Annotated in this window: 139 protein-coding genes, 2 tRNA genes and 3 pseudogenes; 66 read left to right on the top strand and 78 right to left on the bottom strand. The window is 71.1% G+C overall.

Going from position 1 to position 173,873, the window contains the following annotated elements:
* A partial coding sequence (locus tag ABEB00_RS13250; RefSeq protein WP_345619655.1) for an SAM-dependent methyltransferase occupies positions 1–1,026 on the top strand: 1,026 nt, incomplete at its 5' end.
* Between the two features lie 111 nt (positions 1,027–1,137).
* Here ABEB00_RS13250 and ABEB00_RS13245 read toward each other — a convergent pair.
* Positions 1,138–2,289 carry an NADH-quinone oxidoreductase subunit D gene (locus ABEB00_RS13245; protein ID WP_345619654.1) on the bottom strand — a complete coding sequence of 384 codons (1,152 nt, stop codon included), beginning with the start codon at positions 2,287–2,289 and terminating at the stop codon, positions 1,138–1,140.
* 31 nt (positions 2,290–2,320) lie between these two features.
* Between ABEB00_RS13245 and ABEB00_RS13240 the strand changes: the two genes are divergently transcribed.
* Both ABEB00_RS13240 and ABEB00_RS13235 read left to right on the top strand, forming a co-directional pair.
* A complete protein-coding gene (locus ABEB00_RS13240) occupies positions 2,321–2,827 on the top strand; it encodes a PH domain-containing protein (protein ID WP_345619653.1) in 507 nt (168 codons plus the stop codon).
* A 2-nt stretch (positions 2,828–2,829) separates the two neighbouring features.
* Positions 2,830–4,176 carry a PH domain-containing protein gene (locus ABEB00_RS13235; RefSeq protein ID WP_345619685.1) on the top strand — a complete coding sequence of 449 codons (1,347 nt, stop codon included), beginning with the start codon at positions 2,830–2,832 and terminating at the stop codon, positions 4,174–4,176.
* A 15-nt stretch (positions 4,177–4,191) separates the two neighbouring features.
* Here the strand turns inward: ABEB00_RS13235 and ABEB00_RS13230 are convergent, their stop codons facing one another.
* Entirely contained in the window at positions 4,192–5,718 is a 1,527-nt protein-coding gene (locus ABEB00_RS13230; RefSeq protein WP_345619651.1) for a hypothetical protein, read from the bottom strand.
* 653 nt (positions 5,719–6,371) lie between these two features.
* On the opposite strand from ABEB00_RS13230, the gene folP reads away from it, so the two are divergent.
* The 5 genes from folP (at position 6,372) to ABEB00_RS13205 (ending at position 9,523) form a co-directional block, all read left to right on the top strand.
* Positions 6,372–7,277: a dihydropteroate synthase gene (folP, locus tag ABEB00_RS13225; RefSeq protein WP_345619650.1), complete on the top strand. Its 906-nt coding sequence runs from the start codon at positions 6,372–6,374 to the stop codon at positions 7,275–7,277.
* Positions 7,274–7,777, top strand: coding sequence for a nuclear transport factor 2 family protein (locus tag ABEB00_RS13220; protein WP_345619649.1), 504 nt, complete (start codon positions 7,274–7,276; stop codon positions 7,775–7,777). Before folP ends, ABEB00_RS13220 begins: the two co-directional genes overlap by 4 nt.
* A 236-nt stretch (positions 7,778–8,013) precedes the next feature.
* Positions 8,014–8,373, top strand: a complete 360-nt coding sequence (folB, locus tag ABEB00_RS13215; RefSeq protein ID WP_345619648.1) for a dihydroneopterin aldolase — start codon at positions 8,014–8,016, stop codon at positions 8,371–8,373.
* A complete protein-coding gene (gene folK, locus ABEB00_RS13210) occupies positions 8,370–8,981 on the top strand; it encodes a 2-amino-4-hydroxy-6-hydroxymethyldihydropteridine diphosphokinase (protein WP_345619647.1) in 612 nt (203 codons plus the stop codon). The genes folB and folK overlap by 4 nt, the downstream gene beginning before the upstream one ends.
* A gap of 56 nt (positions 8,982–9,037) precedes the next feature.
* On the top strand, positions 9,038–9,523 hold the full coding sequence (locus ABEB00_RS13205; RefSeq protein WP_345619646.1) for a DUF3180 domain-containing protein: 486 nt from the start codon (positions 9,038–9,040) through the stop codon (positions 9,521–9,523).
* 49 nt (positions 9,524–9,572) lie between these two features.
* On the opposite strand, the gene folE is transcribed toward ABEB00_RS13205, so the two are convergent.
* The 6 genes from folE to dacB all read right to left on the bottom strand — a co-directional run bounded on the left by folE (position 9,573) and on the right by dacB (position 17,246).
* Positions 9,573–10,178: a GTP cyclohydrolase I FolE gene (gene folE, locus ABEB00_RS13200; protein WP_345619645.1), complete on the bottom strand. Its 606-nt coding sequence runs from the start codon at positions 10,176–10,178 to the stop codon at positions 9,573–9,575.
* Positions 10,179–10,298: 120 nt separating this feature from the next.
* Positions 10,299–12,338, bottom strand: a complete 2,040-nt coding sequence (gene ftsH, locus ABEB00_RS13195; protein ID WP_345619643.1) for an ATP-dependent zinc metalloprotease FtsH — start codon at positions 12,336–12,338, stop codon at positions 10,299–10,301.
* Between the two features lie 185 nt (positions 12,339–12,523).
* Entirely contained in the window at positions 12,524–13,084 is a 561-nt protein-coding gene (hpt, locus tag ABEB00_RS13190; protein ID WP_345619641.1) for a hypoxanthine phosphoribosyltransferase, read from the bottom strand.
* Positions 13,085–13,161: 77 nt separating this feature from the next.
* Positions 13,162–14,271 (bottom strand): tRNA lysidine(34) synthetase TilS, encoded by a 1,110-nt coding sequence (gene tilS, locus ABEB00_RS13185; protein WP_345619639.1) that lies wholly within the window; start codon positions 14,269–14,271, stop codon positions 13,162–13,164.
* Positions 14,272–14,466: 195 nt separating this feature from the next.
* Positions 14,467–15,597, bottom strand: a complete 1,131-nt coding sequence (locus tag ABEB00_RS13180; RefSeq protein ID WP_345619638.1) for a zinc-dependent metalloprotease — start codon at positions 15,595–15,597, stop codon at positions 14,467–14,469.
* A 65-nt stretch (positions 15,598–15,662) separates the two neighbouring features.
* A complete protein-coding gene (dacB, locus tag ABEB00_RS13175) occupies positions 15,663–17,246 on the bottom strand; it encodes a D-alanyl-D-alanine carboxypeptidase/D-alanyl-D-alanine endopeptidase (RefSeq protein WP_345619637.1) in 1,584 nt (527 codons plus the stop codon).
* Positions 17,247–17,325: 79 nt separating this feature from the next.
* Here dacB and ABEB00_RS13170 point away from each other — a divergent pair, with 79 nt between their 5' ends.
* Both ABEB00_RS13170 and ABEB00_RS13165 read left to right on the top strand, forming a co-directional pair.
* Positions 17,326–17,817, top strand: coding sequence for an inorganic diphosphatase (locus ABEB00_RS13170; RefSeq protein WP_345619684.1), 492 nt, complete (start codon positions 17,326–17,328; stop codon positions 17,815–17,817).
* Positions 17,818–17,923: 106 nt separating this feature from the next.
* A complete protein-coding gene (locus ABEB00_RS13165) occupies positions 17,924–19,633 on the top strand; it encodes a threonine/serine exporter family protein (protein ID WP_345619636.1) in 1,710 nt (569 codons plus the stop codon).
* Positions 19,634–19,642: 9 nt separating this feature from the next.
* On the opposite strand, the gene ABEB00_RS13160 is transcribed toward ABEB00_RS13165, so the two are convergent.
* On the bottom strand, positions 19,643–20,764 hold the full coding sequence (locus tag ABEB00_RS13160; RefSeq protein WP_345619635.1) for a DedA family protein: 1,122 nt from the start codon (positions 20,762–20,764) through the stop codon (positions 19,643–19,645).
* A 197-nt stretch (positions 20,765–20,961) separates the two neighbouring features.
* Between ABEB00_RS13160 and gad the strand changes: the two genes are divergently transcribed.
* Positions 20,962–22,386 (top strand): glutamate decarboxylase, encoded by a 1,425-nt coding sequence (gene gad / locus ABEB00_RS13155; protein ID WP_345619634.1) that lies wholly within the window; start codon positions 20,962–20,964, stop codon positions 22,384–22,386.
* A gap of 28 nt (positions 22,387–22,414) precedes the next feature.
* Here the strand turns inward: gad and ABEB00_RS13150 are convergent, their stop codons facing one another.
* The 6 genes from ABEB00_RS13150 to ABEB00_RS13125 form a co-directional block, all read right to left on the bottom strand.
* Positions 22,415–23,143 (bottom strand): ABC transporter permease, encoded by a 729-nt coding sequence (locus ABEB00_RS13150; protein ID WP_425586480.1) that lies wholly within the window; start codon positions 23,141–23,143, stop codon positions 22,415–22,417.
* Positions 23,144–23,172: 29 nt separating this feature from the next.
* A complete protein-coding gene (locus ABEB00_RS13145) occupies positions 23,173–24,246 on the bottom strand; it encodes an ATP-binding cassette domain-containing protein (RefSeq protein WP_345619632.1) in 1,074 nt (357 codons plus the stop codon).
* 96 nt (positions 24,247–24,342) lie between these two features.
* Positions 24,343–24,984, bottom strand: coding sequence for a PadR family transcriptional regulator (locus ABEB00_RS13140; RefSeq protein ID WP_345619631.1), 642 nt, complete (start codon positions 24,982–24,984; stop codon positions 24,343–24,345).
* A 31-nt stretch (positions 24,985–25,015) separates the two neighbouring features.
* Complete coding sequence (locus tag ABEB00_RS13135; RefSeq protein ID WP_345619629.1) at positions 25,016–25,564, bottom strand: DinB family protein; 549 nt, start codon at positions 25,562–25,564, stop codon at positions 25,016–25,018.
* Positions 25,565–25,773: 209 nt separating this feature from the next.
* Positions 25,774–27,234, bottom strand: coding sequence for an aldehyde dehydrogenase family protein (locus tag ABEB00_RS13130; protein ID WP_345619627.1), 1,461 nt, complete (start codon positions 27,232–27,234; stop codon positions 25,774–25,776).
* An 89-nt stretch (positions 27,235–27,323) separates the two neighbouring features.
* Positions 27,324–28,148, bottom strand: a complete 825-nt coding sequence (locus ABEB00_RS13125) for a helix-turn-helix domain-containing protein (RefSeq protein WP_345619683.1) — start codon at positions 28,146–28,148, stop codon at positions 27,324–27,326.
* 408 nt (positions 28,149–28,556) lie between these two features.
* On the opposite strand from ABEB00_RS13125, the gene ABEB00_RS13120 reads away from it, so the two are divergent.
* Complete coding sequence (locus ABEB00_RS13120) at positions 28,557–29,039, top strand: ATP-binding protein (RefSeq protein WP_345619625.1); 483 nt, start codon at positions 28,557–28,559, stop codon at positions 29,037–29,039.
* 177 nt (positions 29,040–29,216) lie between these two features.
* On the opposite strand, the gene ABEB00_RS13115 is transcribed toward ABEB00_RS13120, so the two are convergent.
* Entirely contained in the window at positions 29,217–29,540 is a 324-nt protein-coding gene (locus tag ABEB00_RS13115) for a DUF397 domain-containing protein (RefSeq protein WP_425586478.1), read from the bottom strand.
* A 459-nt stretch (positions 29,541–29,999) separates the two neighbouring features.
* Between ABEB00_RS13115 and ABEB00_RS13110 the strand changes: the two genes are divergently transcribed.
* The 3 genes from ABEB00_RS13110 to ABEB00_RS13100 all read left to right on the top strand — a co-directional run bounded on the left by ABEB00_RS13110 (position 30,000) and on the right by ABEB00_RS13100 (position 31,719).
* Complete coding sequence (locus ABEB00_RS13110) at positions 30,000–30,746, top strand: hypothetical protein (RefSeq protein ID WP_425586477.1); 747 nt, start codon at positions 30,000–30,002, stop codon at positions 30,744–30,746.
* A 40-nt stretch (positions 30,747–30,786) separates the two neighbouring features.
* Positions 30,787–31,332 carry a DUF4232 domain-containing protein gene (locus ABEB00_RS13105; RefSeq protein ID WP_345619624.1) on the top strand — a complete coding sequence of 182 codons (546 nt, stop codon included), beginning with the start codon at positions 30,787–30,789 and terminating at the stop codon, positions 31,330–31,332.
* Between the two features lie 183 nt (positions 31,333–31,515).
* Positions 31,516–31,719, top strand: a complete 204-nt coding sequence (locus ABEB00_RS13100; protein WP_345619622.1) for an aldo-keto reductase family protein — start codon at positions 31,516–31,518, stop codon at positions 31,717–31,719.
* 245 nt (positions 31,720–31,964) lie between these two features.
* Here ABEB00_RS13100 and ABEB00_RS13095 read toward each other — a convergent pair whose 3' ends face one another.
* Positions 31,965–33,137, bottom strand: coding sequence for a DUF2786 domain-containing protein (locus ABEB00_RS13095; RefSeq protein WP_345619621.1), 1,173 nt, complete (start codon positions 33,135–33,137; stop codon positions 31,965–31,967).
* Positions 33,138–33,272: 135 nt separating this feature from the next.
* Here ABEB00_RS13095 and ABEB00_RS13090 point away from each other — a divergent pair, with 135 nt between their 5' ends.
* Entirely contained in the window at positions 33,273–34,118 is an 846-nt protein-coding gene (locus ABEB00_RS13090) for a Clp protease N-terminal domain-containing protein (protein ID WP_345619619.1), read from the top strand.
* A gap of 67 nt (positions 34,119–34,185) precedes the next feature.
* Positions 34,186–35,883, top strand: a complete 1,698-nt coding sequence (locus tag ABEB00_RS13085; protein ID WP_345619618.1) for a bifunctional 3'-5' exonuclease/DNA polymerase — start codon at positions 34,186–34,188, stop codon at positions 35,881–35,883.
* Positions 35,884–36,277: 394 nt separating this feature from the next.
* On the opposite strand, the gene ABEB00_RS13080 is transcribed toward ABEB00_RS13085, so the two are convergent.
* A complete protein-coding gene (locus ABEB00_RS13080; protein WP_143052011.1) occupies positions 36,278–37,264 on the bottom strand; it encodes a TIGR02391 family protein in 987 nt (328 codons plus the stop codon).
* A gap of 319 nt (positions 37,265–37,583) precedes the next feature.
* Between ABEB00_RS13080 and ABEB00_RS13075 the strand changes: the two genes are divergently transcribed.
* Complete coding sequence (locus ABEB00_RS13075; protein ID WP_093708170.1) at positions 37,584–37,814, top strand: hypothetical protein; 231 nt, start codon at positions 37,584–37,586, stop codon at positions 37,812–37,814.
* 31 nt (positions 37,815–37,845) lie between these two features.
* On the opposite strand, the gene ABEB00_RS13070 is transcribed toward ABEB00_RS13075, so the two are convergent.
* On the bottom strand, positions 37,846–38,268 hold the full coding sequence (locus tag ABEB00_RS13070; protein WP_345619617.1) for an HNH endonuclease: 423 nt from the start codon (positions 38,266–38,268) through the stop codon (positions 37,846–37,848).
* A gap of 1,028 nt (positions 38,269–39,296) precedes the next feature.
* Between ABEB00_RS13070 and ABEB00_RS13065 the strand changes: the two genes are divergently transcribed.
* From ABEB00_RS13065 to ABEB00_RS13035, 7 genes are all read left to right on the top strand, one after another.
* A complete protein-coding gene (locus tag ABEB00_RS13065) occupies positions 39,297–42,749 on the top strand; it encodes a helicase-related protein (RefSeq protein ID WP_345619616.1) in 3,453 nt (1,150 codons plus the stop codon).
* On the top strand, positions 42,749–44,647 hold the full coding sequence (locus ABEB00_RS13060) for a hypothetical protein (protein WP_345619615.1): 1,899 nt from the start codon (positions 42,749–42,751) through the stop codon (positions 44,645–44,647). Before ABEB00_RS13065 ends, ABEB00_RS13060 begins: the two co-directional genes overlap by 1 nt.
* 106 nt (positions 44,648–44,753) lie before the next feature.
* Positions 44,754–46,298 (top strand): hypothetical protein, encoded by a 1,545-nt coding sequence (locus ABEB00_RS13055; RefSeq protein ID WP_345619614.1) that lies wholly within the window; start codon positions 44,754–44,756, stop codon positions 46,296–46,298.
* A gap of 299 nt (positions 46,299–46,597) precedes the next feature.
* Positions 46,598–48,073 carry an ATP-binding protein gene (locus tag ABEB00_RS13050; RefSeq protein WP_345619613.1) on the top strand — a complete coding sequence of 492 codons (1,476 nt, stop codon included), beginning with the start codon at positions 46,598–46,600 and terminating at the stop codon, positions 48,071–48,073.
* Positions 48,074–48,136: 63 nt separating this feature from the next.
* Positions 48,137–50,914: a Z1 domain-containing protein gene (locus ABEB00_RS13045; RefSeq protein ID WP_345619612.1), complete on the top strand. Its 2,778-nt coding sequence runs from the start codon at positions 48,137–48,139 to the stop codon at positions 50,912–50,914.
* Entirely contained in the window at positions 50,911–51,921 is a 1,011-nt protein-coding gene (locus tag ABEB00_RS13040) for a PD-(D/E)XK motif protein (protein WP_345619611.1), read from the top strand. The genes ABEB00_RS13045 and ABEB00_RS13040 overlap by 4 nt, the downstream gene beginning before the upstream one ends.
* On the top strand, positions 51,914–53,923 hold the full coding sequence (locus tag ABEB00_RS13035) for an AIPR family protein (protein WP_345619609.1): 2,010 nt from the start codon (positions 51,914–51,916) through the stop codon (positions 53,921–53,923). The genes ABEB00_RS13040 and ABEB00_RS13035 overlap by 8 nt, the downstream gene beginning before the upstream one ends.
* Positions 53,924–53,986: 63 nt before the next feature.
* On the opposite strand, the gene ABEB00_RS13030 is transcribed toward ABEB00_RS13035, so the two are convergent.
* The gene (locus tag ABEB00_RS13030; RefSeq protein ID WP_345619608.1) at positions 53,987–54,175 is read right to left on the bottom strand and encodes a hypothetical protein; all 189 of its coding nucleotides are present in this window, start codon (positions 54,173–54,175) and stop codon (positions 53,987–53,989) included.
* A gap of 54 nt (positions 54,176–54,229) precedes the next feature.
* Here ABEB00_RS13030 and ABEB00_RS13025 point away from each other — a divergent pair.
* A pseudogene (locus ABEB00_RS13025) lies at positions 54,230–54,601 on the top strand (very short patch repair endonuclease); the annotation flags it as partial.
* Between the two features lie 94 nt (positions 54,602–54,695).
* Here the strand turns inward: ABEB00_RS13025 and ABEB00_RS13020 are convergent.
* The 3 genes from ABEB00_RS13020 to ABEB00_RS13010 all read right to left on the bottom strand — a co-directional run bounded on the left by ABEB00_RS13020 (position 54,696) and on the right by ABEB00_RS13010 (position 59,784).
* The gene (locus tag ABEB00_RS13020) at positions 54,696–56,681 is read right to left on the bottom strand and encodes a DNA cytosine methyltransferase (protein ID WP_345619607.1); all 1,986 of its coding nucleotides are present in this window, start codon (positions 56,679–56,681) and stop codon (positions 54,696–54,698) included.
* Between the two features lie 510 nt (positions 56,682–57,191).
* Positions 57,192–58,364 (bottom strand): serine hydrolase domain-containing protein, encoded by a 1,173-nt coding sequence (locus ABEB00_RS13015; protein WP_345619606.1) that lies wholly within the window; start codon positions 58,362–58,364, stop codon positions 57,192–57,194.
* Positions 58,365–58,440: 76 nt separating this feature from the next.
* Positions 58,441–59,784, bottom strand: coding sequence for an NsdA family TPR-like regulatory protein (locus ABEB00_RS13010; RefSeq protein WP_345619604.1), 1,344 nt, complete (start codon positions 59,782–59,784; stop codon positions 58,441–58,443).
* A gap of 215 nt (positions 59,785–59,999) precedes the next feature.
* Between ABEB00_RS13010 and ABEB00_RS13005 the strand changes: the two genes are divergently transcribed.
* From ABEB00_RS13005 to ABEB00_RS12985, 5 genes are all read left to right on the top strand, one after another.
* Positions 60,000–60,527, top strand: a complete 528-nt coding sequence (locus tag ABEB00_RS13005; RefSeq protein WP_345619603.1) for an ATP-binding protein — start codon at positions 60,000–60,002, stop codon at positions 60,525–60,527.
* Positions 60,528–60,703: 176 nt separating this feature from the next.
* Positions 60,704–60,868 carry a hypothetical protein gene (locus ABEB00_RS13000; protein ID WP_345619602.1) on the top strand — a complete coding sequence of 55 codons (165 nt, stop codon included), beginning with the start codon at positions 60,704–60,706 and terminating at the stop codon, positions 60,866–60,868.
* 93 nt (positions 60,869–60,961) lie between these two features.
* A complete protein-coding gene (locus ABEB00_RS12995; RefSeq protein WP_177153847.1) occupies positions 60,962–61,132 on the top strand; it encodes a hypothetical protein in 171 nt (56 codons plus the stop codon).
* Positions 61,133–61,228: 96 nt separating this feature from the next.
* Positions 61,229–62,440, top strand: a complete 1,212-nt coding sequence (locus tag ABEB00_RS12990) for a JmjC domain-containing protein (protein ID WP_345619601.1) — start codon at positions 61,229–61,231, stop codon at positions 62,438–62,440.
* Entirely contained in the window at positions 62,374–63,231 is an 858-nt protein-coding gene (locus ABEB00_RS12985) for an aldo/keto reductase (protein WP_345619600.1), read from the top strand. Before ABEB00_RS12990 ends, ABEB00_RS12985 begins: the two co-directional genes overlap by 67 nt.
* Here ABEB00_RS12985 and ABEB00_RS12980 read toward each other — a convergent pair.
* The 7 genes from ABEB00_RS12980 to ABEB00_RS12950 form a co-directional block, all read right to left on the bottom strand.
* A complete protein-coding gene (locus ABEB00_RS12980) occupies positions 63,219–64,079 on the bottom strand; it encodes a hypothetical protein (RefSeq protein ID WP_345619599.1) in 861 nt (286 codons plus the stop codon). The genes ABEB00_RS12985 and ABEB00_RS12980 overlap by 13 nt on opposite strands.
* 67 nt (positions 64,080–64,146) lie before the next feature.
* A complete protein-coding gene (locus ABEB00_RS12975; protein ID WP_345619597.1) occupies positions 64,147–64,584 on the bottom strand; it encodes a hypothetical protein in 438 nt (145 codons plus the stop codon).
* Between the two features lie 74 nt (positions 64,585–64,658).
* A complete protein-coding gene (locus ABEB00_RS12970; RefSeq protein WP_345619595.1) occupies positions 64,659–66,395 on the bottom strand; it encodes a relaxase/mobilization nuclease domain-containing protein in 1,737 nt (578 codons plus the stop codon).
* Positions 66,392–66,958, bottom strand: coding sequence for a MobC family plasmid mobilization relaxosome protein (locus tag ABEB00_RS12965; RefSeq protein ID WP_093708151.1), 567 nt, complete (start codon positions 66,956–66,958; stop codon positions 66,392–66,394). Before ABEB00_RS12965 ends, ABEB00_RS12970 begins: the two co-directional genes overlap by 4 nt.
* Before the next feature lie 345 nt (positions 66,959–67,303).
* Positions 67,304–68,137: a DUF2637 domain-containing protein gene (locus ABEB00_RS12960; protein WP_345619680.1), complete on the bottom strand. Its 834-nt coding sequence runs from the start codon at positions 68,135–68,137 to the stop codon at positions 67,304–67,306.
* Positions 68,138–68,575: 438 nt separating this feature from the next.
* Entirely contained in the window at positions 68,576–69,886 is a 1,311-nt protein-coding gene (locus ABEB00_RS12955) for a DUF3631 domain-containing protein (protein ID WP_345619593.1), read from the bottom strand.
* A gap of 232 nt (positions 69,887–70,118) precedes the next feature.
* Positions 70,119–70,364: a hypothetical protein gene (locus tag ABEB00_RS12950; RefSeq protein WP_371128078.1), complete on the bottom strand. Its 246-nt coding sequence runs from the start codon at positions 70,362–70,364 to the stop codon at positions 70,119–70,121.
* Between the two features lie 79 nt (positions 70,365–70,443).
* Between ABEB00_RS12950 and ABEB00_RS12945 the strand changes: the two genes are divergently transcribed.
* A complete protein-coding gene (locus tag ABEB00_RS12945; RefSeq protein WP_345619591.1) occupies positions 70,444–71,145 on the top strand; it encodes a helix-turn-helix domain-containing protein in 702 nt (233 codons plus the stop codon).
* Positions 71,142–72,755: a tyrosine-type recombinase/integrase gene (locus ABEB00_RS12940; RefSeq protein WP_345619590.1), complete on the top strand. Its 1,614-nt coding sequence runs from the start codon at positions 71,142–71,144 to the stop codon at positions 72,753–72,755. Before ABEB00_RS12945 ends, ABEB00_RS12940 begins: the two co-directional genes overlap by 4 nt.
* Positions 72,756–72,882: 127 nt before the next feature.
* Here the strand turns inward: ABEB00_RS12940 and ABEB00_RS12935 are convergent.
* The 11 genes from ABEB00_RS12935 to bldG form a co-directional block, all read right to left on the bottom strand.
* Positions 72,883–72,956 (bottom strand) — tRNA-Thr (locus tag ABEB00_RS12935).
* A 115-nt stretch (positions 72,957–73,071) separates the two neighbouring features.
* Positions 73,072–74,646 carry an alpha/beta hydrolase gene (locus ABEB00_RS12930; RefSeq protein WP_345619589.1) on the bottom strand — a complete coding sequence of 525 codons (1,575 nt, stop codon included), beginning with the start codon at positions 74,644–74,646 and terminating at the stop codon, positions 73,072–73,074.
* Between the two features lie 225 nt (positions 74,647–74,871).
* Positions 74,872–76,077, bottom strand: coding sequence for a DNA polymerase III subunit delta' (locus tag ABEB00_RS12925; protein WP_345619588.1), 1,206 nt, complete (start codon positions 76,075–76,077; stop codon positions 74,872–74,874).
* A 176-nt stretch (positions 76,078–76,253) separates the two neighbouring features.
* On the bottom strand, positions 76,254–79,559 hold the full coding sequence (gene tmk / locus ABEB00_RS12920) for a dTMP kinase (RefSeq protein WP_345619587.1): 3,306 nt from the start codon (positions 79,557–79,559) through the stop codon (positions 76,254–76,256).
* A 159-nt stretch (positions 79,560–79,718) separates the two neighbouring features.
* Complete coding sequence (gene topA / locus ABEB00_RS12915; RefSeq protein WP_345619586.1) at positions 79,719–82,547, bottom strand: type I DNA topoisomerase; 2,829 nt, start codon at positions 82,545–82,547, stop codon at positions 79,719–79,721.
* A gap of 270 nt (positions 82,548–82,817) precedes the next feature.
* A complete protein-coding gene (locus ABEB00_RS12910) occupies positions 82,818–83,015 on the bottom strand; it encodes a hypothetical protein (protein WP_345619585.1) in 198 nt (65 codons plus the stop codon).
* Positions 83,016–83,154: 139 nt separating this feature from the next.
* Positions 83,155–84,672: a DUF7059 domain-containing protein gene (locus ABEB00_RS12905; protein WP_345619584.1), complete on the bottom strand. Its 1,518-nt coding sequence runs from the start codon at positions 84,670–84,672 to the stop codon at positions 83,155–83,157.
* A 46-nt stretch (positions 84,673–84,718) separates the two neighbouring features.
* Positions 84,719–85,309 carry a small secreted protein gene (locus ABEB00_RS12900; RefSeq protein WP_345619583.1) on the bottom strand — a complete coding sequence of 197 codons (591 nt, stop codon included), beginning with the start codon at positions 85,307–85,309 and terminating at the stop codon, positions 84,719–84,721.
* A gap of 219 nt (positions 85,310–85,528) precedes the next feature.
* Positions 85,529–87,949 carry a sodium-translocating pyrophosphatase gene (locus tag ABEB00_RS12895; protein ID WP_345619582.1) on the bottom strand — a complete coding sequence of 807 codons (2,421 nt, stop codon included), beginning with the start codon at positions 87,947–87,949 and terminating at the stop codon, positions 85,529–85,531.
* A 423-nt stretch (positions 87,950–88,372) separates the two neighbouring features.
* On the bottom strand, positions 88,373–88,801 hold the full coding sequence (locus ABEB00_RS12890; RefSeq protein WP_345619580.1) for an ATP-binding protein: 429 nt from the start codon (positions 88,799–88,801) through the stop codon (positions 88,373–88,375).
* A gap of 76 nt (positions 88,802–88,877) precedes the next feature.
* Positions 88,878–89,219, bottom strand: coding sequence for an anti-sigma factor antagonist BldG (gene bldG / locus ABEB00_RS12885; RefSeq protein ID WP_003975386.1), 342 nt, complete (start codon positions 89,217–89,219; stop codon positions 88,878–88,880).
* Positions 89,220–89,302: 83 nt separating this feature from the next.
* On the opposite strand from bldG, the gene ABEB00_RS12880 reads away from it, so the two are divergent.
* Positions 89,303–91,861 (top strand): DEAD/DEAH box helicase, encoded by a 2,559-nt coding sequence (locus tag ABEB00_RS12880; protein ID WP_345619578.1) that lies wholly within the window; start codon positions 89,303–89,305, stop codon positions 91,859–91,861.
* A 43-nt stretch (positions 91,862–91,904) separates the two neighbouring features.
* Here the strand turns inward: ABEB00_RS12880 and ABEB00_RS12875 are convergent.
* From ABEB00_RS12875 to ssd, 7 genes and pseudogenes are all read right to left on the bottom strand, one after another.
* Positions 91,905–92,330, bottom strand: a pseudogene (locus ABEB00_RS12875) (Rv3654c family TadE-like protein); the annotation flags it as partial.
* Entirely contained in the window at positions 92,327–92,707 is a 381-nt protein-coding gene (locus ABEB00_RS12870) for a TadE family type IV pilus minor pilin (protein ID WP_345619577.1), read from the bottom strand. The gene ABEB00_RS12870 and the pseudogene ABEB00_RS12875, both read right to left, overlap by 4 nt.
* Positions 92,694–92,921: a DUF4244 domain-containing protein gene (locus ABEB00_RS12865; RefSeq protein WP_345619576.1), complete on the bottom strand. Its 228-nt coding sequence runs from the start codon at positions 92,919–92,921 to the stop codon at positions 92,694–92,696. The genes ABEB00_RS12870 and ABEB00_RS12865 overlap by 14 nt, the downstream gene beginning before the upstream one ends.
* Before the next feature lie 146 nt (positions 92,922–93,067).
* Positions 93,068–93,856, bottom strand: a complete 789-nt coding sequence (locus ABEB00_RS12860) for a type II secretion system F family protein (protein ID WP_345619575.1) — start codon at positions 93,854–93,856, stop codon at positions 93,068–93,070.
* Between the two features lie 28 nt (positions 93,857–93,884).
* On the bottom strand, positions 93,885–94,889 hold the full coding sequence (locus tag ABEB00_RS12855; protein ID WP_425586475.1) for a type II secretion system F family protein: 1,005 nt from the start codon (positions 94,887–94,889) through the stop codon (positions 93,885–93,887).
* Entirely contained in the window at positions 94,873–96,180 is a 1,308-nt protein-coding gene (locus tag ABEB00_RS12850) for a TadA family conjugal transfer-associated ATPase (protein WP_345619573.1), read from the bottom strand. Before ABEB00_RS12850 ends, ABEB00_RS12855 begins: the two co-directional genes overlap by 17 nt.
* 125 nt (positions 96,181–96,305) lie before the next feature.
* Positions 96,306–97,406 carry a septum site-determining protein Ssd gene (gene ssd, locus ABEB00_RS12845; RefSeq protein WP_345619572.1) on the bottom strand — a complete coding sequence of 367 codons (1,101 nt, stop codon included), beginning with the start codon at positions 97,404–97,406 and terminating at the stop codon, positions 96,306–96,308.
* A 580-nt stretch (positions 97,407–97,986) separates the two neighbouring features.
* Here ssd and ABEB00_RS12840 point away from each other — a divergent pair.
* A complete protein-coding gene (locus ABEB00_RS12840) occupies positions 97,987–98,820 on the top strand; it encodes an HAD family hydrolase (RefSeq protein WP_345619571.1) in 834 nt (277 codons plus the stop codon).
* Positions 98,821–99,326: 506 nt separating this feature from the next.
* Here ABEB00_RS12840 and ABEB00_RS12835 read toward each other — a convergent pair.
* The gene (locus ABEB00_RS12835; protein WP_345619570.1) at positions 99,327–100,142 is read right to left on the bottom strand and encodes a Fic family protein; all 816 of its coding nucleotides are present in this window, start codon (positions 100,140–100,142) and stop codon (positions 99,327–99,329) included.
* A 101-nt stretch (positions 100,143–100,243) separates the two neighbouring features.
* On the opposite strand from ABEB00_RS12835, the gene ABEB00_RS12830 reads away from it, so the two are divergent.
* Positions 100,244–101,230: an ATP-binding protein gene (locus ABEB00_RS12830; RefSeq protein ID WP_345619569.1), complete on the top strand. Its 987-nt coding sequence runs from the start codon at positions 100,244–100,246 to the stop codon at positions 101,228–101,230.
* Between the two features lie 51 nt (positions 101,231–101,281).
* Here ABEB00_RS12830 and ABEB00_RS12825 read toward each other — a convergent pair whose 3' ends face one another.
* Complete coding sequence (locus tag ABEB00_RS12825) at positions 101,282–102,550, bottom strand: polysaccharide deacetylase family protein (RefSeq protein WP_345619568.1); 1,269 nt, start codon at positions 102,548–102,550, stop codon at positions 101,282–101,284.
* Positions 102,551–102,897: 347 nt separating this feature from the next.
* Between ABEB00_RS12825 and ABEB00_RS12820 the strand changes: the two genes are divergently transcribed.
* The 6 genes from ABEB00_RS12820 (at position 102,898) to ABEB00_RS12795 (ending at position 111,105) form a co-directional block, all read left to right on the top strand.
* Complete coding sequence (locus ABEB00_RS12820) at positions 102,898–105,234, top strand: bifunctional SulP family inorganic anion transporter/carbonic anhydrase (protein WP_345619567.1); 2,337 nt, start codon at positions 102,898–102,900, stop codon at positions 105,232–105,234.
* 382 nt (positions 105,235–105,616) lie between these two features.
* Positions 105,617–107,572, top strand: a complete 1,956-nt coding sequence (gene acs / locus ABEB00_RS12815; protein ID WP_345619566.1) for an acetate--CoA ligase — start codon at positions 105,617–105,619, stop codon at positions 107,570–107,572.
* A gap of 275 nt (positions 107,573–107,847) precedes the next feature.
* A complete protein-coding gene (gene nhaA / locus ABEB00_RS12810) occupies positions 107,848–109,281 on the top strand; it encodes a Na+/H+ antiporter NhaA (RefSeq protein ID WP_345619564.1) in 1,434 nt (477 codons plus the stop codon).
* A 75-nt stretch (positions 109,282–109,356) separates the two neighbouring features.
* The gene (locus tag ABEB00_RS12805; protein ID WP_345619563.1) at positions 109,357–109,845 is read left to right on the top strand and encodes a phage holin family protein; all 489 of its coding nucleotides are present in this window, start codon (positions 109,357–109,359) and stop codon (positions 109,843–109,845) included.
* The gene (locus tag ABEB00_RS12800) at positions 109,842–110,792 is read left to right on the top strand and encodes an alpha/beta fold hydrolase (RefSeq protein WP_345619561.1); all 951 of its coding nucleotides are present in this window, start codon (positions 109,842–109,844) and stop codon (positions 110,790–110,792) included. The genes ABEB00_RS12805 and ABEB00_RS12800 overlap by 4 nt, the downstream gene beginning before the upstream one ends.
* A 127-nt stretch (positions 110,793–110,919) precedes the next feature.
* Positions 110,920–111,105 carry a hypothetical protein gene (locus ABEB00_RS12795; RefSeq protein WP_345619559.1) on the top strand — a complete coding sequence of 62 codons (186 nt, stop codon included), beginning with the start codon at positions 110,920–110,922 and terminating at the stop codon, positions 111,103–111,105.
* Between the two features lie 57 nt (positions 111,106–111,162).
* Here ABEB00_RS12795 and ABEB00_RS12790 read toward each other — a convergent pair whose 3' ends face one another.
* The 3 genes from ABEB00_RS12790 to nth all read right to left on the bottom strand — a co-directional run bounded on the left by ABEB00_RS12790 (position 111,163) and on the right by nth (position 114,151).
* Complete coding sequence (locus ABEB00_RS12790) at positions 111,163–112,362, bottom strand: MarP family serine protease (RefSeq protein ID WP_345619557.1); 1,200 nt, start codon at positions 112,360–112,362, stop codon at positions 111,163–111,165.
* A 93-nt stretch (positions 112,363–112,455) separates the two neighbouring features.
* Positions 112,456–113,145, bottom strand: a complete 690-nt coding sequence (locus ABEB00_RS12785; RefSeq protein ID WP_345619555.1) for an NUDIX hydrolase — start codon at positions 113,143–113,145, stop codon at positions 112,456–112,458.
* A 52-nt stretch (positions 113,146–113,197) separates the two neighbouring features.
* On the bottom strand, positions 113,198–114,151 hold the full coding sequence (nth, locus tag ABEB00_RS12780; RefSeq protein WP_345619553.1) for an endonuclease III: 954 nt from the start codon (positions 114,149–114,151) through the stop codon (positions 113,198–113,200).
* A 253-nt stretch (positions 114,152–114,404) separates the two neighbouring features.
* On the opposite strand from nth, the gene ABEB00_RS12775 reads away from it, so the two are divergent.
* Positions 114,405–115,079, top strand: coding sequence for a Crp/Fnr family transcriptional regulator (locus ABEB00_RS12775; RefSeq protein ID WP_345619552.1), 675 nt, complete (start codon positions 114,405–114,407; stop codon positions 115,077–115,079).
* 164 nt (positions 115,080–115,243) lie between these two features.
* Here ABEB00_RS12775 and ABEB00_RS12770 read toward each other — a convergent pair whose 3' ends face one another.
* The 5 genes from ABEB00_RS12770 to sp36 all read right to left on the bottom strand — a co-directional run bounded on the left by ABEB00_RS12770 (position 115,244) and on the right by sp36 (position 119,016).
* Complete coding sequence (locus ABEB00_RS12770) at positions 115,244–116,083, bottom strand: MBL fold metallo-hydrolase (RefSeq protein WP_345619550.1); 840 nt, start codon at positions 116,081–116,083, stop codon at positions 115,244–115,246.
* Positions 116,080–116,967 (bottom strand): NUDIX hydrolase, encoded by an 888-nt coding sequence (locus tag ABEB00_RS12765; protein WP_345619548.1) that lies wholly within the window; start codon positions 116,965–116,967, stop codon positions 116,080–116,082. The genes ABEB00_RS12770 and ABEB00_RS12765 overlap by 4 nt, the downstream gene beginning before the upstream one ends.
* 66 nt (positions 116,968–117,033) lie before the next feature.
* Complete coding sequence (locus ABEB00_RS12760) at positions 117,034–118,026, bottom strand: alpha/beta fold hydrolase (protein ID WP_345619546.1); 993 nt, start codon at positions 118,024–118,026, stop codon at positions 117,034–117,036.
* Between the two features lie 367 nt (positions 118,027–118,393).
* Entirely contained in the window at positions 118,394–118,861 is a 468-nt protein-coding gene (locus ABEB00_RS12755; protein WP_345619544.1) for a RidA family protein, read from the bottom strand.
* Positions 118,858–119,016 carry a Sp36 family protein gene (gene sp36, locus ABEB00_RS12750; RefSeq protein WP_345619542.1) on the bottom strand — a complete coding sequence of 53 codons (159 nt, stop codon included), beginning with the start codon at positions 119,014–119,016 and terminating at the stop codon, positions 118,858–118,860. The genes ABEB00_RS12755 and sp36 overlap by 4 nt, the downstream gene beginning before the upstream one ends.
* A gap of 72 nt (positions 119,017–119,088) precedes the next feature.
* Between sp36 and bagA the strand changes: the two genes are divergently transcribed.
* Together bagA and bagB are read left to right on the top strand one after the other, a co-directional pair.
* Positions 119,089–120,066, top strand: a complete 978-nt coding sequence (gene bagA, locus ABEB00_RS12745; protein ID WP_345619540.1) for an ATPase BagA — start codon at positions 119,089–119,091, stop codon at positions 120,064–120,066.
* Positions 120,063–121,580, top strand: a complete 1,518-nt coding sequence (gene bagB / locus ABEB00_RS12740) for an ATPase BagB (RefSeq protein ID WP_345619539.1) — start codon at positions 120,063–120,065, stop codon at positions 121,578–121,580. The genes bagA and bagB overlap by 4 nt, the downstream gene beginning before the upstream one ends.
* Positions 121,581–121,686: 106 nt before the next feature.
* Here the strand turns inward: bagB and wblA are convergent, their stop codons facing one another.
* On the bottom strand, positions 121,687–122,025 hold the full coding sequence (gene wblA, locus ABEB00_RS12735) for a transcriptional regulator WblA (RefSeq protein WP_345619538.1): 339 nt from the start codon (positions 122,023–122,025) through the stop codon (positions 121,687–121,689).
* A gap of 514 nt (positions 122,026–122,539) precedes the next feature.
* Here wblA and ABEB00_RS12730 point away from each other — a divergent pair.
* The gene (locus tag ABEB00_RS12730; protein ID WP_345619536.1) at positions 122,540–124,852 is read left to right on the top strand and encodes a transglycosylase domain-containing protein; all 2,313 of its coding nucleotides are present in this window, start codon (positions 122,540–122,542) and stop codon (positions 124,850–124,852) included.
* Between the two features lie 190 nt (positions 124,853–125,042).
* Here ABEB00_RS12730 and ABEB00_RS12725 read toward each other — a convergent pair whose 3' ends face one another.
* Complete coding sequence (locus ABEB00_RS12725) at positions 125,043–125,507, bottom strand: GatB/YqeY domain-containing protein (protein ID WP_345619535.1); 465 nt, start codon at positions 125,505–125,507, stop codon at positions 125,043–125,045.
* 143 nt (positions 125,508–125,650) lie between these two features.
* Between ABEB00_RS12725 and ABEB00_RS12720 the strand changes: the two genes are divergently transcribed.
* The 3 genes from ABEB00_RS12720 to ABEB00_RS12710 all read left to right on the top strand — a co-directional run bounded on the left by ABEB00_RS12720 (position 125,651) and on the right by ABEB00_RS12710 (position 127,693).
* Positions 125,651–126,577, top strand: a complete 927-nt coding sequence (locus ABEB00_RS12720; protein ID WP_345619534.1) for a metallophosphoesterase — start codon at positions 125,651–125,653, stop codon at positions 126,575–126,577.
* A 229-nt stretch (positions 126,578–126,806) separates the two neighbouring features.
* Entirely contained in the window at positions 126,807–127,553 is a 747-nt protein-coding gene (locus tag ABEB00_RS12715) for a Pr6Pr family membrane protein (protein WP_345619533.1), read from the top strand.
* A 66-nt stretch (positions 127,554–127,619) separates the two neighbouring features.
* Positions 127,620–127,693, top strand: a tRNA-Pro gene (locus tag ABEB00_RS12710).
* A gap of 77 nt (positions 127,694–127,770) precedes the next feature.
* Here the strand turns inward: ABEB00_RS12710 and ABEB00_RS36210 are convergent.
* The 3 genes and pseudogenes from ABEB00_RS36210 to ABEB00_RS12700 all read right to left on the bottom strand — a co-directional run.
* Positions 127,771–128,277: pseudogene (locus ABEB00_RS36210) on the bottom strand (site-specific integrase); the annotation flags it as partial.
* 36 nt (positions 128,278–128,313) lie between these two features.
* Positions 128,314–128,910, bottom strand: a complete 597-nt coding sequence (locus ABEB00_RS12705) for a hypothetical protein (protein ID WP_345619532.1) — start codon at positions 128,908–128,910, stop codon at positions 128,314–128,316.
* Positions 128,911–128,984: 74 nt separating this feature from the next.
* A complete protein-coding gene (locus ABEB00_RS12700; protein WP_345619531.1) occupies positions 128,985–130,208 on the bottom strand; it encodes an AAA family ATPase in 1,224 nt (407 codons plus the stop codon).
* Positions 130,209–131,243: 1,035 nt separating this feature from the next.
* On the opposite strand from ABEB00_RS12700, the gene ABEB00_RS12695 reads away from it, so the two are divergent.
* Positions 131,244–132,179 (top strand): HNH endonuclease, encoded by a 936-nt coding sequence (locus ABEB00_RS12695; RefSeq protein WP_345619529.1) that lies wholly within the window; start codon positions 131,244–131,246, stop codon positions 132,177–132,179.
* On the opposite strand, the gene ABEB00_RS12690 is transcribed toward ABEB00_RS12695, so the two are convergent.
* Positions 132,149–132,607: an ATP-binding protein gene (locus tag ABEB00_RS12690; RefSeq protein ID WP_345619527.1), complete on the bottom strand. Its 459-nt coding sequence runs from the start codon at positions 132,605–132,607 to the stop codon at positions 132,149–132,151. The genes ABEB00_RS12695 and ABEB00_RS12690 overlap by 31 nt on opposite strands.
* A 228-nt stretch (positions 132,608–132,835) precedes the next feature.
* Here ABEB00_RS12690 and ABEB00_RS12685 point away from each other — a divergent pair, with 228 nt between their 5' ends.
* From ABEB00_RS12685 to ABEB00_RS12655, 7 genes are all read left to right on the top strand, one after another.
* Positions 132,836–133,750 carry a helix-turn-helix domain-containing protein gene (locus ABEB00_RS12685; RefSeq protein ID WP_345619678.1) on the top strand — a complete coding sequence of 305 codons (915 nt, stop codon included), beginning with the start codon at positions 132,836–132,838 and terminating at the stop codon, positions 133,748–133,750.
* Positions 133,707–133,832, top strand: a complete 126-nt coding sequence (locus ABEB00_RS12680) for a DUF397 domain-containing protein (protein ID WP_345619526.1) — start codon at positions 133,707–133,709, stop codon at positions 133,830–133,832. The genes ABEB00_RS12685 and ABEB00_RS12680 overlap by 44 nt, the downstream gene beginning before the upstream one ends.
* A gap of 331 nt (positions 133,833–134,163) precedes the next feature.
* Positions 134,164–135,132, top strand: a complete 969-nt coding sequence (locus tag ABEB00_RS12675; RefSeq protein ID WP_345619524.1) for a hypothetical protein — start codon at positions 134,164–134,166, stop codon at positions 135,130–135,132.
* Positions 135,133–135,281: 149 nt separating this feature from the next.
* Complete coding sequence (locus ABEB00_RS12670; protein ID WP_345619523.1) at positions 135,282–136,943, top strand: TIGR02677 family protein; 1,662 nt, start codon at positions 135,282–135,284, stop codon at positions 136,941–136,943.
* Between the two features lie 40 nt (positions 136,944–136,983).
* Positions 136,984–138,321, top strand: coding sequence for a TIGR02678 family protein (locus ABEB00_RS12665; protein ID WP_345619522.1), 1,338 nt, complete (start codon positions 136,984–136,986; stop codon positions 138,319–138,321).
* Positions 138,318–142,592: a TIGR02680 family protein gene (locus ABEB00_RS12660; protein WP_345619521.1), complete on the top strand. Its 4,275-nt coding sequence runs from the start codon at positions 138,318–138,320 to the stop codon at positions 142,590–142,592. The genes ABEB00_RS12665 and ABEB00_RS12660 overlap by 4 nt, the downstream gene beginning before the upstream one ends.
* Positions 142,589–143,896: a TIGR02679 family protein gene (locus tag ABEB00_RS12655; RefSeq protein ID WP_345619520.1), complete on the top strand. Its 1,308-nt coding sequence runs from the start codon at positions 142,589–142,591 to the stop codon at positions 143,894–143,896. Before ABEB00_RS12660 ends, ABEB00_RS12655 begins: the two co-directional genes overlap by 4 nt.
* Positions 143,897–143,944: 48 nt before the next feature.
* Here the strand turns inward: ABEB00_RS12655 and ABEB00_RS12650 are convergent, their stop codons facing one another.
* Positions 143,945–145,081, bottom strand: a complete 1,137-nt coding sequence (locus ABEB00_RS12650) for a hypothetical protein (protein ID WP_345619519.1) — start codon at positions 145,079–145,081, stop codon at positions 143,945–143,947.
* A 187-nt stretch (positions 145,082–145,268) separates the two neighbouring features.
* Complete coding sequence (locus ABEB00_RS12645) at positions 145,269–145,640, bottom strand: STAS domain-containing protein (protein ID WP_345619518.1); 372 nt, start codon at positions 145,638–145,640, stop codon at positions 145,269–145,271.
* A gap of 309 nt (positions 145,641–145,949) precedes the next feature.
* Between ABEB00_RS12645 and ABEB00_RS12640 the strand changes: the two genes are divergently transcribed.
* The 3 genes from ABEB00_RS12640 (at position 145,950) to ABEB00_RS12630 (ending at position 149,661) form a co-directional block, all read left to right on the top strand.
* Positions 145,950–146,573: a chemotaxis protein CheB gene (locus tag ABEB00_RS12640; protein WP_345619517.1), complete on the top strand. Its 624-nt coding sequence runs from the start codon at positions 145,950–145,952 to the stop codon at positions 146,571–146,573.
* Between the two features lie 169 nt (positions 146,574–146,742).
* Complete coding sequence (locus ABEB00_RS12635; protein WP_345619516.1) at positions 146,743–147,543, top strand: ANTAR domain-containing protein; 801 nt, start codon at positions 146,743–146,745, stop codon at positions 147,541–147,543.
* A gap of 147 nt (positions 147,544–147,690) precedes the next feature.
* The gene (locus ABEB00_RS12630; RefSeq protein ID WP_345619677.1) at positions 147,691–149,661 is read left to right on the top strand and encodes an NAD-binding protein; all 1,971 of its coding nucleotides are present in this window, start codon (positions 147,691–147,693) and stop codon (positions 149,659–149,661) included.
* Positions 149,662–149,823: 162 nt separating this feature from the next.
* Here ABEB00_RS12630 and ABEB00_RS12625 read toward each other — a convergent pair whose 3' ends face one another.
* Positions 149,824–151,707 carry a S9 family peptidase gene (locus ABEB00_RS12625; protein ID WP_345619515.1) on the bottom strand — a complete coding sequence of 628 codons (1,884 nt, stop codon included), beginning with the start codon at positions 151,705–151,707 and terminating at the stop codon, positions 149,824–149,826.
* A 125-nt stretch (positions 151,708–151,832) separates the two neighbouring features.
* On the opposite strand from ABEB00_RS12625, the gene ABEB00_RS12620 reads away from it, so the two are divergent.
* Positions 151,833–152,729, top strand: a complete 897-nt coding sequence (locus ABEB00_RS12620) for an SURF1 family protein (protein ID WP_345619514.1) — start codon at positions 151,833–151,835, stop codon at positions 152,727–152,729.
* Between the two features lie 49 nt (positions 152,730–152,778).
* On the opposite strand, the gene ABEB00_RS12615 is transcribed toward ABEB00_RS12620, so the two are convergent.
* From ABEB00_RS12615 to ABEB00_RS12595, 5 genes are all read right to left on the bottom strand, one after another.
* The gene (locus tag ABEB00_RS12615; protein ID WP_345619512.1) at positions 152,779–153,834 is read right to left on the bottom strand and encodes a hypothetical protein; all 1,056 of its coding nucleotides are present in this window, start codon (positions 153,832–153,834) and stop codon (positions 152,779–152,781) included.
* 206 nt (positions 153,835–154,040) lie between these two features.
* Positions 154,041–154,613, bottom strand: a complete 573-nt coding sequence (locus ABEB00_RS12610; RefSeq protein WP_345619676.1) for a SigE family RNA polymerase sigma factor — start codon at positions 154,611–154,613, stop codon at positions 154,041–154,043.
* 444 nt (positions 154,614–155,057) lie between these two features.
* The gene (locus tag ABEB00_RS12605; RefSeq protein ID WP_345619511.1) at positions 155,058–156,125 is read right to left on the bottom strand and encodes an aspartate-semialdehyde dehydrogenase; all 1,068 of its coding nucleotides are present in this window, start codon (positions 156,123–156,125) and stop codon (positions 155,058–155,060) included.
* The gene (locus tag ABEB00_RS12600; RefSeq protein WP_345619510.1) at positions 156,125–157,402 is read right to left on the bottom strand and encodes an aspartate kinase; all 1,278 of its coding nucleotides are present in this window, start codon (positions 157,400–157,402) and stop codon (positions 156,125–156,127) included. Before ABEB00_RS12600 ends, ABEB00_RS12605 begins: the two co-directional genes overlap by 1 nt.
* Before the next feature lie 214 nt (positions 157,403–157,616).
* Entirely contained in the window at positions 157,617–157,787 is a 171-nt protein-coding gene (locus ABEB00_RS12595) for a hypothetical protein (protein WP_345619508.1), read from the bottom strand.
* Positions 157,788–157,975: 188 nt separating this feature from the next.
* Here ABEB00_RS12595 and ABEB00_RS12590 point away from each other — a divergent pair, with 188 nt between their 5' ends.
* Complete coding sequence (locus tag ABEB00_RS12590) at positions 157,976–162,589, top strand: wHTH domain-containing protein (RefSeq protein WP_345619506.1); 4,614 nt, start codon at positions 157,976–157,978, stop codon at positions 162,587–162,589.
* Here the strand turns inward: ABEB00_RS12590 and ABEB00_RS12585 are convergent.
* From ABEB00_RS12585 to ABEB00_RS12575, 3 genes are all read right to left on the bottom strand, one after another.
* A complete protein-coding gene (locus tag ABEB00_RS12585; protein WP_345619504.1) occupies positions 162,582–163,241 on the bottom strand; it encodes a DUF5063 domain-containing protein in 660 nt (219 codons plus the stop codon). The genes ABEB00_RS12590 and ABEB00_RS12585 overlap by 8 nt on opposite strands.
* On the bottom strand, positions 163,234–163,833 hold the full coding sequence (gene recR, locus ABEB00_RS12580) for a recombination mediator RecR (protein WP_345619503.1): 600 nt from the start codon (positions 163,831–163,833) through the stop codon (positions 163,234–163,236). Before recR ends, ABEB00_RS12585 begins: the two co-directional genes overlap by 8 nt.
* A gap of 72 nt (positions 163,834–163,905) precedes the next feature.
* A complete protein-coding gene (locus tag ABEB00_RS12575; RefSeq protein WP_345619502.1) occupies positions 163,906–164,253 on the bottom strand; it encodes a YbaB/EbfC family nucleoid-associated protein in 348 nt (115 codons plus the stop codon).
* Between the two features lie 307 nt (positions 164,254–164,560).
* On the opposite strand from ABEB00_RS12575, the gene ABEB00_RS12570 reads away from it, so the two are divergent.
* The gene (locus ABEB00_RS12570) at positions 164,561–165,337 is read left to right on the top strand and encodes an SLATT domain-containing protein (RefSeq protein WP_345619501.1); all 777 of its coding nucleotides are present in this window, start codon (positions 164,561–164,563) and stop codon (positions 165,335–165,337) included.
* 33 nt (positions 165,338–165,370) lie between these two features.
* Here the strand turns inward: ABEB00_RS12570 and ABEB00_RS12565 are convergent, their stop codons facing one another.
* Positions 165,371–166,918, bottom strand: coding sequence for a substrate-binding domain-containing protein (locus ABEB00_RS12565; RefSeq protein ID WP_345619499.1), 1,548 nt, complete (start codon positions 166,916–166,918; stop codon positions 165,371–165,373).
* Positions 166,919–167,079: 161 nt separating this feature from the next.
* A complete protein-coding gene (locus ABEB00_RS12560) occupies positions 167,080–168,885 on the bottom strand; it encodes a serine/threonine-protein kinase (protein ID WP_345619498.1) in 1,806 nt (601 codons plus the stop codon).
* A gap of 214 nt (positions 168,886–169,099) precedes the next feature.
* On the opposite strand from ABEB00_RS12560, the gene ABEB00_RS12555 reads away from it, so the two are divergent.
* The 3 genes from ABEB00_RS12555 to ABEB00_RS12545 all read left to right on the top strand — a co-directional run bounded on the left by ABEB00_RS12555 (position 169,100) and on the right by ABEB00_RS12545 (position 172,300).
* Positions 169,100–170,527, top strand: a complete 1,428-nt coding sequence (locus ABEB00_RS12555; RefSeq protein WP_345619497.1) for an aspartate aminotransferase family protein — start codon at positions 169,100–169,102, stop codon at positions 170,525–170,527.
* A 219-nt stretch (positions 170,528–170,746) separates the two neighbouring features.
* Positions 170,747–171,448 (top strand): GntR family transcriptional regulator, encoded by a 702-nt coding sequence (locus ABEB00_RS12550; protein WP_345619496.1) that lies wholly within the window; start codon positions 170,747–170,749, stop codon positions 171,446–171,448.
* A 201-nt stretch (positions 171,449–171,649) separates the two neighbouring features.
* A complete protein-coding gene (locus tag ABEB00_RS12545; RefSeq protein WP_345619495.1) occupies positions 171,650–172,300 on the top strand; it encodes a hypothetical protein in 651 nt (216 codons plus the stop codon).
* A 146-nt stretch (positions 172,301–172,446) separates the two neighbouring features.
* On the opposite strand, the gene ABEB00_RS12540 is transcribed toward ABEB00_RS12545, so the two are convergent.
* Positions 172,447–173,730: an adenylosuccinate synthase gene (locus ABEB00_RS12540; protein WP_345619494.1), complete on the bottom strand. Its 1,284-nt coding sequence runs from the start codon at positions 173,728–173,730 to the stop codon at positions 172,447–172,449.
* Between the last annotated feature and the right edge of the window lie 143 nt (positions 173,731–173,873).

Below are 173,873 nucleotides of genomic sequence, written 5' to 3'. Positions count from 1 at the left end.
GGCCGGGGCTGGCGCGCGGCGGCCGAGGCGGCGCTGTACGGGCCGGACGGCTTCTACCGCGGCCCCCGAGGCCCGGCCGCGCACTTCCGTACGTCCGTGCACGCCTCGCCGCTGTTCGCCGCCGCCGTGGCCCGGCTGCTGTGCCGGGTCGACGAGGCGCTGGGCCGGCCGGCGGCGCTGGACTTCGTGGACATGGCCGCCGGGCGGGGCGAACTGGCCGCGGGCGTCCTCGCCGCACTCCCCGCCGACGTGGCCGCACGCACCCGCGTGTGTGCCGTCGAGATCACCGGCCGCCCCGGGCACCTCGACCCCCGGGTCGCGTGGGCGGCCGAGCCGCCGCGCGGGATCACGGGGCTGCTCTTCGCCAACGAGTGGCTGGACAACGTGCCGCTGGAGATCGCGGAGGTGGACGCGGCGGGCGTACCCCGCCGGGTACTGGTCCGCGACGACGGCACCGAACGGCTCGGCGACCCGGTGGCCGGCCCCGAGGCGCGGTGGCTGTCCCGCTGGTGGCCCCTGCCGGCCGGAGCCGGGGCCGGCGAGGGGCTGCGGGCCGAGGTCGGGATCACCCGGGACGCCGCCTGGGCGGCCGCCGCGGCGACGGTGGAGCGGGGACTCGCCGTGGCCGTCGACTACGCGCACACGCGTGACGCGCGGCCGCCCTTCGGCACCCTGACCGGCTTCCGGGCGGGCCGGGAGACCGCGCCCGTGCCCGACGGGACCCGCGACCTCACCGCGCACGTGGCCCTGGACGCGTGCGCGGCGGCGTGCGCGCTCCCCGGGGAGCGCCTGCTCCCGCAGCGCGACGCCCTGCGCGCTCTGGGGATCTCCGGCGCACGCCCCCCGCTCGCGCTGGCCGCCAGTGACCCCGCCGCGTACGTACGGGCCCTCGCGGGCGCCGGCGAGGCCGCCGAACTGACCGCGCCGGGCGGCCTGGGCGACTTCGTCTGGCTGCTCCAGCCGGTACGACTGCCGCCGGGCGCCCTGGAGGCGGCGGACGGCGGCCTCCTGACACCGACAGCCTGACCCTGACCCCCGGCCCCAGCCCCGGTGACGCCCCCGGCACCGGCACCGGCACCGGCCTCGTAAAAAGCCTCGACCGGACGACCCGTCCACCGGGGGCCGGGGGACCAGGGGCTACTTGTCGATGTCCCCGACCACGAAGAACATCGAACCCAGGATCGCCACCATGTCCGCGACCAGCGTCCCGGGCAGCAGCTCGGTCAGCGCCTGGATGTTGTTGTACGAGGCCGAGCGCAGCTTCAGCCGGTACGGGGTCTTCTCCCCCTTGCTGACCAGGTAGTAGCCGTTGATGCCGAGCGGGTTCTCGGTCCACGCGTAGGTGTGGCCCTCGGGCGCCTTCAGGACCTTCGGGAGCCGCTGGTTGATCGGGCCGGGCGGCAGTTCGGCGACCCGGTCCAGGCAGGCGTCGGCGAGGTCGAGCGCGTTGTACGTCTGCTCCAGCAGGCACTCGAAGCGGGCGAGGCAGTCACCCTCGCTCCGGGAGACGACCTTCAGGACGTCCTGGAGTTCGCCGTACGCCAGATAGGGCTCGTCGCGCCGCAGGTCGAAGTCGACGCCGGAGGCCCGCGCGATCGGCCCGCTCACCCCGTACGCGTGCACGGCCTCGGGGCTGAGCGCGCCCACCCCGCGCGTGCGCCCCCGGAAGATCTCGTTGCCGAGCACGAGGTCGTCGAAGACGTCCATGCGGGAGCGCACCGCCGAGACGGCCGCACGCGCGCGCGTGGTCCACCCGGCCGGCAGGTCCTCCTTGAGGCCGCCGACGCGGTTGAACATGTAGTGCATGCGCCCGCCGGAGACCTCCTCCATCACGGTCTGCAGCACCTCGCGCTCCCGGAACGCGTAGAAGACCGGGGTGATGCCGCCCAGCTCCAGCGGGTACGAACCGAGGAACATCAGATGGTTGAGCACCCGGTTCAGCTCCGCGAGCAGCGTCCGGGTCCACACCGCGCGGGCGGGCACCTCCATGCCGAGCATCCGCTCCACGGCGAGGACCACGCCCAGCTCGTTGGAGAACGCCGACAGCCAGTCGTGGCGGTTGGCGAGCACGATGATCTGCCGGTAGTCGCGCGCCTCGAAGAGCTTCTCCGCGCCGCGGTGCATGTACCCGATCACAGGTTCCGCGCGGGTGATGCGCTCACCGTCCAGGAGGAGCTTGAGCCTGAGCACGCCGTGCGTGGACGGGTGCTGCGGCCCGATGTTCAGCACCATGTCGGTGCTCTCCGCCGCGCCGCCGATGCCGACCATGGTCTCCGTCGTGGGCGTCATGGACCCAGTCTCCCCTACGTACGCTGAACCCATGGAAACGGGGAGCCCGGACGACACGGGGACCGCGGTGGAGCACGCACCGGTGTGGACGGGGCTGCCGCCGGGACTGCTGCGCCTGAGACGGCTGCTGCTGGTGGTGTGGCTGGGGCTGCTGGTCCTGGCCACCGGAGTACTGCTCGGTCTCTTCGCCGGACCGGCCTGGGCGGTGTTCGCCCTGCTGCCGCTGGCCCTGCTGGTGTGGGGCTGGGTGATGCTGGAGCGCAACTGGCGCTCCTGGCGGTACGCCGAGCGCGCCGACGACCTGCTGATCAGCCGGGGCGTGCTGTGGCGGGAGGAGACCGTCGTGCCGTACGGCCGGATGCAGCTCGTCGAGGTGACCTCCGGGCCGGTCGAACGGCACTTCGGGCTGGCCAGCGTGCAACTGCACACGGCCGCCGCCGCGACCGACGCCACCATCCCCGGCCTCGTCCCGGCCGAGGCCGAACGCCTGCGCGACCGGCTCACCGAGCTGGGCGAGGCCAGGTCGGCGGGGCTGTGACCGTGACCGACGCCGAGGACGGCGCGCCCGTCGCCGAGGCCGGCCCGCCTCCCGTGACCGAGCGGCGGCTGCACCCCATAACGCCCCTGCGGCGGGCCTGGGCGCCGATCGCCGTGCTGGCCGGCTGGGCCGTGCACGACCCCGACCAGGCACAGCGCCAGCTCAGCCGGCTGACCACGACCACCCTGCTGATCGGGCTCGCCGTACTCATCCCGGCCGCCGCCCTGTACGGCTTTCTGACCTGGTGGTACACCCACTACGCGGTGACCGACACGGAGTTGCGGATCCGCACCGGCCTGTTCTTCCGGCGCACCGCTCACATCCGCCTCGAACGTCTCCAGGCCGTCGACGTCACCCAGCCGCTGCTCGCCCGGGTGGCCGGCGTCGCCAAGCTCAGGCTGGACGTCATAGGCGCCGAGAAGAAGGACGAGCTGGCCTTCCTGGGCGCCGGCGAGGCGGGGGCGCTGCGCGCCGAGCTGCTCGCGCGTGCGGCCGGTTTCGCCCCCGAGGACGCGGCCGGGATCGGTGAGGCGCCCGCGCGGCAGTTGCTGCGTGTGCCGCCCGGGGTCATCGCCGTCTCGCTGCTGCTGACCGGCGCGACCTGGGCCACGCTGGCCGCCGCCGTCGTCGTACCGACGCTGCTGTGGCTGGCCACCCACAGCCTGTGGACCGTGCTGGCGACGGCGGTGCCGCTGCTGGGCGCGGCGGGCGCGAGCAGCGTGGGGCGGTTCGTCGGCGAGTACGACTGGACGCTGGCCGAGTCGCCGGACGGGCTCCGCATCGACCACGGGCTGCTGGACCGTACGCACGAGACGGTGCCGCCGGGGCGGGTGCAGACCGTGCGGATCGTCCAGCCGCCGCTGTGGCGGCGGCGGAACTGGGTGCGGGTGGAGATCGACGTCGCCGGGTCCTCGAACTCCCTGCTGCTGCCCGTCGCCCCGCGCGAGATCGCCGAGTCCGTCGTCGCCCGCGTGCTGCCCGGCGTGACCGTACCGCCGCCGTCGGCGTTCACCCGCCCGCCGCACCGCTCCTGGCGGTGCGTGCCGCTGTGGTGGCGCGGTTACGGGCTCGCCGTCACGGACGCGGTGTTCGTGGCCCGGCAGGGGCTGCTGCGGCGGAGCCTGGCCCTGGTGCCGCACGCCAAGGTGCAGAGCGTGCGGCTGACGCAGGGGCCGTGGCAGCGCGCCGCGCGGGTCGCGGACGTACGGGTGGACACGGGGGCCGGCAAGACGGTGACGGCCCGGCTGCGCGACGCCGGAGAGGCGGCGGAGCTGCTGCGCGCCCAGGCGGAACGGTCCCGCACCGGGCGGCGCGACGCGCGACCGGACCGGTGGATGGCGCGGGGGTGACGGGGCGGCAGCCGGTCAGGACACCGCGCTGCGCAGTCCCTCCACGTCGATCTGCTCGGTCTCGTCGTGTGCCGTCAGGTCGATGACCTGGCCGACGCCGCGGGACTCCGCGCCGGCCGGCTTGAACCCGGCCTCGGCCTCGGCCTTGTGCAGGGCCAGCGCCTCCTGGCCCACCACGTCGGCGAGGTCCTCGTTCTGGACGGCCGCCAGGGTCTCCGAGCCCTCTTCGGCCGGACCGGAGGGGTCCGGCGTCTTGTTGCCGAAGAAGTCGAAGCCGCCCCCGCCCGCCGGACGCCGCGCGGGAGCGGCGGCCGGGGCGACCGCCACCGCGGTCGGCACGGTGAAGTGCCCGGAAGCCCGGTGGGTGGGCTGGGCCGGCGGGCCGGACCGGTCCGGCAGGGGCCGATCGGGCTGGTCGGGCTGATCGGGCTGATCGGGCCGACCCGGCTGATCGGAAGCGGACTCCGCGCGCTGGTGGCCGTCCGCGGCCTCGGGGCGTACCCGGCCCTCGTCCTGCGGGGCGGGATCGGCCGCCGCGTCGGCCTCCCGCCCACCACCGCCACCGTCGTCGTCACCGCCGTCGTCGTCGGTCTCGGCGGCGCCATCGGTGTCGGTGTCGGCGACGCCATCGATGTCCGTGTCCGTGTCGGTACCGGTGTCCGTGTCGTGCGCCGCGTGGGGGCCGGGGCCGGCGTCGGCTTCGTGGTCTGCCCGGGTGCCGCCGCCCTCGCCCTCCGCGTGGACTTCGGCCTCGTCGGCCCCCTCGGCCTCCTCGGTGTCCTCTGGGACCCCGCGGTCCTCGGCGGCCTCGGCGGGCTCGGCGGCCTCGGCGTTCCGGCCGTCGCGCTCGGACGCGTCCGCTCCGGTGGCGTCGGCCTTCTCCAGCCGCTCCGCCGCTGAGCCGGCCCGCAGGAACAGCCGCGAGCCCTTCGGGGAGAAGACCGAGGGGGCCTGCGCCCGCTCCGCGTCGCCGTCCGGGGTGGGGCCGCCGTTCTCGTCGGCCTCCGGGTCCGCCGTCACGTCGGGCTCGACGGGCCCCGCCTGGGCCGGCACCGCGCGGGCGGCGGGCAGTGCCGGGGCGGGGGCCACCGCCTCCAGTTCGAGCCGCCTACGGCCCTCCAGGGCGCTGGCGCGCTCGGTCTCCGCCGTGGCGTACCGGCGCAGGAGCGAGGCGTGCTCGTTGCGCAGCCCCGCCAGCTCCGCGCGCTTGGCGCGCAGCCGCTGCTCCAGCTTGCCGCGCAGCTCGCGCGACTCCTCCAGGTCCGACTCCAGCTCGGCGACACGTTCCTCGAAACGCCACTCGTCGCTCGCCCGCGCGCGCGTGAGGTCGGCGACGCGCCTGCCCGCCTGGGCGTCCCAGTGCCGCATGACGACGGCACCGGCGATCGCGGTCGCCGCCGCGGCGGCGGCCAGCGCACGGAGCACCGTCGTCTCGCTGAACACCCAGGGGCCGAGGGCGCAGACGACCGAGACGCCTGCGATCGCCGACGGGGGAAGCAGCCTGTGCAGAGGCGGGGAATGACGGTGACGTCCACGTGGCATGGCCAGAAACTTACCGCGCGTAGGCGAATCTTGGCGCCCCCACCCCACAAAAACACGGCAGTCTCAGAAGTGTTCACGAAGCATCAGGAAACAAAGTGTCATTCAGTCAAGATCATTTTTGTCGGCCGGGCCGCGCCCGGTGATCCGCCAAAGGGTCGGGTAAATCCCCGGCGGCCGGGCTCACAACGCGCTGAGCAGCGCTTTCGCGGACACCGGCGGGCGTTGCGCGGGGCCGTACGGCAATCCTCCCGGGAGGTTCCGCGAGCGACGATCTCCGAAGTCCCGTATAGGCGTCGCGTTTCGGGCCGCCGCCCGGGGCCGGCCCGATAGCCCGCTTACCGGCGCGCGCGGAGTTCTCGGATGCCGGCGCCGGAAACGGCCGGTCCGCACGGTGAACCTCCGTCTCCCTCTCACCGTCCCGGGGGCTGTCCGCCCGGGACTGCGCGTCGCGCGGCAGACGGGCATTTGCCAGTCGAACGGTTCCCCGGGCGAGGCACGTACCCGCTCCCGCGCCACTCCCGCGCCCCGGCGCCACGGGCTGCTCCGAGACCGGACGCCGTGGACGCCGTGGACACCCCTGGACGCCGTGGAACGAAGGGCCGGCCCCGGGACCGCCCAGGTAGGCGTGCCCGCCCTGGGCCTACGCTGAACACATGAGCAAGCAGACCGGCCGCCGCCACGTGGCGGGACTGACCGCATGGGACCGCTGCGCGGTCATGGGGGTCGTCAACGTGACCCCCGACTCCTTCTCCGACGGCGGCCGCTGGTTCGACACGACGGCCGCCATCAAACACGGCCTCGACCTGGTCGCCGAGGGCGCGGACCTCATCGACGTGGGCGGCGAGTCCACCCGTCCCGGTGCCAGCCGGGTCGACGAGGACGAGGAGCTGCGGCGGGTCGTGCCGGTCGTGCGCGGCCTGGCCTCCGAGGGCGTCACCCTCTCCGTCGACACCATGCGCGCCCGCGTCGCCGAGCAGTCCCTCGCCGCCGGCGCCGCCCTGGTCAACGACGTCAGCGGCGGCCTCGCCGACGACCGGATGATCCCGGTCGTCGCGGAGCGCGGCGCCCCCTTCGTCGTCATGCACTGGCGCGGCTATCTGGAGGGCGGCAACGTCCGGGGCACCTACCGGGACGTCGTCACGGAGGTCGTCGACGAACTGCGCGCCCGCGTGGAGGCCCTCCTGGAGGGCGGCATCGCTCCCGACCGGATCGTCGTCGACCCCGGTCTCGGCTTCTCCAAGGACGCCGGGCACGACCTGGAGCTGCTGGCCCGCCTCGACCGGCTGCGATCCTTGGGCCACCCGCTTCTGGTCGCCGCCTCCCGCAAACGTTTCCTCGGCCGGGTCCTCGCCGGACCCGGGGGCGCCCCGCCGCCCGCGCGGGAACGCGACGCCGCCACCGCCGCCGTCTCCGCGCTCGCGGCGCACGCCGGCGCCTGGGCGGTGCGGGTGCACGAGGTGCGCGCGACGGCGGACGCCGTACGCGTGGCGCGCGCCATCGAGGGCGCGGGCGCGCCCGCCCCGGGCACGACGGTCACGGGCCCGGACGGAGCCCGGTGAGCGCCCCGCACACGGATGTCGAGAAGGTGGAGGCGGCCAACACCTCCTTCTACGCGGCCCTGGAACAGGGCGACTTCGAACTGCTGAGCGCGCTCTGGCTCAGCCCGTCCGACGTGGACGTCGACGAGACGTACCACGACCCGGCCGACGCCGGCGTGATCTCCTGCGTGCACCCCGGCTGGCCGGTGCTGAGCGGACGCGGCGAGGTCCTGCGGTCCTACGCCCTGATCATGGCGAACACCGACTACATCCAGTTCTTCCTCACCGACACGCACGTCTCCGTCACCGGCGACACCGCCCTGGTGACCTGCACGGAGAACATTCTCAGCGGTGGTCCCGCGCCCGCGGAGGGCGACGAACTGGGACCGCTGCTGGGACAGCTCGTCGTCGCCACCAACGTGTTCCGGCGCACGGCCGCCGGCTGGAAGCTCTGGTCGCACCACGCCTCGCCGGTCCTGGCCGGGAGCGAGGAGGAGGACGACGAGGAGTCACCCGCCTGATCCGTACCGACCAAGAAGTGGTTGGAATCACCGACCGGTGGGTATGGGCGGCTACCAGCCCGTGAGCAGCGGGGTCCGCCAGGGGGGACGCACCGCGCGCCCCCTCGGCTCCCGGCCTCTCCCGCGCCCCCGCGGCCCGGGACCGTCAGTGCTCGCGGGTAGATTCGACTCCGGCCGGTGCGCCGACCGCACCCGGCACGGACCGGCCCTGACCGACAACTGCAGGAGTGATTCGCGTGGATCGTGTCGCGCTGCGCGGCCTCAAGGCCCGCGGGCACCACGGGGTGTTCCCCAGGGAGCGCGAGGAGGGCCAGACCTTCCTCGTGGATCTCGTCCTCGGACTGGACACCCGGCCGGCCGCGGCCGACGACGACCTGGCGAAGACCGTGCACTACGGCATCGTCGCCGAGGAGGTCGTGGCCGTCGTGGCGGGCGAGCCCGTCAACCTCGTCGAGACGCTCGCCGAGCGCATCGCCCAGGTCTGCCTGAAGCACGAGGCGGTCGAGGAGGTCGAGGTCCGCGTCCACAAGCCGGACGCCCCGATCACCGTCCCCTTCGACGACGTGACCGTCACCATCACCCGGAGCCGTGTATGAGCGCCCCGTACCTCAAGGGTCCCACCGACCCGACCGTCCAGCCGGTTCCGGCCTCGGTCGTCGACAAGGTCGACGCCGCCGACACCACGCTGTCCAACCCGAAGCGCGCCGTGCTCTCCCTCGGAGCCAACCTCGGCAACCGGCTGGAGACCCTCCAGGGCGCCATCGACGCGCTGGAGGACACCCCCGGTGTCCGCGTCAAGGGAGTCTCCCCGGTCTACGAGACCGAGCCCTGGGGTGTCGATCCGGGCACCCAGCCCTCGTACCTCAACGCCGTCGTGGTCCTGAAGACCACGCTCCCCCCGTCCTCCCTGCTGGAGCGGGCGCACGCCGTCGAAGAGGCGTTCCACCGCGTCCGGGAGGAGCGCTGGGGCCCACGCACCCTCGACGTCGACATCGTGGCGTACGCGGACGTCGTCTCCGACGACCCGCACCTCACCCTCCCCCACCCCCGTGCCCACGAGCGGGCCTTCGTCCTCGCGCCCTGGCACGACCTGGACCCCGACGCCCGGCTCGCCGGCCGCGGCCCGGTCGCCGATCTGCTGGGCGCCGTGCCCCGCGAGGGCGTCGCCCCCCGCGCCGATCTGGAACTCCGGCTGCCCGAGTAGTCGTTAAGGTCACAGGACGGCGGACGGGGACTCCTGCCGGGAACCGAAGGGACACCGTGAAAGAGCTGCGTATCAGGGTGCTGGCCGGCGTCTTCGTCGTGGCCGGGATCCTGGCCTGGGCGGGCGCCCGCCTGTGGAACTCGGTCGGGACGCTGCCGAGCGTGCCGCTGGCCGCCCCGGTCGTCCTGGCTCTGATCGCCGCGGTCCTGCTGGCCACGGCGCTCTCCCTGCGCGCCCGGCTGCGGGCCCAGCGCGACCGCGTCCCCGACGCCAAGGGCGTCGACCCCATGATGGCGGCCCGAGCGGTCGTCTTCGGCCAGGCCAGCGCCCTGGTCGCCGCCCTCGCCGCCGGGATGTACGGCGGCACCGGGGTCTTCCTGCTGGGCTCCCTCGACATCCCCGCCCGCCGCGACCAGGCGATCTACGCCGGTTTCTCGGTCGTGGCGGGAATCGCGGTCATAGCCGCCGCCCTCTTCCTGGAGCGGGTCTGCCGCCTGCCGGAGGACGAGGACGACAACCCGCAGGCCGCTCCGGCAGCCTGAGGGGCGACCCGGCGACCCGGCGATCCGGCGGCCCGAGGACCGGTCCGCGTCAGCGCGCCATGATGAGGCTCATCGCCTCGGCGCGGGTCGCGGCGTCCCGAAGCTGCCCGCGCACCGCCGACGTGAGCGTCTTCGCGCCGGGCTTGCGGATACCGCGCATCGACATGCACATGTGCTCGCACTCCACGACGACGATCACGCCCCGCGGCTCCAGGATCTCCATCAGGGAGTCCGCTATCTGGGTGGTGAGCCGTTCCTGCACCTGGGGGCGTCGGGCGTAGACGTCGACGAGGCGGGCCAGCTTGGAGAGACCGGTGATCTTGCCGGTGGTGGCCGGGATGTAACCGACGTGAGCGACGCCCCGGAAGGGCACCAGGTGGTGCTCACAGGTCGAGTACACCTCGATGTCCTTCACGAGCACCATCTCGTCGTGCCCGAGGTCGAACGTCGTCGTCAGCACGTCCTCCGGCCGCTGCCACAGCCCGGCGAAGATCTCCCGGTAGGCCCGCGCCACCCGCGCCGGCGTCTCCCGCAGACCCTCCCGGTCGGGGTCCTCGCCGACCGCGATCAGCAGTTCGCGTACGGCGCTCTCGGCGCGCTTCTCGTCGAACTCGCCGATGGCGCCCTCGCCGTCCAGCGTCACGGGGTCGGTCATGTGGTGCCTCGTTCCTGTCACGGTCCTGCCTCAAGGCATACGGATATGCCGCGCCCCCCAGGCTAGAACCTGGGGGGCGCGGCATACATTCCGGGCCCGGTGGGGCCGTCCGGCGAGCGGTCAGCTCTCCGGGCGGTCCTCCGGGGCCCGTTCCGGAGCCGGGGCGGGCTCCGCCGTGGTGCTCTTGGCGGTGGTGATCGCCGCCGTGGCGCCGTTCGCGCCGTTCGTCAGTGCCAGCTCCTTGGGGGAGAGCACCGGCGGCCGGGTGGACGGCGTACGACGCGACGAACCGGTCCAGGCGGGCCGGGCCGGGCGCTTGACGATCTGGGCGAAGACCTCGGCGATCTCCTCCTTGCCCAGCGTCTCCTTCTCCAGGAGGGCCAGGACCAGGTTGTCGAGGACGTCGCGGTTCTCGACCAGGATCTCCCACGCCTCGTTGTGCGCGGTCTCGATGAGCTTCTTGACCTCTTCGTCGACGAGCGCCGCGACCTCTTCCGAGTAGTCGCGCTGATGAGACATCTCACGCCCGAGGAACGGCTCGGTGTTGTCGCCACCGAACTTGATCGCGCCGAGGCGCTCGGTCATGCCGTACTGGGTGACCATCGCCCGAGCCAGGCCGGTGGCCTTCTCGATGTCGTTGGCGGCGCCCGTGGTCGGGTCGTGGAAGACCAGTTCCTCGGCCGCCCGGCCGCCCAGCATGTAGGCGAGCTGGTCGAGCATCTCGTTGCGCGTGGTCGAGTACTTGTCCTCGTCCGGGAGCACCATCGTGTACCCCAGGGCGCGGCCCCGGGAGAGGATGGTGATCTTGTGGACGGGGTCGGAGTTCGGTGAGGCCGCCGCGACCAGGGCGTGTCCGCCCTCGTGGTACGCGGTGATCTTCTTCTCCTTGTCCGACATGATCCGGGTCCGCTTCTGCGGTCCGGCCACGACGCGGTCGATCGCCTCGTCCAGCATGTGGTTGTCGATCAGCTTCAGGTCACTGCGGGCCGTCAGCAGCGCGGCCTCGTTCAGCACGTTGGCCAGATCGGCACCGGTCATGCCGGGGGTGCGGCGGGCGACGGCCGAGAGGTCGACGTCCGGCGCGACCGGCTTGCCCTTCTGGTGGACCTTGAGGATCTCCAGACGGCCCTGCATGTCCGGACGGTCGACGGCGATCTGCCGGTCGAAACGGCCGGGACGCAGCAGCGCCGGGTCGAGGATGTCGGGCCGGTTCGTCGCGGCGATGAGGATCACGCCGCCCTTGACGTCGAAGCCGTCCATCTCGACGAGGAGCTGGTTCAGGGTCTGCTCGCGCTCGTCGTGACCGCCGCCGAGGCCGGCGCCGCGATGGCGGCCGACCGCGTCGATCTCGTCGACGAAGACGATCGCCGGGGCGTTCGCCTTGGCCTGCTCGAACAGGTCACGCACACGGGAGGCACCGACGCCGACGAACATCTCGACGAAGTCGGAACCGGAGATCGAGTAGAAGGGGACGCCGGCCTCGCCCGCGACGGCTCGCGCCAGCAGGGTCTTGCCGGTGCCGGGGGGCCCGTAGAGCAGGACGCCCTTGGGGATCTTGGCGCCGACGGCCTGGAACTTGGCCGGCTCCTGGAGGAACTCCTTGATCTCGTGGAGTTCCTCGACGGCCTCGTCCGAACCGGCGACGTCGGAGAAGGTCGTCTTCGGGGTGTCCTTGGTGATGAGCTTGGCCTTGGACTTGCCGAAGTTCATGACCCGGGAGCCGCCGCCCTGCATCTGGTTCATCAGGAACAGGAAGATGACCACGATGAGGACGAAGGGAAGCAGGGTGATCAGCAGCCCGACGAACGGATTCTGCTTGGACGGCGAGACGGTGTAGCCGTCCGGGATCTGCTTGTCCTGGTACTTGTTCTGCAGCGTGTTGGCGATGTCCACGCCCTGATCGCCGATGTAGCTCGCCTGGATCTTCGAGCTGCCCTCGACCTTTACGCCATCCTTGAGCTGGACCTTCACGGTCTGCTCGTCACCGGTGGTGACCTTGGCCGACTCGACCCGGTTCTGGTTGATCGCCTGGACGACCTGGCCTGTGTCCACCGTCTTGTAGCCGCCGGACGAGCCGACGACCTGCATCAACACGACCACGGCAAGGACGGCCAGCACGATCCACATGACCGGCCCACGGAAGTATCGCTTCACGTCCATCCACACGGAGCGGTGCCGCCCCGTCCCTCCTGCCATAGTGAGTTTGATAAGACAGTTCTTCTGACCGTACCCCAGCTTCCTCGGCCGTAGCCGCAGGGGAAGTCTGGCAGCACCGTCTGCATGCTCCAACGGCGCGAGGGCCGCCGGGGTTCCCGGCCGGCCCGCGGGGCCGCCGGGGAACCGCGTCAGCCGCCGTAGACGTGGGGCGCGAGCGTCCCGACGAACGGCAGGTTGCGGTACTTCTCGGCGTAGTCCAGGCCGTAGCCGACGACGAACTCGTTCGGGATGTCGAAGCCGACCCATTCCACGTCGATGGCGACCTTGGCGGCGTCGGGCTTGCGCAGCAGCGTGCACACCTTGAGGGAGGCGGGCTCGCGCGAGCCGAGGTTGGACAGCAGCCAGGACAGGGTCAGCCCGGAGTCGATGATGTCCTCGACGATCAGGACGTGCCGGCCCTTGATGTCGGTGTCCAGGTCCTTGAGGATCCGGACGACACCGGAGGACTGGGTGCCCGCGCCGTACGAGGACACGGCCATCCAGTCCATGGTGACCGGGGTGGACAGCGCCCGCGCGAGGTCGGCCATGACCATCACCGCGCCCTTGAGGACACCGACGATGAGCAGGTCCTTGCCCGCGTACTCCGCGTCGATCTTCGCGGCCACCTCGGCCAGTTTGGCGTCGATCTCTTCCTTCGTGATGAGTACCCGCTGAAGGTCGGCACCCATGTCGTTCGCGTCCACCCGCATCACTTTCGGTCGTCCCGCACTTACGGCCTCCGGCTGCCCGGACCGGCCGCCGGAGGGTCCCTCCGGGCGGTCGGACTTCAGCCCTGCCGAATCACCAGTCTGCCACCCTGCCGCTGGGCGACGACCTTGCCGGGCAGGTTGATGGCTCCCTGGCCGCGCCAGCCGGTGATCAGCCGGTCGACTTCCTCGATGTGGCGGGCGAACAGGGAACCGGCCGGAGCGCCGGCCTGGATGGCGGCGCGGCGCAGGATCCGGCGGCGGACGGCGGACGGCAGGGCGTAGAGCTTGCCGCACTCCAGCTTGCCCGAGGCGTCGCGGACGCCCGCCTCGGCCCGGCGGGCCCAGTCGTCGAGGGCGTCCGCGTCGTCGCGGGAGAGCTGGGCCGTCCGGGCGAGTGCCTCCACGACGCCCTTGCCGAGCGCCTTCTCCAGGGCGGGCAGGCCCTCGTGGCGCAGCCGGGAGCGGGTGTAGGCCGGGTCGGTGTTGTGGGGGTCGTCCCAGACCGGCAGGGACTGGACCATGCAGGCCCGGCGGGCGGTCTGGCGGTCGATCCGGAGGAAGGGGCGCCGGTAACGGCCGTCGGCCCCCGAGACCGCGGCCATGCCCGACAGGGAGCGGATGCCGGAGCCGCGGGCCAGGCCCAGCAGGACCGTCTCGGCCTGGTCGTCGCGGGTGTGGCCGAGCAGGACGGCGGCGGCGCCATGGCGTTCGGCGGCGTCGTCCAGGGCGGCGTAGCGGGCGTCCCGGGCGGCGGCCTCGGGTCCGCCGTCGCGGCCGACGGTGACGGCGGTGGCCTCCACCGGGTCGAGGCCGAGCGCGCGCAGGCGCAGGACGACCTCCTCGGCGCGCAGGTCGGAACCGGGCTGGAGGCCGTGGTCGACGGTGACGCCGCCGGCCCGGACGCCCAGCCGGGGGGCTTCGAAGGCGAGGGCGGAGGCGAGCGCCATGGAGTCCGCGCCGCCGGAGCACGCCACCAGGACGAGCGGGGCCGGCGGCCGCTCGTGCAGGGCGGGGGGCGAGGCGGCGCGGGGGCCCGCGTGCGCGGGCTCGCGGGCGACGCCGGCGGTGGCAGCGGTGCCCGGGGGCTCGCTGTGCCGGCCGGGCTCGCGGTGGTGGTCGGTGAGGATGTCGTGGAGGACGCGGCGGACCGCCAGGCGTATCGCCGCGACCGCAGGATGGGGACCCATGTCCGGTGCCCTTCATGAAGTTTTCGAGGGATGCCCTCGCGTCGGTCACGCAGAGTGTGTAGATGGTGACAGAAACGGGGCGTTCCCCGAGCATCGCACGCCTGCCGGAGGCCCACGGTCCCTCGGACGGGTGATTGAAGGGGCGTCAACCTGTCGTCGGCCGGATCGTTTCCACGCCCCCCGCACTCCTCTTCACTACTCGGACTTGCGGTGCACCCGCGCGATCCAGTCCGCCGGTTTGGCGATCTCCGCCTTGGTGGGGAGGGTGTTGGGCGAGGTCCACACGCGGTTGAAACCGTCCATGCCGGCCTCCTCGACGACGGCCCGCACGAAGCGCTCGCCGTCCCGGTACTGGCGCAGCTTGGCGTCCAGGCCGAGCAGCTTGCGCAGGGCGAGGTCGAGCCGGGAGGCGCCCTTGGCGCGGCGCTGCTGGAACTTCTCGCGGATCTCCCCGACGCTCGGCACCACGGCGGGGCCGACCCCGTCCATCACGAAGTCGGCGTGCCCCTCCAGCAGGGACATCACCGCGGTGAGGCGGCCGAGGATCTCCCGCTGGGCCGGCGTCTGGACCAGTTCGACCAGCGACCGGCCGCCGTCGTCCTCCTCGCCCTCGGGACGGCCTCCGGCGAGTGTCTGGGCCGCCTCGCGAACGCGTTCGAGCACGGTCATGGGATCGACGTCGGTCTCGCTCAGGAACGACTGGATCTCGCCCTGGAGGTGGTCGCGCAGCCAGGGCACGGCCGTGAACTGGGTGCGGTGGGTCTCCTCGTGCAGGCAGACCCAGAGCCGGAAGTCGTGCGGGTCGACGTCGAGTTCGCGCTCGACGTGGACGATGTTCGGGGCGACCAGGAGCAGCCGGCCGCCGCCGCCCGTACCGGCGGGCAGTTCGCGGGTGGCGGGGGCGAAGGTCTCGTACTGGCCGAGGACGCGGGAGGACAGGAAGGAGAGCAGCATGCCCAGTTCGACGCCGGTGACCTTGCCGCCGACGGCGTTGAAGACCGCGCCGCCGGGGCTGGCGCCGCGGCGCTCCTGCATCTTCTCCAGCAGCGGCTTGAGCAGTTCCCGGAAGCCGGCGACGTTGGCCCGGGCCCAGCCCGGGCGGTCGACGACGAGGACGGGGGTGTCGTCCGCCCCCTCGGAGGCCATCCGGGTGAAGCCCCGGACGTGCTCCTCGGACTCCTTGGCGTGCCGGCGCAGTTCCGCGACGATGGCGCGGGCCTCGTCCCGGCTCACCTCCGGGCCCGGCCTCACCAGGCGGGTCGCGGTCGCCACCGCGAGGTTCCAGTCGACCATCCCGGAAGATGCGGCACCACCGATGCTCGTCATGCGTCAACCGTACGTGAGGCCCGCCGCCGGGGGCAGGCCGTGGCGGCGGCGGAAGGGCGGCCGGGCTACCGGCAGCCGCACTCCGCGAGACTGGTCGCCATCCGGTCCAGGGCGCTCTGGGCGGCGGCGGGGTCGGTGGTCCCGTCGGCCAGGAAGGCGAAGGCCAGGGCCCGGCCGTCCCGGGTGACGACGGTGCCTGCCAGGGTGTTGACGCCGGTCAGGGTGCCCGTCTTGGCGCGTACGAGGCCGGCGGCGCCGTCGGTGTAGCGGCCGCTGAGGGTGCCGGTGAAGCCGGCCACGGGCAGTCCGGTCAGGGCGGCGCGCAGCTCCGGGCGGTCCGGGTCGGCGGCGGCCGTGAGCAGGTCGGTGAGGAGGTCGGCGGTGAGGCGGTCGGCGCGGTCCAGGCCGCTGCCGTCGTGGATGTCGGCGCCCCGCACGCTCACGCCGAGCTGTTTCAGCCGGGCGGTGACGGCGGCGGAGGCGCCGCGGAAGTCGGCCTTCTTCCCGCTCGCCGCGGCGGTGTGCCGGGCGAGGGCCTCGGCGAGGTCGTTGTCGCTGTGGGTCAGCATCCGTTCGACCAGGCTCGACAGCGGCGGCGAGGAGACGGTGGCGAGGGTGTCGGCGCGGTTGGTCGCCTTGGAGGGGCCGGGCGGCGTGGCCTTGACGCCGTGCTCGCCCAGCAGGTCGGCGAAGGTGCGGGCGGCGTCGGCCGCGGGGTCGGCCGCACGCGCGGCGGGGCCGCTGGTGGAGCCGTCCGTGCGGGCCTCGTCGGCCATCAGGGCGGTGACGGTGGCGAGGTTGTCGTTGACGCCGATCGGGTGGCGCCCGGAGCCGGCGTAGAGCGTGGTGTCGTACGAGAGCGTCACCTTGCGCACGGCGCGCTTCCTCAGGGCCTTCGCGCTGTTCGCGGCGAGGGTGCGCAGGCTGGCGAGTCCCCCGGCGTCCGCACGCGCGGTGAGCGTCGGGTCGCCGCCGCCGACCAGGACGAGTTCGCCGGTGTCGGCCTCGAAGGCGGCCCGCGTGGTGAGGCGGTGGTCGGGGCCGAGCGCGGTGAGGGCGGCGGCCGCGGTGGCGATCTTGGTGGTGGAGGCGGGGACGAGGGAGGTGCCGACGCCGGTGCCGTAGAGGCGTCCGCCGGTGGTGAGGTCGACGACCGAGGCCCCGTGCCGGGCGCCGAGCGCGGGGTCCGTCAGCAGGGGGCTCAGCACCTCGTCGAGGGCCTTGCCGCGCGGGGCGGCGGCCGCGGCGCCGGACGTGGCGCCGAGCCCGGCCAGCACGGTGCCGGCGCTGGGCGCGGGCCGGGGCGGACCGGCGGCGCCGGTCCCGCGGCCGTGATCTGCGCCACCCGTGTGGTTCCGGGCGACTGCCCGGACCCGCTCGGCCGTACGCTGACCCGTGGAGTCCCAGGGTCCGGCGGCGGTCACCACACCGACGGCGAGTGCCAGCCCGACGGTCGCGGCGCCCGCCGTGTACTGCCAGGTGTTCGGCCTGGTGATCCGGGTGAGCCGCGGTGCCGTGGCCCGTGCGTACCGTGCCAGCCGCGGTCCGGCGGTGCGTGCGGCGCGCGCGAGACGCGGCGTCACGGCGCCCGCGGCCCGCGCGAGACGCGCTCGCGCGGTTCGCCACGGTCTCGGCTCCACCACGACCACCAGCCCCTTTCGCGATCACCCACCTGCGTGAGGGACACTTAACCACCAGAACTATGTGCTGATCATGGAGGAGCGTCCGGTGGAGTTCGACGTCACGATCGAGATCCCGAAGGGTTCGCGGAACAAGTACGAGGTGGACCACGAGACCGGTCGTATCCGCCTGGACCGCCGCCTTTTCACCTCGACCGCCTACCCGACCGACTACGGCTTCGTCGAGAACACCCTCGGCGAGGACGGTGACCCGCTGGACGCGCTGGTCATCCTGGACGAGCCGACGTTCCCGGGCTGCCTGATCCGCTGCCGCGCGATCGGCATGTTCCGCATGACCGACGAGGCCGGCGGCGACGACAAGCTGCTGTGCGTGCCGTCGACCGACCCGCGGGTGGAGCACCTGCGCGACATCCACCACGTCTCCGAGTTCGACCGCCTGGAGATCCAGCACTTCTTCGAGGTCTACAAGGACCTGGAGCCCGGCAAGTCGGTCGAGGGCGCCAACTGGGTGGGCCGGGTGGACGCCGAGGCGGAGATCGAGCGCTCGTACAAGCGCGCCGAGGAGCACGGCGGCCACTGAGTTCGCTGGGGTGGACGGGTCGTACGCATGCGCGTGCGGCCCGTCCGTGTTTGGGTGCGCATACTGAGGGCTACCGGAGGTTGTGGTTGTAGGGAGCTTTGTGCAAGTGACGGACGCGAACGGCCGGGGGCCACAGTCGGACGAGGCCAGGAGTGCCTTCCGGCAGACCACCGTGACAGCGCCGCCGGGTGAGGGCGAGTCGTCGACGACATCCGAGTTCGCCCTGCCCCAGGGGCTGTCCGTCCCCCGTACCGAGAGCGAGTCCGAGACGACCTCGGAGTTCGCCCTGCCGGACGGGCTGGACGTGCCGCAGGTGCCGGTCGCGGAGCCCGAGAAGTCGGCGTTCAGCACCCCGCGCGGGTACAGCGCGCCGCACGCGCTGTCCGCGTTCACCCCGCCGGCCGGTGTACCGGCGGTGAACCTGACGAAGGACCTGCCCTGGCAGGACCGGATGCGCACGATGCTGCGGATGCCGGTGGCGGAGCGGCCCGCGCCCGAGACGGCGCAGCGGCACGACGACGACACCGGTCCGGCCGTCCCGCGGGTGCTCGACCTGACGCTGCGTATCGGCGAGCTGCTGCTGGCCGGCGGGGAGGGCGCCGAGGACGTGGAGGCCGCGATGTTCGCGGTGTGCCGCTCCTACGGCCTGGACCGCTGCGAACCGAACGTCACCTTCACGCTGCTGTCCATCTCGCACCAGCCGTCCCTGGTGGAGGACCCGGTGACGGCCTCGCGGACGGTGCGCCGCCGGGGCACCGACTACACGCGGCTCGCGGCCGTCTTCCAGTTGGTGGACGACCTCAGCGACCCGGACGCGCACCTCTCCCTGGAGGAGGCGTACCGGCGGCTGGCGGAGATGCGCCGCAACCGCCACCCGTACCCGACCTGGGTGCTGACCTCGGCCAGCGGCCTGCTGGCGGGCGCGGCCTCCCTGCTGGTCGGCGGTGATCTGATCGTCTTCGTCGCGGCGATGCTGGGCGCGATGCTCGGCGACCGGCTGGCCTGGCTGTGCGCCGGGCGCGGGCTGCCGGAGTTCTACCAGTTCGCGGTGGCCGCGATGCCGCCGGCCGCGATCGGTATCGCGCTGACGCTGAGCAGCGTCGAGGTGAAGGCGTCCGCGGTCATCACCGGTGGCCTGTTCGCCCTGCTGCCGGGGCGGGCGCTGGTCGCGGGCGTGCAGGACGGCCTGACCGGCTTCTACATCACGGCGGCCGCGCGGCTGCTGGAGGTCATGTACTTCTTCGTCAGCATCGTCGCCGGGGTGCTGGTGGTGCTGTACTTCGGCGTGCAGCTCGGCGCCGAGCTGAACCCGGACGCGGCGCTGGGCACCGGCGACCAGCCGGTCGTGCAGATCATCGCCTCGATGCTGCTGTCGCTGGCCTTCGCCATCCTGCTCCAGCAGGAACGTTCCACCGTGCTGGCGGTGACCCTGAACGGCGGCGTGGCCTGGTGCGTGTACGGGGCGATGCACTCCGCGGGCGGCATCTCGCCGGTGGCGTCCACGGCCGTCGCGGCGGGGCTGGTGGGGCTGTTCGGGCAGTTGATGTCCCGGTACCGGTTCGCCTCCGCGCTGCCCTACACGACGGCGGCGATCGGCCCGCTGCTGCCGGGTTCGGCGACCTACTTCGGGCTGCTGGCGATCGCGCAGAGCGAGGTCGACAGCGGACTGGTGTCGCTGTCGAAGGCCGTGGCGCTCGCCATGGCCATCGCCATCGGGGTGAACCTCGGGTCGGAGATCTCGCGGCTGTTCCTGAAGGTGCCGGGGGCCGCGAGCGCGGCGGGACGCCGGGCGGCGAAGCGGACCCGAGGTTTCTAGCGGCCGCGCTCAGTGACCCCGGTGGTACGGGTTGTCGGCGTGCTGGTCTCCGTACGACTGCTGCTGCGGGTCCTGCGGGTACCCCTGCTGGTCGTAACCGCCCTGGTGGGGATACTGCTGGGGGGACTGCTGCGAGGAGTGCTGCGGGTACTGCCGGGCGTACGGCTGCCGGGGGTCGCCGTACGCCTGGTCCCCCTGGTTCCGGTCGCCGTGGCCGTGCCCGCCGTAGCCCTGGCCACCGTGGCCGTGCCCGCCGTGGCCCTGGCCGCCGTAGCCCTGATCACGGTAGCCCTGATCGCCGTAGCCCTGGTCGCGGTAGCCCTGGTCGCGGTACGGCTGCTGCTGCGGCTGGTCGGTCGGGTCTATCCGGCGGAGCTGGGTCGTGGCGTCGTCCATGACGGGCCGGTACGCCTGCTGCGGGTTCTGCTGCTGGTTCTGGTACTGCTGCGGGTGCTGGTACTGCTGCGGGTGCTGGGCCTCGGGGCCGTCGGCGTCACGCGGCGGGTTCTTCTTGTTCTTCGAGCGGGCGCGCAGGAACTCGATGGCGATCGGGACGACGGAGATGAGGACGATCAGGATCAGCATCGCCTCGATGTTGTCCTTCACGAAGCCGATGCCGCCCAGCCAGGAGCCCAGCAGGGTCACGCCCGCGCCCCACAGGACGCCGCCGATCACGTTGAAGGTCAGGAACGAGCGGTACTTCATGCCGCTGACGCCCGCGATGATCGGCGTGAAGGTGCGCACGATGGGCACGAAGCGGGCCAGGACCAGGGACTTCGGGCCGTACTTCTCGAAGAACTCGTGCGCCTTGACGACGTTCTCCTGCTTGAACAGGCGCGAGTCCGGGCGCCGGAACAGGGACGGGCCGACCTTCTTGCCGAACATGTAACCGGCCTGGTCGCCCAGGATCGCGGCGGCGCAGATCAGCGCGACCGCCCCCCACAGGGGGAAGTCGAGCTGGCCGGAGGTGATGAGCAGACCCGCCGTGAACAGCAGCGAGTCGCCCGGCAGGAAGAACCCGATGAGCAGGCCCGACTCGGCGAAGACGATGAGGAGCAGGCCCCAGAGGCCGAACGAGTCGAGGAGATAGTTCGGATCCAGCCAGCTCGGGCCGAGGGCAAGCGTCGTCACGGTTCCGGGCTCCTGAGGGTGGATGGGTACGGCGAGGGGGTGTGGCCGGACAAAGCTATCAACGCCTTGTGCCCGCCCCAGGTTCCACCGGTGCGGCCAGGATGAACTGTGCCCTCCCTCGGACCGGGCTGTGAACCGCGGTCCGCGCGGTGCGGGCCCGGATGCGGTCCCCCCGGCCCGGACCTACCGTCGGTCCCATGCCACTGCACCAGGGGCCCCGCCCGTCCCACGACGACGACCGTGACCGGCGCCGGCTCGCCGTGAACCCGTTCCACGGGGCCGCGAACCCGCTGGGCGGCATGACCGAGGCCCCGCCCGCCCACCGGCTGTCCGACTCCCCGCTGCCACCGGAGACGGCGTACCGGCTGGTCCACGACGAGCTGATGCTGGACGGCAACGCCCGGCTGAACCTGGCCACCTTCGTCACCACCTGGATGGAGCCGCAGGCCGGGGTGCTGATGGGCGAGTGCCGGGACAAGAACATGATCGACAAGGACGAGTACCCGCGCACCGCCGAGCTGGAGCGGCGCTGCGTGGCGATGCTCGCCGACCTGTGGCACGCGCCCGACCCGGGAGCGGCCGTGGGCTGTTCGACGACCGGGTCGAGCGAGGCGTGCATGCTGGCCGGGATGGCGCTGAAGCGGCGCTGGGCGCGGCGGAACGCCGACCGGTATCCGGGGTCGGCCCGGCCCAATCTCGTCATGGGCGTCAACGTGCAGGTCTGCTGGGAGAAGTTCTGCGACTTCTGGGAGGTGGAGGCCCGGCAGGTGCCCATGGAGGGCGACCGCTTCCACCTCGACCCGCAGGCCGCCGCCGCGCTGTGCGACGAGAACACCATCGGGGTCGTCGCGATCCTCGGCTCCACCTTCGACGGCTCCTACGAGCCGGTCGCCGACCTGTGCGCGGCCCTGGACGCCCTCCGGGAGCGCACGGGCCTCGATGTGCCGGTGCACGTGGACGGGGCGTCGGGCGCGATGGTGGCGCCCTTCCTCGACGAGGAACTGGTGTGGGACTTCCGGCTGCCGCGGGTGGCCTCGATCAACACCTCGGGGCACAAGTACGGGCTGGTCTACCCGGGCGTCGGCTGGGCGCTGTGGCGGGACGCGGACGCGCTCCCCGAGGAGCTGGTCTTCCGCGTCAACTACCTGGGCGGCGACATGCCGACCTTCGCGCTGAACTTCTCCCGGCCGGGCGCCCAGGTGGTGGCGCAGTACTACACGTTCCTGCGGCTCGGGCGGGACGGCTTCCGGGCGGTGCAGCAGGCGTCGCGGGACGTGGCGCAGGGGATCGCCGAGCGGATCGCGGCGCTGGGCGACTTCCGGCTGCTCACGCGCGGCGACCAGTTGCCGGTGTTCGCGTTCACCACCGCCGACGAGGTCCGCGCGTACGACGTGTTCGACGTCTCCCGGCGGCTGCGGGAGGGCGGCTGGCTGGTGCCCGCCTACACCTTCCCGCCGCACCGGGAGGACCTGTCGGTGCTACGCGTGGTGTGCCGCAACGGCTTCTCCGCCGAGCTGGCCGAGCTGTTCGTGGAGGACCTGGAGCGGCTGCTGCCCGACCTGCGCCGGCAGCCGCGCCCACTGACCCGGGACAAGGGCGCGGCGACCGGCTTCCACCATTAGGGTCTGCCGGACAGACCTGGGGCTCGCTTCAGCGGTTGAGTCGGGTGAACCTCCGTACCGCCAGGGGGAAGAAGACCGCGAGCAGGGCGAGCGGCCAGAGCACGGCCGTCCAGAGGTGGCCGGGTTCGCCGCCGGGGCCGCCGAACAGGTCGCGTACGGCCGTGGCGGTCTGGGACATGGGGTTCCACTCGACCGGCGGGCCCAGCCAGCCGGGCATGGTCGCGGGGTCGGCGAAGGCGTTGGACAGGAAGCCGACCGGCCAGACCAGGATCTGCACGGCCGCGACCATCTCGGGTTTCCCGGCGACCAGGGCGAGGTGGATGCCGATCCAGAGCATCGCGAACCGGAGGAGCAGCAGAAGTCCGAGCGCGCCGAGGAAGGCGCCGGGGCCGCAGTCGGGCCGCCAGCCGAGTGCGTACCCGACGGCGATCAGCAGGGCGAGGCCGAGCGCCGACTGGAGCATGTCGGCGGCCGACCGGCCCACCAGTACGGCGCCGTCCGCCATGGGCATCGCCCGGAAGCGGTCGACGACGCCCTTGTCGAGGTCCTCGGTGACGGCGATCATCGTGCCCTCCAGGCCGAAGGCCATGGTGAGCGCGAGCATGCCGGGGACGAGGTAGTCGACGTAGTCGCCGGAGACCCCCCGGCCGCCGCCGACCAGGTAGCCGAACATCAGCAGCAGCATGACGGGGAAGACCATGCCGACCACGACCCGCACGGGCTGCCTCGCCCACCGGTCCAGCTCACGTCGGGTCATGGTCCAGGAGTCACTCAGGGCGTGGGCGGTCACGTGGCCTCCTCGGCCCGGCCGGGCTCGGCGCGGGCGGACGGGGTGCGGTCGGTCTCGGCGCGGGCGGGCTGCGTGCGGTCGGTCTCGGCGCGGGCGGGCTGCGTGCAATCGGTCTCGGCGCGGGCGGTCAGGTGCAGGAAGACCTCGTCCAGCGTCGGGCGCCGCAGCGCGACGTCCTCGGCCTCGACACCGGCTTCCTCCAGCGCCCGTACGACGGTGGCGAGGGCCGCCATCCGGTCGGTGACCGGCGCGCTGAGCAGCCGGCGGTCGGGGTCGGTGCGGACGCCGGTGAGCGGGAGCAGGGCGGCGACCGCGGCGAGCTGCGCCGCGTCGCGCAGGACGATGTCTATACGGTCGCCGCCGGTCGCCGCCTTCAGCTCGTCGGCGGTGCCCTCGGCGACGATCCGGCCCGCGTCGACGACCGAGATCCGGTCGGCGAGCTGGTCGGCCTCTTCCAGGTACTGGGTGGTCAGCAGGACCGTCGTCCCGCCGCCGACCAGCGAGCGGACCGCCGACCAGACCTCGCCTCGGCCCCGGGGGTCGAGGCCGGTGGTGGGTTCGTCCAGGAACAGCACCTCCGGTTCGGTGATCAGGGACGCGGCCAGGTCCAGCCGGCGCCGCATGCCGCCGCTGTAGGCGCTGACCGGTTTGCGGCCGGTGCCGGCCAAGTCGAAGCGTTCCAGGAGCGCGCCGGCCCGCACGCGGGCGCCCTTGGCACCGAGATGGTGGAGGCGGCCGAACATCTCCAGGTTCTGCCGGCCGCCCAACTGCTCGTCCAAAGCCGCGTGCTGGCCGAGCAGGCCGATCCGCAGCCGGACGGCGTACGCCTCGGCGACGACGTCGTGCCCCGCCACCTCGATCCGGCCCGCGTCGGGCCGCAGCAGCGTCGACAGGATGCGGACCAGCGTCGTCTTGCCCGCTCCGTTGGGGCCGAGCATCCCGTGCACGGTGCCCCTCGTGATCGTCAGATCCAGCCCGTCCAGCGCCTGTTTCCCCTGGCCGGCGCCTCTCCTCCGCTTCCCGCCGTAGCGCTTGTACGCCCCTTCGACGGTGATCGCCGTATCGGCCACCCGAGTCCCCCTTCGGTCACTTCGGTCACACCGGCTCTAGTCAAAGTTGACTAGATGGCCAAAGGTAACGCGGGCCGAGCCATTGGTCAAACTTGATTAGTGGTGGTCCTGCGGGTGCCGTTCCCCCGTGGCGTACGGGTTCTCCTCGCCCTCGCCGAGGACGCCGACGAACGGCTCGCCCTCGCCGGCGAAGGTGTACGCCCCGCCGCGGATGCGGTCGATCAGGCCGCGGGTCCAGTCGGCGCCGTTGTCGGCGGTGTGCACCCAGAGGTTCATGATCTCGCCGATGTGTCCGAGCTGCCCCGGGCCCTCCTCCGGCGTGTAGTACTCGGTGACGGATGTGCGCCACGCCTCGATCGCCCGGACCCGCTCCGCCAGCAGCGCGAGCACCTCCTCGCGGCCCAGGTCGACCATCAGGCCGAGCCCGGCGGAGAGCACGTCCGGCTTCTGGTCGTAGGCGGTGAGGGAGGCCCGTAGCAGGGAGAGGAACTCCTCCGTGCCCTTGTCGGTGACCTCGTACTCGGTGCGCGGCGGACCGCCCGCGGTGGACGGGGCCGTCTCGTGCTCGTGCAGCAGTCCCTGCTTCGCCATCTGCTTCAGGGCGTGGTAGATCGAGCCCGGCTTGGCGTGGGACCACTCGTGCGCGCCCCAGTACTCCAGGTCGTTGCGGACCTGGTAACCGTGGGCCCGCCCGTGCTGGCGCACCGCGCCCAGCACGAGGAGACGGATCACTGACATGGGACCAGGTTAGGGCCTGCCCGCCGGGTGCTCAGGCGGGGCCGTCCCGCTCCGCCCTGGCCACCAGGTCCCAGGCCGAGGCGCCGTCCAGCGACTCGCGGATGACGTCCGCGTGACCCGCGTGCCGGGCCGTCTCGCGGATCAGGTGCAGACACAGCCAGCGCATCGAGACCCGCTGCCCCGGCGGGAACCACGGTGCCTCGGGCAGCGGAAAGGTGTCGTCGAGGCTCGGCACCTTCCGGACGAACGCCTCCGTCTCGGCGGCGGCCCGTTCCCAGGACGCGAGCTGCGAGTCGACCGTCTCGTCGGCGGCCAGGGCGAAGCCCTCGTGCCGGTTCGCCGCGTCCCGCCGAACGGGCGGCTCCTCGCCCTTGGCGCGGGCGATCCAGCTCTGCTCGACCTCGGTGACGTGCTTGAGCAGCCCGGCCAGGGAGAGTTCGCTGGCGCTGGGCCGCGAGGACGCCTGCGCGTCGGTGAGGCCGAGCACCGAGCGGCGGATGCCGCCGCGCTGCTCGGCCAGGAAGGAGAGGAGCGCCCCGCGCTCGTCGCCGTGCGCCTCGGGGGATACGTGAGTGACCATGACCGCCGCCTTTCACCGGGCGGGCCCCGCGAGGGCACCCGCTCCGCCTGACCTGACAGCGGCAAAGCTACGGGCCGTCGAGGACAGCGACTGTCCTCGACGGCCCGTGCGAGGTCTGGAGAATCGGAGCAGGGGACGCGCAGAAAGGAACGTCCAGAAGGAGACGCCCAGAAGGGAGCGCCCAGAAGGGGACGCTCAGAAGGGGACGCTCAGAAGGGGAACCTGCTGCGCCCGTGCTGCACGGAGATCCACTTCTGGGTGGTGAAGGCGTCCAGCATCGACTCGCCGTTCAGCCGCCCGAGGCCGGAGTGCTTCTCGCCGCCGAAGGGGACGATCGGCTCGTCGTGCACGGTGCCGTCGTTCACGTGGAACATGCCGGTGTCGATCCGCCTGGCGAACGCCACCCCCCGCTCGACGTCGGCCGTGTGGACGGCACCGCTCAGCCCGTACGGGGTGTCGTTGACCAGGCGGACCGCCTCCTCCTCGCCGTCGAACGGGACGAGGAAGGCGACCGGGCCGAAGACCTCCTGGTGCAGCAGGGGCGAGCCGGCGGGCAGGTCGGTGAGGACGGTCGGCTCGACCAGGTTGTCGGTGCGCGCACCCCGCACGAGCGCGGTGGCGCCCTCGGCGAGGGCCTGGTCCACGACGGCCGCGAGGGCGTCCGCCTGCTGGGAGTTGATCACCGGGCCGATCACCGTCTCCGGCTCACGCGGGTCACCCGCCTTGAGGGTCCTGACCTTGGCGACGAACTTCTCGGTGAACTCGTCGGCGACCGCACGGTCGACCAGGACACGGTTGGCGGCCATGCAGACCTGGCCCTGGTGGACGTACCGGCTGAAGACGGCCGCGTCGACGGCGTAGTCGAGGTCGGCGTCGTCCAGGACCACCAGGGCGCTGTTGCCGCCCAGTTCGAGGACCGCGCGCTTGAAGAGGCCCGCGCAGACCGTGGCGACGTGCCGGCCGACCTTGTCGGAGCCGGTGAAGGAGATGACCTTCGGGATCGGGTGCTCCAGGAAGGCGTCACCGATCTCGGCGATGTCGGTGACCACGACGTTGAGCAGACCGCCCGGCAGACCGGCGTCCTCAAGGATCTTCGCGACCAGGGTGCCGCCGACGATCGGGGTGTTCTGGTGCGGCTTGAGGACGACGCCGTTGCCCAGGGCGAGCGCGGGGGCGACCGACTTCAGGGAGAGCAGGAAGGGGAAGTTGAACGGGCTGATGACGCCCACGACCCCGACCGGCGCGCGGTAGACGCGGTTCTCCTTGCCGTCGACCGGGGAGGGCAGGATCCGCCCCTCGGGACGCAGCGCCAGGTGGACCGCCTCGCGCAGGAACTCCTTGGCGAGGTGCAGCTCGAAGGCGGCCTTGGTGCGGGTGCCGCCCAGCTCGGCGATGATCGCGTCGGTGATCTCCGCCTCGCGCTCCTCCACCAGCCGCAGCGCCTTCTCGAGGACCGCGCGGCGGGCGTAGGGGTTGGTCTTCGCCCACTCCTTCTGCGCCCGCTCGGCCGCACGGTAGGCGGCGTCCACCTCGTCCACCGTGGCTATCGTGATCGACGCGAGCTTCTCGTCGTCGTAGGGGTTGAAGTCGATGATGTCCCAGGAGCCGGTACCGGCACGCCACTCACCGTCGATGTACTGCCTTGCCAGGTCGGTGAAGTACGACGACATGTGATCCTCAATCCCTCGCTGCCCTGGGCAGCGGAAGCCGGCAACCGGTTCACCTTCACGGTCTGATCACAAGTCATCGTACTGAGGTTTCAGGTGAGTTGGAGGAGTCCTCGCAGAAGATCCCGGCTGCCGTCCGGGTCCGGACTGTCCTGCTGCAGCTCCTTGAGCGCCCGCTCGTACTGGGCGACGTCCTCGCTCTTGTCCAGATACAGCGCGCTGGTGAGCTGCTCCAGGTAGACGACGTCCGAGAGGTCGGACTCGGGGAAGCTGAGGATCGTGAAGGCGCCGGACTCCCCGGAGTGCCCGCCGAAGCCGAACGGCATCACCTGGAGCCGGATGTGCGGGCGCTCGGACATCTCGATCAGGTGCAGGAGCTGCCCGCGCATCACCTCGCGGTCGCCGTAGGGCCGGCGCAGCGCCGCCTCGTCCAGGACGATGTGGAACTCGGGGGCGTTCTCCGCCACGAGGTACTTCTGCCGCTCCAGGCGCAGCGCCACCCGGCGCTCGACGTCCGCCTCGCCCGCGCCCTGCATGCCGCGCCGCACCACCGCCCGCGCGTAGTCCGGCGTCTGCAGCAGCCCGTGCACGAACTGCACCTCGTAGACCCGGATCAGGGAGGCCGCGCCCTCCAGGCCCACGTAGGTGGGGAACCAGCTCGGCAGCACGTCGGAGTAACTGTGCCACCAGCCCGCGACGTTGGCCTCCTTGGCCAGCGACAGCAGGGAGGTGCGCTCCTTCTCGTCGGTGATGCCGTACAGCGTCAGCAGATCCTCGACGTCCCGGGTCTTGAAGCTCACCCGGCCAAGTTCCATCCGGCTGATTTTCGACTCCGAGGCGCGGATCGAGTAACCCGCCGCCTCACGCGTGATGCCTCGCGCCTCACGCAGTCGCCTGAGTTGTGACCCGAGCAGCATGCGCCGCACCACCGATCCGGGCTCTCCCGCGCTCACGTTCGCCAGCCTCCCCAACGTCTTCAAGCCCCGAAGTCTGCCACTAAAACACTCCGAGCAGTACTCGTCCGGTTACAGAGACGGAAGCGAGAAGGTGACAAGCGGGCAGCGAGGGGGCAACGAGAAGGCTGCACGCGAAGAAAACGCACAGGAAGCGGCAGAGCGGGACCAAGAAGACGGTCGGGAGAGGAGGGGAAGATGGCGGAAAATTTGGCCAACAAGCGGTACGGGCAGGTCTATTTCGGTCACGTGCACGTGCATCTGCCCTTGCATCTGCCGTAAGCATCCGAAACCATGGTCCCGCACCGCCGCGCCGCCTCGCTACGACCGCGAATTCCGGGAGTGCCTCGCATGGGGACGAATGGATCGACCATGCTCGAGCCGTTACGGCAGGGCCTTCCTCCGCTCGACCCGACAGCCGTCTCCAGCGCCGCCTCCTGCGCCCTTCCGCCCCGGCTGGAAGCGGTGCGCGAGGCACGGCGGTTCACCCGCACCACGCTCGACGGCTGGCACCTGGGCGATCGCTTCGACGACGTGTGCCTGGTGGTCTCCGAACTCGTCACCAACGCCCTGCGGCACGCGCTGCCGTCCGGTGCGCCCTGTCCGGCGGACCAGAACGGGCCGGTGCGGCTGCACCTGATGCGCTGGACCGAGCGGCTGGTGTGCGCGGTGCGCGACCCCAGTCTCGACAGCCCGGTGACCCGCGAGGCGAACGACTTCTCCGCCGAGTCCGGCCGCGGGCTGTTCCTGGTCGAGTCCCTCAGCGACGGCTGGGGCTGGTACCCGCTGGCCGGGACGCTCGACGGCAAGGTCGTCTGGGCCCTGTTCCGACTGTCGCACCCGCCCACCGGCTGACCTTCCCCGACGCACGTCCGCGCCGCGCTTCTACGCGCGTCGCGGCGTGCGACGGTTCAGGGGTGGCCGAGGCGAGGTAAGGACGTGCGTCAGGTGCGGATGTGGCCGGGCACAGATGGGCGGGGCACGGACGGGCGGGGCACTGACGGGCCGGGCGCGGACGGGCGGGGCACCGGGTCAGCCCGCCACCAGGTGGTCGAACTCGCCGTCCTTCACGCCGAGCAGCATCGCCTCGATCTCGGCGCGGGTGTAGACGAGCGCGGGACCCTCGGGGAACCGGGAGTTGCGCATGGCGACGTCACCACCGGGCAGCAGGGCGAACTCCACGCAGGACCCCTGCGAGTTGCTGTGCCGGCTCTTCTGCCAGGCCACGCCCCGCAGCTCGGTGGCGGCGATGCCGTTGTGCACGCCGGACACGCCGGGCACACCAGGCCCACCGGACGCGCCGGGCGCGCCGGGCGCGCCGTCAACGTGGTACGCGTCGTACACGTCGTGGTCCACAGGTCGCTCCCCGGTCTGCACTGGCTGACGTGGCCATTGATGCAATGGTCAACTGAAGCGGATCATAACTCCGTTCACATGCAGATGCATAAGCAAATGCACGTGCACGGGCGGTGGTGCCGCGGTTACAGATGCCGGATGTCCGCGAGGTGCCTTGTCTTCTTGGACGCCCTCACGAGGTGAGCCGTTCCCGCGTCTGCCCCGGCAACAGTTGATCATGCAGTATCCAGGCCAGGCCCCGGGGCGACGGCTCCGGCTTCCGGAAGGTGCCGAAGACGCCGGACCTCCGCCGGACCTACGCCGGACCTACGCCGGGCATCTGCCGGGCATCTGCCCGGGATGGTCAATTACTCCTGGTAACTTGCGGCTGTCATGGGTCCGTTCGGCCGTCCGCTGTTGTCAGGGCCGACAGGCCGACAGGCAGACCCTGGAAACTTCCGGTGACAGGGGTGGGTGACTGTGGAAGGTAAAGCGAGCACGGAGGCCGAGCGCGGCGGCGACAGGCTTCGGGGCGGCAGAGTTCGGGACCGCAGGCTTCGGGGCCGCCGTGCCGGCGCGGTCGCGGCCGGGCTGGCGGCCGCGCTGGTGCTCACGCTCACCGCGTGCGGCGGCGACGACTCGGACACCGGCGAGGACACGCCCTCGGGCACCCCGGACGGGTCCGCGAGCGCGCCGGCCGGCACGGGCACGGCGCGTGCGGGCGGCACGGTGAGCCCCGGCACAGGGAGCGCGCAGACCGGGGACGCGGGGACCGGGACCCGTACGGGGGACGACGCAGGTTCCGATGCCGATGCCGACGCCGACGCAGGCAACCGCGACGACACCGGCACCAGTGACGGTGACGGTGACGGCACCGGTGATGGAGGCGACGGCTCGCCGAGCACCCCCGCCGACGCCCTGGAGGGCAGTTGGCTGGCGACCACCGACGGCAAGGCGGTCGCTCTCGTGGTCACCGGAAAGCAGGCCGGGCTCTTCGCCGTGGGCGGAACCGTGTGCAGCGGCACCGCCGGCGACCAGGCCGGCGCCCTGACGATCCGGCTCAAGTGCACCGGAGGCGACGACGACCGGGCGACCGGGCGCGTCGAGTCGGTCGGCGGTTCGACGCTGAAGGTGGACTGGGAGGGCGGCGTGGGCGTGGAGACGTACACGAAGGCCGAGGGCGCCCGGCTGCCGAGCGGCCTGCCGACGGCCGACCTGGGAAGCTGAACCCGTACTCCGTCCCGTCTGCCGCAAGAGGAACCCATCCATGCGCTCCACCCGGCCGATCGCCCTCGCCGCCTGCGTCGCCGCGACGCTCCTGCTGACCTCCTGCGCCGGCGGGGACGGTGACGACGACAACACCGCCACCGGTACCGACGACGGCGCGACCACCACCGCCGCCTGCAAGGTCGACGAGGTGGGCGTGGACGTCGCGGCGAGCCCCGCGCCGGCCGCCGGCGACACGGGCACCGTCACCGTGAGCCTGACCGGCCAGGGCGCCGAGTGCGTCCTCGAAGGCTTTCCCCAGGTCACCCTCACCGCGGCCGGCACCGCCGAGGAACTGAGCCCGGACGAGGGCGCCTCGGAGCAGCGGCTGACCCTGGCCGAGGGCACCACCGCGGCCTTCACCGTCACCTACGTTCGCGGCGAGGACGGCGGCGACGGGGGCCTCGCCGTACAGAAGGCGAGGTTCGCGCTGCCCGGCGCCGACACCACGCGGGACGTCGACTGGTCGTACGGGGCGGTCGCGGCGAAGGCGGACGGGAGCGGGCCGGACGCCACGGTGAGCGCGTTCCAGCAGGCGGGCGACTGAGATCCGGCCCGGCGCGCGCGGTCCCGGCCGGCGCTCACGCGTGGGGCGGTCCCGGTTCGCCCGCGCGCAGTCCGGCCTGGAAACGGGAGCCGGCGTCCAGTTCCGCCACCAGTTCGGCCACGCGCCGCCGTACGGGCCGACGAACTGGTCCGCACCGCGCCGGCCCCCTACCGCGACGGCCTCGTGATCGCGACGACGGTCGGCCCGCTCCCCGGCCCGGACGGCATGCCGAGCGCTCAGGCGACCGCCGGTGAGCTGCGCGCACTGGTCGAGGCGGATCTGCGCGCCCTCGGCCTCGACCGGCTCGACCTGGTCCGTCCGCGGGTGGGCGGGACGACCGGGCCGGGCGGCGAGTCGATCGCCGAACGCCTCGCGGCCCTCGCATAGCCGCGGACGAGCCCGGGCACCGGTTCGCTCGACCACCTGGAGGAGAACATGGCCGCGGCGGACCTGCGCCTCGGGCCGGAGGACCTGGCCGAGCTACGAGGCCCCTCGGGCCCCGCAGGCCCCACCTCCCGATCCTCCGCGCCGAAAAGCCGACCCGGAGACCCGGAGACCCGGAGACCCGGAGACCCGGCGACGCGGCGACCCGGAGACCCGGCGACGTGGCGACCCGGAGACCCGGGCGGAACTCAGGGCAGTGGCCGACGCGAGCCGACCCGGGCCCGGTCGGCCGCGCGAGTGCCCTCCGTCCAGCCGGCCTCGTCGGAGACGCCCCGCAGCCGGGTCGTGGTGGTCGCCGGGAACATCCGCTCCAGGTGGTCGGTGACCGCGACCTCCCGCGTGGCGAGCACCGGCAGCAGATCCTCGGTCACGGGGGCCTCGGCGGCGGCGCGCAGCCGGCTGCCGACGCGGTGCGCGTAGGCGGCGAGGAACGACTGCCGGAACACCTTCGTCCGCTTCCGGCCGCCGGCTCGCTGGGCGGCCTCCGCCTTCGTCATCGCGGATTCGGCCTGCACGAGCAGCGACGTGTGCATCAGCTCGACCGCCGTCAGGTCCGCCTCGAAACCGACCACGGTGGAGAAACCGAACGGCTCGTTCCACACCGCCCGGCAGTGGTTGGCGCCGGCCACCGCGTCCAGCAGTACCGCCTTGGCCTGCTCGTACGGCGGCTCCACGCCGATCCGGCAGGCCCCCGGGGCGTCGGGCGCGGGCGCGCGGGCCGCGAGCAGCGCCTCGTCTACGCTGTGCCGGGCCATCAGCTCCTGCGCCTTGGCACTCAGCGCCTCCGCCTCCTCCGGATAGCCGGTCGCCTCCGCCTTGGCGAGCAGCGCGCGGATCTTCGCGAGCGCACGCGACTCGGCCCGCTGCTCCCGACCCGCCCCACCGGATCCACCGGATCCACCGGATCCACCGGATCCGCCGGACCCACCCCATCCGCCGGGTTCGTCCAGCGGTTCGAGCGTGGGCAGCCGCAGCAGCAGGCGGTACAGCTCCAGTACGACGGTGGCGTGCGTGAACCGGTCGGCGCGCGGGGCCCGGCCCGGCGCCTCGGCGGACAGGTCGTCGAGTTGTGCGCGCCAGCGCGGCCCGCGCGGCCGGTCGCCCCCGGCCTGCGCCCGGATCAGGTCCCCGGCCAGCCGCAGGTGTACGTCGTCCAGGTCCCGCCGCACCAGTCGTACGACGTCGGCGGGCTGCCAGTTGCGGCGCCAGGCGGTGGCCACGAACTCCTCACCCCGCCGCTGGAGTTCGGCGTCGGCGCCGGGGTCGGCCGCGAGCAGGGAGGCCGCGGTGTCGAGACCGGCGTCGGTGGTGTCGTACAGGGCCGTCCGGAAGGCGCGGTCGACGGTGCTGGGCGTACTCACCCGGCGATAGTGCCATGGACCGCCGCCCCGCCCGCCGCCCCGCCCGCCACCCCGCCTCACTGCGCGGCCTGACAGTCCCGCCCCGACTGTCAACCAAAGGTTGACGCCCCCGTGGACGCAACCTACGGTTGACACATGACGACGAATCCGAGCATCACGTCATCCGTACGCCTCGACGACCTGATCGCGGCGATCAAGAAGGTGCACGCCTCGCCGCTGGAACAGCTCCAGGACGCGGTGCTCGCCGGCGAGCACCTCGGTGAGGTCGCCGACCACCTCATCGGCCACTTCGTGGACCAGGCCCGGCGCTCGGGCGCGTCCTGGACGGACATCGGCCGGAGGATGGGCGTCACCCGGCAGGCGGCGCAGAAGCGCTTCGTGCCGAAGGAGTCCACCGACCTCGACGCGAGCGAGGGCTTCAGCCGCTACACGCTCCGCGCCCGCAACGCCGTGATGGCCGCGCACCACGAGGCCAAGAACGCGGGTAACGCCGAGGGCGTGCCCGCACACCTGGTCCTCGGCCTGCTCGCCGAACCCGACGGTCTCGCCGTGAAGGCGATCACCGCGCAGGGCGTGGCCCCCGACGCGGTCCGCGAGGCGGCCCTGGCAGCGCTGCCCCCGGCCGCCGCCGAGGTCCCGGAACTGGTGCCGTACGGCCCCGCGGCGAAGAAGGCCCTGGAACTCACCTTCCGCGAGGCCCTCCGCCTCGGCCACAACTACATCGGCACCGAGCACCTCCTGCTCGCCCTCCTGGAACACGAGAACGGCGAGGGCGTGCTCCACGGCCTCGGCCTCGACAAGGAGCGGACCGAGCAGTACGTCACCGAGGTGCTGTCCCAGTTCCTCAAGACACCCGTGAAGAGCGAGGCGCCCGGGTCCCCCACCGAGACCGGCCAAACCGGGGAGCCAGGCGAAACCAGGAAGCCCGGCGAGCCCGGCGAGCCCGGCGAGCCCGGCGAGCCCGGCGAGCCCGGCGAATAGCCCCTCCCCTTTTCTCCCCCTCCCGTCCCGAGAAGCCGATGTCAGACCCCCCTGCGAGACTCGTGGCATGGCCGACCGGTGGGTGCTCGCCCTGGCCGAGGATGGTGGCGCGGACGTCGCCCCGCTCGGCCCCGACGGGCTGCCCGCCGCCCCCGTGCGGCGGGAACCGGACCCCGCGCGGGCCGTCCGCGACCGGCCCGGGGTGACGCGATGGGTGTGGCGCTCCACCGCCGAGGTCTACCCGCACCTGCTCGCCGCGGGGGTACGGGTGGAGCGCTGCTACGACATCGAGGACGCCGAGTCCCTGCTCCTCGGCCACGAGGGCCGGTCCGGCGAACCGCACGCGGCCGCCGCCGCCCTGGCCAGACTGCGCGGCGGCCCGGTTCCGTCCGACCCGCCCCAGCGCGCCGCCGAGCCGGGCGCGCAGTCCCCGCTCTTCGAACCGAGGGGCACCCACCTCCCCCTCACCGACCTGGTCGCCGTCTACGCCGAGCAGCAGCGGCGGCACGATCTGTCCGCCCACCCCGACCGGATGCGGCTGCTGACGGCGGCCGAGTCGGCGGGGATGCTGGTGGCCGCCGAGATGAACCGCGCCGGACTGCCGTGGCGGGCGGACGTGCACCGGGAGGTCCTGCACGACCTGCTCGGCGAGCGGTACCCGGGCGGCGGCGAACCGCGCCGCCTGGCCGAACTGGCGGACGAGGTGTCCGCCGCCTTCGGCCGCCGGGTCCGGCCCGACCTGCCGGCGGACGTGATCAAGGCGTTCGCGCAGGCCGGGATCAGGCTCCGCTCCACCCGCCGCTGGGCGATCGAATCCATCGACCACCCCGCCGTGAAGCCGCTCCTCGCATACAAGAAGCTGTACCGCGTCTGGGTCGCCCACGGCTGGTCGTGGCTGCAGACCTGGGTCCGGGAAGGCCGCTTCCGCCCCGAGTTCGTCGCCGGCGGCACGGTCACCGGACGCTGGGTGACCAACGGCGGGGGCGCGCTGCAGATACCCAAGGTGATCCGGCGGGCCGTCGTCGCCGACCCCGGCTGGCGGCTGGTGGTCGCCGACGCCGACCAGATGGAACCGCGCGTACTGGCGGCGATCTCCCGCGACCCCGGGCTGATGGAGGTGGCCGGCCGGGAGAGCGACCTCTACCAGGCGGTGTCCGAGCGCGCCTTCTCCGGCGACCGCGCCCAGGCCAAGCTCGCCGTACTCGGCGCGGTCTACGGCCAGACCGCCGGCGACGGCCTGAAGAACCTCGCCGCCCTCAGACGCCGCTTCCCGCGCGCGGTGGCCTACGTCGACGACGCCGCCCGCGCGGGCGAGGAGGGCCGTCTCGTCCGCACCTGGCTGGGCCGCACCTGCCCACCGGCGGCCGGGCCGGACGACGACCCCACCGGAGAGGCCGGCCTCCCCCAGGACGAGGCGCCGGACACCGCCGGCCTCGCGGAGTGGGTGCCCGGGTCCGGGTACGCCTCGACGGACGCCCGCGCCCGAGGCCGCTTCGCCCGCAACTTCGTGGTGCAGGGCAGCGCCGCCGACTGGGCCCTGCTGATGCTGGCCGCACTGCGGCAGACCTGCGCGGGCCTCGCCGCCGAACTGGTCTTCTTCCAGCACGACGAGGTGATCGTGCACTGCCCGCAGGAGGAGGCCGACACGATCGTCACGGCAATACGCGAGGCGGCAACCCTGGCAGGCCGCCTGACCTTCGGCGAAACACCGGTCCGCTTCCCGTTCACGACCGCGGTGGTGGAGTGCTACGCGGACGCCAAGTGAGACCGCACCACGCCGCCGACCGGACCGCGCCCCTGCCGACACAGCAGCACAAAAGCAAAAGCCCCAGGTCACGGCGAGTGAGTCCGGAGGCTTCCACAGAGCCGCCTTCGGGATTCGAACCCGAGACCTACGCATTACGAGGGCCTGCAAGATCATCTCAGCCCATGCCGGACGATGTCGCCGAATCTCATTTCGCCAGGTCAGAGAGCCACAGCCCCCGCTCCACATGCCACCAAATCCATCCTGTGCCGCCCGGTCCGCTCACGCAGCGCTCACGCAGCGCTGGTCCGTTACGTGCCCCTTGGTTCCCAGGTAGCCGATGTCTCCATCAATGACGCAGCTGACCGCTTCGGCGGAATGCAGATGTGGGAGCGGAGTGCCAGACCTGAGCGTCTTACTGCTGGTCTCCCTCGCCGCCAAACTGCTGGATGTCGCTCAGCAGGTGGAGGGCATGTGCAGTCAAGGAGAGGGCGTGAGGCCGTGTCAGGGAGATCTTGCGGTGGGCGTGCGGGTTGCGAACGAACTTGAAGAACGTCCGCAGCCGGAGTCGGTAGATCTTCAGCATCGTGTTGTAGACGAAGACTTCGTCATGCAGGTGGTCGATGAACTCCCCAACGAGCCTCTGACCGTACCCATCATCGTTGCCCACCACGTCTCGCAACGCCGACTCAACCGCGATCCCGACTTCGCGGACCGCATGGTCATAGAGCTCGTTGTCCAAGAGCTTGCGCAGGTCTGGCAGAAACTCGGGAAGCTCGACCTGCTCCGAGAGCTGCTGGGTGACGACTTCCCAACCCGAGGCGGTGATCGTCAGAGGAGACTCGTTGCCGTCTTCCTCGAAGGCGGGGTACGTGTAGGGATCGCCATCCCAGAAATCTTCTTCTACCGGTAGCTCGGGCAGGCTTGGAAGCGAGATCTCCCGACTATTGCCTTGATCGTCCTTGGTGAAATACCTGACTCCCCGCTTCCATCCCATCTCGATGCGCCGGCGGAGCTCCCACTCGCGATGACTGATCGGGGTAACGCCGCTGATGAGGCCCTCCTTCCGCAGGCGAAGCAGGTCTTCATGCCAGATCGCCACCTGGAACGCATCCCGCGACCACGGATCCCGGGGAGGGTGCGGCTTCTTCGAGTCATAGTTGTACGCGTTGAACAGGACACAGCGATCAATGTCATCCATGGGCTCGAAACGGGTGCCCTCCGGGAACTGCGCCAAGTCGAACAGACCGTGCACCCCACCCGGCGAGCATGGGTAAGCGGGCCAGTCCGCATGAATCGCCAGGACGAAACCACCACGACCATCGCCGTAGCCCCACCCAAACCAACCAGGGTGGTCAGAGAGGTCGCGGGACTTCTCAGCGTCCGATCCGCCTTCGCTCATGAGACGAGCATCTCATCAGCCGCGGACCCGATCGCAGCAGAATTTCGAGTCAGGACCGGCCTCTTGTTCCCTTGCCTGCTTCGACGTGCCCGTACAGCTGGCGCCACTGGTGGCCGCCGAGTAGATCACGGCGGACCGCGACCCAGCACCCCTTCAGTTCACTGAGATGGCCGCCGAGAACGGGCGAGGGCGGACGGGTGCGGACGGCGAATAGCGCGGCCAAGCCGACGATGCCCATCTCGCACCTGCAGCAGCCCCCTCGTCATCAACGGTGTGCGGCGAGTCAGCCAGTGCCACCACATCACCAAGTGAGCCGCACGTGCCCCCCGAGACCTCGCCCCAGGACCCCGTCCAGGAAGCGAAGCACCGCCGCGCTGGCATCATCGCCTTCGCCATTGGCGCCGCCGCCTCGCTCGCGTTCTTCGCCTTCTTCCCCGGCCTCCCCCACGTCATCGACTGGGGTGCCATCCTCGTCTCCCTCGTCGTCGGCGCCCTCACCCGCTGGGCCTGGCTGGCCCGGACCCGAAGGAAGCACGCCAGCGCGGAGTAGATCGTCGCGGCCCCTCCCACCACCGACGCTGTCACGCGCGCGGGCGCTTACCGAGCCAATGCGCATCAAGCCAGACCCGATGTTCAGGTCGCAGCTGCACCGCCACAGGTTGGCCGTGCAGCTGCGCGTAACACGGATAGCCGTGAAGGCTCGGGATCACGTCGAGGGTTCCGGAGGCCACGTCCACCGCGATATGGCCGAGGTCAAAGAGCCTGTGGATGTCACGGCGCAGGAGCAGCCCGCCATACTCGTGGTGCTCGCCACTCTCGGCATAGCTGTAGAGGTGAGCCGCTTCCAGGGCGTCCGCCGGCGTGGGGCCCGTGAAGGCGCACACTTCGCCCTGCTCGCGCAACAGACGTGCGCGGAAAGCCTCTTGCCCGACGCGCGTTCGCACGAGCGATTCCTTGTGGCCTCCTGCTATGGCCAGACGAGCGGCTGCGGCAATGTCCTTCACGGTGCTGGCCTGACCGCTGGCGTCGAGAAGTGCCTGCCGTAGCCGCTCCCATCGCGCAGGGCGCATACTCAACTGCGACTTCGGAGATTCGCAGAGGGCCCGCAGCTCGGAGCCCGAGACCAACCACGCCCGTTCATCCATCTCTTGCCGTGCGAAGACCGGTAGGTAGTCACCGACCTGGTATTCTGACGTGGGGCGGCAAAGAGGTGTCCGCACTTGCCGCAGCGGTAGGCTGGCTTCTCTCGGTGACGCCGTTTGATGTCAGCCTTGCCACACCGAGGACAGGAGTACAGCACCTTCTCGGCCGAAGCGGTGTTGATCGCCTCTATCACCGAAACGCCGACGAGCTCCTTCCTGTCCCAAAGAGCTATGACGTCCCCCACCGCCACACGAGCATGGTTCTGAACGGTGCTGTCCCAGCTGTAGTGCAGAGACGCACTGTCGTCATAACCGTCGTTTCCGGCATGCTCCCGGTTGGCACCCAGCGCCAGCATCAACCACGCAGCGGCCACGTTCTTGGTGGTGAAGTTGGCTCGCACATCGACTAGTTCGTAGTCGCGACTGGCGCCTATATCGGCCTCCGGAATCATGCGCCAATCATGCCTGAGGGACCAGCGGCGTACAGCCCGGGCGTCTTCGCAGCAGGTCCCGCTGGATGTCGTCGCCCGACCTCGCTTCTCCGTTCGGCAAAGCCGCGGTGGTGAACATCAGATCAAGGCACCGACGGACTCGATCCGGACAGATTCGATCAACTATACGTAACCGCTTGCGACTTCGACGAGATACGTTCGATGCTGCTGGGGCTCGAAGCAGCAGAAGATGTCCGGCTTTGGCGTCGTGCCTTGGCGGCTTCTGACTCGCGAGCCTGGAGACCCCGTGGACATCCATGTCACGCGGGCCAGTTCGGCATGTCTGCCTCAACTGGCACGCTCTTCTGAGCCACCTCGGCTCTCACCCCTTCCCTCATGTGCGGGGGCACGCCCCCTTCCAGCCCCGGCGGAGCTCGCCGAATCCGACGGGGAGGCGGCGTGACCAACTCGTTCGAGCCAAGCGTTGCCCAGCAGACTGCTCTCGTGGACCACCTGGTCAACGCGGTGGTCAGCGATGCGACCGGCGAGGCCCAGGGGGACGTCTGCCTGGGCGAGCCTCCAAGTGCTCGGTACTTCATGGAAAGCCTCGGCCCACACACCATCGAACCTGGCGGAGCTGCCCCGCGGTACGGCCGCACGACACCGGACAGTCTCGGGTTCGAGTTCGAGGCCAGCAATGCCAGCTCCATCAGCGTCAAGGCGCGGGCATCGTTCTACTACGCGGCACTTCCGACCCGATCGCAGCAGCTGGAGTGGGCTGGTGAGCGCGAAGAGCCGTACAGACTGGCCCCTCTGTTCAAGCGACTGACTGTGACCGTCGGTCCCGTGGACGTCGTGCTGGGACAAGAGGCCGGCCTGCGTCAGACCTTGGAAGCTGAGTTCCAGCGCGCCTTCCAGGACGCCGTGAGAGTGGCACTCCAAGACCCTCGGATCGACCGTCGTGTCGGGAACGACCGCCGAGAGCGGCTCGTTCCTCCTGCCGCGATGGCGGACGACCGGACCTTCGAACAGTGGCTCGCCCGGGAGGTGGGCGGGGACCCCGTAGTGCCATCCCCCGCCGCGCACGTCGTCATCACGTCGAGGCTGGTCGCGTCCGGGCGGCTCCGCGTGACCGTCACTCTGCAGAACCTCGCCACCGACCCCGTCGTGACCGTCCAGGGACGGGGCAGCAACGCCGGCCGTACCCGTCGCGACGAGGCGAGGGACAACGCCCTGTTCCGCGCAGAGCTGGAGATCCAGGGTGACCATCTCCTGCCCATCGTGATGGACCTCGGTGCCGACGCCTACCGCTACTCCGGGGAGCTCGGGGCGTACGCGAACAACTGCGGTGTCGAGCCCCGGTGGCACGAAGGCAGGCTCGTGGCCGTACGCAGCGTGCCCGTCCCTCAGCACGACACCCATCGGGCCGTGGCCAGAACCGATGAGCGCTGGAGTTACGCGACGCTTTCGACCGACCCTCTTCCCGTTCTCGACGAGCTCGCTGACGAGATGGAGGCGTACCTGGGGGCTCCTGTGTGGAGCACCGAGGATCTCCAGGACAGGCCCGAGCTGGCCCAGCGTAAAGAGGCAGACCGAAGGGCCGCGGCCTTGGAGGTCGCCCGCTTCCGTGACGGTGTCGCTTGGCTTCGGAGAGACAGGCGTCTCCTGACAGCGTTCCAGCTGGCCAACGAGTCCATGGTGGAGCTCAACAAGCGGCGGAAGCGCCCCAGCCGGGGGTGGCGGCTCTTCCAGCTGGTCGCCATCGTCAGTCAGCTCAGTTCCCTGGCCTGGCGCGAGCATCCCGAGGACCTCTTCGCATCTGGCCTCTGGGGCGACGAACACAACGTGGATCCGACCGAGGCAGCGACCGTCGTCTGGTACCCCACCGGCGGCGGCAAGACCGAGGCGTATCTCGGCTTGGTGCTGGTGTGCATGTTCTACGACCGTGCGCGGGGAAAGGCGCTCGGTGTCTCGGCATGGTGCCGGTTCCCTCTGCGACTGCTGACCTTGCAGCAGACACAGCGCCAGCTCGATGTGATCGCCGCCGCCGAGACGGTCCGTGGCAAAAACGCCGGCCTGCTCAGGGAGGTTGGTGGCGATCCCGGCTGGCCCTTCTTCATCGGCTTCTACGCCGGTGGTGGTAACACCCCCAACTCGCTGATCACGGACCGCATGATCGACCGCCTTCGCTCAAGCGAGGAGGAACGGCATGCGTACCGCCTTGTCCATGACTGCCCTTACTGCGGTGAACGGTCAGTCCGCATCCCGGCGCCCGACCCACAGCGACTCAGGCTCCAGCACGTCTGCGGCAGCGAGGCGTGCGGGAAGGTTCTGCCGATCCTCGTCGTCGACACCGAGATCTACCGGTACCTACCGACCGTCGTGGTCGGGACCCTGGACAAGCTCGCCAACGTAGGGTTGTCGGACAAGTTCGGCGCCCTCCTCGGCGACGTGGACTGCTGGTGCCCTCCTCACGGCTTCGGTCGGGGCGGTAAGTGCCACGAACGGCATGCGCCGGGTCATCCGAAGACCCCGCTCCAGCCCCTGGGCGAGCCTCTTTACGACCCCTCCCCGTCACTGGAGATCATCGACGAGCTTCACATGGTCAACGAAGAGCTCGGAGCTTTTTCCGGCCACTACGAGGGCCTGCTGGCCGAGGTGCAGCGCACTCTGTCGTCCCGACAGCGTGCCGACGGTCGAGGTGTCCGGATGAAGGTGGTCGCCACCACCGCCACCATCCGGGGCGAGGACCGCCAGAGTGAGCACCTCTTCGGTCTCAGGTCAGTGGTGGTGCCACTGCCGGGGCCCAACCTCGACGAGAGCTTCTACTGGCGCCTCGACCGGAGTCTCCCGCTCCGTCGCTTCGTCGGAGTCATGCCGACACGCGGCACGGCAGAGATGACGCTGGTCAGGATCCTGACGTCCGCCCACCGGGCACTGTGGAAACTCGACCGGCGAGAGGGTCTGCCCCCCGCCCTCGAGAGTTGGCCGGAGGATGAGCTCCGCGCAGTCGTCGACCTTTACCGGACGAGCCTCACGTACGCCACCACTCTGGTCGACTTCGGCCGTATCCGTCGCTCGCTGGATACCCAGGTCAACGAGGCCCTGCGCAGGGAGGGCTTTCCGGATCTCAGGGTGGCCGAACTCAAGGGCGAGACGCGCCTGGACCAGGTACGCGGCGTCCTCGACGACCTGGGAAGCACCAACGGCAACACGGGCATGGTCGTCGCCACCAGCATGGTCAGCCACGGAGTCGACGTGGACCGGTTGAACCTGATGCTGTTCAACGGCATGCCCCGCTCCATGGCGGAGTACATCCAGGCGTCGTCGAGGGTGGGCCGCGCCTACCACGGCCTCGTCTTCATGCTCTTCAACCCCGTGAGGGAGAGAGACCGGTCGCACTACCGCTATCACGGCAAGTTCCACGAGTACCTCGACCGTATGGTCGAGCCGGTGGCCATCAACCGCTGGAGCAGGTTCGCGGTTCGCAAGACCCTGCCGGGGATACTGATGGGGCAACTTCTCCAGATCGCGAACCGTGACTGGTGGCGGGCGGGTAACGCCCCTGGCCACCTGCACGACCTCTCGAAGATGCAGGCCGCCCTCCGTACCCCCTCGAGCGGGGGCCTGGAAGGGGTCCAGCTCACCGAGCTGCTGGAGGTGCTGCACTCCGTCTTCCAGTCGGACCGCCCGGAGGGGCAGGAACTCCGCACTGACCTCGAGGACATGGTGGAGCACGCCCTGGCGAGCCTCCGCTCCGCCGGCGCCTCCGCTGGCCTCACCGGCGGAAACAACCGGGGATACCGCGCGACTGGCGACTACCTGGGCCTCGAGTACCGGCCCATGACGAGCCTCCGCGACGTCTCCGAGGGAATCCCGTTCCACGTCGTATCCGACAGCAGGAGGTCGTGATGGCGTTCAACCCCAGGAACGACGACATGGCTCGGGACAGGGGCCAGGTTCTCTACCGATACCGCCCCGGCCAGACCTTCGACCACCGCGGCGGCTACACGGCCCAGGTGGTCCAGTTCGGGCGTGACGAGGAGTTTGACGGTCCCTCGCTCGACCGCGAGCACCTGGTACAGGAGGCGATGCGGTTCGTGCGCAGGTGGCGAGCCGCCGGGCGTGCGCTCTCCGCTGGAGCTGACCGGGCGCCGGAGTTCCCCGGGGACGAGGACCGGCTTGCCGATCGCCACTACGAAGTCGTGGTCCCGGGTAAGGTCTTCTGCCGCATCTGGCCTCGGGTGGTGCGCTGCTCGAGCGGCGGGTGCGGGCATGTCTGGACGGCCAGTGACCCACGGCCCGGAACGGACGACTGGCCACCGGCCTGCCCGACCTGTGGCAACACAGTCGGGAATCGACAGCTTCAGTTCGTCTTCGCGCACAAGTGTGGCGAGATGTCGCCCATGTACCCGCCAAGCAAGTGCCCCAGGGGACACACCCGGTTCAGGTTGGACGACCGCGCGAGTCGATTCCGTGACTTCCGGTGGGAGTGCATGACCTGCGGCTTTCCACTGTCCGTGCAGTGGAGTTGCAGCAACTCCTCGTGCAGCTACCCGGACAAGTTCATGCACCCCCTGCTCCACACCGCGGGCACGGCGCATGTCGGGCAGGGGTTGACGCTCGTGAACGTGACCACGGCAGAAGAGGCCACTCGGCAGAGCAACCCCCTGTACACGGCTGCCGTGCTCGGCTGGTGGCTCGGTGAGATCACCGAGGACGAGTTCCGGCGGCTCACGGACGGGCACACGGTGGACGTCCCCGACGAGGTCGTCGAGAGCATCCGTGCGATGGAGGAGGCCGGCCTGAACGATCAGGCGCGCGCACTCCGGGCACGCTTCATGCCGGTCGAGGTGGACCACCTGCGGGACAGCGTGAGCAAAGCCCTCGGGCTGGACACCGAGAGCGACGACGCCCGCGGGCTTGCGGCCGAACTGCACACCTATCGTCGGGTCCTGAACCTGGAGCGCCTTGGCATCCCCCGCCTGCAGCGGGAAGCCCGCAACCCCGAGCGCCGCGCCCTGTACGAGCGATACCCCGGTGTACTGAGGGCTGCCGGACTCGGTCAGGAGACATGCCTGATCAGTGATCTCCCGATCACCTACCTCGCGATCGGATACAGCCGGACGGGGTTCAGCCCCGAGGAGGCCGACCTGGTGCCCTATCGGGGACGTGCCGCACGAGGCGCACCCGAGAAGACCCTCCTCTACGCCCACCCCACAGAAGCGGAGGCTCTCCTGTTCCCCGTGGACCGGGAGCGGGTGAGCAGGTGGCTGGTCCGCAACGAGCTCGTGAGCCGCAGCACGCTGGACGACTCAGGGGGCGTCACGAAGTGGTTGGTGCACCAGCTGGGTCCCAGTGATGGTCAGGCCCTCTCTCACGAGACCCGGCCGGAGCCCGGGCACCCTGATCTCCCTGTTCACGAGCTGTTCGGCCTGCTTCACTCCCTGTCCCACCAGCTACTCCGGGCTCTGGCGGTCGACAGCGGCTACAGCGAGACGAGCCTGTCCGAGTACCTCTTCCCGTACGACCTGGCATTCGCCATCTACCCCAACGGTGGGAGCGACTTCAGCCTCGGTGCCATGCGGACGGTACTCGAACAGAATCTGGACGCGGTCGTCAGCCGTGCAGTCGACAACGACGCGTGTCTGTACGACCCGAACTGCATGATCACCAACGAGGGCGCGGATCACGGCTGCCTCCAACTCCCCGAGACCGCCTGCCAGTCCTGGAACCGGAACCTCTCCCGTTGGCATCTGTTCGGATCTCCCGACGGTTCCAGGGTCGGATACTGGGATCCGACCCTGTGAATCACCGGTGGTGGGGGGCGGGAACTGAACCAGAACCCTCCCTCACCACTTTCCGAACGTGCGTGAATTCCAACCGACCGTCGGTCATGGATGATTCGGAGTCTCCGTGAAGCCCGAGCTGGATCTCTTGGACGTCGTCTCCGACGCGCGTGCCCGTGTAGGTGCGCACCCGGCTTGGCAGTCCGGGCCGGAAAGGATCTACGACCTGCTCCGCACGGCGACCAAGTTGCGAGCCATGGAGATCGCCTCAGGAGTCGAGTCCGATCTTCCATGGGAAAGCGTTCTCGCCCAACTCGTCGCATGGCACCACGACTTCCCGCTCGGCACGGGTCCATGCTCTGAGTCCGCTGCTGGCGAGATCACGGCGCTGGCTGCCGCAGCCCAGCACTGGGACCGCTTGGAGACCGGTGTCCGAACTGGCGCCTACCAGGTCCGCCTGACTGGAGGGGGCTTCCGTGTGCGTCACAGCTGGAACCCCGCCGTCGAGGTCGCCGACGCGTTCCTCGAAGCAGCCTCGGTTCCGACGCAGTTGCCGAAACTGTCCGAGACGGAACGCCGGTGGATCTCCACGAGGAGCGCCGGCTCTCGGAAGGGGCCACCAGGGGACGTGTTGGAGGCTGCGGTCAACCGCGCCACCGTGACCATCGAGGCTTACCGGAAGGCGGTGCCCGAGGGCCAAATTCCCGACACCTTCCCCCTCGGCGAGGGGATGACCGTCGGAGACATGACCCGCGTCTTGGCGGTGATCATGGGGATCGCCTCGCTGTGCGAGGAGACAGCGCACCGGCTCTCAAGACTGGAGTCGACGCTCGCTCACATGCCGATTCCACGGCTGATGGCCGTCCTCGCGGACCTGTGCCCAACCGTGTCCGAGGCTCATCAGGCCCTGGCAGTGGAGAGGCTCACCTACCGCTCCGGACGTTCGTGCAGGACATCCCCTCTCGTGCCGTACGGTGGCGCCGTGATCATCTGCCCGCCCCTGATCACTCCCCGGGCCGTGGACCCGATCATGCTTCGTTCCGCTGCCAACGACTCCCGGGGGTTCGGCAGTATCGGACGTGAACTAGGTAACCGTGCAACCGCATGGACCGAATGGCTACGCACGACCCCAGGTGCTCTCGTCGCCGAGCAAGTGCCCGTGACGAGAGCCGACGGCCGATCTGCTGGCGACCTGGACGTGGTAGCCGTGGACCCGGCCGGGCGTGTGGGCCAGTGCTTCGAGATCAAGTGGCCGATCGAGGCGCTGTCACTACCCGAGTCGATGAAGGTGGAGAACTGGGCCACCTCCGCCGCTCGCCAGTTGGACCGGCTGAGAGAAGAACTCCGCGCGGGAACGGCGACGGCCCTGCTGCCGAGCGGCTGGCCACCTTTCGAGTCGATCGACTGGATCTGGTGCGTCGGCACTCCACAGCAGCTCTGCCTGCGTCCGCTCCCAGCGCAGGCCATGCATGTCACGTCCCTTCGCTACGTACAGGCGCTGGGAACGCCACCCGACCTGGCGACCTTGTCAGACGCGCTTGTGAGGCCCGACCTACCGACCGAGGGGGTACATTTCAGGGTCGCCAAGAGATCCTTCCCCGTGGGAAGTCGTCAGGTCCATTCCGATACGCTGGGGCTGGTCCCTGGCCATTGGCGCCCCCGATTCCTGTGAAGGTCGACGAGATGGACGGCCTGTTCGACGGGGTCACTGCGTGAGCAGGCCCGAAACCGTTGCCGGGACGGACAGGAAGTCTCGGCCCCATCCCATCTCGCGAAACCACGGGTCGGGCAAACTCCGGCCGGCATGCGGTGCTGCTCCCGTAGCATCGATTGGTGGTGGGGTGTGTCGCCCTGAGCGAACGAACGCAGTGGTCCCTCTTGGTCGGGGGTCGCATCCGTCCGGTTTCACCGAGTCTCCGGGACGGTCACCCTCCGGAGAGCAACGTCACGGGGAAGCAGAGCCGGGCACATATGAAGTACGACATCGCCGCACCCGAGCCAGCGGGCATGGTGGCCTCGCTCAGCTCCCTCGGGTACTCACTCCCCGCGGCCGTCGCGGACTTGGTGGACAACAGCATCTCCGTCGAGGCGAAGAACATCGACGTGGAGTTCACCTGGGCGGGAGCCGACTCGTGGATCGCCGTCGTCGACGACGGCTGGGGCATGACCCCCGAGGAGCTCATCACGGCCATGACCGTGGCTGCCCGCGGGCCCGCGACCGCACGCACATCCAGCGACCTGGGACGTTTCGGGGTCGGCCTCAAGTCGGCCTCGTTCTCCCAGGCCAGGCAGCTGACCGTGACCACGGCCCAGGATGGGGAATGGCACACTCGCACATGGGACCTCGATGTAGTCGAGGAATCCGGCCAGTGGCGCCTTCTTCACGGGGCCGACGACGACACCACGGCCGTGCTCGACAGGCTTCGAAGCTCGTCCGACCACGGCACCGTCGTGCTGTGGCGGCGACTCAACGGATACCGCACCGACAGCGTCAGCACGGATGACGAGCGCACTCAGAAGCAGTTCTACGCCGAGGCGACGCGCACGGAGTCGCATCTCGGTATGGTCTTCGCCCGCTTCCTCACCGGGGCCCGCCGTCGGAAACTGCAGGTTCGCGGCACCCTCGTGGAGCCCTGGGACCCGTTCATGAGCAGTCACCCCTCGGTGCAGCGTCTGCCGGAGGAGGAACTCCCCCTGAACGGCAGCCTCGTGAGGGTCGAGGCTTTCGTCCTGCCCAGCGCACAGAGGCTCACACCGGAGGAGCACGACCGGGCTGCCGGCCCCGGAGGCTGGCTCGACCAGCAGGGGTTCTACGTCTACCGCAGGAACCGGCTGATCCTCGCGGGAGACTGGCTGGGACAACGGGGCATGCGCAGGGAGGAGAAGTACAACCTGGCGCGCATAGCCGTCGACATCCCCGCCGAAACGGACGCAGAGTGGGGCGTGGACGTGAGGAAGTCGAGCGTCGTCCCGCCTGTCGGCCTCAGGCCACACCTCGACCGCATCGCACGCAAGGCGCGGTCCACAGCCGCCGACTCCCTGAGACACCGTGGCCGGGTGGCCGCACGGACGCACGGTGACCCCCTGTCGTACGCGTGGCTCGTGCGTCGCCCCGACGACAGGGTCGTCTGCAAGATCAACCGCAGCCATCCGCTGGTGGAGGCGGCCCTGCGCCCCGGAGGTGCCAGCGCCGCGGACGTGCGTGCCCTGATCCGGCTCCTGGAGGAGACGATCCCGGTCGCGGCCCTCCGAGTGATGCACGAGGCGGACAGCAGCGACGACCCCGAGCCTTTCGGCGGTCCCGGTGTCGCCGACGCCGAGGCGATCGAGGTTGCACAGCGCATCTACGAGTCACTGGTCCGCGGCGGGCGTTCGCCGGCCGCCGCGAGGGAGAGGCTCCGAACGATGTCGCCCTTCGACCTGCTCCAGGGTTTCTGGAGCAGGTGACCAGACTGTCAGGGGTCGCCCTTACTCTCCGTACGTACCGTCCGTGTCCTGCTGGAGGTCCCCGTGAGTGACGTGTCCGACGACTCGATGGCCAAGGCCAAGCGCCTAGTCCTCGGCTTCCTGCCACAGGACCGGCAGCCGGGGGCGGAGGAGGTACAGAACGCGGTCAATGCCATCTTCGGCCTGCTGGCCGCGCAGGGGGAGGAGGTCGACCGGGAGCTGCTGGTCAAGGAGATCCGGACCCTGGTCGCAGTCTTCCAGGAGCGTTCCCTCGCCCTCACGGACGCCAAGGGGCACGAGCCGTGGCTGCCCGAGGCGAAGATCGACCGAGACTGGGACTTCTGGGAGCGGTACCGCAGGTACCTTGAGGACGTAGTGAGTCTCCCGCCCTGGGTGGTGCGTCGCCTGGACCAGACCTCGGACGACGTGCTGAGCCAGCTGGAGGACCCACGACGTCCCGGTCCGTGGCGGCGGCGGGGGCTCGTGATCGGGCAGGTGCAGTCCGGCAAGACCGGCCAGTACATCGGTCTCGCCGCGAAGGCCGTGGACGCCGGATATCGCTTCGTCGTGGTTCTCGCGGGCATCCACAACGACCTCCGTAGCCAGACCCAGCTCCGGATCGACGAGGGCCTCCTGGGTTTTGACACCCAGCACCAGAGCCGCTCGGACCAGGACGGCCGGTCCCGTGCGATGGGTGTGGGCAAGATGCCGTCGCTGGTCAAGGAGTTCAAGATCGCGTCGCCGACCAACAGTGGCGAGAAGGGCGACTTCGGGCTTGCCACTGCCAAGGCGATCAACTTCCCCCTGGGCAGTTTCCCCGTCGTCCTGGTGGTCAAGAAGCACTACAAGATCCTTGAGTACGTCCGCAAGTGGGTGCTGGACGTCCACGGGACCGAGGACGAGAACGGCGAGAAGACCGTCAAGGACCTTCCGCTGTTCGTCATCGACGACGAGGCCGACAACGCCTCCATCAACACGGTGCGAGATCCCGACGCGGATCCGACCAAGACGAACGCGGAAATCCGCAAGCTCATGAGGAGCTTCGACAAGTCCGCCTACGTCGGTTACACGGCGACCCCCTTCGCCAACATCTACATCGACCCGGATGCGGAGCACTCCGAGGCGGGAGAGGACCTCTTTCCTGCCAGCTTCATCCGCAGTCTTCCCTCGCCGACCAACTACCTCGGTCCCGAGAGGGTCTTCGGGCTGCAGGTGGACGACGAGGACGAGGCCGACGTGGAGCCTCTCCCCCTCGTCCGGCACGTGAACGACGCGGACGCCTGGCTGCCAGCCAAGCACAAGGCCGGTGATGGTCCGGGGGAGACCCTCCCGGGGTCCTTGCGCGAGGCGATCCTCTCGTTTGTGCTCTCCTGCGCCGCCCGGCGGGCCCGAGGCCAGACGAAGGTGCACAACTCCATGCTGGTGCACGTCACCCGCTTCACCTCGGTACAGACCCGAGTCCGAGACCAGGTCGACGACCACCTTCGACTCCTCGTGGACATGATCCGGGACCGGTACGGGAAGGCTCCCGAGCTGCGCGCCGAGCTCCGAGCCCTCTGGGAAAGGGACTTCAAACCCACCACCGACTGCTTCCCCGCGGACCAGGCCGAGCGTGTCACCTGGGAGCAGGTCTCCGAACAACTTCTGCCTGCCCTCCGGAAGATCCAGGTCAAGACCGTCAACGGAGCTTCAAAGGATGCCCTCGACTACTACGAGAACCGGAGGAACGGGCTCTCCGTGATTGCCGTCGGAGGGCAGAAGCTCTCCCGTGGTCTCACGCTCGAGGGGCTGACCGTCAGCTACTACCTGCGGACCTCGAAGACATACGACACACTGCTGCAGATGGGCCGGTGGTTCGGCTACCGTCCCCGTCACGAGGACCTGTGCCGCCTGTACACCACCCCCGCGCTCGAGGACGCCTACGTGGAGGTCACCTCCGCAACGGACGAGCTGCGCAGGGAGGTCGAGGAGATGGCCACCCGTGGCCTCACCCCGACGGAGTTCGGCCTGAAGGTCCGCTCCTCCTCCCTGGGGCTCACCGTGACCGCACCGAACAAGATGCGTCAGGGTACGAAGATCATGCTCAGCTACTCCGGTGAGGGACCGGAGACCGTGATCTTCAAACTCGCCGACAGGGCCGTCGACCACAACTTCGGGGCGCTGGAAGCCCTCGTCCGTCGCTTGGACGCGAGTGGTGACGCCGAGCAGCCCTCCACGAACGGCAACGTCAAGTGGGACGGTGTGCCAGCCGACGTCGTTGCCGAGTTCCTGACCTCGTACGAGGCCGACCGTATGGCGCAGCGCGTGCGTCCCCGGCTCATCGCCAAGTACATCGAGCAGTGCACGAAGGTCGGCGAGCTCGACAACTGGACCGTGGTCCTGGTCGGCAGCACGAAGTCGAAGGAGCCGAAGGATGTTGCGGGCCACACCGTCGGCCTCGTTACACGCAGGGCCCTCAACCCTGAGGGTTTCCGGGCCGAGGGCAGGTACACGATCCGCCGCGTGCTCAGCCCGCCGGACGAGCTGATCGGCCTCGACGACGGTCAGAAGGAGGCAGCGGAGAAGGCTGCGGGGATCACGGCGAACGAGCAGGAGAAGAAGTCGAAGTCGAAGACCCCGGCCGGCCCGTACATCCGCCGGCAGCGCCGCACCGACCAGGGCCTGCTGCTGATCTACCCCATCGCGGTCCCGGACGCCGACAGCGCGGGCACGAAAGCGCCGCTCGTCGGTTTCCAACTGAGCTTCCCGCACTCCGAGTACCAGTCCAAGACCGAGTACGTCGCCAACTCGGTCTGGTTCCAGGAGGACGTCTACACCCTCGCAGAGGAGGACGACGAGTGAACGTCACCGAAGACGACTGGCAGACGCTGGAGAGCCCGCAAGGCACTCCGGGGCGGTCCAGCATCAGTCTGTACACGGACTCACCCCTCGACATCCACCTTGCTGTCTCCCACCCTGGCCGTCAGCGCATGCTGGTCCTGCGCACGGACGCCCGCTCGGCCGACCCGATCGTGCGGTCGGTCAGCCGCCTGCCCAAGGCCGCCGGGATCGAGATGAACCTGAGCGCGGTGTCGCGGGTCGAGTACGAACTCCAGCTGGTCCTGACCGCCAACGATCTCAACGAGGTGTTCAACCCGCTCGTCGCCGACGTCGCCGACGTCGCAAGGGACGCCCCCGATGCCACCGGCGCCCTCTCCGCCGCGGTGCAGCGGTTCGGCAGGTGGCTGGAGCTCCTGAGCGCCGTGGGCAGGGACGGGCTGACCGTCGAGGCGCGTCGGGGGCTCTACGGGGAGCTGCTGGTGCTGGGGGACGTGCTGCTCACCCAGCTGTCCCCGGCCGAGGCCGTAGCAGCATGGACCGGCCCCACGGGGACGAACCAGGACTTCGAGATGCCCGACGTGGCCGTGGAGACGAAGGCAAGCACCGCCAAGCGCCCTCGGAGCATCCGGATCGCCAGCGAGCGTCAGCTTGACGGGACGGGCACGGCAGCGCTCCTGCTCGGTCTCGTCCAGCTCGACGAGCGTCGGGGAGGAACGGGGGAGAGCCTGAACAGACGCGTGGACCTCATACGCAGGCAGATCACCGACCCCGCCGCCCGGACCCGCTTCGACGGCCTGCTCATCCAGGCCGGGTACCTGCCCATGCAGCGGGATCTGTACGACGAGCCCCGCTACACGCTTCGTGACCTGAGGTTCTGGCATGTGCGGGACGACTTCCCGAGGCTGGTCGAGTCCGACCTCCCTGAGGGGGTCGGCGACTGCTCCTACCGCTTGGACGTGTCGGCACTGGCCGCCTACAGGGCAGGGGCCGACGAGGTGAAGGAACTGATCGGGGGATCGGATGGCTGAGCTCGATCTCGCGGAGTTCTCCAGGAGCCTGCTGGCCGACGTCCAGGCGACGGCCGACGCCGAGGCCGCAACCACTCCCGAGACGTTCACCCGGCGTGTCTTCGAGGACTTGGAGGAGGCCGGCGTCGTTTCCAACGCCTTCACCGCCTACCACAAGGCACACGGCCTCCTCGTGCACGGTTATGGCATCGGGGAGTCTGGTGAGTGCCTGGACCTGTTCGTGACGGACTTCCACCTCGCTCCCTTGGACACCAGGCTCACCAAGGGACCGGTCGAGACGTACTTCAGGCGTCTTCTGACGTTTGCCGTGCGGTGCCGGGACGGGCTCCAGAAGGACTTCGAGCCGTTCTCCGACGTGTACGACATGTGCTCGGCCGTCGCCAAGGCACTCACCGAGGTCCAGCGGGTCAGGCTCTTCCTGCTGAGCAACAGGGTGGCCACCCACACCGAGGCCCCCGCCACGGAACTCGACGGCCTGCCGGTGACCCACGAGGTGTGGGACCTGGCACGGCTGCACCGTCACGCGACGTCGGGAGCCCTCAGCGAGCCGATCGTGGTGCCGTTCTACCCACCGCTTCCTTGCGTGGCGGCTCCCAGCTCCGAGGAGGGCCACTCGGTGGTCCTGGCAGTCGTTCCCGGGCAGATGCTCGCCGAGCTGTACGCGGAGTACGACACACGCCTCCTGGAGCTGAACGTCCGTTCCTTCCTCCAGACCCGGGGCGCGGTCAACAAGGGCATCAGAGAGACCTTGCTCCACGCGCCGGGCCGGTTCCTCGCCTACAACAACGGGATCACGGCGACCGCGTCGCAGGTCGACCTCGTGCGGGGGCCGGATGGCATACCCACCCACATCTCCGGGGCGCACGGCCTCCAGATCGTGAACGGGGGACAGACCACCGCCTCGCTCCACCATGCCCTCACGCGGGACAAGGCCGACCTGTCCGAGGTACGGGTTCAGATGAAGCTGACCGAGGTCGCCCCGGACCGACTCGCGGAGATCGTGCCGAAGATCTCGGAGTACTCCAACACCCAGAACCGGGTGACCCAGGTCGACTTCAGCTCGAACCACGAATACCACGTGGAGATGCAACGGATCACCCGTTCCCTGTGGGCGCCCGCCACCGACGGCAGTGGTCAGGAGACCCACTGGTTCTACGAGAGGGCCCGTGGCCAGTACACGGATGCCCTGGCGAAGGCCCGGACCCCCGCTCGGCAGAAGCAGTTCAAGAGGCTCAATCCCTCGAAGCAGAAGTTCACGAAGGCAGATCTGGCCAAGTACGTCCACTCGTGGCACCGACTGCCGCACATGGTCAGCCGGGGTGCCCAGAAGAACTTCGTGGAGTTCATGCTGCATGTCGACGAGGCTCCGCCGCGTGTGGACCTCCGGTACAGCCAGCGGGTGATCGCTATGGCTGTCCTTTTCAAGGCCGTGGACCGCATCGCCGCGATCCACGGTGCCGGCAGCCACAAGAGCATGATCACCACATACACCGTGGCCCGGCTGTCCCTGGCGACCGACCGTCGGATCGACCTCGACCAGATCTGGCGGGAGCAGGCCCTCTCGCCGGTCCTGACGGCCGCGGTCCACGACCTCTGCCCCAGGGTCATGAGGGCAGTGACCACGCCGCTGGCGGGGAACCACGTCGGTGAGTGGGCCAAGAAGGTCGCCTGCTGGGACGCCGTGTCGCAGGTGCCCTGGACCGTCCCTCCCGCACTCTCGCACGAGCTGCGTGACAAGCCGCTGGACGAGGACGCTCTCGCGGGCGGCACCGGCGACGAGACGGGTGCGAGCGACGAGGCCGCGCTGGTTCCTGCCGACGAGTGGTACGCGATCGAGGACTGGGCCAAGGAGACTAGGGTCCTCGAACCGTGGCAGCGGCAGCTGGCTCACTTCGTGGGCAAACGCCTCGAGCTCGGCGAGGACGTTCCCGAGGCACAGGCCGTTCAGGCGCTACACACGCGCAAGGAGGCCCTGGGGCTGGGGTTCACCCCAGCTCTGTAGGAAGGGGAGGGAACACCCGCGACGAGGCTCATGCGCCGGTCGCGGGTCCACCGCAGCAGAGGGTCAGGGATGCCCCTTCTCGATCAGGTCCTTGATCGAGTCCTCCGCTCGCCTCAGCACGATGCGGCCGTCACCGTTACTGAAGGCGACGAGCTCGGCGCCCGGTGGGATGCCGGCCTCCGCCAGCAACCCGAGCGGCAACTCGACACGGCCGTGGTCGTCGACGCTGATTTCGACTGGTTCCCGCAGCATGGGCAAAGTGTGGCACCCTCCGAAGCGGGGCCTGTCGACGGGCTTACAAAGGTAATGATCATGGACGTGGGCGGCGGGGCGGGACGGCGGTGGGTCTCCACCGCCGCGAGCGAGCACCTACACGGGCGCCGGGCGCGGAACACAAGGCCGGAGATCCTTCTGCGGAAGGCCGTCCACCGGACGGGCCTCAGGTTCCGTCTCCAGCAACGGGTGGCCCCCAGGTGCACGGCCGACTTCGTGCTGCCCCGCCACCACGTCGCCGTGTTCGTCGACGGCTGCTTCTGGCACGACTGCCCGGAGCACGGTCCCAAGGGGTTCCGCGGCCCGAACGCCTCTCTTTGGCGGGACAAGATCAACGCCAACAAGGACCGGGACCGGCGGAACACGGAGCAGGCCACGGCCGTCGGCTGGACCGTGGTCAGGGTCTGGGAGTGCGAGATCCGTCGGGACGCGGAGGCCGCTGCGAGACGGGTGGCGGAGGCCACCGGCAGGGGCACAGTAGCTCCGCGTCAGACCTCGACTACTTCTGTGAGGCGGCCAGCGTCAGAAGGTCGTCCGGACGGGCCTTCCGGTCGGGGCAGTACGCGAGGAACGGGCAGTCGGAGCAGACGGGCCCGTCCTCCCGGCACAGATCGGAACCGATGAGCCGGATCGCCCCCATCCGCAGTGGGGCGTCCTTACCCGCGCCCACGAGCTTCACCAGGTTGACGCGTCCCTCGCTGAGCCGGTTCGGATGGTTCGTGTCGAGGCCGTTCATCCTGGCCGCAACCCGCAGTGTCCCCTGCCCGACGAGCATGAGGTCCTCACCGATCAGCAGAAGGTAGAGGGCCTTCTCGCCTGGCTTCATGCCCAGCTTCCCTGGGATGTCGAGCCGCTTTTCCCAGCGCCAGGCATAGGGCTTGTCCACGAGTGGGGCCAGACGGTCGAGGCGGGACCGCGCCGGTGCCGTGGGTGCCATCTCCAGCAGCCTGTCGAGCAGCTTCGCGGTCAGCCTCTTCGCCCGCCGGACGATGCCCATCAGTTCGGCCATCTCGGCTGGTCTGATCTTCGCCCCGGACAGTATGGCGACCACCGCGGCATGGAGCGAGACCTGCTCCACGTCTGGTTCGTCGGGGAGCTGATACCAGTCGGCGCCGTCCCGGCGCTGCTTCGCCCACTCCGTGAGCGCGCTCCGGACCTCACGCCAGTGGGGCTGAAGGCCCTCCCGATCGCCGGAAGCGTCGTCGGCCGGCTTGAGAGCCTCGGCGGCCGCCTCGCCCAACAAGGGGGGGACGGCGTTGCCGATCTGCCGGAACGCATCGCTGCGAGTGCCTGAGAACCGGAACCTGTCAGGGAACGTCTGGACGCGTGCTGCCTCACGCACGGTGAGCGTGCGCAGCTGCTCCGGGTGGATGTACCAGTAGCCGTCCTTGGCGATGTGAGCGGTGATCGTGCGGCTCAGCTGCTGCCAGTCCAGCTTCTTGTACTTGTCCGTGTACTTGTCGGTGGCGTAGCGCTGATACGTCTTCTCTTCATCGGTCTTCAGCAGCTCGCCCAGGTCCGAGTATTTGGTCCTGGATCCCATGAGCTCGAAGATCCGGTGGTCGTCCTTCCGGACCCTGCGGGTCATGTGGTCCCACACACGCCCCCGGGGAGCGCCCGCGCGCATCATCTCCGCGAACGGCGACAGGTTGCGCGGCTTGCGATAGGACATCTCCCGCTCGCCGACCCGCGCGGTGGGCACGACCTCCAGTTCGGGAAGATCACCGATGGCGTCATGCAGGGTGGTGGGCTGGACGTCGGGGTCCCGCCAGTTGAACTCGGCCACGTCCCTCCGGGCCAGAAGGATCAGTCGCTTCCGGTGCTGCGGAACGCCGTAGTTCCACGCGTCGACGAGGCGTACCTGCGTCGCGTACCCGAGCTCCTCCAGCTTCTCCTCGATCGTCCGGATCACGAAAAAGTCGTCGTGCAGGCCCATGTCGGGCACGTTCTCCATGAGGACCACTCGGGGCCGGACCCGCGTGACGATGTCCAGGTAGGCGCTCCAGAGCTCCTTCCGCCGGTCCTCCGGATCACGCCCGTGGTTCTTGACCAGGTCGCGGATCTTGTTGCGCCCGGCCCGACTGAAGGGCTGGCACGGAGGGCCACCGGCAACGAGGTCGATGTTCGCCGAAGCGAGGATCTCCACGAGCCGGTCGCGCTCGGCGGGGTCACCGAGATCCATGTGCAGACTGAGACCCGGGAAGTTCGCCCGGTGCGTCTCCAGCGCACGCTCGTCAAAGTCCACCGCTGCCGCAGTGGTCCAGCCCGCCCGCTCCACTCCGGCGCTGAGCCCCCCGGCACCGGAGAAGAGATCGACGGCGAGCCGCTTGCCCTTGCCGAAGCCTTCCAGCCACTCCTGGAACGTCTCTGGGGTGCAGCTGTCGGGGTGTGGGGCCAGCTTGAGGTAGTCACTGCGTTCAAGAGGTACGCCGTAGCCGCTCCCCTTCACAGCACAACCCTCCATACGCACGACATGAACGAGCACCAGGAGATCACAGACCTACTGGTGGAAGCAAGGATTCTGGCACTCCGGGCACCGGGATCAGCGGAGGTGCCGAGAGCTCCCCAGCTCGACTTTCGCACCCCCGCGACCTGCGGGCTCGAACCGGTGTTCCACGTGTTGAGATGATCGATCATAGTCGAGCCCAGCGTCTGATTCAGCGCAGTTGGCGGGAGTGATTGGTCACTCGTCCGACTAACGAAGCCAGGACACAGAAGGCACGTTCGAGTTACCGCGGGATCGCCAAACACTAGCGCCCAACAGGCTCCTTCAGCCACATGAGTCACGCGTGAACCAGCTGTCAAAATCTAGCCAGTTCACCATGAACCGGTGGCATGGCGGCCCTGGCAGCGCGACAAGCGGGGGCGCGGGTGGACTTCGAGAACGCCAGGTCTTGTCACGAAATTCAGTCGCTCATCGGTTCACGCCACCGAATTGAGCGACCGACGCCAACGAGGTCAGTGGCTACCCCTCGCCGACATAGCTGGGCTCTCATCACCCCAATGTCCTGATTACTGCGTCGATCAGAGCTCCGGCACGCAGGTCATCGCGCCCACTGACGATGTGGTTCATCACGTAGCCGAAGGCAATTCCGTGATCTGGGTCAGCGAAGGCCAAGGAGCCTCCCCGGCCGTTGTGACCGAAGGCGCTTGGCCCACTCATGGGGTTGTCCTGGGTAGGCAGCTGGTACCCAGAGGCGAACCGGCTCGGCGCCACCAGCACTTGGTCCATCCCGGCCGCCTGCTCCTTGGCCGCCGCCGCGACGGTCTCCGGGCTGAGCAGGCGCACGCCGTCCACCTCGCCGATCAACGCCGCGTACATCCGAGCCAGGGCGCGCGCCGTACCAATGCCATTCGAGGCCGGCAGTTCCGCGGCCTGCACCTCGGGTGAGTCGAAGTCGATCGCGGCCGGGTCCGTGACCGCGTACGCCCTGTTGCTGAAGGAATTCGGGTCGCGCCAGGCAGCCACCTGCTCGCGTAGTTCTTCGGGGACCGAGTCAGCGGGCAAGGTGGTGAGGTCGACGTTCGGCTTTCTGTACGCCATGCGGCTCACGCGGTGGCGTTCGTTCGCCGGCAGGCCGATGAAGAAGTCCAGGCCGAGGGGAGCCGCGATCTCGTCGGCGAAGAAGCGGCCGGGAGTGCGGCCGGACACGCGGCGGATCACCTCGCCGACCAGCCAGCCCCAGGTTCGGCCGTGGTAGCCGTGCGCGGTGCCAGGGGTCCACACGGGGCGCTGCGTGGCCAGTGCGGCCGTCATCGGGTGCCAGGACAGCGCCTCGGCCAGTGGGACCGGGCGGTCCAACGTGACGAGGCCGGCCTGGTGGGACAGCAGCCAGCGCACCGGGATGTCTGCCTTGCCGTTCGCGGCGAACTCCGGCCAGTACTCGGCCACCGGCGCGTCCAGGTCCAGGAGGCCGCGCTGGGCCAGCATGTGCGCGGCGGTCGCGGTCGCCCCCTTGGTGGCCGAGTAGACGAGCTGGAGGGTTTCCCGCTCCCACGGGCGACCGGTGTCTCGGTCGGCGATACCGCCCCATAGGTCCACCACCGGTCGGCCGTCCTGGTACACGCAGACCGCCGCGCCAAAGTCTCCGTGCTGGGAGAAGTTTTCCGCGAACGCCTCGCGTACGGGCTCGAACCCGGCCGCGACGTCACCGCCGATCGTCGTCATGCCGCCCATCGTGGCACTCCACTCGCCCGTTTCCCGAAGCCGGGTTGCCTCCTGCGCCCGAGCGCGGGCATCCAGTTCAAGACGCGACGGGCAGGGCCTGGAGGCGGTCGCGGAACTCGCGGACTGCTGGGACGGCCTTGTGCGGTTCGAGTTGCTCGGCGAACTCCTTCAGGCGATCCAGTGCCCGTACGGAGCTGACCTTGTCTTCGAGGAGCGAGGCTCCGTAGTTCGCGGCGTCGAGGGCCCCGTCCAGGTCGTGGCCGACCAGTCGGGCTTCGGCGAGGCGGCTGGACCGGACGGCCCTGTCCCGGGGTGTCGCTTTGTGAACGGAGATCTCCAACAGGCTTGTTGCCTCCTCCACTTGGCCTGCACGGAGCAGCACTTTGCCCTCGGTGGACTTGAGTTGGGCCTCGCCGAACCAGTCGAGCCAGTCGGGATCTTCGCCCTCCGTGTGTCGGTCCCAGTAGGAGACGGCGCGATTCAGTGCCGTGCCGGCGCGCTGGTGGTCGCCGTCGCGGGAGAGCGCTTCGGCCTTGTGCAGGTGGAGGAAGGACTGGGTGTAGGGCGACAGGGTGCGAGGGGCGTTGTCGATGGCGGTGGAGATGAGGTCGACACGTTCAGCGGTCCGGCCGGCTTCGGAAACGTGGACGCCCATCTCCGCTAGGACGAAGGCGCCGAAGGCGTCGTCGCCGGCGGTGCGGGCGCTGCGCAAGGCGCCTACGTAGTACTGCTGTCCCGCGGACCGGAGCCCGGCGTCGTAGGCCATCCAGCCGGTCAGATGCGACACCTGTGCCGCCAGCCCGTAGAGGCGAAGGCAGATCTCGTCCGTGTACCGGCCCGCGCTCAGGAGGCCGGTGATCAGGGCGAAGTCACCGCGTGACTGTTCCAGGAGACGGGCACCGCCGAGCTGGTCGTCGAGCGTGCGGAGGGTGGTGATGCGCTGCTCGATCGTCGAGACCATCGTGTCGGTGACGCGATCGCCGTTGAGCGCCGAGGCGAAGGCGGACGGCGCCTCGGCCCAGCTCGCCGCCAGCCCTGTGAGGGCGGCACCGGTGATGGTGAGGAACCCCCGGCGGTCCAGGCGGCCACTACCCACCAGGTCGTCGAGCGCTTCGACGGTGCCGGCCTCGTTCCATGGAGCGGTGAGCCCGGTCACCTCCCATACGGGCAGCCAGCGCGGCCACTGCTCGGCCTGTAGCTGCTCGCTCGGGACCCGCAGCAGGTCTGCGAGGACGCGCTGCGCGTCTGCGTCGGGCTCTTGGCCCTGCTCCCATTTCCATACGGTGGTGCGGTTGGTCGCGAGCGGGATTCCGAGCGACTTTCCGTGGGCTTGCATGAGGCGGGCGAACTCCGCCTTGCCCCAGCCGCGGGACTGGCGGACGAAGGTCAGCGGGTGGACGGCTAACGGCTCACCGGGCACGTCATCACTCCCGTTCATCGCTCGCGGCGTTGCTCCGAGGCTACTGGTCCTGTACGCGCAGGGAAGGGCGTCCCCAAGAGGAACCCCCTGGAAACGTTCCGGGCTTGCAGGTCAGGACGTTGACTTGGTGTCAGCCGTCGGGGGCAGTGCGCAAGGCGCCGCTGCTCGGGCGGTTTCCCAGATCGGCGGCTCCATGTCTGCGCCCCCTATCGGGCATGGAGCCGCTCTCCAGTCCTTCGGAGGCGTTCACCATGCCCACCCTCGTCACTCGATTCGTTCTCTCGGGTATCAAGGAGGAGGTCTCTCCTGCCCGGCGCATGGTCGTGGACAAGGTTCGGGCGTGGGGCGTCCGCCTGGATGGCGAGACGACGGACGCGATCCGCCTTGTGGTCTCCGAGCTGGTCACCAACGCCGTGCTCCATGGGGTGGGCCCCGTCACCGTGGAGTTGTGCCATCAGCCGGGCAGCCTGGTCATCGGCGTGTTCGACAGCAGCGAGGCGATGCCGGATGTCGATCATCCGGCCTTGGGTGCTGAAGGCGGGCGCGGACTGGGGTTGGTCGGCTTCTTAGCGGTCCGCTCAGGGTGGGAGCCCGTAGAGCACGGCAAGCGAGTCTGGGCGGAGGTGGCTCTCCCCAAGGCAGCTCCTGCCGTCCGCGCCGCTGTTCTGCGCCGGTTCTTCCTGGCCAGGCCGGGGCCTCGTGCCCGATCCGGGTCCGAGGCGCCCAGCTCGGCGACGGCCTGATGGGCCGCCACGCGGGAGGGCGGGTTCGTCTGCCGGATTCCGGTGTGGTGTTCAGGCCGACTCGTAGAGACATCGACCCTTCCACGGGTGAGCCCACAGCTCATGCGCTCTGGGACCGCCACGCATGGGAGCCGAGCGGCCGGTGCTGGCTCTGGTGCGGGCAGCTGGACGTCGAGGTGACGTGGCTCGGGCCCATGTGCTCCAGCGGCATGCACGCGGACCTCTACTCCTGCCGGGCGTGCCTGTACGAGCTGGACCAGCGGGTCCTGGAGTCCAACATCCGCCGCGACATAGCCGCTCTGCCCGTCATGCCCTCCATGCCCGGTCCCCCACGGCGCTGAGGGCGTGGCGTGACCGAACCATCGAAACCTCCGCGATCACAGACTTCCCGCCGGAACCCCGGCCGGGAGAACCCGAAAAGGAAGGAGCACGAGGTGGTACAGAGCACGACAACAACTCCGCCGGCCCCGAGTGGCCTCCTGGTGGCGGTGGAGGAACTGACCGCCGTCCATGACCGGTACGACAGCCTCCGGTCCGACAACCAGGGCAACTCCGGCGACGCGCCCTGGCCGGGCGGGGACGGCAACCTGACCGACATCGAGTAGCGCCAGCGCGGCGGGGGCCGACCCGGTCCGCTGTGTCGGCCCCCGCCGCGTACGCGTCGTCGCATGACTGAAGCCGTACTACTCAAGGAGGCTGTGATGGAACACCAGTTGGTCGGCGCCATCGAGCGCGCACTGGGTTGGACCGGGGTGGAGGAGCTGGGCAAGGGCTTCGCTCGCGGCAACCTGGGCGATCCCGCGCTCGTCTCCCGCATCCTGACCCCGAACCGCCTGCTCGACATCGTGATGCGCCGGAGCCTGAACCGTCCGCAGTTCCGGTGCTTCCAGCAGGGCGAGGAAGTCCACCCGGCGATCTACTACACCGACAGCGTCAGCCCGCGGGGACAGAGCATCCCCATGGTCAATATGCGCAGTCTCGGCCGGCTGCTCGACGAGGGCGCGACGCTCATCCTCGACCAGCTCAACACCTTCGACCCGACGATGGAGGTCGCCTGTCGCGCACTCCAGTGGTGGTCGCACGAGCGGGTTCAGGTCAACGCGTACCTGACCACGAACGACGCCTCGGGCTTCCCGCTGCACTGGGACGACCACGACGTGGTGATCGTCCAGCTCGCCGGCGAGAAGGAGTGGGAAGTGCGCGGCACCTCCCGAACGGCACCCATGTACCGGGATGCCGACCCCAACACCACCCCGACCGACGAGATCGTCTGGTCCGGCGTGATGAGGACCGGCGACGTCATGCACATCCCCCGCGGCCACTGGCACCAGGCGACCCGGACGGGCAGCGGCTCGGGCAAGAGCCTCCACGTCACGTTCGGCATCACCAAGCGCACCGGCGCGAGCTGGCTGGCGTGGCTGGCCGACTGGTGCCGCGAGGAGGAGATCTTCCGCCACGACCTGGATCGCCACGGCATTGACCGCCCGGGCGGAACCCGTGGCGAGGCCCTGGCCGAAGCCGCCACCCGCCTGATCGGCGACCGCTCTCCGGCCGACTTCCTGGCGGCATACGAGCAGGCGGCGGCGCTGCCGCGGCACGTGCCGTTCCTCGACATCCTGGGCTCGCTCGACGCCGTGGTGTGCACCACGCACTTTCCGCCCCGGCTCCAGGAGAACGGCGAGACGGTCGACATCGTGGCCTCGGGTAAGAAGCTCACCCTCGCGGCCAAGGCCGTTCCGGCGCTGCGTCTGCTGCTGAGCGGCCGTCCCGTCCCCCTGGAACGGGCGGCGGCGCTCGTCGGAACCGAAGTGGTGGAGGTGGCCGAGATCTTGGTGAAGGAGGAGATGTGCGCGACTCTGACCCCCGAGTTGTCCTCGGGCTACACAGGTCTCGTCACGAACGCCGTCTTCTGACCGGGGCGTTGGACCTCGGCGTCACCGCGATCGACACCAGCGCCAACTACCTCGGCTTCCGCTCCCACGAGGTCCTGGCACGCACCGCCGGTGATCTGCTGCCGAAGCTCACGCTCTCCACGAAGGTGGGCTACTTTCCAGGCGCCGGCGGGGTCGAGCACTCGCTTGACCCCGTACGGCTGCACGCCGCCGTGGAACACGCGGTACGGGATCTCGGGAGGGAACCGGACCTGGTGTTCCTGCACAATCCCGAGCACTCCCTGCCTGCGGAGAGCACGCGATCACGGGATCGTCTGACCCAGGCGTGCGCAGCCCTCTGCCGTGCTGCGGGAAGGGGACTGTGCAGGGCCTGGGGCATCGCGACCTGGGACCCAACGTCACTGCCACCCTTGGTCGAGCCGACCACGCCGAAGCCTTCCGTACTCATGGTCCGCACCGGCCTGCTGGTCGGCTCCAGGACGCTGGATGCCACCGACGCCTTGACGACGGCCTGGGGCCTGGATCGGGCATCGGTGCGGGGAATGAGCCCCTTCGGCGGCAGCGTCAGGGCCCCGGTCTGGAGCCGGATCGACCCTCGGGTCTTCCTCCGGAACGGCGTCGGGCTCTCCCGCACACAGGCCGCATTCCGTGTCGCCTACCAGCTGCCCCACGTAAGCAGCATGGCCGTCGGTACGGACGAACCCGCACACCTGGGAGAGCTGCTGGGCTCACTGGCCGCGGAGCCCGACGAACGGGTGATCGCTGAATACCGGCGCCTTCTCCGCGACCGCACCACCACTCAGCCAGCCTGAAGAAGCTCCTGAACGATCTCCTCGGCCATCCGGCGGGCTGGCTCCCGTCGCGGATCCTGTGGGTGCGCATCCGGTCCGAGGATCTTCGAACACGCGAACAGCGTCATCAGCTTGCCGTCCCGGCTCGCGAAGTCCGCGCGCCGCTCCCGCCGCACGCGATCGGCCAGGGCCGGGACGACGAGCGAACTCGCCCACAGCGACGCGGAGTCCAGCCCTCGCGGCGCCATTCCCCAGTCCTCCCAGTCGAAGAGGCAGAACACGGGCCCGGTCATGTTGGCCCAGTTCAGGTCCGCGTGTGCCGGCGCCCACTGCGCGATGGTGGTGTCAAAGTCTCCGGGCACGGCGCTGCGAATGGACTCGGTCACGAGGTCTTGGGTGATCGTGTCGGTGTCCGGAGTGGCGACGCGGTTCGTCGTCTGTGCCGCGAGCGAGTCCAGTGATGTGTTGAACGCCTTCCACCAGTCGTCGGGCAGCTCGGGGTCCTCCCCCAGTACGGCAGTCCCGATCGGCCTTCCAGGCAGCAGGCTCGTCTCGTCGGCCCGCCACATCACGGATTCGTCGGGGCCCCGCCAGACCAGGCACCCTCGCCATTCAGGCTGAGCGATTCCCTGCAATCGGGCGGCGCACTCGGTGCCGTTCCATCCCTGAGTGCCGATCTTGTCGAGCCGTCGTCGCTCGATCCGGACCCAGGTGTCGCGGGCTGTCCGAGCCCCCACGGATCGGCGCTTACGCACCACGGTGTTCGGGTCGATGCGTGTCTGCAGCGATCGCTCAACACGCGCGAGCGCTCCGTCGACCGACTCGACTCGTAGATCGACAGCACGCCCAGCGGGGACCGAGAGAGGCATGCGAGCGACCGTAGCAGCGAGTCGCCCGGCACACCGGCGTCCTGAGCGGGCCGCGCTGCCCCCGTTGTCAGCCGCCGACGACAACCTGGAGGTGCTGCTTGAGCTCGTCCGCGACCCGCTCGTGGTCTCCGCCGGCCGGGATGCGCCAGTCGGTGTCGATGTCCCCCTCATAGGCGAGCTCGGAGGTGAAGCGGATGAGGTCGGGGGCCGGGAGGTACGCGTCGCGAAGCCACAGGGAAAATTGGGCAGCTTCGTCGACCGTGGTCGAGCTCAGGGCGATCGTGTCGCGAGACTCGTTGTCGGCGAATCCGTCGAACTCCTCTCCCTCTGCCGTCATCACCCAGAAGGACAGGCGAGCCGAGTGCCCGTCCTCCTGCCGGTAGCGGACCTCGGGGAAAGCGTCGTCGAGCGCCTGACCGAAGGCGGCCAGATCCAGATTCCACCCTTGCGGGTTCTTCGCCGGCGCGTAGAGCAGGTACGCGGTGCTGTACTCGTCGAAATCCACGGGGTCCTCTCCCTCTCGGCTACTTGACGCACTTCGATACTCAATGACAGGCAGCCTGTATCCCCGCCACCCCGCTACCGATGAGGGGACTTGCCTCGGTCCGGAGCCACAGCACGGGTGCTCGGCTGTATCGGCGGCTGTGTCGCCCCCGCCCGGCTCCAGGCCACGGTGGTGCGTCGGCGGGCGGCTTCGGCGACACGGTTCGGGGCAGCGTTTCGGCCCGTGTGCTGGATACGGGCGATGAGAACCCGCGCCGGCTGGCGTGCCGTGTCCAGTTCTCGCTGTGCGGCAGCTTCCTTGATGAGTTGGTGGGGCTTGTGGCCGAGGGCTTCGGCATCGGCAAGGAGAGTGGCGAGGGCAGGCCAGGCGTCGTCGGCGAGGATTCGATCGGCATGTCCCGGGACCGCGGCTCGAACGTCGTGGGCAAGGACCCGACGCCTCTCCTCTCGTGGGCTACGAGCTTTGAGGTCGGCGAGCACCGGAGTGGCGGCCTTATCCGCAGCGGCTTGGAGGTGTCGCTGCGCCTGGGCGGCAGCCTCCGTCTGCTGGGCGTGTCCCATGGCCTCGTGCCAGCGCTTCGCGATGACCGTGGCCCATACGAGGGCGGCGAGCAGAGCGGCCAATGCGCTGCCGTCCGGGCCTGTGGCCGTGTGCACGATGTCGCGAGCCGCAGAACGCATCGCGTGGGCGACGCGATCTTCGGCACGGATCTTGGAGCGCTGCGCGCGAGTGAATTCCTTGGCGCTGGCGCGCAGTTCCGCGCTCAGTGTCGTGGGGGCCGTCTGTGCAGTGGCGTCGAGCAGTTCTCCGAGGGCTGCAATGTGCGCCTGGGCGGCCTGCAATTCCGTACCGCCATCGCCGTCGTTTGGCGCGAGATCAGCGTGGAGGGTGTCGAGCGCGTCGACGGCCTGCTGCCAGGGGGTGTCAGGACGGGCGCGACGGGCGGTGGGGTGTTCTTCCGGGCTAGCGCTTTCCAGACGGGCCTTCAGCTTGGGCAGTGAGAGGTCGGGGGCGATCTTTCCGCCCGGATGGAAGATCTGCTCTCCAGCCTTGTTCAGGTCATCAGGGCGACCTATCGCGTAGCCGAGCAGATCACCGGACGGGCCGCGCCTGGACTTCACGGCCACGCCCTGGGCTTCGAGGTAGGCGAGGAGCTCTTCGGCGTCGCGTGCATGCGGGATGGCCGCCCGGACCGAGTCTTCGAGCCATTGCCGGCTGGTCTGCTCCCAGCCCTTGCGCTCGGCCTTGTGCATCTCCCCTTGGGTGGGTCGGCGGCCGGCAGTGCGGTCCCCCTTCTTCAGCTGCCGAAGTCCGTAGTCCTTCTCGATCTCTCGGCAGGCGTCGCCGACACGGATCCCGCTGTCGTGCAGCTTGGGGCGGCGGCCGTCCTCGCGAACGATGGTGGCGAGGATGTGGATGTGGTCGTCAGCGTGGCGTACGGCGATCCAGCGGCAGGCCAGGTCGTCTCCGGGCGGGGCAATGCCGGCGGCTTCGACGACGCGCTGAGCTATCTCGCCCCACTCGACGTCGGAGAGGTACCGGTCTTCAGGGGCCGCCCGCACGGGGCAGTGCCACACGTGATCGGTGACCTTACGCCCGAACTCACCGTTCCGCAGGCGCACGGGCTCGTCGAGGTAGCGGGCGAGTTCGGTCAGAGTGGCGCTCTCGTCGCGACCAGGGTCGGGCATGCCGAGCATCGCGAAACCCGCGACGATGTGCGGGTCCAGGTGCTCGTCCTGGCGGCCAGGGCCGTAGAGATAGGCGAGCAGCCCCCGGGTATTGGAACCGGCCGGCTTGATGGCGGCGATCATGCGGCTGCTTCCTCCTCTTCCACCGGGTCGGCGGGGTCGCGCAGTGTCTCGGCGATGAGTTCCAGCAGCGCCTGGAGTTCGACGAGGTGTTGACGGATGTCGGGTGGGGTGAGGTCGCTGTTCAGGGCACGGGCGATCTGGTTGACGTTCACGCCGATGCGGTTGAGCTGGCGCAGCACCTGGGCGCGGAAGTGATGGGTGCGGCGGCGATCCTCGGAGAGGGGCAAGTTTGCGGTGAACCGTCCGCTGATGAAGGCGACGACCACGTCGGCAGCGAAGCCGCCCTCGCCCTTGTAGCCGTGCTCGGCGGTAGCTACCTCAAGTGCGGAGAGCTCGTCGACGGTGAAGCGCAGAGGGCCGATGCGCTGGCCACGTTTGTCACCGGTGAAGCGGCGGATCGTGGGCTGCACGCTCTTCACAGCGGGCTCGCCGGCAGCAGTCGTGGCATCGCGAACGGGGCGGAGGATCTCGCGCTGTGCGGTGTGGAGCGTGTCCAGGTCGCGGCCGCCCTCGGCCTCGACCTCCCGGTTCGGCGCCCCTTGGCGCCGGGCCTCCTCCGCCACCCCCGGGGCGGAGATCCCCGAAGACCGGCCTTGAGTCGGACTCGGGGTACTACTGGCTCCGCCGGGGGCAGGCAGTCCGAACGCACGGCGCCAGAGCGACCTTCGGGGTTGGCTCTTCGTCGACACCGACGCGTCTTCGTGGGCGCTCTCGCGGTGGATCGGGTCGTGGGTCACAGGTGTTCTCCGGATGAAGGCGAAGGGAGCGGGCGGTTCTGGGCTAGGGGCGGGTGGAAAGCGGGGAGCCGCCCGCCGCATCCACAGGTGTGGAAAACGCCCGGTCCACGGTTCAGACCGGCGGGCTGCCGGGTGACCGGAAGGGTTCCGGTCACCCGGCAGAGGTTCCGCTCAGCCGATGGCGGGCTCGTTCTCGGCGGAGGTTGCCCGCTCAGCCCGGAGCACCTCCATCACCTTGGTCAGCCGTTCGCTGCCGACCGTCAGGTTCTTGTCCTCGACCGCCGTTCGGACGACAGCGCGGGAGAGTTTTCCCTGCTCGGCAACGGCAGCCCGGCCGATCGCCACGAGCTCTTCGAGCGGGACACCGGGTGGGCGTCCGCCACGCGGTTTGCTCTCTGCGGGCGCCGAGGACGGTTCCGGCGACTGAACGGATATGGCGGCCAGCGGCCGAGCGTCATGGTTCGGTTCGACGATCTCCTCGGCAGGCCGACCGACTACGGAGGCCGGAGGCTCGGTGGACCGGCCGAATGTGGCCGCCTGCCGATCCGGCACCTGCGCGGTACCCGATCCCGCAGGCTCCGCGGGGTGCTCGACGAGCTGGTGGATCTGCCGCATCAAGACGCCGAAGGCGACCATCGCGGCGGCCGGCGGCACCGCTGCGACCACGTAGTCGAGGAACGGGACAGCTGTGGCGCCGCCCGTGTCGCTGACCCCGGCGACGTTCAGCGCGATGGAACCGGACGATCCGATGGCCGTGACGCCGATGGCCCATCGGTCGGTGACGCGGCGCAAGGCGGCACGCAGCATGAGTAGTTCGCCAGCGATGATGAACGCGTCCAGCGTGGCGGGCCAAGCCCAGCGGCGGATCGGCGACGTGCCGAGCCCGTGCTGGCCGGCGACGTCGGCCAGGTGCGCGTAAGAGAGCCAGAACGCTCCGGCGGTCAGGGCGACGATGACGACGCCGGCCAAGGCGAGCGCGTACCGCTCGGCGTCGCGCGTATGCACCGACGGCTGGCGCGTTCCGGGGTGGTGCGCCGATTGCGGGCGGTGGGGTTGTCGAGGGTGGGGAAGGGTGATCAAGCGGGGTTCTCCTGGGGTGGTGACGTGGTGCGTCTTGAACGTCTTGGCCGTTGCAAGCGCAGGTCAGGGCGTTACGGCAGCGGCTACGGCAGTCCGTCTTGCGAGGCCGCTGCCGTTTCAGCCCGACTGCGCGCCCGCGCGCCGTGCGCCTCCCGTCTTGGCGCACACGGCCGCGATCTGCACGGATACGGCAGGGACGCCTAGGACGTCACGAGACGGATCGGGACGACGTCTTGGGCGAGTGGCTCATCGGCGCTGATCGCGCTGCCGTCTTGCCACTGGATGCCGTCTTGGCTGGAGGTCGCCTGACCTGCAAGATCACGGCAGGGACGGCAAGGACGGCATCCCGAAGGGGCGGGCGGGCTACCCCTCTCGGAGGCTGGGATCGGCCCCGACGGGGTGAATGGTGGGGCAGTACCGGCGCCAGGCGTCGAGGAACTTGTTGCGCATGTAGCCCTTGCGCTGGGTCCGGTCGGCCATGCGGACGTTGCCGGGCCTAATGTCGAACTCGCGCAGCATCCTTCCCAGTTCGCGGGACGTCAGCCCGGTACGGCCCCACTCCGCCCACGGAGCCTCGTCGTCCTGGCGCAGGTGGTGGAGGAGCTCCTCGGTGGACAGACTGTCCACGTCGCGCTGGGCATGGAAGACCCGGCGAATGTCCGCGAGGATCCTCGCGCCGCTCGGGTTCTCCTCCTCAGCTGCCACTTCGGCGGCGACCATGACGGCGCACGCGTGGCGCGCGCGGCGGGGCCACTCCCCGCCGGCCAGATCGGCAACGATGACCAGCGGCTCCCAGGTGTCCGCGGCCCGGTCCTCGACCGGCATGTGCGGCTCCAGGTCAGCGGCCTCGTCGAGCAGTGGCTTGGCCCACGCGGCGATACGGTCGCGCAGACCGTGCAGGGCCGGTACGTCGCGCCGAGACCGGAACGGCTTGACCTTCTCGCCCTCCGCACGCCGACGCATGCGGATCACGATCGCCCGGTCCATGATCGTGTCGGGCAGGTCACCGATTCCCGCGATCGCCGCCATCGCGAAGGTGGCGAAGCGGTGCGGGGTGTGATCGTTGCCCACGACCCGGGTGACGTACCGGTTGCGCTGGTGGCCGGCGTTGAGCAGGCCGCGCATCTCCTCGTTCTTCTCGGCCACCTTCGGGGAGCCGAAGATGGTGTCCGCCTCGTCCACCAGGAGCGTGGGCGGGTTGTCCTCGGTGATGGACCGGAAGATCGCCGCCGGTGTGGTGTTGATGGTGAGCATCGGGTCGTGGACCGTCTCGGTCAGCACGTCCAGCAGCCGCGACTTGCCGCACCGCTTGGCGGGGCCCACCACGGCCAGGCGCGGAGCGTGCTGCCACGCTGCCTGCAGGTGTGTCGCCGCGACCCACAAGGTGATCGCGTCAAGCGCCTCCCGTGAGGGGGCAATCACGAACTGGGTTATCTGCGAGCGCAGTTCGTCGAGCAGGGCCGAACCGAGGGTCGGCTCCACGTCTGGCGCCGTAACGGGCTCGGCCCGCGCCTCCGTCTCATCGGCGCCGTGGTCGCCCGTGTCCGCGCTCAGTTCCGGATCGTCGGATTCGGCCTGCGATGCGTGGAGGTGAGCGCCAGGCCGGCCGGGTATGGCCGTCGCGGGCCAGTTCGTCTGGGCGGCGGAATACGGCTGGGGGTTCTCGGGTTGCACCGAGCGGCTCCTCGTCTGGCGGCCGTGAACTTGCACGCCCCGCCACCGGGTCGGATCTCATGGGATTGCTGGGGAGTCACGGGGCCTCCGGCGTTGCACCGCCGGGGGCCCTGCCTCTTCTCGCGGGCTTCTCGGGACCGCGAGGGACCACGGACAGTACGTCCACGCCATGCGACAGTCCAGCGATTCTGTGTCGACTCAGCGCAGAAGTGTCTCGTACGGGCACGACCTCTCACGCGGCCAACCCCAGCAGGGCCAACAGGTCCGCAGTGACGACCCGATAGGCGTTGCCCAGCCGCAGCACCTTGCACGGGTACTGGCCGCGCTTGGCGAGTTCGTACCCCTTGCTGCGCCCAAGCCCCAACGCCCGGTTACCTGTCTCCAGGTCAACGGCAGCGGGGAGCTCCAGAAGCTCCGCTCGACTCATCCCTTTCGCCCGACCGACCTCTTCGTTCTCGCGCACACGCGCTCCATCCATGACTGAGCCCTTGGTGAACGCGACCGTCGCGCCCATCTCCAGGCCATGGAATCAACGCTAAGCGAGCTAATGTGTCTCCATGACACAACGCCCTGGCGAACATGGATCCAGGAAGACCGACGACGAGGACGACGTCCTTGAGTGGGTGGACCAGGTAATGGCCACCGTGGCCGCCGAGGTCCGCAGACGGCGGAAGGAACTGGGTTGGAGTGCACAGGACTTGGCCGACCGGTGCGAGGAGATCGGCCACCCGATCCCCCGCAACGTGATCGCCAACATGGAGTCCGGACGCCGCTCCAACCTGCCCCTGGTCGACGTCATGGTCCTGGCCGAAGCGCTGAACACCCCGCCCATCTGCCTCGTCTACCCCGTCGGCTACGTCGACGACCTGCAGCGGCTTCCGCTCCAGGACCCCACCTCCCCCTTGGACGCCCTGCGCTGGTTCACCGGGGAGGAGACCGACCTCGGTGTGGACGACGACATGCTCCGCTACTTCCGCGCCCACCACGCCGCCCAGGAGCGACTGCGGAGCGCGCGGCGCGACGAGGAGTACGCGCGCTACCACGCCAAGACCGCGCCGAACGCCGACCGCAAAGCTGAGGCACTGCGCTCCCAAGCCCGCGCCGCCGAGGCGGCTGACGAGGCCGAGCGCCGCCTGCGCAAGGTCCGCGCCTTCATCCGGCAAGAAGGCGTCACGCCTCCGTTCCTGTGGCCGGACATCGTCACCGCGATCGAGGCACCCGGAACCGACCCCGAATCCAACGAGGAGAATGATCTTTGAAGGGCTCCACCTATCGCCGCTGTTCCTGCCGCGACCCGAAGACCGGCAAGGAACTCGGCGGCTCCTGCCCCAAGCGCAACAGCAGGAACCACTGCACGTACTCCATACGCCAGGAGCTGCCGCCCCGCGATGACGGCAGCCGACGCTCGTTCGCCCGCGGCGGGTACAGCAGCCTCAAAGCGGCCCAGGCGGACCTCGACCATGTACGCGCTCTCATGGGACTCGCCGAGTCCGACGACCCCGAGGGCGTTCAACTGGTCGCGGAGATGCTCGCCGAGGTGAGCGGCGAGAAGCTGCCCCTCCCGGACGTGGAGGAGACGAGGCGTCGGCTGTTGGCCGGCCAGGACCTCGTGGGCAGCCTGACCGTGGGCGAATGGCTGGACCGGTGGCTCGCCGGCAAGCGCATCCGGAAGTCGGGCATCAGCCGCTACGAGACCGACGTCCGCGTGCACCTCAAGCCCCACCTCGGCGGCCGTCGCCTCGACCGGCTGCGCGTGAGCCATCTCAGCGAGATGTTCACCGCCATCACCGACGCCAACGCCGAGATCCTGGAGCAGAACGCCCAGCGTCGGGCGGCAGTCGAGGAGTTGGCGACCGTGCCGTGGAAGGGCGCGGAGAACCGCGATCGCCGCAAGGCCATGAAGGCCGCGCTCGACGCCATGCCACCGTTCCGCCGCATCACCGGGCCGTCGACGCGCCAGCACATCAAGGCCACGCTCCGCGCTGCCCTGAACGACGCGATCGGCCAGCAGATCATCACGTTCAACCCTGCGGCCCACGTCGAGATCGACCCGGTCCGCAAGCCGAAGGCGCTGGTATGGACGGATGAGCGCGTCGCCCGTTGGCGGCAGACGGGCGAGAAGCCCTCCCCCGTCATGGTCTGGACGCCGGAACAAACGGGCGCCTTCCTTGACTTCGTGGAGACCGACCGCCTGTACGCCATGTGGCACCTGATCGCCTTCCGCGGCCTGCGGCGCGGCGAGGCGGCCGGGCAGCCGTGGTCGGAGACGAACCTCGACCGGCCCTCCCTCACGGTCACAGGCCAGCTCGTACAGGACGGCTGGGAGGTCGAGTCGTCCGAACCGAAGACGGACAGCGGCTTCCGCGTCGTCGCCCTGGACGACGACACCGTCGGCGTACTGGAACGCCACCGCAAACTACAGCAGGCCGAGCGCGAGGAGTGGGGTCCGGCCTGGATCGACACCGGCCTCGTCTTCACCCAGGAGAACGGCTCCTGGCTCCACCCGGGCAAGGTCACCGACCTCTTCGAACGCCTCGTCGACGCCTCCGGTCTCCCACCAATCCGGCTGCACGACCTCCGCCACGGCGCGGCCACCCTCATGCTCGCCGCCGGCATCGACGTCAAGATCGTGTCGGACACCCTCGGGCACAGCGACACCCGGATCACACGGGACATCTACCAGAGCGTGCTCCCCCACGTCGGCAAGAGCGCCGCCGAGGCCACCGCCAAGCTGGTCCCGCTCCAGCGCAAGGCGGACGCCGAAGAGGCGGCGCGCAAGGCGGAGAAGGCCCGGAAGAAGGCCAAGCGCGCCAAGAAGGCGCAGGCCGAAGACAAGAAGAAGACCGGGCGGAAGAAGCGCAAGAAGTAGGGCTGGGGCCCCTCCGCTCACGCATCGCTCACGCAAGCAATCCCACGGCATCGCGGCCGTGCGACGCGTCATGCCCTGCCCAGCAGAAAACCCCAGGTCAGAAGCATCTGACCTGGGGTTTGATCTGAGCCGCCTTCGGGATTCGAACCCGAGACCTACGCATTACGAGTGCGTTGCTCTGGCCATCTGAGCTAAGGCGGCGCGCCGTCCGCACATGGTGCGATCAGCAACGCGGTAAGTCTACACAGTTTCGCGGGGTGCTCCGTACCGGCCCCCGGGCGCCCCAGGGGGCCGGCGGGAGCCGGTACGGCATGCTCTACGAGCAGCGTTTCCCGTCCGTCGGGGGCGTGCCCCGCAGCAGGTACGCGTTGATCGCGGAGTCGACGCAGGCGCTGCCTCGGTTGTACGCGGTGTGGCCGTCGCCGTCGTAGGTGAGGAGGTGGCCGGAGGAGAGCTGGGCGGCGAGGGCCTCGGCCCAGCGGTACGGGGTCGCGGGGTCGCGGACCGTGCCGACCACGACGATCGGGGACGCGCCGTCGGCCACGATGCGGTGCGGTTCGCCCGAGGGGTGCACCGGCCAGTACGCGCAGTTCAGGGAGGCCCAGGCGAGGCCCTCGCCGAAGACGGGGGACGCCTTCTCGAAGTCGGGGAGCGCCGCTCTCACCTCGTCCGGCGAGGAGAAGGCCGCGGGCAGGTCGAGGCAGTTCACGGCGGCGTTGGCGGACATCAGGTTGCTGTAGCGGCCGTCGGCCTCGCGCTCGTAGTAGCTGTCGGACAGGGCCAGCAGCCCGGCGCCGTCCTTCTTCTTCGTCGCCGAGGTCAGCGCCTCGCGGAGTTGCCGCCAGGCGGCCTCGTCGTACATCGCGGCGATCACGCCGGTGGTGGCGAGGGACTCGGTGAGTTCGCGGCCGTCGGCGTCCTCGGTGGGGATCGGCCGCGCGTCCAGCTCGGCGAAGAACGTTTTCAGGTTCTTGCCGACCTGGCCGGCCGGGGTCCCCTTGCCGCCGAGCGGGCAGCCGGTCTGCCGGACGCAGTCCTTCGCGAACGACTCGAACGCGGTCTCGAAGCCGGCCGTCTGCTCCAGGTTGAGCTGCCGGGCGGGCAGCGAGGGGTCCATCGCGCCGTCCAGCACCAGCCGCCCCACCCGGTCCGGGAACAGCCCGGCGTAGGTCGCCCCGAGCAGTGTCCCGTAGGACGCTCCCACGTACTTCAGTTTCTCGTCGCCCAGCACCGCGCGCAGCAGGTCCATGTCGCGGGCGGTCTCGACGGTCGACACGTGGCGCAGCAGCTTGGGCGCGTCGGCGCCGCAGCCCTCGGCGAACTTCTTGTAGGCGCGGACGAGTTCGCCGGTCTCCCGCTCGTCGTCCGGGGTGGTGTCCGTCTGTGTGTAGGTGTCCATCTCGCGGCCGTCGAGGCACTCCACGGGCTCGCTGCGGGCCACGCCGCGCGGGTCGACCGCCACCATGTCGTAGCGGGCGCGGATCTTCTCGGGGTAGCCGACGCCCGCGAAGTTCTGGAGGTAGCCGACGGCCGAACCGCCCGGCCCGCCGGGGTTCACCAGCAGCGAGCCCAGCCGCTTCCCGGGGCCGGTGGCCTTCTTGCGGGCCACGGCGAGCCGTACGTCCCCCTCGGCCGGCTTCGCGTAGTCGAGCGGTGCCTTCATGGTGGCGCACTGGAAGCCGGGGACGCCGCAGTCGCGCCAGCTCGGCTTCTGCTCGTAGTACGGCGCCAGGTTCGAGGGCGTGGCCCGCGGCAGGGGGGCCAACGACGCCTCCGCCGCCGAACTCGCGGAGGTCGACGCGCCCGTGGCGGAGCACGCGGAGGCGAGCAACGCGACGGCGAGGAGGGCGAAGCCGGTACGGGTCCTGCGGAGAGTACTCCTTGAATGCATCCAGCGAGCGTAACCGTCAGCGACCAGGCGAACGCCCTGCGTGCTCGATATGCCTCGTAAGAGTTATCAGTTGTCTCGTACGAGGCATGGAGGGCGATACGTGGGGCGATACAGGGGGCGATACAGGGGGCTCCCACGGGCTCGCAGCGAACTCCGGCGGCGACCGGCCACTCGGCCGGACCAGCCCGCCCAGCCCGCTCCGTCCGCTCAGCCCGCTCCGTCCGCTCAGCCCGCCCTGAGGGACATGGTCATCGCCTCCACCGCGAGCAGCGGGGCCACATTGCGGTCGAGGGCGTCGCGGCAGGCGGCGATCGCGTCCATGCGGCGGAGGGTGGACTCGGGGGTGCTGCCGCGGGCCAGGCGCTCCAGTACGTCCTCGACGTCCGTGTTGGCGATCGCGACGCGAGAGCCGATCTGGAGGGCGAGGACGTCGCGGTAGAAGGCGGTGAGGTCGGTCAGGGCGAGGTCGAGACTGTCGCGCTGGGTGCGGGTGCGGCGGCGCTTCTGCATGTCCTCCAGGTCCTTCATCACCCCCGCCGTGCCGCGTGGCATCCGGCCGCCCTGGGAGGCACCGAGCGCCGTTTTCAGCTCCTCGGTCTCCTTGCCGTCCACTTCCTCGGCGAGCTGCTTGGCGTCCTCACCGGCCGCGTCGACCAGTTCCTGGGCGGCCTTGAGCGCGCCGCCGACGTCCTCGACGCGCTGCGGCAGCTTCAGTACGGCGGCCCGGCGGGCGCGGGCGGCGGGGTCGGTGGCCAGCCGGCGGGCCCGCTCGATGTGGCCCTGGGTGGCGCGGGCCGCGGCGGCGGCGACGGCCGGCTCGACGCCTTCGCGGCGTACCAGCATGTCGGCGACGGCCTCGACGGTCGGGGTGCGCAGGTTCAGGTGGCGGCAGCGGGAGCGGATCGTGGGCAGGACGTCCTCGATCGAGGGGGCGCACAGCAGCCAGACCGTACGGGGGGCGGGTTCCTCCACGGCCTTGAGGACGGCGTTGGCCGACTTCTCGTTCAGCCGCTCGGCGTCCTCGACGAGGATGATCTGCCAGCGGCCGGTCGCGGGCGAGGTGAAGGACTTGCGGACGGTGTCCCGCATGTCTTCCACGAGGATCTGCGAGCCGACCGCGGCGACCGTGCTGACGTCGGCGTGGGTGCCGATGAGCGCCGTGTGGCAGCCGTCGCAGAACCCGCAGCCGGGGACGCCGCCCAGCGCCCGGTCGGGGCTCACGCACTGCAGGGCCGCGGCGAACGCCCGTGCCGTCTGCGTCACTCCCGCGCCGGGCGGCCCGGTGAACAGCCAGGCGTGCGTCATCTTCGACGCCTCGGACGGGGCGTCGCCGGCCGAGACGGCCGTGACGAAGGCGTCGGCGTCCCGGGCCGCGGCGGCGAGCTGCTCGCTCACCCGCTCCTGGCCGACCAGGTCGTCCCATACGGTCATGGGTCACGCCGTCCTTCCGTCACACCCGCCGCGCACGGCTGCCGCCGCACTCCGCGCCGGCCCCTCCATTGTGCGGGCGGCCACTGACAACCGAGGGCAGCCACCGCCACCCCGGAGTCCCGGACCGCCGGCCACCACCGGCCCGGAGTCCCGAACCCTCAGCGCCCGGCCGTCCCTCAGCGCCCCCGGCCGCCCTTGCCGCCCCGCCCCCGGCGTCCGCCGTCACCGTCGGCGTCGCCCTCGCGCGGGCCCAGCAGTTCGTCCGCGAGCGACGGCAGGTCGTCCAGCGGCGTCTCCTCGGCCCAGTCGGGCCGGCGCCTGCGTCGGGTCGCGTCGGGCTCGTTCCGGCCGTCCGCCTCCCACGGGTCCACCTGCGGCAACTCGCGCGTCCGGTCGTTGCCGTCACCGCGGTCGTCGCCGTCCTCCTCGCGCACCTGAGGCAGTACGGCCGTCTCGTCGCTCTCCCCCGGCGTCAGGTCGGGCTTGTCGAACGACACGGCGGGCAGCACCGCCGTCTCCTCGGCCTCGCGCGGCGACACCGCGCGCAGTACCGCCGTCTCCTCGGCCTCACTCCGCGACACCGCCGGCATCGGCAGCTCGGCCGTCACCTCCGCCTCGGACGGAGCGGACGCCACCGGCCAGCCACCGGAACCACCGGCATCCTCCGCCGAGCCCGAGGACCCGTCCCGCACCACCGGCGTCTGCACAGTGGCCGCGTCCACGTGCCCGGCCGGAGCGGACGGAGCAGGAGCGGACGGCGTGGCAGCGGACGGCGTGGGCGCGGACGGCGTGGCAGCGGACGGCGTGGGCGCGGACGGCGTGGCCGGCTTGCGGAACGCCTCGGACGGAGCCTCCGGCCGCGGGCCCGTGGCAGCCACGGCCGCCGCCCGTTCCGCCGCCCGGCGCGCCTCCTCGGCCCGCATCAGGGCCTCCTCGGCCTTGCGCTGCTTCTCCAGGCGGCGTTCCTCGGCCTCGGCGTGCAGCCGGGCCTCCTCCTCGGCCTGCCTGCGGCGGCGCTCCTCCTCCGCCTTGCGCCGGGCCTCTTCCTCGGCCCGCGCCTTCTCCTCCGCGAGGAGCCGCGCGCGTTCCTCCTCGGCCCTGCGGTGTGCTTCCTCGGCCCGCTGCCGGGCCTCCTCCGCCTGGCGTTCGGCCTCGCGCCGCTGGGCCTCCTCCAGCTCGCGGCGCTTGCGCTCCTCCTCCTCGACGCGCAGCCGTTCCAGGTGCTCCTGGCGCTCGCGCTCCAGGCGCTCCTCCTCGGCCTTGCGCGCCGCCTCTTCCTCGGCCTTGCGCCGCGCCTCCTCCTCGGCCTTGCGCCGGGCCTCCTCGCGGGCCTGGATCTCGGCCTCGGACAGCGGCAGCACCTGGTCCAGGCGGTGCCGTACGACCGTGGTGACGGCCTCGGCCTCCTGGCCGGCGTCCACCACGAGGTAGCGCCCGGGGTCGGACGCGGCCAGCGTCAGGAAGCCGGAGCGCACGCGGGCGTGGAACTCGGCGGGTTCCGACTCCAGCCGGTCGGGCGCCTCGGTGAACCGCTCGCGGGCGGCCTCCGGGGCGACGTCCAGCAGGACCGTCAGGTGCGGGACGAGTCCGTGGGTCGCCCAGCGGTTGATGCGGGCGATCTCGGTCGGGGACAGGTCGCGGCCGGCGCCCTGGTAGGCGACCGAGGAGTCGATGTACCGGTCGGAGATGACGATCGCGCCGCGTTCCAGCGCGGGCCGCACCACCGTGTCGACGTGCTCCGCGCGGTCGGCGGCGTACAGCAGTGCCTCCGCGCGGTGGGACAGCCCGGCGCTGGAGACGTCGAGCAGGATCGACCGCAGCCGCTTGCCGACCGGGGTGGCCCCGGGCTCGCGGGTCAGGACCACCTCGTGGCCCTTGGCGCGGATCCACTCGGCGAGCGCCTCGGCCTGGGTGGACTTGCCCGCGCCGTCGCCGCCCTCCAGGGCGATGAAGAACCCGGCGGACGCGAGGGCCTGCTCCGGGTCGTCGCCGCCGAGCAGCGCGTCGCGCAGGTCGTGCCGCAGCGGCACCCCGGAGCGGTCGTCGACCTTGGCGAGGACCAGCGCGGCCAACGGCAGCAGCAGCGCGCCGACCAGCATCAGCGTGAACGCGGCACCGCCGTGCGCGAAGACGAACTTGCCGTTCTCCAGCCGGTGCGGCCCGATGCCCGCGGCCACCAGGGGGGCGATCACCGCGGCGAGCGCCACGCAGACCCGCACACACGCGTGCAGGTGCCCGGTCGTACGGGTCCGGCGGCTCTCCTCGGTCTCCTGGTCGAGCAGCGTGTGCCCGACGTTGGCGGCGACGCCCGCGCCGGCACCGGCCAGCGCGACGATCAGCAGCACGGTGGTGCCGTCCGGGACCAGCCCGGCGGCCAGCAGGGCGACGCCCTCGAAGGCGATGGCCAGCGACAGCAGCCGGCGGCGGGAGAGCGAGGGCAGCAGGGCGGGGGCGGTGCGGATGCCGACGGCCACGCCGCCGGTCAGCGCGGCGACCAGCAGTCCGAAGAGCACCGGTCCGCCGCCGAGGTCCTTGGCGTGCAGGACGGCCACCGCGACCGCCGCGGCGATGGCGCCGGCCACCGCGGTGCAGGCGAGGACCAACAGGGGCAGTGCACCGGTGCGGCCCTTGTCGGAGCCCGTGCCGCTCCTGGGGCGGCGCAGCCCCTCCAGCGGCGACCGGGCGCGCGGGGTGCGGGTGGCGGGCAGTTCCAGGAAGGCCACCACCGACACGGACGCGGCGAACAGCCCGGCCGCGACGTACGAGGCGAGGGCCGCCTGGTGCTGGGCGAACCAGTCGACGCCGGCGCCGATCAGGTTGTTGAGCAGCCCGGCGAGGACGAGGGCCACCGCGGCGAGGGGGATCGCCGCGAAGCCGGTACGCAGCGACAGGCGGCGCAGCGCCTCCATGTGGTCGGGCAGCGGGCGGACCGTCGCGCCTTCCAGGGGAGGCGTGGGCAGCAGCGCGGGCGCCGCGCTCTCCCGGCTCACCGTCCAGAACCGCTCGGCGACGCCGATGACGAAGACGGTCGCCAGGACGGCGGCCAGTGCGTCGTCCGGCGTCCAGTCGATCCACAGGGGGGCGACGATCAGCAGTGCCGCCCGCAGACCGTCCGCACCCGTCATCGTCCAGCGCCGGTCGAGTGGACCGTCCTGGGCGGTGAGGGAGGTGAGCGGGCCCAGCAGGACGGCGCCGAAGAGCAGTGTCGCGAGGACACGTACCGCGAAGACGGTCGCCACTGCGAACGCCACGCCCCGGTAGCCGCCGCCGAACGATCCGGCGGTGATGGCCGCCTGGACCGCCAGCAGGACCAGGACGAGCAGGGCGAGGCAGTCGCCGACACCGCCCAGCAGGTGGGCGCTCCACAAGCGCCGCAGTTGCGGCTGCCGCAGCAGGGCGCGGACCGCGCGCTCGCGGGAGTCCGCGACAAGGGCGTCGTCAGGGGCCGTGGGTGGGGCCGTTGGCCGCTCGGCTCGCGTCATGCGTTCAGCCTATCGGCAGCGACCGACAGTCCCGCGTGGACACCCGAACACACGACCGCCCCGACACCGAATCGATGCCGAGGCGTTCGTCCGGCGAACCACTCGGGGCGCAGGACGCCCGCGGGCTCTCCGCTCACTTCTCCGAGTCAGTCCGGCGAGTCAGTCCTCCGAGCCTTTGGCGGCGGTCGCCTTCTTGGTGGCGGCCGTCTTCTTCGCCGCCGTCGTCGTGGCGGTCGTCTTCTTGGCGGTGGTCTTCTTGGCCACCGTCTTCTTCGCCGGGGCCTTCTTCGCCGGGGCCTTCTTCGCGGTCGTCTTCTTCGCCGTCTTCTTGGCGGGCGTCTTGGCCCGCTTCTCGGCGAGCAGCTCGTAGCCGCGCTCCGGGGTGATCTCCTCGACGCTGTCGCCGGAGCGCAGCGTCGCGTTGGTCTCCCCGTCGGTGACGTACGGTCCGAAGCGGCCGTCCTTGACCACGACCGGCTTCTCGCTGACCGGGTCGGTGCCCAGTTCCTTCAGCGGCGGCTTGGCGGCGGCCCGGCCGCGCTGCTTGGGCTGGGCGTAGATCGCCAGCGCCTCGTCCAGCGTGATGGTGAAGAGCTGGTACTCGGCGGTCAGGGACCGGGAGTCCGTGCCCTTCTTCAGGTACGGGCCGTAGCGGCCGTTCTGCGCGGTGATCTCGACGCCCTCGGCGTCGGCGCCCACCACGCGTGGCAACGACATCAGCTTCAGAGCGTCTTCGAGCGTGACCGTGTCCAGCGCCATCGACTTGAAGAGCGAGGCGGTTCGCGGCTTGACGGCGTTCTTCCCGGTCTTCGGGGTGCCCTCGGGGAGCACCTCGGTGACGTACGGGCCGTAGCGGCCGTCCTTGGCGACGATGGTGTGCCCGGTCGCCGGGTCGGTGCCCAGCTCGAAGTCGCCGCTGGGCTTGGCGAGCAGTTCCTCGGACAGCTCCACGGACAGCTCGTCGGGCGCCAGGTCCTCGGGGATGTCGGCGCGCTGGTGGTTCTCGGAGTCCTTCTCGCCGCGCTCGATGTACGGGCCGTAGCGCCCGACGCGCAGCACGATGTCGTTGCCCACGGGGAACGAGGACACCTCGCGGGCGTCGATCGCGCCGAGGTCGGTGACGAGTTCCTTGAGGCCGCCGAGGTGGTCGCCGTCGCCGTTGCCCGCGTCGGCCGCCACGCCCGCGACGGAGCCCTCGCCGAAGTAGAAGCGGCGCAGCCACGGCACGGCCTGGGCCTCGCCGCGCGCGATGGCGTCGAGGTCGTCCTCCATCCTGGCGGTGAAGTCGTAGTCGACGAGCCGCCCGAAGTGCTTCTCCAGGAGGTTCACCACGGCGAAGGAGAGGAAGGACGGGACGAGCGCGGTGCCCTTCTTGAAGACGTAGCCGCGGTCGAGGATCGTGCCGATGATCGACGCGTACGTCGACGGGCGGCCGATCTCGCGCTCTTCCAGCTCCTTGACCAGCGACGCCTCGGTGTAGCGGGCCGGGGGCTTGGTGGCGTGCCCGTCGACGGTGATCTCCTGGGCGGTCAGCGCGTCGCCCTCGCCGACCTGGGGCAGCCGGCGCTCGCGGTCGTCCAGCTCGGCGTTGGGGTCGTCGGCGCCTTCGACGTACGCCTTGAGGAAGCCGTGGAAGGTGAGGGTCTTGCCGGAGGCGCTGAACTCCACGTCCCGGCCGTCGGCAGCGGTGCCGCCGATCTTCACGGTGACGGAGTTGCCGGTCGCGTCCTTCATCTGGGAGGCGACGGTCCGCTTCCAGATCAGCTCGTACAGCCGGAACTGGTCGCCGGTGAGGCCGGTCTCGGCGGGCGTACGGAAGCGGTCTCCCGAGGGCCGGATCGCCTCGTGCGCCTCCTGCGCGTTCTTGACCTTGCCGGCGTACGTCCGCGGCTGGGCCGGCAGGTAGTCGGCGCCGTACAACTGCGTCACCTGGGCGCGGGCGGCCCGGACGGCCGTCTCGCTCAGGGTCGTGGAGTCCGTACGCATGTAGGTGATGTAGCCGTTCTCGTACAGCTTCTGCGCCACCTGCATCGTGGCCTTGGCGCCGAAGCCGAGCTTGCGGCTGGCCTCCTGCTGCAGCGTCGTCGTACGGAACGGGGCGTACGGCGAGCGGCGGTACGGCTTGGACTCGACGGAGCGGACGGCGAACCGGGTCTGCTCCAGGGCGGCGGCCAGCGCGCGGGCGTTCGCCTCGTCGAGGTGGAGGGTGTTGGCGCTCTTGATCTGCCCGAGGGAGTCGAAGTCGCGGCCCTGCGCGACCCGCCTGCCGTCGACCGTCGCCAGCCGGGCGACCAGCGAGGACGGGTCGCTCGCGTCTCCGGCGCGGCCGGTCAGGAAGGTGCCGGTGAGATCCCAGTACTCGGCGGAGCGGAAGGCGATGCGCTCGCGTTCGCGCTCCACCACGAGCCGGGTGGCGACCGACTGCACGCGGCCCGCCGACAGCCGCGGCATGACCTTCTTCCACAGGACCGGCGAGACCTCGTAGCCGTAGAGGCGGTCGAGGATGCGGCGGGTCTCCTGGGCGTCGACGAGCTTTTTGTTGAGCTGGCGCGGGTTGGCGACGGCGTCGCGGATCGCGTCCTTGGTGATCTCGTGGAAGACCATCCGCTTGACCGGGATCTTCGGCTTGAGCACTTCCTGCAGGTGCCAGGCGATGGCCTCGCCCTCGCGGTCCTCATCGGTGGCGAGGAAAAGCTCGTCGGAGTCCTTCAGCAGGTCCTTGAGCTTCTTGACCTGTGCCTTCTTGTCGGCGTTGACCACATAGATGGGCTGGAAGTCGTGCTCGACGTCCACCCCGAGGCGACGGACCTCACCGGTGTACTTCTCCGGCACCTCGGCGGCGCCGTTGGGAAGGTCGCGGATGTGCCCGACGCTCGCTTCGACGACGTAGCCGGGGCCGAGGTAGCCCTTGATCGTCTTCGCCTTGGCGGGCGACTCGACGATGACGAGTCGGCGGCCGCCGTTTGCGGTCTCGCTGGTCGGGGACAACTTCGCTCTTCTCTGGGTCGGCGCTGGGGACTGCCCCGTGCGTGGTCCCGGGGTCGGTCCTGCTTCCTTGTTCGCTCGTGACGCTGCGGAGTGTGACGGTACCTCCCGCCCCCGTGTCAAACGGGAAAAGCCCGCAACGGCCACTCGAACGGTAACCCGACTAACCCTCATCCTGTCGCCCGGAGTGCCCACGGGCTCGTCGGGGTGTATCCGGAGCGCGACCCTTCGGTTACGCCGGCGGCCCTGGCCGCCCGGTCCGGAAGCCGCCGTTCAGACGCCGGTGAGGCACCATGCCGCGAGGGCCAGCGCGACCACGCCGGCGACGCTCGCGACGGTCGCCGATGCGACGGGACTCACACCCTCGGCGACGGGGCGGCGGTGCCGTACGCGGGTCACGGTCCACACCAGCAGGCCGCTGCCGAACAGGGCGAACACCACTCCCGCGAAGATCGCCGGTCCACGTTCCATGGCTCTCCGTGCCCCTTTTTTGCCGTCCGCGGGTTCCCTGTGACGGGAGGCTGGCACGCGCGGGCGGCGACCGGGCGAAGCCGAGGTGAACGGGGAGCCGACAGATCTCCGAGCACCCACGTCGCGCCGGTCACCCCCATCACGCCGGTGCGATGAACCCCTGTTCCACCAGCAGCCGGATCTGCGCGGGCGTGCGGTCGCGCAGCAGTACCGGGTCCTCGGCCGTCAGTTGGGCGATGGCGTCCAGGATGCGGCCCGCGCTCATCGAGCCGTCGCAGACGCCGGCGAACCCGGCGCCGACCGTGTCGACCCGGGTGGCCCGGCGCATGCCGCGGTTCTGGCGCAGGACGACGTGTTCCGGGTCCTCGGCGCCGGGCAGCCCGACCTGTTCCTGGACGACCTCGGCGGTCAGCGCGAAGCACGCTTCGAGCAGGGCCGCGTCGTCGTGGGTGCGCAGGTAGTCGACGCGGTCGAAGTGCGCCCGGACGGTCTCGCCGAGCGGCTGTTCGACGGGGTGCGGCCACTCCTCGACGGTGATCGAGGGCTCGGCGGCGTCGGTCCGGCGCAGCGTGATCCAGCCGAAGCCGACCGCCCTGACCTCGCGCGCCTCGAACTCGTCCAGCCAGGCGTCGTACCGCGCCTGGTACTCGGTCACGTCGTCACGGTGGTCCCCCGCGTCCCTGAGCCACAGCTCGGCGTACTGCGTGACGTCCTGCACCTCGCGCTGGACGATCCACGCGTCGCAGCCGCGCGGCACCCAGGAGCGCAGCCGGTCCGTCCATTCCTCCCCCTCCACGTGCTGCCAGTTGGCGAGGAACTGCGCGAACCCGCCCGCGTTCAGCCGTTCCCCCGCCTGTTGAACGAGCGTGCGGCACAGATCGTCCCCGCCCATCCCGCCGTCCCGGTAGGTCAGCCGCGCGCCCGGCGAGATCACGAAGGGCGGGTTGGAGACGATCAGGTCGTACGTCTCGTCCGCCCGGACCGGGTCGAAGAGCGAGCCCTCGCGCAGGTCGGCGGCGGGCGCCCCGGAGAGGGCGAGGGTCAGCGCGGTGATGTGCAGGGCACGCGGGTTGACGTCGGTCGCGGTCACACGCGTGGCGTGCCGGGCGGCGTGCAGCGCCTGGATGCCGGAGCCGGTGCCGAGGTCGAGCGCGGCGGCGACGGGGGTGCGGACGGTGAGGCCGGCCAGCGTCGTGGAGGCACCGCCGACGCCGAGGACGACACCCTCGGCGCTGCTGCCGATGCCGCCCGCGCCGCCGACCGCGCAGCCCAGGTCGGAGACGATGAACCAGTCCTCGCCGCCGGGTCCGCCGTAGGGCCGGACGTCGGCGGTGGCGGTCACCTCGTCGCCGCCGGACCGCACCAGCCAGCCGCTCTCCAGGCAGGCGTCGACGGGCAGGATGTCCGCCACGCGTGCGTGCGGGACCGGCTGCTGGAGCAGGAAGAGCCGTACGAGCATCTCCAGCGGCGTGTCGCCGCGCGTGGCGCGCAGCGCGGGGACGGTCTCGCTGCGGGAGAGCGCCGCGTAGGCGGGAGCGCCGAGCAGTTCCAGCAGGCCGTCGGCGGTGAAGGAGGCCCCGAGCAGGGCGTCCCTCAGCCGGGTGGCGACGTCGGGACGGTCGGCGGCGGGCAGGGGGGAGAGGCTGGCGTTACTCACTCCCCCATTGTGACCCGCGTCCCACCCGCCGCCTCGGCGGCGTGGCTCAGCTCGTCGTGGCGGACGCCGAGGCGGAGGCCGACTTGCAGGTCGGCTGCTTGGCCATGGCCTGGCCGACCTCGCCCTCCTCCAGCGCCTTCAGGGCGTTGCTCCCGCTCCGGCCGAGCTTGTCCAGGTCGGTGGCGATGTCCTTGAGGCCGTCGGCGAACTCCGCCTGGTCCTTGGTGTCCAGGTCCGCCACCTGCTTCTTCAGGGAGGCGTACGAGGAGGACAGGCCGTTCAGCTCGGTGACCGCGTCCTTCTGCTTCTTCTCGCCGTTCTCGACGTCCGGCGCGCCGGCCTTGCGCACGGCGGTGCCCATCGCCTTGTAGGCGTCCGACATGTCCTGGAACGCCTGCGCGTCCGTCTTCTGGACGTCCGCCGGCGCGCTGCTGTCGGCGGTCTGCTTCTGGATGGCGGCGTTGGCGGACTCGATCTTCTTCGCCTGGGGCTGCACGCCGTCGCAGACCTGCTTCGCCCAGGAGTCGAGCTTGTCGTTGCCGTCGTCGCCGCCGCATCCCGTCAGCGCCAGTACCAGTACCGCACCGCCGGACAGTGCGGCCGCGAGCTTCTTGTTCACCGGATTGGTCCCTTCCATGGCTCTCGGCCCCGGAACATACACGCCATCTGGGCGACATCTCCGTAACCAACGTCCGGTACGGCCGTTATTGCAGCCATTTGAACCAAGCGAGAGAAGGCTCACGGAGTGAAGGGCGCATAGACGCGACGCGGGCGCCCGGCACGCCACTACGCGCCGTTCGCCCGCGCCGTGAGCTGCGGATCGCCCCGGTTCCGGCCGGTCCCGGGTCGAGTGATCCTACGAAACGACCGCGCTGTCGGCCGACTTGGGCTCCTTCCCGGCCTCGCCCTCGTCGCCCATGGTGATGCCGCGCCGTTTGGAGACGTACACCGCGCCGACGATGATCAGGAGCGCGACCAGCGCCATCAGCACCCGCACGCCGACGCTCCGGTCCGGACCGTAGGAGAACTTGATCACCGCGGGCGCGATGAGCAGCGCGACCAGGTTCATGACCTTCAGCAGTGGGTTGATCGCCGGTCCGGCGGTGTCCTTGAAGGGGTCCCCGACCGTGTCGCCGATGACGGTGGCGGCGTGGGCCTCGCTGCCCTTGCCCCCGTGGTGGCCGTCCTCGACGAGTTTCTTGGCGTTGTCCCAGGCGCCGCCGGAGTTGGCGAGGAAGACCGCCATCAGCGTGCCGGAGCCGATCGCGCCCGCGAGGAACGCGCCGAGCGCGCCCACGCCGAGCGTGAACCCGATGAAGACCGGCGCCAGCACGGCGAGCAGTCCGGGCGTGGCGAGTTCCCGCAGGGCGTCCCTGGTGCAGATGTCGACGACCTTGCCGTACTCGGGCGTCTCGGTGTAGTCCATGATCCCGGGTTTTTCGCGGAACTGCCGCCGCACCTCGTGGACCACCGAACCCGCCGAGCGCGACACGGCGTTGATCGCCAGCCCCGAGAAGAGGAAGACGACCGCCGCGCCCGCGATGAGCCCGACGAGGTTGTTGGGCTGGGAGATGTCCATCATCAGGCTCATCGGCGCGCCCTCGCCGCTGAGCTTCTCCCCCACGTCCCGGGCGCCGGTGGTGATGGCGTCGCGGTACGACCCGAACAGCGCCGCCGCCGCGAGTACGGCGGTGGCGATCGCGATGCCCTTGGTGATGGCCTTGGTGGTGTTGCCGACCGCGTCCAGGTCGGTGAGGACCTGGGCGCCCTCGCCCTGGACGTCACCGGACATCTCGGCGATGCCCTGGGCGTTGTCGGAGACCGGCCCGAAGGTGTCCATGGCGACGATCACACCGACCGTGGTGAGCAGGCCGGTGCCGGCCAGTGCCACCGCGAACAGCGCCAGCATGATCGAGGCGCCGCCGAGCAGGAAGGCCCCGTAGACGCCGAGACCGATCAGCAGGGCGGTGTAGACGGCCGACTCCAGGCCGAGGGAGACGCCGGCGAGGACGACGGTGGCCGGGCCGGTGAGCGAGCTCTTGCCGATGTCCCGCACGGGTCGCCGGGTGGTCTCGGTGAAGTAGCCGGTGAGCTGCTGGATCAGGGCGGCGAGCACGATGCCGATGGCCACGGCGACGAGCGCGAGGATCCGCGGATCGCCGTTCTTGCCCGCGATGGCCGCGTCCGTGACGCCGTCGAGTTCGGCGTAGGTCCCGGGCAGGTAGACGTAGACGGCCACCGCGACCAGCACCAGCGAGATCGCCGCGGAGAGGAAGAACCCCCGGTTGATCGCGCTCATCCCGCTGCGGTCGGTCCGGCGCGGCGCCACCGCGAAGATGCCGATCATGGCGGTGAGCACGCCGATCGCCGGCACCAGCAGCGGGAACGCCAGTCCCAGGTCGCCGAAGGCCACCTTGCCCAGGATCAGCGCGGCCACCAGGGTCACGGCGTACGACTCGAAGAGGTCGGCCGCCATGCCCGCGCAGTCGCCGACGTTGTCGCCCACGTTGTCGGCGATGGTCGCGGCATTGCGCGGATCGTCCTCCGGAATGCCCTTCTCGACCTTGCCGACCAGGTCGGCTCCGACGTCGGCGGCCTTGGTGAAGATGCCGCCGCCGACCCGCATGAACATCGCGATCAGCGCGGCGCCCAGTCCGAAGCCCTCCAGCACTTTCGGCGCGTCGGCGGCGTACACCAGCAGCACACAGGAGGCGCCCAGCAGGCCGAGCCCCACCGTGAACATGCCGACCACACCGCCCGTGCGGAATGCGATCTTCATCGCCCGGTGCGAGACGAGGGTGAGATCCTTTTTCGGTCCGCCCGGTTCCGGTGTGGCTTCTCGCGCCGCCGCGGCGACGCGCACATTGCTGCGTACGGCGAGCCACATGCCGATATAGCCGGTGGCCGCGGAGAACGCCGCGCCGATCAAGAAGAACACCGACCGTCCGATGCGCTGATTCCAGTCGTCCGCGGGCAGCAGCAGAAGCAGGAAGAACACGACGACGGCGAATACGCCGAGGGTGCGCAACTGCCTGGCCAGGTAGGCGTTGGCACCTTCCTGGACGGCCGCCGCGATCTTTCTCATGCTGTCGGTTCCCTCGCCCGCCGCGAGCACCTGACGCACCAGGACGCCCGCGACGACCAGTGCCGCCAGCGCGATGACCGCGATCACCGCGACGATCGCGCGGTTCCCGTCGGTCAGTACCGCGGCGGCGAGGGTCGAGGGGTCGCCCCACTGATGAGGGCCCGACTGATGAAGGGTGGAAAGCCCCGCCATTCGTCCTCCTTGACGCTTTGGCTTAGCTCAAGATGTGGACGGATTCTAGGTACCGGAACCTGATCTAAACAGAGCATGACAAATCTATTTGGTCCGTCAAGTCGAGAGCCGTAATGCCTTCGGGGCATTGAACGGAGCAACAACTCGGCGGCGTAGATCGCATCACGGAGATCGAATGGCAGAGATCAAGTGACAGAACTTGAGTGGCGGGGATCGGGTGGCGGGAATCCAATGACGGAGACTTGAGGTGGAGGAGATCACTTATTGCACGCGCGTCACTCGCGAGGCCGGTCGTGAAAGAATTCACTTAACGTGCGCACTGGAACCACTGTAGGCGTGGATCTCGGACTCCGCACATGGCAAGGGGCCCCACCAGGCAGGCGGGGCCCTCTTGGAAGCCGGTCCGGCTCAGGTCGGACCGAGTCAGGTCAGCGGCAGTATCGGGGGCATGATCGGCCAGGTCATGCGGATCAGTCCGCCGTCCGGGCCGGCCTTGACCTCCACGTCGTCCACGAGTCCGCTGATGACCGCGAGGCCCATCTCGTCCTCCTCGGCGTCCGTGTCGTCACCGACGCCTCCGGGGCCGCCCGGGGCGGAGGTGTGCGGCGCCTCGTCGCCGACCTCGATGGAGAACTGCTTCTCCTCCTCGATCAGCGACACCTGCACGGGCGCCGTGATGCCGCCGTTCTGGTGCAGTCCGACGGCCCGGGTGCACGCCTCACCGACGGCGAGTCTGACCTCGTCGAGGACGGCCTCGTCCACTCCGGCCCTGCGTGCCACCGCGGCCGCCACCAGACGGGCGGTCCTGACGTGCTCGGGCAGCGCGCTGAAGCGGAGTTCAACGGTGGCCATGCATCCCCCTCCGAACTACGGGCGTGCAACGTTCAGCCGTCCCGGGCCCTCAGGACCCGGGAACGGTGGTCGGTCGTCAGTCGGTGGCCGCCACCGCTTCCTCGACCGAGGTGTGAATGGGGAACACCTTGGTGAGGCCGGTGATACGGAAGATCTTGAGAATGCGCTCCTGGTTGCAGACCAGGCGCAGCGAGCCCTCGTGGGCACGCACCCGCTTCAGGCCACCGACCAGTACGCCGAGTCCGGTGGAGTCGAGGAAGTCCACGCCCTCCATGTCGACGACGAGGTGAAAACTCCCGTCGTTCACCAGCTCGACCAACTGCTCGCGCAGCTTGGGCGCGGTGTATACGTCAATTTCGCCACCGACCTCGACGACCGTACGATCGCCGACGGTACGGGTCGACAGGGACAGGTCCACGGATCCTCCAGCACCTTGCTATCGAGCGGTCGCCCCTCGGGAAACCTCGGCTTGGATACCCCCGGGACGGTTCGCCAGCCGCGATGGCATTCAATCACTTACCGGCGGGGGTGCACGACGCCTTGGTCCCATTGTCCGTCACACCGGTGACAGACTCGGTGCCGATGGCCAAGAATCACCGATCCGACAGACCCCCGACGGAGCCCGTTTCCCGGCCGGATCCGGGCACGATCCTGGACCGGCTGGCCGCGGGGCCGAGCCGGGCTTCGCGCATCACTCATACGGAGCACTTGCCCCCGCGGGCGGGCCGCCATGCCCTCTGGCCGGACCGGATTCGCCCCGAAGTACTGGCCGCCGTGCAGGCCAGGGGCATCGAACAGCCCTGGGTTCACCAGGCACGGGCGGCCGAACACGCGCTGGACGGAGACTCGGTCGTGGTCGCGACGGGGACCGCCTCCGGCAAGTCCCTGGCGTATCTCGTGCCCGTTCTCTCCGCCCTCGTGGACGGCTCCGAGGCGCCGAACGGCCGCGGCGCCACCGCCCTCTACCTGGCCCCGACCAAGGCGCTCGCCGCGGACCAGTGCCGATCGGTGAAGGAACTTTCACAGCCACTCGGCGCGTCGGTCCGCCCCGCGGTGTACGACGGCGACACTCCGTTCGAAGAGCGCGAGTGGATCCGCCAGTACGCCACCTATGTCCTCACCAATCCGGACATGCTCCACCGCGGCATCCTGCCCTCCCACCCCCGCTGGTCCTCCTTCCTGAAGGCGCTGAAGTACGTCGTCATCGACGAGTGCCACACCTACCGCGGCGTGTTCGGCTCCCACGTCGCCCAGGTACTGCGCAGGCTGCGCCGGCTCTGCGCCCGTTACGGGGCCTCACCCGTGTTCCTGCTGGCCTCCGCGACCGCCGCCGAGCCCGCGGTGGCCGCCCGCCGGCTCACCGGGCTGCCGGTCGTGGAGGTGGCCGACGACGCCTCACCCCGCGGTGAACTGGTGTTCGCACTCTGGGAGCCGCCGCTGACCGAACTGGAGGGCGAGAAGGGCGCGCCCGTCCGTCGCACGGCGACCGCGGAAGCCGCCGATCTGCTCACCGATCTCACCGTGCAGGGAATGCGTTCGATCACCTTCGTGCGCTCCCGGCGCGGCGCCGAACTGATCTCCGTCATCGCCCAGGAACGGCTCCGCGAGGTCGACCGGTCGCTGGCCGGGCGCGTCGCGGCCTACCGCGGCGGCTATCTGCCCGAGGAGCGGCGTGCCCTCGAAGGCGCCCTGCACTCCGGAGAACTCCTCGGCCTCGCCGCGACCAACGCCCTGGAACTCGGCGTCGACATCTCCGGCCTGGACGCCGTGGTCATCGCCGGCTATCCGGGCACCCGCGCCTCGCTGTGGCAGCAGGCGGGCCGGGCCGGACGGTCCGGGCAGGGCGCGCTGGCCGTCCTGGTCGCCCGCGACGACCCGCTGGACACCTTCCTGGTCCACCATCCGGAGGCGCTCTTCGACCAGCCGGTGGAGTCCACCGTCCTCGACCCCGACAACCCCTACGTCCTCGCCCCGCACCTGTGCGCGGCCGCGGCCGAGCTGCCCCTGACCGACGAGGACCTGGAGCTGTTCGGCCCCGCGTGCGAGGAACTCCTCCCGCAACTGGAGGAGGCCAGGCTGCTGCGGCGCCGGACCCGGGCGTGGCACTGGACCCGGCGCGAGCGGGCCGCCGACCTCGCCGACATCCGCGGACAGGGCGGGCGGCCGGTCCAGGTCGTCGAGGAGGGCACGGGCAGGCTGCTGGGCACGGTGGACGCCGGGTCCTCCCACACGACGGTCCACGAGGGCGCCGTGCACCTGCACCAGGGGCGCACGTATCTCGTCCGCTCCCTGGACCTGGAGGACTCCGTCGCCTTGGTCGAGCGGGCGGAGCCGCCCTACTCGACGGTGGCCCGCGACACCACGGCGATCTCCGTGCTGGAGACGGACATCGAGGTCCCGTGGGGCGACGGGCGCCTGTGCTACGGCTCCGTCGAGGTCACCAACCAGGTGGTCTCCTTCCTGCGCCGCCGCCTCATCACGGGTGAGGTGCTGGGCGAGGCGAAACTCGACCTGCCTCCTCGTACGCTGCGCACCCGCGCGGTGTGGTGGACGGTCACCGAGGACCAGTTGGACGCCGCCCGGATCAACCCGGAGATCCTCGGCGGGGCCCTGCACGCCGCCGAGCACGCGTCGATCGGCATGCTGCCGCTCTTCGCCACCTGCGACCGCTGGGACATCGGCGGCGTGTCGATACCGCTGCATCCGGACACCCTCCTTCCGACGGTCTTCGTCTACGACGGCCACCCCGGCGGCGCGGGCTTCGCCGAGCGCGCCTTCAACACGGCCCGCGAGTGGCTCACGGCGACCCGGGAGGCGATCGCCTCCTGCGAGTGCGACGCCGGCTGCCCGTCCTGCGTCCAGTCCCCCAAGTGCGGCAACGGCAACGAACCGCTGCACAAGAGAGGCGCCGTACGCCTCCTTACGGAGCTGCTGCGGTGCGCTCCGCAGGAGCCGGGACGGTCGGAGCGGCAGCCGGCCCCGGGGCAGCCGGTGCCCCCGGCGGCTGAAGTGACGGAGGATGCCGCGACCGGGATGACGGGGACGACTGGAGCGGCCTGAGCGGCTGGAGCGGCTGGAGCGGCTGGAGCGGCTGGAGCGGCAACGGCCGAGGGGGCGGTGGACGCAGCGGCTCCGCCGGGCCCGCCCGGGCCCTGACCTCCGCGGTGAAGGGGCCCCGCCCCGACGCCGTCGTCACGTCGGCTACCTGGCCGGTGAGCGCGCACCGTACGAGCCGCGTGCCCTGGGCCCGGGCCACCCGGTCCGCCCGGTCGCACGAGGCGGCCCCTCCCCGTGCCCAGTGGTCCGCCGCCGCGAGCGCTGCCAGGTCGGCGCCGCCGGCCGCACGATGCCGCGCCAGGACGGCCTGTCCCAGGGCGAGGACGACCCCGAACACCACACAGAGCACGGCGATCACGCCGACACTCCAGACGGTGGCGGAACCCCGGTCGGCGTGGCGTCCGGTCACCGCCCGCCGGATCGCGCGGCCGCATTCCCGGGACCGGCCCAAGAGACCACCGCCGCCCCTCATGTCCCCGGCCCCGTCGGTTGCTCCACCGAGGCCACGGCCTCCTCGCGCACGTCGAACGGCAGTCCGCTCAGGGCCGGCGGCTTCGCCACGACGACGACGCGGACCCGCTCCGCCTCCCGGCTGACCGTGACCTCCGCCCCGTCCGGCGCGGCCTCCCGCGTGACCTCCACGACCGCGTCGGCCGGGTCCTGCCGGGCCGCCGCGCGGGCGCCGGTCCGGGCGGCGTCCGCGCACTGGATCTGCGCGGCCATGGCCAGCAGCCCCCACACCAGCGCCATCGCGAACATCACCAGCACCGGCAGCACCACCGCCGACTCCGCGGTCACGAACCCCCCGTCGGCCTTCCACCACCCGGAGCGCCGCTCACATCCGCGCATCGAGCGCCTGCTTCACGAGCTGCTGGAGTTCCTCACCGACCGCTCCGCTGGTCACCACCTTGTAGAGCACCACGGCGAACGCCACGGCGGCGACGATGCCCATCGCGTACTCGGACGTGACCATTCCCGTGTCCCGCCGGTCGGACGCCGCCGACCGCACCGCACGCATCCTGCGCACCAGGGCACCCACCTGTGCCCGAACCACCTGATACATCTCAACCCCCGTGAAGATCCGTGTGACGCCCATGCCGTTCGTGGCATCCGCGTCGTTCCGTTCATGACTTTCATGTCGTTCACCGCATTCGCGAAGTTCGTTTCCTTCGCGTCGTTTCCTGTGCTCCGTGAGCCCTGTGGTCCCCGTCAGTCGCCGCCTCCTCCCAGCGCTCCGCCCGCGAGGCCGATGACCACCGGCAGGACGCCCACCGCGATGAACGCGGGGAGGAAGCAGAGCCCCACCGGTGCCGTGACCATGACGGCCGCTCGCCGGGCCCGTGCCGTGGCCGCGCGGGCCCAGTCGGCGCGGGCCTGTGCGGCCAGCCGCGCGACCGGGTCGGCCGCGGGAAGCCCGGACACTTCGGCCCGTTCGAGCAGCCGGGCCAGGCCCGAGGCGCCGGGGATCGCGGCCAGCCGACGCCAGGCGCCCTCCGGTTCGCCGCCGAGCCGGACCTCCGCCGCGCCGCGCGCCAGCACGTCCCCGACGGGCCCGCCGAGCGCCTCGCCCACGGCCTGTGCCGCGACGACCGGGCCGGCCCCCGCCGCGATGCAGGCGGCCAGCAGATCGGCGGCGAGCGGCAGTTGGCGTGCCGCCGCCGCGGCGTCGCCGGCCCCCGGCGTCGCGGCGGCGGCCGCCCGCTTACGTTGCCATCGCCACAGCGCGGCGGCGCCGGCCAGCCCCACTCCCGCCCCGGTGATCCCCCCGACCAGCGCCCATCCCGCGCCCACGGTCACCGCCGACGGCAGCCATCGGCGTACCCGGGCCGGCAGCTCGGCGCCCCGCGCGGCAGGCACCCGTTCCGTTTCCAGCAGCCCGGTGCGCCGACGTCGTGACCGCCGCTCCCGCCGGGCGGCGCCCGCCCACCATGCCGACCAGCCGACGAGCGGCAGTATCCCCAGGGTCACCCCCAGCCTGTGGACAACCTCCCCGTTCATGTCGTCGCCTCCGCTCGTCGCAGGATGTTCATGTCGTCGCCTCCGCTCGTCGCACGATCGCGCCCACCCACCACGCGCCGGTTCCCTCCAGCACCGCCCCGGCCAGCAGGCAGCCCAGTCCCGCTCCGCTGTGCAGCAGGACACGCAGCGGGTCGGCCCCGAGGGCGAAGCCGAAGAGCAGCCCCAGGGCGGGCAGTCCGGCGAGCATCGCGGCCGTCGCCCGGGCCCCCGCCAACTGGGCACGCAGGTCAGCCCGCTGGTCCCGTTCGGCGCGCAGCGCCCCTTCCAGCCGGTCGAGTCCCGAGGCAAGGCCGGCGCCCTGGTCCACAGCCACCCGCCAGCAGGCGGCGAGGCCACGCAGCCCGTCGGCACCCGGCTGCCGGGCCGCCGCGGCGAGCGCGCCGGGGACGTCTCCGCCGAAGCGGGCCGCCGCCAGGACCGCCGCCTGCCCGGTGCCGAACTCTCCGGCGTCGTGCGCGGCGGTCAGCAGGGCCTCACCCGGTTGCCGTCCCGCCCGCACCTCGCCGGCGAGCGCCCCGCACAGCGCGATCACCGCGTCCTGCCGGCGCTCCCGCACCCGGCGCGTCCGCCGGGCCAGCCGCAGCCGCCGTAGCAGAGGCATCCCGGCCGCCCCGGCGACGAGCGGCACGACCGAGGTGCCCAGCACGGCCAGCGCCAGCCCGGCCGCCGGCGCCCACCACTCGGCCCCCAGCCGCCCGCGGACCCGGCGCGCCGCGGCTGCCACCCGGCGCATCCCGTCGTCCGTCACCTGGCGCACCCCGGCGCCTGTCAGCCGACGCACCCCTGCGCCCGTCAGCCGACCCGAACCGTCCGCCGTGCCCCGGCCCCCGCCGGCCGGCCCACCGGCCCCGTCCGGCGTCCCGTACGGACCCGGCGGCCCGGCACCGAACACCCCGCCGGCGAGCAGTGACCGCGCCCGTCGCACCCCGGAGTACCGCCCGCCGATCAGCCACACCGCGGCCACCAGAAACGCCACGGCCGCAGCCGCCGACAACTCACCCATGCCGGTCATGCCCACCCCCTGTGCCCCCGGCTCCCCCGGTGCCACCGGTGCCGCCGACCGTGTCCACGGCGTCCACGGCCGCGTTCCCGCCCGCGTTCCCGCCCGCGTTCCCGCCTCCGTCCCCGGCGCCCGCCGTGTCCCACGTCTCCGCGTCCGGATCGCCGTCCAGCAACTCCCTGAGCCGCGGCCAGCCGCGCTCGTGGACGAACGCTCCCGCGCCCCATCGCAACGCGGGCACCGTCCGCACCAGCCCCGACGAATCCCGTTCCAGCACATGCACCTCCGCGATCCGGCGCCGCCCCGCCCCGTCGCGCACCAGGTGCAGGACCACCGACAGGGCGGCGGCCAGTTGGCTGTGCAGGGCGGCCCGGTCGAGCCCCGCGGCCGTGCCGAGCGCCTCCAGCCGGGCCGGCACGTCCCCCGCGGCGTTTGCGTGGACAGTGCCGGAACCTCCTTCATGACCCGTATTGAGAGCAGCCAGCAGATGAACCACCTCAGGACCGCGCACCTCGCCGACGACCAGCCGGTCCGGCCGCATCCGCAGCGCCTGGCGCACCAGGTCCGCGAGGGCCACCGCACCGGCGCCTTCCTGGTTGGCGGGCCGGGACTCCAGGCGTACGACGTGCGGATGGTCCGGCCGCAGCTCCGCCGAGTCCTCGGCGAGCACGATCCGATCGCCCGGTCCGACCAGCCCGAGCAACGCGCTCAGCAGTGTCGTCTTGCCGCTGCCCGTGCCGCCGCTGACCAGGAAGGACAGCCGGGCCCGCACCAGCGCCCGCAGCACCCGGTCCCCGCCCGGCGGCACCGTGCCCGCCGCGACCAGTTCGCCGAGGGTGAAGGCGCGCGGCCGCACCACCCGCAGCGACAGGCAGGTGCAGCCGACGGCGACCGGGGGCAGCACCGCGTGCAGCCGGGTTCCGTCGGGCAGCCGGGCATCCACCCAGGGCCGGGCGTCGTCGAGCCGGCGCCCGGCGACGGCGGCGAGCCGCTGCGCCAGCCGCCGAACGGCTCCGGCGTCCGGGAAGCGGACGGCCGTCAGTTCCAGTCCGCCGCCCCGGTCCACCCAGACCCGGTCCGGGGCGGAGACGAGCACGTCGGTCACCGACGGATCGGCGAGCAGCGGTTCCAGCGGCCCGCTGCCGACCAGTTCGGACCGCAGTCGCTCGGCAGCACCCAGGATCTCCGCGTCCCCCAGCACCCGGCCCTGTTCCCGCAGCGCCTGGGCCACTCGCGCGGGCGTCGGTTCCGCCCCGCTCTCGGCGAGCCGGCGACGCACCCCGTCGAGCAGCCCCAGGGGCATTCCGCCGCCCCGCCCGACGGCTTCCGCTCCGCCCGCCCGGTGCCGTACCGGCGCCGCACTGTGCACAGCCCGCGCCGCCGGAGCGCCCGGCCGCCCGCGTCCATGTACACGTCCCGTCAAGGTCCTCATCCCGCACCCACCTCCGTCAGCGCCCGCTCCCAGAAGTCGCGGCAGAAGCGGGCCAGGGGGCCGCGGCCCGCGCCCGGCGGACGCCCGTCCTCGGCGGCCCGTGGCAGGCCGGGCTCGACGGGGACCTCACCGGCCAGGGGGAGCCCGAGCAGCCGGGCCACCTCCCGGTCGTCGAACCCGGGCGCGTACGGCCCGCGCACGGCGACCCGCAGGTCCCGCAGGACCATGCCGACCGCGGCGGCGACCCGGCCGGCCGCCGTGACGGCCCGCAGTTCGGCGGGGACGACCACCAGTCCGAGGTCGAGCTGGGCGAGGACCTCGGCGACGCCGTCGTCGACCCGGCGCGGCAGGTCGACGACGACCGCCCCGCCCCGGCGGCGTGCCGCGGCGAGCACCGCCCGCACGGCCTGGGGCGGCACGGCGAGACAGTCGCCGCGGTCCCAGCTCAGCACCCGCAGGGAGTGCAGTTCGGGCAGCGACTCCTCCAGGGCGCCGCCGCCTACCCGCCCTCGTGAGGCGGCGAACGCGGGCCACCTCAGGCCCTCGGTCGTCTCCCCACCGAGCAGCACGTCGAGTCCGCCGCCGAGCGGGTCGGCATCCACCAGCAGGGTGCGCAGGCCCTCCCGCGCGGCGGTGACGGCGAGCGCGCAGGCCAGCGTCGAGGCTCCGGCCCCGCCCCGCCCGCCGATGACGCCCACCGTGAGGGCGGGCCGGCCGACGCCCTCGGCGACGTCGGCGATGCGGTCGACGAGCCACTGCTCGCCGTCCGGCAGCATCAGGACGTGGTCGGCGCCGATCTGGACGGCTCGCTGCCACACCCCGGGATCGTCCTGGTCCCTGCCGACCAGCACCACACCGCGTCTGCGGACCGCTCCCCGCACCCGGCGCGCGGCGTCGTCCCCCACCAGGACGAGGGGCGCGGCCTCCCAGCCGCCCCGGCGCTCGGGCACCGCGTGGTGCACCTCGGGTGTGGCGCCCGCCGCCGCGCACAGGCGCAGCAGGTCGTCGAGCAGGTCGGCGTCCTCGGTGACGATCAGTGGTCCGCTCTGCCGCCCTGAGGCGGCGGGCGGTGGATCGTGCGTGACTGTTCCGGTCATGACGGGGTCCCCCTTGGCGGCATCTCTCGCGCGACCCCTGGGACACGCGATTTCCCGAACGTGTGAAGACCTGGTAAACGGCCTTCATATGAGCGGCCGACAGGAACCGGCCACTCGCGCCCGACAAAGGCAAGCGGCTGTGAACTCGCCGCGGTCGGGACGCATGGCAAACACGGTGCATCGCTCGGGGAAATCGTGTGGATCTTGGTCGATAACTGTGGAGAACTCACCGATGGTGAATATCGCCATCACCCATACCGGGGAGCCCGAACCCGCCCTTCCGCAGTACCCACAGAGCAGCGCGGTGACTACACAGAGTAGCGGCACATGCCCATGACAAATTGGCCTCGACAGGGCACTCACACGTTGCCAGAGGTTCCGGAGGGCGAGACAACGCCCCCGGACATGCGACGACCCCCGCCGGGGGGGAGAGCGGGGGTCGTCTCCACGGCCGACTCGGGGGGGGGAGGAGTCGGGCCGGGTTAGCACGGTCGCGAACGATCCGTGACTTCCATGGTGTACCCGAGAGCCTTCTCAGGCAAACCCACACGCCCCAGCTTACGCCGAATGGGCTGCGCCTATGCTCGGGGGCGTGGAAAACCACTCGTCGCCCCGCAGCGCTGCCTTCTTCGACCTGGACAAGACGGTCATTGCGAAGTCGAGCACGCTGACGTTCAGCAAGTCGTTCTACCAAGGCGGCCTGATCAACCGAAGGGCCGTGCTGCGCACCGCCTACACCCAGTTCGTCTTCCTCGCGGGCGGCGCGGACCACGACCAGATGGAGCGCATGCGCAAGTATCTGTCCGCGCTCTGCCGCGGCTGGAACGTCGAACAGGTCCAGAAACTCGTCGCCGAGACGCTGCACGACCTGATCGACCCGATCATCTACGACGAGGCCGCCTCACTGATCGAGGAGCACCACGCCGCCGGCCGCGACGTCGTGATCGTCTCGACCTCGGGCGCCGAGGTGGTCGAACCGGTCGGCGCGCTCCTCGGTGCCGACCGGGTCGTGGCCACCCGCATGGTGGTGGGCGACGACGGCTGCTTCACGGGCGAGGTGGAGTACTACGCGTACGGCCCGACCAAGGCCGAGGCGATCAAAGAACTGGCCGCCTCCGAGGGGTACGACCTCTCCCGGAGCTACGCCTACAGCGACTCGGCGACCGACCTGCCGATGCTGGAGGCCGTCGGCCGTCCGCACGCGGTGAACCCCGACCGCGCGCTGCGCCGCGAGGCACTCGCGCGTGAGTGGCCCGTCCTCGACTTCCACCGGCCCGTCCGGCTCAAGCAGCGGATCCCCGGCTTCTCCGTACCGCGGCGTCCGACGCTGGTCCTCGCCGCCGTGACAGGCGCCGCGGCGACCGCGGGACTCGTCTGGTACCTCAGCCGACGGCGTACGACGACTCCGGCCTGACCGACCCGACCGGCCTGACCTGCGGCGCGGACGAGTATGCCCGCGCATCCCCGCATCCCCGCATCCCCGCACCCCCGCACCCCCGCACCCCCGCACCCCCGCACCCCGCGAACGACCTACCGGGACAAAGCGGCAATGTGATCCCAAAAGTAAAGAAGTGCGGGCAGGTCTTCCGCTTGTCCTCCGCCCGGAGTACAAAGGAATCAACGGCCCGCGAGACCAAGGCCATCCGCGAGGATGACCCGGTAGAAGCATTCGGCCCCACGGACCGCGCATGGACATCGGGCACCCACGCGACGTCGACCCGTCGATTACGGGCCAGCCGCACCAGGTGACGGGCAAGGTTCCCGACCTGATGGGCAACAACCGAGGACGCCTGGTAACCGGGTGGACATGCCGGCGGCGGTACGAGTACTCGTACCGCCGCAACCCTTGTCCGGGCCCGCAAACCCTGTCCGGGCGCGCAACCCCTGTCTGAGCCCGGACGACCCCGTCTCGACAGGCCCCTACGCGGCGCCGCGCTGCAGCGCCTCGCACACCGCCGTCGACTCCCGCGCGCCCAGCCCCGCGGCCCGGCCGCAGTGGGCGATCCAGGCCGCCACTCCCTCCGGGGTCCCGGAGACATAGCCCTCCAGGGCCGCCAGATACGCCGCCCGGCCCTGCTCGGCGTGGCCGACCTCGGCGGGGCACACCGACTTCGGGTCCAGGCCGCTGCCGATCAGGACGATCCGCTCCGCCGCGCGGGCGACCAGTCCGTTGTGGGAGGTGAACGGCCTGATCGCGAGGAGTTCACCGTGCACGACGGCGGCGGTCACCAGGGCGGGCGCGGAACCGCCCGCCACGATCAGGTCCGCCAGCCCCTCCAGTCGGCCGTGCGCCTCCTCGGCGCCCGGCAGCTCCAGCTCCACGAGCGGCTCGTCGACCGGCTCCCCCGGCTGCCGCGGGCGCCCCACCCGCTCTCCCTCGTCAGCGGCGGCCACCAGGTGCAGCCGGGCCAGCACCCGCAACGGCGACTGCCGCCACACGGACAGCAACTGCCCCGCCTCGGCGGTCAGCCGCAGCGCCGCGCCCACCGTGCGCGCCTCACCCTCGACACCGAAGTCGGAGCGGCGGCGCACCTCCTCCAAGGCCCAGTCGGCACCGGCGAGCGCCGCCGAGCCGCGGGCGCCGCGCAACGCCGCCTCGGAGGTGACCGCGTGGCTGCGGCGGCGCATGATCCGGTGTCCGTAGACCCGGTCCACGGCCTTGCGCACGGACTCCACGGACTCGGCCACGCCGGGCAGCGCGCCGAGCGCCGCGAGAGGATCCCCTGTCGTACTCATGGGTACGACCCTACGCATCCGGGCCCCACACCCCTCGAAGGAGTGGTCTTCCTCACCCCTGTGCGACACCCGGAGCGATAACGCCACTACCCTTCGTGAACATGAAAATTGCTTTCGTCGGGAAGGGCGGCAGCGGCAAGACCACGCTGTCCTCCCTGCTCGTCCGCCATCTCGCCACCACCGGCGCACCCGTCCTGGCGATCGACGCCGACATCAACCAGCATCTGGGCGCCGCGCTCGGACTGGACGAGGCACGGGCGGCGGAGCTGCCCGCGATGGGTGCGCACCTCACGCTCATCAAGGAGTACCTGCGCGGCACCAACCCGCGGATCGCCTCCGCCGGGACGATGATCAAGACCACTCCGCCCGGCGAGGGCTCCCGGCTGTTGCGGCTGCGCGAGGACAACCCCGTCTGGGGGGCCTGCGCCCGGCCGGTGGAACTCGGGCCGGACACCGTCCGTTTGATGGTCACCGGGCCGTTCACCGAGGCCGACCTGGGAGTCGCCTGCTACCACTCCAAGACGGGAGCGGTGGAGCTGTGTCTCAACCACCTCATCGACGGCCCGGACGAATACGTCGTCGTGGACATGACGGCGGGCTCCGACTCGTTCGCCTCCGGCCTGTTCACCCGCTTCGACATCACGTTCCTCGTCGCCGAGCCGACCCGGAAGGGGGTCTCCGTCTACCGCCAGTACAAGGAGTACGCCCGCGACCACGGCGTCACCGTCAAGGTCGTCGGCAACAAGGTGCAGGGACAGGACGACCTCGACTTCCTGCGCGCCGAGGTCGGCGAGGACCTGCTGGTGACGGTCGGCCACTCGGACTGGGTGCGCGCCATGGAGAAGGGCGGGCCGTCCCGGTTCGAGTTCCTTGAGGACGCCAACCGCCGTGCGCTGCGCCTGCTGCACACGGCCGCCGACGTGACGTACGGCCTGCGGGACCCGGAGCGCTACACGCGCCAGATGACGCACTTCCACCTGAAGAACGCCCGCGCCTGGGGCGACGAGCGCACCGGGGCCGACCTGGCGGCGCAGGTCGACCCCGGCTTCGTCCTCGGCGAGGCGGTCACCGCGTCCACCCCTGGGTGACCGAGGAACCCAGGAAGCCGAGCCGAGGAGTACGGATGGGGTTCCCGGCGGCTACCGTCCGGCCGCCGGCGCCCCGGGCACGCCCTTGGGTGCCGGAGCGGGATCGGCCGAGAGGAAGGACGTCCAGCCCTTCTTCGGCGCCTCGCCGACACCCAGCGTGCGCAGCTTCTTCAGCGTCTTCGGGTCCTGGGCGTCCAGCCAGTCCGCGAGCCCGCGGAAGGAGACGCAGCGCACCTCCTCCTTGGTGCACACCTCCTCGACGACCTCCTCGACGGCCCGCATGTAGGCACCGCCGTTCCACGACTCGAAGTGGTTGCCGATGATCAGCGGGGCGCGGTTGCCGTCGTAGGCACGTTCGAATCCCTGGAGCAGGCCGTCGCGCATCTGGTCGCCCCAGAAGTCGTGCTTGGCGGGGTCGCCCTGGGTGCTGGTGCCGGACTGGTTGACCATGAAGTTGTAGTCCATGGTGAGCTGCTCGTAGGAGTGCCCGGGAAACGGCACGAGCTGCATCGACAGGTCCCACAGGCCGTTCGTCCGCTTCGGCCACACCTGGTCGTTGACGCCGCTGCTGTCGTAGCGCAGGCCCAGTTCGGCCGCGGCCTTGGTGAAGTTCTCCTGGCCCTCCAGACACGGCGTGCGGGCGCCGATCAGCTCCTTGTCGTAGTCGAAGGGCAGCGGCGCGGCGGTCTTGGCGCCGGTGTTGGTCCGCCAGGTCTTGACGAAACGTTTGGCCTGGGCGATCTCGTCCTTCCAGTCCTCCACCGACCAGTCGCCGACCCCGCCGTCGGCGCCGCAGAAGTGGCCGTTGAAGTGGGTGCCGATCTCGTTGCCCTCCTGCCAGGCCAGGCGGAGCTGCTTCACGGTCTCGGCGATTCCCTCCGCGTCGTTGAAGCCGATGTCGGAGCTGCCCGGGGAGTGCCGCGGCGGCCGGTACTGGTCCCGCTCCTCCTCCGGCAGGAGGTACACACCGCTCAGGAAGTAGGTCATCGTCGCGTTGTTCGCCTTGGCCACCTCGCGGAAGTGCGAGAACAGCTCCTGACTGTCCTCGCCCGCGCCGTCCCAGGAGAACACCACGAACTGCGGGGGCTTCTGACCGGGTCTGAGTCGCTCGGGCGCGGTCAGGTGCGGCTGGAGCCCGGTGTACGCGGTGGAGCCGTCGCCGATCAGCCGCACCGCCTTCCCGGGCGCCGGGGCGTTCCCGGCCTTCTGCGGGCCGTGCGCCCCGTCCCCGGAGTCGTCGCCGGTTCCGCAGCCGGCGAGCGATACGGCGCAGACCGCGGCGATCACGGTGCCCGCGGCGATCCTGTGGGTGGCGGCCATGTTCCGCCCACCTTCTTCCTTCTCTCGGGCCAACGCCGGTGAGGGCGATGTCGGGTGCAGTGCCGGACGTGCCGTCGGCGCGCACAAGGCTGCATCCCGACCCGGAAGGAATTAGTACGACAAGCCGATCAAATGCTCGATTCACCCTTTAGGGCATTTCGTTGCTCCATATGCGGGCAAAAGCTATGCCTGACCTTTACTTTCCATTACGATCTATTTACTCAGCGCGACAAAAGCGCGCCCACGCATCCCGCCGCTGTACGCCGTGACCCACGGCCGCGAACAACCCCCGCCCCGGCGGGACCCCCACCAACGCGACCGCGCAGCCCCGGAGGAGACGGGAAAACATGTCTGCCTGCGTCCCCACCCGAGCCGACTCGAACAGCGCCCAGCACGTCCACCCGCCCCACAGCCCGCCGAAGAGCCCGCACCGACGCTTCCGCGTCGCGGGCGCCGACGTGTCCGCCGCGATCGCGGTCTTCCTGATCGCCCTTCCCCTGTCCCTGGGCATCGCCCTGGCCACCGGCGCCCCGCTCCAGGCCGGCCTCGTCGCCGCCGCCGTGGGCGGCATCGTCGCCGGACGGCTCGGCGGCTGCCCGCTCCAGGTCAGCGGGCCCGCCGCCGGACTCACGGTGGTCACCGCCGACCTCATCCACCAGTACGGATGGCGGACGACCTGCGCCATCACCGTGCTCGCCGGCCTCGCCCAGCTCGGCCTGGGCTGTCTGCGCGTGGCCCGCTCCGCGCTGGCCGTCAGCCCCGCCATCGTGCACGGCATGCTGGCCGGCATCGGCGTCACCATCGCCGTCGCCCAGTTGCACATCGTCCTCGGCGGCACCCCGCAGAGCGCCGTCCCCGACAACCTGCGGGCGCTGCCCGCCCAGTTGGCCGGTCTGCACGCGGCCGACGTGTCGGTCAGCGCGCTCACCCTCGGCGTACTGCTGCTGTGGCCGCGGCTGCCGGGCCGGGCCGGGAAGCTGCTGCGCGGGTTCCCGGCCCCGCTCGTCGCCGTCGCCCTGGCCACCGCCGTCGCGGCCGTCACCGGCCTCCGCCTGCCCAAGGTCGACCTGCCGTCCTGGAGCAGCCACGCCTTGGTCGCGCTGCCCGACGGCCCGGTGCTCGGTCTCGTCGCCGCCGTCCTCACCATCACCCTGGTGTGCAGCGTGCAGTCCCTGCTCGGGGCGGTCGCCGTGGACAAGATGGTCGCCGCCCGTCCCGACCTGTCCGGCCGCGTCCCGCGCGCCCGCCTCGACCGTGAACTGCTCGGCCAGGGCGCCTCCAACATCGCCTCCGGAGCCCTCGGCGGACTGCCCATCGCCGGCGTCGCCGTACGCAGCACCGCGAACGTCAACGCGGGGGCCGTCAGCCGGAACTCCACGATGCTGCACGGCGTTCTCGTGGTGATCGCCGCGTTGCTGATGGTCCCGGTCCTGGAGCTGATCCCGCTCGCCTCGCTCGCCGCCCTGGTGATGGCCGTCGGCATCCAGATGGTGTCCCTGAACCACATCCGCACGGTGACCCGCCACCGCGAGGTCAGGGTCTACGCGGTCACCACCTGCGGCGTGGTGACCCTCGGCGTCCTGGAGGGCGTCGCGCTGGGCGTCGCCGTCGCCGTCGCCGTCGCCCTGCACCGCCTGACCCGCACCCGCATCACCCACGACGAGAGAGAAGGAGTCCATCACGTCCACGTACGCGGCCAGTTGACGTTCCTCGCGGTGCCCCGGCTCAGCCGTGCGCTGCACCGCGTACCCCAAGGGGTCCACGCCGTCGTGGAACTGGACGGCTCCTTCATGGACCACGCGGCCTACGAGACGCTCCACGACTGGCAGCGGACGCACACCGCGCAGGGCGGCCGCGTCGACATCACCGGCCGCCGCCTCGGCACCCGCCTCTCCGAGCCCGCCGAGTCCGGGAACTGCCGCTGCCGCCCCTGGACCGCCTGGCGCAACCACCAGTGCGAACACCCCCGGCCCGCCCCCGCCACCGGCGACCGCCCGCGGACGTCCGGCGGGCGCAGCGGCCGGGAGCTGGCCCGCGGCATCAGCACCTTCCAGCGCAACACCGCCCCACTGGTCCGCGACGAGCTGGCCCGGCTGGCCCGCGAGGGTCAGCAGCCCTCCCAGCTCTTCCTCACCTGCGCCGACTCACGACTGGTCACCTCGATGATCACCTCCAGTGGCCCCGGTGACCTCTTCGTGGTGCGCAACGTGGGCAACTTCGTGCCGCTGCCCGGCGCGGTGAGCGGCGACGATTCGGTGGCCGCCGCGATCGAGTACGCGGTGGACGTGCTGAAGGTGCGGTCCATCACGGTGTGCGGGCACTCCGGGTGCGGCGCCATGCAGGCGCTGCTCAGCTCCGAACCCGGGAGCACGCGGACGCCGTTGAAGCGGTGGCTGCGGCACGGACAGCCGAGTCTGCGGCGAATGGCCGAGGACGACGGTGACTGGGCCCCGCTGGCCGGACGGCGGCCCGCCGACGCCATCGAGCGGCTCAGCCTGACCAACGTCGTCGAGCAGCTCGCCCATCTGCGCGCCCACGACTCGGTCGCCCGCGCCCTGCGGGAGGGCACGCTGGAGCTGCACGGCATGTACTTCCATGTCGGTGAGGCCCAGGCGTATCTGCTCACCGAGGACGAGGGTGGAGGGGTCTTCGACCTCGTGCCGGAGGCGGAACTGCTCGCCTGAGAGCCGGCCGCGCCCGGCCCCGACGACCAGGACCGGGCACGGCCGGGCCTGACCAGGCGTGACCTGTGAAAAACCGGGAAGGGCTGAACTCCGGCAGCCCGGCGTCCGTGGGTACAGACGACGGACTCACGACGGACTTACGACGGACTCACGGCGCACTCACGAGGCACTCGCGACGGACTCACGAGGCACTCGCGACGCACTCGCGAGGCACTGATGGCGTGGTTGCGGCGATTCACGACGTGGTCGCGGCGTGGGGACAGGGCTCCGGCAGAGGTCTACACCAATTTGCGGTCGACCCTTGTCAGCGGAGCGCCCGGTCTGATGAGGTGTGGCCTGGGACACAACGGGCGCCCCGGCAAAGCACCGCAAGGGAGATGTCTTGAGCAACGAGAGCCTGGCCAACCTTCTGAAGGAGGAGCGACGCTTCGCGCCGCCCGCCGACCTGGCGGCCGACGCCAACGTCACGGCGGCGGCGTACGAACAGGCCAAGGCTGACCGGCTCGGCTTCTGGGCCGAGCAGGCCCGCCGTCTGACCTGGGCGAAGGAGCCGACCGAGACGCTGGACTGGTCGAACCCGCCGTTCGCCAAATGGTTCAAGGACGGCACGCTCAACGTCGCGTACAACTGCGTGGACCGGCATGTGGAGGCCGGACACGGCGACCGCGTCGCGATCCACTTCGAGGGCGAGCCGGGCGACAGCCGGGCCCTCACCTACGCAGAGCTGAAGGACGAGGTCTCCAGGGCCGCCAACGCCCTGCTGGAGCTCGGCGTGCGCAAGGGCGACCGGGTCGCCGTCTACATGCCGATGATCCCGGAGACGGCGATCGCGATGCTGGCCTGCGCCCGTATCGGCGCCGCCCACTCGGTGGTCTTCGGCGGCTTCTCGGCGGACGCGCTCGCCACCCGCATCCAGGACGCCGACGCCCGCGTCGTCATCACCTCTGACGGCGGTTACCGCCGGGGCAAGCCGTCCGCGCTCAAGCCGGCCGTCGACGAGGCGGTCGAGCGGGCCGGCATCGTCGAGCACGTGCTGGTCGTGCGGCGCACCGGCCAGGAGGTCGCCTGGGACGACACCCGGGACGTGTGGTGGCACGAGGCGGTCGGCCGGCAGTCCGCCGCGCACACGCCGGAGGCGTTCGACGCCGAGCACCCGCTCTTCATCCTGTACACGTCGGGGACGACGGGTAAGCCCAAGGGCATCCTGCACACCTCGGGCGGCTACCTGACCCAGACGGCGTACACGCACTGGGCGGTCTTCGATCTCAAGCCCGACACCGACGTCTTCTGGTGCACCGCCGACGTCGGCTGGGTCACCGGGCACTCGTACATCGTCTACGGCCCGCTGGCCAACGGTGCCACCCAGGTCATGTACGAGGGCACGCCCGACACCCCGCACCAGGGCCGGTTCTGGGAGATCGTGCAGAAGTACGGCGTATCGATCCTCTACACCGCGCCCACCGCGATCCGGACGTTCATGAAGTGGGGCGACGACATCCCCGCCGAGTACGACCTGTCCTCGCTGCGCGTCCTCGGCTCGGTCGGCGAGCCGATCAACCCCGAGGCGTGGGTCTGGTACCGGAAGAACATCGGCGCGGACCGCACCCCGGTCGTCGACACCTGGTGGCAGACCGAGACCGGCGCGATGATGATCTCGCCGCTGCCGGGCGTCACCGAGGCCAAGCCCGGTTCCGCCCAGCGCCCGCTGCCCGGCATCTCCGCCACCGTCGTGGACGACGAGGCGAACGAGGTACCGAACGGCGGCGGCGGTTACCTGGTCCTCACCGAGCCCTGGCCGTCGATGCTCCGCACCATCTGGGGTGACGATCAGCGTTTCCTCGACACGTACTGGTCGCGCTTCGAGGGCAGGTACTTCGCCGGCGACGGCGCCAAGAAGGACGACGACGGCGACATCTGGCTGCTCGGCCGGGTGGACGACGTGATGCTGGTCTCCGGGCACAACATCTCCACCACCGAGGTCGAGTCCGCCCTCGTCTCCCACCCGTCGGTGGCCGAGGCGGCCGTGGTCGGCGCGGCCGACGAGACCACCGGGCAGGCCATCGTCGCCTTCGTCATCCTGCGCGGCACCGCGGAGGAGACCGAGAGCCTGGTGGCCGACCTGCGCGCACACGTCGGCACCGCGCTCGGTCCGATCGCCAAGCCGAAGCGGATCCTGCCGGTGGCCGAACTGCCGAAGACCCGCTCGGGCAAGATCATGCGCCGGCTGCTGCGGGACGTGGCGGAGAACCGCGAGCTGGGCGACGTCACCACCCTGACCGACAGCACGGTGATGTCCCTCATCCAGGACAAGCTCCCGGCGACCGCCGGCGAGGACTGACCCGCCCGGACCACCGGACAGACACCGGACCGCTGGACCACCGGACGGACACCGGACCACCGGCTCGGAGGGCACCCGGCACGCCGGGTGCCCTCCGCCACGCCCGGGGTACCTGCCGTGTCGGGGGCACTGGCCATGTCCGGGGCACCGCCGGGCCCGCCCACCCCGCGTTGGGTAGGGTGAGGACCGCGTAAGAACTTCACACGAACCCTCATGGCGCGCCGGGAAGTCTGGTCGGCACACGATCCGTGCTGCCCATCGACCGGAGGCCTCCCGTGACCGCGCCCCGCACCCCCCGCACCCCCCGCAGCCTTCTCGGCCGTCTCTCCCTGCCCGAGCGGAACTACCTCGCGGAGGCGCTGCGCACCGAAACGGTCGGCGGCGTCCTGCTCCTCGCCGCCGCCGTCGCCGCACTCGTCTGGGCGAACCTGCCCGCGCTGGGCGACAGCTACGAGCGCGTCAGCGACTTCCACCTCGGCCCCGCCGCCCTCGGCCTCGACCTGTCCCTCGCGCACTGGGCCGCCGACGGGCTCCTCGCCGTCTTCTTCTTCGTGGCCGGCATCGAACTGAAACGCGAACTGGTCGCCGGGGACCTGAAGGACCCGAAGGCGGCCGCGCTGCCCGTGGTGGCGGCGCTGTGCGGGATGGCCGCCCCCGCGCTCGTCTACACCCTCGTCAACACCGCGGGCGGCGGCTCCCTGGCGGGCTGGGCCGTGCCCACCGCCACCGACATCGCCTTCGCGCTGGCCGTGCTCGCCGTCATCGGCACCTCCCTGCCGAGCGCCCTGCGCGCGTTCCTGCTCACCCTCGCCGTGGTCGACGACCTGTTCGCGATCCTGATCATCGCGGTCTTCTTCACCAGCGACCTGAACTTCGCCGCGCTCGGCGGCGCGGCGGTGGGCCTCGCCGTCTTCTGGCTGCTGCTGCGCAACGGCGTACGCGGCTGGTACGTGTACGTGCCGCTCGCGCTCGTCGTCTGGGCGCTGATGTACAACAGCGGCATCCACGCCACCATCGCCGGTGTCGCGATGGGCCTGATGCTGCGCTGCCACCGTCACGAGGACGAGGAGCACTCCCCGGGCGAGCGCGTCGAGCACCTCGTGCGCCCCTTGTCGGCGGGCCTGGCCGTGCCGCTGTTCGCGCTGTTCAGCGCAGGAGTCAGCGTCTCGGGCGGGGTGCTCGCCGAGGTGTTCACCCGGCCGGAGACGCTCGGCGTGGTGCTCGGGCTCGTCGCCGGCAAGACACTCGGCGTCTTCGGCGGCACCTGGCTGACGGCCCGTTTCACCAGGGCCTCCCTCAGTGACGACCTCACCTGGCCCGACGTGTTCGCCGCGGCGACGCTGGCCGGCATCGGCTTCACCGTCTCGCTGCTCATCGGCGAGTTGGCCTTCGAGGGCGACGCCGCGCTGACCGACGAGGTGAAGGCGGCCGTCCTGGCCGGCTCCGTCGTCGCGGCCCTGCTGGCGACGGTGCTGCTGAAACTGCGGAACGCCAAGTACCGCGCCCTGTACGAGCGGGAGGAGCGCGACGAGGACCTCAGCGGCGTCCCCGACGTGTACGAGGAGGATGACCCGGCGTACCACCTGCGCATGGCCGCCCGGTACGAGGAGAAGGCCGCCGAGCACCGCCGGATCGCGCGGGAGCAGCAGGCGGCGCGGCTTGCCGAAGTGGCGGGCGGGGCAGGCGAGGAGGGCGGCCGTCCGGCATGATCTGACGAGACGGTACAAAAGAGGGAACCGTACGCAGCAAATCCGCAGCAGAGCCCGTAGAAAAGGGAGACCGCGATGAGCGCACCCGACGGCAGCCCGGTCGGCGCCGAACGCACCATCGGCCAGCTTTTCGCCTCGGCGACCACCGATTTGTCGGCGCTCGTGCACGACGAGATCGCGCTAGCCAAGGCGCAGCTCAAGAACGACGTCAAGCGCGGCGCCACCAGCGGCGGCGCGTTCTCGCTGGCGGGCGCGGTGCTGCTGTTCTCACTGCCGATGCTGAGCTTCGCACTGGCGTACGGCATCCGCACCTGGAGCCACTGGAACATGGCGGTCTGCTTCCTGCTCTCCTTCGCGGCGAACGTGCTCGTCGCGGGTCTGCTGGCGCTGATCGGCATCGTCTTCGCGAAGAAGGCGAAGAAGGGCCGCGGCCCGCAGAAGGTCGCCGCCTCGGTGAAGCGGTCGGCGGGCGTGCTGCAGAACGCCAAGCCGCACCCGCGGCCCGAACTGCCGCAGGACCGGTCCCCGCACGCCATCGAGGCTGTGGCACGCTCGTCCTCATGACGGATCCCGCCACTCCACCGGCGCAGCCCTTCTCGGTCGTACGTCTCGACGTCCCCGGCGGGCGGGAGGTGACCCATCGGGACGTCGCCGCCAACGGCGCGCGCTTCCACATCGCCGAGCTGGGCGACGGACCGCTGGTGCTGCTGCTGCACGGCTTCCCGCAGTTCTGGTGGACCTGGCGGCACCAGCTCGGCGCGCTCGCCGACGCGGGTTTCCGGGCGGTCGCCATGGACCTGCGCGGCGTCGGCGGCAGCGACCGCACCCCGCGCGGTTACGACCCCGCGGGCCTCGCCCTGGACATCACCGGTGTGATCCGCTCGCTCGGCGAGCCGGACGCCGCGCTGGTCGGCCACGACCTCGGCGGCTACCTGGCCTGGACGGCCGCCGCGATGCGCCCCAAACTGGTACGGCGGCTCGCGGTGACCTCGATGCCGCACCCGCGCCGCTGGCGCTCCGCCATGCTGTCGGACGTGCGGCAGTCCCGGGCCAACTCCTACATCTGGGGGTTCCAGCGGCCCTGGATCCCCGAGCGGCAGCTCACCGCGGACGACGGCGCGCTCGTGGGCCGGCTGATCCGGGACTGGTCCGGGCCCCGGCCGCCGGAGGAGGAGGCGGTGGAGGTCTACCGCCGTGCCATGTGCGTCCCGTCCACCGCGCACTGCTCCATCGAGCCGTACCGCTGGATGGTCCGCTCCCTCGCCCGCCCCGACGGCATCCAGTTCAACCGCCGCATGAAGCGGCCGGTGCGGGTGCCGACCCTGCACCTGCACGGCTCGCTCGATCCCGTGCTGCGGACCCGGAGCGCGGCCGGCTCCGGCGAGTACGTGGAAGCCCCGTACCGCTGGCGGTTGTTCGACGGACTCGGCCACTTCCCGCACGAAGAGGATCCGGTCGCTTTCTCCACCGAATTGATCAATTGGCTGAAGGATCCCGAACCAGATCGGTAACCTCTCGATCACACCCGATACCTGGACCGGAACGCTTGTCCTACGAGCGGCCACATGCCCGGCGCATAGGCCAATTGGCCGCCCCGGGGGCGGTTATGGACCTTGGGCCGGGGGCAGACGTCCCGGTATGGGCTGGACGCACGACTACAACGACGTAGCACGCACTCGCCGCACCACGAGCGGCATGGTCCCCCACCCGCCAGGCGGCGCCTCGAAGCTCCAGGTCGTCGCCGACCCCCGGGTGGGTATCCCGCGCATCCTGCGCCGCCGCGCCCGCTGGGTCTCCGTACGTCTGCGCCATACCCGCGGCTGACCGGGCCCCCGCGTACGCCCGCCTCGCCTCACCCGCGCGGCCGGGCCGGCCCCCGCCTCACAGCGCGCAACTGTCGCTGTCGACCTGCTGGTTGGCGGTCCGGCCCTCGTCGATGTCCGCGCGGATCTCGTCGGCGGTGAGCGCGTAACCGGTCTGGGCGTCGTCCAGCGACTTGGCGAACACCACGCCGTAGACCTCGCCGTCGGCGGTGAGCAGCGGCCCGCCCGAGTTGCCCTGGCGGACGGTCGCGTAGAGGGAGTAGACGTCGCGGTGGACGGTGCCGCGGTGGTAGATGTCCGGGCCGTTGGCCTTGATGCGCCCGCGCAGGCGTGCCGCGCGGACGTCGTACGCCCCGTTCTCCGGGAAGCCGGCGACGATGGCGTCGTCGTTGATGTCCGCGTCCTCGTCGGAGAAGCGCAGCACGGGGGCGCGCAGCTCCGGCACGTCGAGGACGGCGATGTCGCGCCGCCAGTCGTAGAGGACGACCGTCGCGTCGTACTTGCGGCCCTCGCCGCCTATCTGCACGGTGGGCTCGTCGACGCCGCCCACGACGTGCGCGTTGGTCATCACCCGGCGGTCGTCGAAGACGAAGCCGGTGCCCTCCAGCACCTTGCCGCAACTGGGTGCGGTGCCCATGACCTTGACGATGGAGCGCTGGGCGCGGGCGGCGACGGGGCTGCCCGCGAGCGCCGGATCGGGCGGCAGGACGTCGGCGATCGGCTCGTCCGAGAAGGGGCTGAAGACCTGCGGGAAGCCGTTCTGCGCGAGGACGGAGGAGAAGTCGGCGAACCAGGTGTCGGCCTGGGTCGGCAGCGCGCGGGCCACGCCGTTGAGCACGTTGGACTGCCGGACCTCCTTGCCCAGCGTCGGCAGCGTGGTGCCGGCGATGGCGGAGCCGATCAGCCAGGCCACCAGCAGCATGGCGATCACGTTGACCAGGGCGCCGCCGGTCGCGTCCAGGGCGCGCGCCGGCGACCAGGTGATGTGGCGGCGCAGCTTGTTGCCGAGGTGGGTGGTGAGGGCCTGGCCGACGGAGGCGCAGACGATGATCACGACGACCGCGACGACCGCCGCGGTGGTGCTCACCTCCGCGTGGTCGGTCAGCAGGTCCCAGACGACGGGCAGCGCGTAGATGGCGACGAGACCGCCGCCGAGGAAGCCGATGACCGACAGGATGCCGACGACGAAGCCCTGGCGGTAGCCGACGACGGCGAACCAGACGGCGGCGACCAGCAACAGGATGTCCAGCACGTTCACCGCTCGTAGCCTCGCCTCGTCATTCCGCTCCCACCAGCACGGCCGCGGGCTTCGGGGACACCGCCCGTCCGCCGCGGCACGGCGACCACCTTGTCATGCACGCCAGTCCAGTGGGACCTGCCGGTCCGCGTCCCAGGGCCGCTCCCAGCCCGAGAAGTGCAGCAGGCGGTCGATGATTCCGGCGGTGAAGCCCCATACGAGGGCCGATTCGACCAGGAATGCCGGTCCTCGGTGGCCTGCGGGGTGCAGGGCGGTGGCCCGGTTGGCGGGGTCCGTGAGATCCGCCACGGGGACGGTGAAGACCCGCGCGGTCTCGTTCGGGTCGACGACGCCGACCGGGGTGGGCTGCCGCCACCAGCCGAGGACCGGGGTGACGACGAAGCCGCTGACGGGGATGTAGAGCTTGGGCAGCACGCCGAAGAGCTGCACGCCGGCCGGGTCGAGCCCGGTCTCCTCCTCGGCCTCGCGCAGGGCGGCCCGCAGTGGCCCGTCGCCCTGCGGGTCACCGTCCTCGGGGTCGAGGGCGCCGCCCGGGAAGGCGGGCTGCCCGGCGTGGGAGCGCAGCGAGCCGGCCCGTTCCATCAGGAGCAGCTCGGGGCCGCGCTCGCCCTCGCCGAAGAGGACCAGCACCGCCGACTGCCGCCCGCCGCCGTCCTCCGGCGGCAGGAAACGGCTCAGCTCGGCGGGCCGCACCGTCTGGGCGGCCCGCACCATCGGCTCCAGCCAGCCCGGCAGGCCCGACCGGTCCAGCACCGCACCCCGGATGTCGCTCGCGCGCGTCATCGCCACCCCCGTTCCTCCGTGTCCAACGTCCACCGCCGCCGAGATCGTTCCGTCACCCGGACCCCAGCGGCGGCGCCGGCCTGCCACCCGCGTCCAGATAGGCCTGCGGGGGCTTGAGCCGCTGGCCGGGGAAGCCGCCCTTCTCGTACTTGAGCAGCTTCTTCGCCTTCTCCGGGTCCGTCTCGCCCTCGCCGTACGCCGGGCAGAGCGGGGCGATGGGGCAGGCGCCGCAGGCGGGTTTGCGGGCGTGGCAGATGCGGCGGCCGTGCCAGATGACGTGGTGCGAGAGGTCGGTCCAGGCCTTCTTCGGGAACAGCGCGCCGACGGCGGTCTCGATCTTGCCCGGGTCGGTCTCGTCGGTCCACCGGAAGCGGCGCACCAGGCGCTGGAAGTGGGTGTCGACGGTGATGCCGGGGCGGCCGAAGGCGTTGCCGAGGACGACGAAGGCGGTTTTCCGGCCGACGCCGGGCAGCTTCACGAGGTCCTCCAGGCGGCCGGGGACCTCGCCGCCGAAGTCCTCGGCGAGGGCCGCGGAGAGTCCTATGACCGACCTGGTCTTGGCCCGGAAGAACCCGGTCGGGCGGAGGATCTCCTCCACCTCCAGCGGGTCGGCGGCGGCGAGGTCCGCCGGGGTGGGGTACTTCGCGAAGAGGGCCGGGGTGGTCTGGTTGACCCGCAGGTCGGTGGTCTGCGCGGACAGGACCGTGGCCACCACGAGCTGGAAGGGGTTCTCGAAGTCCAGCTCGGGGTGGGCGTAGGGGTAGACCTCCGCCAGTTCGCGGTCGATGCGACGGGCGCGGCGCACCAGGGCGGTACGCGACTCCCCGCGCGGCGGCGCGCTCGACGAAGACGCGGCGGCCGCGTCCGGCGCCGCTCCCCCGTCGGACGCGGCGGGCACGCCTGAAGCGGCAGGCGCGGCGGTCACCGCCCGCTTTGCCGCTCTCGCCGGTTTCCTACCGCCATCGGGGCTCCGTTCGCCCACAGCGGAATCACGACGTACAACCACCCGCCCAGCCCCCTCGGCCTGCGCTCTCACCGGCGATTTGGACACCCGGCCAAGGGTACGGGTCGGTACCGACATCCGTCCCGGACGATGAGGATCGGCGCCCAATTGGACCCCTGCCGCGTACCCCGGGACACGTGTACGGCATCCTTGTGACAGATCACACTGTTTGAACGGTCCCGCAAAACGGGCACTTCGGTCCCCTGGAACACCCGGGGAGCAAGCTCCCCTGAGCAGGTCGAATAGGAGAGAACTCGTGGACGACGTTCTGCGGCGCAACCCGCTCTTCGCGGCGCTCGACGACGAGCAGTCCACGGAGCTGCGCGCCTCCATGAGTGAGGTGACCCTCGCTCGCGGCGACTCGCTGTTCCACGAGGGGGACCCCGGCGACCGCCTGTACGTGGTCACCGAGGGCAAGGTGAAGCTGCACCGCACGTCCCCCGACGGACGCGAGAACATGCTGGCCGTCGTCGGCCCCAGCGAGCTGATCGGCGAGCTGTCGCTGTTCGACCCGGGCCCGCGCACGGCGACCGCCACCGCGCTGACCGAGGTCAAGCTGCTGGGCCTCGGCCACGGCGACCTCCAGCCCTGGCTCAACGTGCGGCCCGAGGTCGCCACCGCCCTGCTGCGCGCGGTCGCGCGCCGGCTGCGCAAGACCAACGACGCCATGTCGGACCTGGTCTTCTCGGACGTGCCGGGCCGCGTCGCACGCGCCCTGCTCGATCTGTCCCGCCGCTTCGGCGTGCAGTCCGAGGAGGGCATCCACGTGGTGCACGACCTGACCCAGGAGGAACTGGCCCAGCTCGTCGGCGCCTCCCGCGAGACGGTCAACAAGGCCCTCGCCGACTTCGCCCAGCGCGGCTGGCTCCGCCTGGAGGCACGCGCGGTGATCCTGCTGGACGTGGAGCGGCTCGCCAAGCGCTCCCGCTGACCTCCGCACGCATACGGGAAGGGGACCGGCCCGCGCCGGTCCCCTTCCCGCGTCTTCCCGCGGCCGCGGGCCAGGTATGAACCAGTCGTCCACGGACCCGGCGTGCGCCCGTCGCCTGTGGGCCCGGTGTGCGCCCGTCGTCCATGGCCTTGCGCGCCTGTCGTCTACGGGCCCTGTATGAGCCCGTGCTCGTCCAGGTACTCCAGTTGGGCCCGTACCGACAGCTCGGCGGCCGGCCACAGTGAGCGGTCCACATCCGCGTAGACGCGGGCGACGACCTCGGAGGGCGTCCGGCAGCCGTCCTCGACGGCCGTCTCCACCTGCGCGAGGCGACCGGCGCGGTGGGCGAGGTAGTACTCCACGACGCCCTGGGCGTCCTCCAGGACGGGCCCGTGGCCCGGCAGCACCGTGTGCACGCCGTCGTCGACCGTGAGCGACCTGAGCCGCCGCAGGGAGTCCAGGTAGTCGCCGAGCCGCCCGTCGGGGTGGGCGACGACGCTCGTGCCGCGCCCGAGGACCGTGTCGCCCGTCAGGACCGCCCGGTCGGCGGGCAGATGGAAGCTGAGCGAGTCCGCGGTGTGCCCAGGCGTCGGCACCACCCGCAGCTCCAGGCCGCCGGCGTGCACCACGTCACCGGCACCGAGGCCCTCGTCGCCCAGCCGCAGCGCCGGGTCCAGCGCGCGCACCTTCGTACGGGTCAGCTCGGCGAACCGGGCGGCTCCCTCGGCGTGGTCCGGGTGACCGTGCGTCAGCAGGGTCAGGGCGACCCGCCGGCCGGCCCGCTCGACGGTCCGCACGACCTCGCGCAGATGCCCCTCGTCCAACGGGCCCGGGTCGACCACCACGGCCAGCGCGGAGCCGGGCTCGGCGAGGATCCAGGTGTTGGTGCCGTCCAGGGTCATCGGCGAGGGGTTGGGGGCGAGGACCATGACGGCCCGTTCGGTGGCGGGGCCGTTCGCCACGCCGCCGCGCGGCTGTCCCGGCAGGGCGGTCGCGTCTGTCATGCGGGGGCTCCCCCGGTCGGTTCGGCCGCCGTGGGCGGCATCCGCTTGGTGAACTCGTCGTGGCCCGGCCAGGTGAGGACCAGCTCGTCGCCGTCCAGACGGGCCCGGGCCAGCACCGGCGCCAGGTCACGGGCGGGCGCCGCCGCCAGCGCCTCGGCCGCCGTGCCGTACGCCGTCAGCGGGCGCAGGGTCGCCACCGTCGGCGGCATCATCAGCAGCTCGCCCCGGTCGTAGCCGGCCGCGGCCTCGGCCGGGGTGAGCCACACCGTGCGGTCGGCCTCGGTGGAGGCGTTGCGGGTGCGCTGCCCCTCGGGGAGGGCCGCCACGAAGAACCACGTGTCGTAGCGGCGGCTCTCGAACTCCGGGGTGACCCAGCGCGCCCAGGCGCCCAGCAGGTCGGAACGGAGCACCAGGCCCCTGCGGTCCAGGAACTGTGCGAAGGACAGCTCACGGGCGACCAGGGCGGCCCGGTCGGCCTCCCAGTCGTCGCCGGTGGTGTCGCTCACCACCGAGTCGGCGCTCGGCCCGGCCAGCAGGACACCCGCCTCCTCGTACGTCTCCCGTACGGCCGCGCAGACGATCGCCTGGGCGCCGGAGGCGTCCACGCCGAGCCGGTCCGCCCACCACGCGCGCGTGGGGCCCGCCCAGGCGACCGCGTGATCGTCGTCGCGCGGGTCGACGCCGCCGCCCGGATAGGCGTACGCGCCCCCGGCGAACGCCATGGAGGCGCGGCGGCGCAGCAGGTGGACGGCTGGGCCGTCGCCGGTGTCCTTCAGGAGCAGGACGGTGGCCGCGCGTCTCGGCACGACCGGGGTGAGGTCGCCCGCGGCGAGCGCGCGGATGCGCGCGGGCCACTGCGGCGGGTACCACTGACCGTTCGCCATGGCCGGAGGCTATCCGGTGACGGGCGGATGTTCGAGGGGCCCCCGTACCCCGCCGGGTGCCGGGTGTCAGGTGGGCAGGGCGGAGAGCCAGTCGGTGAGGAGGCGGTTGGTCTCCTCGGGGCGCTCCTGCTGGAGCCAGTGGCCGCAGCCGTCGAGCAGGTGGGAGGCGGTCAGGCCGGGCAGGGTGGCCGGGTGGGCGGCGATCGCGTCGGAGAGCCAGGTGGTGGAGGCGTCCAGGGCGCCGCCGAGGAACAGGGACGGCTGCCGCACCGGGGCGCCGTGGTGCGCGGCGAGGTCGGCCCAGTCCCGGTCCATGTTCCGGTAGCGGTTCAGGGCCCCGGTCAGGCCGGTCCGCTCGAACTCCCCGGCGTAGACGTCGAGGTCCTCCTCACTGAGCCAGGACGGCAGCCGGCCGGCCGGGAACCGCTCGCGCAGGGTGCCGCCGCGGGCGACGAAGTGCGGGTCGGGGGCGTCGGGCGGCGGCATGGTGCCGGCGGACAGGGCGGCGTAGAAGCCGGCGAGCCAGCCGCGCACGTCGGGCTCGATCTCGGCCTCGGCGCGGCCGGGCTGCTGGAAGTACGAGATGTAGAACTCCTGTTCGACATCGGGACCGCTCATCCCCGCGAAGACCTCGCTCGGCCGCGGGCCGCCCGGCGGCGTGTACGCCACGCTGAGCAGGCCGACCGCGCGGAAGACGTCGGGCCGCAGCAGCGCGGAGGTGGCGGCGATGCCCGCGCCCCAGTCGTGGCCCACGATCACCGCGGAGCGCTCGCCCAGCGCCTCCACCACGGCTACGTTGTCGGCCACCAGGTCGAGCATCCGGTACGCGGACGGGTCGGCGGGCCGGGAGGAGCGACCGTAGCCGCGGACGTCGAGGGCGGCGGCGCGGAAGCCGGCGGCGGCCAGCGCGGGGAGCTGGCGGCGCCAGGAGTACCAGGACTCGGGGAAACCGTGGACGAGCAGTACCAGCGGGCCGGTGCCCTGCTCCACCAGGTGGACGCGACCGGCCGGGCCGGGCAGCAGGCGGTGGACGGTTTCGGTGGCGGACGGCTGCGGCATGGGTCCTCCCGGGACTCGGAGATCGTTCGGGGTGCCCGGGACGGGACGGAGCCGCCGTCGGGCCGGACGAGACCGAGACCGTCAGCCCGGACACGGCTGTCGGACCGGCCACGGCCGTGTCCGGGCCGGACACGCGCCGTCAGGCCGGACAGGCGCCGTCACGCCGGGCCCGACCACCGGCGTCGACCGGTGGTGCGCGGTCGGTGCGCGGTCGGCGGTGCGGGGTCGGTGCACGGTCGGCGGTGCGCGGTCGGTGGGCGGTCGGCGTCCGGGGCACCCACAGCGATCCTGGGGTGCCCGCGACGGCCCGGGCCGGCTCTGTTGCCGACCCGGCAATAAACCTCCCCGGGCGACGCGTCGCGATCCGCTACGCCTGCGCCAGTTCCACCTGGATCTCGACCTCCACCGGCGCGTCCAGCGGCAGCACCGCCACGCCGACCGCGCTCCGCGCGTGCACGCCCTTCTCGCCGAGGACCTCGCCGAGCAGCTCGCTGGCACCGTTGAGCACGCCGGGCTGGCCGGTGAAGTCGGGGGCGGAGGCCACGAAGCCGGTGACCTTCACCACGCGTGCGACGCGGTCCAGGTCCCCGATGACGGATTTCACCGCGGCCAGGGCGTTCAGCGCGCAGGTCCGTGCCAGCTCCTTGGCCTCCTCGGCCGTGACCTCACCGCCCACCTTGCCGGTGACCGGCAGCGCCCCGTCGACCATCGGGAGCTGGCCGGCGGTGAAGACGTAGGGGCCGGAGCGCACGGCCGGCCGGTACGCGGCCAGCGGCGGCACGACCTCCGGCAGGGTGATGCCCAGCTCGGCGAGCCTTGCCTCCACCGCGCTCACGCCTGCTTCTCCCGCTTCAGGTAGGCGACGAGCTGCTCCGGATTGGGGCCGGGAACGACCTGGACGAGCTCCCAGCCGTCCTCGCCCCAGGTGTCCAGGATCTGCTTCGTGGCATGGACGAGCAGCGGCACGGTTGCGTATTCGTACTTGGTCATGCGGCCGACTGTATCCGCTGTTATCCACAGCCTCCCGCGTAGCCCGGGCGCGGACTGGTTACGCTCGAATACGTGAGCAGGCTCCAGGTCGTCAGCGGCAAGGGCGGTACCGGCAAGACCACGGTGGCCGCCGCCCTAGCGCTGGCCCTGGCCACGGAGGGGAAGCGAACGCTCCTCGTCGAGGTCGAGGGCCGGCAGGGCATCGCGCAGCTCTTCGAAACCGAAGCGCTGCCTTATGAGGAGCGGAAGATCGCCGTCGCTCCCGGGGGCGGGGAGGTGTACGCCCTCGCCATCGACGCCGAACGCGCCCTTCTGGACTACCTCCAGATGTTCTACAAACTCGGCAGCGCCGGCCGGGCCCTGAAGAAACTCGGCGCCATCGACTTCGCGACCACCATCGCGCCCGGGGTCCGGGACGTCCTGCTGACCGGCAAGGCGTGCGAGGCGGTCCGCCGCAAGGACCGCGCCGGACGGTTCGCCTACGACTACATCGTCATGGACGCGCCCCCCACCGGCCGCATCACGCGGTTCCTCAACGTCAACGACGAGGTGGCGGGGCTCGCGAAGATCGGCCCGATACACAATCAGGCACAGGCCGTGATGCGGGTGCTGAAGTCCCGCGAGACGGCCGTGCACCTGGTGACGCTGCTGGAGGAGATGCCGGTCCAGGAGACCGCGGACGGCATCGCCGAGCTGCGCTCCGCCAAGCTGCCGGTGGGCCGGGTCATCGTGAACATGGTGCGCCCGGAGGCGCTGGACGCCGCCGACCTGGACTTCGTACGGACCGTGCCGCGGCCCGCCCTGGCCCGGTCGCTGTCCGCCGCCGGGCTCGGCGGGGCGCGCCGCGGCGGACAGGCCGAGCGGCTGGTGGACCCGCTCCTCGACCAGGCCGCGGAGTACGCCGCGCGGTACGAGCTGGAGCAGGAGCAGCGGTCCGTGCTCGACGGGCTGGAGCTGCCGCTGCACGAGCTGCCACTGCTCGCCGAGGGCATGGAGCTGGCCGGCCTGTACGAACTCGCCCACGAGCTGCGGAAGCAGGGGATCGCATGAGTCCGGACCCGGCGCAGTCCCCGTCCCCGTCGCAGTCCCCGTCCCCGGCGCAGTCCCCGCCCCAGTCGCAGTCCCCGCCTCCGTCCCCGTCCCCGTCGCAGGAGGGCGCGCGGCGGCTGTCCGCCACGCGTGCGCTCGACGTCGATCCGCTGCTGAAGGACCCGAAGACCCGGATCGTCGTCTGCTGCGGCTCCGGCGGGGTCGGCAAGACCACCACGGCGGCGGCGCTGGGCCTGCGCGCCGCCGAGCACGGCCGCAAGGTGGTCGTGCTGACCATCGACCCGGCCCGCCGGCTCGCCCAGTCCATGGGCATCGACTCACTCGACAACACCCCGCGCCGGGTGAAGGGCGTCGACGACGCCGCGGGCGGCGAGCTGCACGCGATGATGCTCGACATGAAGCGCACCTTCGACGAGATCGTCGAGGCGCACGCGGATGCCGAGCGGGCCGCCGCGATCCTGGGAAACCCCTTCTACCAGTCGCTCTCGGCGGGCTTCGCGGGCACGCAGGAGTACATGGCGATGGAGAAGCTGGGGCAGTTGCGCTCCCGTGAGGAGTGGGACCTGATCGTCGTCGACACGCCGCCGTCCCGTTCGGCCCTGGACTTCCTGGACGCGCCCAAGCGCCTCGGCTCGTTCCTGGACGGCAAGCTGATCCGCCTGCTGCTGGCGCCGGCGAAGGTGGGCGGCCGGGCGGGCATGAAGTTCCTCAACGTCGGCATGTCGATGATGACGGGCGTGCTGGGGAAGGTCCTCGGCGGACAGTTCCTCAAGGACGTACAGACGTTCGTGGCGGCGATGGACTCGATGTTCGGCGGCTTCCGTACCCGCGCGGACGCGACGTACAAGCTGCTCCAGGCGCCGGGGACGGCGTTCCTCGTGGTGGCGGCGCCGGAGCGGGACGCGCTGCGGGAGGCCGCGTACTTCGTGCGGCGGCTGGCGGCCGAGGACATGCCGCTCGCCGGCCTGGTCCTCAACCGCGTCCACGGCAGCGGTGCGGCCCGGCTGTCGGCCGAGCGGGCGCTCGCCGCCGCGGAAAATCTTGAGGAAACCCGCATTGTGGATCAGGACGCCGGGAAAGCTGGTCTTCGTAACTCTCCCGAAAAGTATGGCAGTTCAGACGCGTACGACGCCCCGGACGATCCCGGTCCAGCGACTCCCGGCGACGGCTCCCCCGCCCCCGAGGACACCGGCACGGACGCGCACATCAGTGACGGGAACGTCAGTACGGACACAGGCGCGGGCACGGACACAGGCACGGGCACGGGTATCGACGGCGACGCCGAGCGCTCCGTCGACCAGCTCGCCGTGGGTCTGCTGCGGTTGCACGCCGACCGTATGCACCTGCTCACCCGGGAGCAGCGCACGCGTGACCGGTTCACCGCGCTCCACCCGGAGGTGGCGGTGGCCGAGGTGGCCGCGCTGCCCGGCGACGTGCACGACCTCGCGGGCCTGCGGGACATCGGTGACCGTCTCGCGACGGGACGCCAGGAGTTGCCCGACTCGCCGGTGTGACCTGCGCACGGTGCACGAGGCGCGTGCGATGCGCCCGGGACCGGCGGGAGGCGGGCTGCGAGAGATGCGCCGCGGGAGGTGGGCGGTGGCCGACCGGCCTGTTGCCTCAGACCACCGCGGCGAAGTTCTCGTACACCTCGTCGTCGTCGAGGGGCAGGATGCCGACCCCCCGCTCGTACTCCGTGCGCGCCGTCTCCAGGAGCCGGCGCCAGGAGGTCACGGTGGGCCGCCGGCGCAGCAGGGCGCGGCGCTCCCGCTCGGTCATGCCCCCCCACACGCCGAACTCCACCCGATTGTCCAGCGCGTCGGCCAGGCACTCGGTCCGCACCGGGCAGCCGGTGCACACCGCCTTGGCCCGGTTCTGCGCTGCTCCCTGCACGAACAGTTCATCCGGATCGGTAGTGCGGCAGGCGGCCTGCGCACTCCAGTCGGTTACCCAGCCCATACCGGCGCCGTCCTCTCCCGAATCGAGGCTCCCCCACGGCGGCAGCGGCATATTCACCGCCGCCAGTTGAGGACGTTACGGAAGGTGGGCACAGCGCAACACCCCCTTCGGGCCCAATCTTGAATGGCCCGAACGGACTATGGGTAAGCGGCAGATCACCCGGGGGAGTGACCTGGCGACATACGCGAACAACCCGGCAAAGGGTCTTTTTCCGTTGCGCCACAAGGGGCACCGACTGACACACAAGGCGGATTCGGACACGCGCCCCACATGCTCCGGCACGCGCCCGCACACCCCGGCACGCTCCACACGCGCCCCCGTGCGACCCTGCGCGCCTGTGATGTTCCGGTGGCGGGCATCACGACAGGATCACGACAGAAAGAAATTCGAGGAATCCGGAACGGAACGAGGCTGTCGGGCGTATTGATACATGGCCTCACGGCTGTGACAGTTGAGCGCAGCTTAGGCCAAGGCATATACGTGTGTCCGGCGAATGAGAACGTAGGCTGCCTCCATGGCAAAGAAGCGCTCGGGCGGTGGTCTGTCCCCCTCGCAACAGGCTGCCAAGTTCCTCGGTGTCAGTGTGCTCGCGGGAGCGGTGCTGGCGGGCATCGCCCTGCCCGCCGTGGGGGCGCTGGGGCTGGCCGCGAAGGGCTCGGTGGAGAGTTTCGACGAGCTGCCGGCCAACATGAAGACCCCGCCGCTGAGTCAGCGCACCAGCATCCTCGACGCCAAGGGCGGCACCATCGCGACGGTCTACTCGCGCGACCGCACGGTGGTCGGCCTCAAGCAGATCTCGCCGTACCTGCAGAAGGCGATCGTCGCCATCGAGGACTCGCGCTTCTACCAGCACGGGGCGGTCGACCTGAAGGGCGTGCTGCGCGCCCTGAACAAGAACGCGCGCAGCGGCGGCGTCTCCGAGGGCGCCTCCACCCTCACCCAGCAGTACGTGAAGAACGTCTTCGTCGAGGAGGCCGGCGACGACCCGACGAAGGTCGCCCAGGCCACCCAGCAGACCATCGGCCGGAAGATCCGCGAGCTGAAGTACGCGATCCAGGTCGAGGAGGAGCTGGGCAAGAAGAAGATCCTGGAGAACTACCTGAACATCACGTTCTTCGGGCAACAGGCGTACGGCGTCGAGGCCGCCGCCCAGCGTTACTTCTCCAAGCACGCCAAGGACCTCACCCTCCCCGAGTCCGCCCTGCTGGCCGGCATCGTCCAGTCGCCCAGCCGGTACGACCCGGTCAACGACGAGGCCGAGGCCACCAAGCGGCGCAACACCGTGCTCGAACGCATGGCCGAGGTCGGTGACATCTCGCGGGCGGAGTCCGCCGAGGCGCGGCGGGCACCGCTCGGCCTGAAGGTGAGCCAGCCGAAGAACGGCTGCATCACGGCCGTGAGCGGCGCCGGCTTCTTCTGCGACTACGTGCGCGAGGTCTTCCTGAGCGACCCGGTCTTCGGCAAGACCCAGGAGGCCCGGGCCAAGGTCTGGAACCAGGGCGGCCTGACCATCCGCACCACCCTCGACCCGCGGGCCCAGCAGTCGGCCCAGGACTCGATCAAGACCCACGTCAACAAGAGCGACGACGTGGCGACCGCCGCCACGATCGTGGAGCCCGGCACCGGCAAGATCCTCGCCATGGGCCAGTCCCGTCCGTACGGCTTCGGCAAGAACGAGACGCAGATCAACCTCTCGGTGAACCAGTCGATGGGTGGCGGCGCCGGATACCAGCCCGGTTCGACGTTCAAGCCGATCGTGGCGGCCGCCGCCATCGAGGGCGGTACGGCGGCGACGAAGACGTACCCCTCGCCGTACAAGATGGACTACCCGAGCCCGGTCGCGGCCTGTGACGGCAAGACCTGGAGCGAGAAGAACGTCCCGGTCGAGAACGAGAACGAGTCCGAGGTCGGCCCGTACGGCATGAAGGAGGCGACCGCGAAGTCGGTCAACACCTACTACGTGCAGCTCATCAGCGACATCGGCATCTGCCCGGTGACCGAGATGGCGCAGAAGATGGGCGTCGAGCGGGCCGACGGCGACAAGATCACGCAGGCTCCCTCCATCGCCCTGGGCACCCAGGAGATGTCCCCGCTGACCATGGCGAACGCGTACGCCACCTTCGCCTCGCGCGGGATGTACTGCACGCCGATCGCCATCGAGTCGATCAGCCGTCGCGTCGGCCAGCAGTCCAAGTCCCTGAGCGTCCCGAAGTCCACCTGCTCCCGCGCCATGTCGGAGACGACCGCCGACACCATCAACACGCTGCTGAAGGGCGTGGTCGAGGACGGTACGGGTACGGAGGCCGGGCTCGGCAGCCGTCCGAGCGCGGGCAAGACCGGTACGACGGACTTCCGCTACGCCGCCTGGTTCGTCGGCTACACGCCGAACATGGCGGGCGCGGTCTGGGTCGGCGACCCCGCGCACAAGCGGCAGATGGTCGACATCACCATCGGCGGCGTCTGGCACGACAAGGTCTTCGGCGGTGAGGTCCCCGGACCGATCTGGCGCGACATGATGACCGGCGCACTGGAGGGCAAGCAGGTCGCCGACTTCTCCCTCGTCGACATCCCGGACACCCCCGAGAAGGAGCCGGGCCGCGACGACAACGACGACGGCGGCAACGGCGACGACAACGGCGACAACGGCGACAACGGCACCAGTACCGGCAATGCGAACGGCGGCCCCGGGACCGGCGACGGCGGGACCAGCGACGGCGGCACCGGTGACGGCGGGACCGGCGGTGACGACGACGAGAACTTCCTGGGCGGCGACTGGGGCGATCTGTTCCAGGGGCAGGACAACGGGGGCGGAGGCTGGGGGAACTGAGCCCGATCTCGGTCCCGGTCCCGGTACTTCACCCTCGCCCGGTCCCGTTCCCGGTCCCGGTCCTTCGCCCTCGCCCGGCCCCGTTCCCCCTTCCCGACTGACGTGACGAACGGCCCCCGCTCCGGTTCGGAGAGCGGGGGCCGTTCGGTCGTCACCGGCCCCTGAGGGACCTGGTGCCTGTTTCGCCGCCTCAGCCGGCCAGCAGCTTCTTGACCGCCGCGGCGACCCGCCCGCCCTCGGCCTGCCCGGCCACCTGCGGGTTCACGATCTTCATGACGGCGCCCATGGCCCGCGGCCCCTCGGCGCCGGCCGCTCGCGCCTCCCCGACCGCCCGCGCGACGATCGCGTCCAGCTCCTCGTCGGAGAGCTGCTTGGGCAGGTACGCGGCGAGCACCTCGCCCTCGGCCTTCTCCCGCTCGGCGCTCTCGGCACGGCCGCCCTGGGCGAAGGCCTCGGCCGCCTCGCGCCGCTTCTTCGCCTCGCGGGTGATCACCTTCTGCACCTCGTCGTCGGAGAGCTCGCGCTTGGTCTTCCCCGCGACCTCCTCCTTGGTGATCGCGGCGAGCGTCAGCCGGAGCGTCGAGGAGCGCAGTTCGTCACGCGCCTTGATCGCGGCGTTGAGGTCGTCGTGCAGCTTCGACTTGAGCGTGGTCATGACGTCGATTGTCGCAGGTACGGAGGGACGGACGCGCGCGCATATTCGAGGCGACGGCGGCCACCGGCCCAAACGGGGCCCGGGGAGGGGACGTTCGCTTCCCGCCGGGCGTGACCCGCCCCGGCATCTGACACGATGGTCGTATGCGCGCGCTATACGGAGTGCCCCTGTCCCTCGCGGCGGCCGGTGCCGCCGGTCTGGTCTACGCGGCGGGGTTCGAGGCCCGTTCCTTCCGCCTGCGACGGGTGACGATCCCCGTCCTGCCCGCCGGCATGCGCCCGCTGCGCGTTTTGCAGGTCTCCGACATCCACATGGTCGGCGGCCAGCGCAAGAAGCAGCGCTGGCTGCGCTCGCTGGCCGGCCTGCGCCCCGACTTCGTCCTGAACACGGGCGACAACCTCTCCGACCCGGAGGGCGTCCCGGAGACGCTGGACGCGCTGGGCCCCCTGATGGAGTACCCCGGCGCGTACGTCTTCGGCTCCAACGACTACTACGGCCCCAAGCCCCGCAACCCCGCCCGCTACCTGCTCGAGAAGGCCCAGGGCCGCCACGGGCTGAACGGCAACGCGGCCGCCGCCGACGTGATCCACAACCCGTGGGAGGACCTGCGGGACAGTTTCGACGCGGCGGGCTGGCTGAACCTCACGAACACGCGCGGCACGCTCAAGATCGAGGGCGTCTCGGTGGAGCTGACCGGCCTGGACGACCCGCACATCAAGCGGGACCGATACCCGGAGGTGGCCGGCGGCCCGTCCGCCTCGGCCGACTTCTCGATGGGCGTGGTGCACGCGCCCTACCTGCGCGTACTCGACGCCTTCACGGCAGACGGCTACCCTCTGGTCCTCGCCGGCCACACCCACGGCGGCCAGCTCTGCATCCCCTTCTACGGCGCCCTGGTCACCAACTGCGACCTGGACACGGACCGCGTGAAGGGCCTCTCCACCCACACGGCGGAGGGCCGCACCTCCTACCTCCACGTCTCGGCGGGCTGCGGCACGAACCGCTACACGCCGGTACGGTTCGCCTGCCCACCGGAGGCGACACTGCTGACGCTGGTGGGACGGGAGTAGCGCGCTCGGCGCCAGGGGCGACTGGGCGACTGGGCGACTGGGCGACTGGGCGACGGATACGCGGTGGGTGCAGCGGGTGCGGTGGGTGCGGTGGGGGGGCGACGGCGATGGTGACGGCAGCGCGACCGGAACCTGCGACCGGAACCCGCGACCGGAACCGGAGTAACCGGAGTAACCCACTCAGCGCACCCATATCGCCCGTTACACCCCCCTTACCTACCGTGAGGGCATGACCGCACCCATACCCAGGGACATCCCGGACCTGCCCGCGGTCCCGGGCCCGCCCTCGCTGCTGCCCGCCCCCGTCCCGGCCACGGCCGTGGTGACACCGGTACGCCACCCCCTGACCGCAGGCTTCCGCCTCCTGGCGGCAGTGCTGGCCATCGCCGGGGTCGTGTCCGCACTGACCTCGGGCGATCCCCTCACCCGAACCCTGAGCCACTTCTCCACCCTGAGCGCCCTCCTGCTGGCCGCGGTCCTCACCCTCTCGGCCCGCAGGGCCTGGACGGCCCGCCGCCCCCTGCCGTCCGCCGTCACAGGGGCGGCGCTCCTCTACGTCGTGGCCTCATGCCTGGTGCACCACCTGGTCCTGACGAACACGGGGAGCCCCCTTCCGACGGCCGGCTCCCCCACGGGCCGGCCCGCCCTGACCCACCACCTTCTGGACACGGCCGTCCCGCTCGCCGCGGTCGCCGACTGGCTCTTCCTGACCGCACCCGGCCGCCTCCACCTCCGCCAGGCCACCGGCTGGCTGCTCCTCCCCCTGGCCTACCTGACCTTCTCCGTGACCCGCGGCGACCTGCTCCCGCCCGACAGCACGGCCCTCTTCCTCCACCCCTCCCTCGACTCCGACCAGCACGGCTACAAGGCAGTGCTCGGCAACACCCTCCTCACCGGCCTGGCCTGCTACGCCCTCGCCGTCCTCCTCGTAGCCCTGGACCACACCCGCCCGAACCCCCTGCGCCGCCCCTGCTGAAACCAGATTTCGCCTGGGGCCACCGGTGGGCTAAAGTAAACGTCGTCGCCGCGAAAACGACGACATCGGGGTGTGGCGCAGCTTGGTAGCGCGCTTCGTTCGGGACGAAGAGGTCGTGGGTTCAAATCCCGCCACCCCGACAGAGAAACACCAGGTGAGGCGCCTACTCTCAAGAGTAGGCGCCTCACCTGTTTCGCATGCGTGGCTATCTGCGTGACTACCGCTTGAAGATGCCGTCCATGACCACGGCACCCGTCCGGTTCACAGGCCGGATCCGCTTCCGGTAGACCTCATCGGTCACGGCCGTACCGGACTGCCCGACGAGCCGGGAGATCTCCTCCGGCGCAACGCCCCGGGCGGAGTCCACTCGTCCAGGTTGATGGTCTCAACCTCCTTGAGCTCCTGACGGAAGGCGCGGCAGACGTTGGTCGCGACGAGCGGCTTGCCGACGGCCGATGAGAAGCCGAGCCCGTCATCTTCCCCCTTGCCGTCCGCGCCGAGCCGTTCCCATCCCCGCGCGTCCGCAGGGCGAGCCTGCGCTGGGACTTCCCCGTCTTCGTGTCCCCACCACGGTGAACTGAACGCCACACGGCGATGTGCGCAGGTTGGGGCGGATCGGTGTCGGCTGTCCTTTCAGAAAGACGTAATCCCAGGTGAGCGTGCGCAGTTACGCTGTACGGGCTCCGGCCAGCAAGGCGATGACGACGTGCGCGTGCATGCCGGTCGGCGCGCCCACCGTCATGGCGGGCTGTCTTCGGCTTCAGCGACTCGACAAGCGAGAGACATCCCAACCTGCGATATCTGCGACGAATTCTTGGTAGGAACGATTCGACCCCTTCGGTTCTGTCAAAAGCCCGTTCTTCGAGGCCACGGCGACGATCTCAGGACCGTCACTTTCCCTGAAGCGTGGACTTATCAGAATTCCTTCGAGGTCCTCCTTAGGAGCCTGCCGGCGCCCACTGTCCTTCCCTTGCCACGCGACCGGGATTCTCCATGAACTTCGGTATAGCGTGAATGCTTTCGGGAAGAGAAGGAGCCAAGCTTCGGATTCTGCGGCAGCAAGTGCGTAGACAGAGGAGGAAGCACCAGTTGCCTTATTTAGAGCATTCGAGACGAGATTTCGCGCAGTGTCATACGCAGGCCCAGGGCAAGCGTCCATGTCCTCGTGGACTGCGATTCCCACAAACTCGCCGTTCTTTAACCGGGCCTTGCCGCGCGCCTTGCTCACCAGGGTTCCCGCTGCCGTTGCCAGGTCATCACCCGTCTTCTTCCGTAGCCGCACCGGGTCGGTGATCTCGGTAAGAGTGACACGTGCAGCAAGCTCGGGATGCGCAGCTTTGATGAACGCGGCCAACATACGCCGATCATTCGCACTTTCACCTGCTAGTACAACCACGCCCCGGCTCAGGGACTTGGGTATCCGCCTGCGACTCACAACTCATCCTCCGTCAAGTCTCCTCCCAGAACCCCGGAGAACCAGAGCTCACCAAGGGGCTGATCACCAGTCTCTGCAACGATGGCCGTGATCTCATCTGTTGTCAGAGCGGGAATGATGGAGGCACCGCCTTCGTCGCGGTCGCATACGATGAACTCATGAGGCTGCAATCGGTCGACGAGCGCTGGTGAGTGAGTCGCTACGATGAACTGCGTTCGTTCTGAGGCTTCCCTCATCCGCTCTACAATGAGCTCAAGAGCTTGAGGATGCAGACCGTGATCGATCTCTTCAACGCACGTCAGAGCCGGAGGCCTGGGGTCGTAAAGCATGGCCAGTAGCCCGAGAAGACGTACTGTTCCGAACGAGGCATCAGCGAGCGGAGTGGGCCGGCGCAAGCCGTGTTCATGAAGCACCACCGCAAGTCGGTCCGCAAAACCCCCAACCTGCTCGAATTCGATGGCATCGAGCTGTGGAAGGATACGACGGGCATCACGTGTCAAAAGTTCCCAGCGCTCTTCGTCCGTGCTGAGTTGTACTAAAAATGCTGCCAGGTTCTCAGCATGAGGCTCCAAGCGACCAGCCCTGATCGAGCGGGCCCGTGTCGGCTGTCGAGCTGCGGTAACGTCGACATCGAAAACCCTGAAGGATGACAATCGGTTTGCAACCCTTGACACCTCTTCCCCGCCGTCGGAACGCCCCAGCCGGGGCAGGGTAGATAGACCACTGCTCAACCGCTGGATACCAAAACTTCCCCCATCAGATTCTTGGCCAGCTTTCCTGTCGACGACACGCGCTTCATCGCCGGAAATGGTGATGCGACGACCCCGTCCCTGTGTCCGCTTGAACTGAAAACTCTCCTGGCGTGACAAGGTGTAGGAATCGCGGTTACCAGGCATAGAACGCCTTCGAATGGTCAACGAGTACTCGTCCGGAGCTTTTACGCTTGCATGCGTCGTCCAGTCCGCTTTAAGACGGATCGCCATCGATGTCGGCGGTTTCTCACCTCCCCAAAAAGCCACCTCGTCAAATCCGCCGCGCTCGTCGAGCGCAGGCTGTAGATCCGTTCGAATGATCGCGGCAAGGAAGTCAAATACCTTCAGTACGTTGGACTTCCCGACTCCGTTGGGGCCCACCAGGACGGTGAGCGGACCGAGTGGGATGGTCACGTCACGAAGGCTGCGGAAGTTCTCGACGTGTAGTTCCAGGAGGCGGCCGAGCATGAGACGAACCTATCGGGTAGCAGATCGCCGGGTGGCGTACGGGCCCTGAGCGGACAGCGTCGCGACTGGTGCGCTCATGGACTGTCGCAGACTGAACAGTGCTCCGCAGTGCCTGCCCATCGTCCAGGGCAGCCCGCAGTGTCGATTCACAGACAGCAAGGTCGAGTCGTCTCCTTTGCAACTGTCGTCACACGTGGTCTTGGCAGCAGTCTGTGGCAGTCGCGATGCTGCGGGCGGCAACAGCTAATGGTGCAGCGTAGACGCTGCAAGTGACACAGCCACCCGTCTCCGCAAAAACTCGAAGGTCGAGTGTTTGAGGGGAATGGACGTGACGTTCCCCGGCGGATGACTGCGTGCCTCGTCCTCAGGTCTGCCTCCCTACTCCCGTGGCCTGGGCGCGCCATGCGCTCAGGACTCACGCTGCTGGTTCCCCTCGGGAATCCGGCCGAACATCAGACGGCCCCCGAGACAACGCACGTCGCCCAGCGACGGTCTTGACCTGACGCATCCGACGCCTCGGCTCCGGTCCGGCATCGCCGCAAATTGCACGCATACCCGCCTCCGTGTGCCCGTCGCACGCACCCACCTTGCGCCCCGCGCTGCTCGAACAGCCAGTTCGAGCTGCTGTGTCCGCGTTCAGATGTTCCGCTCGTCTCCGTGGGAGCCCGTCCTGACTCTGCGGTTCACCCGGAGGAGACCATCCTGGTCTCCCCGGCCCAGTGCGCGCACCGGGCCGGCTGGTGCAATCACATCACCGGGGACGGACGTGCGTCCGCCACGGTGGGGGTGGATTCCAAATCCTCCGCCGGGCTCTGGGAGCGGGTGAGCACCCGCTCTGTTCTCGTTTCCGTCTCGTGCCGGTGACGCGGGCGTGGCCGTCGACGGCCGTGCCCAACGGCGACGAGGGGACGGGTACGGTACGCCGGATCGGTGGTCACGGCCGTGAAGGGCTGTCGCGTTCTCCCGGTCGGGGTGGTCGCGTATCTTGCGCCAGAGCGAGGCCGCCCGGTGACGGGGACGACTTGAGGGGGCGGGATGACCACTGCGTGGTTGGTGCTGGCGTTGGGCAGCAGCCGGGAGCACGCCGGGAATGACGGTTACGACGACAGTCCGTCTGAGCACTACAGTTGGGACAGCACCGTTCAGAACCACGCCCGTGTGGCGGTGGGTGACGTGATAGCCCTGTGGGACAGGAAAGAGCTCATCGGCGTCTCGGTGATAGAGGCGATCGACACGGCAAGCGCCGAGAAGACCTTGTACTCCTGTCCGCAGTGCGGGAAGGCCGACATCAAGCGGCGCCAGCGGGAGAGGCCGGCGTACCGCTGCGGCAAGTGCGGGCACCTTTTTCCCGTCCCGCGTCAGAAGACCAGGACGGTGACCACCTACCGGTCCGTGCACGGCAAGCGGTGGATGAACGGTCGCGGTCTGCTCTCGGGCTCCGAGCTGCGGGCCCTCTGTGATGCCCCGAAGTCGCAGCTCAGCATGCGCCCCGCGCGGTGGGAGCGGCTGCGGCGGGCGCTTCTTGACGCCTCCGGACGAGCAGCCGAGGTCAAGGACATAGCCGCAGCCACTCGCCTGGCCATAGCGGGGGGCCACAGGGAGTCGGTGGTGCGGGTACGTGTCGGCCAGGCGGCGTTCCGCGAGCAACTGCTGGACGCGTACGGAGAGATATGTGCCTTCACGGGCCCCACACCGGCCGCCGCCCTGGAAGCGGCGCACCTCTACAGCTACGCCGAGAGCGGTGAGCACCACGATTACGGCGGACTGCTGCTGCGCCGTGACATACACCGACTCTTCGACCTTGGCCATATGGCAGTGGACACCGCCTCCGAAACGCTGGATGTGGCCCCGACCCTTCACCCCTATCCGTACTACGCACAGCTACACGGCCGGCCTTTGATGGTTCAGCTACGGCCGGAACACCGGATCTGGCTCGATGCTCACTGGCTCAGCAAGCGACCACGTACCTGAAGGCACAGCTCCGCCCACACCGTCTTGCCGAGCGGTTGGCGAGGTTTTGAGCCCCAGTGGGTGGCCATGACGTCCACCAAGAGTAGCCCTCGGCCGGAGTCGCCCTCGGGATACGCCGAGGGTGCTGCCATGGGCAGTCGCTTCGCGGCGGCCGCGTCGTCGACCTCGATGCGCACCAGGCCCGCGGCTTGGTCGAGGGTGAGCCGGAGGCCGCACTCGCGGCCGGGGACCCGGCCGTGCCGCACGGCGTTCGCCGCGAGTTCGGCGACGACGAGGGCGACGGAGCAGGACACGTCGGACGCCTGCGGGTGGCCCCGCGCCTCCATCCACCGGACGGCGTGCCGCCGGGCGAGTTGGGCGCCTCGTGAGGTGGAAGGGAACTGCAGGGCGAGCGAGTCAAGTTCGCGCTTGTCGGCGTCGAGCGGCACAGCTTTTCCCTGTGGTGGCTCGTTTCCCTGGGTGGTGGTTTCTGTCAGCACGGGCTGGCTGTCCCTTCCGTCGACGGGCGACACACTCCGCGACGCACACGAGTCGTCACGTTCCGTACTCAAGGATCGTCTGAACGCCCTACGCTCGACAGGGGACGGACCCTTACTTTTCAGGCCGTAAGGAACGGAAGTGAAGCCGTGGCCAACGTAATTGATCCCAGTGCCTCGATGGCTGCCCTGTTCGGTGCGCGTGTGCGCAGGCTCCGGGTGGCAGCGGGGCTGACGCAGGTGCAACTGGGCAGCCTGACGCATGTGGTGAGCACCCGGATCACGCAGATCGAACGGGCTTCCGGCGCGAAGCCGACGCTGAAGCTGGCGCGTGCCCTGGACGCGGTGCTCGGAGCGGATGACCTGCTGGTGGAGTTGTGGCCGTACGTGTACCGAGAGGCTTTTCCGGACTGGGCGCGGCAGTTCATGGAGTACTCGGAGCAGGCGGTGGGTGTCCGGGAGTACGCGGCTCATGTGGTGCCTGGTCTGTTGCAGACCGAGGACTACGCGCGGACGGTACTGAGTGTCGGCCGGACGCTGGGTGGCAAGGAGCAGTTGGAGGAGCGGGTCACGCTTCGCATGGAGCGGCAAGAACGCCTCGCCTCTCCTGATCGACCCGAACTGTGGGTAGTACTCGACGAAGCGGTGCTCAGGCGGCCTGTCGGTGGCCAGGTGGTGATGCGTGCGCAGTTGGCGCGCTTGCTCGCGACTGCGACGGAAGGGCACATCACCGTGCAGGTATTGCCCTTCGACCAGGGCGAGCACGACGTCATGGGTGGCTCGCTCACGGTACTCACCATGCCGGACGGCGCCGAAGTCGCCTACACGGAAAACGCCCACTACGGCCAGCTCGTCGAAGATCCGGACGAGGTACGGAGTTTCGCGCTCACCTACGATCGGCTGCGGGCGGCAGCCCTGCCCCCGCTCATGTCCCTCGACATGATCCGATCCGTGATGGAGGACAACCACCGTGGAGCGAAGGTCCCGTCCCGATCTGAACGGCGTCGCCTGGCGCAGGAGCAGCTACAGCAATCAGGAGGGCGGCAATTGCGTGGAGGTGGCCGACGGGTTTCCGTCCGTCGTCCCGGTGCGTGACAGCAAGGTTCCGCATGGCGCCGCGCTGTGCTTCGAAGCCGCCTCCTGGACCGCCTTCATAGACGAACTGAGCGCTGACTGACGCGATCTGACGCTGCAGCGGCCGGGCGGGCGGGCGGGACCGTCCCTGTGTCAGCCGGTTCCCGGCCGCCGTCCGCCTTCCGGGCTCACCGGGCCCTTGTCCGCGAGGGTCCGGTCAGCCACTGACCTCCCCAAAGAACCGGGGAAAGAACTACCCGCCCACCCACCCTCCTCGCCCGGCAGCGCGGGCGTCACCCGTGCGAGTGACCAGCTTGCAGGGGCGGGACATGGACGGTTACGTTCGCCGCGACAACCGCAAACAGATACGGCCCCCGGCCGGGACTGGCATCCCGAACGAGGGCCTGACCGATCAGGAAGTAAGCCCCTTCCCGATGGATGACTCGCAGTCTAACGCGCGCCTGCGCGCCCACGCCGGAGCTCCGACATCCGGTGTGATCCACGTACGCACCCGGCTGACAGCCGACTTCACGGTGCTCTCCAACGCCCTCGCCCAGCGACGCGGCAGCGCGGTCACGGTCGGTGTGGCGGCCTACATCCGGTCCCTCCCCACCGGCGTCCCCGTGACCATCGCCGCCCTGTGCGAGCACTTCAGCGAGGGCGAGATCCTGATCTCGCGCGCACTTCGGGAACTGGAAGCCGCCGGTTACCTGGAACGCCGCCGCGAACGCCTCCCCTCCGGGCAGATCCGCACCAGGACGTACTTCTACGACGTTCCCGGCGGTGACAGCGACAGCGATGACGGCGGTCCGGACACCCCGCCCGAGCCGCCGAAACCACCCCGCCCCCGGCGACAGCCCGCCATCCCGGAGCCCCGGGAGACCACCGCACCTCCACGGGAGGCAACACCCACCCCCGCCCCCGAGAGGACCGACGATCCCGCGCCCGCGCCGGCCGACGCCGACCCCAAGGCCGTAGCCGTACTGGCCGCCCTGCGCCGGGTCGACCCCCGCCTCGTCCTGTCCGCGGGAGAGGCCGCCCGGCTGGCGCCGGCCGTCACCGAGTGGCTCGCGGCCGGGGTCGGGCCGCACGAGATCACCGAGTTGCTGACCGTACGGCTCCCCGACCGCTTCCGGGCCCGACCGGCGAGCGTCCTCGCCTTCCGCCTCCGGGAAACGCCCCTCCCGGTGCCTCCCCCGCCTCCACTGCCCTCGCATCCCCCGATCGCCGAACGCCCGGCCGTACTCCCCTTCCAGACCTGCGACGGCTGCGAACGCGCCTTCCGCGCCCCGGCCCCCGGCCACTGCCGAAGCTGCCGGAACCACCTTGTCGGGGACGGCCTCGTCGGGGACGGCCTCGTCGAAAACCACCTCACCGGAGACCGGCTGCGGGCGGCCGGCTGAGCCGGTGGTCACGGCCAGATCGACCCGCCGCGCAAGAGGCGGCGGGGCAGCGGTCGGTGCCGTGCCTCGTGTCCGCCTGCGTTATCGCCGCCGTGGCATTTCCCGCCATGCCCCACCAACGGACGAATACGCCGCGTAATCTCGCGCACATGGAGGTATCCGCACCCGGCACACCCTCGGACGCCGCACCCCTGGCCACCGGCGAGGACGACACCCGTAGGCGACTGGACGCGTACAAGTATCTCGGCGCACCGGAGCGGTTGGAGTATCTCGCGATCATGCGGGTGTTCTGCGGGACGCTGCTGGCGGACCTGGCCGTCCCGGACGTCATGGCGAAGCTGGGCCAGTCCGGTGGGCCGGTGGCCGGCCTCGACGCCGACACTCTCACGGCCCGGCTGGAACAGCTGACCTCGTGGGGAAACCTGCTGCGCAGCAGTCACACAGTGAAGGCGTCCAGCATCAGCGAGTACCAGCGTTCGCGCTCGCGCTACCAGTTGTCGAAGGTGGGCGAGCGGATTCAGCGCGACGCCGACGGGGTGTTGGCCGAGGCCGACGCCGCCCGGGAGGTGAGCGGCGAGCTGCTGGCGCTGGTGGAACGCGGTCTGCGGGAATTGGCCGAACGCGTGACCGCGCCGGGCGGCATCGAACCGCAGGACGGTCTTGAGCGGATCAGTACGCTGTTCGTGCAGTTCACCGAGTTCGCGGACTCCGTACGGGACTTCTACGCGTACCTCGGCCAGGTGTTGGCCCGGTACGACCTGGACAGCACCGAGTACCAGGGTTTCAAGGAACTGCTGCTGGACTATGTCCAAGCGATCACGGAGGACGTGTCCTTCCGTGCGCCGCGTATATCGGCGGCGCTCGCCACCCTGTGGCCGCGTCTCCCGAACCTGCTCGCCCGGCTCGACGCGCACGCCCAGGGGCTTACCGGGCTGTCGGCGGAAGACGACGGCCTTCCGGAGACCCGGGTCCAGCGCAGCCGGGGGCGTGAGCGGGCCGACTGGGAGGGGCTGCGGCGCTGGTTCAGGGACACCGACGGCCAGGGCAGCCAGGTCGACCAGTTGCGGGACGCCACCTTGCGCGCGTTGCAGTCACTGCTCACAAACGCCAAGCGAATGCTGCGTTCGGCCACCGGGGAGATGTCCCGGCGCGGGGACCTGTTGCGACTGGCTCGGTGGTTCGACGAGGCGGCGCCACAGGACGCGCACGACATCGCCGTCGCCGCCTTCGGGCTGTACAGCGCCCGCCACCTGGGGGTGCCACCGGCCACCGACGAGGTGGTGCCCGCCCACACGAGCTGGTGGACCGGCCCGGTGGTCGAGGTGCCGGTGGCGCTGCGCGAGAGGGGCAGCCGCGCACAGCGGGGCCGGGCGTCCTCGGTGGAGGACCACTCCGCCCAGAAGCGACGGTTGCAGGAGGAAGCCCGTGAGCGGGCGGCGGCCAGGACGGCGGCAGCGGACGAACTGCGCAGTGCCTCGGGTCGCTTCACCGACGTACGGCTCACCTCGTCGGCACTGGCACTGCTCCTCGAACTGCTGGCCACAGCGCTGGGGAACGCGCAGCTCAGGAGAGAGCACGACGGCACGGGACACCAGGAGGCGAACGAAGGGGGAACGGTGAAGGAGTTCGGCCTGGAGTCGGCGCGGAGCGAGGACGCTGAACTCGGCATCCGGCTCACCGTGCGACACACCGCGGGCGCACGTACGGTCCTGCGCTCGACCGACGGCGACCTGCTGCTGGACGACCTTGAGCTGGAGATCGGCAGAATCTCCGCCACGGCCGACGGCCGAACCGAGGTGAATGCGTCATGACGTCCGCCACGGCCGACGGCCGGACCGCGGTGAGCGTGTCATGACACTTCCCTCGGCCCACGACGTCGCCCTTGCCGCCGAGCGCCGGACCGCCGCCCGGCTGCTGCTCGCCCGTCCGCTGGTCACGGCGGACGGACCGCACGCCGACCTCTTCCCGCTGGTCCGCCGGCACGCCGACTGGCTGGGCAAGCGGTTCCAGCAGGTGCTCGGCTACCGGCTCCTGGTCGACAGTTCCTACGCCCGGCTGTTCAAGGCGGGGCTGGGCGCGGGTGCGGGGCACCGGTTCGAACGGTCCACCGGTACGCCCTTCACCCCTCACACGTACGCCTGTCTCGCGTTGGCTCTGTCCGTGCTCGTGACCGCGCCCGAGCAGGTGCTGCTGTCCCAGTTGGTCGCCGACGTCCGGGCCGCGGCGGCCGACGCCGGGATCGAGCTGGAGGGGACGGAACGGGCGGCCGGGAAGCGGACCCTGGTGGCGGCTCTGCGCCGGCTGGTCGATTGGGGAGTCCTCATCGAGACCGAAGGCCATGTCGCCGCGCTCGCCCAGGAGGCGGGCGGGGAGGCCCTGATCACGGTGGACCGGGAGCTGGCCCGAGTCGTCGTCGCCGGGCCACTCGCCCAGTCGCGGGACGGTGCCGACCTGGTCAGACGGGCAGCGGACCCGGGCTTCGGCGGGCCTCGCACCTATGTACGGCGCATGCTCGTCGAGACACCTGTCGTCCTTCTCGATGAACTGACCGACGCCGAACGGGACTGGCTGCGCACCCGGCAGCGCCGGGAAGCCCAGGCGTTCTCCGAGCTTCTGGGTCTGGAGGCGGAGATCCGAGCCGAAGGTGTGGCGCTAATGGACCCGGAGGAGGAGCTGACGGACCTGCACCTCCCGGGGACCGGAACCCTCGCGCAGGCCGCGCTGTTGCTGGTGGAGCGGCTCGTCGAGCGGCTACGGCCGCAGGAGCCGGGGCATCCGGCCACCGGAGGGTCTCTGGTCATCGCGGTGGCGGTACCGGACGGTCTGGTGGATGAGCTGCTGGCGGAGCTGGTGGACGAGTACGGGCGGCGCGGCAACTGGCAGCGCAGCTATCTGGAGGATCCGGCCGCCCTGAGGGAGGCCGTGCTGGACCTCCTGGCCCGCATGCGGTTGATGGCGCCCGCCCGTCCGCTGCGCGCCGAGGGGGAAGGACTGCCGGAGGAGTACGCCGTCCAAGCCCCGGAAGGACGCCTGGTGACCGATGTCCGCAACGCCCGGCCCGTCGGCAGCGGCAGCGGCAGCGGCTGGGTGCTGCTCGCAGCGGCGGCACGCTATGCCACCCACGTCACCGTGCGCCCGGCCACAACGGCCGGCCGGAGCGCCGGCACACAGCAGGAGCTGCCGCTATGACCATCGAACCGCCCGGCCTCGTCCCGCTGCCGCGCTCCGGCACCGAAGCGACAGCCGGCCCCGAGTCGGCAGCCGGACCCGAGTCGGCAGTCGGCCCCCGGTTCCGGCTGCACCGCGCGGGCATCCAGAACGTCTGGCAGTACGACGAACAGGAGTTCGCCTTCGGTGAGGGACGGCTGCTGCTGCGCGGCAAGAACGGCGCGGGGAAGTCCAAGGCGCTGGAAATGCTGCTGCCGTACCTGCTGGACGGCGACTCCCGGGCCCTGGACGCGACCGGCACCGGCCGGACGACGCTCGCCTGGCTGATGCTCGACGGGTTCGAGCAGACCAACCGTCTCGGTTACCTGTGGGTGGAATTCCGGGCCGCGGCCGGCGCGGGCGCTCCCCGCCATCTGACGCTCGGTGCCGCCATCCGTGCTTCGAAGTCGACGCAGAGAGCAGTGCCGACCTTCTTCGTCACCCCGCTGCGCGTCGGCGAGGATCTCCGGCTGGTCGAAGCGGGGCAGCCCCTGGCGATCGATCGGCTCAAGGAGATCGTCGGCTCCGACAACACCACGGACCGTGCGGTCCTGCACCGCGCGCGCGTGGCCCGGGAACTGTTCGGCATCACCGACACGACGCACTACCGCAACCTCACCCAACTCCTCCACCGGCTCCGACGCCCCACGGTCGGGGACCGCATCGAGCACGGGGGCCTGGCCACCTTGCTGAGTGAGACCCTGCCGGGTCTCGACGAGGACGTGGTCGAGAAGGTGGCGCGCAATCTTCACGACCTGGACGCCGTACGGGACGAGCTGGGCCGTCTGGAGCGTACGGACGCGGCGCTGCGGACGTTCCTCGCCGGCTACCGCGACTACCTGGCCGGAGTCCTGGACACCTCCGCACAGCGGGTCGGCCAAGAGCTGGACACCCTCGCACTGTGCCGCCGGACGGCCGGTGACGCCGCACAGCGGACAAGTGATCTGCGGACGCGTGAGGAGGAGTCGGCGGCCCGGCTGGCGACCTTGCAGGAAGAGGAAGAGGCCGCCCGCACCGACCTCGCCGCCCTGCACGCCAGTCAGGCCTACCGCAGTCTGCGCGAACTGTCCGAACGCCGCGGCACGGTGGAGGCTCTGCACACGGCGGCCGTGGCCGCCTTCACCACCCTGCGCCACGCGCACGATGCCGAGGAGAGCGCGGCGGAGCGGCTGGCCGAGAGCGTCGAGCACCTGGGAAGCAGGCTGGCCGAGCTGGGCACCGAGCACCGTGAGCTGCTGGCCCAGGCGGAGCGGGCCGGGCTTCCCTCCGGCCATCTCGGCGAGGCGGTGGCCCTGCCTCGCACGGTCCGGTCCCGGGGCACCGAAGCGGAGCTGGTCGCCCCGGGTGGCGAGACACGGGTGGTGCGGCACCGGCCGGTGGTCCACGTCGACACAGCCGTGGCACAGAACGGTCTGCGAGCTTGGAAGAGCCAGTTGTCGGACGCCGAGACGGTGGCGAAGCACCGGGCCCGGATGGTTCAGGAGGTGATCCGCCTCTCCGCTCGGGCCGACGAGGCGCGGGACAGGGCGGGGCAGGCCGATACCGACCGGGAACGACTGGAAGGCGAGGTGGAGGAGGTCGCCGCCCGGCTGGAGGACAGCCGCGAACAGGTCGCTCGGGAGAGCGGCGGATACGCCCGCGCGGTCGGCGACTGGGCGGTACGCACGCAGGCCGCGGCCGGCCCCGGTGGTCCGGCACTGGACGCCGTACTCGCCGCGGTCGGTTGTGCCAGCTCCGTCGAGGCGCCGTTCGCGGACCGTACGCTGCCGCCCGAGGTCGACGGCCAGGCGTGGCAGGCCGCTCACACGGCTCTCGAACCTTACGGCGAGGAACTCACCGGGCGCCGTGACGCCCTGGCGCTCGATGTCGGCCGGATCACCGAGGACATCGAGCGGCTGTCGGCGGAGAAGCAGGACTGGGAGCGGCGTACGGACCCCGAGCCGCCGGTCCCGTACCACCGCGTCGCCGAGCGGATTCCGGGCGGCGGTGCGCCCTTCTACCGGCTGGTGGACTTCGCGGAGGATCTGGCCTCCGCCGACCGGGCCGGTCTGGAGGCCGCACTGGCGGCGAGCGGCATCCTCGACGCGTGGGTCGGCGCGGACGGTGCTCTCCTCGATCCCCGTACTCAGGACATCCTTCTGCGTCCCGGCGCCGCAGAACCGGACGGGCCGACCCTCGCCGCGGCCCTGCGCCCGGCCTCGCAGCCCGGCTGTGGCGTCACGTCCGAACAGGTGGAACGCCTGCTGGCCGCCATCGCGCTCACACCGGCCGCGACGGCCACCGCCACCGACACGGTGTACTACGACGGAAGCTGGCGCGTGGGCGTCCTGTGCGGCCGTCACCACAAGAGCGTCGCCGAGTACGTGGGCGCCGCCGTTCGCGCCGAGACACGGCGGCGTGTCCTCGCCGAACTGGAGGACCGGCTCACGCGGACGGCACAGCGGCTGGCCGGCGCCCGTGCCGAACTCGCCGAGGCGGATTCCCGGCGCAGGGCTCTCACGCTCGCCGAACGCGACTTCCCCCGGGCCCGGCTCCTCGGCGCCGCCTGGAGCCGGACCGAGTCGGCCGAACGGGCCCTGCGGGACGTGACGGCCAAGGCGTCCCGCGCGGCCCGACTGGCCGAGGAGGCCCGTGCTCTCGCGGTATCGGCACGCGTCGAGGCCGAGGCCGGCGCGACAGCTCACGACCTGCCGGCCGAGGCCGCCGTCCTGGACCAGGTACGGACCGCGCTGGCGGCCCTCCTCACCGGTATCGGCCGACTGGGCAGAGCGGTCGCCGCCACGTCCGAGCGGCTTTCCGGCAGCCCGGCCGACGACGAGCGGTACGACCGCGCCCGGCGGGACCGTTCGGACGCGGCGGACGACCACCGGGCCCGCCTTGCCGAACTGCGCGCCGCGCAACAGGATCTGCGCACCCGTGAGCAGGCCATCGGGGCCTCCGCGGCGGAGATCCTCGCCCGTGAGCAGGAATCGAGGCAACGTGTCGCGGACGCAGCTCGCGCTCTCCCGGCGGCCCAGCGTGTCCGCGACGAACTGCGCGATCTGCGCGTACGCGCGGAAGAAGAGGAGAAGCGCCTGCGCGAGGAGTTGGCGGCTCAGGAGACGGCGGTGATCACCACCGGTGGCGCCCTTCGCGGCGCACTGGACCGTCCGGAGGTGATGCGCGGTGCGGGGCTGGACCGATCCGCTCTGACTCAGCTCGTGGCGGACGATCCCGGCGCGGACGTCCGCAGCCGTCTGCGAGCACTCAGGTCACTGTCCGACACCGTGACACACGCGCTGGACCGCCCGCGGGACTCGGTGTCGGACAGCACCCTGCTCAATCGGCACACGGAGCTGCACGACCAGTTGGCCGGCGGGTACGACGCCCAGCTCGAAGAACGCGACGGAATCAAGGTCTGCCGTCTGCTCGACGACCACGGGTCCCACGATGTGGCGGCCGTCGGTGAGCGAATCGCCACTCAGGCCACCGAGGCCCGGGGGCGGCTCACCGATCGCGAACGCGACGTGTTCCAGCGGTTCCTGACCGGTGAACTCGGGGACCACCTGTCGACTCAGGTCATCGCCGCGGCGAACCTGGTCGCGGCTCTCAACGCCACGCTGCGGACCGTACGGACCTCTCACGGTCTGGGCGTGGAGCTGCTGTGGAAGCTGGACGACGACGTGGACGCGGACGTGCGAGCAGCCGTCGAGCTGCTGCGCAGCCCGTCGAGCCTCAGGACGCGCGAGCAGACCGAGCAGCTCCGCGAGGTTCTGCAACGCCGGATCGAGGACGCCCGACGGGCCGACCCGTCGGCGGGTTATGCCGCCCATCTGCGGGCCGCGCTGGACTACCGCGACTGGTTCCGTTTCCACACTTTCGTGGTGGAGGACGCCGCTCCCGGACGCAAGCGCAGGCTGACGGGCCGCACCGGGCTCAGTCAGGGCGAGCAGCGGGTGCTCTCCTATCTGGTTCTCTTCGCCGCCGCTGCGGCCCACTTCACCAGCCTCGCCGAGTCGGCGCCGCAAGCACCGCGGCTGATCTTCCTGGACGACGCCTTCGCCAAGGTCGACGAACCGACCCATGGACGGCTGGGGCGCATCCTCGTCGACCTCGATCTCGACTTCATCCTCACCAGTGAGCGGCTCATGGGCAACTGGCCCGAGGTTCCGTCCCTGCACATCTACGAGTGCCTGCGTGACCCGCACGTGCGCGGAGTGGCCACCTTGCACTACACCTGGAACGGCCGGCACCGGCGCCTGGTGTCCGTATGAGCGAACTGCCCGGCGCGACCCGCGACTGGCTGAGGGGGCCGGGGCTCACGCGGCTCTGGGAAACGGCCCGCAGACGCCTGGAAGGCAACGGTCTGCGGGCGACCGGTTCCCTACGGCTGACCGCGGTGAACGCCCGGGAACGCCATGACCTGTCACTCCTCCTGGGCAAGCCCCTCACCGGTACCGCCGTGACCGTACGGCTGGACACGCTCGACGCCCGCCTGCGCGCCTCGGCGGCCGGACTCGGGCTGCGGGAGGTTCTGCGGGAACTCGGACCACCGCTCACCGACCGCCGTGCCGCACGCGCGGACGTGGCCGCACTGCGCCGGTACGTGTGGTCGTCGCTTGCCGCGTCCGTGGACGCCTCCCCGCTCGCCGACCAGGAATGGACCCGGGACTGGTCCGACCTGCTGCGCCGCACCGGCATTCCGAGAGGAGTGACGCCCGAAGCGGCGGTACGGACGCTCCAGCAGGCTGTTCAGGTTCTCTCCGTACTGCTCGATCCGGAACGCGACGGTACCCAGGGCCGAGGAGAACTCGCCGCCCTGGCGACCGGGTCCGCGCACGGTCTTGATGACGGCACCTGGCTCGCGCGCCTCGTCCAGCGTGGCATCGCTCTCGCGCACGGCACCGCGTTCCCCGGCGACGCGGCCGGCCGGCGCGCCCTGTGGCGGCTGGCGTCCGTCACACCGGACGAGGTCTCCAGCACTGTGCTGACCTACGGGCTGTGGCCCGTAGGCGGGGGGTGGCGGGAGCAGTCCCTGCGTGAACGGGCCGCCCATCACGCCGAAACTCACCTCACGGCGCGCGACCTGCTCGGCCTGCGGCTGCGGCTGCCTGCGGGAGCGGTGATCCACATCTGCGAGAACCCGCGCGTGGTGGAAGCCGCGGCCGACGCGGCCTGCGTTCGACCCCTGGTGTGCACCTCCGGTAGCGCCGCCACGGTGGTCCTCACCCTTCTCGACACACTCGCCGCCACCGGTTGCGCCTTCGCCTACCACGGCGACTTCGACTGGCCGGGGATCGCTCTGGCCAACAGGATGATCCGCCGTTACGACGCCCTGCCGTGGCGCATGGGCGCCGAGGACTACGAGCGCCTGGCCGCTCGCAGTCAATCCGACGGTATTCCTCAGTTACCGCTCGACGGCCGTCCGGTCGACGCGGTGTGGGACCCGGATCTGGCCCCTGCCATGACCGCCCTCGGCGTCGCACTCCACGAGGAAGTCACGCTCGACCTTCTGGTGAGTGATCTGAGGACGGAGCCGAGATCCCCCTCTGACCCGGCAGACCCGGCAGTGGCTTGAGCGGGTTACCTCCGCTCGAGTCGGCGAGGGCGCCCTCGTCGGTCACGGTCAGTGGCTCGGCCGGCGCCGCTCCCAGAGGGGCCGCATTCGTTCGCGGGCGTCGTCGGGAGCGGGGCTGCGTGCGAAGATGTCGGGGGCCGCCCGATGGATGACATCGATCCCGTAGTGGTGCAGCAGGTCGCGTTCCTTGGGCTGGACGGGGTGAGGGAAGAGAGCTGACAGGCGGTCGACGCGGCCGGGGACGTATCGCGCGTAGTCGAGCAGTTGAGCCAGTGCCTCGCGGACATGTCCGCGCTCGACACGGGACTTCGCCTCGATGAGCTCACGCCCCTCGGGTCCGTTCAAGAAGATGTCGCAGATGCCCGCCGGGCTGGAGAGGCGGGTCGACTTCGTGTCGGTGAGAGTGGCGCAGAATTCGATGACCAACGCCGACTCGTCCCGGTTGTGGAGCAACCGCTGAGCAGCTCGCTCGACCGTCGTGGAGCGAGTGTGCTGCCGCTCCACCGGCAACTCGCGGGCCCTGTGCGGCGGCGTCACGGCGCCGGCTTCCTCAAGGGCGGTCCTGGTGGTGATGAGCAGACCGTCGATACCCGCTCGGGCCCGATCGCCGGACAGCACCAGCTGGCCCGGGTACTGGAAGTTGGGCTGGTAGCCGAGAAGCGCGCTCAATGTGGTGTAGGGGATCTCCGTCGTCACGAACTCGCGCAGGCTGTAGACCGTGTGCCAGCTCTCGCCACCCTGTCCAGGCGGCCACATCACGTCGGCGAAGGAGCTGTTCCGGAAGATCGCACCGACCTCGCCGATGGCACGTACGTGATTTCTCCCGGTGAAGAGCACCACATCGCCCGTGGAAACCACCGCCATCTTGCCGTCGTGAGCCGATGTGGCCCCCCAGAACCGGGCCTGCCCGTCCGGGTGCAGCTCCGTCAGCCGGTCCAGCTGGTCGCCCGTCAGCTTCGCCGCGTACTCGTACCCGGTGAACGGCACGAGCTGGTCCAGCGTGTCTCTCCAGTGCCGACGCGATTCGGCACTGCCGAACGCCGGTGACACCAACAGACGTCTGGCGACCGGCATTTCGGCGACGGGCATCTCTGCCCGCGAACCTTCGAACGACTCTCCGCCGAGGTCGTCGTACGCCGCCGGTGTACGCAGCACATCGTCACGAGTGACGTCACCTATACCCACGGTCGGATCATACGACTATTGCTGACGCTGGAGGCCACACCCGCCCTGGCATACATCAGGCCACAGCGTCGCCTCCGACTTCCTCCTCAGCTCCCGTGCCAGGAACGACACCGTGGGGTCGCGGGCCCCGGCCGAGGGTGGGCGCCGCTCGTGCCGCCGCGCCACCCACCCCCCGCGCCGCCCGCCCTCAGGTGGCCGCCTCGCGGCTGCCCAGGGCCTCGTCCAGGGTGTCTGTGAGGGTGAAGACCTGCCACAGCCCGGCGACCCGCAGCATCTTGCGGATCAAGGGGTGGGGGCAGACGAGCGTCAGGTGGCCGCCGCGGTCCTCGACTCGGCGGCGGGCACGGCAGAGCATGCCCAGGCCGACGCAGTCCATGAAGTCGACGGAGCCGAGGTCGATCACGAGCCGGAGTTCCGGACGGTCCGTCGCGGTGTCCAGCTCTGCGCCGACGTGGTCGACGGCGGCGATATCGATCTCGCCGAGCAGTTCGACGACGGTTTTTCCCGCCGTTTCATAGGTGCGGATGTGTGGGGCCGCAGGGGCAGTGTTCCCGGGCATGGCTACATCACCGTGAGTTCATGGGCCGGCCGGCTCGCCTCGTTCGGAAGCGGGCTACGACGGAGGTGCAGGGCCACCGGGGGCAGGGGTGACGGGAGGTCGACTTTAGGACGGCGCGGTGGGAGCTAGGCGACGCTTTCGTACAGAAACGGTTCACCGGAGACAGCGTTCCCTCGTTGGGATTAAAATCTGCTGCCTTTGCTTGACATTTCAGGCGTAATATCCATCCCTGCTGACAGCGAGTACTGTCCAACACCCCGGTCCGAGGACCGTCTCACCCCACCGGCCGGAGTCCGTTAGCCTCGAAGCGTGACGGCCTATCAGGCACCCGTGGAGCACGGCGGCATCGTCGCCGTCGCGTCCTCCGCAGGCGGCGTCCAAGGGCTGACCGCCCTGCTCACAGCGCTGCGGCCCGGCCTCTCCGTACCGGTGCTGGTGGTCCAGCACCTCTCCCGGAGTCACCGGACGGCCCTCCCCGCGATCCTCGCCCGCCGGTCCGGGATACCCGTGAAACTCGCGGAGGCGGGGGAGCACGCGCTGCCCGGGACGGTCTACCTCGCCCCGCCCGACCACCACCTCCTCATCGGCTCCCCCGGCGTCCTCACTCTGGCCAGAACTGCGCTGGTGCACTTCGTACGTCCCTCCGCGGATCTCCTCTTCGAGTCGGTGGCCGGCGCGTACGGTCCGCGGGCGATCGCCTGTGTGCTCACCGGGACCGGACGGGACGGCGCCACCGGGGTCGACTCCGTCAAGTCGCGCGGCGGCACGGTGATCGTCGAGGACCCCGCGACCGCGGAGTTCACGGAGATGCCGCAGGCTGCCGTGGACACGGGTACGGCGGACTTCGTGCTGCCTCTGGTCGAGATCGCGGCGGTCGTGCGGGGACTGGTCGAGGACGGAGCCACCCGGTCCCGCGACCCGTCAACGGGCTGATCTCACGACCGATTTCCCGACTTGTCCCCCGGCCGACCCGGCGGGCGTACGCTGATCGCCATGGACCCGCAAGGCAGCGGGAGAGATCCCGGTCCGGCAGCGACGGCAAGGTGTCGGGCCGCGTCGGCCCACGTACGCGGACCGGGAACTCGACCGAGAGAGAACCACCATGACGACCCAGCAGCGGCTGGCCGACACCTTCGTCGCGCTGGCCGGCAACACGGTGGACGGTCCGCCGGACGTGACCGTGACCCTCTCCGTCCTCGCCCGTGAAGCCCCCTCGCTGCTCGGCGTCCGGGCCGCGGCCGTCGTGTACGCCCCCGAGGGCTACGGGACGGCTCAGGTGGCCGGCTCCGACCCGGACGCGTCCGGCCTGGAGCACGAGGCCGTCAGGTGGCGGGAGGGCCCCGGCCACGACTGCCACCGGGCCGACCGGCCCGGACACCAGGCGGCCCTCGACAGCCTGCCCGCCCGGCAGCGGTGGCCGCAGTACGCCCCGCGGGCACTGGGGCTGGGCTACCGGCGGGTGGTGGCGCTCCCCTTGCGTGAGCCGGCCGGTACGAACGGCGCGCTGGTCCTGCTCTCGGGCGAGGGGGACCCGTTCTCCCCGGAGACCCTGGCCCTCGGACAGTCGATCGCCTACTTCACCGCCGTCACCCTGGAACGCGCCCGTGAGACCGCCCGCGACCGGACGCTCACCGCGCAACTGAAACTCGCCCTGAGCTGCCGCGTCGTCGTCGAACAGGCCAAGGGCGTACTCGCCAACCGCTGGGCGGTGACACCGGACGAGGCGTACGACTTCCTGCGCAAGCACGCCCGCGCACACCAGCGGGCGGTGCGGGACGTGGCGCGCGAGGTGGTCGAGGGACAGGCGGACCCCTCCCTGACCGGACCGGCACGAGAGCGACAGCGACAGCGACAGCAACAGCAACAGCAACAGCAACAGCAACCGGAGCAGGAGCAGGGTTAGTGAAAGAAGCGGGTGCCCCGCCTCGGCTCCTGCTCCACGCCGGACATCCGTTCGGTCGCCGGGGGAACCACCCACCCCACCTGGGTAGTCCTACCCCTCGTGGCGAGCGTGGTGAATCCCAGTCGGCCGGCCGATCTCAGCGCGCACATGGTGGTGTGCGGCGACGACGGGCTCGCGCATCGGCTCGCCGCCGAACTCCGCGGTGTCTACGGCGAACAGGTCACGCTCGTCGTGCCGCCCAGCGGGCAGCGGGTGCGCCAGCCGGTGGTCGGACGCGCCCGCGCCGCCTCGGCCGCGCTGCTGGACCTGGTGAACGCGGCCGTCAACCGGTCCGGCACGGGTTCGGGACCGGGTGCGGCGGCAGGCCCTGGTGCGGGTTCGGGTTCGGGTTCGGGTTCGGGTGAGCAGGGTGGTGGGGGTGACGACGGCCGGGAGATGGCCGCTGCCGAGCCGACCGAGGCCGTGCTCGCCGAGGCCGGCGTGGACCGGGCCGCCGCGCTGGCCCTGGTCTACGACGACGACGAGACCAATATCCGCGCCGCCCTCACCGCCCGCCGGCTCAACCCCCGGCTGCGGCTCGTCCTGCGCCTGTACAACCGGCGGCTCGGCCAGCACATCGAGGAACTCCTCGACCAGGCCGCCGCGCTGGCGACGGGCGAGGCCCGGTCCACCGGGTTCGACACCTCCACGACCGTCCTCTCGGACGCCGACACCGCGGCGCCCGCGCTGGCCGCGACCGCCCTGGTGGGTACCAGCAAGGTCGTCGAGACCGACGGGCTGCTGCTGCGGGCCGTGGAGCGGCAGCCGCCGCGCCCCGGGGAGGTCGCCGATCCCGGGCTGTGCACGCTGGCGCTGCTCTCCGCCACCAGCAACGACCCGGCCGGGGCGGACGGTTCGGAGGGCAGCGGTGAGCTGGGACCGCGACTGCTGCCCGACGCGGCGGCCGTGGCGCGGGCGACCGGACGCGGCACGGTCGTCCTGGAGCAGGTGTCGTACTCCGGGCCGGCGCTGCCGCCGGGACGCGCGGGTGTGCCGGCGATCGGTTCGCTCTTCTCCCGCCGGCTGCGGTGGTCGCTGGCCGGGCTGGTGGCCTGCGTGGTCGCGCTCGCCGTGGCGCTGACCGTGGTCACCGGGGAGCATCCGCTGCACGCGACGTACGTGACGCTGCTCGACCTGTTCGCCATCAACGAGCCGGCGCTCGACCTGTCGACGGGAGAGCAGGTACTGCAACTCCTCTCCGGCTTCGTGGGGTTGCTGCTGCTGCCGGTGCTGCTGGCGGCCGTCCTGGAGGCCCTCGGCACCTTCCGCACCAACTCGGGGCTGCGCAAGCCGCCGCGCGGGCTCGGCGGACATGTCGTGCTGCTGGGTCTCGGCAAGATCGGCACGCGCGTGCTGACCCGGCTGCGGGAGCTGCACATCCCCGTGGTGTGCGTCGAGTCCGACCCCGAGGCACGGGGCATGGCGACGGCACGGCGGCTCCGGGTACCGGTGGTGCTCGGGGACGTCACGCAGGAGGGCGTCCTGGAGGCCGCGAAGATCCACCGGGCGCACGCCCTGCTCGCCCTCACCAGCGTCGACACCACGAACCTGGAGGCCGTGCTGTACGGCCGGTCGGTACGGGCCGACCTGCGGGTCGTACTGCGGCTGTACGACGACGACTTCGCGACGGCCGTGTACCGGACCCTGCGCGCGGCGCACCCCACGGCGCTGACCCGCAGCCGGAGTGTCACCCACCTGGCCGCGCCCGCCTTCGCCGGGGCGATGATGGGCCGCCAGATCCTGGGGGCGATCCCGGTCGAGCGGCGGGTGCTGCTGTTCGCGGCGGTCCGGGTGGCCGGGCATCCGCAGTTGGAGGGCAGGACGGTCGGGGAGGCGTTCCGGGCGGGGGCGTGGCGGGTGCTGGCGCTGGACACGGGGGCCTCCGGCGGACGGGGGGACGAGGAGGGGAGCGGCGTCGGGGGTGCGGGGTCGGGTGCGGGGTCGGCTTCGGGGCTGGTGTGGGATCTGCCCGACACGTACGTCCTGCGGACGACGGACCGGGTGGTGTTGGCGGCGACCCGGCGGGGGCTGGCGGAGTTGCTGGGGCGCCGCGCGGCGCGACGCCGCACCAACCCGTAGGAGACCGAACCAGCCGGTAGGAGACCGAACCAGCCGGTACGGGACAGAACCAGACCGTAAGGACCGAATCGGACCGCCGGGGTCTGCCCCGCCCCCCTTACACCCCGGCCGGAGCCCCGCGCCCGCGCCCGCCCCCGCGCTCGCCCCCGCCCCCGCGCCCGCCTAGTCCTGCGGCGGCAGGTGCCGCTTCGCGAAGTCCAGTTCCAGGTGGACCTGCTTGATGCGTTCGTCCACCACCAGGGAGCCGTGGCCCGCGTCGTAGCGGTACACCTCGTGGTCGGCGCCCTTGGCCTCCAGGCGTTTGACGTAGTTCTCGATCTGGCGGATGGGACAGCGGGGGTCGTTGACGCCCGCGGAGATGTAGACGGGGGCCTTCACCTCGTCCACGTAGGTCAGGGGGGAGGATGCCGCGAAGCGGTCCGGGACCTCCTCGGGGGTGCCGCCGAGGAGCGTGCGGTCCAGGGCCTTCAGGCCCTCCATCTCGTCGTGGTACGCCGTGACGTAGTCGGCGACGGGGACCGCGGCGATGCCCAGCGTCCACGCCTCGGGCTGGACGCCGATGCCCAGCAGTGTGAGGTAGCCGCCCCAGGAGCCGCCGGTGAGGATCAGCCGGGCGGGGTCGGCGAGGCCGGAGGTGATCGCCCATTCGCGGACCGCGGCGATGTCCTCCAGTTCGATGAGACCGACCCGGTGCTTCAGGGCGTCGGTCCAGGCCCGCCCGTACCCCGTGGAGCCCCGGTAGTTCACCCGTACCACCGCGTACCCGTGGTCGACCCAGGCCGCCGGGCCGGCGGCGAACGAGTCGCTGTCGTGCCAGGTCGGGCCGCCGTGGATGTCGAAGACGGTCGGCAGCGGGCCGGTCGCGCCGGCCGGCTTCTGGACCAGGGCGTGGATGCGGCCGCCGGGGCCCTCCACCCACACGTCCTCCACCGGCACCGAGCCCGGCGAGCGCAGGCCGGGGGCGTCCAGGACGACCCGGCCGGTGGTGGAACGGACCGCGGAGGGCTCGGCGGCCGACGACCACAGGTACTCGACGCTGCCGTCGGGGCGGGCCGTCGCTCCGGAGACGGTGCCGGCCGGGGTGGGGATCTCGACCAGTTCGCGTGCGGTGAGGTCGTAGCGGAACAGTTCGCTGCGGGCCTCGAAGCCGTGCACGATCAGCAGGCCGCTGCCGTCCGGGTACCACTCGGCGCTGACGTCGCCGGGCAGTTCCAGGGCGAGGTCGGTCTGCTCGCCCGTCGCCACGTCCCACACCAGGGGCTCCCAGCGGCCGCGCCGCTGGTGGCCGATGAGCAGGCGGGTGTCCCCGTCGACGGGGGCGAAGCCCAGCACCTCCAGGCCCAGCTCCACGGTGCCGCCCTCGGTGTCGTCGAGTTCGGCGGCCTTCGAACCGTCGGGGCGCAGGACGCGCAGCGCCGAGTGCATCGCGTCGCCGTGCTCCGTGTGCTCGACGGCGATCAGCGAGCCGTCGTGGGAGAGGTCGCCGACGCCCGCCGACTCGCGGTGCCGGTAGATCTCCACCGGGGGCTCCTCCCCGCGGGCGAGATGGATCGTCGTACCGTCCTCGTCGGTGGAGCGGCCGACCACCGCGGTGCGTCCGTCCCGGCCGAGGGCGAGGCCCGCCGGGTAGGAGGGGTCGAGGCCGGGCACCGCCGGCGCGTCCTCGCCGCCCGCGAAGGGCTGGCGGCGCCACACGCCGAACTCGTCGCCGTCCTTGTCGTCGAACCACCAGATCCAGGCGCCGTCCGGCGAGAGCACGCCGTCCGTCGTGCCGTGGGGCCGGTGGGTGGCCTGCCGCTGCTCACCGGTCGACCGGTCCCAGGCGTACAGCTCGTAGGTCCCCGTCGCGTTCGACACGAACAGGGCACGGTCGGGTGCGTCCTCCGCCCAGTCGGGCAGCGACACCCGGGGCGCCCGGAACCGCTTCTCCCAGTCGGGCGTCTCCTCGCCCTGTATCGGTCCCCGCGCCGCCCCCTGCGCCGATCCCTGCCCCGACCTCTGTGCCTGCTGTGCCCTGCGTCCGACGGACCCGTTGCTCTCAGTCATGGCCCCATAGTGCCCCGACCCGCCCCCACCGCGCAGATTCGGCCCCCAGCCTGTGGATAACCCGCCCCGGGTCCCCGCCGGACCCCGGGGCGGGGAACTCGGGGAAGCCCCGTACCGTTGAAGGCGTGTACCGGTTCCTGCTGACGCCCCGCTGGTGGGGGATCAACGTCTTCGTCGTGCTCGCGATCCCGTTCTGCGTCTTCATGGGGTCCTGGCAGCTCAGCCGGTTCGAGGACCGGGTCGAGGACCACCGGGCCGCGGACACCCACGCGGCGGCGGCCCGCGAGTCGAAGGCCGTGCCACTGGCCGAGCTGCTGCCCGTGGACAAGGCGACCGTCAACAGGCAGACCACCGTCACCGGCCGGTACACCGAGCAACTGCTCGTACCCGACCGGAAGCTGGACGAGAAGACCGGCTACTACGTCCTGACCCTGCTGCGCACCGGCTCCGGCGAGGTCCTGCCCGTCGTACGGGGCTGGCTGCCCGGCGAGGCCGACCCGGCGAAGGCTCCCGCGCCGCCGGCCGGCGAGGTCACCGTCACCGGCGCGCTCCAGGCGTCCGAGACCCCCGGCGACAACGGGGTCAGTGCCCGCGGCGGCCTGCCGTCCGGCCAGACCGCCGCGATCAGCGCCGCCTCGCTGGTGAACCTCGTGCCGGACGACGTGTACGACGCCTGGGTCACGCTCGACAAGGGCGACTCCGGGATGCGGGCCGTGCCGGTGAGCGAGGTGCAGGACTCCGGGCTGGACCTGAAGGCGTTCCAGAACCTCGGCTACACCGCCGAGTGGTTCGCCTTCGTCGGCTTCGTGGTCTTCATGTGGTTCCGGCTGCTGCGCCGCGAGGCGGAGCTGGCCCGGGACGCGGAACTGGGCCTGACCCCGCCGGACGAGGACGAAGACGGGGCCGGGGACCGCGACGGCGCCGGGGCCGAGGGCCGCGACGGCGCCGGGGGCGAGGGCCGCGACGGCGCCGGGGGCGAGGACGGGCCGAAGTCCCGCGTGGGAGCCGGCCCGGCTCTCTGAGAGTCCGCGAAGTCCAGGCGTGACCAGGACTGGAGGGGACCCGCGAGGTCTAGGACCCCGCGATCGCTCCGGTCCAGTACACGATCCCCGCGCAGGCGTTGGGGACGACCGCCGTCGCGGCCCCCGAACCCGTCGGTGCCGTGTACGTCACGGCCACGCTCCCGTCGGCGGGGGCGTCCGCGAGGAGCTGGGTCGTGGTGCCGGTGCCGGTGTCGGTGGTGCCGGTCTCGGTGCCGCCCGTGGTGGTGGTCGTGTCCCCGGTGGGTGAGGGCTCGGGCGAGGGCCCGCCCGTGCCGCCGCCGGTGGGGTCGCCCGTGGTCGGACAGGTCGCCGAGGGCACCCAGGCGAACCGCACCTCGTAGGCGTCGCCGGGCGTCAGCGGCAACTGGGCGGTCTCCGTCGACGGGTCGGGCAGTCCGGCCGCCGGGTCCCCGGCCGCGTGCCGGGCGGTGCCGATCCTGGTGGCGTCCGCCGCGCCCTGGGCGGCCACACCCACCGTGCCGGGGCCGCTCAGGGTGCAGCCGGCCGAGGAGACGTTGCTGACCCGGAACGAGCCGTAGACCACGCCCGTCGAGTCGGGGGCGGCGCTGGAGGCGACGGCGGCGCCCAGTTGCTCCGCCGTGCACGCGGAGACACCGGCCGCGGCCGGGGACGAGGGAGTGCCGGCATCCTCGGTGGCACCGCCGCCGCGCCCCGTCTCCCTCTCCTCGCCGCGTTCCGTCTTCTCGGCCTCGTCCTTCTTCCCGTCCTTCTCGGGGGAGCCGACCGTGGCTCCGTGGCCGCCGGCCGGGTCCTTGCCGTCGCCCGAGCCGCCGTGCGCCTGGGAGGCGTGGCCGGCGACCGAGGGGTCGACGCCCGGGCCGGCGGCGTTGGAGACGTGCACGAGCGCGGGGATGGCGGTGCCGATGAAGAGGGCGGCGGCGGCCATACCGACGGCTGCCTGCCGCTTGCGCGCCCGGCGGGCGGGCACGGCCCGCCTCAGGTACTCCAGGGTGCCGTCGCGCGGCTCGACCTCCTGGACCGCCTCGTGCAGCAGTCGGCGCAGCGCCGACTCGTCCGAGGCGGGTACGCCGCTCATCGCCTTCTTGAGTCCGTCTCCAAGCACGTTCTCAAACTTGCCTTCGGATCCGGCCTCAAACTCACCCGTCACGGCGTCCTCGTCGGGACCGGTTTCCTCAGGGATGTCCTCGGGACTCCGGACGTCGGGTCCCTGATCGTGGGTGTGGGGGCCGTGGTTCACAGTTCCGTTCCCAGCGTGCGATTGCTTCTGCTCCTGCCCGTCCGGTGCGCGCCGCGCATCGTGGCCGTCGCTCATGCCGGCGCCCCCATGGCCAGCCTGAGCGCGGCGATGCCGCGCGACCCGTACGCCTTGACCGACCCCAGCGATATGCCGAGCGTCTCGGCGACCTGCGCCTCCGTCATGTCGGCGAAGTATCTGAGCACCAGGACCTCGCGCTGGCGGCGCTGCAGTCCCTTCATCGCCTTGATCAGGGAGTCGCGCTCCAACTGGTCGTAGGCACCTTCCTCCGCGCTCGCCATGTCGGGCATCGGCTTCGACAGCAGCTTCAGGCCGAGTATCCGGCGGCGCAGGGCCGACCGGGAGAGGTTGACGACCGTCTGCCGCAGGTAGGCCAGCGTCTTCTCGGGTTCGCGCACGCGTTTGCGCGCCGAGTGGACGCGGATGAACGCCTCCTGGACGACGTCCTCGCAGGACGCGGTGTCGTCGAGCAGGAGGGCGGCGAGGCCGAGGAGCGACCGGTAGTGCGTGCGATAGGTCTCGGTCAGGTGGTCGACGGTGGTGCCCGCCGCCACGACGTCCTCCGCACCGTCACGCTGACTCGGTATGGGAGCACGGGCCGCGGGCATGGGCGCGATCACCGGCATGCCGCCGGCCGCGCCGACCGCGCGAGAACGCGCGGGCCGCCGGGTCGGACGCCGTGCCGTGCCGCCTGTCGCCGCGGGGGGCATCCCCTGCTCGAAGAGCTTGGGGGTGAACTCGAGAACCTCTGCCACGCCAGTTGGACACCCACACCCCCATGAGGGTTGTACGCGACGGACGTCGCGTTCGCTCTCGCGTCAGGCAGTGCCACCTCAGGTGCATCATTTGCCCTCATGCATCCCGCTCTTCCCCTATATCCCCTATAGACCGGACGTCCCCACGTCCGACCTTCGGCGTCCCCACGCCCCGGATGGGTGACCGCAAAGACGCTCCCCGCCTTCCGCGTGGTTGCGGAGGGCGGGGAGCAAATCCTCTGACGGCACGGGGTCTTTGATCAAGAGACCTGCGCCATTGTCCGGATCACATCACTAACGCAGATCCTACAAAATTCAAGCGAACTCGGGCGCTACCATTTCCGCGATCTGCGTGGTGTTCAGCGCCGCCCCCTTGCGCAGGTTGTCCCCGCACACGAAGAGTTCGAGCGCCGTGGGGTCGTCGAGGGCCCGCCGTACCCGCCCGACCCACGTCGGGTCGGTGCCGACGACGTCGGCGGGGGTGGGGTACTCCCCCGCGGCGGGATCGTCGAAGAGTACGACGCCGGGCGCGGTGGCGAGGATCTCGCGCGCCTTGCCGACGGTGACCTCGCCCTCGAAGCGGGCGTGCACGGTCGCGGAGTGCGTGGTGATCACGGGGACCCGTACGCAGGTCACGGCCACCGGCAGGTGCGGCAGCCCGAGGATCTTGCGGGACTCGTCGCGGACGTTCATCTCCTCCGAGGACCAGCCGTCCGCACGCGGCGACCCGGCCCACGGTACGACGTTCAGCGCGACCGGCTCGGGGAAGGGGCCGGTGCCGTCGCCGACGGCCCGCCGTACGTCACCGGGGCTGGTCCCCAGTTGCGTGCCGGCCACCAGGGAGAGCTGCCGGCGCAGCGTGTCGACGCCGTCCCGTCCGGCCCCGCTGACCGCCTGGTACGAGGAGACCGTCAGCTCGCGCAGGCCGAACTCGGCGTGCAGCGCGCCCAGCGCGACGATCATGGACAGGGTCGTGCAGCCGGGGTTGGCGACGATTCCGCGCGGGCGGGTCCGGACCGCGTGCGCGTTGACCTCGGGCACGACGAGCGGCACGTCCGGGTCGAGCCGGAACGCGCCGGAGTTGTCCACCACCACCGCGCCCTTGGCGGCGGCGAGCGGCGCCCACCGCGCGGCGACCTCGTCGGGTACGTCGAACATGGCGACGTCGACCCCGTCGAAGGCGGCCTCGGTGAGCGCCACGACCTCGGCCTGCTCGCCGCGCACGACCAGCTTGCGGCCGGCCGAGCGCGGCGAGGCGATCAGCCGGATCTCGCCCCAGATGTCCGCGTGCTGGGACAGGATCTGGAGCATGACCGAACCGACGGTTCCGGTCGCCCCCACGACGGCGAGCGTGGGCCGCCCGGACCGTTCGGTTTCGGCCATCAGCGGCCGGTGCCTCCGTAGACGACGGCCTCGTCGCTGTCGGAGTCGAGTCCGAAGGCGGTGTGCACGGCGCGCACGGCCTCGTTGACGTCGTCCTTGCGGGTGACGACCGAGATGCGGATCTCGGAGGTCGAGATCAGCTCGATGTTCACCCCGGCGTCGGAGAGCGCGGTGAAGAAGTCGGCGGTGACGCCCGGGTTGGTCTTCATACCGGCGCCGACCAGCGAGATCTTGCCGATCTGGTCGTCGTAGCGCAGCGAGTCGAAGCCGATGCCGGAGCGGTTGCGCTCCAGGGCGTCGATGGCCTTGCGGCCCTCGGTCTTCGGCAGCGTGAAGGAGATGTCCGTCAGGCCGGTGGAGGCGGCGGACACGTTCTGCACGACCATGTCGATGTTGACCTGGGCGTCGGCGATCGTACGGAAGATCGCGGCGGCCTCGCCCGGCTTGTCCGGCACGCCGACGACCGTGACCTTGGCCTCGGAGGTGTCGTGCGCGACACCGGAGATGATGGCCTGCTCCACCTGCTTGTCCCCTTGCTTGATCGGCTCGCTGCTGACCCAGGTGCCCTGAAGTCCGCTGAAGCTGGACCGGACGTGGATCGGGATGTCGTACCGGCGGGCGTACTCCACACAGCGGTGGAGCAGCACCTTGGAGCCGGAGGCGGCCAGCTCCAGCATGTCCTCGAAGGAGATCCAGTCGATCTTCTTCGCCTTCTTCACCACGCGCGGGTCGGCGGTGAACACGCCGTCGACGTCGGTGTAGATCTCACAGACGTCCGCGTCGAGAGCGGCGGCGAGGGCCACGGCCGTGGTGTCGGAACCACCGCGCCCCAGCGTGGTGATGTCCTTGCTGTCCTGGCTGACGCCCTGGAAGCCGGCCACGATGGCGATGTTGCCCTGGTCCACCGAGGTGCGGATGCGGCCCGGGGTGACGTCGATGATCCGGGCTTTGTTGTGGACCGAGTCGGTGATGACTCCTGCCTGGCTGCCCGTGAACGACTGGGCCTCGTGGCCCAGGTTCTTGATCGCCATCGCCAGCAGGGCCATGGAGATCCGCTCACCGGCGGTCAGCAGCATGTCGAGCTCACGCCCGGCAGGGATCGGGGAAACCTGCTCGGCGAGATCGATCAGCTCGTCCGTCGTGTCGCCCATCGCGGAAACGACGGCGACCACCTGGTTGCCGTTCTTCTTCGCTTCCACGATCCGCTTGGCGACACGCTTGATGCCCTCGGCATCGGCTACGGAGGAGCCTCCGTACTTCTGCACGACAAGGCCCACGTGCGCTCCTCGCTCATTCCGTCTCTTTCCGCATGTACGTATATGTACTGCGGTCGGCTCAGTCTAACGAGCGTCCGGATCTCGCCCCCGCGGTATCGCATGGTGAGACCTCCGGGCGTCCGCTCGTCCCGGCAGGCTCATGCCCAGGCTTTTCCCGGGCCACTCGGAAAGTGCGGTGAGTCACAGGTTCACAAGCGGGGGCCGCGGCCTCGGCTCAGCGCCTGCCGCGAATCGCCCGGACCACCTCCGCCACCGCGGTCAGGACGCCCGCCCGGTCCGCGGAGTCGGTCCCGTTCAGCGCGGACCGGGCGATCAGGACTGCCGCCACGGCGACGATCAGCAGGATGAGAACACCGCACAGGGCGGCAGCGAGAACCGGGTCCACTGCGATTCCTTCGGGAGGTCGGACGAGACGGTCGGGACGCCGCCGATGTTCCGTGCCGCAGGGCTGCCGGCGTGCCGGGCAATTCCCCGAACCACCGGACTCCGTGCAGGTCAGGTAGGTAGCGTGACTCTTTCCGAGTCGGCCGGGTCGGCCGACTCGTGGTGCGGGACGTACGGGGATCGGGAGCCATGACGGAACCGCTCGACTACTGGACGGCGCTGGCCCGGCTGGTGCGGCTGGCGGAGGAGCCCCAGGCGGCGGCCGTCCGCGCCGCGATGAAACGGGAGGCGGAACGCGACCAGCGGGTGCCGTCCGACAACACCGTCGCGGACTGGGTGGCGAGGCGGACCATCCCCCGGGCCGAGCCGGAGCTGAAGCTGTTCCTCACCGCTCTCCACCACCTCGCCCGGCAGCGACGACGCGATCCCGCCCCGGCCTTCCCGTCCTGGTCCCAGTGGCAGCGGATGGCGCGGGAAGCGCGCCGGGAACGCCGCACCGGGGCGAAGCCGCGCCCGGTGCGGGAGACGGCCGCGCCGCCGCCCGCGCCCCTCCGGCCGGACTGGGCCGAGGAGGCGGCGGGCGCGTCGGTCTGGGGTCTGGTGAAGCCGGGCGACGCGGAGCGGGCCGAGGCGCTGCGGTCCCAGACGCGTGCGTTCGCCGACCGGCTCGCCAGGGCCTACGAAGAGACCCGCGAGGCGCTCGGCGACGACCCGTGGCTCGACCGGAACCTGGGGCGGCGGATCTCCGGGCGTGGCAACAAGCTCGTCCACCACCTGTGGAGCCGTACGGACGGCTTCCTGGAGCCGGCCGAGGCGGCCGTCTCCGCGTTGCTGCCGTTTCTGTACCAGACCCACCGGGCCCGCACCGCCCTCGAACTGCGCCATGTGGAACCGACCGACCTGGGTCAGCAGGCGTCGCCCGGCGAACTGCGGCGCATGTACGAGGTGGTGCTGCGCGCGCACGAACGGCTCACTCGCCGCGCTGAGCTGGGCGGTTTGAAGGACCGCGCGGACGGGCGGACGGAGATCGGGTGGTGGCTGTTCCACCAGTGGGCGAAGCGGCAGCCGGGCCGGATCGGTGAGCTGTTGTCCGTACTGGACGGCCCCACCGGTCCTCTTGAGGAGCTGCGCGTCGTCCTCGATCCCGCCCTGGTGTCCCGTCTGCTGTCCTGCGCGCACACGGGACCGTTCGAACTCTTCGACCCCGCCCGCGCCGATCATCTGCGGGAGGACCCCTTCGACCTCGACTTCCGCGGGCGGGACTTCCAGTGCGTACGCGAGCGCCTGGTGGGGCCGCTGTTCGCCCTCGCGCACCGCATGGCGATCGAGGCCGCGGATCTGTCCTCGGTGATCGTCCGGCACGTCGGCATTCCCGACGCGCTGGACCTCGGCGCCTTCCTCGCCACCGCGGAGGCGGCGTCCTGGCAGTTCGCACGGGACGGTGTCGCCCTCAAGGCGTCCTGTTCCCACCCGGCGGCGGTGGCCGCGCTCACCGAGCACGTGCGGGGGCTCGAACCGTTGTTGCGTTCGGTACGGCACGCCGGCGCCGCGGACTTCGGTGAGCTGCCGGTCTACACCCGGGCCGACGACGTCCGCGAGGTGGACGCGACCGGACGCCCGGTCGCGGTCGGGGGCGTCATCCGCTTCCGGATCGACGAGGAACGCGTGCAGGAACTCCTCATGGGCGAGAACCTCTACCGCGACCGGTCGCTGGCCGTCCGCGAGCTGTACCAGAACGCGCTGGACGCCTGCCGCTACCGGCGGGCCCGGTCGCAGGCGGCGGACCCGCACAGCTCCTACCCGGGGCGGATCGAGTTCGTACAGGGGTGGGACGAGGAGGAGGGCAGGCACTACCTGGAGTGCCGGGACAACGGCGTCGGCATGGACGAGCTGACCCTGTCGGAGGTCTTCTCCCAGGCGGGCATCCGCTTCACGGATCTGCCCCGGTACCAGGAGGAACGGCAGGAGTGGCAGAGCCGTGGGGTCACCATGCACCCCAACAGCCGCTTCGGCATCGGGGTCCTCAGTTACTTCATGCTCGCCGACGAGATCCGGGTGACGACGTGCCACATGGACGCCGTGGCGGGGCGGCTGCGGGAGATCTCGGTGCTGATCACCGGACCCGGGCACTACTTCCGGGTACGGCCCACCGGTCGCCCGGGGACCATCGGGACGACCGTCCGGCTCTATCTGCGGGACGGGGACAAGGCGCCCTCCTGCGTCCGGGAACTGCGCAGGCTGCTCGGCTTCTCGGAGTTCACCACGACCGCGCGGCACCACACCCTCGAAGCGTCCTGGGACGCCGGCGAGCCCCGGCCCCGGGAGGCCCTGGGCATCCGCTCCGAGGGGTACCACGCACACGGCCGGTTCGTGCCCTGGTCCGCCGGCCGTGACAGAGCCGACGGCCATGTCGTCTGGTGCCGCCACGGAGGAGGGGTGCTTGTCGACGGCATCCACTGCGAGCCACGGGTACGGCAGGCGATCCTGAACAGGCTGGGGGGTACCGGCGCCCTGCGGGGCGTGATCGTGAATCTCACGGGAGCCACTCGGCCCCGGCGGCTGTCGGTGGACCGCGGTGAGATCCTCGACCCCGACGTGTGCGCGGACATCGAGCGCCTCGTCCAAGCCGCGCTGCCGGCCCTCCTGACCGCCGATCCCCCGCTCCTGAACCGCGCCTGGCTCACGGAGGTCGCGAATCACAGTCCTCGCCTCGCCGACCTGGTGACGGAGGCCGCCGGGGCCGGCGGCTACGCACTGGAGACGGAAGGGCGCACGGCGTCCGTGGCCGGCACGGGGTTCTTCCCCCCGGACCCGGACATCCTCAGCGGGCGGGACCTCCTGGAGGAGGGCGGGAGCATGAGGACGCGGCGAGGCCCGTACCTGGCCGCGGACGATGCCACCCGCCTCTGGCGACTGCTGGCTCACCGCCCGAGCCCCACCCTGACCGCCCTGACCGAACTCGTCCCGGAGCTGGACCGAGTGCGGCGGGTACTGCCCGCCCTTCCCTCCGACGCGCTGCTGCGCGCGACGAAGAGGACGGACGGACCCCCCGGGCCGTGGCCCCGTCACCATCAGGACAAGCTGCGGAACACCCCCGCGTTCGTCGCCCTCGTCGCGAGGACCCGGGGGCTCCGGTACCGGGATGCCATGGCCCGCATGACAGAGCTGCGGCTGCCGGTGCCACCTCGGCCCCAGGGCGATCCGGAGATCGACGAGACCGGCAGAGCACTGCTCAGCAGCGACCTGACCGGCATCGACTTCCGGGACAGCAGCCGCTCCCTCGCCACCCGCCGCACCGTGCCGCCCGGCCACCTCCTCAAGGCACAGCACGAGTTCGGCATCAGCCTGGGTGAGGCTGCGGCGCGGATGCGGACCTTCGGGTTCACCGTCCCGGATCTCGCTCCGTCGGCGGAGGACGCGGACGAACTCACCCTCCGCCTGCTGAGCGTCCACCTGGACGGCCGGAGTCCCTGGCTCGACGCCGGCACCCCGGTGCCGCCGCAGCACCTGATCGACGCGCACTCGCGCCTGGGCCTCGGCATCCGCACCGCCGCCGCCACGCTCCGCGCCTTCGGCTGCACGGTGAGGGGTGACGACCGCGTGGCGGAGCGCCCCGAGGAGACGCTTGCGCTCATCGGCCGCAGGACGGCGCTACGCCCCTCCGCCGCACGGCACACGTCCCGGCCCGTCCCCCCCGTCCACGTATTCGAGAAGGCCCTGGAGCTGAACCGCCCGCCGGGAAAGGTGGCCCAGGACCTGCGGGCCCTCGGGTTCGAGGTGTGGCTCTCCGCCGCCCAGGAAGGTCTGACCACGGACGTCCTCCGGGAGTACGAGGCGCACGGGTGGACCTGTGCCGACTGGGACCACGTCGGGCGGCGGGCCGTACCCCCGGGGCTGCTCCTTCGGACCGCGTCCCGTCAGGGCGTCGCGGTCCAGGAGGCGGCAACGCGGATCGGGGCGCTGGGCTTCACCGCTCCGCCCGTACCCCCTTCTCCCAAGACGGCGGACATCGTGCTGCTGAGCGAGGCCCTCAGCGGTGCCGCTCCGTGGCGGGAGGCGGGTGCGGTCGTCTCTCTCGCGGAGATCGTCGAGGCGTCCCTGCTGACCGGACTGGCACCCGCCGCGGTGGTGACGCGACTGCGTCTGTACGGCCTCGTACCCCCGGACACCCCCATGCCCCCGTCGGCCCGCCACAGCGACCTGCTCTTCCTGGGGGAGGCGCGCTACTCCCGGCTCGACGCAGGGCAGCCGGTACCGGTCGGCCTGGTCCTGCGCACCGCGCAGGCGCTCGCGGTCGCACCCGAGGAGATCGCCGGCCGGGTGGCGCGGTACGGCCTGGAGACGCGAGCCGTCAGATGGCCCGCGCTGACGGACGAGAACAGCCCGCTGAGCCGCTTGATGACCATGGAACTCGACCTCGACGGTGCCGGCCCGATCCCCCTGTACCAGGTCATCCACGCGTCAGAGAGTCTCTCGCTGCCCCTCGGTGAGGTCGCGGAGCTGGTGTCCCGCCTGGGCCTGACCGTCCAGGGGGGCGAGGTGAGCTCCGTGGACGCCGTGGACATTCGGCTGTGCGACGCCGCCGCCCCGCTCCGCGCTCGGTCCGGGCGGCTGCTCGCACTGGCCGAGCCCTTTCCGGACTTCGTCCGCCTGGTCCGCGTGTGGGGGGCCGCCGAGGGGCTCCTCGACCGGCTGCGGCACCTCGGTGTCGACCTCCGGCCCCTGCGCGACGCCGTACTGGCCGCCCTGTCCGACGTCCCCGGCCTCGTCCTGGAGCCCGGAGCGGAGCTTCCGGCTACTTGACCGGGCGCAGACCCAGCGGGGCCGCGATCTCCTCGACCATGACGCGGCCGGCCTCGGCCTCCAGGGCGTCGTCCTCCAGGTCCTGGTCGGTGTCGAGGCCGTCGAGTTCGGCCAGCGGCTGGTCGAGGCGGACGTGGGCGATGACCGACTGCAGGGCGCGCAGGGCCGCGGAGGCCGTGGAGCCCCAGTTGGAGAAGTAGGAGAACTGCCACCACCACAGGGCTTCCGTGGTGCGGCCGGCCCGGTAGTGCACCATGCCGTGGCGCAGGTCGCTGACGACGTCGGTCAGGTCGTCCGAGATGCGGGCCGCGACGGGCGCCTTACGGGGCTCGTACGGGTCGAAGACCTCGGAGTAGACGTCGATGGGGTCCAGGAGGCGGGCGAGGTTCTCGCGGAGTTGGTCCACGTCCAGCTCCGGGCCCGGGTCGGGCTCGTAGCGCTCGTCGGGGACGATGTCCTCGTGGGCGCCCAGCCGGCCGCCCGCCAGCAGGAGCTGGGAGACCTCCAGCAGGAGGAAGGGCACCACCGAGGCGGGTTCGTCGCCCTTGGCGACCTCCGTGATCGCGACCAGGAAGCTCTCGACCTGGTCGGCGATCTGGACGGCGAAGTCGTCGGGGTTCATGTCGGTCGCGTGCAGCGTGGCGTCAGACATCTAGGAGTCGTCTCCCCTCGAAGGCACGGCCGAGAGTCACCTCGTCCGCGTATTCCAGGTCGCCGCCCACCGGGAGGCCGCTGGCCAGGCGGGTGACCTTGAGGCCCATGGGCTTGATCATGCGGGCGAGGTACGTGGCCGTGGCCTCGCCCTCCAGATTCGGGTCCGTCGCCAGGATCAGCTCCGTGACCGTGCCGTCGGCCAGGCGGGCGAGCAGCTCGCGGATGCGCAGGTCGTCGGGTCCGACGCCGTCGATGGGGCTGATCGCGCCGCCGAGCACGTGGTACCGGCCGCGGAACTCCCGCGTGCGCTCGATGGCCACGACGTCCTTGGGTTCCTCCACCACGCAGATGACGGCGCGGTCGCGGCGGGTGTCGCGGCAGATGTTGCAGTGCTCCTCCTGCGCGATGTTGCCGCAGACCGCGCAGAAGCGGACCTTCGCCTTGACCTCCGTGAGGGCGTGGGCGAGGCGCCGTACGTCCGTGGGCTCCGCCTGGAGGATGTGGAAGGCGATCCGCTGCGCGCTCTTGGGACCGACGCCGGGGAGCCGCCCCAGTTCGTCGATGAGGTCCTGGACCACGCCTTCGTACAACGGACTGCCGTCCTTCCTGGGTTCGGTTTCGCAGGTTCCTTCGGTACGTACGGTAGAGGGGGGCGGGCCGTCTTAGAAAGGCAGGCCCGGGATGCCGGTGCCGCCGCCGCCGAGGCCCTGGGCCAGCGGCCCGAGCTTCTGCTGCTGGAGCGCCTGGGCGTTCTCGTTGGCGGCCTGGACGGCGGCGACGACCAGGTCGGCGAGGGTCTCGGTGTCCTCCGGGTCCACCGCCCGGGGGTCGATCACGAGGTTGCGCAGTTCGCCGGAGCCGGTGACGGTGGCCTTCACCAGGCCGCCGCCGGCCTGGCCGTCGACCTCCGTCCGCGCCAGTTCCTCCTGGGCCCTCGCCAGATCCTGCTGCATCTTCTGGGCCTGCTGGAGCAACTGCTGCATGTTGGGCTGGCCACCACCGGGGATCACGATCAGCTCCTGTCGCCGCGGGTTCCGCTAGGGGTTTCGCTGCGGGTTCCGTTATGGGTTTTTACCGTTCGGGACGAGCCTACGTGGTCCGGGCGGCCCTCGCTCCAGCACTCTTTCGAGTGAGACCGGGGTGATCCCTATACCTGATCAGCACCCTCTTCCGGGCGGAAAAGCGGCGGTATCCGGGCGTTCGCCACCCGTTGGGCGGTAGGAAGGACGCGGCGCGTCAGCCTCGGGTGTGACACGCGCGCGACGGAGTCGTCACGCACCGTGATCAGTTGGTCAGTCGATCGGTGGGGAGTGCCGGGTGGGTCAGCCGGAGATGCAGCCCGAGGTGCCGCCGCGGGACGGGCGGGACGGGCGGGGCGGCGAGGGGTCGGCCCGGTGGTGGCGGCCGGGGGTCGGGGCGCCGGGGGATCTGACGGGGCGGGCGTTCCCGCTCGGGGACTGGGGGCTGCCGGCCGAACGGCTGGACGAGCTGTACCGGTGGGTGGAGCGGGGCGCCCTGGAGACGGCGGACTGGTATCTCGCGGACCGGCTGTGGAAGCGGCGCGGGGCGCGGCTGCTGCGCAGCGGGGCGGTGGCGGGGGCGGTCACGGGGGCGGCGCTGCCGCTGCTGGACATGGCGGGCGTGGTGGGCGGGGGCGCGGCCTGGGGGTATCTGGCGCTGCTGCTGGGGGTGGCGTGTGTGGCCGGGGACCGCTACTTCGGCGTGACGTCGGGGTGGATGCGCGACGTGGCCACCGCGCAGGCGGTGCAGCGGCGGCTGCAGGCGCTGCAGTTCGACTGGGCGTCGGAGAGTGTGCGGGAGGTGCTGGGGCCCGCCGAGGGGACGGCCGGGGAGGCCGCCGAGCGGTGTCTGCTGGTGCTGCGGAGGTTCTCCGAGGAAGTGACGGAGCTGGTGCGGGCGGAGACGGCGGACTGGATGGTGGAGTTCCGTACGGGGCCGGCCCCGCTGGCGGTCCAGGCGGGCACGGGGGGTTCGGGGCGGACCGAGGGGGCGTTGGTGCAAGGGCGGTTCGGGGTACCGCCGGGGGCCTCGCGGCCGAACATGCCGCGCCAGCGGCCGCCGGAGGCGCGGTGACCTTCCGCGTCCCGGTGGGCCGGGGTGCTGCGGCTACCCGGCGTCCGCGCAGAGCTTCAGGCCCGCCGGGGTCCAGCAGGGGACGTGGCCGTGGGTGCGGACCACGTCCTGGCCGTTGCCCCGGGTGAGGTAGGTGAGGAAGCTGGAGGCCAGGGAGTCCGCCGGGGGGCGGCCGTAGGTGTAGGCGTACTCGATCTCGCGGTACGGGTAGGAGTTCGTGCCGCGCTCGATGGCGTCGACGGACGGGGGTTCGCCGTCCAGGCTGAGGCGGCGTACGCCGTCCGCGCGGCCGGCCAGGTTGAGTTCGCTGTAGCCGATCGCGCCGGGCAGGTCGGCGACGGTCCGGAGGACTTGTCCGGTGGAGTCGAGTTCGCAGCGGACGAAGGAGATCGCCGGGTCGTCCTTGCGGCGGCAGTCGAGGGAGGAGTTGGCGATCTCGCCCCGGCCCAGCACCCGGCGCTGGAAGACCTGCCGGGTGCCCGAGAAGGCGTCCCGGCTGACCAGCCGGACCTGGAGGTCGGGGCCGCCGACCTCCGCCCAGTTGGTGATCTGACCGTTGTAGAGGCGTCGTACGTCCGCCGTGGAGAGGTTGTCCGCGGGCAGCCGTACGCCGTCGTTGACCACCAGGGCGAAGACCGACACCGCCACCCGGTTCTCGCGCAGGGCGGACAGGCCGCCCGGCTTGGGGCCGTCGGAGAGCGCCACCAGCGGCGGCGAGCCGTTCTTCGCGTGCGCGCCGGCCTCCGCCAGGTCCCGCACACCGGACGTGGAACCGCGGGTCTCCACCTCGATGCGGGCCTCTTCCCGCGCGCAGTCCCGCTCGTACTTGTCGGCGACCTCCTCCAGTACCGGTTCGAAGGCCGTGGAGCCGGTGAGGGTGAGGGTGCCGCCCTCGCAGCCGATGGGGGACGGGGTGTCGTCCTGGGCGACGACCAGCCCGGCCAGGACGACCACGCAGACCGTGAGCAGGACGGTGATGGCCCGGGCGGCGCGGCCGAACAGGGGCGGGGTGTCGTCCGGGGTGGCACTGCGGTTGGGGTGGACCTCGCCGTCCCGGAGGCCGCCGGTCAGCCGGATCGCCCGGCCCACCTCGCCGCCGGTGAGCAGGACGAGGAGTTTGAAGTTCTGGCCGTGGTTGAGCGGTACTCGGGGGATGTGCAGCGTGTTGCCCTCGTAACCGAAGCCGCGGGCGGCGGTGAAGTGGTCCATCAGGTGGTCGGTGTCCGCCGGCTGGGTGACCGAGACGCCCGCGATGGTGCGGTCGGCGAACACGGCGGTCAGTCCGTGCACCTCGGGGCCCGTGTAGTCGTCGCGGTCGATGCTCTGGGAGCCGTCGTTCTCGACCCGCAGCAGGACGAGGGTCGCGTCCGTCATCCCCGGCGTCTCCTCGAAGAGGCCGAGGCGGCGGTTGAGGCGGCCGGAACGGGCGTCGTCCCCGATCGGGTTGTCCATCTGCACCCGGTAGCCGATCCGCTTGCGGCGCGGTACCCGGCGTTCGACCCAGAGCATGAGGCCCGAGGCGATGATGCCGAGCACCGCCGTCGCCACGGCCACCGTGTTCTCCGCGCTCAGCCACTCCACTGTGGGCGCCCCCGCCGATGAGCGTTCGATCCGATCGTCCGATCGTCCGGACACCGTACGGCTGTGCGAGAGGGGGGCGGGTGGCGTGTCGCCGGATGTTCACGCGCGGCCACGGTTGTTCGCCCGGCGTTCAGCTCGGTCCCCGGGGCCACCCACCGGAGTCACTCCCGGGTGTAGGTGAGCTGCTCGCCATTGTCGGTGTTCACGCGCTCCAGCCTGCCGTCCGGCAGGAGGACGATCTGGGACGCGGCGCCCGGGGTGCAGGAGGCGCGGGGCTCGCCCACGGAGACGTCGGACGGGCCCATCCGCAGGGGGCCGGCGGCGCCGGGGTCGGCGGTCAGTTCGGCCTGGAAGACGCAGTGGTAACCGCTGCCGTCGGCGACCAGGGAGAGGACGGTGTCGCCGACCTCGCCCTGCCGCACGGTCAGCCGCCGGGTGTGCGAGCCGGCGGCGTTGTCGAGGGTGGCGGTCCAGGTGCCGAGGTACGCCGCGGGGATCGCGCCCTCGCCGGCCGCCGGGGTGGTCGTTCCGGCGTCGGTGGACGGTGTGGCTTGGCCGGACGTGGAGGTGGCGGTGGGGTCGCCGCTCGCCTGCCGGCCGCCGTCGCCGCCGTCTCGGTCGCCGTCCATCAGCGCGTAGACGGTGCCGCCGGCGGCGAGCGCGACGACCAGGGCGACGACGATCAGCAGCGCGGTGGAGGCGGTGGAACGGCCCGTACGGGACGGCTCCGGCGGTGCGCCGTAGAAGCGGCCGGGACCGGGACCGGAGCCAGGACCGGAGCCAGGGCCAGGGCCGAGGCCGGGAGTGGAGGCGCACGACGGGGGGCCGTAGGCGGCGGGGGGTGCCGGGGGCGGTCCCTGCCCGGCGACCACCGTGGGGAAGTGGTTCAGCGGGGTGCCGCCGCCGAAACCGGGTCCGGCCGATCCGGCCGATCCGGCCGATCCGGCCGGTCCGGCCGGGGGCGCGGGGGGCGCGGGGGGCGACGCGGCGGCGGGCGGGGCCGCGGGCACGGTGGTCGGGGCGCCTCCTGCCGGTGCCGTCGGGTGCTCGGGGTCCTCCGTGTCGAGCAGCCGCACCGCGTGCCGTCCGAGCTGGGCCACCAGAATCCCCGGCAGCCACGGTTCGCGGGAGCGGCCGTCGGCGACGGTGTCCTGCGCACCGGTGCGGGCCAGGACCGCGTCCAGGTCCGGGCGGGCGGCGGGGTTCTTGCGCAGGCAGTCGCGGACCAGGTCGGCGATGCCCTCGGGGACGCCGTCCAGGTCGGGTTCCTCCTGGGCGATGCGGAACATCAGGGCGTGCATTCCGCTGTCGGCCGTACCGAAGGGCAGCTTGCCGCTGGCGGCGTAGGCGAGCACCGAGCCGAGGCAGAAGACGTCGCAGGCGGGGGTGACCCGGTCGCCGCGAACCTGTTCCGGCGCCATGAAGCCGGGCGAGCCGATGAGCGCGCCGGTCCGGGTGAGAGCGCCGTCGGTCACCGTCCGCAGGGCCCGCGCGATCCCGAAGTCGATGACCCGGGGGCCGTCGATGGTGACCAGCACGTTGGACGGCTTGAGGTCGCGGTGCACGATCCCGGCGGCGTGGATGTCCCGCAGCGCGTGGGCCAGCCCGGCCGCGAGAATACGCACCGAGCGTTCGGGCAGCGCCCCGTGGTCGTGGCCGACGACCTGCTGGAGGCTGGGCCCGGCGACGTATCCGGTGGCGACCCACGGCACGGCGGCCTCGGTGTCGGCGTCCAGCACGGGCGCGGTCCAGTGGCCGCCGACCCGCCGGGCGGCCCGTACCTCCTGCCGGAACCGTTCCCGGAACTCCTCCCGCCGGGCCAGTTCCTCGCGCACCAGCTTCACGGCGACCGTGCGGCCCCGGTCCGACCGGGCCAGGTAGACGTGTCCCATGCCGCCGGCCCCGAGCCGCCCCAGCAGCCGGTAGACGCCGATGCGCCGCGGATCGCCCGCCGCGAGCTTCTCCATCGTCGCGCCGCCTTCCCCCCGAACGTGAGCAACAGGCCGAGAATAGTGCGGGGCCGTCGGCCGGTGGACCGTACGGCGTCTACGGTTCCGTAACAGGATCAGCGGTGGCGGCGACGGCGGGCGGAACGGGTTCGACACCCTGTCGTGGAAAGGGCTCGCCGCCCGACAGGACGCCGGTACCACTTCCGTATCGCGGAGCTTTACTCTCGGCCGCATGACCCCTCAGACCGACCTCCAGCCCGACCTCCAGCCCGAGCCCCAGCCCGACGCCCAGCCGGACCCCCGGCCGAACGCCCGGCCCGACGAGCGGGCCGGTGCCGCGGTGAAGGCCGCCGACCGGGCCCACGTGTTCCACTCCTGGTCGGCGCAGGAGCTGATCGACCCGCTCGCCGTGGCCGGCGCCGAGGGGTCGTACTTCTGGGACTACGACGGCCGGCGCTATCTCGACTTCACCAGCGGGCTCGTCTTCACCAACATCGGCTACCAGCACCCGAAGGTCGTCGCCGCGATCCAGGAGCAGGCGGCGCGGCTGACGACGTTCGCGCCCGCGTTCGCCCTGGAGGCGCGCTCGGAGGCGGCGCGGCTGATCGCCGAGCGGACCCCCGGCGACCTGGACAAGATCTTCTTCACCAACGCGGGCGCGGACGCCGTCGAGCACGCCCTGCGCATGGCGAGGCTGCACACCGGACGGCCCAAGGTGCTGTCGGCGTACCGCTCGTACCACGGCGGTACGCAGACGGCGATCAACGTCACCGGTGACCCGCGCCGCTGGGCCTCCGACACCGGCACGGCCGGTGTCGTCCACTTCTGGGCGCCCTTCCTCTACCGCTCCCGTTTCTACGCCGAGACCGAGGAACAGGAGTGCGCGCGGGCGCTGGAGCACCTGGAGACGACGCTCGTCTTCGAGGGACCGGGGACGGTCGCCGCGATCATCCTGGAGACGATCCCGGGGACGGCGGGCATCATGCCGCCGCCGGCCGGTTACCTCGCCGGGGTCCGCGAGATCTGCGACAAGTACGGGATCGTCCTCGTCCTCGACGAGGTGATGGCCGGGTTCGGCCGGACCGGCGAGTGGTTCGCGGCGGACCTGTACGACGTCGTCCCCGACCTGCTGACCTTCGCCAAGGGCGTGAACTCGGGTTACGTGCCGCTCGGCGGCGTCGCGATCTCCGGCGAGATCGCCGAGACCTTCGCGAAGCGGCCCTACCCGGGCGGGCTGACGTACTCCGGGCACCCGCTGGCCTGCGCCGCCGCCGTCGCCACCCTCGGGGTGATGGCCGAGGAGGGGGTGGTGGAGAACGCGGCCCGGCTCGGCGAGCATGTGGTCGGGCCGGCGCTGCGCGAGCTGGCCGGGCGCCACCCGAGCGTGGGCGAGGTGCGCGGCGTCGGCATGTTCTGGGCGCTGGAGCTGGTGCGGGACCGCGAGACGCGCGAGCCGCTGGTGCCGTACAACGCGACCGGTGAGGCCAACGCGCCGATGGCCGCGTTCGCCGCCGCCGCGAAGGCGCACGGGCTGTGGCCCTTCGTGAACATGAACCGCACCCATGTGGTCCCGCCGTGCAATGTGAGCGAGGCGGAGCTGAAGGAGGGGCTGGCGGCCCTGGACGCGGCACTGTCCGTCGCCGACGAGCACACGGGGTGACCCCTGCCCGCGAGCGGGCAGGCGCCGGGAGGTGAACGCGTAAGGTGGCGTGCTCGTAGACATGTACGCGCACGCCCCACATCCGCACACGCCCCACATCCGCACACGCCACACGCCCCGCATCCGCACACGCCACACTTCCGCGCACGCCGCACGCCACACGCCACGCGCACCCCGCCCCGCCCCGCCCCGCCCGACGTGACGAGGAGACGCCCGACCATGCCCGCCCCCAGCGGCACCGGTGCCGTGACGCGCAGCACCCTGCGGCGGCAGATCGCCGACGCGCTCCGCGACGAGGTACTGGCCGGGCGGCTCCAGCCGGGGCAGGAGTTCACGGTCAAGGAGATAGCCGAGCAGTACGGGGTCTCCGCGACGCCGGTCCGCGAGGCGCTCGTCGACCTGTCCGCGCAAGGGCTGCTCGACGCCGACCACCACCGCGGCTTCCGCGTCCACGAGTACTCGGTCGCCGACTTCCGGGGCATGGTCGAGGCCCGCCGCCTGGTCACCGACGGCATGTTCCACGCGATCGCCGCCTGCGGAGAGGGTGCCGCGCCCCTGGACGGCGCCCGGCGCACCGCCGCCCTCGCCGGGGTCCGGCGGCGCGGCGAGGAGGCGCAGCGCGCGGCCACCGCCGGCGACCTCACCGTGCTCATCGGGTACGACCTGCGGTTCTGGCGCGAACTGGGCACCCTGTTCGGCAACCCCTACCTCTCCGGTTTCCTGCACCGGCTGCGCGTCCAGGGCTGGGTCTGCACGGTGCAGTACCTGCGCCGCGCCGGTGACCTGCGCGGGGTCCTGTGGTCCGGGCACACCGAGCTGGTCGACGCCCTCGTCGCCCGCGACGCCGAGGCCGCCCGCTCGGTCCTCGCCGCGTACAACGCGCACTCCGTCGCCGTCATCGAACGGCTCGCCGGCGCGTAGGCGGCCCGGCTCCCGGCCCGCGGGCGGCGCGGCTCCCCGGCGCGCAGGGGGCGCACCGCGGGCCTGGATGACCGGTACCGCACGGGATCGCGGGCGCGCTGGTGGGTAGGGGATGGGCACGAAGTCCCCCGCGGGGGAAGCCGCCCTCGCGACGCACCGACTACCCTGCCCTGACCATCGTGCTGTGTGAGGAGCCCTCTTTTGGCCTGTGACCTGTGGCTGGTCCCGCTCGTCGACGTCTTGTGCCATACCCCGGACAACCCGTTCGCCGAGGAACTCGCGCAATACGACAAGGTGCTCGGCGCGGCCGGACTGCCGCCGGTGCCGGTGTACCAGTACATGCCGGGCCTGTCCGGCGAGGTCGCCCCGGTGGCCGGCTTCGACTACGACGCCCTGCACTTCCTGCGTCGGGCCTACCTGCTCCAGGTGTGCGGGCTGCCGGTGACGCCGGTGGACGAACTGGGCGGTGACTACGAGCAGTTGCTGGAGATGTTCGAGGCGACGGCCCAGCAGTCGCATCTGGTCTGGCACTACGACCACGCCGGTGCCTACGTCCCCGTCGACTTCCCGCACCCGCTCTCCGACGACGAACTCCTCGCCGGTGGCGGCCCGTTGGGCTCCGCGCACGGTCTGCTGCGGGAGCTGGAGACGGTCGCCCCGGCCCTCGGCATAGACCCGGCCAACCCCCCGGCCGCCCCGCAACCGCCGCCCGGCCCGACCGAGCTGGAGGAACCGGCCACCGCGCCGCCGTACGATCCCAGTCCCTTCGCGCGCGAGCGGCACGTCTGGCTGGGGCTGCACGCGGCGGCCACGCGGAGCCTGGCGCAGGGGTCGATGATCGTCTTCAGTTGACCTCGGCCTCGGCCCTGGCCTTGACCTTGGCTTTGCCTTGGTCTTGGCCTTGGCCTCGACCTTTGGCCTTGTGGTCCGATACGACACCGCGACCGCGGCCGACGCCCCTTGGCGGGGGCCGAACGGCAGCGGTCGCGGCGACTGGCCTACAGGAACGAGTTGATCTCGATCGTCTCGTCCCGGCCCGGGCCCACGCCGATCGCGGAGATCGGGGCGCCGGACATCTCCTCCAGCGCCTTGACGTAGTTCCGCGCGTTCTTCGGCAGGTCGGAGAAGGACTTCGCCTTGGTGATGTCCTCGGACCAGCCCGGCAGGGTCTCGTAGACCGGCGTCGCGTGGTGGAAGTCGGACTGCGAGTACGGCAGCTCCTCGACGCGCTTGCCGTCGATCTCGTACGCCACGCAGACCGGGATCTCCTCCCAGCCCGTGAGCACGTCGAGCTTGGTGAGGAAGAAGTCGGTCAGGCCGTTGACCCGGGTCGCGTAGCGGGCGATCACCGCGTCGAACCAGCCGCAGCGGCGGTCGCGGCCGGTGGTCACGCCCCGCTCGCCGCCGATGCGGCGCAGCGCCTCGCCGTCCTCGTCGAACAGCTCGGTCGGGAACGGGCCGGCGCCGACCCGGGTCGTGTACGCCTTGAGGATGCCGATGACCCGGCTGATCTTCGTCGGGCCCACGCCGGCGCCGGTGCAGGCGCCGCCCGCGGTCGGGTTGGACGAGGTGACGAAGGGGTACGTGCCGTGGTCGATGTCCAGGAGCGTGCCCTGGCCGCCCTCGAAGAGGACCACCTTGTCGTCGTCGAGCGCCTGGTTGAGGAGCAGGACGGTGTCGGCGACGTACGGGCGGAGCTTCTCCGCGTAGCCCAGCAGCTCCTCGACCACCTGCTCCACGGCGATGGCACGCCGGTTGTAGAGCTTGGTGAGCATCTGGTTCTTGGCGTCGAGCGCCGCCTCGACCTTCTGGGTGAGGATCGACTCGTCGTAGAGGTCCTGGACGCGGATACCGACGCGGTTGATCTTGTCCGCGTAGGTCGGGCCGATGCCGCGCCCGGTGGTGCCGATCTTGCGCTTGCCGAGGAAGCGCTCGGTCACCTTGTCGACGGTGACGTTGTACGGCGTGATGATGTGGGCGTTGCCGCTGATCAGGAGCTTGGACGTGTCGACGCCACGCTCGTTCAGCCCGCTCAGCTCGGAGAACAGGACCGACGGGTCGACGACGACTCCGTTGCCGATGACCGGCGTGCAGCCGGGGGAGAGAATCCCGGAAGGGAGCAGGTGGAGGGCGTACTTCTGATCGCCCACGACTACCGTGTGGCCGGCGTTGTTGCCGCCCTGGTAGCGCACCACATAGTCGACGGATCCGCCAAGCAGGTCCGTCGCCTTTCCCTTGCCTTCGTCACCCCACTGAGCACCGAGCAGCACAAGTGCGGGCACGCGCGTACACCCCTTCCGGGCGGGGCATGTCCAAGGTCGAGGGCGCACGCGGAGAATTGTTGTACCGCGTGCACCGCGGCCGTCGTTGGCCGCCACCGTCGGACCGGATGCCCCGGAATAGACGAAGCCCCTGGCGCAATAGC

Origin of the sequence: Streptomyces ziwulingensis, assembly GCF_039542605.1 — a bacterium.
GTDB lineage: Bacteria > Actinomycetota > Actinomycetes > Streptomycetales > Streptomycetaceae > Streptomyces > Streptomyces ziwulingensis.
The sequence above is the reverse complement of the archived record's forward strand: the minus strand, read 5'-3'. Positions and strand labels throughout refer to the sequence as shown.

Bases quoted from the DNA above. Each gene is read 5' to 3' on its own strand.
- ABEB00_RS13245 (WP_345619654.1), bottom strand. From the start codon at position 2,289: ATGACGCCCACGACGGAGACCATGGTCGGCATCGGCGGCGCGGCGGAG.
- ABEB00_RS13240 (WP_345619653.1), top strand. From the start codon at position 2,321: ATGGAAACGGGGAGCCCGGACGACACGGGGACCGCGGTGGAGCACGCA.
- ABEB00_RS13230 (WP_345619651.1), bottom strand. From the start codon at position 5,718: ATGCCACGTGGACGTCACCGTCATTCCCCGCCTCTGCACAGGCTGCTT.
- folP (WP_345619650.1), top strand. From the start codon at position 6,372: ATGAGCAAGCAGACCGGCCGCCGCCACGTGGCGGGACTGACCGCATGG.
- folK (WP_345619647.1), top strand. From the start codon at position 8,370: ATGAGCGCCCCGTACCTCAAGGGTCCCACCGACCCGACCGTCCAGCCG.
- folE (WP_345619645.1), bottom strand. From the start codon at position 10,178: ATGACCGACCCCGTGACGCTGGACGGCGAGGGCGCCATCGGCGAGTTC.
- ftsH (WP_345619643.1), bottom strand. From the start codon at position 12,338: ATGGACGTGAAGCGATACTTCCGTGGGCCGGTCATGTGGATCGTGCTG.
- hpt (WP_345619641.1), bottom strand. From the start codon at position 13,084: ATGCGGGTGGACGCGAACGACATGGGTGCCGACCTTCAGCGGGTACTC.
- tilS (WP_345619639.1), bottom strand. From the start codon at position 14,271: ATGGGTCCCCATCCTGCGGTCGCGGCGATACGCCTGGCGGTCCGCCGC.
- ABEB00_RS13180 (WP_345619638.1), bottom strand. From the start codon at position 15,597: ATGACGAGCATCGGTGGTGCCGCATCTTCCGGGATGGTCGACTGGAAC.
- gad (WP_345619634.1), top strand. From the start codon at position 20,962: ATGCCACTGCACCAGGGGCCCCGCCCGTCCCACGACGACGACCGTGAC.
- ABEB00_RS13150 (WP_425586480.1), bottom strand. From the start codon at position 23,143: ATGACCCGACGTGAGCTGGACCGGTGGGCGAGGCAGCCCGTGCGGGTC.
- ABEB00_RS13140 (WP_345619631.1), bottom strand. From the start codon at position 24,984: ATGTCAGTGATCCGTCTCCTCGTGCTGGGCGCGGTGCGCCAGCACGGG.
- ABEB00_RS13135 (WP_345619629.1), bottom strand. From the start codon at position 25,564: ATGGTCACTCACGTATCCCCCGAGGCGCACGGCGACGAGCGCGGGGCG.
- ABEB00_RS13130 (WP_345619627.1), bottom strand. From the start codon at position 27,234: ATGTCGTCGTACTTCACCGACCTGGCAAGGCAGTACATCGACGGTGAG.
- ABEB00_RS13125 (WP_345619683.1), bottom strand. From the start codon at position 28,148: ATGCTGCTCGGGTCACAACTCAGGCGACTGCGTGAGGCGCGAGGCATC.
- ABEB00_RS13120 (WP_345619625.1), top strand. From the start codon at position 28,557: ATGCTCGAGCCGTTACGGCAGGGCCTTCCTCCGCTCGACCCGACAGCC.
- ABEB00_RS13105 (WP_345619624.1), top strand. From the start codon at position 30,787: ATGCGCTCCACCCGGCCGATCGCCCTCGCCGCCTGCGTCGCCGCGACG.
- ABEB00_RS13090 (WP_345619619.1), top strand. From the start codon at position 33,273: ATGACGACGAATCCGAGCATCACGTCATCCGTACGCCTCGACGACCTG.
- ABEB00_RS13085 (WP_345619618.1), top strand. From the start codon at position 34,186: ATGGCCGACCGGTGGGTGCTCGCCCTGGCCGAGGATGGTGGCGCGGAC.
- ABEB00_RS13080 (WP_143052011.1), bottom strand. From the start codon at position 37,264: ATGAGCGAAGGCGGATCGGACGCTGAGAAGTCCCGCGACCTCTCTGAC.
- ABEB00_RS13060 (WP_345619615.1), top strand. From the start codon at position 42,749: ATGGCGTTCAACCCCAGGAACGACGACATGGCTCGGGACAGGGGCCAG.
- ABEB00_RS13050 (WP_345619613.1), top strand. From the start codon at position 46,598: ATGAAGTACGACATCGCCGCACCCGAGCCAGCGGGCATGGTGGCCTCG.
- ABEB00_RS13035 (WP_345619609.1), top strand. From the start codon at position 51,914: ATGGCTGAGCTCGATCTCGCGGAGTTCTCCAGGAGCCTGCTGGCCGAC.
- ABEB00_RS13030 (WP_345619608.1), bottom strand. From the start codon at position 54,175: ATGCTGCGGGAACCAGTCGAAATCAGCGTCGACGACCACGGCCGTGTC.
- ABEB00_RS13015 (WP_345619606.1), bottom strand. From the start codon at position 58,364: ATGACGACGATCGGCGGTGACGTCGCGGCCGGGTTCGAGCCCGTACGC.
- ABEB00_RS13005 (WP_345619603.1), top strand. From the start codon at position 60,000: ATGGAGCCGCTCTCCAGTCCTTCGGAGGCGTTCACCATGCCCACCCTC.
- ABEB00_RS12990 (WP_345619601.1), top strand. From the start codon at position 61,229: ATGGAACACCAGTTGGTCGGCGCCATCGAGCGCGCACTGGGTTGGACC.
- ABEB00_RS12980 (WP_345619599.1), bottom strand. From the start codon at position 64,079: ATGCCTCTCTCGGTCCCCGCTGGGCGTGCTGTCGATCTACGAGTCGAG.
- ABEB00_RS12970 (WP_345619595.1), bottom strand. From the start codon at position 66,395: ATGATCGCCGCCATCAAGCCGGCCGGTTCCAATACCCGGGGGCTGCTC.
- ABEB00_RS12950 (WP_371128078.1), bottom strand. From the start codon at position 70,364: ATGGATGGAGCGCGTGTGCGCGAGAACGAAGAGGTCGGTCGGGCGAAA.
- ABEB00_RS12945 (WP_345619591.1), top strand. From the start codon at position 70,444: ATGACACAACGCCCTGGCGAACATGGATCCAGGAAGACCGACGACGAG.
- ABEB00_RS12930 (WP_345619589.1), bottom strand. From the start codon at position 74,646: ATGCATTCAAGGAGTACTCTCCGCAGGACCCGTACCGGCTTCGCCCTC.
- ABEB00_RS12925 (WP_345619588.1), bottom strand. From the start codon at position 76,077: ATGACCGTATGGGACGACCTGGTCGGCCAGGAGCGGGTGAGCGAGCAG.
- tmk (WP_345619587.1), bottom strand. From the start codon at position 79,559: ATGACGCGAGCCGAGCGGCCAACGGCCCCACCCACGGCCCCTGACGAC.
- ABEB00_RS12910 (WP_345619585.1), bottom strand. From the start codon at position 83,015: ATGGAACGTGGACCGGCGATCTTCGCGGGAGTGGTGTTCGCCCTGTTC.
- ABEB00_RS12900 (WP_345619583.1), bottom strand. From the start codon at position 85,309: ATGGAAGGGACCAATCCGGTGAACAAGAAGCTCGCGGCCGCACTGTCC.
- ABEB00_RS12895 (WP_345619582.1), bottom strand. From the start codon at position 87,949: ATGGCGGGGCTTTCCACCCTTCATCAGTCGGGCCCTCATCAGTGGGGC.
- ABEB00_RS12890 (WP_345619580.1), bottom strand. From the start codon at position 88,801: ATGGCCACCGTTGAACTCCGCTTCAGCGCGCTGCCCGAGCACGTCAGG.
- ABEB00_RS12880 (WP_345619578.1), top strand. From the start codon at position 89,303: ATGGCATTCAATCACTTACCGGCGGGGGTGCACGACGCCTTGGTCCCA.
- ABEB00_RS12870 (WP_345619577.1), bottom strand. From the start codon at position 92,707: ATGCGCGGATGTGAGCGGCGCTCCGGGTGGTGGAAGGCCGACGGGGGG.
- ABEB00_RS12865 (WP_345619576.1), bottom strand. From the start codon at position 92,921: ATGTATCAGGTGGTTCGGGCACAGGTGGGTGCCCTGGTGCGCAGGATG.
- ABEB00_RS12860 (WP_345619575.1), bottom strand. From the start codon at position 93,856: ATGAACGGGGAGGTTGTCCACAGGCTGGGGGTGACCCTGGGGATACTG.
- ABEB00_RS12855 (WP_425586475.1), bottom strand. From the start codon at position 94,889: ATGACCGGCATGGGTGAGTTGTCGGCGGCTGCGGCCGTGGCGTTTCTG.
- ABEB00_RS12850 (WP_345619573.1), bottom strand. From the start codon at position 96,180: ATGCCCCTGGGGCTGCTCGACGGGGTGCGTCGCCGGCTCGCCGAGAGC.
- ssd (WP_345619572.1), bottom strand. From the start codon at position 97,406: ATGACCGGAACAGTCACGCACGATCCACCGCCCGCCGCCTCAGGGCGG.
- ABEB00_RS12840 (WP_345619571.1), top strand. From the start codon at position 97,987: ATGCTCGGGGGCGTGGAAAACCACTCGTCGCCCCGCAGCGCTGCCTTC.
- ABEB00_RS12835 (WP_345619570.1), bottom strand. From the start codon at position 100,142: ATGAGTACGACAGGGGATCCTCTCGCGGCGCTCGGCGCGCTGCCCGGC.
- ABEB00_RS12830 (WP_345619569.1), top strand. From the start codon at position 100,244: ATGAAAATTGCTTTCGTCGGGAAGGGCGGCAGCGGCAAGACCACGCTG.
- ABEB00_RS12825 (WP_345619568.1), bottom strand. From the start codon at position 102,550: ATGGCCGCCACCCACAGGATCGCCGCGGGCACCGTGATCGCCGCGGTC.
- ABEB00_RS12820 (WP_345619567.1), top strand. From the start codon at position 102,898: ATGTCTGCCTGCGTCCCCACCCGAGCCGACTCGAACAGCGCCCAGCAC.
- ABEB00_RS12805 (WP_345619563.1), top strand. From the start codon at position 109,357: ATGAGCGCACCCGACGGCAGCCCGGTCGGCGCCGAACGCACCATCGGC.
- ABEB00_RS12800 (WP_345619561.1), top strand. From the start codon at position 109,842: ATGACGGATCCCGCCACTCCACCGGCGCAGCCCTTCTCGGTCGTACGT.
- ABEB00_RS12795 (WP_345619559.1), top strand. From the start codon at position 110,920: ATGGGCTGGACGCACGACTACAACGACGTAGCACGCACTCGCCGCACC.
- ABEB00_RS12785 (WP_345619555.1), bottom strand. From the start codon at position 113,145: ATGACGCGCGCGAGCGACATCCGGGGTGCGGTGCTGGACCGGTCGGGC.
- ABEB00_RS12770 (WP_345619550.1), bottom strand. From the start codon at position 116,083: ATGACAGACGCGACCGCCCTGCCGGGACAGCCGCGCGGCGGCGTGGCG.
- ABEB00_RS12765 (WP_345619548.1), bottom strand. From the start codon at position 116,967: ATGGCGAACGGTCAGTGGTACCCGCCGCAGTGGCCCGCGCGCATCCGC.
- ABEB00_RS12760 (WP_345619546.1), bottom strand. From the start codon at position 118,026: ATGCCGCAGCCGTCCGCCACCGAAACCGTCCACCGCCTGCTGCCCGGC.
- sp36 (WP_345619542.1), bottom strand. From the start codon at position 119,016: ATGACCAAGTACGAATACGCAACCGTGCCGCTGCTCGTCCATGCCACG.
- bagB (WP_345619539.1), top strand. From the start codon at position 120,063: ATGAGTCCGGACCCGGCGCAGTCCCCGTCCCCGTCGCAGTCCCCGTCC.
- wblA (WP_345619538.1), bottom strand. From the start codon at position 122,025: ATGGGCTGGGTAACCGACTGGAGTGCGCAGGCCGCCTGCCGCACTACC.
- ABEB00_RS12730 (WP_345619536.1), top strand. From the start codon at position 122,540: ATGGCAAAGAAGCGCTCGGGCGGTGGTCTGTCCCCCTCGCAACAGGCT.
- ABEB00_RS12725 (WP_345619535.1), bottom strand. From the start codon at position 125,507: ATGACCACGCTCAAGTCGAAGCTGCACGACGACCTCAACGCCGCGATC.
- ABEB00_RS12720 (WP_345619534.1), top strand. From the start codon at position 125,651: ATGCGCGCGCTATACGGAGTGCCCCTGTCCCTCGCGGCGGCCGGTGCC.
- ABEB00_RS12715 (WP_345619533.1), top strand. From the start codon at position 126,807: ATGACCGCACCCATACCCAGGGACATCCCGGACCTGCCCGCGGTCCCG.
- ABEB00_RS12705 (WP_345619532.1), bottom strand. From the start codon at position 128,910: ATGTTGGCCGCGTTCATCAAAGCTGCGCATCCCGAGCTTGCTGCACGT.
- ABEB00_RS12700 (WP_345619531.1), bottom strand. From the start codon at position 130,208: ATGCTCGGCCGCCTCCTGGAACTACACGTCGAGAACTTCCGCAGCCTT.
- ABEB00_RS12695 (WP_345619529.1), top strand. From the start codon at position 131,244: ATGACCACTGCGTGGTTGGTGCTGGCGTTGGGCAGCAGCCGGGAGCAC.
- ABEB00_RS12685 (WP_345619678.1), top strand. From the start codon at position 132,836: ATGGCTGCCCTGTTCGGTGCGCGTGTGCGCAGGCTCCGGGTGGCAGCG.
- ABEB00_RS12675 (WP_345619524.1), top strand. From the start codon at position 134,164: ATGGATGACTCGCAGTCTAACGCGCGCCTGCGCGCCCACGCCGGAGCT.
- ABEB00_RS12670 (WP_345619523.1), top strand. From the start codon at position 135,282: ATGGAGGTATCCGCACCCGGCACACCCTCGGACGCCGCACCCCTGGCC.
- ABEB00_RS12665 (WP_345619522.1), top strand. From the start codon at position 136,984: ATGACACTTCCCTCGGCCCACGACGTCGCCCTTGCCGCCGAGCGCCGG.
- ABEB00_RS12660 (WP_345619521.1), top strand. From the start codon at position 138,318: ATGACCATCGAACCGCCCGGCCTCGTCCCGCTGCCGCGCTCCGGCACC.
- ABEB00_RS12655 (WP_345619520.1), top strand. From the start codon at position 142,589: ATGAGCGAACTGCCCGGCGCGACCCGCGACTGGCTGAGGGGGCCGGGG.
- ABEB00_RS12645 (WP_345619518.1), bottom strand. From the start codon at position 145,640: ATGCCCGGGAACACTGCCCCTGCGGCCCCACACATCCGCACCTATGAA.
- ABEB00_RS12635 (WP_345619516.1), top strand. From the start codon at position 146,743: ATGACGACCCAGCAGCGGCTGGCCGACACCTTCGTCGCGCTGGCCGGC.
- ABEB00_RS12630 (WP_345619677.1), top strand. From the start codon at position 147,691: ATGGTGGTGTGCGGCGACGACGGGCTCGCGCATCGGCTCGCCGCCGAA.
- ABEB00_RS12625 (WP_345619515.1), bottom strand. From the start codon at position 151,707: ATGACTGAGAGCAACGGGTCCGTCGGACGCAGGGCACAGCAGGCACAG.
- ABEB00_RS12610 (WP_345619676.1), bottom strand. From the start codon at position 154,613: ATGCCGGTGATCGCGCCCATGCCCGCGGCCCGTGCTCCCATACCGAGT.
- ABEB00_RS12605 (WP_345619511.1), bottom strand. From the start codon at position 156,125: ATGGCCGAAACCGAACGGTCCGGGCGGCCCACGCTCGCCGTCGTGGGG.
- ABEB00_RS12590 (WP_345619506.1), top strand. From the start codon at position 157,976: ATGACGGAACCGCTCGACTACTGGACGGCGCTGGCCCGGCTGGTGCGG.
- ABEB00_RS12585 (WP_345619504.1), bottom strand. From the start codon at position 163,241: ATGTCTGACGCCACGCTGCACGCGACCGACATGAACCCCGACGACTTC.
- ABEB00_RS12560 (WP_345619498.1), bottom strand. From the start codon at position 168,885: ATGGAGAAGCTCGCGGCGGGCGATCCGCGGCGCATCGGCGTCTACCGG.
- ABEB00_RS12555 (WP_345619497.1), top strand. From the start codon at position 169,100: ATGACCCCTCAGACCGACCTCCAGCCCGACCTCCAGCCCGAGCCCCAG.
- ABEB00_RS12550 (WP_345619496.1), top strand. From the start codon at position 170,747: ATGCCCGCCCCCAGCGGCACCGGTGCCGTGACGCGCAGCACCCTGCGG.